The organism is Mesorhizobium sp. Ca11 (genome assembly GCF_020165275.1).
GTDB lineage: Bacteria > Pseudomonadota > Alphaproteobacteria > Rhizobiales > Rhizobiaceae > Mesorhizobium.
In genome coordinates this window covers 221,877-447,066 of record NZ_JAIUHU010000001.1, presented here as the reverse complement: position 1 = coordinate 447,066, position 225,190 = coordinate 221,877, and the positions used below count along the sequence as shown (strand labels likewise).

The following is a 225,190-nucleotide window of genomic DNA, read 5'->3' as shown; positions in this document are numbered from 1 at the left end:
GGTTGCGCCATTGGCGATGTGCCAGTCATGCATCGGCGTCAGTCGCTCGGGCTTGAGGTCGCCGAAACGCTCGGCAGCAAGGGAGCCGATCGAGACCGCCGTGTAGGGTGGGCGAAAGCGCGTCGTGCCGACTTCGGGGATCGGCTTGCCGAGCGCCTCGGCCATGATCGCAAGGCCAGGCACATTGGAGTTCTTGCCCTGGTCGGTCGCCATGCCGAGCGTGGTGTAGCGCTTCAGGTGCTCGACCGATACGAAACCTTCGCGATGCGCCAGCCGCACGTCCTCGGCTGTGACATCGTGCTGGAAGTCGACGAAGCTCTTGCCCTTGGCCTTGATCTCGAAGACCGGCGCCGGATCTGGATCGCCGGGGGCGGCTTCGACGATCGGCAGGGCTGCGGGAGCCGCCGTTCCGCCGGCGGCCGAAACGCCGGCCGCGCGGCCCTCGGCGATGGCTTCGGCGGTGGAGAAGCTGCCGGTGAAGGCGCCTGCGCCGATCCAGCGCTGCGTCGGCTTGGGCGGCAGGAAGGCCTGCCTGGCCGGGTCCCATTCAGCCTTGGCGCCCGCTTGGCTGGCGAGATGAATGGTCGGCGACCAGCCGCCCGACATCAAAAGGCTGTCGGCATGGATACTGCGGGCATCGCCGCTCAGCGCACCGCTCATGGCGTCGAAGCGCTGCACCTTGAGACCGGTGAGGGCCTTGCCGCCCTCGGTCGCAACCACGGCGTGGCCGTCCAGCAGCTCGGCCTCGGCCTCGCCGGCGAGCCGGCGCATGTCGTTCGAGACGTCGGCGCGGACATCGACGATGGCAACAATGGTCGCGCCGGCCTTCTTTAATGCAACGGCCGAGCGGTAGGCGCTGTCGTTGTTGGTGAAGAGCGCGATGCGCTGTCCCGGCAGCACGCCATATTCATTGACGTAACGTTCCGCCGCATGCGCCAGCATGACGCCGGGACGGTCGTTGCCCGGAAACACCAGCGGCCGCTCGAAGGAACCGGTGGCGAGCACCACCGTGCCGGCGCGGATCGCCCAGTAGCGCTGGCGCGGCTCGCCCTTGGCTGGCGCCTCCTTATGATCGGTCACCCGTTCGAGGGCGGCCAGCGTGTTGCCGTCGTAATAGCCCCACACCGTCGTGCGCGGCAAAAGCCGCACGTTGTCGTTGCCTCCGAGCTGCGCGACCGTGCGCTGAGCCCATTCGGCGGCAGGCATGCCGTCGATGGTTTCGCCCGACCAGTTGGCGGAGCCGCCAAAATGGGCTTCGAGATCGGCAAGGATGACGCGGGCGCCCTGGTCGGCGGCGGCTTTCGCCGCCATCAGGCCGGCCGGACCGGCGCCGACGACCAGCACGTCGCAAAATGCGTTCATACGCTCGTAGCGAGACGGATCGGGAGCGGTGCCAGCCTTGCCGAGGCCGGCGGCGCGACGGATGAAATGCTCGCAGAACATCCAGAAGCGCGTGCCCTTCAGCGGGCTGATCACCGGCCCCATGAAGGTCTTGTAGTAGAAGCCGGCCGACAGGAGCTTGCCGCCGAGCTGGTTGAGGGCGCCGATATCCCAAGCGAGCGAGGGGGTACGGTTCTGGCTGACGGCGACGAGCCCGTCATAGATCTCGACCATGGTTGCGGCGATGTTGGGCTCGCGCACTTCGCCACGCAGCACCGTCACCAGCGCGTTCGGCTCTTCGACACCGGCGGCAAGCAGGCCGCGCGGGCGATGATATTTGAAGGAGCGGCCGAACAGCGTCACGCCATTGGCAAGCAGCGCCGAGGCCAGCGTGTCCCCGGCATGGCCCGTATAGGGCGCACCATCGAAGGTGAAGCGGATGGTGCGCAGCCGGTCGATCCGGCCGCCGGTCTCAGTGCGGCGGGGGCTCACGAGCGGCCCTCCGCCCTGTGGCCGCCGCGAGCGAAGGCGGTGCTCAGTATCTCATGCGTGAGCGTATTGCGCACGACCCTGAGATGCGCGCGGCAACCGCCGGAATGCTGCCAGATCTCGTTGTGGTCACCGGCCGGATTCAGCCGGTCGTAGACATAGGCGTTCCAGGCGTCGAGATCCTGCGAGGCGGGCTGCGGCCGCTCGCGGTTGCCGTCGCCCTGGTAGGTGAATTCGATAACGTCGCGCGGGCCGCAATAGGGACAGGTGATCAGCATTTTCAATCCAACCCCTAGTGCAATCTGGGCGTCGCGCCCTGGCCTTTGTCGTCGATGACCAGGCCGCGGTAGAAACGGTCGAGCGTGAAGGGCGCGTTGAACTCGTGCGGCTCGTCCTTGGCAATGGTGTAGGCAAAGCACCAGCCGGAGGCTGGCGTCGCCTTGAAGCCGCCATAGCACCAGCCGCAATTGAGATACATGCCCGGCAGCGGACCGGTGGTTATGATCGGCGAGCCGTCCATCGTCATGTCGCACAGGCCGCCCCAGGAGCGAAGCATGCGCACGCGCGCCAGGCCGGGAAACAGCGCCACCATCTCGCTCATCACCTCGTCGACGATCGGCAGGCTGCCGCGCTGGGCGTAGCTGTTGTAGCCGTCGAGGTCGCCGCCATAGACCAGGCCGCCCTTGTCGGACTGCGAGATGTAGAAATGGCCCATGCCGAAGGTGAGAACGGTGTCGACGACGGGCTTCAGCGATTCCGAGACGAAGGCCTGCAGCACATGGCTTTCGATCGGCATGTGCGTGATGCCGGCAAGCTGCATGACGCGGCCGGTGCTGCCGGCAACCGCAAGCGCGACCTTCTTGGCGCGGATTTCGCCGCGCGTCGTCGTGACGCCGGTGATGCGGTCGCCGTCGCGCAGGAAACCGGTCACCTCGCAATTCTCGATGATATCGACGCCGCGCCGGTCGGCGCCGCGCGCATAGCCCCAGGCGACCGCGTCGTGCCGAGCCGTGCCGGCGCGCGGCTGCATCAGCCCGCCAAGGACGGGAAAGCGCGCCGAACCCGAGACATCCAGCGCCGGGACAAGCCGCTTGATCCGGTCGACGCTCATCAGCTCGGCGTCGACGCCGAGATGGCGCATGGCGTTGCCGCGCCTGGCATAGTCATCGAGCTGGGCTGGCGTGTGCGCGAGGTTCAGGCAGCCGCGCTGCGAGAACATGACGTTGTAGTTGAGGTCGTGCGAGAGATTCTCCCACAGCTTCATCGAATATTCGTAGAAGCGGGTGTTCTGCGGCAGGAGATAGTTGGAGCGCACCGCCGTGGTGTTGCGGCCGACATTGCCGGAGCCGAGCCAGCCCTTTTCCAACACCGCGACGTTGGTGATGCCGTGTTCCTTGGCGAGATAATAGGCGGTCGAAAGACCATGGCCGCCGCCGCCGATGACGATCACGTCATAGGAAGCCTTGGGGTCCGGCTTACGCCAGGCGGGCTTCCAATCCTTGTTGCCGGTCAGCGCGTTCTTGAGCAGCGAGAAGGCTGAATATTCCGCCATTCTTCTTATCGTCCTTATGGTGCGAGGCGGCAGACTATAGAGCAGGCGGGAAGCGCAAAGCCAAGATTGCGCCATCGCTTTTCGACAGGCCGACTATCGTCGGCACGATCGGGACGGCTTGCCGCCCGATAGGCCGGTCTTTATCAAAGGCGGAAATTTCGAGAATTTTTCGGCCGCGAGTCGCCAACCAAGTCATGTTCTTCCGCCTGCTGCGCCTGCTTCTGGTCGTCATCGTCGCTGTCTTCGGGCAGCCGGCGCTCAAGGCGTCGGCGCAGGCGATCGGCCATGGCTCGTCGCAACTCATCGCCGACCAGACCAAGGCCATCCAGGTCCTGACAGCCAGGACCGACGGCCTGGAAAAGAAACTGAGCGACCCCGACCAGGACGATGCGGGGCTCGTCGACATCCGGTTGCAGCTCGAGGATATTTCGCGCGCGGCGCTGAACAGCGCGCTGGCATTCCGGCAGCGCCTCACCGACATCAACAATCGCGCGGAGGTCCTCGGCCAGCCGCCGGCGCAGGGGCAACCCCCGGAGCCGGTGATCGTGAGCAACGAGCGCAGCGCGCTCGCCACGGAAAAAGCTCAGATCAACGCAGTCGTCGCCAGCGCGCAAAACCTGTCGATCCGCGTCAACGGCTTGGTCGACAAGATCGCCGTCATGCGCAGCGAGCTTTTCCGCAGCGTCATCACCAAGCACTACGACTTGACGGACGCCCTGAGCCCGCAGGCCTTTTCCGACGCGCATGACCAGTTCACGGGCCTCTATAAGGCGGTGTCGTCGTGGGCGAGCTTCGCCGTCAGGTTCAAGTTCCAGGCGATCCTCGCGGCGACGCTGATGGCTCTGGCGCTGGCGGCGGTGCTTTTGATCGGCGGCAGGCGCCTGTTCGGCCGGATATTCGAGGCCGACCCGACCGTGGAAGATCCTTCCTATCTCAGCCGGCTGTCGGTGGCGTTCTGGTCGACGCTGCTGCCGACCCTGGCGCTCGGCGTCTTCTTCGCCTCGGCCGTGTTCTTCTTCAACTATTACAATGTGCTGCGCGGCGATATCGGCACGTTCCTCAATGCCTTGCTGACGGTGATCGCCATGGTGTTCTGCGTCAACCGGCTGACCAACGCTGCGCTAGAGCCGCGCCTGCCCAATTGGCGCCTGATCCCGGTCGCGACCGGTTCCGCGCGCTGGCTCGTCGGATTGACGACCGCCATGGCGCTGGTACTCGGGTTCAATTACTTCCTGTCGGTCGTCAACGAGAAGATGGGTTCGCCACTTTCGCTGACGATCGCCAGGGGCGTTGTCGCCAGCATCATCGTCGGCGTCATCCTCGTGCTGATGGGGTTGCTGCGGCCGTTCAGGGCGGCCGACGGCTCACGACGCCCCTGGCCGGCCTGGCTTCGTTTCATCGCCATCGGACTCGGCCTGTTCACCATCGCGGCGGCGCTGCTTGGCTATATCGGCCTGGCGCTTTTCGTCTCGTTCCAGGTCGTGGTGACCGGCACCGTGCTGGTGACGGCCTATATCGGCTTCCTGTCGGCACGCGCGATCGGAGAGGAGGGCGGCTTCGCGGACACTTCGGTCGGACGATGGCTCTCGGAAAACTCCAGCTACGAGGACACCGCCCTCGACCAGCTCGGCCTGGTGGTCAGCATCGCCATCAACCTGATGATCGTGGTGGTGTTCCTGCCGCTGATCCTGTTGATGTGGGGCTTCCAGCCCGGCGATATCGAGGCCTGGGCCTACAAGCTGGCGACCGGCGTCACGATCGGCTCGGTGACCATCTCCTTTCTCGGCATCCTCAGCGGCATCGTCGTATTCGTCATCGGCTATTTCCTGACGCGCTGGTTCCAGGGCTGGCTAGACGGATCGGTGATGGCGCGCGGCAAGGTCGATGCCGGCGTGCGCAACTCGATCCGGCTCGGCGTCGGCTATGCCGGCGTGGCGGTCGCCGGCCTGGTCGGCATCTCGGCGGCGGGCATCGATCTTTCCAATCTGGCGCTGGTTGCCGGCGCGCTTTCGCTGGGTATCGGCTTCGGCCTGCAGAACGTCGTCTCGAATTTCGTTTCGGGCCTGATCCTGCTTGCCGAGCGGCCGTTCAAGGTCGGCGACTGGATCGTGGCGGGCGACGTCAGCGGCACGGTGCGGAAGATCAGCGTGCGTGCCACCGAGATAGAGACCTTCCAGCGGCAGGCGGTGATCCTGCCCAACTCGAACCTCATCAACAATGCGGTCGGCAACTGGACGCATCGCAACAAGCTCGGGCGCATCGACATCAAGGTCGGCGTTGCCTATGGCAGCGACGTCAAACGCGTCCATGCCGTCCTGATGGATATTGCGCGCGCCCATCCGATGGTGCTGAAGAATCCCGAACCGTTCGTCCTCTTCGCCAATTTCGGGGCGGCCGCGCTCGAATTCGAGATCCGCGTGTTCGTCGCCGACATCATGAATGGCAGCGTCGTCCAGAACGATATCCGCTTCGCCATCTTCGATATCTTCGAGCAGGAGCAGATCGAGATACCATCGACGCCGCGCGCCGTGGTCGAGAGCAAGAAGCACGAAGCCTGGCCGATCGACGACGACAAGATCGAAGCCGAATTCGCCGAGCGCGAGAGGCTGGAGGCGGAAGCCGCGGCCGAGCGGGAACGGCTGGCCAAGATGAAGCGCAGGGGCCGCAAGCCGGACCCCGGCTAAGGTGCAATCGATATTCAGGTGAGGCCGGCCTGCAAATGGCCACACGCTGCGTTCATCCGGCGCCGAAACCGATTGTGGCATGAATGCGGCATTCAGTTGCGGTTCAGGTAACATCTCATATAAGCTTCGATGCAAAGGGCGAGAATGCCTTGCAAATTTGAACAGAGGCGGTGTGCGAACACCGGAATTGCAATGTGGAAGTCTGTCGTTGCCGCCATCGCTTTGCTGGCCCTGGGCGGTTCGGCTTTCGCCGCCAGCGCGATCAACAGGGACGCTCAGACGCGGACCCTGGTCGTGACCGAAGGCGGCGCCAAGAGCGAGCTGACGCTTGCCGCCGGCGAGACGGTGGAGTTCTGCTCGAGCGGCTGCTTCGTCACTCTGCCCAATGGTGACCTCGAAGCCCTGACCGGCTCGGAAACGGTCGAAATCTCGGGCGGCGCGGCCCGCATCAAGTAACCGTTTCCGCAAGATTGGCGGGGTAAGATTGGCAAAGGCCGGACCAATGTCCGGCCTTTTATCGTTTCCGGTAGCCGACGCTTAACGATGACGGCGAAAACCTGGTAGGACAATGCTCTGCAACCGGACGTTTTAACGTTCGCTGCGTCATGACCCGCTATTTCCGACCCGAGGACGCCGGCATACGGCGTGGGTTGAGTTGGCGCGTGATCTTTCCGTGATCGGAGTTTCGGGATCCTGCGCTCTATCGGGGCAGGACCATGGACGCGAGGTCGGACAGGAACGCAATTCCGCTTGCGGTCGATCTCGACGGTACGCTGATCGCAACGGACCTTCTGTGGGAAGGCCTGTTCATCCTCCTCAAGAAGAACCCGCTCTATGTCTTTCTCCTGCCACTCTGGCTTATCGGCGGGCCGGCCCGGCTGAAGCAGGAAATCGCCGGCCGCGTCGACATTGACCCGGCCTCGCTGCCTTACCGCCAGGATCTGCTTGACCGGCTGCGCGCCGAGCACCGGGAGGGTCGCAAGATCTTGCTGGCGACGGGAACGCCGCGCAAATTCGCGGAGGCGATCGCGGCGCATCTCGGCATTTTCGATCATGTGCTGGCGACCGACGGTCCGCACAACATGACCTCCGACAGGAAATGCGCGGCACTTGTCGCCGCCTATGGCGATGCAGGCTTCGATTATGCCGGCAACAGCCGGCACGACCTCAAGGTGTTCGACGCAGCGCGCAACGCGCTCGTGGTGGCGCCCGACCGCAGCGCCCGGCGCTGGCAGGCGGCGCATCAAGCCGATGCCATGCCCACACCGAGGCCGGCGCTGAGGACCTACATCAAGATGCTGCGCATGCATCAGTGGCTGAAGAACGCGCTGATCGCTGTGCCGATGGTGCTGTCGCACGAATATTTCAACCCGAACATGATCTGGGAATGCCTGCTGGCGTTCGCCTCCTTCAGCGCCGCTGCGTCCGCCATCTATATTCTCAATGATTTCTTCGACCTCGCGCTCGACCGCAAGCATCCGACCAAGCGCAACCGGCCTTTCGCCTGCGGCGCATTGTCGATCCCATTCGGTCTCGGCGCGATCGCCGCGCTGCTTGCGATCGGCATCGCCGCCGGCCTCTTCCTTCCGATCGAATTCCTTGGCGTGCTTGCCGGCTATTTGGCCGTCACCACCGCCTATTCGCTGTCGTTCAAGCGCATGCTTCTGATCGATGTGCTGACGCTTGCGGGCCTCTACACGATCCGCGTACTGGCGGGCGCGGCCGCCACCGGCGTCGACGTCTCCTTCTGGCTGCTTGCCTTCTCGATCTTCTTCTTCCTGTCGCTGGCGCTGGTGAAGCGCTTCGTCGAGTTGCGCACCACGGCCATCCCGCCCGGCGAGCGCATCGCCGGCCGCGGCTATCGCACCGAGGACCAGGAGATCGTCGCCCAGGCCGGCATGGCGTCGGCTTTTTCCTCGGCGCTGGTTCTGGCGCTCTATATGGACAGCCCGGCGGTGCGCGAGCTCTATCCGCATCCCTGGCTGATATGGCCGCTGGCGCCGATCGTGCTTTATCTCACGATGCGCGTCTGGATCCTTGCCCGCCGCGACGAGATGCATGACGACCCGGTCGTCTTCATCATCCGCGACTGGCGCAGCCAGATCGTCGTCGCCATCGGCGCGGTCTTCCTCGTCGCCGGAGGCTGGTGATGAGGCACGAGCGCTTCGGCAGCTTCGGACTGGCGACGCCGCCGGCGCGCAAGGCGATCCCGGCGAACGAGGCGATCGCCTTGCTTAAACGCGGCGAGGCGAAGACCGGATCGCTGCTCGGATACGGGAATGGCCGCTCCTATGGCGACAGTTGCCAGAACGATGCGGGCATGGTGGTCGACATGCGGCCGCTCAACCGCATCCGTTCCTTCAACGCCGAGACCGGCGTGCTCGAGGCCGATGCCGGCACGCTGCTTTGCGATATCATCGCTCATGCCGCCCCCTACGGCTTCTTTCCGGCCGTGGTTCCAGGCACGCAGTTCGTGACCCTGGGCGGCGCGATCGCCAACGACATCCATGGCAAGAACCATCATCGGCGCGGCACCTTCGGCTGCCATGTCGAAGCTTTGATGCTGCTTCGGTCCGACGGCCGAACCTATCGCTGCTCGCAGACCGACAATGCCCGTCTGTTCGGGGCGACGATCGGCGGCATGGGGCTGACCGGACTTATCCTGTCGGCATCGATCAAGCTGATGCGGGTGCCCTCGCTCGACATAGTGGAAAAGGCGACGCGGTTTCGCGATCTCGGCGAATTCTTCGATCTTGCCGAGGCTGCCGACAAGGCCAACGAATATGCCGTCGCCTGGATCGATCAGCTTGCCAGCGGTCATGGGGGCGGTCGCGGGCTGTTGTTCACCGGCAACCACGCCGAACACGGCTCGCACGCGGCGGCGCGCGCTGGCAGCCGGTTCTCCGTGCCGGTGCAGCTACCATTCAACGTACTCAACCGGCATTTCCTGACCGTCTTCAACGCGGCCTACCGCTGGAAGAAGGGCAGGTCCCAGGCTCCGCACCAGGCAGACTATCAAAGCTTCTTCTTTCCGCTCGACGGGGTCCGCGACTGGAACCGGCTCTACGGGCCGCGTGGACTTTTCCAGCACCAAAGCGTGGTGCCGGAGGCCAATGCGCGCCGCATCGTGCCTGCGCTGCTTGAGGCGACGCGGCGGGCGGGCGAGGGGTCGTTCCTCACAGTGCTCAAACGCTTCGGCGATGTCCGCTCGCTGGCGCTGCTGTCGTTCCCGCGGCCCGGTTACACGCTGACGCTCGATTTCCCCAACCGGGGCGAAAGGACGTTGCGGCTGCTCGCCGAACTCGACCGCATCACGGTCGAGGCGGGCGGCGCGGTGAACCCCTACAAGGACGCCCGCATGGGACCTGAGACATTCGCCGCGTCGTTCCCGCAATGGCAGCAGCTGGAGGCGCTTCGCGACCCGGCTTTCCTGTCGAGCTTCTGGATACGGACGGCAAAAATACTGGATGCAACGAAAGGTGTTTTTGAAGCCGCAGAATAGATAAAGGTCAGATAAATCATGGTAAATGGAAGGTTATACCGTGATTTACGCAAAGCGTCGTCGAGGCTTCACGAAGTCTTTGTGGGTTTGTAATAGGACCGCCCAAGAGGCGGGGTGGCAACAATGAAATACATAATCTTCATTCTCTTCACGGTCATGACCAATGCCGCGGCGCAGCTGATGCTGAAGCAGGGCATGATGTCGATGGGGCCGGTCTCCTTCGAGGGCGTCAATCCGCTCGTCAAGCTCTTGCAGATCGTGTTCACCCCCTGGGTGTTCCTCGGCCTGTGCACCTTCGTCATCTCGATGGCGTCGCATCTTTATGTGCTGTCCAAAGTCGAGCTCAGTTTCGCCTATCCGTTCCTCAGCCTCGCTTATGTCGCCGTGGCGATCTTTGCCTATTTCGTCTTCCGCGAGGACCTCAATGCCTGGCGCATCGCCGGAATCGCCTGCATCTGCGTCGGCACGATGCTGATCGCGCAGAGTGGCCGGGAAATGGGCGGGAGGGGGCATGAGAATCAGACCGCATCCATCAATCCCGACAAGATCGGCACAAGCGAGATCGTTCGATGAGACATGTCATTTTCGGCGGTGACGGCTTCGTCGGCCGCCACCTTGCCCCCAAGCTCGCCGCCGATGGCGAGACCGTCGTCGTCGCCGATATCGTCAAGAGCGACCTGCCGCATTACCGCTCCATGCGTTTCGTCACCTGCGACGTCACCGATCCGGTCTCAGTCGCGGCGGTCGGCCTCAGGACCGACGACATGGTCTACAACCTGTCGGCGAAGATGCTGTCGCCGATCCAGGTGCGCGCCAAGCGGCACGATTTCTTCTTCCCGGTGAATTTCCACGGCACCGAGAACATCATCCAGGCGATGGACAAGGCCGGCGCCTCGAAGCTGGTCCACTACACGACCGACATGATCTACGGCCACACGGTCGTGCTGCCGATGACCGAGGACCATCCGGTCGCGCCGCTCGGCGAGTACGGGCTGTCGAAGCTCAAGACCGAGGAGCTCGCCGCTGAATGGCGCAAGCGCGGCATGTCGATCTCGCTGTTCAGGCCGCGCCTGATCATCGGGCCCGGCCGTCTCGGCATCCTGGAAAAGCTGTTCAAACTGATCGACTGGAATTTTCCGGTGCCGATGATCGGCTCGGGCAGGAACCCTTACCAGTTCATCTCGGTGTTCGACTGCGCCGAAGCCGCCCGCGCGGCCTGGAAAGCCGGCGTGCCGAACGAGGCCTACAATCTGGGCTCCCTCAATCCGCCGCCAGTCAAAAAACTGCTCGGCGACCTGATCCGCCATGCCGGCTCCAAGTCGATCCTGCTGCCGACCCCCGGCTGGGCGGTCAAGCGCACGCTCGACCTGCTCGACTGGTTGAACATGCCGATCATGGATCCGGAACAGTATCTGATCGCCGACGAGGAATGCGTGCTCGACGTGTCCAAGGCCGAGCGCCAGCTCGGCTGGATGCCGCAACATCGCGACGAGGACATGCTGATCGCCGCCTACAACGAATATCGCGCCAAGATGGACGGCCACGCCGTCGCCACCAGACACGTTCCCGCCGAATAGAGCGCGAAGGGGAGATTTCTCAGATGACCGTCATAGCCAAGCCGGAACATACCGGAACGCGCACGCTGGTCGACGCGCCGGCGCTTTCGCCTGCAGCAATCGCCAAGCCCGATCTGATCAGCGTCGAGCAGGCCAAGGCGATGGATGTCGCCCGCATCACCGACCTGTTCAAGGCGCATCTCAACCCTGGACAGTTGCATTTCATGAAGCTGCTCGGCTTTCACAAGGTCAAGATCGAGCACGCCGAGGGCATGTTCTATATCGACCAGAACGGCCGCAAGATCCTCGATTTCTTCGGCGGCTTCGGCTCGCTGGCCTTCGGCCACAACCACCCGCGCATTTTGGAAGCCCGGAAGAAATTCCAGGAGGAGAAGCGCCAGGAGATCGCCATCGCCTTCATGTCGCAATATGCGGCGGCGCTTGCGCACAACATCGCCAAATGCTCGCCCGGCGATCTCGACATGGTGTTCCTGGGCTCGTCGGGTTCTGAGGCCATGGAAGCGGCGGTGAAGCTCGCCGAGCGCGCCGCGGGCCCGAAGCGGCCGAAAATCGTCTATGCCGAGAATTCCTTCCACGGCAAGACCAAGGGCGTGCTGGCGATCACCGACGGCCAGCTCTACCGCGCCGATTTCAAGGTGGCTGACAATGTCGTGCGCGTTCCTTTCGCCGACATCGACGCGGTCGAGCGGCTGTTCAAGAGCGATCCGGAGATCGGCGTCATCGTTTTGGAAACCATCCAGGGTGGCGGCGGCATCATCCAGGCAAAGGCCGAGTACTGGCAGAGGCTCCGCGCGCTTTGCGACCAATATGGCGTGCTGTGGGTCGCCGACGAAGTGCAGTGCGGCTATGGCCGCTCGGGCCGCTTCTATGCTTTCGAGCATTACGGCGTGGTGCCCGACGTGACGGCGCTGGCGAAATCGCTGGGCGCCGGCAAGGCGGCGGTCGGGGCGATGATCGCCAAGCGCGACGTTTACATGAAGGCCTACGGCACGCCGAAGACGGCGATGATCCACGCCATGGCAACCTTCGGCGGCATGGGCGAGGCCTGCGTCACCGCGATCGAGGGCATCAACGTGCTCTATGACGAGGGGCTGATAGACAATGCCGCCTCGACCGGCGAGTACCTTCTGCAGCGGCTGCAGGCGCTCAAGGAAAAATATCCGAAGATCATCAAGGATGTGCGCGGCAAGGGCTTCATGATCGGCCTCGAGTTCCATGATTTCTCGCAGACCTTGCCGATGGTGCTGCGTCCGGTGGTGAGCGTGCTCGACGACAAGCTGAAGGGCTCGCTGTCGGGCTTCGTCGGTTCGCTACTGCTGCGCGACTACGACGTGCTCGTCGCCTTTACCGAATACAACCGCAACGTCATCCGGCTCGAGCCGCCGCTGATCTGCCAGCCCGAGCATGTCGACCGCTTCGTCGATGCCTTCGACAGCCTTTTGTCGCGCGGCATCGTGTCGATCGTGAAGGATTTCGTGAAAAGCCAGGTCGGTAAATAGGGGCCGCTGAGGATGCTGACCAGGCCGTCCGCGCCGACCAATCCGCTGGAACGCTTGACCGGTGCCGGCCTGGCGTGGGGCGAGGGGGCTTACGCGAAATGGGCAGCATCGATCGGGGCGATCGCCTTCTCGCTCTATATCCTGCTGACCGCCGCGACCGCCTGGTTCATGCCCGACGCCAACTGGGACATGCTGCCCTATCTGGCGATCGCCGAGGAAAGCGCCTATCCGGATCCCCAGGCGTTGCATGACTATGCCTACAGCACGGTGAAGGCCGGCATGTCGGCGGGTGACTACAAGACGCTGACGGACGATGGCGGCGGTTTCCGCAGCCATATGACGGAGAATGCCGCCGACTTCCGTTCGCTGCTCGGCATGTACCGGATCAAGTTTCTCTATGCCGAAATTCTTTCCGGCCTCAGCCATGTCGTCTCGCCGGTCGAGGCGATGCGGCTGGTGCAAGTATTCTCGGTGCTTCTGTTCGGCGCCATCACGCTCGCCTGGCTGCGCGCGGAAGGCGCGCTGGCGCTGGCGCCGGTCGTCGGCGCCGTGCTGATCATGGCCGATTTCGGCGATGCGGCGCGGGCCTCGACGCCGGACCTTCTGTGCTCGGCGCTGTTCCTCGGCGGTGTCTTCGCCTATGTGCGCAAGCGCGAGGCGGCGACGGCGGCCTTGCTCTTCCTCGCATTCATGGCCAGGCCGGACAACATCGTCTTCCTCGCCATCTTCGCCGTGCTGCTTATCGCTTTCCGCGAGAGGGCATGGGGCGCGCTGGCAGGCTTCGCGGCCTCCTTCATCGCCTATTTCGCCATTTCGCACTGCGCGCAGCATCCCGGCTGGTGGCCGCATCTTTGGTTCTCCAGCATTGAGCAGCATTACAATATGGACGGGTTCGAGCCGCCATTTTCGCTGACGGCCTATCTCAAGGCCTTCGCCGCCTCGGTGGTGCGTGCCATCAACGTCAACAGCTGGGTCGGCGTATCGGTCCTGGCACTGGCCGGATGGTACAGCTTGAGCCGCGCCGGTTTCCGGCTCGACCGCCGCGCCGGCATCCTGCTGGCGGCGCTTGTGCTCGGCGTGCTGGCGAAATTCGCCGTCTTCCCGATCCACGACACCCGCATCTATTTCCCCAATCTTCTGCCGCCCTTCCTGCTGCTGGCCGCGCCGCTGATGGCGCTATGGGCGGCGGCAAGCCAGGGCGGCGGCCGTGCCGCGCTGCAGGTCATTCCAGGAGACAAGTTATGAGCTCTGTGTCCAGCTTTGCGCGCGTTCTCCTGTCGCTCGGCCTTCCGGCAGGCCTGCTCGATCGCGGGCCCGCGCTGCACGGCACGAAGTTCCTGGCCAAGGCGGCGCTCCGGGCACGTTTCGGCGGCGGTGACCGGCCGTTCCAGATGGTCAATGTCGGCGCCTGCGACGGCGCGCTCTTCGACGACGTGACGCCCTGGCTGCACCGCATCCCCGGGGCGCGCGCGATGCTGGTCGAGCCGATCCCGTACAATCAGAAGCGGCTGCGCGCCAACTACCCGGATGCCAGCCGCTTCGTCATAGAGCCGGTGGCGGTAACACGGACCAAGGGCACGATCACGGTCCATACCTTCGACGCCGCGGCGCTCGAATCCGGCACGTTGCCGATCGAGTTCATCGGCTGCTCGTCGGTCACCGACACCAATTTGATGTCGGGCAAGAACGCCTGGGGCGAGGCCGACGCCAACTTCAACAGGTTCGCGCCGCATCTGAAGGACATCGAGGTGCCGTCGGAAACCCTGCAGACGCTGCTCGACCGCAACGGCATCACCCACATCGACGCGTTCCTTGTCGACTGCGAGGGGGCCGACTGGATGGTGTTCGAGCAGCTCGACCTTGAGCGCTACCGCCCCGGCATGATCAAGATCGAGGTCGGCGCGCTTCCGGCCGCCGAGATCGGCCAGGTCGTGGTCAAGCTGAAGACCGCCGGCTACCAGGTCGGCTTCCAGGCCGAGGACATCTGGGCCTTCGCCTAGCCTGCATCACCAACCAATCGCTGCATCGGCAATCGAACCCAATTGCCGTCCGGGCCAAGTCGCTCCTTCGCGAGGCACGTCTCCTCAAGAAACCCTAATCGGTGTCCGACCTCAGTCGCATCGAATTGATTCGAAGCTGACTTTTTCCGGGTGTATCTTTTTCAAGTCGCCCATAACAGGGTAGAGACAAGCGGGCGTTGGAAGCGGTACGCCTCCGCCCATATGGGGAGGCAGGCATGTTGTCGCGCGGGGTGGCGGATTCCGACGAACTCACAATCCTCACAAAAGCTCTCAACGACTACTGCGCAAAACATCGAATTGTTCGCGAGAATGAGCGCGAAGAGATAGCCATGAAGGTCATGTGGCTTTTCAGGCGGGGCGTAATTGACCCTGACCAGCTTTCGGAAGAACTTGGGCGGGGTAGGCTGGGATAGGCAACCCTGGCCTTACTGGGCGGCCCGGCCAGAAATCCTGTGTCACCTTGATAAGCTGGTCGGGCCGCTCATGTTCCTGCGCATCAAGCGATCCCTTTTGTAAGAACCGCGCACCGTCGGCTGCTCTGCTTCTTCGCCTCGATCAGCGCGACGATGTCCGCGATCCCCCAAGCTTGTCAGTCACGCCAGCGTGACCCACTACCGGGGCCGGGCATGCTTGACAAAACGACGGCGTCTCGCTCAACTTGAGCCATTCACCAGGGGAGTCCCGGCAAGGGGCTGAGATACTGCTGGCTTTGCGACGCAGTGACCCGTTGAACCTGATCCAGTTCATACTGGCGTAGGGACGGTGCAAGCGCTTTGCGGGACTTGATGCCCGAAGACCTGTCTCAAGCAGGCAGACAAAGGCGTCTTTTCATCCTTCCGGCACAGAACTGGGTCTCCAATGCAACGAGCAAAGGAGCCTCAAATGAATGCCTTGACCCCCACCGTATCGACCGGGCCGCTGCCGGCATCGCGGAAAATCCAAAAGAACGGCATCATCCATCCGCAGATCAGGGTGCCGATGCGCGAGATCAGCGTACATCCGACAGCCGGGGAACCGCCGGTGACGGTCTACGATCCGTCAGGCCCCTATACCGACCCCGCGATCGAAACGGATATCGAAAAGGGTCTTGCCCGCCTTCGGCAGGACTGGATCGCCGCGCGCGGCGATGTCGAAGCCTATGACGGCCGCCACGTCAGGCCCGAGGACAACGGATTTGCGACGGGCGAACGGCTGACGCCTGAATTTCCAGTCCGCAATCGTCCGGTGCGGGCAAAAGCCGGCAAGGCGGTGACACAGCTTGCCTATGCGCGCGCCGGCATAATCACGCCCGAGATGGAATTCGTGGCCATCCGCGAGAACCTTGGCCGCGAGATGCTACGAAGCAGGTTGCAACAGGATGGGGAAGCATTCGGCGCATCGATACCGGACTTCGTCACGCCGGAATTCGTGCGCGACGAGGTGGCGCGCGGCCGCGCGATCATCCCTGCCAACATCAATCATCCCGAGAGCGAGCCGATGATCATCGGCCGCAATTTTCTGGTGAAGATCAACGCCAATATCGGCAATTCCGCCGTCACCTCATCGATGGCCGAAGAGGTCGAAAAGATGGTCTGGGCGATCCGCTGGGGTGCCGATACCGTGATGGACCTGTCGACCGGCCGCAACATCCACAACATCCGCGAATGGATCGTACGCAACGCGCCGGTGCCGATCGGCACCGTGCCGCTCTACCAGGCGCTCGAGAAGGTGGGCGGCATTGCCGAGGATCTCAACTGGGAGGTCTATCGCGACACGCTGATCGAGCAGGCCGAGCAGGGCGTCGACTATTTCACCATCCACGCCGGCGTGCGGCTGCATTACATCCCGCTGACCGTCGACCGGGTCACCGGCATCGTCTCTCGCGGCGGCTCGATCATGGCCAAATGGTGCCTGCACCATCATCGCGAAAGCTTCCTCTATGAGCATTTCGATGAGATCTGCGATATCGCCAGAGCCTATGACGTCTCCTTCTCGCTCGGCGACGGCCTTCGCCCCGGCTCGATCGCCGATGCCAACGACAAAGCGCAATTCGCCGAGCTGGAGACGCTCGGCGAATTGACCAAAATCGCCTGGGCGAAAGACTGCCAGGTGATGATCGAGGGTCCCGGCCATGTTCCCATGCACAAGATCAAGCAGAACATGGACAAGCAGCTTGCCGTCTGCGGCGAGGCGCCGTTCTACACGCTCGGACCGCTGACCACGGACATCGCACCGGGCTACGACCACATTACCTCAGGCATCGGCGCTGCCATGATCGGCTGGTTCGGAACGGCGATGCTTTGCTACGTCACGCCGAAGGAACATCTCGGCTTGCCGGACCGCAACGACGTCAAGATCGGCGTGATCACCTACAAGATCGCCGCTCATGCCGCAGACCTTGCCAAGGGTCATCCGGCCGCGAAGGTCCGCGACGATGCGCTGTCGCGAGCGCGGTTCGAGTTCCGCTGGGAAGATCAGTTCAACCTGTCGCTCGATCCCGAGACGGCGCGCTCGTTCCACGATGAGACGTTGCCCAAGGAGGCGCATAAGGTCGCGCACTTCTGCTCGATGTGCGGACCGAAATTCTGCTCCATGCGGATCTCCCACGACATTCGCGCGGAAGCGCAAAAAGAGGGGATGGCGGCGATGGCGGAGAAATATCGCGCGGGCGGCGATCTCTATATGCCGGTCGAAACGCCCGGAGCGGAAGAACAGGCTTCGGCGCAGGATGATCGGGAATTGCGCTGAGTCATGCGCCGCGTCCTTGTCAAAGGCGCCGGTGTGGCAGGCCTCACCGTCGCCCATGAATTGGCCGCGCGGGGTGCGTCCGTAACGGTTGCCGAAATTCGCAGCCAGATAGGCGGCAAGGCCTCCTGGCTTGCCGGCGGCATGCTGGCCCCCTGGTGCGAGCGCGAAAGCGCCGAAGAGGCGGTTGTCACCCTCGGCAAAACTTCGGCCGAGTGGTGGGAAAGGACACTGCCCGGGCTCGTGACGAAGGCCGGCACTCTCGTCGTCGCCCATGCGCGGGAGGCCCTGGAGCTTGCCCGGTTTGCGGCTCGTACGCGTAACCACCAGTCCGTCGACGAAGAGGCGATTGCGGCCCTTGAACCCGACCTTGCCGGCCGGTTCCGCAAGGGCCTGTTCTTTGCGGGCGAAGCTCATCTTGATCCCCGCCGGGTTCTCGAAGCGCTGGCCGGCAAATTGCGCGCAATGGGCGTCGTCTTCCTCTTCGAGGCGGGCGAGATCGCTCCTTCCGGCTTTGATCGGGTGATCGATTGCACAGGCATGGCGCGGGCCGACGACGATTTGCGCGGTGTGCGTGGTGAAATGCTGATCCTCCACACGCGCGAGGTCTCGCTCGCTCGGCCCGTGCGTCTCCTTCATCCGCGTCATCCGATCTATATCGTGCCGCGAGCCGATCATCACTTCATGGTCGGCGCGACCATGATCGAAAGCTATCATGACGGACCGATCACCGCCCGTTCGCTGATGGAGCTCCTCAACGCGGCCTACACACTTCATCCGGCGTTCGGTGAGGCCGAAATCGTCGAGACAGGGGTGGGCGTTCGTCCGGCCTATCCCGACAATCTGCCACGCGTGAAACGTCGGAAAGATGGCGCGATCACGGTCAACGGCCTCTACCGGCACGGTTTCCTGCTTTCACCCGCCATGGCGGAGCAGGCTGCCGGCCTTCTCTTCAATTCAACCACCGAGCTGGAGTCTGAAAATGAAGCTGATCGTCAACGGCGAAGCGCTTGAGGCCAGGGCAACGACGCTCGACGCCCTTTTGAAGGAGCTCGACTATGAGGGCAACTGGCTGGCCACCGCGCTCAACGGCGATGTCGTGCCCGCGGCCAACCGGGCGGAGTTTCGATTGGCCGATGGCGACCGGATCGAAATCCTTTCGCCCATGCAGGGAGGCTAGCCATGTTCGATCTTCTCGGAACGAAGCTTGCCTCACGGCTGCTCCTCGGCACCGCCCAATATCCATCGCCGGCCGTACTGGCCGAAGCGGTCAAGGCGTCGGGCACCTCGGTGGTGACGGTCTCGCTGCGCCGGGAAATGGCTGGCGGCAGGGGCGGCCAACAATTCTGGTCGCTGGTCAATTCGCTCCGCGTGAGGATCCTGCCCAACACCGCCGGCTGTCATTCCGTGAAGGAAGCCGTCACGACCGCGAAGATGGCACGCGAGGTTTTTGGCACGGCCTGGATCAAGCTAGAGGTCATCGGCAACCATGACACGCTTCAGCCGGACGTGTTCGGCTTGGTCGAAGCCGCACGCATCCTTTGCGAGGACGGTTTCGACGTATTTCCCTATACCACCGACGACCTTGTCGTCGCCGAACGGCTGCTGGGGGCCGGTTGCAAGGTGCTGATGCCGTGGTGCGCGCCGATCGGTTCGGCGCTTGGGCCGGTCAACATAACGGCGCTGCGTTCAATGCGCGGGCACTTCCCCGACGTTCCGTTGATCGTCGATGCGGGTCTCGGACGCCCGTCGCACGCGGCAACCGTCATGGAACTCGGTTTTGACGCCGTGCTCCTCAACACGGCGGTCGCCAAGGCTGCCGATCCGGTGGGCATGGCGCGCGCTTTCAGCAAGGCAGTTGATGCCGGCCGCGAAGCGTATGGTTCGGGGCTGCTCGATCCGCGCGACGTCGCCGTGCCGTCGACGCCTATGATCGGCAGGGCGGTTTTCTCATGAAGCTCGATCCCTTTTACCTGATCGTCGACAGCACCGCCTGGATCGAGCGACTGGTGCCGCTCGGCGTCAGGCTGGTGCAGCTCCGCATCAAGGACATGGACGAGGACGGGCTGCGCATGGAGATCCGCAAGGCAAAAGCCTTGTGCGCTCGACACCATTGCCAGCTTGTCATCAACGATCATTGGCGCCTGGCGATCGAGGAGGGCTGCGACTTCGTCCATCTCGGTCAGGAGGATCTGCAAATTGCCGATCTTCCGGCGATACAGGCCGCCGGCGTCAGGCTCGGACTGAGCACGCACGATGGTGCCGAGCTGGAAGCGGCAGTTGCGGCGAAGCCCCACTACGTTGCGCTCGGCCCGGTCTATCCCACCATTCTGAAGAAGATGAAATGGGCTCCGCAGGGGCTGGAACGGGTCCGAGCATGGAAGGAATGGATCGCGCCTCTGCCACTGGTCGCTATCGGCGGCCTCAACCCCGGGCGGCTCGATGGTGTTTTCGAAGCCGGCGCCGACAGTGCGGCGGTGGTCACGGACATAACTTTGAATTCCGATCCCGAAGCGCGCACCAGAGAATGGATCGAAAAGACGGATCAATGGCGCTGAACCGGGACCCGCATGTGCTTGTTGTCGGCGGATCGGATTCCAGCGGGGGTGCCGGGATTGCCCGCGACATCGAGATGATCTCTGCCGTCGGCTTGCGCGCTTGCGTTGCCGTCACCGCGGTAACGGTGCAGACACACCAATCCGTCACGGCAATCCACCATATGCAGCCCGGCCTGGTCGCCGATCAGATGCGCGCGGCGCTGCGGGCCAACAGGGTATCCGCGATAAAGATCGGCATGCTTTCGACGGGACGCGTCATCGCCGCGGTTGCCGCCGTGCTCAGCGAAAATTCGCGGATACCGGCAGTCCTCGATCCGGTGCTGGCTTCCTCGTCGGGCAGGCAATTGCTGGAACCGGGGGCGATCGGAGTCTTGAAGCGCGATCTCATGCCGCTTTGCAGTCTCATGACGCCGAATCTTGTCGAGCTGGCGGTGCTGACCGGATCGGATTTGGCTTCGGACGACGATGATGCGCTGCGGCAGGGAAGGCGATTGCTTGCGGAAGGACTGCAGGCACTGCTCATCAAGGGCGGCCATGCGACGGGACCCAGATCAACGGATATCCTGTTATGCCCTGGACAAGAACCTATCCACGTCGACATGCCAAGGCTTGCCGGCTCGATGCGCGGGACCGGCTGCATGCTGGCCAGCGCGATAGCCGCGCATCTGGCCGGTGCGAAACCGCTCGAGGACAGCGTGCGTCAAGGCAAACGGCTTGTCTTCGAGAAGCTCCTGCGGTCTATCGGGCGCGAACCCGGTTCCGGGGGCATAAGATAAGCAATTCCTGGCCGATGACAGCCTGGGCCGGCGTCAGGGTCGCTCGGCATTTTTCTAATGTCGCAAACAGGCTTCAATCACCCCACCGCTCCGCCCTATAGTCCGCCCGCTTTATCCCTTTGGAGTCGCGGGCAATGGCAGAGTTTCCGAAAAAGGCGAAGGTCGTCATCGTCGGTCTGGGCGGTATCGTCGGCGCGTCCGTCGCCCATCACCTGATCGAGCGCGGCTGGGACGATATCGTCGGCATCGACAAGTCGGGCATCCCGACCGATATCGGCTCGACGGCGCACGCCTCGGACTTCTGCTACACGACCAGCCACGATTTCCTGTCCTGCTGGACGACGCTCTACTCCATCGATTTCTACGAGAAGATGGGTCACTACGCGCGCGTCGGCGGCCTGGAGGTCGCCCGCGTCGGCGATGACGGCCGCATGGACGAGATCAAGCGAAAGGTGGCCTCCGCCAAGGCGTTCGGCACCCGCGCCCGACTGATCGAGCCGGCCGAGATCAAGGAGAAATTCCCGCTGATCGAGGAACATCTGGTGCAGGGCGGCCTGTGGGATCCGGATGCCGGCCTCGTCATTCCGCGCTCGCAGACGGTCGCCGGCAAGCTGGTCGACCAAGGTGTCGCGGCCGGCAAGCTCCAGGCTTTCGCGAACACCTCGGCCAAGGAACTGATCGTCGAGAACGGCCGTATCAAGGGCGTGGTGACCGAGCGCGGCACGATCGAGGCCGATTATGTGGTGGTCTGCACTGGCATCTGGGGCCGGCTCACCGCGGCGCTGGTCGGCGAGGACCTGCCGGTCATGCCGATCGACCATCCGCTGACGTTTTTTGGGCCGTACAACGAGTTTGCCGGCACCGGCAAGGAGATCGGCTGGCCGCTGCTGCGCGACCAGGGAAACTCGGCCTATATGCGCGACACCGGCGACCCGAAGACCGCCGAGGGCGGGCAGATCGAATGGGGCTATTATGAGGAGACCAATCCGCGTCTGTGCCACCCGCGCGATCTCCTTGAAAAAGACCAGGCGCGGCTGTCGCCGTCGCAGCGCGACCTCGACATGGAGCAGATCATGGCGCCGCTGGAGCGCGCCATGGAGCTGACGCCGATCCTCGGTGAGCTCGGATATAACGAAGGCCATTCCTTCAACGGCCTGCTGCAGGTTACCACCGATGGCGGCCCGTCGATGGGCGAAAGCCAGAAGGTGAGGGGGCTGTGGTATGCCGTCGCCATTTGGGTCAAGGACGGCCCGGGCATGGGCAAGCTGATCGCTGACTGGATGACCGACGGCCGTACCTCGATCGACCATCACGCGATCGACTATTCGCGCTTCTATCCGCACCAGATGCAGGAACAGTTCATCTGGGATCGCTGCACCGAGACGGCGATGAAGGTCTACAATCCGGCGGTGCATCCGCGCGAGCCCTTCTCCAAGGGTCGCAACATCCGCCGCTCGCCGTTCTATGAGCGCGAGAAGGAGCTCGGCGGTTATTTCATGGAGCTGGGCGGCTGGGAGCGCGCGCATGGCTACGCGGCCAACGAGCATCTGCTGGAGAAGTATGGCAACCGCGTGCCGGTGCGCGAGAACGAGTGGGACAACCGCCACTTCTGGCGCGTCTCGAACGCCGAGCACCTGGCGATGAGCGAGGATTGCGGCATCGTCAACCTGTCGCATTTCTCGATGTACGACATCGAGGGACCCGACCATGTCGCGCTGCTGGAATGGCTGTGCGCGGCCAAGATCGGCGGCGACAACAATATCGGCAAGGGCATCTACACCCACTTCCTCGACGAGGAAGGCATGGTGCGCGCCGATTTTACCGTCATCCGCATGGCCGATCGGTGCCGGCTGATCGACGGCGCCGACGCCGGCCCGCGCGACTTCCGCTACATGCAGCGCACCGCGCAGGACAAAGGCTTCGACGTCACCGTCACCGACGTGACGGAGAAATACGTCACCATCGGCATCTGGGGACCGAATGCGCGCACGACCCTGCAGAAAGTGGTCGAGGATCCGAACGGGCTGACGCCGGAGAATTTCCCGTTCGCGGCAATCAAGCCGATCCGCATCGGCGGCAAGGACGTCACCGCCTTCCGCATCTCCTATGTCGGCGAGCAGGGCTGGGAATTGCATATGCGCTACGAGGATGGGCTCGCCGTCTGGGACGCGCTGCGCTCCACCGGCGTCATGCCGTTCGGTGTCGAGACCTATGCCAACACGCGCCGCATGGAAAAGAGCCTGCGGCTGCAGAACGCCGATCTGCTCACCGAGTACAATCTGCTTGAGGCCGACCTCGCCCGCCCGAAGGTCAAGGACAACGACTTCTGCGGCAAGGCCAAGCATCTGGAGTATCGCGCCCGCGAGCATCAGCCGGCGATGCTGTGCACGCTGGTAATGACCGACAACAAGGACGCCAAGGGCGTCGCGCGATATCCGGTCGGCACCATGCCGGTCCTCGATCCCGCCACCGGCGAGACGCTGGTCGACGAGCTCGGCCGCCGCTCCTTCACCACTTCGGTCGCCTACGGCCCGACCATCGGCAAGAACATCGCGCTCGCCTATCTGCCCTGGGACTATTGTCAGGAAGGCCGCAAGCTCAACGTGGAATATTTCGGCGAGACCTATCCGGTCGAGGTGGCCGGTGTCGGCTACAAGCCGCTCTACGACCCGGAGAACCTCAAGCCGCGGAGCTGACAACCGGCGCAATAGCGGCAACTGGTCGGAAAAGCTTGGCCTTCCTCGGAAGGCCTTCAAGCTTGGCTTGATGTGCCGGGGGCCAGCGGCTTATGTGGCCCATCAGCAGCCCGCGAAAGCAACACGCCCCATGCGCATCCTGTCCGACGCCTTCATTCCCGAACTGCCCAACCGTTACAATGGCAAGGTGCGCGAAAATTACGATCTGCCGGACGGGCGCCGCATCATCATCGCCACCGATCGTCTAAGCGCGTTCGACACGATCCTGGCCTCGATCCCATTCAAGGGGCAGGTCCTCACCCAGACGGCGCGCTACTGGTTCGAGGAAACAGCCGACATCTGTCCCAATCACGTGCTGGAATATCCCGATCCCAATGTCGTGGTTGGCAGGCGGCTCGACATGCTGCCGGTCGAGATCGTGGTGCGCGGCTATCTGGCGGGGACCACCAGCACCTCGATCCTGACCAAATACAGGAAGGGCGAACGGAGCTTCTACGGTCACACCTTTCCCGATGGGCTGCGCGACAATGAAAAGCTGCCGCAAGCAATCATCACCCCGACCAGCAAGGCCGCCAGCGGCGGCCATGACGAGCCGCTGTCGGAAGCCGAGATCATCGAACAGGGGCTGCTCACGCAGGCGCAGTGGGACACCGTATCGCGTTATGCGCAGCAGCTGTTCGCCCGCGGCCAGCAGCGCGCCGCCGAACGCGGCCTGATCCTGGCCGACACCAAATATGAATTCGGCACCGCGCCGGACGGCGCCATCGTGCTGGCGGACGAAATCCACACGCCCGACAGCAGCCGCTACTGGATCGCGGCGAGCTACGATGAGGCGTTCGAAAGCGGCGGGCGGCCGCAGAGTTTCGACAAGGATTTCATCCGGTCGTGGGTGTCGGCGCGCTGCGATCCCTACACGGATCCGATCCCCAAAATTCCCGACGAGATCGTCAACCAGGCCTCGGCGGTCTATATCCAGGCCTATGAAGCGATCACGGGCGCGAAATTCGTGCCCGACCTTTCCGGTGACAGCGTCCTGGAACGCATCCGTTCGAATCTCGCGCGGTATTTTTGAGCGGTCCCGCGGCGGCGGAATCCGATGCCCGGATTCCCGGCTTTTGCGCGCGGCGATTTTCGCCTAACCTTGCTCCATGTCTGCTTATGCCCGTGCAAGGCATATTTTTTCAGGCAGTGCCGCGCTGGCGCTGGCGCTCTGGCTGACACCGGCAGCTTCTCCCGCCGAGCCCGTCGATGTCGAACTGGTGCTGGCGGTCGATGTTTCGCTCTCGATGTCGCCGGCCGAGCTTGAGATCCAGCGTCATGGTTATGCCGCGGCGCTGACGCATGACAATGTGCTGAAGGCCATCGCCGACGGCGCCTACGGCAAGATCGCGATAACCTATGTCGAGTGGGCAGGCACGACCTGGCAGCGCGTCATCGTGCCGTGGACGGTGATCGCCAATCGCGCCGATGCCGAGAAGGTGGTGGCGCAACTCGATGCCCGTCCGCCCGACAGCGCTCGGCGGACCTCGATTTCCGGCGCGCTGAGCTTCGGCAGTGACCTGTTCGCCGAGAGCGGATTCCAGGGAACCAAGCGCGTCATCGACATCTCCGGCGACGGGCCCAACAATCAGGGCGCGCCGGTCGACCTCACGCGCGACGAGGTGGTCAAGCAAGGCATCACCATCAACGGGCTGCCGTTGATGACGCGCGGCGGTTTCAGCGGCGCCTTCGACGTTGAGAATCTCGACCGCTATTACAGCGACTGCGTCATCGGCGGACCGGGCGCCTTCATGATCCCGGTCAACGACTGGACGCAGTTTCCCGAAGCGATCCGCCGCAAGCTGGTGCTCGAGCTTGCCGGTCCCGCTTCGCTGCAATGGGCGGCGCAAGAGGCCGCGCATCCGCCGGTCGTGCTCGCCGACGACGGGCCGGCCGCGGATTGCCTGGCGGGCGAGAAGATGTGGCGCAACCGCGGCTGGGGCACGCCGTGAGCAATCGAGAAGCCCCTCAAGGTCCGCCGGCGGGCGTCGGATTGGACCATCGTCGAGTGCGGCTTCCGCTTCATTGACAAGCCTTTTGGGGTCTGTGAGACAATTCGCGCTCACCACAAAAAGGGGAACCACAATGAAAAGAACCTCCATCTTCGCGGCGGCGCTGACGGCGGCCGCGGTGCTCAGCGCGCCGGCGATGGCGGCGACGTCGATCACCATCGGCATCAGCGGCTGGACCGGCTTCGCGCCTCTGACCTTGGCCAAGCAGGCCGGGCTTTTCGAAAAGCACGGGCTCGACGTCACGCTCAAGAAAGTGCCGCAGGCGAGCCGTCCGCTGGCCATCGCCAGCGGCGACCTGCAATGCGCGGCGACCACGGTCGAGACCTGGATGGTGTGGAACGCCAGCGGCGTCACCACCAAGCAGATCTTCCAGCTCGACAAATCCTATGGCGCCGACGGCATCGTCGTGCGCAACGACATCAAGAGCGTCGCCGATCTCAAGGGCAAGAATGTCGCCTCGTCCGCGCCCGGAACCTCGCCCTATTTCCTGCTCGCCTGGGTGCTCAACAAGAACGGCATGTCGACCAAGGACGTGACAGTCGTCAACCTGGAGCCGGACGCGGCGGCGCAAGCCTTCCTCGCCGGCCAGAACGATGCCGCCGTCACCTACGAGCCCTTCATCTCAGCCGTGCGCGACAAGGCCGACCAGGGCCACATCCTGGCGACCACGCTCGATTATCCGATGGTGATGGATACGGTCGGCTGCACGCCGGATTTCCTCAAGGCCAATCCCGATGCCGCCAAGGCGCTCGCCGACAGCTATTTCGACGCGCTCGACATGATCAAGAAGGATCCGCAGAAATCCTACGAGATCATGGGCGCCGACGTGAAGCAATCAGCCAAGGAGTTCGAGGACTCGGCCAAGTACCTGAAATGGGCAGACAAGGCCGAGAACAAGCAGTTCTTCACCAAGGATTTTCAGGACTTTTCCAAGACCGCGGCAGAGCTGCTGCTGCAGATGGGGCTGATCAAGGAAGCGCCGGATGTGTCGACGCTTGCCGACATCCGCGCGATCGCCGACTGATCGCCTGTCGCCCGATCGGCGGTGTCACGCCGCCGATCCTTTCTCTCAAGGACTTTTGCTGATGCTGCGCCCCTTGCATCCCGTTGCGCCGGGCACGCGAACCGTGCTCGGCGTCGCCTTCTTTGTCCTGTTCGTGGCGTTCTGGGCGTGGATCACGCTCGGCGGCCATGTGAACCGGATCTTTCTTGCCGATCCGCTGTCGATGCTGAAGGATGGCTGGCGGTTGCTCGTGGAAGACCGGTTCTGGCTCGATATCCTGATCACCATCTGGCGCGTCTTCGGCGGCTTCGTGCTGGCGTCGATCGTGGCCGTGCCGATCGGCATCGCCATGGGCGCCTGGAAGCCGGTCGAAGCCTTCCTCGAACCGTTCGTGTCCTTTGCGCGCTACCTACCGGCGTCGGCCTTCATTCCGCTGCTCATCCTGTGGGCCGGCATCGGGGAACTCGAAAAGCTCCTGGTTATCTTCGTGGGCTCGGTGTTCCAGATCATCCTGATCGTCGCGGTCAAGGTCGGCAGCACGAGGCGGGACCTGGTCGAGGCAGCCTATACGCTGGGTGCGACCGACAATGGAATCGTCAAGCGCGTCATCATGCCGGCCAACGCGCCGGAGATTGCCGAAACGCTGCGGCTGGTGCTCGGCTGGGCCTGGACTTATGTCATCGTCGCTGAGCTGATCGGCTCCTCGTCGGGCATCGGCTACATGATCATCAACAGCCAGTCGCGGCTGGCGACGGGGCAGATCATCTTCGGCATTATCGTCATCGGGCTGATCGGGCTTCTGTCCGATTTCGCCTTCAAGGCGCTCAACCGCTGGCTCTACCCATGGAGCCTGGCGTGAGCAAGCTTCTGATCGAAGGCGTTTCGCGGACCTTTGCCGGGGTCAGGGGCGGGGAGCCGGTGCGAGCGCTGCAGCCGGTTGAGCTGTCCGTCTCGGCGAATGATTTCATCACCATCCTGGGGCCGTCCGGCTGCGGGAAGTCGACGCTGCTGAGGATCGTCGCCGGGCTGGAGGCGCCGAGCACGGGCCGCGTGTTGCTTGACGGCAAGGCGGTCACCAGGCCGGGGCCGGACCGCGGCATGGTGTTCCAGTCCTACACGCTGTTTCCCTGGCTGACGGTTGCCGAAAACATCGGTTTCGGCCTGCGCGAGCAAGGCCGGCCCGAGCGCGAGCGCAACGAGATCGTCGCCTCCTATATCGATCTCGTCGGTCTGAGGGGTTTCGAGAACCATTGGCCGAAACAGCTGTCGGGCGGCATGCAGCAGCGTACGGCGATCGCTCGCGCTCTTGCCAACGATCCCGAAATCCTGCTGCTCGACGAGCCGTTCGGCGCGCTGGACAACCAGACGCGCGGGCTGATGCAGGAACTGCTGCTCGGCATCTGGGAGCTGCGCAAGAAGACGGTGCTGTTCGTCACCCACGACATCGAGGAGTCGATCTTCATGGCGTCGCGGGTGATCGTGATGAGCGCCCGGCCCGGCCGCATCAAATCGGACGTGCCGGTCGACCTGCCGCATCCGCGCCACTACACGCTGAAGACCAGCCCGGAATTTTCCGCGCTGAAGGCGCAACTCACCGAAGACATCCGCATCGAGGCGATGCGGACCGCGCAGACGCAGTCCGCCTAGACGACTTCGCCTCTGCCTGCTCAAGCTGCCAGCAACTGCTTGCGGTCGACGCGCTCCTGCTGCGGCGAGCGGGCGTAGAGCTCGCGGTAGCATTTGGAGAAATGCGAGGCGGAGACGAAGCCGCAGGCCACCGCCACTTCGACCACCGGCAGCGACGACTGGATGAGCAGGTGCCTGGCGCGGTCGAGCCGGATCTCCAGATAGTAGCGAGCGGGCGAGCGGCCCATCTCGGTGCGGAACAGGCGCTCGATCTGCCGGCGGGAAAGATCGACATGGTCGGCGATCTCGATCAGCGACAGCGGCTCGGCTAGGTTGGCTTCCATCAGCTCGATGATGGTGAGCACCTTCGAGTTCTGAACGCCGAGGCGGGCGCGCAGCGGCAGGCGCTGGCGATCGGTCGGGCTGCGCACGCGGTCGGTCAGCACCTGCTCGCAAACGCGGTTGACGAGGCTTTCGTCGAAATCATCGCCGATGAGCTTCAGCATCATGTCGAGCGCGGCGGTGCCGCCGGCGCAGGTGTAGACGTTCTGGTCGACCTCGAAGAGGTCGGCAAAGACATTGGCCTTCGGGAATGCCTCGGAAAAGCCCGGCAGGTTCTCCCAATGGATGGCGCAGCGCTTGTTGGACAACAGGCCGGCGGCGGCCAGGATATGGGCGCCGGTGCACAGGCCGCCGACGGCGACGCCGCGGTTGTATTCCTCGCGCAGCCAGGCGAAGGCCGACTTGTTATGGTAGCGCTCGACATTGATGCCGCTGCAGACGATCGCCATGTTCGGCCGATCCGGCCCGGCCATCTTCTTGCGCTCTTCCTCGAGCGAGGTGTTGACGGCGCATTCAACGCCGTTCGAGGCGCGCACCGGCTTGCCGTCTATGCTGGCCAGCCGCCAGCGATAGGCTTCGTAGCCGAGCATCCGGTTGGCCGAGCGCAGCGGATCGAGCGCCGTCGCGAACGCAATCATCGTAAAATCGGGAATGAGGAAGAATACAAACGATCTCTTGATCGGATGCTTTACGGCATTCACGGGGAAACCTCACGCAGCCATGACGCGAACAGGATGTCGCGAACAGCATAGCGACAACAGGAAAAATCATTCCTGTCAATCGGGTAGGCGGCTAAGTGAAGATTAAATTTGCGACACGGGTCGCAAATGGGCAATTCAGCTGGGCATAAAGCTCCCTCGCCCGGGCAATGCGACGTCAATGAACATGAAGACGCCGCCTCGGTTAAACCGGGCGGCGTTGAATTTCAGCTTTGGATGCCGATTGCCTCAGGCGACGAAGCCGAGGCGGGCAGCATTCATGGCGCCGGTCTGGCCGGGCATGGTCTTGGCGAGACGCTGACGCTCGAGAGCGGTCGTCAGGTTCATTTCGCGGCGGGTGAACAGGCGGGCAAAAAGCTTCATCATCATCTCCATTCGGTTGCTCAGACGGGTCGCCTTCGCTTGATGGAGTGGGGCAGCTCGTTTGCTGCCGTGGATATAGGCTCGCTTCAGCAAAAACTAAATCGCAAAAGCGAAGCGCTTGTTATGAAAAGCGACATCATTTGCGACGTTTTTAGGCGGGGTGCTCAAAATTTCCGATAATTTACAGCGGCTTAATTCGAAAATTAACCCGCTATGCGACTTGTTCATATGCGTCATGCAGCGGCCGCATGGCTGGAAAAGTCATTTGAATGCAAACAAAAGGCTCTAAACAAACGAAAGGCCTGCCGAGCTGATCCGGCAGGCCTTCAGAACTCCATACACACTTGATTACTTCGCTCCGGCCCAGCTTCCGACGCCGAGGCGCAAGCCGGTCTTGGCATCGGCGGCTTCCGGCCAGCCGATATCCTTCTGCAGTTCGATCGGCAGCGCATGGATGGCGCGTTCGGTCTGGTAGCGGGCGCGGGCCGCGCTGAATTCGGTCGCAAGCCGACCGATGGACGACAGGATAGACATTTCTTTCTCCTCTATGCGGGCAGGGAGGCGCCCGTCACTGCGTTAAGTCAGGTCTGTTTCAGCTTCATTTCACGTCGATTGCAGGACTGTGTCAGGGTCGTTTCATGGCTGCTTTTGGCACCATCCTGTATCGATCGAGTTGACTATGCGCCTGGAGTGATGTTCAATCAAACGAAATGGAATGATGGATTGCATCAGAAAAATTGAAGGCAAGCTGCCATGAACGCCCCGCTCAATCATCCTTTGCCGCTGCTTGACCTCGATGTGCTGCGCACCTTCGTGGCGATTGCCGAGACCGGCAGCTTCACCACCGCCGCCAATGCGGTGTTCCGCACACCGTCGGCCGTCTCCATGCAGATCAAGAAGCTCGAGGATATCCTCGGCCGTTCCGTCTTCGCGCGCGACGCGCGTTCGGTGACGCTGACCACGGATGGCGAGATGCTGCTCGGCTATGCGCGCCGGCTTTTGTCGATCAACCGCGAGGTGGTGTCGAAGTTCATCATTCCCGACATTGTCGGCGTGGTGCGGCTCGGTTCCCCGGACGACTATGGCGAGCGCGTGCTGCCGCATGTGCTGAAGCGTTTTGCCCAGTCGCATCCCTCGATCGCCGTCGACGTCACCATCGACCAGAGCATCAATCTGCGGCGCCGCATGGACGACCGGGCGCTCGATATCACGCTGCTCACCAATTCCTACAAGACCAGCGCGATCGGCGCTGAGGTGCTTTTGACCGAGCCGATCGTGTGGGCGGGCGCCAAGGGCGGCTGCGCGCATCTGCGTGAACCGTTGCCGGTGTCGCTGTGGGAAGAAGGCTGCGCCTGGCGGGCGGGGGCGCTCGAAGCGCTCGGGCGCGAGGGCCGCAACTACCGCATCGCCTATATGAGCGCACACACGGCCGGTCAGCGCGCCGCGATCATGGCCGATCTCGCGGTGGCGCCGCTGCCGAAGTCCTTTCTCGGTGACGACATGGTCTCGCTCGGCGCCAAGGACGGCATGCCCGAGATCGGCACCTACAATCTTGCCATGGTGGTGGCGCCCGATGCGAGCGCGCCGGTGAAGGCCGTGGCCGACCATATCCGGGCGACGTTCGAACTGTTCCGGGAAACCGGCAAGTTCTGAGCTATTCGGCCGCGGGCGCGGAGCGGGCTGCGAAAGCTGCTTTCGTCCTGTGCCGAGCGCGGGCTCGGGCTGGCGCCGGAACGCTGAGAAAGTCGACGATGCTGTCGCGTGCGCGGCGCGCCTCGGGCATCTCGATCAGCGGCCAGACGTGGAACATGCCTTCCTCGTAGACCAGGTCGACCTCGACCCCGGCAGCACGCGCGCGTTCGGCGAAGATGAGATTATCTGGCGTCAGCATGTCGCGTGAACCGGTCAGCAGCAGCGTCTTAGGCAGCACGGACAGGTCGCCGTAAAGCGGGCTGATGTGCCAGTCGGTGCGGTCGAAACCGGCGCTGTAGAGCCGCACCGCTTCCAGCCCACCCGCAATACCCAGCCACGGATCCTGCCGCTCGGCCTCGAAGACCTCGGGATTCGCAAGCGAAACGTCGAGACCGGGCGAGATCAGCACATGGCGCGAAGGTGCCGGCAGGCTTTCCTCGGCCGCCATCATGGTCAGCACGACCGCCATGTTGCCGCCGGCGGAATCGCCCATGAAGACGATGTCCTCGGCGTCGGTCTCTTCGAGCATCCGCCGGTAGACGTCGCCGACCATGCCGAACATGTCATGGAAATCGTGCTCGGGCGCGATGGGATAGATCGGCACGGTGATGCCGAAACCGAGACGCTCGGCCATCTCGGCGATCAGCCCCCAATGGTAGGAGGTGATCTGAAAGACATAGGCGCCGCCATGCATGTAGAGGATGCGCCGGCTTTCGCCCGCCTTCGGCGCGATCTCATAGACGGGAAAGCCGTCGATCTCGGTCTCGGTGATGTCCAGCCGTGCCCTGAGCAAGGCAGGCGGATGATAGTCCTCGGTCTTGCGGGCGTAGGCGATCCAGCGCTGCAGGTTCTCGGGACTGGAAAACGCCTTCTTGCGGCTGTGCCTGAGAACGAAAGAAACGAGATGGCTTTTCAAACTGGGCATGCAGATACACACGCACTTCGGCAGAGCCGACTAAGAGAATTCCCCCCGCTCTGCGAAGATTGTACCTCAGTTAAAAATGTCAAGGATCACGCTGGCACATCGGCGTGATCGGATGGTGCCGGTTCTTTGTTTGCGCGATTTCGGGCGGAAGGCTACGGCGAATGGCCGAGCCTAACCGCTGCGCACTTTCCTGGAATTGCGCTAACGCCGCTTCGGCAGCAGCGCCGCGCGCAATTTGTTGTCGACGTTCGCCGAGGCCGCGTCGCGGCCCAGGCGCTTGCCGAGCAGCTTGCATTTATCGGCGAAGGTCATCAGCGCGGCGTGCCCAGAAGCAGCGCATGAAGGGCTGCCTGCGGGTCGCTCGGCGGCGAGGCCGGCCAGCCGATATCCTTCTGGACATGCGCCGGCAGATCGTTGAGCGCGCGGATCGCCTTGTTTCTGGCATGGGCCTGCCGGATGGTGACACCGAAGCGGCTGAGATTTCCGAACATCGACATTTTCATCTCCCTTGAAGAGCAACGGCGGCCGAGAATGGTCGCTGCCGCCGTGCGATGGCCGCTAAATGCGTCATGCATGTATCGGATCGATTTCGCGAAAACAGCGTTTCGGTTTCCGGATCGCGCGGATCCGGAAACATTTGCATACGAATGAATTGAGCGCACCGGCGTGCCGATTCCTGTCCCAATAGCTGCCATCAGCGGTTGACAGCAGCAAGCGGCTGCATTGTTATTGTGCAATGCGGCGTGGGGCGTGTGCATCGCAGCATGATGCGATTGGATCAAGGCATCGTGACGAGCATCTATAGTGTCCAATATCTGCGCGGCCTCGCCGCGTGCGCGGTCGTTTGCTTTCACGTCAGCGAGCAGTTCGGCGGTCCGTTCGACGTCGGGGCGGCCGGCGTCGACATCTTCTTCATCATCAGCGGCTTCATCATGTGGGTGACGACGGCCGGCAGGCCGGCCGATCCCTGGCGCTTCATGGGGCGCCGGATCACCCGCATCGTACCTCTCTACTGGATCGTCACGCTGCTGACCGCGGCGGGCATCCTGCTCAAGCCGCAATTCTTCTACGGCCATTTCTTCAGTGTCCCGAATTTCCTGGGCTCACTGTTCTTCCTGCCGGTCCTGCAGGAGGGTGCGCTGCATCCCATCGTCATACAGGGTTGGACGCTTTGCTATGAAATGATGTTCTATCTTGTTTTCACGCTTGTCCTGTTCCTGGGCGAGCGGTGGCGGTTCGGCGTTCTCACCGGCGCGCTTGTCGCCATCGTAGCACTGCATTTCATCCTTCCCGCCGGATATGCGCATGCCTTCACCGATCCCGTCGTGATCGAGTTCGCGGCCGGCGTTGTCGTGGGGCGCTTGTGGGTCCAGGGCGCCAGGCTGCCGCTCGGGGTGGGGCTGGCGATGGCTGGCGCGGGATTTCTTCTGCTTGCGGCTGGCCCGCTATTCGATGCCGATTTGCCGCGTGCCTTGCGCTGGGGACTTCCGGCCGCATTGATCGTGGCGGGCGCGGTTTTTGCCGAGCGGGCGCGGCCCTTCAAGCCGGCTGCCTTGCCCACATTTCTCGGCGATGCGTCCTATTCGATCTATCTGTGGCATGTCGTGGTCGGCGTCCTGGCGACGGGTGTCGTCCTGAGGATCGGCCTGCCGGCAGCGGTGCAGCCGGCGACGATCCTGTTCGCCACGCTGGCGCTCTCTGCGATGCTATATCTGATCGTCGAAAAGCCATTGATCGGGCTGCTGCATCCGCAACGTCCCAAGGGCGCCGTGAAGGCGGTCAATGCCGCGGCCGCAGGGGCAGCGGAATGAACTGAAACGTTAGTCCCGACCGCGCCGTGCAGCGCGCTCCTCGCGTGAACGCCGGCGTGGGGTAGCGTCACCGGCGGTGCCGTCCTCGCTCATCGCCTTGCGCGGCGGCAGCTTCACCGCGGCCGCCAGCTTGGGGAAGGGGTCGACCTTGTTCGGCAGCGCCATGGCGTAGACGAAGTGCTCCTGGAATTTCGGCTCAAGCGCCGTCTCGATCTTCTCGATCCTGCTCACCGTCTCCTCGATCTCGCGCCGGTAGCCGCGATTGAGCAGCGCCATGCGCGCGCCGGCGCCGGCGGCGTTACCGACGGCCTGGACCTTGTCCAAGTCGCAATCCGGGATCAGGCCGAGCACCATGGCGTATTTCGGATCGATGAAGGAGCCGAAGGCACCGGCGAAATGGATGCGGTCGACATGGTCGGTGTGCTGCTTTTCCATCAGAAGCTTGGTGCCGGCATAGAGCGCCGCCTTGGCAAGCTGGATGGCGCGCACGTCGTTCTGGGTGATGGTGATCTTGGGCTCGCCCTCCTTCAGCACGTAGGAGAAGGTGCGGCCGTTGGGCACGATACGCGGCGAACGCATGCCGAACGATCCGTCGACGACGCCGTCCTCCGAGATGATGCCGGCGAGATACATCTCCGCCACCACTTCGATGATGCCCGAGCCGCAGATGCCGGTAACGCCGGTCGCCTGCACGCTGTCGACGAAGCCAGGCTGATCGGACCACAGCTCCGAACCGATGACCCGATATTTCGGTTCGAGCGTTTCGGGGTCGATGCGAACGCGCTCGATGGCACCAGGCGCCGCGCGCTGGCCGCCGGAGATTTCCGCGCCTTCGAAGGCCGGGCCGGTCGGGGAGGAGGCCGCCACGACGCGCGTGGAGTTGCCGAGCACGATCTCGGCGTTGGTGCCGACATCGACGATCAGCATCATCTCGTCCTGGCGATGCGGGCCTTCCGACAGGGTGACGGCGGCCGCGTCGGCGCCGACATGGCCGGCAATGCAGGGCAGCATATAGAGGCGCGCGCCCTGGTTGAGTTTCAGGCCGATGTCGGACGCCTTGATGCGCACGGCGCCGGAGACGGCAAGCGCGAAGGGCGCGCCGCCCAACTCGGTCGGATCGATGCCGAGGAACAAATGATGCATGATCGGATTGCCGACGAAGACGGAATCCAGGATGTCGGCGCGCTGGACGTTGCCTTCGGCGCAGACCTTGTCGACGAGGCCTGACACCGCCTCGCGCACCGCGACCGTCATGCCTTCGCGGCCGTCCGGATTCATCATCACATAGGAGACGCGGCTCATCAGATCCTCGCCGAAGCGGATCTGCGGATTGGACGTGCCGGAGGACGCAGCAACGCGGCCCGACAGCAGCGACACCAGATGCATGGCAATGGTGGTCGAGCCAATGTCGCAGGCAAGGCCGTACGCCTCGTTCTTCAGGCCGGGCCACAGCGCGATGACGCGCGCGATATCGCTGTCGGCGTCCTTGTGGATGGCGGCGGTGGCGGTCCAGTTGCCCTTGCGCAGAATGCCCTGCACCTGCGGCATGAGATAGAAGTCGAATTCGAGATTCTTGAAACCCCAGTCCTTCATCAGGGCGATCTTCAACCGGTCGAGGTCACCGAGCGGCTTGTGCATATCGGGCTCTTCGATCTCGACATAGCACATGCGGATCGCCGTATCCCGGGCGATCACCCTGGTATCTGCGTCCTTGCGGATGGTCTGGGCGTTGATGACCGTGTCCTGCGGCACGTCGATGACGAGGTCGCCGAGGATCTGCGTCGAGCAGGAGAGGCGACGCCGCTCGGGCAGGCCGCGCACGCGTTCGTAGCGCTCTTCCTTGGCGCCCTTGGGCGAGATGTGGTCGTTGGACGAGACGATCTTGTGCTTGGCGAAATTGCCTTCCTGCACTTCGATCTGGCAGCGGCCGCAGGTGGCGCGGCCGCCGCAAACGCTTTCGACATAGACGCCGAGCTGGCGCGCGGCATCGAGCACCGGCGTTCCGATCGGGAACCGGCCGCGCTTGCCGGACGGCATGAACAGCACGAGCGGATCGGTGATGTTGGGGGGAGGATTCATGCTGGCACGCGTCTCGATGGCAATTGCCGATGCCGTTTAACGGATCGTTTTACTGTTGGGCGGAGAGTCCGTTGGTCCAGGGGCCAACCATGTCGGATCTGCTGCTCTCCGCCGTCTTCACCGCGTTCACCATTGTGCGCGTGATCAAGGGCTCGTGGCTGCGCAATCCGCAATACCTCGCCACCGGGATCCTCGGCGCGATCGTCGGCGCGCTGCTGCTGCACGCGTTCTGGCCCGCCTATGACGATGATTTCATCGTCGGCGGCGTGACAGGCATCTTCGGATCGTGGGCGGGAATGGCGTTGTTCGACGCCATATTGGGCGTGGCCTGAACGCAAAGCAGAGCTGTCCGGCCGCATCCACGATGCGATCGGACCAGCCTTGTTTGCGGTGCGGCTCACGATTGCGCGCTTATCCTCTGGCCATGCGGGCTTCGCGGCCGCCGCGGCGTCGGCCGCCATTGCCGTTACCTTCGCCCGGCGCATTGACGGCGGTCGGAGCCGCAACCGCTTGGCCGCCTTCGGCCGGCTTATAATCCTTGTAGGTGCGGATCCAGTTGGTGCAGTTCTCGTCGGTGCCGTTCAGCACATTGGCACCGCGCACGGCTTCCATTTCCTGCGGACGGACCGGGTTCATGATTGCCGAGGTCATGCCGGCGCCGATCACCATCGGGATGAAAGCGGCGTTGATGCCGTGGCGGTGCGGCAGCCCGAAGGAGATGTTGGAGAGGCCGCAAGTGGTGTTGACCTTGAGCTCTTCGCGCAACCGGCGCAACAGCGCGAACACCTGGCGGCCGGCATCGCCCAGCGCGCCGATCGGCATCACCAGCGGGTCGACGACGACGTCATGCGCCGGGATGCCGAAATCGGCGCAGCGCTCGACGATCTTCTTGGCGACGGCGAAGCGGACGTCCGGGTCCATCGAGATGCCGGTCTCGTCGTTGGAGATGGCGACGACCGGAACGTTGTATTTCTTGACCAGCGGCAGGATTGCCTCGAGCTTTTCTTCCTCGCCGGTGACGGAGTTGACCAGGGGGCGGCCCTTGGCGACCTTCAGCGCGGCCTCGATCGCGGCGCTGACCGAGCTATCGATCGACAGCGGCAGGTCGACGAGGCCCTGCACGATTTCCAGCGTCTGCACGAGAAGCGCAGGCTCGGTCGCATTGGGGTCGACGGCTGTGACACCGGCGTTGACGTCGAGCATGGTGGCGCCGCAGGCGGCCTGCTCCAGCGCGTCCTTGATGACAGTCTCAAAATTGCCGGCCACCATCTCGGCGGCCAGCTTCTTGCGGCCGGTCGGGTTGATGCGCTCGCCAATCACGCAGAAGGGCTGGTCGAAGCCGATGACGATTTCTCGGGTCGCCGAGGCGACGATGGTGCGGGTCATGCAATTTCTCCGTCGGGATATAAAGACTTCTTTATATCGTTATCTGATTTGGTTCAAGTGAATGCGTGCCGTCCGCGCTCTTAGATTCTAAGTTCATGTGTGTCGTTGCCCCAAACCGGTTCCCGCTTTGGGCGACATACGTCAGTGCGCGGTCTTCACCATATCCACCTGGGTTTCGGTTATCTCGTCATGCAGCAGGTGGTCGAGCCGGTCGGCGACCAGCTGGTCGTCGCGGCGGATCTCCCGCTTCCAAGGCTGGCGGCCTTTCAGCACGCCGGATTCATCGACGATCTCGGCGACATATTCTTCCTGGCGATAGGCCATCACATGGATGCCGGCGACGCCCGGGATTTCCTTCACCTCGTTGATGATGTCGATGCAGAGTTGCTTGCCTTCCTTCTTCTGATCCTGCGCGCCCTCCAGCCGCTTGATAACCGCATCGGGGATGTGGATGCCCGGCACGTTGGAGCGGATCCATTTCGCGGTCTTGGCGGAGGCGAGCGGGCCGACGCCGCAGAGCAGGAAGAGCTTTTCGGTGTGGCCGAGGTCGCGCGCCTTCTGCATGAAGGTTCTGAACATCGGCACGTCGAAGCAATACTGCGTCTGCGCGAACTGCGCGCCGGCAGCGATCTTCTTGCCGAGATGGATCGGGCGGAAGTCGTAGGGCGGCGCGAACGGGTTGACGGCAGCACCCAGGAAGACCTGCGGCGGCGTCGTCAGCTTGCGGCCGGACAGGAACTTGCCGTTGTCGCGCATGATGCGGATGGTTTCGAGCAGCGACATGGAATCGAGGTCGAATACCGGCTTGGCGCCCGGCTGGTCGCCGGCCTGCACGCCGTCGCCGGTGAGGCACAGCATATTGGCGACGCCCATGGCGGCGCCGCCCAGCACGTCGCCCTGGATGGCGATGCGGTTCTTGTCGCGGCAGGCGATCTGCATGATCGGCGCATAGCCCATGCGAGTGAGCAGCGCGCAGATGCCGACCGAGGACATGTGGCAGTTGGCGCCCGAGGCGTCGACCGCATTGATGGCGTCGACCCAGCCGTCGAAGATCTTGGCGCGGTTGTAGACATCTTCCGGATCCGCGCTGTCGGGCGGATTGAGCTCGGTGGTTACAGCAAACTCGCCGCGGCGCAGCACGCGCTCCAGCCGGCCGCGCGACGTGTGGCCGGGCAGGGGCTCGAGCGGCAGGTGGATGCCGGCCGGGTTCTCGTCGATCTGGCGGATGGTCATGCCGAAGCTCCGGGATTCTTGGCCGCTTCGCGCGCGGCGGCGGCCTGCGCGGTCACGCGGAGCCAGGCCGAGGTTTCGCGCAGCGACTGATCGACCGGCTTCTGCACGGTGAGGATCTTGTCGCCGTGGACCATGTTGCGCGAGCCTTCCCAGGCCTTGACCCAGACGCAGGGCATGTCCGGCTCGACCTCGCAATTGCCGTTGGCGCGCACGCCGCCGCAAGGACCGTTGCGCAGTTGCTTGGGGCAGTTCATGGGGCACGACATGCCGGTGGAGGAGAGCACGCATTGGCCGCACATGCGGCAGTCGAACATGAAGCCCTTGACCCGCTTCTCGACGAATTTCACCGGGGCTTCGACGCGGCCGTAGCCGATGCCTTTCCAAAGAGGGTGCAAGAGCAGGAAGACGTCGGCGAACCGGCTGTAGAACCATTCGAGCAAGCGCGAGTGCCGCACCGACCAAAGCCGCACGGCAAAAGTGCGCTGGACGCGGCGCTGCGGCGACACGTCGGCAGGCTTGTAATCGGATTTCGGCGCGGCCTTCTTGACCAAGGTGGCCTGGGTGACCGCCGGCTGTTGCTCAGACATTTTCTTTCCCGCCAGCCTTGACCAGAGCGACCAGCCGCTCTCGGTCATATTTCGCGTCGAGTTCCTGATAGGCCTTCTCGACCTCGGCTTCGATGTCGTCGCCGACCGGGATCGGATCGGCCTTGCGCCACTCCGCCAGATAGTCGTCGGTGCCGCCGGCGCCGGTACGCATGGCGCACATGTCGATCGCCTCGGTGAAGCGCAGCGGCAATTCGCGCTTGGCGTTCTGCCGGCCCTTCTTGACGATGACCTGGGCAGGGATATCGCGCCAGTAGACGACGATCAGATCGGCCATGAATTCTCAACTCCTCGAAGTCTTGGAGCATTGCCGCATGCGTGGTTGAGCCGCTTGTTATGGGACGACGCGCGCGCCTTCAAAAGCGACGCTGGCGATGGCGCAAAGCGAATGCTGAAATCCGTTGCCGGCTGATCACCAGACGCGCTTGGTCAGGCCGGTCCAGAGGTAGAACCAGATCGTCGGGTGATACCACTGCTTCGACGGCAGGCCCGGATCGATCGTTTCCAGTCTGCCGGCCAGCGCATTGCCGACCGCCTCGACGCAGATATCGCGCGAAAAGGCTGCCTGCCGCAGCGCGTAGTTGGCGATCGTGTCGCCGGTCTTGGGCCTGCCGCGCGCCTGCTTCAGCACGCCGCCGGTGTCGACGCCGGCATCGACCAGGTGAACGGTGGTGCCGAAATTCCCTTGATCGCCGCAGGCCAGCGCCCAGTAGCCGCCATTCATGCCGCGATATTTCGGCGCGATCCCGGCATGATAATTGAGCACCGGGCAAGGCATTTTTGCCAGCGTTTCCTTCGACAGCAGCCTACAGCCGGCAAGCAGCACCACGCCCGGATTGATGCTGTTGATTTCTTTCAGGCATTCCGGCCCGTTGGCTGAAGGCACATGGATGATCGGCTGGCCCTGCCGCGGCTCGGTCGCAAGCTTCTCCTCGGCGATCAGCCTCTCGGCATGTGCAACCAGAAAGCGCTTGCCGAGTCTCGTCAACACCATGGTGCCGAGCTGGCCGATGGCCGAGATCCAGCCCTGGCGCCGCGCGCGGCCGATGAGCAGGCGCTTTTTGGATTCGGCGGATTCGAGGATGACGCTGACAGGACCCACGCGGTCGGCAAGCGCATTGACGATGGCCCAGATATGCGGGCCACCTTCGGTGACGACCACGATCGGTCGCCTATTCGAGTCCGACGCTGCCACGGCACCCACCCGCTTGAAATCGCGCGCATGCTATGCGGAGCAGGTTAATCCTTGGTGTGCCGGCGCCGTTTCAACGAGGCAGCAGAGGACGGGCTTAGCGCTTGAATTCCATGATGTCGAGTTTCGATTCGTAATAGGGCGCCGGGAATTCGATCCGCCACTCGGTGGCGCTGTTGCGGAAGGCGTAGCCGACCTGGTCGCTTTCGGGACCGCTGCCATAGGGCTTGGCCTTGTCATCATTGACCGAGAACGAACCGAGATAGATGGAGCGTTTCTCGCCGTCGTCGAAGAAGCGGCCGGTTGTGCGCTGCGAGCCGCTGATCTTGGCGAGGCGCCAACCGGAGCCGTCGTCGGTCACCTTGCACTTGAACCAGCCATAGATGATGAGCGGGCTCAGGCCGCCCACCTTGATGGTGCGGCACTTCCAGTTGCCGGTGAGATCCTTGTCGGAGAAGGCGACGAGAGGTCTGGCGAGCAGTTCGTCCAACTGCTTGACCTCGGACGGATCGCCGGCTTTTGCCGCCTCGAGAGCCGCCTTGCGCGTCTCGCCATATTTGTCCAACCGCGCCTTGTCGGCAGCCGTTATCAGCTTCTGCACCTCGCCGTCGGCAAGGGACGGCAAAGTGAGGGCTACGAGACCGAGGGCGGCAAGGAACAGGCGAGGCATCATGAACGTGTTTCCTCAAATCAATAGCTGGAACAAAGTTCTTTCTATCGCTGGCGCACAACTTACCGGTTCGCGATCGTCTGTCATCCGTGCTTTACAGCGTGAGCCAGAGCCGGATGATTTCAGGTCGGGTCGACCTGAAATCTGAATCCGGCTCCAAATCAAAGAGATAGAGCATGATGCCGTCCGAAAACCGCTCCACACTTTTCGGCATCATGCTCTAGAAAATGGCGGTTGATCGATGCGAATCTTGCTCACGGGATCGTCCGGCTGGTTGGGCAGCGCGCTTCAGCCAAGGCTCGAAGCGCTCGACCATGAGGTGGTCGGTCTCGATCCGGTTGCCTCGGCGCGCACGCAGGTCGTCGGCTCGATTGCGGATCGCGATCTTGTCCTGAAGACCGTCCGCGAGAACAGCATCGAGGCCATTATTCACAGTGGGGCGCTGCATAAGCCGAATATCGAGCATCATGAGAACACGGCCTTTATCGCCACGAATGTGCAAGGCACGCTCAATCTGCTCGATGCTGCCGTGGCCTGCGGCGTGCAACGCTTCGTCTTCACCTCGACGACGTCGCTTATGATCTCGCAGGCAATCCGCGCAGGGTTCCAGGGCGGCGCGCGCAAGGCCGCCTGGCTGACGGAAGAGATGTCGCCGGAACCGCGCAACATCTATGGCGTGACGAAACTCTCGGCCGAGCATCTCTGTCGCCTCTACCATATCGAGCATGGACTGCCGGTCGTGGTGCTGCGCACGGCGCGCTTCTTTCCCGAAGCGGACGACATGGCGCATGCCATCGAGCAGTCCGATGCCAACACCAAGGCCAACGAGTTGCTGTTCCGGCGACTGACGGTGGAGGATGCGGCGGAAGCCCATGTGGCGGCCCTGGAGAAGGCGCCGAGCCTTGGCTTCGACATCTTCATCATCTCGGCGCCGACGCCGTTCCGGCGGCAGGATTGCGCCGAGCTGATCGCCGACGCGCCGACGGTCGTCGCGCGCTATTTCCCGGATTGTTCGAGGCTCTATGCGAGGAAGGGCTGGACGATGTTTTCCTCGATCGACCGCGTGTACGATCCGTCGCGGGCGAGGGAGCGGCTGGGCTTCGTCTGCAGGACCAGCTTCGCCGATGTGCTTGCAGCGCTGGAAGAGGCGTGACGGCTAGGCGTCTCGGGCAGCGCCCTGTGCTGTCCGCGCCAGCTCGCCGGTCAGGTCGCCATAGCCGGTCGAGCGGCGCTCATAGGCGAGGCCAAGCATGGCGGCGGCTTTCTCGGCGACCTTGTCGAGCTCCGGATCGTCGGTCTGGGCGAGATAGATCAGCTTCTCGTAATTGCCGAAATAATCCTTGATCAGCTCGGGATGCCGGTCGAGGCCGAGCGGCTTGATGAAGAAGGCCTCGAACTGGCGGCAGAGGAAGTCGGTCATGTAGAACGACATCATGTCGTCGTCGGCGATCTTCGCGTAGGCGTCCATGCCCTGGTAGAAGGCAAAGCAGTGCGGCCCCGCCATTCGCTCGACGCCGTGCTTCTCAATGACGCGATCGAGCAGGCCGCCGGTGCCGCAATCGGCATAGCCGACGAAGATGTGCCGGTAGCCTTCCGCCTTGGCCTTCTCGATCGCCTTGTCCATCGCCGGCGCGATGCGGTCCGGATAGAAATGGAACTCGGCCGGCAGGCAGGTCAGATCGAGATGATCGAGCTTTAGCTGTTGCTTGACGGCCAAAACTTCGCGCGCAATCATCCCGCAGGCGATGACGAGCAGCCTGTCTGTTTGATTCGGTTCCGTTTTTTGCATCTTGACCAAGTCGGGCCGGCTTTCGCTGCGGGGCTTAATATCTGTCGAGGGAGACACCGTCCATGAAACTGCTACGCATCGCGCCGATCGCCATCCTGGCCTGCGCGCTTGCACTCACGGCCTGCGCCAACACCATCCGGGGCGTCGGCAAGGACGTCAAATCGACGGCAAGGGCGGTCAAAGACACCGTCAACTGATCGGCAGCCTCGCCTATCATCTGGGTACAAAAAAGCCGCGCTGCAAGGCGCGGCTTTTCTTGTCGATCCATCCTGATGCCTTGGGTCAGGCGGAAGCGCGAACGTTGTGCTTGCGCTTCATGTAATCCTTGGCGGTCTCCACCGCCACCGCGGCGTCGCGGCAATAGGCATCGGCGCCGACGGCCTTGCCGAATTCCTCGTTGAGCGGCGCGCCGCCGACCAGCACGACATAGTCGTCGCGGATGCCCTTTTCCTTCATCGTGTCGATCACGACCTTCATATAGGGCATGGTGGTGGTGAGCAGCGCCGACATGCCGATGATGTCGGGCTGGTGCTGCTCGATGGCGTCCAGGTATTTCTCGACGGCGTTGTTGATGCCGAGGTCGATGACGTCGAAGCCGGCGCCTTCCATCATCATACCGACGAGGTTCTTGCCGATGTCGTGGATGTCGCCCTTGACGGTGCCGATCACCATCTTGCCTTGCTTGGGCGCGCCGGTGGCGGCGAGCAAGGGGCGCAGGATGGCCATGCCGGCCTTCATCGCGTTGGCGGAAAGCAGCACTTCCGGTACGAACAGGATGCCGTCGCGAAAATCCTCGCCGACGATGCGCATGCCTTCGACCAACGCCTCGGTCAGCACCTTGTAAGGCGCCCAGCCGCGCTCGAGAAGGATGTTGGTGCCTTCCTCGATCTCTTCCTTCAGGCCGTCATACAGGTCGTCGTGCATCTGCTGCACGAGCTCGTCGTCGGAAAGCTCGGAAAGGATGATCTCGTCGTCGGACATTTTCTCGGGCTCCTTGCTGCTCGGGATGACTGCGGCAGCCTAAAAATCGATGCGCCAATACCTAACCCGCGAGGGCAAGCTAGCCATAGCTGATTTGCGACTTCCCGCAAAAGGAAAGCGACTGGAAAGTTGGCGCTTTTCTTGTCGATTTTGCGACAGGCGTTGGCGCTGGCGGGCCGTTTCCAATAGGGTGCATGGTTACGATCCGGCGAGAAGCGGCGGTTACGGGCCGCGAGCCAATCCAGACCAGGTTTTTAGGAAGCACGATCATGAGCGAGAACGCGGCAGTCGACCAGGAAGCGTCAAACGCAAGGCGTGGGCGCGGTGCCAGCGGCGGCGCGGCGGCCCGGCGCGCGGCGCGCTCGGGCGGCGGTCCGGGCACACAGCTCACCTACATCAAGCGCAAGATCAATGTCTACGAGGTCCTCAACGAGGAAGGACTGGCGCTGATCGAGAAGAATACCGACACGGTGCTGGAAGAAATCGGCATCATTTTCCGCGACGACGCCGAGGCGCTGGCGCTTTGGAAGGAAGCGGGCGCCGACGTCAAGGGCGAGCGAGTGCATTTTCCGAAAGGTCTTTGCCGCTCGCTGTTGAAGACCGCGCCTTCGATCTACACCCAGCATGCGCGCAACCCGGAGCGCTCGGTGCAGATCGGCGGCAACGCGACCGTGTTCGCGCCAGTCTACGGCCCGCCCTTCGTGCGCGACCTCGACGGCAACCGCCGCTACGCGACGATCGAGGATTTCCAGAATTTCGTGAAGCTCGCCTATATGGCGCCGTCGATCCACCATTCGGGCGGCACGGTGTGCGAGCCGGTGGACGTGCCGGTCAACAAGCGCCACCTCGACATGATCTACTCGCATATCCGGTATTCGGATAAACCGTTCATGGGCTCGGTGACGGCGCCGGAACGGGCCGAGGACACGGTGGCGATGGCCAAGCTCGTGTTCGGCGACGACTTCGTCGAGAACAACACGGTGCTGACCAGCCTGATCAACGCCAACTCGCCGATGGTTTTCGACGAGACCATGCTAGGCGCGCTGAAAGTCTATTCGCGCCATAACCAGGCCTGCATCGTCACGCCGTTCATCCTGGCCGGCGCGATGAGCCCGGTAACCGTCGCCGGCACGCTGACGCAGGTGCTGGCCGAAGTGCTCGCCGGCGCATCGCTCACCCAGCTGATCAGGCCTGGCGCGCCGGTACTGTTCGGCACTTTCGCCTCGTCGATCTCGATGCAGTCCGGCGCGCCGACCTTCGGCACGCCGGAGCCGTCGCTGGTTTCCTACGGCGCCGCGCAGCTCGCGCGCCGGCTCGGCCTGCCGTTCCGCACCGGCGGCTCGCTCTGCGCCTCGAAGGTCCCGGACGCGCAGGCAGCCTATGAGAGCGCCAACACGCTCAACTCGACGATCCTTGCCGGCACCAATTTCGTCCTGCATTCGGCTGGCTGGCTCGAGGGCGGTCTCGCGTCCTGCTACGAAAAATTCATGATGGATATCGACCAGCTCGGCATGCAGCAGAAGTTTGCCGAAGGTGTCGACCTGTCGGAAAACGGCCAGGCGATGGACGCCATCCGCCAGGTCGGTCCGGGCAGCCACTATCTCGGCTGCGACCACACGCAGGCGAATTTCCAGACGGCCTTCTACCGTTCCAGCATCGCCGACAACAATTCCTACGAGCAGTGGCTGGCCGAAGGCGAGAAGACCGCCCCGCAGCGCGCCAACGAGCTCGCACGCCGCTGGCTGGAAAGCTACGAGGCGCCGCATCTCGATCCGGCCATCGACGAGGCGCTGAAGGACTTCATCGCCAGGAAGAAGGGCTCGATGGCCGACGCCTTCACGTGAAAGGAGCCCGAGTCAGGCCGGGCTAAAGTGGCCGACATCATCCACAAGGAAGTCTGGCGGAGCGCGTTCTCCGACCCGGACCGGAAGGGATGACTTTTTTCCGCGGCACGGTCGAGGAGATTGCGGCCGCACTCGGGGCCAACGGCCTGATTCTCCGCGGCGGTTTCAGCTTCGGTGACGATGAGGTGGCGCCAGCCGGGCCTTCCGGCGCGCCGGCCAAATCCGTGCTGCTTGTCGGACAGGCGGGCGCGGCGCCCTGGCCGCATTTCCAGCGCTGGCGGGAACGACAGGCGAGGGACATCGCCAACCCACTCGACAGTTGGTCGCGCGAGGTGATCGGCGCGGTGGCGAAAGAATTCGGCGCCCGCGCGGTGTCGCCATCCGATCGGCCCTACCTGCCGTTCCAGCAGTGGGCGATACGGGCCGAAGGGCTGAAGCCGTCGCCGCTCGGCATCCTCATGCATCCGACCTATGGACTTTGGCATGCCTATCGCGCCGCATTGCTGTTCGAGGACGAGATTTCTCTTCCAGAAGCTCATGAGATGAATCATCTTTGCGACGCATGCGTCGAAAAACCCTGCCTGAAATCCTGTCCGGTCGGCGCATATTCGGTGGCTGGCTTTGCGCACGAGGCCTGCCTGGTGCATGTGCGTGGCACGGATGGTGCGCCCTGCCGCGCCGGCGGCTGCCTCGACCGCAACGCCTGTCCTTACGGCGCTGAGTATCGCTATCCGGCCGATGTCCAGGCTTTCCATATGGCGGCGTTCGCCGGACTGTAGGCATTCTTCCGAACCGCACGGAACTTGACCGCGATCGAGAGGTTGCGGCTTGCCCTGCCGGGCGGTGCGGATATCTATCCCTGGCAACCGGCGGAGCGCGCAATGACGAAGCAGGACATCGAGATCAAGACCCTGGACGGCACGGCGAAGGCACGGCTGTTTCGTCCAGCCGCGCCGGCCAAGGCTGGCGTCATACTCTATATGGATATTTTCGGTCCGCGCCCGGCGCTCGACCAGATGGCCGAGCGCCTCGCGGAGCATGGCTATGCCGTGCTGGTGCCCGATCTCTTCTACCGCTATGCGCCCTATGGTCCGTTCGATCCCAAAACCGCCTTTGCCGAGGAAAAGACCAAGGCCCTGCTGTTGATGCTGAGCGGCGGCACGACGCAGGGCATGACCATCCGCGACGGCAGCGCGTTCCTCGATGCTCTGGCCGCCGAGGGGATCGCCGGACCGACTGGCGTCGTCGGCTACTGCATGGGCGGCGCGCGGGCGCTAAACGCGGCGGCGAGCTATCCGGACCGGATCGTTGCCGCGGCAAGCTTCCATGGCGGCAATCTCGCCAGCGACGCGGCCGACAGCCCGCACCGCAAGGCGTCCTCGATCAAGGCGCGCGTCTATGTCGGCGTCGCCGGCGTCGACCGCAGCTTCCCGCCGGAGCAGTCGGGGCGGCTGGCAGAGGCGCTCAGGGTGGCAGAGGTTGACTACGTCATCGAAAACTATGTCGGCGTCGACCACGGCTGGTGCGTCAAGGACCACAGCGTCTATGACGAGGCGGGCGCCGAGAGGCATTGGAAGCGGCTGACGACATTTTTCCAAGAGACGCTGGGCTAGCCTTCTTTCGCAGATCGCGGAGGGGGCGTGCAGCGCAAGCCTTCGAATGTTCGCGCTGCCCCTCATCCGCCCTTCGGGCACCTTCTCCCCGTGAACGGGCAGAAGGAAATGCGCCTCCGCAAAAAAATCTTTCCATCGCCCCAAGGATTGGCCATTAGCCTTCGTCCAACAGGCAAATGATGGCGATGATGCTGGACGACGGCGAAGCCTCCGATGCCGAACTGATCGGGCGGGCGAGGGGCGGAGACAGGGGTGCTTTCGGCAGATTGCTCGAAAGGCATTACGGCTTCGTCTATCGCGCCGCCTTTCGCTGGTGCGGCCGCAAAGCCGACGCCGAGGACATCGCCCAGGACGTCTGCGTGCGGCTCGGCCGCGCGATCCGCGATTATCAGGGCAGCGGCGCCTTCACGACATGGCTCTATGCCATGACGCTGAACGCTTCGCGCGACATGATGCGCAAGCGCGCCCGCGACACCGCCAAGACCGATGCCTACGGCGCCTATGCGCTGATCGCGGGCGAAGCGTCGGCGGAGGTCGATGATCCGGCCGAGGCGCTGTGGGCGGTGGTGCGAATGCTGCCCGACAAGCAACGCGACGCAGTGCTGCTGGTCTATGGCGAAGGTCTCAACCACGCGGCGGCCGCCGAGGTGATGGCGATCTCGGAGACGACGGTGTCCTGGCACATCCATGAAGCGAAGAAACGGCTGAAGCTGCTGATGCGCTCAGCCGGGGAAGTGTGACCATGGTCGACGACAACGAACTCGAAAGGCTGCGCGACATCGCGGTACCGGCGCCGGACGGCGAGGCGAAGGCGCGCGCGTTCGCCGCCGCGATGCAGGCTTTCGACCTCGACGAAAAAATCTCGCCTGTTCGCCAAGGAACGTTCGCAGGCCTTCGTCTCACGGAGCGAGCAAGAATGCTCTGGAGAGACATCATGCAACGGAAACTCATCGCCACGCCGGCCATCACCGCGCTGGTCGCGCTGCCTATCGCCGGCTATGCCGCTTTCGAGATGCTGAAGGACCACCCGCCCGTCGTCGGCGGCAACGGCACGGTCACCGAGACCTTGGCCGACAAGCCGGCGGCGCAGAAGCCTGCGCCGGAACAGCCCGCGATCAACGAGCCGCTGGCAGCGGCGCCGGCCAAGGAGAAGAAGACAGACGCCGACGCCGAGACTCGGGCCAATTCACAAGTGGCGGTGCCGAAGCCGGCGACAGAGGTCGACGGCCTGCTCAAACAGGAGGCTGCGCCGGAGAGCAAGCGCGCCCTGCAGCCTGCGCCGGCGGAGAGCGGCCAGCTCGCGGCCGGCGGCAAGGACGGGTCGTCAAACAGAGTGATCATGTCGATGACACCGCCTAGCGTCGATGAGGCTGAGCGGGCCGACAAGGCGCCGGCAGGCGGCGCGGCCGCCGTTCCGGCGTCTCCGCCCGCCGTCGCCGATTCCAAGCTGATGGTGCAGCCCGCGCCCATGCCGGTCGACCAACTGCAGCCGCAGGAGGAAAACCGCGATCGCGTCGAGAATTTCAAAACCAATCCGGTGCATGAAACAGCCCAGGATCCGGTCTCGACTTTCTCGATCGACGTCGATACCGCCTCCTATTCTTTCGTGCGGCGCTCGCTGAAGGAAGGCAGTCTGCCCGAACCGGACACGGTTCGCGTCGAGGAGATGATCAACTACTTCCCCTATGACTGGAAGGGACCGGATTCGACCAAGACGCCGTTCAACTCGACCGTCACCGTCATGCCGACGCCGTGGAACGAGCATACCAAGCTCATGCATGTCGCGATCAAGGGTTTCGACGTTAAGCCGGCTGAGCAGCCGAAGGCCAATCTGGTCTTCCTGATCGACGTCTCGGGCTCGATGGACGAGCCCGACAAGCTGCCGCTGCTGAAATCCGCCTTCCGCCTGCTGGTCAGCAAGCTGAAGCCCGACGACACCGTCTCGATCGTCACCTATGCCGGCAATGCCGGCACGGTGCTGATGCCGACCAAGGCGGCGGAAAAGCAGAAGATCCTTGCGGCCATCGACAATCTGGCGCCCGGCGGCTCGACGGCCGGCGAAGAAGGCATCCGCGAAGCCTACAAGCTTGCGCAGCAATCCTTCGTCAAGGACGGCGTCAACCGCGTGATGCTTGCCACCGACGGCGACTTCAATGTCGGCCAGACCAGTGACGACGACCTCAAGCGGCTGATCGAGAAGGAGCACAAGACGGGCGTGTTTCTCTCCGTGTTCGGCTTCGGCCGCGGTAATCTGAACGACCAGATGATGCAGACCATCGCCCAGAACGGCAATGGCACGGCGGCCTATATCGACACGCTGGCCGAAGCCGAGAAGGTGCTGGTCGAGGATGCCTCCTCGACGCTGTTCACCATCGCCAAAGACGTCAAGATTCAGGTCGAGTTCAACCCAGCCACGGTCTCCGAATACCGTCTCGTCGGTTATGAGACCCGCGCGCTGAAGCGCGAGGATTTCAACAATGACCGCGTCGATGCCGGCGATATCGGCTCGGGCCATTCGGTGACCGCGGTCTATGAGATCACGCCTAAAGGCAGCGGCGGCGAGCAGGTCGATCCGCTGCGCTACGGCCAGGCCAAGGTCGACAATGGCGGCGTCGCCAATGCCGGCGAATATGCCTTCGTCAAGATCCGCTACAAGCTGCCGGACGAGAACGTCTCGAAGCTCATCACCACGCCGGTGACCGCCGCCAATGAGGTCTCGTCCTTCGATGCGGCCGGCGCCGACCAACGTTTTTCGGTTGCCGTCGCGGCCTTCGGGCAGAAGCTGCGCGACGAGGATCAGACCGCGAATTTCAGCTATGACCGCATCGCAGAGATCGCCAATGCCGCGCGCGGCGCCGATCCATTCGGCTATCGGGCGGAGTTCCTGTCGCTGGTGCGGCTGGCCTCATCGCTGGACGGCAACAAGTAGGCCATTGCGGATTGAAGGAAAGGCCGGCGGGACAGATCCTGCCGGCCTTTTTTCGATCGTTAAATTGCACGGGTTTTCCGGAACCTCGCCGCAACGAGCTTCTGTTAGTCGGTGCTGACAAGGGTTTGAGGGATCAGCAGTGCATATCACGACAATGGGGAACGTGAACTCGACGGCGGCCAATGCCCCGGTGCGCGGACCGTCCGCTGCTTCAGCGGAAGCCGCGCGAATCAGGAACGATGTCGACGCGGCGCGCAACACAGCGCTTTCGGCCCTCAACAACGACCGTTTTCGCTCGATGCTTGAGCAGATCAGCGACCCCGGCGCATCGGGCGCCCTGATGACGATGGGCGCCGACAACCAGGGCAGTGCCGGCACCGATCTGAATACTGCGCTGTCGCGCTACGCTGAAAACAGCAAGTAGAAAACGTATCAGGCGCGGCTGCGCCGGCGCTCGCGGCGGGCTTCGCTGGTCTCGGCGGTGTTTGCCGTCGCCGCCTTGTTGCGCATCGGGCCGATGCGCTCGACGATCGTCTCGACGGTCGGGCGGGTCGACTTGGTGTGCGCGTCCAGCGCCTTGCGCATGGCAGCAAGGTGCGCGAACGAGGTGCCGCAGCAGCCGCCGACAATCTTGGCGCCGGCATCGACCGCCAGCCGCACATAATCGGACATCAGCTCCGGCGTGCCGGAATAATGGATCTCTGCGCCGCGGAACTCCGGAATGCCGCAATTGCCCTTGACGATCACGGTCGCGTCCGGCTTCGCCTCGGTCATGTCGAGCAGCGAAGCCAGGATATCGGAAGCGCCGACGCCGCAATTGGCGCCGACGCCGAGAGGGGCCTGCGACAGGCCATCGGCGACGGCGTGGATATCCTTCGGCAGCAGGCCCATCATGGTGCGGCCGGCCGTGTCGAAGGAACCGGTGTAGGTATAGGGCAGGCCGACACGAATGGCGGCCTCAGCCGCGGCGCGGATCTCGTCCGGCGCCGACATGGTCTCGATCCAGGCGACTTCGGCGCCGCCGGCCTTCAAGCCCTCGATCTGTTCGGCGAAGGCCTCGACCGCCTCGTCATAGGTCACGGCGCCAAGCGGCACCAGCAATTCGCCGGTCGGGCCGACGGAGCCGGCGACGATCACCTTGCGGCCGGCCTTGTCGGCGACGGAGCGGGCAATCTCGGCGGCGCGCTTGTTCAGCTCGTGGACGCGATCCTGCGCGTGATGCAGCTTCAGCCTGTGGCGAGTGCCACCGAAGGAGTTGGTGAGAATGATATCGGCGCCGGCGTCGACAAAGTTCTGATGCAGGCTGGCGATGGTCTCGGGCGCCGTCTCATTGAGCAGCTCAGGCGCTTCCCCGGCCTCAAGACCCATCGCGAACAGATTGGTGCCGGTGGCGCCATCGGCCAAAAGCACGCCTTTTTCGGCAAGCAGTGCGTCAATAGGGTTGGTCGCGGTCATGGCCCTGAATTTCCTGCCTGGAATGGCTTTCGCGTTCAAATTCAAATAACGATATAAAGAAGTCTTTATGTCCAGTCAACGAATTTGCGGCCGAGAAAGGCCAAGGGTTTCGCTGGAACGATCAGGGGCAGCCAAGACGATATCGATGCGCGCGATCAGGCAGAGCCTGATGGAAAGGACATTGCGGCCAGCTTTTGCGCAAAGCTCGCGGCCTCGTGCGCGTTGATGTCGGCGGCCCGGATCAGGTTGTCGAAATGGCTGGTGAGCGTGCGGATCGGCTGAGTGGCGCTCAACACGATATACATGTCGCCGACATAGATCGCGGCGCGATAGGGGCCAAAGATCGTATAGGGGATCGAATAGCGAATGCGGCCGTCATAGAGGAACAGGCGAAAGGTCGGATAAAGATCGTCAAGCAGCGCCGCCATGTGCAGCAATTGCTTGCGCCGTTCGACCTCGGGGAAACGATCCCAGACGCCGAGGCCGCGCGCGAAGATCTCCAGCGTGTGGCGCGGCATGCAGACTTCCATGTCGGTCTCCGGCCGACGGTTGTAGTCGATGCGATATTGCGTTTCGCCTGCCTGCGCCTCACGGCTCTTGTTGGCAATGCCGGCCTCATATTCCACCAGTGCCTCGGTCCGCAGAAGGTCGGGAATGCCGGCGGGCACATAGCGGATCTTGGTGCCGGCCGCCTCGGCATGCCATTTGGCCAAAAGCGTACGGTCGAAGCCGTCGGGCGCCTCCTCGATCTCCAGGCTTTCTCTGATTTCGCCGGTGACCCCTTCGTCCTGGCTCAGGCCCAGCAGCCAGTCGAGCGATACCTTGAACTCGGCGGCGATGTTGAGGAGGGTCTCGGCGCGCGGCAGGCGGGTCGAGGCGCCGGAGAGGAGCTGCGACAGCGCCGAACGGTCGATGCCGACCGCCGTCGCGAAGGCCGACTGGTTCAGGTCGGACCGTGTCAAGAGCAATTTCAGGCGCTCCCGAAAGGTCGTCGACAGATCGCGCTTGTCCATCACGCAGCTCCAGCATTGAGGAGGAAAAATTTGCGCCGGGGCCGTTCTGAACGTGGCTCAGGCGGAAATGAATCCCGGTGTCTGTTTACAATGTATAACATATGCCGCCAAAAATGCGCATTCGCAACGGTTTGTGCGCATTGTCGCGTTGATGTAACGGCAGGCTACTGACACAATGTTGTCAGGAATCGAGTTGGTTCCGGCGACTGGGGGGCAGTGGTCGAGAGCATGGCAAGCGTGAATACCGGCACGAAAAAGAGACGTAGCAGCACACCGGCTGTCGAATGGCCGACAGTCTCCCTCACACTCTTCTGCTACGGCGCATGGCTCGCCACCGGTTTCCTTGTCTGGCCATCCCATCCGCTTCTGGCGCTTGCCGTCCTGCCCTTTATCCTGGCTCTGCAATCCTCGATCATGCACGAAGTGCTGCACGGTCATCCGACCCGCAACGCCAGGATCAATGAAGCTTTCGTCTTCCTGCCCATCGGCATGGTCTGGCCGTTCCGCCGCTTCAGAACCATCCACCTTCGCCATCATGCAGACGAGCGCCTGACCGATCCCCTCGACGATCCGGAGAGCTACTATCAGGCGCTCTGGATGCATGAGGGCCTGCCGCCGACAATGAAGCTTCTGCTCAAGATCAACAACACCATGGTTGGCCGCCTAGTCCTCGGTCCGTGGTTGTCCTCGGTCGGTTTCTTCATCGACGATGCCAAGCAGATCCTTGCCGGCGACAAAGCGATCCGCAAGGCCTGGCTGCTGCATGCCGTCGGCCTCGCGATTGTGGCGCCGATCGTCACGTTCGGCTTCGGCATCCCGCTGTGGCTCTATATCCTGGTGCCGGTGTGGCTCGGCCAGTCGCTGATCTCGATCCGCACCTATGCCGAGCACCAGTGGTCGGAGCATCCGGAGGGGCGAACGGTGATCGTCGAGCGCTCGCCGCTCTCCTTCCTGTTCCTGAACAACAATCTGCATTTCGTTCATCACAAGAGCCCGACCATTGCCTGGTACCGGCTGCCGAAGCTCTTTCGCGAGCGCCGCGAGGAATGGCTGCGGATGAACAACGGTTATGCCTATCCGAACTATTTTGCGATGCTGAAGGCCCATGCGTTCAGGGCCAAGGAGCCGATCGTTCATCCGGTGCTGCGGCGCACGCCGGAACCGGGCCGCGCCTTCAAGCCGCGCGTCAGGGCGCGCAATGTCAGCGGACTTGGCACGGCGCCGGTTCCCGCCGAGCCGCCGAAGGAGTAATTTCGACTTTCCGCGACGCTTTTTGCGCGGCGGAACGCAGGCGCCGAAGGCCGCTTGCCTTTGAAAGCTATTCGACATGAGCAAGTTCGTTGCGGCCCTGCCTATGTATGATTGGTCCGAAGCGCGGGGCGAGGTCGACGCGCAATGGGCGCGGCTCCGCGACGCTTTCCGGCAAAGGGGCATCGAGGCGCCGGAGGCGGTCGTGCGCAGCAATCGCGAGCTGCCAGGAGTTCCCGGCGGCATACTCGATGACGCCGGCAAGCCGATCGCACCCGACCCGGCGACGCTGCCCCCGGAAGAATTGGACTTTCACCAGCTCTGGCTGAGCCCGGCGCTGCTCTTCGGGCAAACCTGCTGGGGGCCGATGGAACTCGGTCTTGCGCGGCATGTGCAGGTGGTTGCGCAGCCGAGCTACGATGCGTTCGAGGGCGGGCAGGGAGAGCTCTATTCCAGCGCGCTGGTGATGCCGGCGGATGGCGGACCGGGGATTGCCTCGCCCGCGGACGGCAAGGCCCTCATCCCGATCGACCTTCTCCGCGGCAGGCGCTTCACCTTCAACAATCCGGATTCGATGTCCGGGCTGATCGGCCTGCAGCGCGACCTGGAGGCGATGGGCGAAAGCCTGGACATCTTCGCCTCGCGCGGCGAAAGCGGCGGCCACCGGTCGTCGATTGTGGCCGTCGCGGAAGGCAGGGCCGAGGTCGCGGCCATCGACTGCGAAAGCTGGGCGCTGGCGCAACGTTTCGAGCCGGCGGCGAGAGGCGTGAAGGTGGTCGGCTGGACGGCGCGGCGCAAGGGCCTGCCCTATATCACCGCCCGAACGACGCCGGAAAAAATCGTTGCCGCGATGCGCGACGCCGTCGCGGCTGTCGAAAGCGGATCAGAGCAACCGCTCGTCCAGCTTGTAGGCTGAAAGCTTCTCGTTGCCGGTTTCGGTGATCAGGATCTGCTCCTCGATCTTGACGCCTTCGTGCCCGCCAAGCCTGCCGATATAGCTTTCGACGCAAAGCACCATGCCTGGTTCGAGCACGCCGTCCGGCGTGTCGTCGGTCCAGTCGCCGGCATGCGGCAGCGTCGGATATTCGTCCGCCAGGCCGACCCCGTGATAGAGCACGCCGTAGCGCGTCGGATAGCAGTCGTCCGGCGGCACCGCCGAGCGCTCGACGAGATCGCGAAAGGAGATGCCCGGCCGCATCAGATCGGTGTTATGAGCGATCTGATCGGCGGCGATGCGGAAGAGGTCGCGCTGCTCGTTCGACGGCTGCCCGTCGCCGCAAAGCCATGTGCGCGAAAGATCGGCGCAGAACCCGTAGGGACCGATCAGGTCCGTGTCGAAGGCGACGAGGTCGCCATTCTCGATGACGCGCGAGGAGCATTCCTGGAACCAGGGATTGGTGCGCGGTCCCGATGACAAAAGACGCGTTTCGATCCATTCGCCGCCGCGCGCGATGTTGCCGCGATGCAGTTCCGCCCAGAGCTCGTTTTCGGAGATGCCGGGCTTCAGCGCTGTCTCCATCTCGCCAATCGCCGCCTCGCAGGCGACGATGGCGCGGCGCATGGCGAGGATCTCGTCCGGCGATTTGATGAGGCGCGCATTCTCCATCACCGCCTCGCCATTGCCTATCGCGATGCCGCGGCGGGCGAGTTCCTCAACGCCTTCCGGATTGATGCGGTCGACGGCAATGCGGCGGTTGCCGCCGCCATGCTCGGCAACGAGCTCGGTGATACCGGCACCCCAGCGCCGGACTTTCTGCTCGGTGAGCTCGCCGCTGTAGAGATATATCCACGATACCGCAGGGCGCACCTCGTCGACGACGCCCGAATGGTCGGACAGGTGCTCGCAGGAGAAATAGTCGAACAGCACCACCGGCCCTTCCGCGGCGACGAAACAGTGGCGTGTCGAATTGTGCGCGACCCAGAGCTGCATGTTGGTCGAGTCCGTCGCGTAGCGGATGTTGACCGGGTCGTAGAGCAGGGCGCCGGCATAGTCGCGGCGCTTCAGCTCGGCGCGGATGCGGTCCAGCCGGTATCTGCGCATTTCGGCCAAGTCCGGCACGGCGACGCCCGCCGTCGCCCACTCGGCTTCGGCGGTCGCGCCATAGCCCAGCAGATGCTGGTTGAGCGAGGCCGCCTTTTCACGCGAGGCCTCGCGCAGCGCTTCGACCGAGCTGGGCTCGAAGGGCATGATCTTGCGATGGCGGCCGAAGCCTAGCTTGTCCATTCGTCCCACCTGAAGCTTACTGCGCTACCTTCTTGTGCAATCTGGTAATCGTGACCTTGCGGGGCGGAAAGCCGAGTGCCTGCGGCACTTCAATCGTGCGGTGGATGGTGTCCATCACGTAGCCGACCTTCGCCAACTCTTCGAAAACCTCCGAAGACGATTCCCTGTCATCGGTAAGCACGAGCACCGCCGGCTCGCGGATCGACCTGGCGAAGTCCGGCGTCTCGTCATCGAGCGCGATGAGGTCGGCATCGACCAGGCGCAGATTGCCGACCCAGAACCAGCTCGAGACCACGGTCTTGACCGGTCCGTCGGCGTTGATCTGGTCGTAAAGCGAGCGGTAATCCATGCGCACGATGCTGCCGCGGCTGTCGCCGCCGTGCAGATGCATGTACCAGCTCAGCGGCAGCACCAGTATGGCAAGGAGAGCGCCGACGAAGACAATGGTGGCTTGCGTCTTTCGGCCTTTCTGGCCCATGGCGTCGAAGCGCATGGCGAGCGCCGCGGGCAAGAGGATGAAGATCGGTAGCATCCAGCGGTCGCGAAACTGGGTGATGCCGGCCGCCAAGACGATTGTGACCATGACCACAAAACCAAGTACAATCGCCCGCCACAACAGCTTTTCCGGCCACCGTACCGGCTGAGGCGGATCCGTCCGTTTTCTTGTCGCCAGGACGTAGGCGACGGCAAAAATCACGACCGGCAGTCCAGCGAAATTGACGATCGCGTTGACCAGTCTGCGGATGCCGAGAAGCGCCGTTTTCGCAACGCTGCCGCCTTCGGCGACGCCCAGGCCCCCTTGGTGCGCGAGCAGGTCTTCCAGATGTGTCAGGCTCCAATAAAGCGTCGGCAGGCAGGCAAGGACCGCCACCGCCACGCTGATTGCGAAACCGCGGTCGAAGATCGCCTCACGCGTTTCGCGAACCGAGAGAGATGCCAGGAACAGGGCGGCAAGGAAGATGACGATGTTGTATTTCGACAGCATCGCGGCCGCCGTCGCCAGGCCGAAAAACGCATAGGCAACGGCCGATCGCCGCTTCTCCACCTCGACCAGCGCCAGAAGCAGCACCGAGGTGAAACAGAATATGGCGACCGAGTGGGTGAGGGCGTGCTGCATCTCCCAGAAGATCTGAGGAAACAGCAGCAATCCGAACATGCCGGCCGCCGCGGCGCGGTTCGAGTAGCCGAGGCGGCGTATAGCGGTGAAATAGGCGACCAGCCCCGCGGCCAGCAGGCCGTATTTGACGATCTTGAGGGCAAGGACGCTGGTTCCGACCAGCGAGGCCGCAAGCGTCGCCAGCCAGGTGTATAGAGGCGGCTGCGAGCTGCCGTAGCCGGCGGCCAGGAACCGCATTTCCGTCAATTGCTCTGCATCGTCGACACCGACGCCCGTGCCCGCAACATGGGACAGCAGGGCCATCATGACGATCTGGGTCAGGCAGTAGAGGAGGACCGACGCAACCGCCGCGCTGAATGGACCGACCCGTTCATCGCAGAGCCAATCGGTCCATTTCTCTAGTTGCCGCAAGGGGACGGTCTTCTCATGCTGATGCGCCGGTAGTGGGCTCGGACCATGCCATAGCTACCAACGCAATCCAACAATTCGTGGGGCCTCAGGTCCGCATCTTCTCGCCGCTCGGGTCGAAAGGCGGCTCGACATTGATGCGGGCGGGGCGGCGGTGGCCGAGAATCTCGATCTCGAACAGGCCGGCGCTTTCGTCCTCGGCAAGAGCGGCCGGCACATAGCCCTGCGCCATCGACTTCTGCACGTAATGCGCATAGCCGCCCGAGGTCACCCAACCAACGACGCGCCATTCGCCATCGACGATGCCGCGCACGGCCGAAGCGCCTTCGGCGGCCTTCGAGCCGCGCACTTCCTTGCCGGATGTGTCGAAGCGCGGCGCGCCGTAGCCATGCGGCTTCTCGACCGTGCCGTAGTCCTTGCCGACCTTGGCCCAGATCGGCTCGTCGCCCATCACGTCGGCATCGGCAGCGTCGACGATGAAGGAGACCCGGCGCAGCTTCGGCCCTTCGGCATGCTCCCTGGCGGACGCCTCGCGGCCGATGAAGTCGTTCTTCTCCAGCTTGATGAATCGGTCCATCGAGCCTTCGAACGGTCCGTAGATCGGACGCAATTCACGGAACCAGGTCGGAAAATTCTTTTCCAGGCGCATGGAGAGCAGCGCACGCATGCCGAAGTCGACGATGCCGAATTCCGCGCCGGCTTCCTTGATCGCCTTGTAGACGAGGCGTTGATAGGCGGGCGCCATCCAGATCTCGTAGCCGAGGTCGCCGGTATAGGTGATGCGGTTGACCATGCAGGGCGCGCCGCCAACGGCCATCTCGCGGAAGTCCATGAAGCGGAAGGCCTTTGTCGAGACGTCGACATCGACGAGCTTCTGCAGCAGGTCGCGCGATTTCGGCCCGGCGATGGAGAGACCGACCAGCGTCTGGTCGAAGCGGTGGATGCGCACCGAGCCATCCTTCGGCAGGTGCTTCTCGAACCAGCGCATGTGATATTTCTGCGCTGCGGACGAGCCCCAGATCATGAAGCGGTCTTCTCCATTCCTTGGGCCGGCCTTGGCGATGGTGAAGTCGCCGACCAGCTTGCCGAATTCGTTGACCATCGGGGTCAGCACGATACGGCCAACCTTCGGCATGCGGTTGGTCATCAGCCGGTTGAGGAAATCTTCCGCGCCCGGACCGGACACCTCGTATTTGGCGAAGTTGGCGATCTCGGTGACGCCGACCCTGTCGCGCGTGGCGCGCACTTCCTCGCCGATCGGGCCGAAATCGTTGGAGCGGTGGAAGGAGACGATGTCCTTCGGCTCCGTGCCCTTCGGCGCGAACCAAAGCGGCGTTTCCAGGCCCCACGAATCGCCCATGACGGCGTTGTTGGCGAGCATGGTGTCGTAGAGTGGCGTCGTCTGCGCCGGACGGGCGGCGGGCAGTTCTTCGTTCGGGAAGCGGATCGAGAAGCGGCGCGAATAGTTTTCCCGCACCTTGGCGTTGGTGTAGCGCAGGCTCGCCCATTCGCCGAAGCGAGCGACATCCATGCCCCAGACGTCGAAGCCCGGATCGCCATGCACCATCCAGTTGGAGAGCGCGAGGCCGACGCCGCCGCCCTGGCTGAACCCGGCCATGACGGCGCAGGCGCACCAGAAATTGGTCAGGCCCTGCACCGGGCCGACCAGCGGATTGCCGTCGAGCGCGAAGGTGAAGGGGCCATTGATGATCTGCTTGATGCCGGCCTTCTCGATGCCGGGGAAATGCTTGAAGCCGATCTCCAGCGACGGAGCGATGCGGTCGATGTCGGGCTGCAGGAGCTCATGGCCGAAATCCCATGGCGTGTTGACCGGCGACCACGGCTTGCAGGCCTTCTCGTAGGTGCCGAGCAGGACGCCGTTGCGCTCCTGGCGGGTGTAGATCTCGCCCTTGAAGTCGAGCACGCCGATCATCTCGCGGCCGGTCGACTTGTTGAATTCCTCGACCTCCGGCATCGGCTCGGTCAAAAGGTACATATGCTCCATGGCCAAAACCGGCAGCTCGACGCCGACCATGCGGCCGATCTCGCGCGCCCACAGGCCGCCGCAATTGACGACGTGCTCGGCATGGACCGTGCCCTGCTCGGTGACGACGTTCCAGGTGCCGTCCGGCTGCTGAGTGAGGTCGACGACGCGGTTGCGCAGCACGATCTCGGCGCCGAGCTTTTTTGCCGCCTTGGAATAGGCGATGGTGGTGCCCGAAGGGTCGAGATGACCTTCGACCGGATCCCACATGGCGCCGACGAAGTTCGTTTCGTCCATCAGCGGGAACATCGCCTTGGCTTCCGAGGGCGTGATCAGCTCGGTATCCATGCCGAGATAGCGGCCCTTGGCGTGAGCCAGCCGCAGAAAGTCCATGCGCTCGGGCGTATCGGCCATCATGACGCCGCCGGTCAGATGCAGCGAGCAGGACTGGCCGGAGAGTTCCTCGATCTCCTTGTAGAGCTGGACCGTGTAGGCCTGCAGCTTGGCGACGTTCGGGTCGCCGTTCAGCGTGTGGAAGCCGCCCGCCGCATGCCAGGACGAGCCGGAGGTCAGCTCCGAGCGCTCGATCAGCATGATGTCGGTCCAGCCGGCCTTGGCGAGATGATAAAGCACCGAACAGCCGACGACGCCGCCGCCGATGACAACCGCTTTTACGTGGGATTTCATGCAGATAGATCCGTGTTTGAAAATACTGAAGCGGGGGATCGAGGTGTGAAAACAAAGCGGAGATCCGATGCCGCGATGTTTTCGGTCAGCCTGCCGTCGAGCGCGGCGAGGATGGTTTCACAGACGGAAGCACGATGTTTCAGGACGTCATGGTTCCAGAAGCGCAGGATCGAGTAGCCCTGAGCCTGCATGAAGTGGTCGCGGCGGCGGTCATATGAGCTGTCGGCGTGTTGGGATCCATCGACCTCGACGACGAGCCGACGCTCGCGGCAAGCGAAGTCGGCGAAGAACGGTCCGATAGAAAACTGACGCGTAAAGCGATAGCCGCCGAGCTTGCGTGACTTCAGTTCAAGCCAAAGCAAGGCTTCCGCTTGATTGCCGGCTTGCCGGAGATTTCTTGCGCGCTTGGTCGTGCCTTGTTTGCGACGGCTTCGCGTTTGAGCAGCGCCTTCCCCCACTCCGTCGCCGCTTCGCGGCGCCACCTCTCCCCCCTCCGGAGGGAGAGGAAAGGAGCCAGCTGGAATCGCCGCGCGCCTTTCCTCTCCCCCGTCGATCGGGGGAGAGGTGTCGAGCGAAGCTCGACGGAGTGGGGGTCGACTGTGCACCAAATCCGTTTGATTTCCGGCTTGCTGGGTCGTGCCCTGTTTGCGACGGCTTCGCGTTTGAACAGCGCCTTCCCCCACTCCGTCGCCGCTTCGCGGCGCCACCTCTCCCTCCTCCGGAGGGAGAGGAAGGGAGCCAGCTGGAATCGCCGCGCGCCTTTCCTCTCCCCCGTCGATCGGGGGAGAGGTGTCGAGCGAAGCTCGACGGAGTGGGGGTCGACTGCTCATCAGCAACACAGAAAATCAGAAATCCGTCGGCGCGCCGCCTTCGGCGCGGCGTTTCTCGACGAAGTCGTTGAGCTCCTCGCGGATGGCCGGATCCATATAGGGCTCCTCGTAAGAGGCAAGGCGCTCCTTCCAGACCTTGTTGGTCCGCTCCATCGCCGTCGGCGAGCCCGCCTCGGCCCATGTCTCGAAATTGCGCCAGTCGGACACGATCGGCGAATAGAAGGCGGTCTTGTAACGTTCCTGCGTGTGCTGGGTGCCGAAGAAATGACCGCCAGGACCGACCGACTGGATGGCGTCGAAGCCGAGCGCATCCTCGGAGAGGTCGAGCGGGGTGAGGAATTCGGCCACCATCTGCAAAAGGTCGATGTCGAGGATGGTCTTTTCATAGGAGCAGCGCAGGCCGCCTTCCAGCCACCCGGCGCCATGCATCATCAGATTGCCGCCGCCCTGGATGGCGCCCCATAGCGAGAATACGCTTTCATAGGCGGCCTGGGCGTCGACCGTATTGGCGGCGCAGGTGTTGGAGGTGCGGTAGGGAATTTGATAGCGGCGCGCGAGCTGGCCGCCGACGAGCTGCGCCTTCATATATTCGGGCGTGCCGAAGGCCGGCGCGCCGGACTTCATGTCGACATTGGAGGTGAAGCCGCCATAGCCGACCGGCGCGCCTTTCTTGACCATCTGCGCGAAGGCAATGCCCGAGAGCGCCTCGGCGTTCTGCTGCACCAGCGCGCCGGCGACGGTGACGGGCGCCATGGCGCCGGACAGCGTGAAGGGCGTGACGATCACGGCCTGGCCCATGCTCGACATCTGGATGATGCCTTCCATCATCGGCACGTCGAGCTTGAGCGGCGAATTGGTGTTGATGATGGTGAAGACCGACGGTTCCTGCATCAGCTGCTCGCGGCTGATGCCGCGCGCGATGCGGGTGATCTCGATGCCGTCGACGTTGCGTTCCTTGCCGAGTGAATAGATGTGGAAGACTTTGTCGGTCAGCATGGCTAGGTCGCGAATGCATTCCAGGTGCCGCACCGACGGATGGATATCGATCGGCTCGACCGGATAGCCGCCGGTGCAGTGCAGGATGTTGTGCATCTGCGCCAGGCGCAGGAAGTTGCGGTAATCGGCCTGGTTGCCGGGCCTGCGGCCGCGGTCGAGGTCGGAGCAGTTCGGCGCCGAAGCCATCATCGACAGGATGACGTTGTTGCCGCCGAAGCGTAGATTATGCGCCGGGTTGCGGGCATGCAGCGTGAACTCCGACGGGCAGTGCGAGACAAGCTCGAGGACCATGTCGCTGTCGAAGCGCACGCGCTCCGAGCCTTCGCGCACGTCCGCGCCATGCGCCTTCATGATGCGGCGGGCCTCGTCGTGCAGAACGTCGACGCCGATTTCCCTCAACACACGCAGCGAGGCGAGGTGGATTGATTCCAATTCGTCATCGGACACCAGCCTCGTCGGCATCAGCGGGTTCTTCAATTGCCGGAAGGCGGGCTGCTCGAAGGCGGCCGAGCCGCCGGCGCGCTTTCCCGCGCGGCCGCCACGGCGGGCGCGATCGGTTGCCAGTGCCGGCTCGGCGGGATGAAGGGCGGCAGTCATGAGAAGCCTCGTGAGGATGCGAATTTGGCAGGCATAATGGACTGGCCGCAATGCAGCCGGTGAGGAGGCGGCGACCACTAGGGCGAGGGAAGCGACATGACGGAAGGGGAGCTTGAGCAAGCCTCCCTGCAGCGCCGGGGCTCCTGACAGGGTTTGGCTGGAGCATCCGCTTTCGCGGGCCGTGGGCCTTACGGCAACCGGCCGCAACGGCTAAGCCTTCCACCGATTGGATCAGGAACTGATGGCTCTGGCGGATTCAAACAGCAGCGAGAGCGTGCGGTGGGCCGCGATCACCGGCGTGATCGCGACGGTTTCCGTCTTCGCCATAGCGCAAGGGCTTTCCTATCCGCTGCTCAGCTTCATCCTGCAGCGGCAAGGCATTTCGCCGGCGATGATCGGGCTGTCGGCGGCGATGACGCCGGTCGGCTTCATCCTGTCCTCGCCGCTGATCCCGGGATTGGCGCGCCGGTTCGGGGCGGGGCGGACCGCGCTGACCTGCGCGGCGCTTTCGGCGCTGGTGCTGGCGCTGATCGGCTGGACGCAAAATGTCTATCTGTGGTTCCCGCTGCGCTTCCTGATCGGCGTGGTGACCAACCCGCTCTATGTCCTGAGCGAAATCTGGGTGATTGCGCTTGCGCCGCCGGCGCGGCGCGGTCGCGTCATGGGCATCTATTCAACCATCATCTCGGCGGGCTTCGCGGCCGGGCCGCTCTGCCTGCTCGGCGTCGGCACGGAAGGCTGGCCGCCTTTCCTTGTCGGCATTCTTGCCTTCCTCTTCTGCGGCGGCTGCCTGGCCGTGGTGGTGAAAAGGCTGCCGAACGTCGACGAGGCCGAGAACAAGGTTTCGGTGCTGGGCTTCATACCAATGGCCTGGCTGCTTATGTCGGCCGTGATCGTCGCGGCCGGGTTCGAGCAGGCGATACTGGCGCTGCTGCCGGTCTATGGGACGCATCACGGCATTCCCGAAGCGCGTATGTCGGCGCTGCTTTCCGTGATGATCGCCGGCAACATCGCCATGCAGGTGCCGCTCGGTCTGCTCGCCGAAAGATTGACGGCGCGCCTGGTGCGGTTCGGCTGCGTGGCGGTGACCGCCCTTGGATGCGTGGCTTTGCCGGCGCTGATCGAGACGCCGCTGATCTGGGTTTGCGTCTTTATCTGGGGCGCCGTTTCCTACGGCATCTACACGATGTCGATCATCGAGCTCGGCGAACGCTTCACCGGGTCGGCGCTGGTTGCCGGCAATGCCGCCTTCTCGCTGATGTGGGGTTTTGGCGGCATCGTCGTGCCGCCGCTCACCGGCGGCGTCATGGATGCCATTGGCGCCGCCGGCCTGCCGGTCACGCTTGGCGCCATCTGCGCGGCGCTGGCGGCGGCGACAGTTGTTCGACGGCGGGTTTTGTAATCGGCCCCGAATGGCTCTTGAATATCAAGGCAGCGAACGCGATGTAGGCGGGGCCGCCGGATGGAGACCTGCATGACCAGCACGATGACCAAAATCCAGCTCGAATTGACCGCCGACGATCCCTACCTCTGGCTTGAGGATCGTAACGGCAAGGAAGCGCTGGACTGGGTTCATCGCCAGAATGCGCTGACGGTCGCCGAACTGCAGGGCGATCCCTCCTATAAGGCCGCATTCGAGACCGCGCTCGACCTGATGACCGCTGAGGACAATATGCCCGTCGGGGCTGCACTTGCCGGCTATGTCTATAATTTCTGGCAGGACAAGACCAATGCGCTGGGTCTCTGGCGGCGCACGACGGTCGCGTCCTACAAGACCGACAAGCCCGACTGGGAGACGATCATCGACTTCGATCAGCTTTCCGCGAAGGAAGGCGTGAAGTGGGTGTTCGGCGGGGCGAGCCGGCTCTATCCCGATTTCAACCGCTGCCTGCTCTACATGTCGCCCGATGGCGGCGATGCCAGCGAGATGCGCGAATTCGATATCGCGGCGAAATCCTTCGTCGAGGACGGGTTTCGCGCTCCCGCTTCCAAGTCGGGCTTTTCCTGGCTGGACAAGGACACGGTGATCGTCTCCGCCGCTTTCGAGGAAGACGACAAGACGCAGTCCGGCTATCCGCGCGTGATCAAGCTGTGGCGGCGCGGCGCCAAGCTCGACGACGCCACGCCGATCCTCGAAGGCGAGAAACAACATCTCGCGGTCGGCGGCGGTGTCGAATATGACGGCGACAAGCGGCACGTGCTGCTCGGCAAGACGCTCGACTTCTTCACCTCGCACAGTTTCCTGCGGCTGGCTTCGGGTGAGAACCGGCGCATCCCGCTGCCCGACGACGCCACCGACACGATGGTCTTCAAGGGCCAACTGATCTTCGGCGTGCGCAGCCCCTGGACGGCGCCGGACGGCACGCGCTGCCTGCCCGACGGGCTCTATTCGGTCGATTTCGATCACTGGATCGAGAGTGGTGTCTTTGGGCCGTTCCAGACCGTGCTCGAGCCGGCGCACCGCGTTTCGATCGCCGGCCTCGCCAGGACGCAGGACCGGCTGTTCATCAACCTGATGGACAATGTGCGCGGCAAGATCATCGCCTGCGACCGTGCCGCAGAAGGCTGGTCGCTGAAGCAGATAGCGCTGCCCGACAACGGCAATGTCGGCATCAGCCATGTCGAGCATTTCGGCTCGAGCGTCTCCTTCTCCTTCACCGATTTCCTGACGCCGAGCTCGATCATCTGGTCGGATGACAATGGCGAGACGCTTCAAACGGTGAAGTCGCAGCCGGCCCGCTTCGACGCCTCGCCTTATATCTCGGAGCAGTTCGAGGCGCGCTCGAAGGATGGCACGATGATCCCGTATTTCGTGGTGCGGCGGCGCGACCAGAAAGGGCCGGTGCCGACACTGCTCTACGGCTATGGCGGCTTCGAAGTGCCGCTGCTGCCCGGCTATGCCGGCATTCGCGGCAGGCTCTGGTTGGACAAGGGCAATGCCTATGTCCAGGCCAACATCCGCGGCGGCGGCGAGTTCGGTCCGGCTTGGCACCAGGCAGCGCTGAAGGGCAAGCGCCAGAACGCTTTCGACGATTTCGCGGCGGTGGCCGAGGATATGGTCCGGCGCGGCATCACCACGGCGGCGCAGCTTGGTATCCAGGGCGGCTCGAATGGCGGCCTGCTCACCGGCACATCGCTGACGCAGCGGCCGGAGCTGTTCGGCGCGGTCATCATCGACGTGCCGCTGCTCGACATGCTGCGCTACACCGACCTGCCTCCCGGCGCCTCGTGGATCGCCGAATATGGCGACCCGTCGAAGCCGGAAGAGGCGGCCTGGCTCGGCGCCTATTCGCCCTACCAGCATGTCAAGGCAGGCGCTGCCTATCCGCCGGTGCTCCTGATGACGTCCACCGCCGACGACCGCGTCCATCCCGGGCATGCGCGCAAGATGGCGGCGCGGCTGCAGGAGGCAGGCCATGGCCGGACGCTGTTCTTCGAAGAGACCGAAGGCGGCCATGGCGGGCGCGGCGATCGCCGGCCGCAGGCGGCGCAGACGGCGATGCGCTACATATTCCTGCAGCGGGCGCTAACCGGAACAGCTTGAATTTTGAGCCTCAGGCGGCATAAGCTGCCGCCATGATCCGCTTCAGCACATCAGGCGCCTTCGGGGTCGCGGTGACGCCGTCACCGCGCACGCTGCGCGCCGAGCTGTTGCGGCTGTGCGCCCGGATCGGCTATTCGCCGCCCCGCTTCCTCTGACGAATCCGCCCCGGCCGCTGCCGGATTGATTCAAGAGGAAAGATCAAATCCATGACCTATCAGAATTATTCGCTGAAGCAGCTTCAGCAGATCGATGCCGCGCATCACCTTCATCCCTTCACCGACCACAAGGAGCTGCGCGAGACGGGCTCGCGCATCATCACCCATGCCAAGGGCCCGTTCATCTACGATGCCGACGGCACCGAAATCCTCGACGGCATGGCTGGCCTGTGGTGCGTCAATGTCGGCTATGGCCGCGACGAGCTGGCCGAGGCTGCCTACGCGCAGATGAAGGAACTGCCTTACTACAACTCCTTCTTCAAATGCTCGACGCCGACGCCGGTGCTGTTGTCGAAGAAGCTGGCGGAGCTGGCGCCGAAGCATGTCGGCCAGGTCTTCTACGGCTCGTCCGGCTCGGAAGCCAACGACACGGCGCTCCGGCTCGTGCGCCACTATTGGGCGCTTGAAGGCAAGCCCGAGAAGAACCGCATCATCTCGCGCAAGTCGGCCTATCACGGCTCGACGATCGCCGGCGCCTCGCTCGGCGGCATGGAGCCGATGCACAAGCAGCTCGGCGGCGCGGTGCCCAACATCGTCCATGTGATGATGCCCTATGCCTATGAGCTCGCGCTGCCCGGCGAAAGCGACCATGATTTCGGCATTCGCGCGGCAAAGGCGGTCGAGGACGCGATTCTCGAGGCCGGTGCCGACAAGGTCGCCGCCTTCATCGGCGAGCCGGTGATGGGCGCTGGCGGGGTGAAGATCCCGCCGATGAGCTATTGGCCGGAAGTCGAGCGCATCTGCCGCAAATACGATGTGCTGTTGATGCTGGACGAGGTCATCACCGGCTATGGCCGCACCGGCGAGTGGTTCGCGGCGCAGACGTTCGGCATCGAGCCCGATACCATCACCACCGCCAAGGCGCTGACCTCGGGCTACCAGCCGCTGTCGGCGCTGCTGGTTGGCGACCGCATGGCCAGGACGCTGGTCGAGAAGGGCGGCGAGTTCTATCACGGCTACACCTATTCCGGTCATCCGGTGGCTTGCGCGGTGGCGCTGAAGAACCTCGAGATCATCGAGAAGGAAGGCCTGGTCGAGCGCGTCAAGAACGACACCGGTCCCTATTTCGCGCAGGCGCTGCAGGAGCGGATCGCCGGGCACAGGCTGGTCGGCGAGGTGCGCTCGATCGGCCTGATGGGCGCGATCGAGATCGTCAAGGACAAGGCGACCAAGGAACGCTATCTGCCGTCGGGAAGCGCTGCCGTCGTCGTGCGCGACCACGCGATCGCGCAGGGCATGATGCTGCGGGCCACCGGCGACACTATGATTCTCTCGCCGCCGCTGATCTGGACGCGCGACACGATCGACATGGCTTGCGAACGCATCGCCAGGGCGCTCGATCTCGCTGACGCCGATTTGCGCAAGCGCTAAGCGGATGTTCTCCGGGCGCTTCCGACTGAGCGCCCGGTCCATTCCTGAACGGCTCGCAGAGGGCGTCTCCGAAACGCAAAAACCGCGTCCCTGCGGGAACGCGGCTTTGCCAGATACACATGGCATTTCGCTACGAGAATACTTGCGAAATTTACGGGCTCCGGTACGCGAGACCTGATCCGGAGCGCCGGGCAGACGCGATGTCCGCCTCGCAGTCCGTTTTAAAGGCACATCGTTACCGGTGCGTTAGCAAGACCTTAAGCAAATCTAAATTTGCCGGCTTCGCACCGGGAAATCTTGGAAATAACCCTTCAAAAGCAGAGACTTATGCCGGATTTCCGCGCAGGAAATTAATAATGCCGGAAAAATCGGCGCCGGCGTGGCCTTGCGCATTGAACAAGGCATAGAGCTGCGTGGCTTCGGCGCCGAGCGGAGTCGCGGCGCCTGCGTTCTGCGCGGCTTCCTGCGATAATTTCAGGTCCTTCAGCATCAGCGCGGCAGCAAAGCCGGGCTTGTAGTCGCGGTTGGCCGGCGAGGCCGGAACAGGGCCGGGCACCGGGCAATAGGTGGTGAGCGACCAGCACTGGCCCGAGGAAGTGGAGGCGACGTCATACAGCGCCTGGTGTGACAGGCCGAGCTTTTCGGCCAGCACAAAGGCTTCGGCGACGCCGATCATCGAGATGCCTAGAATCATGTTGTTGCAGATCTTGGCCGCCTGGCCTGCGCCGTCGCCGCCGCAATGAACGACGCGCCCGGCCATCGGCTTCAGGATCGGCTCGGCAGCGGCAAACGCCTGATCCGAGCCACCGGCCATGAAGGTGAGTGTGCCGGCAGCGGCGCCGCCCGTGCCGCCGGAGACGGGTGCGTCGATCGACGGATGACCATGCTTCGCGGCAATGGCATGCGCCTTGCGCGCCGATTCGACATCGATGGTCGAGGAATCGATGAACAGCCCGCCTTTCCTGGCCTTGGGCGCGATGTCCTCATAAACCGACAGCACATGCTTGCCGGCCGGCAGCATGGTGATGACGACGTCAGCGTCCTTCACCGCCGCGACGGCGTTCGCCATGACGGTGACGCCGTGTTCCTTGGCAGTGGCTAGGTTCTCGGGCACGAGGTCGAAGCCCAGCACCGTATGACCCGCCTTTACGAGGTTGGCGGCCATGGGATTGCCCATATTACCGAGGCCGATGAAGGCGATGGTTGCCATCGTTTTCTCCCGATTTTGCGTCAGCGCCCAATCAACGAGCGCGCGATGATGACGCGCATGATCTCGTTGGTGCCTTCGAGGATCTGGTGGACGCGCAGATCCCGCACCAGCTTCTCGATGCCGTAGTCGTGCAGGTAGCCATAGCCGCCGTGCAGCTGCAGCGCCTGGTTGGCGATGTCGAAGCCGATATCGGTGACGAAGCGCTTGGCCATCGCCGACCATTTGCCGGCGTCGGGCGCCTTGCGGTCGAGCTTGGAAGCGGCGGCGTAGAGAAAGATGCGGGCCGCCTGCAGTTCCGTTTCCATGTCGGCCAACCTGAACTGCAGCGCCTGGAACTGGTTGATCTTGGAGCCGAAGGCCTTGCGCTCGGCCGTGTAGGCAAGCGCCTTGTCGAGCGCCGACTGCGCTCCGCCGAGCGAACAGGCGGCGATGTTGAGCCGGCCGCCGTCGAGCCCGGCCATGGCGATGCCGAAGCCTGCGCCTTCTGCGGCGAGCAGGTTCTCGGCCGGCACCTTGCAGTCCTCGAAGATGACCTGGCGGGTCGACTGCATGTGCCAGCCCATCTTGTGCTCGTTGGCGCCGAACGAAAGGCCGGCCGCATCCTTGGGCACGACAAAGGTCGAAATGCCTTTCGGGCCGTCGCCGCCGGTGCGCGCCATCACGACATAGAGGTCGCTGTCGCCGGCGCCGGAGATGAACTGTTTGGCGCCGTTCAAGACATAATCGCCGCCGCTTTTCACCGCACGCGTCTTCAGCGCAGCCGCATCCGAGCCCGAGCCGGGCTCGGTCAGGCAATAGCTCGCCAGCCACTCCATAGAGGTCAGTTTCGGCAGGAAGCGCTGGCGCTGCTCGTCGCTACCGAAGCGGTCGATCATCGAGGCCGCCATGTTGTGGATGGAAATGAAAGAGGAGAATGCCGGATCGGCGTGGGCAAGCGCCTCGAAGATCAGCACGGCATCCAGCCGCCCCAGCGCCGAGCCGCCGACATCGTCGCGCACATAGATGCCGCCGAGGCCGAGCGGCCCGGTCTCGCGGATCACATCTGCGGGGAAGTGCTTTGCCTTGTCCCAGTCGAGCGCATTGGGCGCGACGCGGTCGGCCGCGAAGGCTCGGGCCATCTCCTGAATGGCGCGCTGTTCCTCGTTGAGCTCGAACTGGCCAGTGCCCGCATCGACTGCCGCGTCCATGGCGTGCTCCCTGTCGTTCAGGCCTTCTGGCCTGTCGTTTTTAGCTTTGCGCGCCGTTCAATCTAGACCAATGATGCCGCCGCGCAACCCGGGCCGTTGAGAACCGGCTGTGCATGGAATGACAAACGGAGCTCTTGCGTGCCGACAATTTTCGATGAGTTGCTGGAGCGATTCCAAGCCTATCTCGCGGGCGTCGACAACGATCTGGTGACGGATGAAGTCGCGCGCATCGGCTGGGACATGCCTGCGCGTTCTCTCGAGCCGCATGCGCTTGGCTGCCTTAGCCATCTCGATCGCATCGCCGAGTTGGTTCCGGCCGACGCCAGGCCATTGACGCGATTTGTTGCCGACCATCGGGACGAGATGCGCTGGGGGCAGACCTACAGCGCCGCCGATTTCGGGCAGAGTTTTGTCGACAATTACGGCTGGCTGGAAGTGTTCGGCACGCGCGGGCATTTCGTCAACGAAGCGGTCGCGGCTGGCCTGCTGATCCTCGGGTCTGACATCGTCTATCCCGACCATCATCACCTCGCCGAGGAGATCTATATCCCGCTGACCGGCGGCACGGAGTGGCGGATGGGCGAGGAGAACTTTCATACGCGAGACGCCGGCGAGGTCATTCACCACGCTTCCAACGTCAGCCATGCCATGCGCACCGGCAAGGAGCCGCTGATGGCGCTCTATCTCTGGCGCGGCGGTCCGCTGGCGCAGAAGTCGACGATCGGCCCGATGGTCGACTTGAGGGGCAGGGGCTGATGGCGAAAGCGATCATGCTGCAAGGCACCGGCTCGGATGTCGGCAAGACCGTGCTGGTGGCGGGGCTTTGCCGTGCTGCGAAGAATCGCGGGCTGAAGGTTAGGCCATTCAAGCCGCAGAACATGTCGAACAACGCCGCCGTTGCCGATATTCCGGGCGACGACAAGGCCGGCGAAGGCGAGATCGGCCGCGGGCAATGGCTGCAGGCGCTTGCCTGCGGCGTGAGGCCGACCGTCCATATGAACCCGGTGCTGCTCAAGCCGCAGAGCGATATCGGCTCGCAAGTGGTGGTGCAGGGCAAAGTCTATGGCGAGGCGCGGGCGCGCGACTACCAGGCGATGAAAGCCGGACTGATGGACGCTGTGCTGGATTCCTGGGCGCAGGTTGGCGCGGGCGCGGACCTGGTCATCGTCGAGGGCGCGGGCTCGCCGGCCGAGATCAATCTCAGAAGCCGCGACATCGCCAATATGGGCTTTGCCACGCGCGCCAATGTGCCGGTGATCCTGGTCGGCGACATCGACCGCGGCGGCGTGATTGCGTCCGTGGCCGGCACGCACCTGATCCTGCCGGAGGAAGACCGGCGCATGATCGCCGGCTATCTCATCAACAAGTTCCGCGGCGATGTCTCGTTGTTCGACGACGGGATCAGCGCGATCGAAAAATTCACCGGCTGGCGCTGCTTCGGCGTCGTGCCGTGGCTGAAGGCGGCCGGGCGGCTGCCGTCCGAGGATTCCGTGGTGCTCGAACGCCTCGCTTCCGGCGAGAAGCGGGCGCTGAAGGTGGCGGTGCCGATGCTGGCGCGCATCGCCAATTTCGACGATCTCGATCCGCTGAAAGCCGAGCCGCAGGTCGAGGTGGTGTTCGTGCCGCCGGGCAAGAAGCTGCCGGAAGATGCCGGGTTGGTGGTCATCCCCGGCTCCAAATCGACGATCGGCGATCTCCTGAAATTCCGCGAGAACGGCTGGGATCGCGATCTCCTCGCCCATCGCAAGCGCGGCGGCCATGTCGTCGGCATCTGCGGCGGCTACCAGATGCTCGGCCGAATGGTGCGCGATCCCGACGGCATCGAAGGCAGCGTCACTGAGGCCGAAGGTCTTGGCCTGCTCGACATCGAAACGGTGATGGAGCCTGAGAAGACTGTGCGCAATTCAAGCGCGCATTCGGTGCAGTTCGGCCTGCCGCTCGAAGGCTACGAGATCCATCTCGGCCGCACCACCGGCCCGGACACGGCGCGGCCATCGACGATCCTCAACGGTGTCGAGGACGGCGCGGTCTCCGCGGACGGCAAGGTGATCGGCACCTATCTGCACGGACTGTTTTCCGCCGACGCTTTTCGCGCCGCATACCTGGAGAGCCTTGGCGTCAGGGGAGGCGGTATCGACTATCGCGCGGATGTCGAGAAGGCGCTGGACGAGGTCGCGGCCGAGCTGGAGAGGCATCTCGACTGCGACGCGATTTTTGCCATCGCGCGATAGATAGCTCTATCGAACCCACAGGGTTTGTGATTGGCGAAAACGCCCCTCGGGTCGTCATCCACGGGCGGAGCAAGGAGCGAAGCGACGCAGCGCAGACCCGAGGATCCATTCCGTGACGTCAAGGCTTTGCAACAGTGCAGAATTCTGCTCCGCTGCACCCTCGCGTGAGGTAACGGAATGGATCCTCGGGTCTGCGCGTCCGCTTCGCTCCCGCTCCGCCCGTGGATGACGAAGCTGGCAGATCGCGGCCAATCTCCAGCGTCACTGATGGCCTCAAGCCTTCTCTCCCGCCTTCGGCCAGTAAGTGCCGAAGGACCAGACATTGCCTTTCGGGTCGAGGCAGATGAATTCGCGGCTGCCATAGTCGCGGTCGACCAGTTCCTGGATGATTTTCGCGCCGGCCTTCTTGGCACGCGCATAGGCGGCGCCGGCGTCATCGACGGCGATGTAGATCGACTTGCCGCCGCCACCGCCGGGCGCGCCGACCATCTTGCCGTAATCGTCGTCGCGTGCCGTACCCAGCATGATCATCGAGGACCCGAAAGTGAGCTCGGCATGGTGGACAATGTCGCCCTCGCCATAGCGGGCGCGCGCCTCGAAGCCGAAGGCCTCGCATAGCCAGTCGATCATTTTGGCCGCGTTCCTGTAGCGCAGAGCCGGGTAGAGACGGGGTGCTTCGTTTGCTGTCGGCATGACAATCTCCCTGGTCGGTTGATGAATGCCAGTCTGTGCAAAGGCGGTCTCGGCGTCTTGAAGAAATGTTACCTGGGTCAGGCCTACATCGACGCCGCGAGACCGGTCGGCGTTTCGCCGGCCAACTGACGGAACTCGCGCACCAGATGCGCCTGGTCGGCGTAGCCGCAATCGGCGGCGATGCCGGCCCAGTCATCGTCCTGCCGCTTCGACAGGGACAGCGCGCGATTGAAGCGTACGATGCGCGACAATGTCTTCGGGCCGATGCCGATCGCGTCGGTGAATCTCGCCGCCAGATGCCTGCGGCTCCAGCCGATCTCGCCGGCGAGCGTCGAAATGCGGGTGCGGCCGCCCGACGCAATGACCGCCCTGTAGGCCCAGGCGATTTCCGGTGAAAGCGCATTCGCCTCGACAAGGCGGCTGGTAATGAATCCCTCGGCAATGTCGAAGCGCGCGTTCCAATCCGATGCCTCGCCGAGCCGTTCGCGCAATGCGATGCCGTCAAAGCCCAGCGCATCGTCCAACCCGACCATGCGATCGCGCAACTCGCTCATCGGCAGGCCGAAGAACTGCCTGGCGCCAAGCGGGGTGAAATTGACCTGAACGCAGCAGGCGCCGCCAAAGGATTCGATCATGACCGGCCCGGCATAGAGGCCGGCGACGAAGCTGGCGTGGCGGTCATTGTCGCCCGGGCTGTGGCCGAGCCCGATGGCAAAGGCTTCGGCGAAGCTGATCACCAGCGGCACGGTCAGCGAAGCATATTCGACGATGCGGAAATGGCCGAGGCGGGTCTCGCGATAGCCGCAGATATCCGTGACGACGCCCGCAAGCGAGGCGGCGGGCTTGCGCCGCACCATCTCGAAATGGAGGGCGGGAGAGCGATTATCCTGGCGATGGCGCTCTGACTCGTCGGACATGATCCAAGCCTAGCAGAACACCCCTTCGAAAATCAAAAGCGCCCGGCAGGGCCGGGCGCTCCGAGTTGCCTGAGAATGCTGTGCTCAGGTGCCGCGCATCAAACAGCCGGCGGCGAGCACGATGTAGGCGATAAGCATGATCCAAACGGACGCAAGAGGAATGAATGCAAGAACGCCAAGCGCGGCGAGAAGGCCGATGACGGCGATAACCAACGAAATAATGAACACGATCTGGGTGGGCGCACTGAGATTCATGTCTGGTCCCTCCAACATGATTCGCAACACCAGAACTCTAACAGGAGGAGGCCTCACACACCAACCAGTTGGCGTAAGGGATTGGCGGGGTCTGCCAAGAGCTTGATCGCGAGCGCCACGCACACGGTCACCAGCAGCGGCTTGATCAGCTTCGCGCCAATCCGGATGGCCAAGCTTGCGCCGACCCGGGCGCCGATGAACTGCGCCACGCCCATCATCAGGCCGATCTTCCAGTCGATAACGCCGACCGCGGCGAAGACGACGAAGCCGCCGATGTTGGACGTGAAATTGAGCAGCTTGGTGTGCGCCGTCGCCTTGAGCACGCCGTAGCCGGCAAGGGTGACGAAGGCGAGCATGTAGAAGGAACCGGCGCCCGGACCGAAGAGCCCGTCATAGAAGCCGATCAGCGGCGGGACGCTCAGTCCGAACAGGAAGGGCGACAGCCGCTCGGCGCGGTCGACGTCGCCCATGTTCGGCTTCAGTGCGAAATAGAGCGCGATGGCGATCAGCAGCAGCGGCAGCAGGGCACGCAGGAAATCGCCCGGCACGACGGTCGCCAAAAGCGCCCCGACCGCGCCGCCGGCAAGCGCCAGCGCGGCGGACGGCAGCTGGCGACGCAGGTCGACCTGACCCTTGGCGGCGTAATGGATGGTGGCCGAGCCGGACCCGAACATGCCCTGCAATTTGTTCGTGCCAAGGGCTGCGACCGGCGAAAAGCCGGCAAGCAGCAGCGCCGGGATGGTGATCAGCCCGCCGCCGCCGGCGATCGAGTCGACAAAACCCGCCGCGAAAGCGGCGGCAGTGAGTATGAAGACGGACTGCAGGGTAAGATCGATCATCGGGCTGGGAGTGAGGCGAGGAAGGGAGCCGCAGCTTCCATCACGCTCGCCCCGTTTGCGCAAGAGCGATTCCACGCCAGAGCGGTTCGCCGTTAGACGCCGAACCGCTCTGTTCTTGTTTTGACGCAAATTCCGGTCGGAAGGCTACGGCGAAGTCGCCGAGCCTAAACGCTCACACTTTTCCTGAATTTGCTCTAACAATCAGGCGGATTCGCAAAGGGAGCTTGGTGGCGATGGCGCTGCTCGACCAGATACGTTCGATCTTCGACGGTGACCCGGGTGTGCGCAAGGTGGCGGACGACCCTGTGCTGTCTGCGGAATTGCTGATGCTGTTCCGCATGATCCTGGCCGACGGCTCGGTCTCGGAGAGCGAGATGGCCGTCTTCCGGCATATCTGCGAGGAAGCCTTCGGCATTCCGGAGGCCAGCATCGACAGTGTCATCGAATATCTTAACGATTATGGCTACGAGACCAACGGCTCGCAGGCGATCGCGCTGTTCCGCGACCTCGATGTCGAGCGCCGAAAGCTGCTTGCGCGCCACATGGCCGAGATCGCCAAGGCCGATTCCAAGCTGGCGGAGAGCGAGGTGAAGCTGCTGCGCCGCACGCTCGACCTGCTCGACATCAGCCCCGTCGATTTGGTGAAACCGGAGAGCTGAACTACCCCTGTTCCTGCATTTTGCGCGCGATCGCGCGGTGAAGGTCGGGTGCCGCCGCGACCAGCGCCTGCGCCGCCTCTGAGCGCGGATGGTCGAGCACCTCGGCCGCCCGGCCGCGTTCGACGATCTTGCCTTCATGCATGACCAGCACCTCGTCCGCCATGGCGCGGGCGACCGTCAGGTCATGGGTGATGAAGAGATAGGCGATGCCGAGCTTCTGGTTGAGCTCGGCGAAAAGGTCGAGGATCTGGGCGCGGATCGAGACGTCCAGCGCCGATACCGGCTCGTCGGCCACTACCAGCTTCGGACGGGTGATGATGGCGCGGGCGATCGACAGGCGCTGGCGCTGGCCGCCCGAGAATTCATGCGGGTATTTGTCCATGTCGCGCTGGCTAAGGCCGACTTCCTGCAGCGCATGCGCGACCATCTCGCGGCGCTCGGCCTTTGCCGGCTGCTTTTCCAGAAGATGCAGCGGCTCGGCCACCAGCTTCTCGACCTTCTGGCGCGGGTCGAAGGAACCGTAAGGATCCTGGAACACGACCTGCATGTCGCGTCGGGCCGGCTTCAGCGTCGACTCCGGCTTGCCGGTGATGGGCTCGCCGCGAAAGCGGATCGTGCCCGCCGTCGGCTTGTCCAAGGCGAGGATCATGCGGGCAAGCGTGGACTTGCCGCAGCCCGAGCGGCCGACGAGCGCCACCGATTGCGTGGGCTCGATGGTGAGCGAGACATCGTCGACGGCGCGGATCGGTTGCGCCGGCCGGAACAGCGATTTGCGCCGCCCCGGATAGTCCCGGCTGACGCCCTCGACTTCGAGCAAGGGTTTTGCCGATCCGGCAAGGTGCGGTTTCGGGCGCGCCGGCACATGCATGGAAGCCAGCGCCAGCTCGCGGGTGTAGGGATGCTGTTGTTCCGACAGCGTGCGGGCGGTGTCGCCGGCTTCCGTCACCTCGCCACGGCGCAGGATGGTCAGGCGGTCGGCCATCTCGGTCACCACCGCGAGGTCGTGCGAGATGAGTAGCAGGCCCATACGGTTTTCGCTGACCAGGTCGCGCAGAAGATCGAGGATCTGCGCCTGCAGCACCACGTCGAGCGCCGTCGTCGGCTCGTCCGCGATCAGCAGCTTCGGTTTCAGCGCGCAGGCGATGGCGATGACGACGCGCTGGCGCTGACCGCCGGACAGTTCGTGCGGGTAGCGCGACAGCGGGAATTTGGCCTCGGGCAGGCCGACGCGGTCGAGGATTTTTCGCGCGCGCTCCTCGGCCTCGGCGCGGCCCGCCTTGGTGTGCCAGCGTATGCCCTCGGCGACCTGCTCGCCGATGGTCTTGACCGGGTTGAGCGCCGTCATCGGCTCCTGGAAGACCATGCCGATATCGTCGCCGCGCAAGGCGCACATCTGGTCCTCGGTGGCAGCGAGGATGTCGATGCCGTCGAAGGCGACGCGGCCCTCGGCGCGGGCCAGATGCGGCAGCAGCCGCATGATTGTCAGCGCCGTCATCGACTTGCCGGAGCCGGATTCGCCGACCAAGCCGACGACCTCGCCCGGTGCGATTGTCAGCTCGACGCCTTTCAGGATCGGTGTGGCGCCGATCGAAAGCGACAGGTTTTCGATCTCGAGCAGGTTCATCTACGCCGCCGCGATTTCGGATCGAGGATGTCGGCGATGCCGTCGCCGAGCAGGTTCAGCCCGAGCACGGTGATCACGATCGCCATGCCGGGGAAGATCGCCATCCAGGGCGCGGTCACCATGCGCGTCTGCGCGTCGAACAGCATGCGGCCCCAGCTCGGCATCGGCGGCTGGGCGCCGAGGCCGACATAGGAAAGCCCGGCTTCGGCGAGGATGCCCAGCGCGAACTGGATCGTGCCCTGGACCAGCAGCAGCGTCGCGATGTTGGGCAGGATGTGCTCGACGGTGATCCGCGTCATGCCCTTGCCGGCGGCGCGTGCGGCGAGGATGAACTCGCGCGGCCAGATGGCTAAAGCGCCGGCGCGGGTGACACGGGCAAAGACCGGGATGTTGAAGATGCCGATGGCGATGATGGCGTTGACGGCGCCCGGGCCGAAGATCGCGGTGATCATGATTGCCGAAAGCAGCGCCGGAAAGGCAAAGACCAGGTCGTTGAGGCGCATCAGCGCCTCGTCGACTATCCCGCCGCGCGCCGCGGCGAAGGCGCCGAGCGGCACGCCGATGCCCATGCCGATGCCGACCGCGACCAACGCCACGGCGATCGAGTTGCGGGCGCCGACCATGATCATCGACAGGATGTCGCGGCCGAAATGGTCGGTGCCGAACCAGTGCGCCCAGGAGGGCGCCTGCGTCTTGTCGGCGATCACCAACCTCGTGACGTCGTAAGGCGTCCACAGGAACGAAACGAGCGCGACGGCCACAACCAGCAGCGTGATGGCCAGACCGATCAGGAAGGAGCGGTTGCCGAAGGCCTTGGCCAGCACGCCGGCAAGCGTTTCTTCGGGCAGGTCGACGCGCAGGGTCATTGCCGGCCTCTCGAGCGGTTCCGCGTTTCGCGGAATCGCTGAACCGCTCTCAGTATTTGTTTTGGCGCAATTCCGGACGGAAAACCGCTACGCACTTTTCCTGGAATTGCTCTTAGGCGCGGGTCGACGAGGGCGTAGGAGAAATCGACAATGAAGTTGATGACGATCACGGCGGCGACCAGCAGCATGACGATGCTCTCGACCACGATCAGGTCGCGCTGGGTGATCGCCTGGAAGATCAGCCGGCCGAGGCCTGGCAAGTAGAAGACATTCTCGATGATGATGGTGCCGGCAAGCAGGAAGGCGAATTGCAGGCCGAGGATGGTGAGCACCGGGATCATGGCGTTGCGCAGCGCGTGGCGCCACAGCACGGCGCGGTAGGGCAGGCCCTTGGCGCGGGCGGTGCGGATATAGTCCTCGTTGAGCACCTCGATCAGCGCCGAGCGGGCGACGCGTCCGAGAATCGCCGCCTGCGGCAGCGCGAGCGCGACGGCGGGCAACAGCAGGGATTTCAGCGCCGTCCAGATGCCGGCGCTCCAGCCTGGGAAACCGCCGGCCGGCACCAGCCGCAGCCATACGGCAAACAGATAGATCAGCATCAGCGCGAACCAGAAATTCGGCACGGCGACGCCGAGCTGGGCGGCGCCCATGGCGAGCGTGTCGCCAGCGCGGCCCTGGCGGCTGGCGGAGAACACGCCGACCGGAATGGCGATGATGGTCGAAAGCGCCAGCGCGATCAGCGCCAGTGGCAGGGAGACGACGACGCGTTCGCGCACCAGGTCGATGACGGGCACCGAATAGGTGTAGGAGCGGCCGAAATCGAGACTGAGCAAGCCTGCCGCCCAGTGGAGATAGCGCAGCACCAGCGGCGCGTTCAGCCCCATCTGGTCGCGCAGCACCTCGACCTGCTCGGCGCTGGCGTTGAGGCCCAGCATCAGGCGCGCCGGATCGCCGGGCAGGATCTCCATGACCGCGAACACCACCATCGAGGCCAGCACCAGCGTGAGGGCCGCGATGATGAGGCGTTTCAGGAGATAGGCGGTCATGGGAGGCGATCGGGCGATCGCGCCGGCCTCAATCCGTCCACTTCACCTTGGTCAGATCGTCAGCCTCGATCGGCCAGTTCGTCCACATGCCCTGCAGCTTGGCATCCCAGACGCCAATCTTGGGCAGCTCGAACAGGTAGACGGCGGGCACGTCGTGCGCGAGAATCCTCTGCGCCTCGCCCAGCAGCTCCAGCCTCTTGTCCTTGTCGACCGTGGTGCCGAGCTCCTTGATGACATCGTTGAACTTCGGATTGTCATACTGGAAATAGTAGCCGGGCCGCGAATAGATATCGATGTCGTTTGGCTCGACATGGGAAACAATCGTCAGGTCGTAGTCCTTGTTGGTGAAGACCTGGCTCAGCCACTCCGCCCATTCGACCGGAATGATCTGCAGATTGACCCCGATGTCCTTCAGTTGGGACTGAATCACCTGGCCGCCGTCGCGTGCGTAGGGTACCGGCGGCAGCTTGATCGTGGCCGAAAAGCCGTTCTCCAGCCCCGCTTCCTTCAGATACTCCTTGGCCTTGGCGATGTCGTGCGGATAGACGCCGGTGAGATCGACATAGCCCGTATCGCCTGGCGAGAAATGAGACCCGATCGGCTTTCCAAGACCGTTCGAGGCCGCGGCGATGATGGCACTGCGATCGATCGCGGAGGCGAGCGCCTGCCGCACCGCGAGCTTGTCGAAGGGCGGCTTCTTGTTGTTGATCGACAGGATCGTCTCGCCCTCGGTCGAGCCGATCACGACGCTGAAGCGCGGATCGGACTGGAGTTGCTCGAGCGCGTCTTGTGCGGGCATGTTGGCGAAAGCCTGGATGTCGCCCGAGAGCAATGCGGGGACAGCCGCGGCCGCGTCGGGCACGATACGGAACGTCGCCTTGTCGAGCGCGGCGGGCGTACCCCAGTAGTCCGGATTCTTGACCAGCGTGATCTCGGAACCCTTGGCCCAATGATCGAGCTTGAATGGACCGGTGCCGATCGGCTTGTCCTTGTTGCCGTCGGCCGACCCCTTCCCCACGATCACCGCTGCAACCTGGCCCATGTCGCTGAGGAAACTGCCCTGCGGTCCATCGAGACTGACCTTGACGGTCGCCGGATCGACCGCCGTGACATCGGTGATGTGGGCAAAGAGCTGCTTTTGCGGATTGAGCGAATCCTTGGCACGCGCCCGGTCCAGCGAGAATTTCACGTCGTCGGCGCTGAAGGCCGAGCCATCGTGGAACTTCACGCCCGAATGCAGCTTGAACGTGTAGACCTTGCCGTCGTCAGAGACGGCCCAGCTCTCGGCGAGACCTGACTGAACCTGGCCGTTGTCGTCAATGCGTGTCAGCCCTTCAAAGACGTTGGCATAGGTGACTTCGCCGATGGCCGCGGCCGCACCGGCGGTCGGATCGAGATGCGGCGGCTCAAGCACAATGCCGAGCGTGAGGTCGGTGCGTGCGGCAAAGGCCGACGTGGCGGCGGCAAGCGACAGCATGGCCGCGGCCAGGATGGTCTTCCACAATTTCATCGCTGAACTCCCATTTGCTCAAAATGCGCTCAAGCTGGCGGATAGAAGCGTGATTTGGCCTGCGAGTAAATTGCGTTTCGTGCTGCCGGGCGGCGCCAGGCGGAATGTTTTTCCGGATCAGCCGGTTGTACCGCGCAAGAGCACATTGAGGCCGATAGCCATCACCTTGGCCGATTCCACCATGTCGGCGATGCCGACCCATTCGTCCGGCCGGTGGGCGAGGTCGAGAATGCCCGGGCCATAAGCGATGCAGTCATAGAGATGGCCGATGCGCGCGACATGCTTCTGATCGTAGGTGCCGGGCGAGATCACATATTCCGGTTCGCGGTCGAACACCGCCATGATGCCTTTGGCGACGGCCTTCACCACCGGCGCGTCGCGCTCCGTCATCAGCGGCTGCACCTCCATCAGATCGCGGATCTCGTAGTCGAATTTCTCGCGCTCGCGTTTCAGCCGTTCGAGGATGCCCGTGACTTCGCCTTTGACGGAGGCGATGTCCTCTTCGAGCAGAAAACGCCGGTCGATGGTGAGCCGACACCAATCGGGCACGTTGGGCGAGGGAAGCCCCGGCCGGAAATCCTCGGTCTGGCCGCCATGAATGGAATTGATGTTCATGGTCGAGCGCCTGGCGCCTTCCGGAACCACCGGCATGCGCGTCATCTTGCGGTCGAGGGCCGGGAACAGCTCGTCCTCGAAGGCCTGCAGGACGGCGCCCATATGGCGCACCGCATTGTCGCCGAGGAACGGCATCGAGCCATGCGCGATCTCGCCCTTGGTCTCGATCTCGGCCCACCACACGCCCCGATGGCCAAGGCAGATGCGATCCTTGTTCAGCGGCTCGGGGATGATGACGTGGTCGACTTTCGGCTTCGAGAAATAGCCGAGCCTCGCCAGATGGGCGACGCCGCCGAAACCGCCCGATTCCTCGTCCGCCGTGCCTGATATCTCGATGGCGCCGGGGAAATCGGGATAGACTTCCACGAAGGCTTCGACGGCGATGACGGAGGCAGCCAGGCCGCCCTTCATGTCGCAGGCACCGCGCCCATAGACCTTGCCGTCCTTCACCACGCCGGCGAAGGGATCGACGGTCCAGCCGTCGCCGGCCTCGACCACGTCGATGTGCGAGTTGAAATGCACGCAGGGGCCGGGCGAGCTGCCCTCGAAACGGGCAACGACGTTGACGCGCGGGTAGCGGTCGCTGTCGCCTGGCGCGCTTTCGGCACGAATAAACTCGGTCTCGAAGCCGAGTTTCTTCAGGCGCGCGCCGAGAAACTCGGCGCATGGCCGATAGGCTTCGCCCGGCGGGTTTACGGTCGGAAAGCGGATCAGGTCGGCGGTCAGCGCAACGAGGTCGTCGGCCCGATCCTCGACCGCCTTGAGAAGTCGTTCATTCATCCGGCGAATTGAAGAAGGAACGCAGCACTTTTGCAAGCGACCAGTCGCTCATTGCCACACAACGACCGAAGCATGGACCAACGCCTCGCCTAAACTTCAGAGGGTGCGTGGTGCGGCAGCAACTATACCGCGAAAATCGTTCAAATTCACCGCATTGCATTGGCGGATTCGTCAAGGAGTGTGTGGTACTTAACGCATCTGCCGGCGAAAAGATGGAAGAACCGCGCGAACGGCAGGGGGCAATCAAAGGGGTTTGATCGCATGAAAAAGTTCGTTCTCATGGCAACCGTGCTGGCAACCGCGTTGTTCGGCATGTCCATCGCAAGCCGGGCGGCTGCGCTGGTGGCCAATATCGACGTCTCGTCACAGACCATGACCGTCAGCAAATACGGCCAGGTGGTTTATCGCTGGAGCGTGTCGACCGCGCGCAAGGGCTACTTCACGCCGCGCGGCAGCTACCGGCCGCAATGGACCGCCCGGATGTGGTATTCGCGCAAGTATGACAACTCGCCGATGCCCTATTCGGTGTTCTTCCACGGCGGATACGCCATTCACGGCACCGGGTCGGTAAGAAATCTCGGGCGCCCGGCCTCGCATGGCTGCGTGCGCCTGCATCCGTCCAACGCCGCGACCTTCTATTCGATGGTCAAGGAAGTCGGTTACGGCAACACGCGGATCGTCGTCACCAACTGAGCCTGGTCGGCGGGCCGACCCGGTTACAGGCCGACTGTCGCCTTCGACTGTCGGCGCTTGCGGCGGCGGTCGCTGATTTCCCAGCGCTTGTGGAACCACATCCACTGGCCGGGGTCCTCACGCACCCAGCGCTCGACCACATCGGTGAGCAGCTGGGTGGTGGCGCTGACGTCGACGCTACCGCCTTCGGTGCGCGGCAAGGTCAATCTGTCCTCGATTTCCAGGCGGAAGCGGTTGCCCGGCAGCCTGACGCAGCGGGCGGGATAGACATCGCAGTCATAGTGGCGGGCCAGCATGCCGAGCATCGGATTGCTCTGGCATGGGCGCCCGAAGAAGGTCGTGTCTACGCCGCCCGAGAATTTCTGATCGACCAGCACGCCTATATTGCCGCCCTTTTCGAGGATGGCGGCAAGGGCGAAGGATGCGCCGGCGGCGGAGGGCAGCAGGGCGCCCATCGAGGAGCGGCGCGTCGAGTGGATGTAATCGGCGAGATAGGGGTTGTTCGGCGGGCGAAACAGCGCCGTGATGTTCATGCCGAAGGTGGCCGCGGCCACCGGCAGCAACTCGAAATTGCCGAGATGGCCGGTGAACAGGATATGCGGCTTCTTCTCGCCGGCGATCTCGTGGAAATGCTCGACGCCGCGCACCTCCACCCGGCCCGGCTTCGAAGCGTTCGGATCGAAGTCGAACAGCGCGTCGAGGAAGATGTATTCGGCGGCGAGGCGGGCCATGTTGCCCCACATGTCGCGCGCGATGGCTTCGATCTCGGCGTCGCTCTTTTGCGGATAGGCAAGGCGCAGATTGTTGACCGCAACGCGGTGGCGCCCGACCATCGGGCCGATGCGGCGGGCGACACGGTCGGCGAAGTTGAGCGCGCTGTCCGGCGGCAACAGGCGCAGCAGCGAGAGCAACACGATGGCGAGCTTGGCGACCAGCCAATGCTCCAGCTGGCGCAGCCGTCGGCCGTAGCGGAACATGAAGTTCCGGCGGGCTTTCCTGAACACCTTGCCGACCATCCTGTCTTAGGAAACGCGCAGGATGATCTTGCCGAAGACGTCGCGGCCTTCCATGCGCTTCAGCGCGGCGTCGATGTCGTCGAAGCCGACTTCGGTATCGATGACCGGCGCAACGAGGCCGGCCGCCATCTTCTGCATGGCGTTGGCCATGTTCTCCATGCGGCAGCCGAAGGAGCCGAGCAGCTTCAGCTGCTGCTGGAAGAGCTGCATCAGGTTGACCTGCGTCGACACGCCCGAGGTCGAGCCGCAGGTGACGAGGCGACCGCCACGCTTCAAGCACAGCATGGAACCGGCGAAGGTGTCGGCGCCGACATGCTCGAACACCACATCGACACCCTTCTTCCTGGTCAGCTTGCGCACGACGCCTTCGAAACGGTCCTCGCGGTAGTTGATGACATGGTCGGCACCAAGCGCCTTGGCCTTGTCGATCTTGTTGTTCGAGCCGACCGTGGTGATGACAGTGCAGCCCATCTTCTTTGCGAGCTGGATGGCAGCGGAGCCGATCCCGGAGCCGCCGGCATGGACGAGGATGGTTTCGCCTGGTTCCAGCCTGGCGTTGTCGAACAGCATGTGCTCGACCGTGCCGAAGGTGACAGGCGCGACCGCCGCGCCGATCTCGGTGACGCCGGGAGGCGCGGGCACCAGAAGACGCGCCGGCAGGTTGATCTTTTCCTGGGCAAAGCCGTCGAGATGGAAGCCATGGACGCCGGAAACATGCTCGCAGAGATTGTCGCGGCCTTCGCGGCAGGCGCGGCAAAGCCCGCAGGTGCGCGCGCCGTAGATCGACACCAATTGTCCCGGCAGCAGGTTGGAGACGCCGGGGCCGACCGCCTCGACCTCGCCGGCGGCCTCGGCGCCGACGACCAGCGGCAGCTTGCGCTTGGCAAACGCCATGCCGCGCCAACCCCAGACGTCGATATGGTTGAGCGCCACCGCCTTGATGCGGAGCGTCACTTCGCCCAGCGAAGGCGGCGGGGGAGGCGGCAGGTCCACCGTTTCAAGGCGGCGGTCCTCGATAAGTTGCAATGCGCGCATGTGGCCTGTCGGGTCTGTAAGAGCGGAAAAGTCCGCTTAGACCGGTTCCCGCGCCATGACAAGGCAGGTGTTCTGGCCGCCGAAGCCGAAGGAATTCGACAAAACCGTGCCCACTTCGGCGTTGCGCTTCTTGTTCGGCACGACGTCGAGCACGATGGCCGGATCGGGATTGTCGTAATTGATCGTCGGCGGGATGACGCTTTCGCGCATGGTCATCAGCGAGAAGGCGGCCTCCACCGCGCCGGCGGCCGACAGGGTGTGGCCGATCATCGACTTGTTCGACGAGATCGGCATCGAGCCGATGCGCTCGCCGAAGACGGTGGACAGCGACAGGTGCTCCATCTTGTCGTTCTCGGGCGTCGAGGTGCCGTGCGCATTGACGTAGTCGATCTCGTCTTCGCCAAGGCCCGCATCGGCAAGGGCGGCGCGCACCGCCGCGATCGCCGGCGAGCCATCGGGCTTGGAGCGGGTGCGGTGAAAATCGTCGGCCTTCTCGCCGCAGCCGCGCATGATGCCGAGGATCGTCGCGCCGCGCGCAAGGGCGCCTTCCAGCGATTCCAGCACCAGCGCGCCGGAGCCTTCAGCCAGCACGAAGCCGTCGCGGTCCTTGGAGAAGGGCTTTGAGGCCTTTTCGGGGATATCATTGTGGGTGGAAAGGGCCGAGAGCAGCGAGAAGCGGATCAGCGCTTCGGCGGTGGCCGAGCCGTCGGCGCCGATCGACAGCGCCTTGTCACACTCGCCGCGCCGGATCGCCTCGACCCCGAGCTGGATGGCGGTGGCGCCCGAGGCGCAGGCGGTCGACAGCGTGATCGGCAGACCACGCGTGCCGAAGCGGTCGGCCAGGCGATCGGCGATCGAGCCGAACTGCGTGGTCTCGAACACATCCAGCTCCTTCAGCCCGCGCGCCACGCGCAGCAACCTTTCGGCACCGGCGTCCTGCTTGTCGGAATTATAGAGCGAGAAGCGGTCGATCCAGTCGAGCTCGACCGGCGGCGAGGCCAGGAACAGCGGGCCGCCGAAATCGCCGGACTCCAAACCAGCTTCCGAGACGGCCTCCTGGGCCGCCGTCTCGGCCAGTTCGTAGGTGAGGTGGCTGGCGCCCTTCGAGCTCGAGGGCAGGAAGTCGACCATGCCGGAAATGCGGGTGTTGAGGTGGTCGACCGGAAAGCGGGTGATCGGATGGATGCCGGATCTGCCCGAGGTCAGCGCCGCCCAATTGTCGGCCTTGCCGACGCCGAGCGAGGTCACCACGCCGATGCCGGTAACGGCGACGATAGGCCTGCCCATGTGGTCGCGAAGATTGGCCATGCTTTGTCTGCCTCGTTATCGAGCAATTCCAGGAAAGGTGTGTAGCGGTTTTCCGCCCGGGAATTGCGAAAAACCGATCTAAGCGGCTTTAACCAGCCCCAGGCCCTCGAATTGGTGATAGCCGATCGCGGTTGCAAGAACGGAATTGGGGGCGCCTTCAAATGAGCGCTCCATCGTGGCATCGAAGGCAGGATAACCGGCCCCGCGGTCGACAGCCATTGCCGCGAGCGCAACCGCAAAGGGGAATTGAGCCTCCTTCATATGGCCGGTCAGCGTCGAGAAGGCGCGCACGGCCAAAGCCGAATTGGCATCGAGAACGGCCTTCTCAGCCGCCGTCGCGGCGTGGGCGCCGGAGGCGGCGGAAATCGTGAGCAGATCCCCGTCGGGAAGGGCAGCCTGCTTCAGCAGCGCAGCAATCTCTGAATTCAACTCGCCTTGCCGGCGCCTGGCGCGGCCGGAGACGACGGGGCCAAGCTCGGCGTAGATCTTGCGGCCGCGGTTTTTTGCGTGCTCGCGCTGCTCGAGCACCAGGAATGCGCCGCCGGACCCCGTCACCACACCGCCGCCTTCTAAGCCCTGGCGTTGCCAGACCGGCTTCCATGGGCCGCGATGCAGGTAGCCGGCAAGCTCATAGCCGAGCAGCATGTCGGAATGCTCGGTCTGGAAGGCGCCGCCGACCAGAACATGGGTCGACTGTCCCGAGCGGATGCGCGCGGCCGCCGTCTCGACGGCCGAGACGCCGGCGCCTTCCTCGCCCATGAAGGTGCGCGACGAACCGGTGACCTTGTGGACGATCGAGATGTTGCCGGCGAGCAGATTGGAGAGCTGGGCGAGGAACAAAGTCGGCCGCAGTTCCGTCGTCAGCTTCTCGTTGAGCAGCACGTCGCGGTCGTTGCGGCTCTCGGAGGCCGCAAGGATCGCGGCATCGACGGCTTCGTCGCGCTCGCCGCCGCCGGCCGCCACCACCATGTCCATGGTGGCGCAAAGCTCGTCATTGCCTTTGATGCCGGCATCGTCGAGCGCCAGGCCGGCGGTGTAGGTGCCGAGGCGCTGCCAGGTTTCCATCTGGCGCTGGTCGCCGCGCTTGGCGATCTGCAGGTTCCAGTCGATCTCGGGCAGGGGATGGATGGTATAGGGCGCGAAGCGCGCCGCATCGAGCACCGGCTCAAGGCCCGGTCGGGTGAGCTTCTGCCAATGCGCATCAGGGCCCTCTCCAAGCGAAGAGACAAGGCCGATGCCGGTGATGACGACGTCGTGAGAACTCATGGGCGGCTGTTGTGGGTCAGCTGGCGGGGCGCGTCAAGACCGCGCCCGAGCCGGCTCAGGCGGCCTTGGCCGCGACCAGCGCGTCGATCTTGGCGCACAGGTTCTTCATCACGAAGTAGTCGTCGGTCGAGGCCTTGCCGTCATTGACCTCCTGCGTCCACTTCTCGAGCGGCACCTTGATGCCGAATTCCTTGTCGATGGCAAAGACGATGTCGAGGAAATCGAGGCTGTCGATGCCGAGATCGTCGATCGTGTGGCTCTCGGGCGTGATGGTGTCGATATCGATCTCGCTGGTGTCGGCAATGATCTTGGCGACTTTCTCGAACGTGGTGGACAAGGGCTCTTCCTTCGGTTGCGGGCGGAATCTGTCCGCATCTTGTTTGGGCGCTGTCTAATCGGTTTTTCCCGGCAGGAAAAGGCCTGACGCGCCGGGGCAGATGGGATGTGGGCTTTGGGAGCGCAAGAGGGGCCGCCGGCCTGCCCGGCGGCCCCTCCCATTTGACGCGGCGTCAGCTTTTGTTTCGCATGCCGTCTTCCCAAAGCCGGAACCACTTTGGGCGACATGCATCAGTCGCGGAGCTTGACCAGGTCGTTGAGCAACCCGCCCGTTCCGTTGTGGACGGTGAGCCGCTCGACCTTGCCGGCGATGGCTTCGAGAGCCTCGAGCTCCTTCAGTCGCAGCATCACCGGGTTCTCGGCCATCACCTTGGCCGTGTTGAGCAGCGAACGGGTGGCGTTCGTCTCCTCGCGGCGGCGGATGACGTTGGCCTCGGCCTGCTTCTCGGCCGAAACCACCTGGTTGAGGATCTCGCGCATGTCGCCCGGCAGGATCACATCCTTGAGAGCGATATCGCTGACCTCGACGCCGATCACGGCCATGTCGTCGCGCACCTTGGCAGCCGCGTCCTCGTCGACCGTGACCTTCTTGTCGAGGATCTGGTCGAGCGTGAGCGCGCCAAGCGTCTTGCGGAAGGCATACTGCAGGGCGCGGTAGAGGGCTTCGGAGAAGTCCTTCACCGTGCTCACCGCCGTCACCGGATCGACGACCCGGTATTCGGCGGCGATGTTGACGCGGATCGTCACGCGATCCTTGGTCAGCATTTCCTGCCCGGCAACATCGAGCGACTGGCGCTTGACGTCGACAACCTTCACCTGGACCATGCGCCCGACATTCCAGAAGGCGTGCACACCCGCGGCAAGCGTGCGGGTGTAGACGCCATCCACGAACAGCAACCCGACCTGGCCGTCCACGACCGGATAGAGGAACACATGTTCCGTCTTCCGGGCCTGGCCGATCCGGCGCATCAAGGCCGGATCGACGGCGAGATCGGCCGCCGTGTCGACGGACGTGACCTTCCACGGGCCGGCATCCGTCCACAGCACGAGCTTGCGATCCGGGTTGAGCACGGCATGCAAGGCGCCGTCGCGCTCGACGACGGCGACGTCGGTACGCCCGGTGCGGATGACGGTGAGGTGACGCGCGGCCACATCCGGGAGCTTGTCGAACAACGCCTTCTCGTAAGCCGAAACGAATTCCGGGTTCTTCAGGTCGTGCCTGGAGATTTCCAGGTTGCCGCGCCGGTTGGCGAGCCAATGCTCGCCCGGCATCAGGATCGCCTGGATCTCACCCTTGTAGAGGGCGACGGCACGTTCATTTTCCTTCACGAGGACGCGCTGGCGTCCAAGAAGCTTTTCGAGAATGGTCTTCATTGTCTTACTCCTGTCGGGCATGGCCCCATGTGAGGCGTCACGTCATGCGTCGATCATCCTTTCGTTTCTCGTTTCACGTCGTCGTACTGTCCTGGGCACGAATGATCCGGGGACCGGTGGCATCGATCCGCGGCGGGCCTTCGGGAGCGGATCGCGGGGCGACGAAGCGGGCGCCGGAAGCCGAAGCTTACTTTGCCGGCCGCGTCGCGCCTTGCTCGTCACCGCGGGCCTGGCCGCGAGCCGATGGCGCAGAACGTCACCGCCCGGCGAGGCCGAAGCCTTGCCGTCCGTGAAATCCTCGCATTCCGGTCCCCGGACCGTTTTTCGAATAACACCGTGTAGGGTGCTGGCTTTCGAGGCCAATGGAGAAGGAATCGAACCTTCGACAGTCAGATGACAAATCTGATGCTCTACCCAACCTGAGCTATCCGTGGTGCTGATGAAGGGACTCGAACCCTCGACCTCCGGACCTAAATCCGGCGCTCTAACCTCTGAGCTACATCGGCGATCCCAACACCCGAAACGGCGCCGTACACAGCGCGGCAGAGCCGGCTGCGCGGGCGGAGACGAAAGCTCCAACCGTTGTGCTCGCTTCGGTTTTCGTGACCGGGAGCGCGCCTATAGACCCTGCGACGGGTTGTCGCAAGCGGCATTGTCGCGGCGGATTTGCGGCTTCTCCCGGGAGTTGCATTTCGGCAACACCGGCGGGCGCGGCGTCTTAGAACGTGACCCGTCCCAGCACCTTGAGACCATCACCGTCCGGCGCCACCACCACGGCCTCGCCCTCGCGCGGCGCTACGCCGGTGAGCGCCTCGATGTTTTCCACATGCGTGACCAGCACCAGATTATCGGAGCCGGAATAGCCACGGATCTCCTTCATGATCGCGGCCATTTGCGCGGCCTTTTCGGCCGGGTCGGTTTTCAGCAGGTCGAGCGGCGCGAAGCGCTGCGGCTCGGATTCGAAAGCGATGCGGGCAGTATCAAGGCAACGGCAGTAGCGGCTGGAGAGCACGTGATCGATCGGCGCCGAGCGCGCCGCGAACAGCGCGCCGATGCGGCTTGCCTGCTGCTTGCCGCGCTCCGACAGGTTGAGCTGCGTGGCGCAATTACCGATGTCGAAATTGGCCGGGTCGGCAGCTCCGGTGACGAAGGCATGGCGAAGCAGAACGACATGGCCGCCGTCGCGCAGCAACGCCCAGCCCGCATCGGTCGCGTGGGCCAGGGTGGGAACGGCAAGCAGGAAGAGCGCCAGGGCAAGTCGCAGCATCGGAAGTCCTATGGCAGCCCGCAAAGGCAAGGTGGTGATTGGCATATAGGGACCGCAAAGCAGGCCGAAAGACAAGCAGCGGGGCAGCAGAGCAAATGGAGCGCCGTTCCGTTCGGTGCGATTGCACCGCAGTCAGGGCCCGCCTATCACGGGAAAAATGTCTCCGCCAAAGAAATGACTCCGCTTACCGAAACCGTTCTCTTCGTCTTCAGCCTTGTGGCGCTCGGCTATCTGACCGGGCTCACCTTCTATCTGAAGCCGGCGAGCGGGGAGGGCATTTCGGAATTCGCCGTCAGCGTGGCGATGCCACTGCTGCTCTTCCGGACCATGGTCAAATCGGATTTCCATGGCGTAACGCCCTGGTCGCTGTGGGGCGCCTATTTTGCGGCCGCCGCCATCACCTGGACCACGGGCCATCTGATGATGACGCGCGTTTTCAAGCGAGATGCACGCGCGGGCATCGTCGGCGGCGTTTCCTCGGCTTATTCCAATGTGGTGCTGCTCGGCGCGCCCTTCGTCCTCGGCATATTCGGCGCCAGCGGCTTCGAGGTGCTGTCGCTGCTGGTGTCGGTCCACCTGCCGATCATGATGATGGCCTCGATCGTGCTGTTCGAGATGTTCGGGCGCGGCAGCGGCGAGACGGTGCATCCGCTACGCGTCGTCAAAAACTTCCTCAGGCGCCTGTTCCTCAATCCGCTGATCATCGGCATCCTGGTGGGACTCGCCTGGCGCCTCACCGGCGCGCCGCTGCCGGACCTGGTCGAACGGTTGGTCAATACGCTCGCGGACACGGCCGGTCCGGTGGCGCTGTTCGCCATGGGGCTCAGCCTGCGCCGCTTCGGCATCTCCGGCAATATCAGGCCGGCGCTGGCGCTGTCGGTGCTGAAACTGTTCGTGATGCCGGCGCTGGTGCTGGCCTTCGTCTGGCTGCTCGGCCTGCCGCCGCTGACGGCCAAGGTCGCGGTGGTGGTTGCGGCACTGCCTTCGGGCATCAACTCCTATCTGATCGCCGTCCAGTTCAACACCGGCCAGGCGCTGGCCTCGAACCAGATGACGCTTGCCACCGCAAGCGCGGTGGTAACCACCTCGTTCTGGCTGACGGTGGTGATCCACGTCTTCGGATAGAGCCGTGAAGGCGGCTCGCTTTTGCTGGCCCAACCCCTATATGCCATCTTGTGATTGCTTGCCCGCCTTTCCCTAGGTAAGAGCAATGCGCCGGCGTGCGGCTCTTGAAGCACGCTTCAACGGATATCCAGAAAAACGGCCGATCAGCGCGCCGAACGGAGGCCAGACCATGCTTCAGAAAACCAGCCATTTCATGCGCCAGGCCAACCTCATCAATGGTGAATGGGTGCAGGCCGACAGCGGCCAGACCATCGACGTCAACAATCCGGCGACGGGCCTCAAGATCGGCACCGTGCCTAAGGCCGGCAAGGCCGAGACCCGCCGTGCGATCGAGGCCGCAGAGGAAGCCTTCAAGAGCTGGCGCAAGACCACCGCGCTCGAGCGCTCGAAGCTGCTGCGCAAGCTGCATGACGCGATGATGGACAATCAGGATGTGCTGGCCGAGCTCTTGACCATCGAGCAGGGCAAGTCGCTCACCGAATCCAAAGGCGAGATCGGCTCTGCCGCCAGCTATATCCTCTGGTTCGCCGAGGAAGGCCGCCGCGTCTATGGCGACATCGTTCCGTCGCCATGGGGCGACCGCCGCATCCTGGTGACCAAGGAGCCGGTCGGGGTCATCGCCGCCATTACGCCGTGGAATTTCCCGTCCTCGATGCTCGCCCGCAAGATCGGCCCGGCTTTGGCCGCCGGCTGCACCGCGGTGGTCAAGCCCGCCTCGCAGACGCCTTACTCGGGCCTCGCCTGGGGCGCGCTTGTCGAGGAGGTCGGTTTCCCGAAAGGCGTCGTCAACGTTGTCACCGGTTCGGCCGGCGAGATCGGCGACGAGATCTGCGCCAACCCGCTGGTCAAGAAGATCACCTTCACCGGCTCAACCGAGGTCGGCAAGATCCTGATCCAGAAATCGGCCGCGACGGTCAAGAAAGTGTCGATGGAGCTTGGCGGCAACGCGCCGTTCCTGGTCTTCGACGACGCCGATGTCGATCGCGCGGTTGCCGGCGCCATCACGGCCAAATACCGCAATTCCGGCCAGACCTGCGTGTGCACCAACCGCTTCCTGGTGCAGGCGGGCATCTATGACAAATTCGTCGAGAAGCTGGCTGCCGCCAGCAACAACCTCAAGGTCGGCTCGGGCCTCGAGGAAGGCGTGCAGCAGGGGCCGCTTATCGACGAGAAAGCGGTCGAGAAGGTCGAGGAATTCATCGCCGATGCGACGTCGAAGGGCGGCAAGGTCGTCGCCGGCGGCAAGCGCCATGCGCTCGGCGGTTCGTTCTTCCAGCCGACGGTGATTTCTGGCGCCACGCCGAACATGCGCTTCATGAAGGAAGAGATTTTTGGGCCGATCGCGCCGGTGTTCAAGTTCGAGACCGAGGAAGAGGCGATCGCGCTGGCCAACGACACCGAGTTCGGCCTTGCCGCTTATTTCTACACCGGCGATCTCGGCCGCGCCTTCCGTGTCATGGAAGGCCTGAAATACGGCATGGTCGGCGTCAATGAAGGCCTGATCACCACGCCCGAGGCGCCGTTCGGCGGGGTCAAGGAATCCGGTCTCGGCCGCGAAGGCGGGCATCAGGGCATCGAGGACTATCTCGACACCAAATATGCCTGCTTCGGCGGCCTCGGGCTCTGATATCGATCCCCGGAACAGGGGCAGGCGCGCCCAGCAGTCCACCGTCTCAGACAACGGTGGACTGCTCTATCGCCTTGTCTTGGCGCAAAGCCGCTGCGCACTTTTCCTGGAATTGCTTTAGCCTGCGCTTGCCGGATGATACGCAGCCGGCCTAAATCCACGGATCGGTTCGGTAATGACATTTCGGGCATGGCGATGAAAGACGGCGAGGTCTTCGGCACGACGCAGGCGGGCGAGGCCGTGCGCCGCTTCACCATCCGCGGCGGCGGCATCACGGCCAACATCATCGGGCTCGGCGCCATCATTCAGGACCTCAGGCTGAGCGGCCATGACGCGCCGCTGGTGCTTGGCTACGACCGATTCGAGCCCTACGAGACCGACCGTGCCTTCTTTGGCGCCGTCGTCGGCCGCTTCGCCAACCGCATCGGCGGCGGCCGCTTCACCATCGCCGGCAACCGCTTCCAGACCGAGCAGAATTTTCTCGGCAAGCACACGCTGCATGGCGGCTCGGAAGGCTTTTTCCGCCGGCCATGGGCCGTCTCGCTGCATGGCCGCGATTTCGTAACGCTGACGCTGCACGATCCGGACGGCGCGATGGGCTTTCCCGGCGCGCTCGACGTCACCTGCACGTATCGGCTGAAGATCCCAGGCACCCTCAGCATGGAGCTGACCGCGAACTGCGAGGAGCCGACGCTCTGCAACCTCGCGCAGCATTCCTATTTCAATCTCGACGATGGCGGCGCCGGCGATATCCTCGATCACCGGCTGATGCTCAACGCCGGCGCCTACACGCCGGTCGATGACGAGATGATCCCGACCGGCGCGGTGACGCCGGTCGACGGCACACCGTACGATTTCCGGCAGGCACGGCCGCTGCGCATGGAAATGGAAGGCGAGCAGCTTCGCTACGACCTGAATTACTGCCTGGCCTCCAGCCGCGGGCCGCTGCACCAGGCTGCCTGGGTGCAAGGCGCCAATTCCGGCGTCGAGATGGAGGTCTGGACCACCGAACCGGGACTGCAGCTCTATAGCGGTCAGTTCGTCGCGCCGACATCGCCGGGGCTCGACGGCCGCCGCTACAAGGCGTTTTCAGGCCTCTGCCTCGAAGCGCAGACATGGCCGGACGCGCCGAACCGGCCTTATTTCCCGCAGGCGACGCTGTGGCCGGGGCAGATCTATCATCAGGTGACGGAGTACCGGTTCCGTCTGCCTTAAGGTTTTACAGTATTGAAGTGATTGCTGCCTAAGCTTCGATGCTGTTTAACTGTCGAATGCAGCTCTCAACGTCTCGAATGGAGCCAACGCGCCGCGAACCTGCACCACCGCGGCAGCGACTTTGTGCGCGCGGCGAGCGGCGGCGGCGGGCGCATGGCCGGCAAGCCGGGCGGCGAGATAGCCGCCGTTGAAGGAATCGCCGGCCCCCGTGGTATCGACGGGGGCAGCCACATGCACCGCGTCGACAGCTTGTGAAGCGCCGTTCAGCGCAATCAGGGCCGGCTGCTCGCCATTCTTGACCACGACCTCGCCGGTCAGCTTGCCCAGGCGCTTGGCTGTGACCTCCGGGGTCTCATCGCCGAACAGCATCTGCTCGTCCGGAAAAGTCGGCAGCGCAATGTCGGCCACCGCAAGCGCTTCCAGGATCGCGGCCTGCGCCGCCTCGCGGCTCGACCACAGACGCGGCCGGTAGTTCGGGTCGAAGGCGACGAGCGAGCCGGCCTTGCGGGCAGTCGCCACGGCCGAGAGGAGGGTTTGGCGCGCCGCCGCGTCCAGAATTGCCAGGGTGATTCCGGAAAAATAGACAAGCGCCTGGTTTTCAAGGCTTTTTGCCAGTGCTGCCGGATCCGAGGCGAGCTGGCGCGCGGCCGCGTCGCTTCGCCAGTAGGTGAAGGCGCGCTCGGCTCCTGTAAGCGTTATGGCGTAAAGGCCGGGGCGTGCGCCGGCAATGACTGGACTGTTGCCCACGCCGATGCCGTTCTGATCGAAGAAAGCGATCTGGTCGCGCGAGAATGGATCGTCGCCGAAGGCCGTCACATAGGTCGCCGGCCGTTCCGGGCTCAAGGCGTGCAATGCCCAGAGCGTGTTGAAGGTATCGCCGGCAAAACCCATGCGCCAGTTCGGGCCGGCCTGGCCCGACAGTTCCAGCATGCATTCGCCGATCGATGCGATACCATTGGCCATGCGGGCTTATCCCTTCCTAAGATATTGTTGCTGTAGCTTTTTGCGGCCGGCAGCGCCATGCTTGGCTACCGGCGAATTTTGCGCCAGAAGCGATTTCCCACAGGCAGGGCGGGACGCGACAAGCGGCCCGCGACGTTAGCAGCCGAAGAGGAACGGGCTTGGCATCGATATGGCGTTACATTCTTGCGGGTCTCGGTCTGGCCGTGCTGCTGGTCGGCATCGTGGCCGCCATCTATCTGACGCTGCCGCAATCGGCGCCCGGACCGGACCTGTCGCGCTCGAAGAAGACGGCGAACGGCCTGTTCGTCGCGAGCTTCGAGCCGGAGCGCGGCGTCGTCCGGCAGGGCGAGCTGCAGTCCTGGCTGCTGACGCTGAAGACCGCCGCCGGCGCGCCGGTGGAAGGAGCGGCCATCACCGTTTCCGGCGGGATGCCGCGGCACGATCACGGCCTGCCGACCAGTCCGCAGGCGACCGACTATTTGGGCCAGGGGCGCTACCGCATCGATGGCGTGAAGTTCACGATGAGCGGCTGGTGGCAGCTGCACTTCGGTATCTCGGCGGCGGCGGGCTCCGATTCCGTCGTCTTCAACATCGTGTTGTGAGCGGGCAATGAGGCGGCTGATCAGCGTTGCGAGCCTCTCGGCCTTAGCCGCTCTCGCCTTGCTGGGCGGCTGCGGCGAGCCGCAGTTCAGCGACGCCGAGAAGAAGACCATCGCGTCGCTGGCGCTGAACACGCTGCCGTCATTGAAACCCGACACCACGAACCAGTATGCGGATGTGCCGGCGGCTGCCGCGCTCGGCTCGACGCTGTTCTTCGATGCCGGCATGAGCCGCGACGGTACGGTGTCCTGCTCGACCTGCCACAAGATCGACCGCCAGTTCCAGGACGACCTGCCGCAGGCGGTCGGCGTCGGCCACACCAACCGCCGTACTATGTCGCTGGCGGGCGTGGCTCGCAATCCGTGGTTCTTCTGGGACGGCAGGCGCGACAGCCTGTGGGCGCAGGCGCTGACGCCGCTTGAAAACCCGCTGGAGCAGGCCGGCAACCGGGCCGCCTTCGCGCATTACATCAAGAAGCGGTTCGGCGAGCGCTATGAGCGCATCTTCGGACCGCTGCCGGACCTTTCCAGCGTGCCGGCCAATGCCACCCCGCTCGGCAGCGATGCCGAGAAGGCGGCGTGGAACGCCATGCCTGCCGGCCGGCAAGACGACGTCAACCGCGTCTTCGCCAATATCGGCAAGGCGATCGCCGCCTTCGAGCGATCGATCGAGCCTGAGCAGACGCGCTTCGACCGCTTCGTCATCGATCTGGCGACCGGCGCCAAGCCGGAAGGGGACGCGGCATTCTCGCCGGAGGAAGTCCTTGGGCTGAAGCTGTTCATCGGCAAGGCCAATTGCGTGACCTGCCACAACGGCCCGCGCTTCACCGACAACGCCTTCCACAACACCGGCGTGCCGCCGGTCGACGGCCTGCCGCCTGACCGCGGGCGCGTCGATGCCGTGGCGCAGGTTGGGGCCGATCCTTTCAACTGTCTCGGCAAGTTCCGCGACGGCGACGAGAGCGCCTGCCGCGAGCTGCGCTTCATGGTCAAGGACGGGCCGCAAATCATGCGCGCCTACAAGACTCCGTCGCTCAGGGGCGCCGCAAGTCGACCGCCCTACATGCATGCCGGCCAGTTCGCGACGCTCGATGAGGTGGTGGGGCATTATTTGAAAGCACCGCCCAGCGTGGAAGGCGTCTCCGAAGTGCACCCGCTCGAGCTGTCCGAGCGCGAGCGGGCCGCGCTGGTGGCGTTCCTGAAGACGCTGTCTGATTAGCGATCCTTCACCGTCTCCATCGCCACGAAGGTCGACGTCTGGGCAACGTGGGGCAGGGCGGAGATGCGCTCGCCGAGCACCCGGCGGTAGGCGGCGATGTCGGTGGTGCGGACCTTCAGCAGATAATCGAAGCTCGATGCCATCATGTGGCATTGCTCGATCTCCGGCACGCCCTGAACAGCGCGGTTGAAAGCGTCGAGCGCTGCCGAGCGCGTGTCCGACAGCTTCACCTGGACGAAGGCGACATGGCCTTCGCCCATGCGCTCGCGGTCGATGACCGCGCGATAGCCTCTTATGTAGCCGTCCTTCTCCAGCCGCTTCACGCGCGCCTGCACCGGCGTCTTCGACAAGCCCACCTTCAAAGCCAGCTCGGACATCGAAAGCCGGCCATCGCGCCCGAGCGCGGACAGGATGTTGCGGTCAATGCGGTCCAATTGGTCTTCGGTCATCAAAATTGCAGTCGAAATGATGGGATTAGTCGCTATATGTTAGATCGATCAGTCTGCCATGTCGATTTCTTTAGACCGACTGGAATCCGCAGCTGTGCTAGCTTGCGCCATTCGGTCCGGCGACCGCCAGACCGTTCGCTCACGCTCGCTTTCATGGACCCCGACATGCCGCTCGACGCCATCCGCCAGCAGATCCGCGCCAATTATTTGCCCGACGAAGACGAGGCGGTGAAGCGCCTGTCGGCGGCGGCGGGCTTGTCAGCCGAAGAGCGCAAGGCGATCTCGGCGCGCGCGGCCGATCTGGTGCGTGCGGTGCGCGGATCCACCGATCCAAGGCTGATGGAGGTCTTTCTCTCGGCCTACGGCCTGTCGACCAAGGAAGGCGTGGCGCTGATGTGCCTGGCCGAAGCGCTGCTGCGCGTGCCCGATGCCGAGACGATGGACGATCTCATCGCCGACAAGATCGCGCCGCATGACTGGTCGGCGCATTCGGGCGGCTCGAGCTCCATCTTCGTCAACGCCTCGACCTGGGCGCTGATGTTGACCGGCCGCGTGCTCGACGAAGGCGAGGGCGGCATCGAAGGCACGCTGCGCGCCATGGTGCGCAGGCTGGGGGAGCCGGTGATCCGCAAGGCGGTCGCCGCGGCAATGCGCGAGATGGGCGAGCAGTTCGTGCTCGGCCGCACCATCGCCGAGGCCGTCAAGCGCGGGCGGCCGATGACGCAGAAGGGCTACCTCTATTCCTTCGACATGTTGGGCGAGGCGGCCCGCACCGAAGCCGACGCGCTGCGCTACCACCGCGCCTATGCCGATGCGATCTCCTCGCTCGATGCCGGGTCGAACGGTCCCGACATCCGCTACAATCATGGCATTTCGGTCAAGCTCTCGGCACTGCATCCGCGCTACGAGGCGGCGCAGCGCGAGACGATGCTGCCGGTGATGGCCGAGCGGCTGCTGTCCTTGGCGCTTGCCGCCCGGCATTCGCGCATGGGCCTCAACATCGATGCCGAGGAGGCCGACCGGCTGGACCTGTCGCTCGACGTCATCGAACGCGTGCTGGCAGAGCCGGAACTTGCCGACTGGGACGGTTTCGGCGTCGTTGTCCAGGCCTATGGCCCGCGGGCGGCTTTCGCCATCGACTGGCTCTATGCGCTTGCCAGGAAATACGATCGCAAAATCATGGTGCGGCTGGTGAAGGGCGCCTATTGGGACACCGAGATCAAGCGGGCGCAGACGCTCGGCCTGTCCGGCTATCCGGTCTTCACCCGTAAGGCCAACACCGATGTTTCGTATCTCGCCTGCGCGAAGAAGCTGCTGTCGATGACCGACCGCATCTATCCGCAATTCGCCACGCATAACGCGCACACGGTTGCCGCCATCCTGTCGATGGCGACGGACCGCGACAGCTTCGAGTTCCAGCGCCTGCACGGCATGGGCGAGGCGCTGCACGAGACGGTGCGGCAGGCCGAGGGCACGCGCTGTCGCATCTATGCGCCTGTCGGCGCGCATTCGGACCTGCTCGCCTATCTGGTGCGGCGCCTGCTGGAAAACGGCGCCAACTCCTCATTCGTTCACCAGTTGACCGACGAGGAGGTCGAGCCCGAGGAGATCGCGCGCGATCCGCTCGCGGTGGTCGAGACGCAGGGGCCGGCCGCCAATCCGGCGATCGCGCGCCCGGCCGCGATCTTCGGCGCCGGGCGCCGCAATTCCAAGGGCTTCGACATCACCGATCCGGTGACGCTCGCGGCTATCGACAAGGCGCGGGCGGCGTTCGCCGGCGCGGATCGCTGGCACGCCAAGCCGGTCACGCGCGCCGCCGGCTACGGCAAGCCGCGCCAGATCGTCAATCCGGCCAAGCCCGACGAGATCGTCGGGACGGTGCATGAGGCGGCAGCCAAGCAGGTGGCGACCGCCGTGCGCATCGCCGTCGACGCGCAACCCGCCTGGGCGAAGCGTCCGGTTGCCGAGCGCGCCGCGATCCTCAATCGCGCCGCCGACCTCTACGAGGCCAATGCGGTCGAGTTCTTCGCTCTCGCCACCCGCGAGGCCGGCAAATCGCTGGCCGACGGCGTCGCCGAAGTGCGCGAGGCGGTCGACTTCCTGCGCTACTACGCGGCCGAGGCGGCCAACGCCGAAGCTGGCACGCAAGCGCGCGGCGCGATCGTCTGCATCTCGCCGTGGAATTTTCCGCTGGCGATCTTCACCGGCCAGATCGCGGCGGCTTTGGTCACCGGCAATTCGGTGATCGCGAAGCCGGCCGAGCAGACGCCGCTGATCGCCTTCCGCGCCGTGGAAATGCTTCGCGAGGCCGGCGTGCCGGAAGACGTCATTCAGCTTTTGCCGGGCGATGGCGCCTCGGTCGGTGCGCCACTGACGGCCGATCCGCGCATTGCCGGCGTCTGCTTCACCGGCTCGACCGAGGTCGCCAAGCTGATCGAGAAGCAATTGGCCGAGACCGCTGCGCCGGATGCGATGCTGATCGCCGAAACGGGCGGCTTGAATGCGATGATCGTCGATTCCACCGCGCTGCCGGAACAGGCGGTGCGCGATATTCTCGCCTCGGCCTTCCAGAGCGCCGGCCAGCGCTGCTCGGCGTTGCGCGTTCTCTATGTCCAGAAGGACGTCGAGAAGAAGATGCTGGAGATGCTGAAGGGCGCGATGGAAGCGCTCAATGTCGGCAATCCCTGGTTGATTTCGACCGATGTCGGCCCGGTCATCGACGACGAGGCGCAGGCTTCGATCAGCGACTATTGCAAGAAGAAGGGGCTGGAAGGCCGGCTGATCGCGAGATTGGAAGCGCCGGCAACCGGCCGTTTCGTCGCGCCGCATGTCTTCCGCGTCAAAGGCATCGAGGAAATGGAGCGCGAGGTGTTCGGCCCGGTGCTGCATGTCGCGACCTTCGACGCCGACGAGATCGACGCGGTGATCGCCGCCATCAACCGCAAGGGCTATGGGCTGACCTTCGGCTTGCACACGCGCATCGAAGGCCGCGTCCAGCATTTCGTCGACGGCATCCATGCCGGCAACATCTATGTCAACCGCAATCAGATCGGCGCCGTCGTCGGCTCGCAGCCCTTCGGCGGCGAGGGGCTTTCGGGCACCGGCCCGAAGGCCGGCGGACCGCATTATCTGCGCCGCTTCCGCAAGGGGCCTGAGGCCGGCACCGAGGTTGGGGAAGGCCACAAGGTGAGCGCGACCGAGCTTGCCGACAATCTGCCGGATCCGACGGTGGGCGGCTGGTCGACGCGGCCGGACCGCGTGGCGATCCTGAGGAAGCATCTGCGCGGCAAGGGCGCGGCGGCGATCGCCGCAGCTGCCAGCCTCGATTTCGGCCAGGTCGACCTGCCCGGGCCGACCGGCGAGGCCAACACGCTGTCGCTGGCACCGCGTGGCCGAGTGCTGTGTCTAGGCCCGGATGCAGAGACGCTGCTTTCCCAGACGATCCAGGCGCTTGCGGCCGGCAATGCGGTGTTGGCCGTGGCGCCGGGCGCGCCGGCGGCGCTATCGGCGCTGACCGGCAAGGGTCTGCCGCTGGCCGCTATCGACGGCCGGCCCGATCCGGTCGAGGCGCGTTCGCTGCGGGTCGATGTCGTCGCCTTCTCCGGCACGCCGGAAGCGGCGCGCATCGTGCGTAAGGTGATTGCCGAGCGCGCCGGGCCGATCGTGCCGCTGGTCAGCGAAGTGCTCAATCCGGCGGCCTACGCGCATGAACGCGCGGTCTGCGTCGACACGACGGCGGCGGGTGGTAACGCCAGTTTGCTCGCCGCAGCATAGTTCCCCAGCACGGCGATTTTGACCAGTCGGCTATGTCTGCGTAGGCAGTTACATGCCTAGGCGATTGGCGGGAACGCTCATCGCCATCGTCATCCACGGGCGGAGCAAGGAGCGAAGCGACGAGCGTAGACCCGAGGATCCATTCCGTTCCATATGAGCGTTGCAGCGGTGCAGAATTCTGCTCCGCTGCACCCGTCGATAAGGTCACGGAATGGATCCCAGGGTCTCCGCGACGCCGCTTCGCGGCTGCTTCGCCCTGGGATGACGAGGTTGACCCGCCGACAACTTTGAGAATCCCTGTGTCGAGGAACTAGCTGGCGCGAAACAGTCTCGTTGGCAAAGGCATGTTCAGGCGCCCTCGACTACCGAAAAGCCTTCGAACTGCGGGTGGCCGAGGTAATGAACCTTCGAGCCGCCGGCGTTGCGATGGGCGGCGCGGAAGTTTTCCGATTTCGTCCAGGCGACGAAATCCTCCTGGCTTGCCCAGACCGTGTGCGAGGCAAACAGCGTATAGCCCTCGGTCTCGTTGACCGGCCCGCGCAGCAGGTGGAATTCCCTGAAGCCCTGCATTTCGGAGAGGCTTGAATCGCGGTTCTTCCAGACATTCTCGAAGGCTTCTTCCGAGCCGTTCTGGACCTTGAAGCGGTTCATGGCGATGTACATCGGCTTCCTTTCGACATGGACGAATTCTTGGGATGGCGAAGGTTTTAAAAAGGGCCGATCCGCGCCTTGAACACCCAGCTCGATTTTCCGGTCTCGGGCGGAATGGGAGGGAACGGTGCCTGCTTGCGCACCAGAGTCAAAGCGAACTGATCGAGCTCGGCGGACCCTGAACTTTCTGCGAGCTGCAGGTCGCTGACGCTGCCATCGGCCGCGACGACGAAAACCACCCTGGCATTGTTGCGAGCCTTGGCCTGGATCGATTTGGAAACGCGACGGTTGGCGCGGGCAAGCTTCTTCTGGATTTCACCACTGTAGCGGGATTCTAGAGCATTGCCGGCGGCCTGTTTCTTGCCCTTGCTGGCGACGACCGGCGCGTCGCGCGTATCGCCATCCGCCGTACCTCGCGGTTCAACGGTTTCGCTGGGCCCCGCCGGCGCGGCTGATGCGCTCGATGTCGTGCTCGGGACCGGCGATTGCTCAGGCTCGGCAGGGGGCGCTTGTGTGCTTTGCGGCTCGATCGCGGGCGTCGGCTTGCTGCCCGTGGGGACGCTCTGATCATCCTGGCGCGGTGCGGCGGCCGCCAGGATATCCGAGGCCGGCTCGTTGACGGCTTCCGGCGGAGGCTGGCGCGCCACTTGCTCACTTGCCGGCTGCGTCGCCTCGGCCGGCGGAGCGGGTTTCGCGGCCTGGCGCTTCACCGGCTGCGGATCCGGGACCAGGGTAACATCCACCGCGCCGGACGCCTGGTCGTCCAAGGCGCTGCCGATGACGTTGGCGCCGGACTGGTCGGCGCCCTCGGCCCTGATCGCGTCCGCGGAAACGAATGTCCCCGCGGGTGCGATCAGAAACGCTGCCGCGGCGGCGCCATGGAGCAGGCCGGAGGCGATGATCGCCACTGCCCACCTGCGGTCTCCCGCGGATTGCCGCGTCTGCATGAGCGGCGCGTCCGGCTTGATCGCCGGTTCATTGCCTGCATCGGAAGGGTGATTGATGTCCTGCATGTCTCGCGCCGAGACCTGCCGCACGCGAGAAGGAATTGTCAAATCAAGATCGGTTGCCGCCCATGGCGCTGGACCGGAGGCAGGCCACGCCACGGCGCCATGCGGAATGGCCGGATGCAATCCCATCCCTATACGCCGAAAGCGCCTCGGGCCGGAGTCGGCGCAGACTGGGCCCACGCCGGCGCCAGGCCGAGCGACATCGCCAGCGCCGAGGTCAGCAGGCGAGGCGATGCCGTCAAGCTTTCCATTCCTCAGCCGCCAAAACGCATGGTTGCCGCCAGCTTCAGCGTGACGCCAGGCTCATAGAGGATGGCGGTCGTGCTTCCGTTGAGCGGGTTGGTGTATTTGACGTCGAACAGATTGTCGGCGCGGAAGTCGAGCTTGAGATTATCGGTCGCCTGATAGCTGGCGAAGGCGTTGACCAGTGTAAAATCCTTGGCAACCGGATTGCCCTTCGGCTTGCCGTTGTACTGGACCTCGCCGCCGACGGTCAGTTTGTCCTGGAGGAAGCGCAGGCCGAGCTGGGCCGTCACCTGCGAGGAGGGGATGGTCGCGAGGTCGGCGCGCTCGCCTTCATAGGAGATGGTGTGGCCGTCGATGATGGAGGCCGACAGGCCGGCATAGCCCCAGCCGGCGTCATAGACGCTTTCCACCTCGAAGCCGTCGATCTTGGCCTTGGCGAAGTTCTGGTATTGGAAGCAGATTGGAATGCCCGGACCGAACGGGCAGCCGCTGGTTGGATCGAAGGGCGAGAGCGTCACGCCGTCGATGTAATCGTCGACATTGTTGTGGAAGTAGGCTGCCTTGAGCCGCAGCGCGTCGCCGCCCTCGATGATGTCGTTCTGCTGGTAGTTGACGCCGAACTCGACTGTCTTGCCGGTCTCGGGCTTGAGGTTCGGGTTGGGCAGGAACGGAAAGCTGACCCCGGCCGGATGGTTGCCGCTGATCAGCGTCTCGGTCAGCGAGGGCGAGCGATAGCCTTCGGCGTAGGTGCCGTAGAATTGCAGGCCGGCCAGACCGGCGCTTTCGAAGGGCGAGACGCCGACCGTGATGCGCGGCGATACTCGGTCGCCGGAGGTCTCATTCGTGTCGTCCTTCAGACTGTAATGGTCGTAGCGCAGGCCGCCAATGACCTCGAGCCACTCCCAAGTCAGCTTGTCCTGGATGTAGGCGCCGGAGACGTTGCGCTTGCCCGACGGCGTGTAGAAGGAGTCGCCGCCGGCCGTGCCGCCGGTATCGACGTCGTCGCCGACCCAGTCACCGCCATAGGTCAGTTCGTGGGCGACGCTCGCCGTCTCGAAGCGCGACGTGTTCCAGATGTCGATGCCGGTCGTGCCGACATCAAAGGTCGACAGCGAGCCGGCGGGCAGCAGCACGGGCAGGCCGGTGACCGGATCGAAGCGGTTCTGCGCGGTAAGCGTCGTCAGGTCGAGTTTGGTTCTGTTGTAGGAGGCGTTGATGTGGAGGTCGAGCCAGCTCCTGGCATCGTCGGTGATGTTGTAGCGAACTGTGAAAGTGTTCGACTTGAGGTCGACGTCATTCGCCGGCACGCCGCCGCTGGTCTCGGTCCAGCCGTCCTTGGAGCCGACCCAGCCGAGCTTCAATTCGCTGTTTTCGGTCGGGCGTACAGTGGTCTTGAGCAGGCCGCTCAGCACGTCGAACCCGGTGCCGGCAACGGTGTCGCCGCCGCCATTCTTGTAATCGCCGTAGTCGCGGTAGACGATGTTGCCGAGAACATCCCAGTTCTCATTGATCCGGTAAGCGCCGGTCGCGCTGGTGGTCCAGCCCTTCCCGTTGCTTTCATAGCGCCCGGTCAGCGAGCCGGCCCATGTCTCTTCGGGTCTGAGGAAATCGGCGGCATCCTTGGTGTCGAAGAAGACGACGCCGCCGATGGCGCCGGAGCCATAGGTGTTGGCGGTCGGGCCGCGGATGACGTCGACGGATTTGATCAGCTCGGGATCGACATAGAAGGTCGACTGCGTGCCGTGGTCCGAGCGCTGGAAATCCTGCCTTGCGCCGTCGACGATCACCGCGACACGGCCGAAATCCTGCAATCCGCGGATGTTGATGCTGGAGCTGACGCGGCGCGCGTCGGCCTGGACGGTGACACCGGGTACGCCGAGCAGCATCTCGTTCGGCGTCGTCGCCATGCGGCGGTCGAGCTGCTCCTGGTCGACATGGCTGGCGGAAGCCAGCGACTGGATCGCGGTTTCGCCGGTGCGGCTGATGACGAGGATCTTGTCGAGCAGCGTCCCTTCGGCCGCGGCCTTCTCGTCAGCCTTCTTTTTCTGATCGGCCTGCTGCTGGTTGACCGGCTGCGCGGCTTGCTGCGCTTTGGCGGCGTGCGCGCTGAGCGCGATCGCCGCCGCTCCGGCCATCAATGCGGCGATTGTCTTTGCAATCGATCGAAAGCCCGGCCCCGCACTATTTGCAAGGCCCGTCCGTCCCCAAGTCGCCAACCCCATTGCCCCAACTCCAGATTCAGGCTCGCAGCTGGCTGGCCGGTGGCTCGCTCGCATTTTTGATCACATCCGGCGTCTTAAATCTTGACTCATTTACTCCGGTAATGCACGACTTAAACATGATTATTATAGTCAAGAATTGAATCGGCATTTATGAGGCTGCGGCCAAGGTGGCCGTCAGAGGAAAGGACCGACCCGATGAACACGCACAATCCCAACGATTTCCGCTATCGCGTCCGCCGCCCGGAAGACACGCAGATGCATTACGAAAGGGTACCGTTGGCGGTGAGGACGCTCTCCAGCAACACGCTGTTCCAGGGCGAGCACGAGATCGGCATCGAGCATCATGGCGCGCTCTACCGCCTGAAGATCACCCGCCAGGGCAAGCTGATCCTCAACAAGTGATCGGAACCGGCGGGCGGCAGACGAGCAGAGATCAGACGATACAGGTGGACGAAATGGACCAGCGCGTTAAGCCATCGCCGGAGGAAATCCGGCGGGCGCGAGAAGAAAATCCGAAAATGCGGGAGCGCGATCTCTCGGCGCAATTGGGCATTTCGGAAGCGGAACTGGTTGCAGCGCACTGCGGCTTCGGCACTGTCCGTGTCGAGCCGCGTGTCAACGATCTGCTGACCGGGCTCGAGGCGGTCGGCGAGGTGATGGCGCTGACCCGAAACGAAAGCGCCGTGCACGAAAAGATCGGCGTCTACGACAAGGTCGTCACAGGCAATCACAACGCCATGGTGCTTGGCGAGAATATCGACCTGCGCATCTTCCCGAAGGCCTGGGCGCACGGCTTTGCCGTCGAAAAGCGCGACGGTGGCGAGATCCGCCGCAGCCTGCAGTTCTTCGACGCGGCGGGCGAGGCAGTGCACAAGGTGCATCTGAGGCCCGCATCCAATCTCTATGCCTACCAGAAACTGGTGGCGAGCCTCGAATCGTCGAACCAGGAACCGACCGTCGCGATCCTCCCAAGCGCCGCGGAAGGAGAGGATGAAGGGCAGGGCGCGGCTGCCTCGATCGGCGATCTGCGCGACCGCTGGAGCCGGCTTACCGACGTGCATCAGTTCTTCGGCATGCTGAAGACGTTGAAGCTCAGCCGCCGCGAGGCCGTGCGCATGGTGGGCCAGGACTATGCCTGGCTGCTCGACAATGATGCGGTCATCGCCATGTTCCACCACGCTGCGGCAAGCGAGATGCCGATCATGTGCTTCGTCGGCAACCGCGGTTGCATCCAGATTCATTCCGGCCCGATCAAGGCGGTCAAGCCGATGGGCCCGTGGATCAACGTGCTCGACGAAGCTTTCCATCTGCATCTGAGGACCGACCACATCCGCGAGGTCTGGGCGGTGCGCAAACCCACCAAGGACGGCTATGTCACCTCGCTGGAGGCCTATGACGCCAATGGCGGCATGATCATCCAGTTCTTCGGCAAGCGCCATGAAGGCGAAGGCGAGCGGGAAGACTGGCGTTTTCTCGCCGAGAACCTGCCCCGCATTCCCAATCCGACCGCTGCGTGAGGAGGTAGCACCCAATGCGCTTTGCTCTCAGTTTCCGGGCAGCGCTCGCGCCGATGCTCGGCGTCCTGCTTGCCGTCGTCCTGCAGCCGGCCAAGGCGGACGAAGGCATGACAGTCTTTTCGGACAGCTCGCGGATCGTCTCCATAGGCGGCTCGATCACCGAGATCGTCTATGCGCTCGGCGAGGAAGGCCGCCTCGTCGCCCGCGACTCGACCAGCAGCTATCCCGAGGCGGCGGCGAAGCTGCCGGATGTCGGCTATATGCGCGCGCTGTCGCCCGAGGGTGTCCTGTCTGTCAATCCGACCGGGATCCTGGCGCTGCAGGGCAGCGGCCCGAAAGAAGCGGTCGACGTGCTGAAGAAGTCGAGCGTGCCTTTCGTCGAGGTGCCGGACCACTACAATCATGAGGGCATTCTCGAAAAGATCCGCGTCGTGGGAAAAGCGCTGGGGGGCGAGGCCAAGGCGGAGAAGCTCGCCGCCGAGACGGACGCGAAGCTGACGGCGGCCGAAAAGCAGACGGCTGCGATCAAAGATCGCAAGCGCGTGCTGTTCGTGCTGTCGACGCAGGGCGGCAAGATCCTTGCCGCCGGCAGCGACACGGCGGCCGACGGCATCGTCAAGCTGGCCGGCGCGGTCAATGCGGTCGAGAGTTTTTCCGGCTACAAGTCGATGACCGACGAGGCGATCGTCAGCGCCAGGCCGGACGTCATCCTGACGATGAAGGGCGGCGGACCGCCGATCTCGGAAGAGGAGCTGTTTGCCAACCCGGCCGTCGCTTCAACACCGGCGGGCGCCGACCGCAAGATGATCAGCATGGCGGGCGGTTACCTGCTCGGCTTCGGGCCGCGCACCGCCGAAGCCATCCATGATCTTGCCGTTTCGCTTTATGGCAACCAGGTTGCGGACTGAGTGGCGATGGCCGAACAGTCCATTGCCGGGGCGGGCAGGGTGATGGCGGCCGATGGCGACCGCTCGGCCCGGGCAAGGTTCGTCATAGCGCTCTTGTGCCTGGCGCTGGCCCTTTCCGTATTCCTGTCGCTGACATCGGGCGCCTCCGACGCCTCCGCAGTCCGCGTCATCCGCGATTGGTTTACGAGCACCATGCCTGCCGACGCGGCGCTTGCGGCGCGCGACCGGCTGATCGTCTATGACATCCGCATGCCGCGCGTGCTGCTCGGTGTGCTGATTGGCGCGGCGCTCGCCGTCTGCGGCGCGGTGATGCAGGGGCTGTTCCGCAACCCGCTTGCCGATCCCGGCCTTATCGGCGTCTCCGCCGGCTCCAGTCTCGGTGCGGTGGCGATCATCGTGGTCGGCACGACCTGGCTTGCGCCCGTCACGCTTGCGCTGGGCACGCTCGCTTTGCCGCTCGCGGCATTCTTCGGCGGGCTCGCGGTGACATTGCTGCTTTACGCCATCGCCACGCGCGAGGGACGGACGTCGGTCGCCACGATGCTGCTTGCCGGCATCGCCATCAGCGCTCTTGCCATGGCGCTGACGGGCATCCTCATCTTCATGGCCGACGACCGGCAGCTGCGCGACCTGACGTTCTGGCAGCTCGGCTCGCTTGCCGGCGCGACATGGTCGAAGATCGGCACCGTGGGGCCGGTGATCGCGCTGGCGCTATCGGCGACACCGTTCCTGTCGCGCGGCCTCAACGCGCTGGCGCTGGGCGAAGCGACCGCGGGCCATCTCGGCATTGCGGTGCAGCGGCTGAAATACACGGCTGTTGTCGCGGTGTCGGCGGCGGTCGGCGCATCGGTCGCGGTCAGCGGCGGCATCGGCTTCATCGGCATCGTCGTGCCGCATATCCTGCGGCTGGCGATCGGGCCGGACAACCGTTATCTGCTGCCGGCCTCGGCCCTGCTCGGTGCATCGCTGCTTCTCATCGCCGACGCGGTCGCCCGCACCATCGTCGCGCCGGCCGAACTGCCGATCGGCATCGTCACCGCGGTCGCCGGCGCGCCGTTCTTCCTTTGGATCCTGCTGCGCAAGCGCGGCGTCGTTGATCTATGAGTTCGCCATGATCGAAGCGCGCGACATTTCGGTGGCGATCGGCGGCAAGCGCATCGTCTCCCATGTCGATTTCGCGGCGCGGCCCGGCGAAGTAACAGCCCTCGTCGGGCCAAACGGATCCGGCAAGACGACTTTGCTCAAGGCGCTGACGGGCGAGCTCGCCTATACCGGCACCGTCACCCTCAACGGCCGCGACCTGTCGGTCATGAAGCCGGTCGAGGCAGCCACGCTGCGCGCGGTGCTGCCGCAGGCCACGACGCTGTCTTTCCCGTTCACCGTGCGCGAGATCGTTCGCCTCGGCCTGATCGGCGGTCGATCCGGCGTGCTGCCCGGCGAGGATGCGCGTTTGCCCGAGCGGGCGCTGGCGCGGGTGGATCTCGACGGCTTTGTCGGCCGCTTCTACCAGGAGCTTTCCGGGGGGGAGCAGCAGCGCGTGCAGCTTGCCCGCGTGCTCTGCCAGGTCTGGGCGCCGGTGCTCGAAGGGCGGCCGCGCTATCTGTTCCTCGACGAGCCGGTCTCCAGCCTCGACATCAAGCACCAGCTCATCATCATGAACATTGCGCGCGATTTCGCCCGGCGCGGCGGCGGCGTGGTAGCGATCCTGCACGACCTCAATCTGACGGCCATGTATGCCAACCGAATTTTTGTGCTGCATGGGGGCCAGCTGGCGGCCGCGGGGTCGCCGACGGACGTACTGAACGACGAGATGATCGAAAAGGTGTTTGACTGCCGCTTGAAGGTCGGCGCACTGCCTGCCGCGAACATGCCGTTCGTGCTGCCGCAATCGGCGGCGTAGGCTTGGCTGCAAGGGGGCGGCTTCCCGCCTTCGTTATCCACGGGCGAAGCGGACGCGGAGACCCGAGGATCCATTCCGTTACATCAACCGAAGAATGCGGCGATCCAGAAAGGAGCGCTGGCGCCGACGTCGCTAGTTCTGCATCGCTGCGGCGCTCGAATGTCACGGAATGGATTCTAGGGTCTGCGCTGCGTCGCTGCGCTCCTTGCTCCGCCCTAGAATGACGAAGCCATGGGTGGCGCCCCACCCGGGAAGTCATGGGCGGCGTCGCACCACGGAAGTCGTGGGCGGCTCTCCTCGAGAACCAAGCCGCCAGGGCCCGATCACGCTGCCGGGGCGCGCTGCTCGAGAAGGTCGATGCCGAGCAGGCTGCGCACATTCGGGCGCGCGGCGACGAGGTCGGCGATCGTGTAGCGGGAAAGCACGGCGAAGAAGGCGTTGAGCGCCTCGCGCAGCGCCGAATTCAGGGCGCAGCTGTCGACCAGCGGGCATTCGGCTGCGTCGTTCTCGAAGCATTCGGCCATGGCGAAACTCTCTTCGGTGACGCGTACGACATCGAACAGGTTAATCTGTTCCGCCGCGCGGCCGAGCCGCACCCCGCCGTTGCGGCCGCGCACGGTCTCGACCAGGCCGGCCTCGACCAGCGGCTGCAGGATCTTGAAAAGGAACAGCTCGGACACCGAATAGGCGGCGGCGATCTCGGGGATGCGGCTCAGCCTTTCGGTGTTAGCGGCGCAGTACATCAGAATGCGCATCGCATAATTGGTCTGGCGCGTGAGCCGCATGATATCCTCGCGAAATATTAGCTTGAAGCCGAATATGGCCCATAGTTTGGAACAATTCCAGACTGGACCGGCACATAGCTGAATAATCGTGTCAACTTTTTGTGCATGCCGGCGCAGATTGGTGCTCCCGCGCTTCGAACGAGCGTTTTGCCGGCGCAGCCACTAGATAGAAGCGGGTGCAAACAGGAAACGGCCCTTTCCATGCCACAGTCAGCTTCGGCCCTCGCGCCGGTTCGATTCGACGCCGATGCCAAGGCGAAGCTCTCGGCGTTGCGGCGGACCAAGTTCGTCGCCGCCGCGGCGCTCGCGCTGTGCATCCTCGTCTTTGCGCTCGCCAAGTCCTTCGAGGGCGGCCATCCGTGGCTCGGCTTCGTCGCGGCTTTCGCCGAGGCGGCGACCATCGGCGGCCTCGCCGACTGGTATGCCGTGGTGGCGCTGTTCCGGCGGCCGCTCGGGCTGCCGATCCCGCACACGGCCATCATTCCGGAGAACCAGCACCGGATCGCCGACAATCTCGGCCGCTTCATCGAGGCCAATTTCCTGGCACCGGAGCCGGTGCGCGAGAAGCTCGCCGAGGTCGATTTCGCCGCTTTGGTCGCCGACTGGCTGGCCGACGCCGAACGCGCCTCCGATCTGTCGCGATTCGTCGTACGCCTGGTGCCGCAGACATTGACGGCGGTGGAACAATCAGGTCTCCGTGACTTCGTCACCAGCCGCATGCTGGAGCAGATCGAGAAGGTGCCCCTGGCGCCGCTCGCGGCCGATCTTTTGTCAGCGCTGACCGACGATCGCCGCCACCAAAAGCTGTTCGACGAGTTCATCCGAGTCGTCGGACGTTTCCTCAATGACGAGCAGGCGCTGGTAACGATGCGTGAAAAGATCCGCGAGGAACTGCCGTCGCTGTTCAACCTGTTTCGCGCCGACGCCTATCTTCTGAAGAAGATCGTCGCGTCGGCGGGTTCGCTGCTCGATGAGGTGCGGGCCGATCCCAACCATCCGATGCGTGCCGAATTCGACGGTTTCGTGCTTGGCTTCATCGAGCGGCTCAGGACCTCGAAACAATATGCAAGGCGCGCCGAGAAGCTGAAGCGCGATTTCCTCGGCCGTCCGGAAGTGCGGGCGCTGGCCGGCGATGCGTGGACAAGCCTGCGCCTGTTCATCGAGCAGGACGTCAATGCGCCGAATTCGACGATCCGCGAGCACCTCGCCAACATGTTCGTCGAAATCGGCAGGCATCTGGCCGACGACGCCCAGATCAGGGCCGATATGAACCAGGGTTTTGTTGTGGCGCTGGCTTCGTTCGTCGAGAGCCAGAAGAGCGGGGTGTCGACATTCATCGCCGACCAGGTCAAGCGCTGGGACCTGGCGCAGCTGACGCGGCTGATCGAGACCAATATCGGCAGGGACCTGCAATATATCCGCTTCAACGGCATGATCGTCGGCGGGCTTGCCGGGCTGGCGCTCCATACGGCGGAGCGGCTGTTCCTCGTCAATTGACGCCGGCCCAAGGAGCACTATTCTCCTTCAAGGGCGCCGCATGGCGGCCGGCAGGGAGGCAGGGCATGGCAAGACAACCGGAGCCGGACTCGTTCCTCGACATGTTCAGCAGGTTCGGCCGCGACCTCAAGCTGCCGAATGTCGACGTCCAGGCGATCCTCGACCATCACCGCAAGAACCTCGAAGCCTTGGAAAAATCGGCGAGGGCAAGTGCGGCCGGCGCATCCTCGGTGCTGGCGAGGCAGCATGAGATGGTCCAGAATGCCATGCATGAGATCACGCGGATGGCGCAGAACTATCAGACGCCCGGCAATCCGCAGGACCTGATGAGCAAGCAGGCGGAGTTTGCCCGCAGGTCGTTCGAGACGACGCTGAAGAATGCCAGCGAAGTGGCCGACCTTGTGCGCAAATCCAGCACCGAATCGGTCGAGATCCTGCGCGACCGGATCCGGGATGCGATGGCGGAAATCCGCGCCGGCTACGAAAAGAAATAGGCTACCTGGCGATTTCAAGCCCATCACCGACCGACATGCGATGCAACCGGCGCAGACGCCCGAGCGTTCTCGGCCTGCCCCAAAGCATCAACTCTACCGGCGAAAATCGCGGGGCGGCGAATTGACAGAGGCCGCCGCTTCATGGTCGGGAGACAGGCAAAAGTGATGGGAAAGCCGGAATGACGGAAACACGGCCGAGAACGCCGCCGACTTTCGAAGAGTTGCGCACGATGTCCGGGCAGGAACTCGGCGTGTCCGACTGGACGACGGTCGACCAGCAGCGCATCGACCAGTTCGCTGAGTGCACGGGCGACCACCAATGGATCCATGTCGATCCGGAAAGGGCGAAACGGCAGAGCCCGTTCCGCACCACGATCGCGCATGGCTATTTGACCTTGTCGATCATCGGCGCGCTGGCGCTGGAGATGGGCATCGTGCCGGAAAACACCCAGGCCGCCTTCAACTACGGCTTCGACAAGGTGCGCTTCCTGGCGCCGGTCAAGGCCGGCGCGCGCATCAGGCTGCGCACCACACTGCTTTCCATGGAAGATCGCGGCCCGGGCCAGTATCTGATGAAGGCCGCCAACACCGTCGAGATCGAAGGCGAGCAGAAGCCGGCGCTGACCGCCGAGACGCTGGTGATGATGTATGAGCGCCGCAAACGGGCAGGTTAGGTCCGCCGATATTGAGGTGAGGCCGGTCTGCAAATGGCGGCTTCCTGCGCTTCCGGTGCTCACGTAGTTCAAGTACGCTCCGCTCCGGTTCTCGGAACCCACCATTTTCGACTCGGCCTGACCTGAATCTCGACAGACCTGGCGGCGTCGGTTCATCAGGCTGATCAAGTCATCTATGCAGCTTTGTTGCGGCGCGATGCCGACATCGCTTTCTCAAGCGCTCCGAAGATGCGCTGATCCCAGCATTGCGCGACGTTGAAGCGCATGAAGCGGCCGGCGGTGTGCGACAGGCTGAAGGCATTGCCGGGCGCCAGCACGACATTGTCCGAGAGCGCATGGCGGGCGATATCGGCAGCGTCGATGCCGTCGGGCAGCCGGCACCATAGGAACATGCCGGCTGGCTGGTCGATCCAGGGAACGATGCCCATCGCCTTCAGCCTGCCGCCGGTCTCGGCCATGGCGCGCGACAGGCGCGTGCGCAACTGCTCGACATGCTTGCGGTAGCTGCCGTCCTTCAACAGGGTCAGCACCAGCTCGGCGGATAGCCGCGCGCCGCCGAATGTCGTGGCGATCTTGAGATCGGTAAGCCCCTCCATCCAGTCGCGGGGCGCGGCGATGAAGCCGCAGCGCATCGAGGCCGACAGCGTCTTGGAGAAGGAGCCGATCTGGACGACGCGCTGCAGCCCGTCGAAGGCCGCGAGCCTCGGAGCAGGGCTATGCTCGAAGTCGGCGAAGATATCGTCCTCGACAATGGTGAGGTCCGCCTGGTCGGCGAGCTTCAAAAGCCGATGCGCGGTGACCGGCGACAGGATCGCGCCGGTCGGGTTGTGGATGCCGGAATTGGTGATGTAGAGGCGTGGCCGGTGCTCGGCGAGCGCCTCGGCGAAAAGCTCGATGTCCGGCCCTGAAGGCGTGTAAGGCACGCCGACAACCTTGGCCTGATGCGCGCGCAGCAGCGCATGGAAGTTGAAATAGCAGGGATCGTCGACCAGGACCGCATCGCCGGGCTCGATCAGGAAGCGGCACAGAAGGTCGATCGCCTGGGTGCCGCAGTCGGTCAGCATGATCTGGTCCGGCGAGGCCTCGACGCCATGGTCGGCCATGCGCCTTGCCAGCAATTGGCGCAGCGACGGCAGGCCGAGCGGCGTGCCATAGTCCGCAAGCGCCACGTCGTCAGCACGGGCAGCGGTGCGCAGCGCCCGGCGCAAGGCGGCCTGCGGCATCCAGGACGCCGGCAGCCAGCCGCAGCCGGGTTTCAGCATCTCCTCGCCCGCTTCGAGCGATTGCCGCGACACCCAGAGCGGGTCGACGGCTCGGTCCAGCCGTGGGCCGATCTCGGCGAGCGACAATGGCGCGAGCTGGCCGGCGGCGTAGAAGCCGGAGCCAGGCCGCGAACGGATCGTGCCTTCCGCCGCGAGGCGCTCATAGGCTTCGACCACGGTCGATTTTGAAAGCTGCATGGATCTGGCCATGGCCCGTATCGACGGCAGACGGGCTCCGGGCGTCAGCGTGCGCGCCGCGATGCGCTGGCGGATTGCCGCCATGACGGTTTCGACAAGGGTGGCGCCGCTTCCATTTGGGCCTGATGCGTCCATCTGTACTTCCCTGCCGACCATTACAGTTTTGTAGAATTGTACCTCATTGTCTCTGGCAACACCATGGCCCGCACCGGTACGAAAGCGCAAACGGAGCATATGATGGAAAAGAGTTTTGACGGCTGGCTCAGCGGCTTCATCGGTGTGCTGATCTTCAGCGGATCGCTGCCGGCGACGCGGGTGGCGGTGATGGATTTCGACCCGACCTTCCTGACGGCGGCCCGGGCGGCGATTGCCGGTCTGCTCGGGATTGCGATGCTGCTGCTGTTTCGCGAGAAGCGTCCGGAGCGCAGCGACTTGATCTCGCTCGCCGTCGTTGCGCTGGGTGTCGTGGTCGGCTTCCCGTTGCTGACGGCGCTGGCGCTGAAACATGTCACCTCGGCGCATTCCATCATCTTCGTCGGCCTGCTGCCGCTGGCGACTGCGATCTTCGGCGTGTTGCGCGGCGGCGACCGTCCGCGCCCGGCTTTCTGGCTGTTCTCGTGCCTGGGAAGCGCTTTAGTGGCGGGCTTCGCTCTGGCGCAAGGCGTGACCGCGTCGCCGGTCGGCGACGGCCTGATGCTCGGCGCCATCATCGTCTGCGGTCTGGGCTATGCGGAAGGCGCCAAGCTGTCGCGCAAGCTCGGCGGCTGGCAGGTGATCTGCTGGGCCTTGGCGCTGTCGCTGCCGGTGATGCTGGCGTTGAGCTTCGCGACACTGCCGCCATCCTTCGCCGCCATCGGTTCGGGCGCGTGGATCGGCCTCGCCTATGTCTCGCTGTTCAGCATGCTGATCGGCTTTGTCTTCTGGTACCGCGGCCTCGCGCAAGGCGGCATCGCCGCCGTCGGGCAGATGCAGCTGCTGCAGCCCTTCTTCGGCCTGGCGCTGGCGGCGAGCCTGCTGCACGAAAAGGTCAGCCCGATGATGGTGGTCGTGACGCTTGGCGTCGTGGCCTGTGTGTTCGGAGCGAAGAAGTTCGCGCGGTAAAGCGCCTACTGATTTGTTTTGACGCAATTCCGGACGGAAAACCGTTTCACACTTTTCCTGGAATTGCTCAGAACTTCGTCACCACCCCGATGCCGATGCCCTCGAAGCCACCCATCGCCATCAGCGCGGCGGGCGCTTCCTCGAGGCTGATCTTCTTGCCCACCAGCAATTCGGGCTTCAGCTTGCCGGTGCGGATCATCTCCATCATCGCGTTGTAGCGATAGGCCTGCATGCCGTGGCTGCCGAGGATTTCGAGCTCGAACGCGATGACCTTGTCCATCGGCACCTGCGGGCGGGCATGCTCGCCAAGCATCAGCCCGACCTGAACGTGGCGGCCGCGACGGCGCAGATTGGCGATCGAGTTGAACGAGGTGGTCGGGTGGCCGAGCGCGTCCATCGACATATGCGCGCCGCCATTGGTGATCTGCTTGACGGCCTTAACCACGTTCGGCGTCGTCGAGGCGTTGATGGTCGCCACCGCCCCGATCTTCCTGGCGAATTCCAGCTTCTCGTCGGTGAGGTCGATGGCGATCACATTGGCGCCCATGGCGGTGGCGATCATGATCGCCGACAGGCCGACGCCGCCGCAGCCATGCACCGCGACCCATTCGCCGGGCGTCACCCGGCCCTGGTCGACGATGGCCCGGAACGAGGTGACGAAACGGCAGCCGAGGCTGGCGGCGGTGGCGAATTCCATCTCTTCGGGCAGGCGCACCAGATTGGTGTCGGCGTGCTCGATGCCGACATATTCGGCGAACGAGCCCCAGCCGGTGAAGCCCGGCTGCGTCTGATGCTCGCAGACCTGATGGTTGCCAGACGTGCATTCGAAGCAGCGGCCGCAGCCGACCGCGAAGGGGACCGTGACCCGATCGCCGGCCTTCCAGCGGCCGACCTGCTTGCCGGCGGCGACGACGACGCCAGCCAACTCATGTCCGGGGACGTGCGGCAGCGTGATGCCGTCGTCATGCCCCATCCAGCCATGCCAGTCGCTGCGGCAAAGACCGGTCGCCTCGACTTTGATGACAACGCCGTCTGGGGCGGGCTTCGGATCGGGAACGGTCTGGATCGTCGGCGCCTCGCCGAATTTTTCAAAGACGACAGCTTTCATGGGGAGTCCTTCAGTTCGTTATTCGGCATCGATCTGGTTCTGCGGCGCAGCCTTCTGGAACGCTGGCAGCGCCATGCAGGCGGCGTTGATGCGCGCAATCACCGGGTAGGGCGCCATGTCGACGCCGAAGCGGGCATTGTTGGTGACCTGCGCGGCAAGGCAGATGTCGGCAAGGCCAGGCGCATCGCCGTGGCAGAAGGTGCCGGTCTCAGGCGATGAAGCCAGAATCTTCTCAAGCGGCTGGAAACCTTCGTTCACCCAGTGCCGGAACCAGTTGACGACGTCCTCGTCGCCGGCGCCGAACAAGCTACGAAGGGAGGTCAGCACGCGCAGATTGTTCACCGGGTGGATGTCGCAGGCGATCATCTGCGCCAGCATCCTGACGCGAGCCCGACCCAGCGCATCCTTCGGCAGCAGCGGCGGCTCAGGCTGTATCTCGTCGAGATATTCGATGATCGCCAGCGACTGGGTCAAAAGCGTGCCGCCGTCCAGAACCAGCGCCGGCACCAGCCCTTGCGGGTTGACGGCGCGATAGGCGGGCTCGAGATGCTCGCCATGGCGCAAGTGGTGCGGCACATAAGTGTAGGTCAGGCCCTTCATCTCCAGCGCGATCCGCACCCGGTAGGAGGTGGAGGAGCGGTAGTAGTTATGAAGGACGAGGTCGCTCATGGCCTCGGCTGCCCGATGGTCACCGCTATCTCGCCGATGCCGTCGACGCCGCCGGTGATCCTGTCGCCGGCCCGGACCGCGCCGACGCCGGCCGGCGTGCCGGTGAAGATCAGGTCGCCGGGTCGCAGCTCAACCGCCTCGCTGCAGATCGCGACGATGTCGGCGATCGGCCAGATCAGTTCGGCAAGGTCGCCGTCCTGCTTCACCCCGCCGTTGACGGCAAGCCAGATGCGGCCTTTTTCCGGATGCCCCGATTTCGCGGCCGGAACCAGCGGCCCGCAAGGCGCGGATTGGTCGAACGCCTTCGACCAATCCCAGGGCCGCGCCGCCTTCTTGGCCTGATCCTGCAGGTCGCGGCGGGTCAGATCGACGCCGACGCCATAGCCCCAGACATGGGCGAGCGCGTCTTCGCGCGGAACGCGGAAGCCGGCCTTGCCAATGGCGACGACCAGCTCGATCTCGTGATGCAGGTTCGAGGTCAGCGGCGGGTAGGGGATCTCGGCGCCGCTGTCGACAACCGCGTCGGCGGGCTTGGTGAAGAAAAAGGGCGGGTCGCGCTCGTCATTGCCGAGCTCGCGCGCATGCGCCGCGTAGTTGCGGCCGACGCAGAAGATGCGGCGCACGGCAAACCGCTCCACCGAGCCTGCGACGGCAACCGAAGCAATCGCCGGGGGCGGAAGGACGAACTCTGGCATGGTTTTTCTCTGCGTTGGCATGAATCGCATCCACCTTCCGCCGATTTTGCCGGGCGGGCAAGACTCGGGCGTCCCGGCACGTCGGCCTGTCGTTTCAGCGACAATAGGCCGTATCATTGGGCGTATACTATTTGCCAATAATCTGGCCATGGTCACGAGACTATCCTGTGCCTGCTGAAACCGAACCGAAGCCTGAACCCGTGCAATGACCCCCGTCAGCGACCGCGCCCGCTTCCTGATCATCGACGACCACCCGCTGTTTCGCGAGGCGCTGCACAGCGCGGTGCAGATGGCCTATCCGGATGTCGACACGGTCGAGGCGCGCTCGATCACGGAAGCGATCGAGCTCCTCGCCGACGCCAAGCCGTTCGACCTCGCGCTGCTTGATCTCAGCATGCCCGACGTGCATGGCTTCGAGGGCCTGCTGCAGCTAAGAACCCGCTATCCGCGGCTGCCGGTGGTGATCGTGTCGGGCTATGAGGAGCCGAAAATCATCTCCGAGGCACTGTCCTATGGTGCGGCCGGCTTCATCCCGAAATCGGCCCGGAAGAGCGATCTCGCCGCCGCTATCCGCTCGGTGATGGATGGCGCGGTCTATGTGCCGGAAAATTACGAGGGCCAGCCGCCGGAGCCCGACAGCACCGACCGCGCCGACATGGTGCAGCGCCTTGCTAGGCTGACGCCGCAGCAGCTGAGAGTCCTGCAGATGCTGCGCCAGGGCATGCTGAACAAGCAGATCGCCTATGAGTTGCAGGTGGGCGAGACCACCGTGAAGGCGCATGTCTCGGAGATATTGCGCAAGCTCAACGTCTACAGCCGCACGCAAGCGGTGATCGAGGTGTCGAAGCTCGACAATGCGGAACTGTTTCGGGATCAGGCGGGGTTTTGAACGCTGGCTGAAAAGTGAACTGTCGCCGTAATCCCTGCGCAATCCTGATCTCTATCATGACGCTAAAAAGATATAGATGAGATTATTGCTCTCGCTTCCTCTAATTCTTTGCTTACAAGGTCGCTTTCTAAAGCCAAGTATGTCGATAACGCAAAGTCATTTTCATTCGATAAGTACCATACCGATAATATTTGATCAATTGTCTTTGATAGTACTCCGACGCACATTATGTTGCCAAATTTCTGCGTAGAAATATGATCGGCAGCTATGTGGTTGTTTTGGCAAAATTGAATCATAAACGATCTAAGAACGTCGAAATCTGCGTTTGGTTTCTCGCCGCCACTGTATCTGGCAATAGTAAATTGAAGCGCGCCGACACCTGATGTTTTGGCCAAGGTAGGTGGCCCCTTGTTGGGAAGATCGTCAGTTATATCTTCCCATTCGTCGGGAAGGTCCAAGGTGATGCCATAGAATTGTATCCTCATTTGGTTTCGTTGGTCATTCTGATTGGCATTTCTTTCAGACGGTGGCTTCGGCTGGGTTGAGCCCGTCTTTAAGCCAGCAAATGCGCCAGCAGCGCACGCAATTGCGCCGGCTTCAGCGGTTTGCGCATCAGCTCTATGCCGGCGGCGCGGGCGGCTTTGGCGACGGGTTCGGAGCCGTCGGCGGTGACGATCAGCGCCGGCACGGTCCGGCCGAGATAGTCGCGCACTTCGGCTATCGTTGACGTGCCGAGGTCGCCGCCGTCGAGATGCTGGTCGGCGATGATGATGTCGGGCACCCAGGCGGTGTCGCCGAGCAGGTCGAGCGCATCGTCGGTGGAGGTGGCGGCGCGCACCAGGCATTGCCAGCGCTCGAGCAGGGAGGTCATTGCCGAGAGCACGTCCATGTCGTTCTCGACCAACAGCACCTTGGTGCCGAACAGGCCGTAGCCGCGCGGCCGCTCCATGTCGGCGGCGGCTATCGCCGGTTCGGCCGCGGCCATGCCGACAGGCACATCGATATGGAAGATGGTGCCACGCCCGACCTTGGAGGAAAAGGTCACCGGATGGCCGAGGGCGGCCGCCATGCGGCGCACGATCGCGAGGCCGAGCCCGAGCCCGCCGGCGAGCCCGGCGTCGGCAAGCGTGGACGTGCCGCGGTGGAATTCCTCGAACACCGCCTCACGCTGGTCCTCGGGGATGCCGCAGCCAGTGTCGGCGACGTCGATGCGGATGGTGTCGCCGCGATGCCTTGTGCCGACCAGCACGCCGCCGGAGCGGGTGTAGCGCAGCGCGTTGGAGAGGATGTTCTGCAGGATACGCCTGAGCAGCGTGCGGTCGGAACGCACCGCGACATTGACGGGGCGGAATTTAAGCGACAGGCCTTTCTTTGCCGCTTCCGGAAGGAAATCCGAGCGCAGCGAGGAAAACAGCGCCTCCAGGCTGACGTCGACGATTTCGGGCTGCACCACGCCGGCGTCGAGCTTGGAGATGTCGAGCAGCGTGCGCAGCAGGTCTTCCATCGTCTCCAGCGAGCGCTCGACCTGGCGCACCAGCTTCCTGCCTTCATCGCTGGCCTGGACCTCTGCCAGCGCCGAGACCGACAGATGCGCGGCATTCAGCGGCTGCAGCACATCGTGGCTGGCTGCGGCCAGGAACCTGGTCTTGGAGAGGTTCGCCAGCTCGGCGCTCTCCTTCGCCGCGCTGAGGTCGATGTTCGACTGCTCGAGCCGGCGCAGCGTCGCGTGCAGTTCCTCGGTGCGGTTGCGCACCCGGTTTTCCAGCGAGATCGCGGTCTGGAACAGCGAGAAGGCGTTGCCCTGCTGGTCCATCGAGCGCTCGACGCGGCTGACCAGCGCGGCGTTGATCTTCTTCAGCCTTTCGAGGTCGTCGATGTCGCGAAGCGGCATCGGCGCTCACTCGGCCGCCTGGCGCTCGCCGAAGGCGATGCCGGTAAAGGTCTGGTTGAGGTGCATCGAGCGATACTGCTCGCCATAGGTGCCGAAGCCGATGACCTTGTTGGTCCGGTAGAGCTCGGAGATGTCGCGAAAAACTTGGCGGTTGCGCGCGTCGAGCCGGCGCAGCACGCAGTCGAAACCGAGGATCATGTCGATGCCGCCAAGCCGGTGCTCGACGTCCTGGAGAGCGGTGCGCGTCGCTTCCACCATGTTCTTGGGCTGGGCGATGGAAAGCACCACGCCGTCGTCGATGGCGCAGAAGAAGGACAGCGAGCCGTCAGGGTGCATGCGCTGGATCGAGCGGCAATAATATTCGCCGCCGACCTTCACCACCACGGGGTGCGAGGCAAAGCTCAGCGGCGTCAGCGTCTGCGGCACGATGCCGACGGAGGCGGCATATTCTTCTGCTGCGTTGGTGGCATTGAACTCGCGCACGACACGATGGTCCGGGTCGGACGCCGTCACCACCAGCTTCTCGTCGGTCGGAATGAAATTATCGGTCTTGAAGACGTGGAAGGGGATCTCGGTCGCGACCAGCACGACGATGGCGCTGTCGGACGCGACCGTGCCGTTGGCGATCAGCCTCGTCGTCTCGAATTTCAGGTCGTCGCCGGCCGAGCCGCCAATCAGCGGAATGTCGTCCAGCCCCCAGTGGATGGCCGAGGTAACCGCTTCCTCGGCATAGGACAGCCCGTCGATGAAGCAGAGCGCGAATATGTTCTTGGCCCGATCCTGGCCGACGCGCCCGCGCAGCAGGCGCCGCAGCGAGGCGACCTCGCCGGTGATCCGGTCCATGCCCGACGAGGAGAGGTTCTCGACCATGGTGGCGACGGTCGAAAACGATGCCGACGGCAGAAGCAGGGCAAGGGCATGTCCTTCCTCCAGCCCCTGCGGCGTGATCTCGCCGGCGGTCGAGCAGCCGGCATAGGCAAGCGACGGAGCGTGTACCTTCAACGCCTGCGCGAGCGCTGCCGCGTCGACCAGGCTCTGGGAGAAGAACAAAAGCGCGAAGCCGGCGTCGACGATTGCGGCTTCGGCCGCGATGGCCCGAGCAAAAACATTCGGGTCGGGCTCATCCGTGGTGAGCGCCGAAAGGCCCGATGCATAGCGTGTGCTAGAACTGGCCAGCCGCCTTCTCCGCAATTTCCTCCAACGCTGATTATGCGTGTCTTTTCTTATGCGTGTCAGGCACGCTTCGCGTCGAGGGCATCTTTGCCCTCAATCCCTGATTTGGCAATGGGCCGGGCGGCATGCTCAACAGCTTGTCGGCCATGACCGAAAGTACAAGGGGCGGAGCGCTGGCAGCACTGTTTTGCCCGTTGTACGGTACGCAAATAGCGCGCTGCCGAAGCACAGGCGCGGCATCGGCAAGGCGAGGACCAAGGTTAATACCCAGGGAGGCTGCATGTCGGACGTGTCGTTGACTGTGAATGGGAAACGGGTCAGCGGTAGTACCGAAGACCGAACGTTGCTGGTGCATTTCCTACGAGAACATCTCGGCCTCACCGGAACGCATGTCGGCTGCGATACCTCGCAATGCGGCGCCTGCGTCGTGCATGTCGACGGCCGGGCGGTGAAGTCCTGCACCATGCTCGCCGTTCAGGCTTCGGGCTCGAGCATCGTCACCATCGAAGGGTTGGCCGACGGCGCCGAGCTGCATCCGGTGCAGGCCGCGTTCAAGGAGCATCACGGGCTGCAATGCGGCTTCTGCACGCCGGGCATGATCATGGCCGCGACCGACATGATCGCGCGTCACCCGCAAGGCCTCGACGAAGCGATTGTGCGCGCCGAGCTCGACGGCAATATCTGCCGCTGCACGGGCTACCACAACATCGTGAAGGCGATCCTCGCCGCATCGGAGGCGATGTCGAAGGGCGCCAAGGGCAAGGCGAAGCAGGCAGCGTGAGATGAGTGAGTAGCGAATAGTGAGTAGCGAATGGTCGGCGTCTCTGTGACCGACCCCTACTCCAATCTTTTCCTACTCACTATTCGCTACTCACTACTCCCCTAAATTCCGGAGGAATTTCCGCAATGGGTATCGAAGGCGTCGGCGCCCGCGTGGCGCGCAAGGAAGACAAGAGGTTCATCACCGGCGGCGGCCGCTATGTCGACGACATGGTGGTCCCCGGCATGAAGCATGCGGTATTCGTGCGCAGCCCGCACGCGCATGCGCAGATCAAGAAAATCGACGTTAAGAAGGCGCAGGCCATGCCGGGCGTCATCGGCGTCCTGACGGGCAAGGAGCTCAAGGCCGACGGCATCGGCAATCTGATCTGCGGCTGGATGATCCATTCCAAGGACGGAACGCCGATGAAGATGGGCGCGTGGTCGCCGCTCGCTGTCGACAAGGTGCGCTATGTCGGCGATGCCGTGGTGGTCGTCGTCGCCGAAACCAAGGGCCAGGCGCGCGATGCGGCCGAAGCGGTCGAGATCACCTATAAGGAACTGAAGGCCGTGGTCGATGCCACGAAGGCGATCCAACCCGGCGCGCCGCAGATCCATGCCGAGGCCGAGAACAATCTGATCTTCGACTGGGAGCTCGGCGACGCCAAGGCGACCGACGCGGCGATCAAGTCGGCGGCCCATGTCACGCGCATGAAGATCGTCAACAACCGGCTGGTGCCGAATGCGATGGAGCCGCGCGCGGCGCTCGGGCATTACGACAAGGCGGAAGACCACTATACCTGCTGGACGACGTCGCAGAATCCGCATGTCGCGCGGCTGGTGATGAGCGCCTTCTACAATGTCGCTCCGGAAAACAAGCTGCGCGTGATCGCGCCCGATGTCGGCGGCGGCTTCGGCTCGAAGATCTACATCTATCCGGAAGAGATCGTCTGCCTGTGGGCATCGAAGAAGACCGGCGTTCCCGTGAAATGGGTGGCCGACCGCACCGAGAGCTTCCTGTCGGACGCGCATGGCCGCGACCATGTCTCGACGGTGGAGATGGCCTTCGACAAGGACAACCGCATCACCGCTCTCAAGGTCGATACGATAGCCAATCTCGGCGCCTATATGTCGCTGTTCTCGTCCTGCGTGCCGACCTATCTCTACGCGACGCTGCTGTCGGGCCAGTACGACATCCCGGCGATCCACGCCAATGTGCGCGCCGTCTACACCAACACGGCGCCCGTCGATGCCTATCGCGGAGCTGGGCGGCCTGAGGCCACCTATGTGCTCGAGCGCACGATGGAGACCGCGGCACGCGAGCTCGGCGTGTCGCCGGCGGAACTCCGACGCCGCAACTTCATCACGTCCTTCCCGCACCAGACGCCGGTGATCATGAACTATGACGCCGGCGATTATAACGCTTCGCTCGATGCGGCGATGAAAGCCGCCGACTATGCCGGCTTCACCAAGCGCCGCGCCGACGCCGCCAAGCAGGGCAAGCTGCGCGGCATCGGCATGAGCTGTTATATCGAGGCCTGCGGCCTGGCGCCGTCATCGGCGGTCGGCTCGCTCGGCGCCGGCGTCGGCCTCTGGGAATCGGCGGAGGTGCGCGTCAATGCCGTCGGCACGATCGAGGTGCTCACCGGCTCGCACAGCCATGGCCAGGGCCATGAGACGACATTCGCGCAACTGGTCACCCAGCGCTTCGGCGTGCCGATCGACTCCGTCTCGATCGTGCATGGGGACACCGACAAGGTGCAGATGGGCATGGGCACTTATGGCTCGCGTTCCGGCGCCGTCGGCATGTCGGCCATCGTCAAGGCGCTCGACAAGGTCGAAGCCAAGGCCAAGAAGATCGCCGCGCATCTGCTGGAGGCGGACGAGGGCGACATCGTCATCGAGAATGGCGAGGTCAAGGTCGCGGGCACCGACAAGAGCCTGCCCTGGTTCCAGGTGGCGCTTGCCTCCTACACCGCCCACAATTTGCCGGCGGGCATGGAGCCAGGGCTAAAGGAGACGGCCTTCTACGATCCGTCCAACTTCACCTTCCCGGCCGGCTGCTACATCTGCGAGGTCGAGATCGATCCGGAGACCGGTACGACGGAGATCATCCAGTTCGTCGCGGCCGACGATTTCGGCAACATCATCAATCCGATGATCGTCGAAGGGCAGGTGCATGGCGGCATCGCCCAGGGCGTCGGCCAGGCGTTGCTGGAAGGCGCGCATTACGACGCCAGCGGCCAACTGCTGACGGCAAGCTACATGGACTACACCATGCCGCGCGCGGCCGACCTGCCGTCCTTCAAGGTCTCGACCTCGAACACGCCGTGCCCGGGCAATCCGCTCGGCGTCAAAGGCTGCGGCGAGGCTGGCGCCATCGGTTCGCCGCCGGCGGTCATCAACGCCATCACAGATGCGCTCGGCGTCGTCGACATCGCCATGCCGGCGGCGCCCGCCACGGTGTGGTCGGCCATTCGGGCGAAGCATTGAATAGCGAATAGCGAACAGGGAGTAGCGAATAGGGAAGAGGAGAGCGATGCGGCAAATGGATAATCCTACTCGCTATTCGCTACTCCCTATTCGCTCCCAAGGGAGAAAAGAGACATGTATTCCGTCAACTACCATCGCGCTTCCTCCGTCGCCGACGCCGCAAGGCTGCTGAAGAACGGCGACGCCAAGCTGCTCTCCGGCGGCATGACGCTGATCCCGGCGATGAAGACGCGGCTCGCGGCACCGTCGGACCTCGTCGACGTCTCGCGGCTGAAGGACCTGCAGGGCATCAAGGTGTCCGGCAAGACCGTGACCATAGGTGCCGCGACGACGCATTACGACGTCTCCACCGACGAGAAGCTGAGGAAGGCCTGCCCGGCGCTTGCACATATGGCATCGCTGATCGGCGACCCGGCGGTGCGTTACAAGGGCACGATCGGCGGCTCGATCGCCAACAACGATCCGGCGGCCGACTATCCGGCGGCATTGCTGGCGCTGGGCGCGACGATCGTCACCAACAAGCGCGAGATCGTGGCGGACAAATTCTTCAAGGGCCTGTTCGAGACAGCGCTGAAGGACGGCGAGATCGTCACGGCGGTGAGCTTTACCGCTCCCGCCAAGGCGGCCTACCAGAAATTCCGCAACCCGGCTTCGCGCTACGCCATCGTCGGCGTGTTCGTGACCAAGGGCAAGGACGGGGTGAGGGCGGCAGTGACAGGCGCCGGCGAGGACGGCGTCTTCCGCTCCAAGGAAATCGAGGCAGCGCTGGCGAAGAATTTCGATGTCGCGGCGCTCGGCGGCCTCAAAGTGTCGGCAAAGGGGCTGATGAGCGATATCCATGCTTCCGCCGATTACCGCGCCAATTTGATCGCGGTGATGGCCAAGCGCGCCGTGGCCGCAGCCAACGCCTGAACGGCGACGCCATGCATGAAAGAAGGGGCCTCGCGGCCCCTTTTTCTTTCGCCGCGGCAACGGTTTAGGCGCAAACGCCTGTCGAATTGCGGCTTCGCACTTGCACAAAGTTATCCCGCACTGCAAAATAAATCCGGCGGGAATACCAGATGGTCCAGGCTGCGGGCAATGTTTCGCATGCGAACCTCGAGTCGCGAAGGCACGGTATGACCGACATCTCCGCAGCGTCCGTTGTCCTGCCGCGGGCCGCGACCGACAGGGAAGCCAGGGCAAGACTGGCCTATCTCGACGGTTGGCGAGGCTTGTCGATCGCCATGGTGCTGGTCGGCCATTTCTTTCCGGTCCCAGGGCTCAATCTCGGCGTGCTCGGCGTCGAGTTCTTCTTCGTGCTGAGCGGCCGGCTGATGGGCGAAATCCTGTTCATCGAGCGCTTTCCGCTGAAGAAATTCTTCAAGCGCCGCTTCTCGCGCATCTATCCAGCGCTGCTAATGTTCGTGATTGCCGCCATGATCGGCCTGACCGGAACCTTCATCGCCTTCAAGTGGAAAGCGGCGCTGACGGCGCTAACCTTCACCTACAATTACGCCGGCGTCCTGATCACCCGCGCCGGCGCGCTCGACCACATCTGGTCGCTCTGCGTCGAGGAGCATTCCTATATCCTGCTGGCGCTGATCAGCGTGGTGGTTACCGGTCGGGCGAATGTCGTGCGGCTGCTGGTGGTGCTGGCGCTGCTGGCGATGGCCAACGGCGCCATTTCGTACGGGGTTCTCGGCATGGGCTATGAGACTACCTACTGGCGCACGGACGTGCATATCGCCTCGATCCTGCTATCGGCCGCGATCTGCCTGCTCAAGGCCGACGGGCGCCTGCCGGCTTTCCTGCAAAACCAGCATGTGGCGCTTGCGGCGGCGGTTGGCGGCGTGTTGCTGTTCCTCGATCCGGTGCCGACCACGATCCATTATCTTGTCGGCGTGCCGCTGCTGGCGCTCGCTGTCAACACGCTCGATTTCGCGGGGGGCTACCTGACGGGGCCGTTGTCGTCGCGGCCGATGGTGATGCTGGGGCTCTGGTCCTATTCGCTTTATCTCTGGCAGCAGCCTTTCTACAAATTCGTCGATGAGCGCGGCAGCGCGACAATCCCGATGCTGGCGGCCGTGTTCGCCTGCGCGCTCGCGAGCTACTACATCGTCGAGAAACCCGCCCGCGGCTGGCTCAACCGAAACTGGTGATTAAGCAGTTTTCGTCGCTCGTTGTGCAGCGAGGTAGCGGCGGAGCCCGGCTTCGCCGCGCGGCGTGGTCCAGCGATGGTTCCAGGCGAAGGCTGATCTCAGAATCGGCGCCAGAAGTTTGAGGAGCGGCCTCTCGACCGTGACCTGCCAAACCAGATCGACATGGGTGCCTGCTCCGGACGGCGACAGCTCCGCCCGCCACAGGCCGTCGAAATCGCCGAAGGTCTTCACCACCACCAGCCGGCCGGGGTCGAGCTCGGCGGCCTCGATGATGAAGTTCAGCTCATAGGGCAGGGCGCCGCGCGCTCTCGCTTTGGCGCGCGCACCGACGACGCCCTTGCCCTTCCTGTCGAGCGGCTCGATCTCCTTGTAGGCATCGCCCCACCAGAGCGGCAGAAGCTGGGCGTCCGACAGCACGTCCCAAACTTCCTGCGGCGTGCCTTCAGGGATGTCCCAGCTTTCGTCGAAGCGGAAGACATTGCTCGCCATGACGTCCCCCCAACCAGCGGAACGGCCATATTAGCTGCGGCTTGTTTTCCTTGCCAGCGGCTTCGGAGGCATCTTCAGGCGACGGGCTTCGCCCAATAGCGCACCGACTTCTTGCCGCCGTGGATCACCGCATCGCCGACTTCGGCGAAGCCGAGCGCTGCGTGGAAGGCGTCGGAGGCCGGATTGGGCGGATCAGCGTTGACCTCGCAGGTGACGATTGCTTGGCCGGCGCGCCGGGCATGCTCGAACAGATCCTCGTAAAGTCGTCGGGCGTGGCCACGGCCGCGCGCCCCGGCCGCAACCACCACACGGTCGACATAGACAAAGCGCGTATAGCGCTCGCGGAACCAGAGGAAGTTCGGACTGTCGTAGCTTGCGTCTTGGTCGAAGCATAGGATGAAGGCTTCGAGCGCGCCGATCCGGCGGGTGTAGAAAGCCTCGCCGAGCAGGAAGGAAAGCCGTTCCGGCTCGAGCCAGGACAGCTCCGCCGCATGCTGGTTGTTGAGCGCGAGGATCGCGGGCTCGTCGGCGGGTGAGACGCGTTCGATCGGCAACAATTCCTTGCTCATCACTTGCGCCATCAAGCTCTCGCGGCCGCGATCGTCGCAGCCACCTTGGCTTGATCGGTCACCGTGTTGCGGTATTCGCGGTCGAGGTCGGTGCCGCCCATGCCGACATTCGGGTTGCGGTAGCGCATGGCGCTCGGCACGTCCGCAAGTGCTGCAAAATGCATCTCGGTCAGTCCCGTACGCCTGCGGACCTCGCCAATCGTGTCGGGGGCGAGTGCGCCACAGCCGAGTATGATGATGCGCGAGCCGGCCTGGCGAACGAGTTCCGCCAGAAGCCCGACGCCTTCGACCGCCGTGTCGCGTTGGCCGCTGGTCAGCACGCGGCCGACCTTGCAGCGGATCAGGGCTTCGAGCGCCTCGGCCGGATCGCGCGTCATGTCGAAGGCGCGGTGACAGGTGACGTTGAGCGGGCCGGCAGCCTCAACCAGTGCGCTCATGCGCGCCTCGTCGATGGCGCCGTCGGCGGTCAGGCAGCCGACGACGACGCCGGCGACGCCCAGCTCGCGCAGCGTTTCGACATCGGCAAGCATCGAGCGGTATTCGGCCTCGCTGTAAAGGAAATCGCCGCCGCGCGGGCGCACGATGACATGGAAGGGAATGGTCGCGCTTTCGAGCGCGGCGCGCACCGTACCCATGCTCGGTGTGATGCCGCCTTCGATCAGGCTGGCGCAGAGCTCGACCCGGTCGGCACCGGCGGCCTGCGCGGCGAGCAGCCCGTCAATGCCTTCGACGCAGATTTCAATCAGGGGTCTTTGCGTGTCCGCCACCGGCTTCCATCCGTGCTTTCGATGAGATGGGCAGCCCTAGCACCGGGCGCGCCGCCGCGAAAGCCGCAACCATCGGTCCAGCCATGGAAGCCGCTTGACAATGCATAACTGCAAAGTTATGGATAACTCATAACTGTAAGGTTATTGATTTCTGCGTGCCCTGCCGGCCGCAAGAACCCGAGGAGACCGACGATGGAAGCAAGATTGAAGAATCCGGTGATGCTCATTCCCGGCGCGCTGCAGGCGCTGCTGGCGCTCGACAAGTCGACCGAAGCCGGCGGCTTGCCTTATGTGACGCGCAAGCTCGTTCATCTGCGTGCCAGCCAGATCAATGCCTGTGCCGTCTGCGTCGACATGCATGCGCGTGAATTGAAGAAGGCCGGCGAGAAGGACGAGCGGATCTTCGCCGTGTCGGCATGGCGGGAGACGCCTTATTTCACCGCAGCCGAACGCGCGGCGCTTGCGCTTGCTGAAGCCGCGACGCGCATGGCCGACCGTTCCGATGCGGTGCCGGACGACGTCTGGGACGAAGCGGCGCGCCACTATGACGACAAGGCGCTCGCCGCCCTGGTGATCCAGATCGCGCTGATCAATGCGTTCAACCGCCTGAACGCCACCACGCGGCAACCCGTGGGCGCCTGGGGATAAGGTGGGAGGAGGGCGCCCGCTCCGAAGCGGGCCTCTCGCCGGCTACTGTTTCAGGATCGTGTTCTTGGCGCCTTGCTCGACCTGATCGATCACCAGCAGCTTTACCGGATCGGTGCCGATATTGGTGGCCTGGTGCCACTGGCCGATCATCTCGACGATGAAGTCGCCGGTCTTGTAGGTGTTGGCGGCACCGGTCTCGACATTGGCGACCCTGAGCGTGCCTTGCTCGACATAGGCATAGCGCGGGAAGGGGTGCTTGTGCACCGGCAGGGTAGCGCCGGGGGCTATCTGGTATGACGAGACTTGAACCTCGACATTCTTTTGCGGCAGCGTGATCGGCTGGCCCGATGCGGTCGTCGTCTTCGCCGCCAGCGGCGTCACCACGACCGGCGTGTTGCCGCTGTCCAAAGCGTTGGCCGCGGTCGCGTAGACGGCGGCTATCGCCAGCAGTGCCGATATTGTGATGTTGCGCATAGTCCCCTCCAAATTTGCCGCACCATCGCCCGACATTGACGCACAAGCATCCTTTTGCAAGCGGCTCTGTCACACGGCGGGACTGTCCTGCCGTTTGGCTGCCCCGGGCCTCGGCGGCCGCAGCAGCAGGGCGAGCGGCACGAGCAGCGCCGTCGCTACCGCGCAATAGAAGAAGACATCGACATAGGCGAGCAGCGAAGCCTGGCGGCCGATCTCCTGGCCGATCCAACCCACGGCCTGTTGCCTGGCCTCGGCCAGCGGCGAGCCTTCGGCGACGAAATGGTCGGTTACCTGGCGAAGCGTCTGCTGATAGGTGTCGCTCGACTGTGCAGTGTGGCTGACCAGCACCGACTGATGGAACTGGGCGTTCTGGGCAATCACCGTGTTGGACAGCGACACGCCGATGCTGCCGCCGAGGTTGCGCGCGACATTGATCAGCGAGGACGCCTGATCGGTCTTCTGCGGCGGCAGGCCGACATAGGCGGCGGTCGAGATCGGGATGAACAGGAACGGCAGGCCGATCATCATATAGACGCGCGCATAGGCGAAGAAACCGAAGCTGGCATCGGGCGTCAGCGAAGTCGTGTGCCAGAGCGCGACCGCGACCACCGACATGCCCAGCATGATGAGATAGCGCGGCTGAACGATACCGGCGGCAAAGCCCGAAATCGGCATCAGCATCAGCATGGCGATGCCGCCCGGCATCATCGACAGGCCGGATAGGGTGGCGGTGTAGTCGAAGGTCGTCTGCTGCAGCTGCGGCAAAAGCTGGGTGGTGCTGAAGAGCACCGCGCCCACCGCCATCATGACCAGGAACGACATGCCGAACTGACGGCTGAAAAGCAGGCGGATGTCGACGATCGGATCGCGCCTCGTCCACTCCCAAGGAACAAGCAGCAGGAACGACACCGCCGAGATCACGGCGAAGATGGTGATGAAGGTCGAGGCGAACCAGTCGTTGCGCTGGCCCTCATCGAGAAAGACTTCGAGGCAACCGAGCGCCATCGCCACCAGGATGAAGCCGATCCAGTCGACCTTCAGCCCCTTGCTCAGCCGCTCGCGGCGCTCGCGCTCGAGAATGTCGGGCTCGATCACCAGCCATTGCACGAGCGCCAGCGACATGATGCCGAACGGCACATTGATGAAGAAGATCCAATGCCACGAGAAATTGTCCGTCAGCCAGCCGCCGATGGTCGGGCCGACCGTTGGCGCAACGATGACCGCAATGCCGTAGAGGGCAAAAGCCTGGGAGCGCTTCTCCGGCGGAAAAGTGTCGGCGAGGATCGACTGCTCGCTCGGCGCCATGCCGCCGCCGCCGAGTCCCTGCAGGATGCGGAAGGCGATCAGCGTCGGCAGATTGGGGGCCAGCCCGCACAGCAGCGATGCGAGCGTGAAGGTCGCCACGCAGATCATGTAATAGCGCTTGCGGCCGATGACGCTGGCGAGCCAGCCGCTGACCGGAATGATGACGGAGTTGGCGACGAGATAGGTGGTGATCACCCATGTGCTTTCATCCATGCCGGCGGCCAGGCTGCCGGCAATGTTGCGCAGCGCGACATTGGCGATCGAGGTGTCGAGCACCAGCATGAAGGTGGCGATCGAGACGACGATCGCGATGAGCCATGGGTTGCGCCCGCCGGCCGCCGACCGGCTTTGGTCGCCCTGGACTGTTGCGGCATCGCTCATCTGACCTTGACCGTCGGCACCACAGACATGCCGGGACCGAGATAGACGCCCGGCGGTTGGTCGAAGACGATCTTGACCGGCACGCGCTGCACCACCTTGACGAAATTGCCGGTGGCGTTTTCGGCCGGGAGCAGGCTGAACGCCGTGCCGCTGCCGGCCTGGACGCTGTCGACATGGCCATGGAAGGTCTTTTCCGGATAGGCGTCGATGGCGATGTCGACGGGCTGGCCCGGCCGCATCAGGTCGAGCTGCGTCTCCTTGAAATTCGCTTTCACCCAGACGTCCTTGGGCACGAACATCATCAGCACCTGGCCGGGCTGCGCATAGGTGCCTTTCGCCGCCGTGATGTTGGTGGCATGGCCCGCCACGGGCGCCGTGATCATCGTGCGGGCGAGAGTGGTCCTGGCCTGATCCTCGGTGGCTTCAGCCTGCCGAAGCTTGGCCTCGGCGCTCTTGCCTTGTGCCTGCAGAACCGCAACCTGGCTTTTCGCCGCCTCGGCATTGGCGTTGGCGGCATCGAGCGCTGCCTGGTCCTGGCGCAAGGTCGAAGCGGCCTGCTGTGCCTGTTGTTGCGTCGCCGTGCCCTTGGCGAGCAGCTCGCGGTTGCGCTGGTCCTCGGATTTGGCGAATTCGAACGCGGCCTGCGCCTGGGCCACCTGCTTTCCGGCGACATCGATCTTGGCGTTCTGCGCCTGGGTCTGGGCCTGGACGTTGGCGATCTCGGCCTGCGCCGCCGCCACGCCGGCTTGTGCCTGCTTGAGCGAGGCCTGGTAGTCGCTGTCGTCGATGCGCAGAAGCACGGCGCCGGCCTCGACCGGCTGGTTGTCGGTCACGGCAACGTCGGTGATGCGCCCGGCAATTTCCGCGCCGACCGTTACCGTTCGCGCGTCGATGAAGGCGTCGTCGGTCCATTCATAGTGCCGTGCGTTGATCCACCAGATCACCACCGCCGCGACGACCAACAAGACGAGGATCGCGATGAGCGTCGCTATGTAGGAGTGGCGTTTGATGAGACCGGGCTTGTTGCCGTCGGGCGAACCGTCATTCGCCTGCCTGTCTTGCGCCTGCTCGTCGTCGCGCTTGTCTTCTACGGGTCTGTCTTCGACGCGCTTGTCGTCGCCCGGCGGGCGTTGCTGCCGATCGGACCGCGGCTGAGCACGCGATTCTTCGGCGGGAGCGGTTTCGCGCTCTTTTCTGGCAGTTTTTGCGTCCAAGGCAACGGATCCCAGATATCGTCGACCCCTCTCGCAGCAGGGTCAACGGGTGTTTTCCGCAAAGGTTCCTGTCGCCGGATGCCGGGTTCACCTCAGTCCCGCCGGAGGCATTGGCCTGCAAATGGATGATGGCAGCGTCGCTGCGCGAGTAATAGGATCGTCGCTGCGACCGAAACCTCAGGGAGGGGCTGCTCATGCAGTCTCCGATGGAAAAGGACAAAAGCTCAACTCGGCCATTGCCGGGAGAAGCGGAACGTCGGGCCAGGCTGCAAAAAATGCAGGGGCTGCGAAGCCTGCGATCTTACGGCTCCTGCCTTCGGCTTGACCCAAGCGCCCAGTTTCACGATCTGATCGATTGTACCGCGCTGCTGGAACTGTTGAATGAAGGCAACGACGGACATCGACGGCGAACCGCCGCGCTCCCAAGCCACCTGGCTTGCTAGCCTCGCACCGGGGCCGCCGGCCCTGGCAAGCAGCGGCGAACGCTTACAAGTCAGGCGGCTGCATCCCACAGCAGGACATTCGAGCCCGCCTGCCGTTGGCATTCTGTTCGACCGCGGGGATAAGCTCAATCGACCCTAAATCATCGCGCGATCTGACAGGTCCCAAGCCGTGCAAGGACAAGCAACGCGAAATCCGAAATGCTGCCGCCCGACAGCACCAACGAATGGGACCGGAACAAGGTCCATGGCGATGGGGACAGCATTGGGATCGAAGAGGACGAGGCCTAGCCGGCGACGACAGCGGGTCGTCACCTCGGCGAAGCGGCCCGGCAAGGCTGGCGGGGTAGAACCAGTCAGGCCGGGCCTGACCAGCAAGGCTCGCAACGCTCCGGCTGAGATCGAGCCTATCAGCCCGACCCAAGATTCTTGCCATACGAATGGAGGATGCCTAGCCAGCCAGTGGGAACCAAGACCCGCCTTGCCAATAAATCGACGGTTGTTCCTGGAACTACGGTGACCGAACTGCCCGTGCGGGTGTAGACGTTTGGCGGCTGCAGCCGTCTTCGCCGACGGTGAATGGAAGTCCGTTGTAGGCCGCCACTCAATCCAACGGGATTGGCGGATAGGCTGCTGAGTGCAAGCTGCGTTTGTACCTCGCCAAGATTTCCTCTTCGATTTCGTCGATCGCCAGCGTTAGTGCACGTTGATTGTTGGCGTCGACGTCAATGATCGACCGGCCGCGTGCCGTCAGCAAGCCGCATACGCGCGCCACGACGGTGGCCGACTGAAGCCTTTTGTCCAATCCGGTTTCGAACAAACGCTCGGCAAAGGTGTGGCTCTTCTGTCTCCGGTCAAGCCGCTCGATGAGAAGTTGCTCGCAGGCGTCGATTCTAACCACCACGTCCGACTCCGGGATGAAATCCAGCGCGTGTGCAAGGCACGTCTCATCTGCTGTTCCACTGAAGCAGGCGAGCATCGAAACCGCCTGAACGAAGGCTTCGTCGAAAATAAGAATTTCCTCGCTGGCGGCAGATTGGCGCCATGCGCGGGCAAGGCGGAGAACGTATTGACTTAGCCTGATGCGCCAGATCACGTTTCTGGGAGGCAGTGTGTGCACCAGGTTTGCGCGAATTCTGAAGTCGACGGCATTTGCGGATGGGCGACAGGCCATGCCAATCGAGCGTGCAGCCGCGCGAGCGACTCGACACATCGCAGTGACAATGCCGCCGGGGTCCAGCATCGATCGGTGAACAACCCGCCGGTCAGTGAGAACGATCCGTGCAGGGTGTCCGTGAGCCCGCAACTGTTCATAAAGCGCATGCGCAAATGTCGTTTTGCCTGACCCAGCCGGACCTGCGAATTCAACAATCATGCGTTAGGAACCCCGCTGGCCTGGCTACATGTCGTATCGGGGGACCATCTTCGGCGACCGCAGCTCCTGAGCCATTTTCGCCGCCTGGAAGGTTGTCATCAGAACGTAGGTCGTTTCACCTTCGGTCGAGTTTATGGCCAAGACCACGCGGCCAATCTCGTCACTCATGGCGCAAGACCAGTCTTTGACAGCAATCGCTCGTTTCCAGGCCATTTGCCCCTGCCTTTCCTTCGCAAGGTTATTTGGCCTCGTGAAGACCAGCAATTTGGACTGAATGCCCATTCCGTTGGGCCTAACGTCGTTGTCTGCGTTGTTCAATTGGTGAGCAATCGAGATGCCAGGCTTCAGATTTGGCGGAATTACGGTGGCTAATGATCAGAGCCAGCGCTCCTGGAGCAATGTGAGGCTGCACCGTCACTGTAATTCGGGCGCAACCGCCTTGGTTGTTTGCAGCGCGTGGGAACGTCTCGAATGACTGCGCGTTCTTTCGTCACGGTCACATTTCATTGGGACCTAACCGGAGGATATCCAAATGAAAATCAAGATGCTCTGCATGAGCGCAGTTGCGCTCGCAATGATGGGTAGTGCCGCGATGGCCGGTAGTAGCACCGGCACGTCTGCGCTCGACGACCCGGCCAAGATGTCGCCGTTCTTCACCGACGCTGGCATGAAAACATTGAGAACCGAGGCGGATTTCAAGACTGCCTGGATGGCCATGAAGCCTGATGAGCGTACAGCGATTTTGAAAGACTGCGGCGACGCAACCATCAACAAGGCGCACGCGGACTTCTGCGCGATGGCCAAGAAGATGGGAGGCTGAAGCCTCCCCTCTATGAGCACATCACACCGTTCTCCCGCTAGGGAATGATCCCAATGCGCTCGGGTGACGGGTTGAGGCGGTCGATTCCGCATGGATGCGGCCGCCGTTTAAAGCCGCTGTGGCGGCTGTCGTAGCCAAAGGAGTGGCCACCGCGAGGTGGGCTTCGTATAGGCGACCTACGGGCTAGCTCCTGATGGGTTCTGCGATGATTGGCCGTCAGCGACAAGCGTTCGCGGTATACAAGCACGAGCGACGAGGGCTTGCTTTGCTCCGGCAGCGCAAAGGACGTCCTCAAGTCGGCGCAGGTCTTTCTGGGAGAGAGGACATGTCATGACCGACAAAAAGCTCCTGCGACTGGAGGTGAAGCTGAACGCTGCGAGCCGGTGCTGGAACAAGGCCACGGCTCGCACGGCGGCGGCAGAAGAAGAGGAAGATCGTGCCGAGGTGGAGCAGAATCGCGCCAGGACCCGTCGGGAGAAGGCAGAGGAGAAGGAAGAGAAGCGGGCCGAAGCATTCGTCCGTGCCCACGATCGTCTCATGAACACCCGGGCCAAGAGCTTCAAGGGCCTGCTCGTCAAGGTGAGGGCGAGAGAGGTCGACTATTGCGACGATCCAGCCCTTGACGTCGAGTTCCTCAAGAGCCTGGTCGCCGACATAAAGGCCACGAGGAGCTGAAAAGGGGGAATTCTTCCTGATTTGGCCTGCAGGCTGATCAGCTCATCAAAAAGGTGGCCGATGGCGATTTCTCTCCTTCGGCGATTCCGGTTTAGGGTCGACGCCTAGCGAAATCGAGTTGGCTAGGTATGCTATAGACCAGCCGTTTTTCGTTTGTTCCTGAAAACTCTAGATGTTTTGGAAATGTTGGCTCCCCGGGCCGGAGCCACGCCATAAATAAGATAAGGAAAAATCAATTAGTTAGCTTGTCGACGCGTTGCGTTTTGTATAGCAAATTGTATAGCTAACATGGCCGCTAAGCCTGCTGGATTTTGAACCCGGTTGCAAAACTTATGACCCTCTTCGAACCCGCTGGCCTGCCGGAATGGAAGTGGCCACGGATGCCTGACTACAACGGCTTCACTCACGAGGAGCGAGTTCGCGGCTGGCAACTCATACACCACTTCATCGACAATGGCTGGTTGGCAAAGCCCGAGCGATGCTCAATCTCGGGTTCCACGGAAAACCTCCAAATGCACTGTGAGGACTATTACGCCCCGTGGTTGCCGTATCCGATCTGCCAGTCAATTCACATGGCCTTGCATCGCCGGTTCCGGCAACCGGTTCTTTGGAACCGGATCGTAGAAAGGTACGCCGTAACCGGTGAGGAGTGGTTTTGCGCACTCTCCGTGAAGCCAATTGACTTGGCCGCAATGCTACGCGCTAAGCACGGGGCCGACATCGCGGACGTGTTCGAAAGAGCACAAGGTATCCACGCTGCAAAGTTCCCTCGGGCGACAATGTGCCAGGCTGGTTGACAGAGCCTTCATCTCCGCTAAGTCTACCAAGGAAAGGTATTTATTCCTAGAATGCTAAATCGGTGGAAAGCAGTTACTTTGTGGGATACGCACCCCCGCAAGGCGGTACGATTGCAGCCGAGTCTGAACAGGGCACCCGACCTCGGCGCTCAGGCGAATGGGAGCAAGCGCCGTTTTAAGTCCACCATCCATTAACCATATCAGCTTACCTTCTCGACAATTTCGGAGCGCTTTGCGGCGGCCGAGTTCGCTCCTTCTGACAGATGGTTAATCTCGTGACCAAGTTCCTCCAAATACGCGCAGAAGATGAGGTCCGGTTGATTGCTGGAGCTCGGGATATAGAGCCGGTTCGGGGGTTAACCCATACCTTCTACCGCTATCCCGCAAGGTTCTCGCAGTCGTTCGCGAGAGCGGCTATCGAAGCTTTCTCCGAACCTGGTGATCTCATCATGGATCCGCATGTCGGAGGCGGGACTAGCCTGGTCGAAGCTCTAGCTCTGGGTCGAGATGCGGTAGGCGTCGACATAAGTTCGTTGGCCGAATTTGTCGCAACAGTGAAGACAACCGTCTTCTCCGACGAAGAGCTTCTGCTGCTAGATTGCTGGGCGAAAGCTCTGCCCGACGCTATAGATATCCGCCGTCCATCGATCCATTTCGCCGACTATTATGATAGGGGTTATTACAAGCACCTCGACCATCCGCAGCGTTGGCGAGCTAGGAAGGCTGTGGAGCAGGCTTTAGCTAGCGCCATGGGCCTCCCACCGCAGCTTGAGGACTTTGGTCGCTGTGTAGTGCTTCGCACTGCGCAGATGGCCTTGGACGGCCGCAGAACAGTGATTTCGGTTCCCGCAATGCGCGAGTTGTTCGGCAAGAACGCGCGTGAAATGGTGACTGGAGCGCGGCGCTTCCGCGAGGCCGTCGCCATGCACGAGCAAAGGCCGAAAGCACAAATCCTATTTCGAAGCGCGGCCGGCATTGAAGATGATGCGCGGCTTGCGTCGGTTCGCGCACCACGTGTAGTCGTGACCTCACCGCCGTATCCTGGGGTCCACGTTCTGTACCATAGATGGCAGGTTGGCGGCGGCCGCGAAACGGCAGCCCCCTTTTGGATCGCGAAGAAACTCGATGGCGCAGGAGCCAGTTACTATACAATGGGCGATCGGAAGAAACCCGAAAAGTCCGGCTATTTCGCCAAGGTCCAGGCCACGATGTCGTCTGTCGCAGCGCTTTGCGACGGCGATACCGTGTTCGTACAAATGTTAGCGTTTCATGAGCCAGAATGGCAGTTGCAACGCTATTTGCAGGCGATGGAGGCCGCAGGCCTCAGCGAGGTCTTTTTGCCGTCACTAGCGAGAGAGCTCGACGGTCGACTTTGGCGGAACGTTCCCAATAGAAAATGGTATTCCGATCAGCAAGGTGATACCCCCGCCAGCAAAGAAGTTGTTCTTCTGCATCGGTTGAGCGATGCTGGGATTATTGCGTCACGGGCTCGGCGCGCTCTCATGCAACCTTCGGCAGCTTCTTTGGCAACGTCAGGCACAACGGCACAATAACGCGACCGGCTGCAGACGCTGACTTGTCGATCCGTGCGCGACAGGTAACCTCCTCTGTCTCCCACTCGGGCGTACTTTTGGCTGCTTCGATCATACCCATTGCAACGAGCGCCAGCCCGAACTTAAACACAAACCTAACGGCCGGCTCTTCCTCTGGCGCGCGGAGCTGTTTCGCTTCGGCCAGCACGCGCGACCCTGTGTTAATTGTAATCGTCAACCGAGTCGTCTTTGGATCTCTTTCGACCCGGATGGGCAGATCGTCGGGGTCGCCTTCTACTTCTATGATGGCGGGCCGGCTCGGCCCCATATCGACCTTTTGGTCCTTAGGCGGTTGCTTTTCAGTTTTCTCCCTTGGGGCTACGATAGTTGCCTCGATGGTCAGTTTGAATGGCCCGTGGCCGGCCGGATCGACAATCGTCGCCGTCGTAGTGAAGGTAGTTCCCTCTGCAATCGATTTGTCAGGCCTAAAGGTTAGCGTTAGCTTGCCATTGAAGAGATGGAGCGACGGCTGTAGCGGGCCAACGAAAACGCACTCACCAGCATTCTTTGGCCGAGTAAAATAGTTGTTCGTCACGTCGGTATGAAAGGCAACACGGGTCGCGTCGGAACGGGGCAAGTCAATCTTGACCGTCGTCGTGCCATCGGCGCGCTTGAAATAAGTCGGAAACTCGGCTCCGATGAACGGAAGCGGTTTGTCCTTCACGGTTGAGCCAGACGGGCCGTTTGCCGCCTTCGCGGCGACCTTGCCGGGATGGGCGCTTCCGAACAAGCTGGCCAGTGCCGGATCTTCTGCGAGAAGGTCTTCGAGAGCGCTGATCCCAATATCGTCGGTGACCGCGTTCGCAATTTTTTCCTCATAACGCTTGTTGTTGAGTTCTATGAGCCCTTCGTGGCCTCTCAATTCGCCTTGAAGGGCTTTGAAAAGGTCGTTCAAGAGGAGGTCTTCCCGAAACGACTCTCGGTTGCTCATGAATAGATTGTTGCGCGAGCTTTGGGAGAGGTTCGTGCAGTCCAAAGTCACAAGCATGCTGCCAGCAATGTGCTCTTTGGCCACCTTATTCGACCGAAAGAACTGCGCATCTCGCTTTGCGTGTGACTGGCCATTAATGAGCGCGCGAAGTCCAGTCTGCGGATGGTCGTCATTGTCGGCTGGGGTCGCCTTGAAAACCCGGATTTCAGCGGGGATTACCTCGCCCGTCGATAGCTTGATTTGTATGCTGGCACCGTCTTCGAAGCCTGGTTCGAGTTTTGACGCCCACTGCGCAAAGCGGTTCCACATCGTAACCGCCATCACGTTCGCTTTGTAGTCCTTGCGGCATTCAATAAGCCGGAGAGGGAGCATGGGGCGTAACAAATACTCATCTAGCTTCTTGTAGAGCTCGCCACAAATATTCGAGCGGGGTGCTTTGTAGTCGAACATTTTGATGAGGGTTCCGCTCGAAACCATGCGTTCGCGAGGCGCGCAGATTTCACCGGCTTTTGCTCCCTTTTTCGGAACCAAACCCAAGTCGGCAACACCTGCTGTCATCACGTTCCCGTCGGTGCCGACCATGTAGCGCCATTCGGGGCTCGATTTTGACGGGAAAAAGCAAAAGACAGTGAATGCCCATTCCGCATTTGGCCCAGCGATCTCCGGCGGTGGACGGGACACGATCAGCTGCATCTTCCGGCCATCGCCACAGAAGGGCAGAACCCCAGTGCCGCCCATGTTAAACCGGCCTTGTACGAACGGAACCGCGCCCTTGTAAGAGCCCTCTTGATTGCTGAAGATTAGTGAACAGAAAGTCTCGGGAAAGTTCTGCGCAAGTTGGCCTTCACCGGCATCATAGATCGACAGGCACGGCCGCGACCTACCGCCTGTCGCATAGAGCACCAGGTTATCTTCGGCGATGGATCGGATCTCATCCCGGCTCTTCTGCGATAGATCTCCGAAGTAGTCGGCTACAGCTATCTTCATAGACTGAGGCGCTTCGGCTGAACGGGGGTCAATCTTCTTGGTCTTACAATGCTTGAGCAAAATGGCGTCTAGGCTGTTTGTAAATTTCTCAACCAGTGCGGCGGCCGGGCTGCTCTGTTGGGCATGAACTATCGACTGATTGTTTGGAAATGCACCAAGCGGCCTCCAACGATTGCTGTCTTCTAAAACACCGTCTATTGAAAGAACTTTGATTAAATCTGCCTCGCTCTCGGCGGCGAGGATATCCAGTAGCAAATCTCTATTCTGCACGTCCAAATTCTCCCACGCCGCTAGTCATCGGATTGGTTAAAGTTCGAAGTCCACAACCTCCTTGCCTCCGGATGCCGTCATGCGGGCACGAAGGGCTTCAACCTCCTTGTTCAATGCGTTCGCGATCTTTTTCACGTCCGCTTCGCTGTAGTCATAGGCGTTCTTGTTTCCCAATTTAGCAATCGTGCGGATTGCCTTAATCGCGTTGCGAGTGCGATTTTCCGCAAGTTCGACGAACTTTTCGCGCTTTGACGAGTCGGAAAGCCCTTCCTTGCCGTGGATGGGTCGATCATTCTTTTTCAGCATGACAGCCTCCTAAATTGGATCATGAAATCCTCTCTAATTTAGCGGAAAAATTGAGTCAACAGGATTGCGCCAAAATACAAGATCGGGTGGTGGAAAACGCTATCAACGCTTGCCGGCATCGAGGTGGGACATGACTTATCGGAGGCTCAGAGCCTTTCATTCGTGACCGGGAACACTGAAGTTGACTGTTGCAGGTGAACCGGAGGCTACGGCCCGCTAAAGTCTTTAAATGCGGAAAGGGCATGCACGCATCCGCCGAGTGGCAGTCAACCGTCGTCACGGCCGAACTTTGAAACTGGTTGCAATGTCCTGGGTATCGAACTGCGTTGCCAGCTCTATTTTGCCTCGCCAGGCTCGGATTTGTCTTCCAGATCGCGCACCAGCGCGACAACATCCAAGTCGATTATTCCGGCGATGTCTAAGAGTTCGACGAGATCAACTCGGCGCTCGCCGCTTTCGATATTGGCGATGAAGGGCTGGTGCCTACCGAGAGCCTTGGCGACTTCGGCCTGCGATAGCCCTTTTGCCCGCCGCTGACTTGCCAGCGCCGCCGCAATCATTCTGTGGCGTTCGGAGTGAACCGACTTCGGCATTGAACGGTTGACCAGTGATCAACCCGCCGGTAATCCGATATCTAGATTATCCAAAAATTGGATATTGCTAGGCAGCATCACTGCCGGCACGGCAACGTAAATACAGGGGGAAAGAAATGAACCGATCACTCGTCAACACACTGTCCGCCATCAATGCCATCTTGGCCGTCGCCATCATTCTGATCTTCGCGCTCGGCGGCGGCGTGCTCTTAGGCAACAGCGGCGGATTGATCGGCCTTGCCCTTGGGTTCATCGTGGCGTCGGTTCTGTGCGGCGGCCTCGCTGCGCTCTGCCTGATCGAAAAGCATCTGCGGGTGCTCGCTGATGATTTAAAGAGGCGCCAGAAGGCCGCTCCCGCAACCCGGACAGAGCCGCCCGTCAGATAAGCTTCGGCGGCTTAGTCGAACGGCGGGGAGACGCTTTTCGCGGCTGGCGACGTGCCGGACATGGATTAAGCCGCTCCTCGTAAGGACACCGTGATACGCCGCAGTGGGAGAACTGCGACCCTAGTCCTTCCTATCATCCGTGACGGACCGCCCAGCAAGCTCTTCCTCACGACTTTGAAATTTCTTGCAGCGACTGAAGGACGTAGCTGAAGCCGGGCTCCGCAATGAGATGCTTAGGCGATTTCAAAAGCTTGGCAGCGGTTCGATTTGCTAGTCCAATAAGGCGGGCCTTCTCTGCGTGTCCGATGATGGATCTAAGGCGCCTCAAAGGTTCAATCAGAATGGTAGCGGCTTCCATATCGACGTCGTGGCCCGTGCTAGGTAGCGTTTCAACGAATTGAAACAAAGGCTCTAAGTCATTTCCCAGCATTCGGAATAGTTTGCCTGTGGCCTGCGTCAGCCACTCATTTTGCAGTCCCGCGTCTAGCTGATTGACGCTTCGGCTCAACCAAGCGCCATCAAAGTAGGCCGCTAGCGATCTTTTCATTAGCGTAATCGCCCGCTCCCGGTTTGTGTAGACGTGCGATCTTGACTGAACTTCCAGTACTTGACCCAGCTTGGAGAGGAACTCCGAGCGGTATCGAGGAGGCAGTCCCTCTGTAGCCAGCACGTCGTTGCAAAGTCTTTCAGCATTGTCGATTGTATGGGGCGCCATGAACTCAAGCCGATACCAAGACCGGAGCATAAAGATGTCGCGGTCATGAAGTGCGAAAGCCCGACGAAAACATTCGCGTGCGTCCTCTGCACTCGTGCCGCCCCGGGCGGAATAACCTTGACCCAACAGGCCAAGAAACCGTGGATTTCCCCAGATCGTATTGTTGCTTGAGATAGCTCTAGCTTCCTCCACAATACGCTCGAAGTTGCCTTCTCGGGCAAGCCTTTTGAGTTGAAAAAGTATCGCTGCGTCCCCAGTCGAAGTTCGTACTGCCTCCTGCTTGAAATGCTGAACTGCTTTTTCTAAGGCTGGATAATAGGGGAGGTTTTTCGAAACTTGCTGAAGATACGCTAGTGATGGGGTAGTGACGTCGTACAGCGTATCTCCTCCAGCGGCCTCTGATGTACGAAGAAAAATTCCCTTCGTCTCAGTAATCGCGTCTCGCACCTGAGATTGAGATAGAGAAGTGACGTTGGCGATAGTGTTAAATGTCACGGGAGAATTTATAAGAGAAAGCGCAGCCAGTACTTGCCGTGACTTTGATCGTGTTTCAAGGCGGTCATACTCTCGCTGGTAGAGGTACCGCCGTGCGACGTCGCCTTCTCGCGCACGATAGCTTGCAAATGCATCATTGTAAGTAGAGCATGTACGCCTAAGCCCGATAATAGTTTCGATCAGCAGTGGCAATCCAGCGCTTTGCTCAAACAATTCTATGGTCACTCCTTCAACCGGAGGGGAAACATCGAACTGAGTACAGCAAATGCCTACAAAGGTATGAAATTCTGTCGAGAAGTTGAGGCTTGGCACCTCGCGTGCAGAATTTAAGGCATAGGGTGGCGCGTACCGCAACGTATATATAATTTTCACTCGGCCACCCGCCTGCGCGGCCTTGATGAACAATGCTTCCTCACCGGTGTCTACGCTTCGCCGGGACAGCGCGTCGATGTCGTCTATGACAATCACGCCGGTAAAATTCTCAAAAAGCTCATCGAGACGGCGCTCGATTTCATCTTCGGAAAGGCCTGCGATTTCCGCTTCCGACACCATCCCGCTGTGGAAAAGTATCTGAGCGAACTGCTCTGTCGCCGTATTGAAATCTCTTTGCTCAAATCGGCGTGCAGTTCGATCCATTGGGCTAAAGGCAGTCTCCTTCGCGGATAGGAAGATCACGTAATCAACAGTGTTCTGGCCTCTGGTGCGGATCGGGAGTGCCGCGTCAGCAACCGAGTTGGCAAATTCGTATGCGAGTGTGCTCTTGCCACTACCGCCTGGCCCGTGAAGATAAATGCGTGGTTGGTTCCCAAATGTAAGCCACTCCCACAAGTCGTTCATTAGCGAAAAACGGCCGACAAATTCTTCCAATGTGGCAGGTGATGGAGGCAGCGATCTGTGAACGATTGTTGATGGCGTGTCCGTCGCCTGAAGGTATCTTGATCGGTCGCTATAAAGCAGCGAAAGATGCCTGGAAGTCGCCTCAAGGACTTCATGTCGGTCTCTCACCCAAAGAGTGTTCAAGGGATATTTATCGAGGCTCTTAGTGAGTCGGGCGGGTTTTTCGAACTTTCTCGGCGGAACGAGTACGACCTGAACGGCAAGGTCATTCTCATCGTGGTTAGTTGGATAGCGCCGGAAGCTGCATTCGATCTGGCGACCCGTGAAGTCCGAAAGGCAACGATTAAAGGCTTCGATGTTGAATATATCGGCTGTTTTAATCGGAGTAAAAGTTCTGTCCACCACCCCAAAAACTATGAACCCGCCATAGGTATTGTAAAACGCGATGGCTAACCTCAAGATACCGGCGCCATAAGAGCCCGAGAAGTTCGATGGAACCTCTTCCTTAAAATCGATGATCGTCGTTTCCTGCATGAGGAAGCGAGCGTTTAGAGGGTCGTAAAGGTCGCCGAAAAGGTCAATTAATGCGGATGGAAGTCTGTTTTCCCCGAGAGCTTTGCCCAACCCGGTATTCTCATAAAGCATGCCAGACCTGTGGTTTTAAAATGCGACAGACGACCATAAGAAAGGGTCAGATGATTTCCCAAACTGCACCTACCTTATGCTGCAGGCAAGCGCTTCGCCGGCCTCTTTAACAATTTTCAACGCTACCGACGCGAGGGGCGATAGGCTTGTTTCAACAGGGTATGCCCTTAGCGGACCGCTCTTTTTGGTGGTTCTATAATAACGTTTGACCACCCTAATCGTACCAGCCAATATGAGACCATTCTTATCGAACCGGGGTCTCATAATGTTCGTCCGCGCTTATCTCCGAGCATCAACCAAAGAGCAGGACGCAAACCGTGCCAAGGGCGACCTACTTGCGTTTGCCAAGGAACGCGGTCTGCAAATTGCGGCTACCTACTTGGAAAATGAAAGTGGCGCTTCGCTTGCGCGGCCCGAACTTTTTCGACTCCTCTCAGACTGCCAGCCGGGCGACATTCTGTTGATCGAGCAGGTGGATCGGCTCAGCAGGCTAAACAGCTTAGATTGGAGCAAGCTGAAGGACGAGCTTAGAGAGCGGCGAGTCAAAGTTGTCGCTCTCGATCTACCGACAAGTTGGGGCATGGCATCAGAGAGTGCCGACGAGTTCACGTCTAGGATGGCGGACGCGATCAACAGCATGATGCTGGACATGATCGCGGCGATTGCCCGGAAGGACTACGATGACAGACGCCGCAGGCAGAGCCAGGGCATCGCAAAGGCCAAGGAAGAGGGCAAATACCGAGGTCGTCCTGAAGACAAGACACGCAACAACGCGATCCTGAACATGCTTAAGGGCGGCCAAAGTTGGAACACGATAGTCTCGGCAACGGGATGTTCGCGGTCCACGCTGGCGAGGCTGGCAAAACGAGTGGCGGGTAATACTGGCATGCCCCAAGCTTAATTCAGGGGCCGCGATTTTTTTGCACCCGGTTGCAAATTGTCTTGGTGGCAAACTCGTGTGTCGTTCGCCGCGCGAAGCTGCCACTGCGTCGACGGAGGTTGTTGATCACTCCCCGGCCTTGCTTGTTGGTTGCAAGCGGACGGCGATAGATTTCGGTCCCCGCAATTGGAGATTTGATCGAAATGGATTTCAGTACGTTTGAAAGCGTGCTTGGCCTTGCGAGCACCGCGTTGGGCGCGACCGGTAAAGCGGTGTCCACCGTCGAGGCCGTGAAGAAGCTGCTGAAGTCCGAGAAAAAGCCCGGTAACGGCGAAGCCAACGGTGAAGCTCAGACCCTTTTGAATACGCTCGCAACCGAACTCACGGCCGCGAACATGATGAACGTGCAGCTTAGCGAAGCTATCAAAGGCCTTATCCGCGAATTGAAGCGGCAAGACGACTTCGAGAATGAGAAGGCTCGATATGAGCTTTTTCAGACCGGCGAACGCGACATGGTGTTCAAGCTGTAAGAGGATGTCGCCAATGGTCAACCCATCCACTTTGTCTGCCCAGTTTGCTTGAACCGCGACAAGCTCTTCAGCTTCATCGTGGGTGAGGGCGACTACAAGAGGTGCCAAACCGACAGCAACCACCTGTTCAGGTTCCGCGACACGCCAATCAGGCAACCGGGGCGTGCGCGGACGGATTGGAGCCCGCACGATTTCTGAGGGGACAGCATCATCCCGTCAAAGGTGAGGTGGCTGCCGGGTAATCGGTGCGTCTCCACCAGTCATTCGGCGAAGCGCCGCTAGGCATCTCTCGTTGGCGCGGCGCTGCTCTTCCTTCCAATTGGTGCGGCGTAACCATTCGGGGTCTGCTTCATGGGCCGAGATCGGGGCCTCCAAAGGGGGGTGCGCGCAACGGGGGGTTGGCGGTAGCCCGCCGAAGGCGTCTTCTTCCCCGGCGAACTTTGCAGGTGGGACGACTGGGCGAACACGTCTCCGGATAGGATGAGCGGTCTCTTTGGCCGGAGCCGGCCTCTCGTTGCCGGTAGGCGACGAGGGCTCTTTAGCTTCTAGCTGGATTTCTTCCCGCTCTCTTCCTTCTAGCTCTCTGGCGATCACGGGTGATTGGGGGAGGGCAGTCATCGGTGATAGGGGAGGCCAATCATCGGTGATGGGGGGGCAATCATGGGTGATTGGGGGTGGTGTCGTAGACTGCACCTGCCGCGCCCACGTAGAAACGGGCTTGACCTTCCTACCTTCTCTCGCGGCGACGGCGTTCTTGTTTCTCTGTGAGACGGTCGCGCGGGCGTTGGCCCTGTCCTGTAAGATTGGCAGCGCTTCTATCAGCGGCTCCCAGTTGAGGTTGAGCGTTATAATCAGCTTGTCTCCCTGTCCGTAATCGACAACGAGAAGGCCAATTTCTTTGAGCCGGCCGAGAGCACGCCGCACCGTGGACGAGCTACGGCCAGTTCTTCTGCACAGCCCCTTGTTGGAGAAGTTCCAAGCCTCGTGACCGCTACTGGTGGTCTGGTCAACTACCTCGTCAACCACGGAAAGCTCTGCATCCTTCAGGACCGGTTTCCAGCACCGCGAAAGCCGGCGTCGAATGCTCTCTTGATAGAGCGGATCGGTCGGCTTTTCGCGCCAAAGCTCTCGTAGCTTGGGGCTAAGCCAAAGCCTGTCCTTATCGTGGACGGCATCGTAGATGGACTGCGGGCGTGAGGGGGCGTTGTCGGTAGACATGGCTTTTGATCCTTTTGAGAGGCGGCGACACGGTGGAGGATCAGAACCACGGTGCCGCCGCCTAGAAACCGAAGCGCGCACCGCTCAATGCACGCCTTGGTCGAGCACCTCTACCTAGCACTGTCGGCCGATTTTCACCATTGTTTACAGTTTCGCCTTCGGGAAATAGTTTGCACCCCGTTGCAAAATCCAAAAGACCCGTTGACGAAGACAGTGTTGGATGACGGAAAGGCTGTTGGTCCAGATTTTGAACTGACATTGTATTTCGACCGAAGCCTCATACACTCCGGCCGTTATCAAAAACGGACGGGGATTTCCGATGACGACAACAGACATGATTTTACTGGCGGGCGCGCTCTGGGTCGGCGGTGGCCTGCTGTTCATTCAGGGTATCGTCACCAATTGCGACGCCGGCCCGGCAGTGTCGGCGAACTCCCGCGCCGTGGTGGAAGACCTTCGCCGGGGCAGGCCGGCCGCATTGGTGGCGGCGGCGCTGTTCTTAGCGGTATGGCCTGCGGTCTGGGTTGGTGCGCATCTAGTGCGCCGCTGAGTTTGCACCCAGTTCAAAAACGTTGCCTGGCCATGCTGCATTCTTCAACCATAGCCGACGACAACGGGTCCATGCTGGCCCGGCTCAAAGCCGCCCACGCGTTCGTTGCGGGGCTTGTGGTCGAAGATGCTGTCTATGCGCCCATCTTCACGCGGCTAGAAGCCGAGATTGCGGCCGAAGAGGCGAGGGGCGATCCTATCGCCCGCGCCCGCGCAATCGTCGCCGCTCAGAGGGCGAAGCTCTGAAGGATGTCGCTTGTGCGCCAGCGTCGCGCCTTCGCCGTAGCGTTCCCTGCCCAGCGAATGACCGAACAGGTCGCGCCGGATACGGTCATCGACCTTGGCGGCAATCATCCGGTCCTCAAATGAGTGCCGTAGGCTATAGAGCACATGTTCCGGTGTCTCTAAGAGGTCATGTTCCCGAAGGTACTTGTTCACGGTGTCGCTGATCTTGTCCTTAAAACGATAGGTCGGAAAGCCTTGCGGGCATTGCTTGAACGCTTCGAGCGACACGCCTACCAGCGGAATGACACGTTGGCTGACCTTGTTCTTTAGCTGCCGGCCTTCCGGCTCAATCGAGATGTGCGGTACGTCCACGTCAAGTCGGATGTGGTGCGGCATGAGCCCGGCCGCTTCGCCGGGTCGATAGCCGGTATTGATCATGCCAAGCAGGATGCACCGCGCTTCGGTGTTCAAGCTATCCAGAGCGCCGTGGGCAAGCAGCTTGCTCTTGATCCAGTCGACCGAGAAAGGCGGGCGGCTCCGCTCCTTGTCGGCTTTGAAGGTGAGACCGTCCAGCGGCAGGACCAGTCCTAGCCGCTTCATCTTGACCACGGTGCGAAGGATATTGCCGATGTGCTGGAAATCCTTGTTGGCGGTGTCGGGCTGGGCATCGCCGGCCGCGATCCGTTCCATCCATGTTTCGCGGAAGTCGAGCATATCGTCGCCCGTGATCTCGGAAAGTTCCTTGTCGCCGATCTCTTCAATCAAGTTGGCGATGGCACGTTTGCGGGGATGTTCCCAGCGGCGAAGCTGATCCTCGCTCTTGCCTATCGTGTCCTGCTTGGCAAAGCCCCAATACAGTTCAAGCGCCTTGCTGATTTTGATGCCGGGTTCGCGAGCGCCGCCCAGTACGGCGCGGGCCTCGATCTTGGCGGCGTCGCCATTGAGCTTTAGGGCCGACTCAACACGTTCAAGCAGTTTTTCCCGGGGGAGTTGGGCGACTCGATCAGCGGGCAGGTAGCTGTAGCCGCGCACGGCGGCCAATTCCTTCGCCGCTGCAAACCGTCTCTCGGCATCGTCGGTTGCGCCGGCAAGGCTGGCCTCCCAGCCCTCGACCATGTGAGCCCATGCGGTCGGCGCTTTCTGTTCCGCGACGGTTTTCGAGTCGGTGTGCAGGCTAATCCATACCTGCTTCCGAGGTTCGATTGGGGCGTAGCGCTTCGGCACGCGGCGAACGATATGATAGGTGCGGTTGCGCAGGGTCAGGTTCACGGGGTGCCCACCAATTCCAGCTAAGTACGCTGTCTTATTCAACATACCGATGGCGGGCATGATTGGCAAATTGTTTAGCGGAATGATTAGCAAATTTCGGCGTGATAAAGCGCCCTTCGGGCGTATGCGTCTGAATTGCGAAGGGATTTCAAGGCCTTGAAAGAATGTCGAGCATGCCAAAAGACTAGCAATTGGCTCCCCGGGCCGGATTCGAACCAGCGACCAACCGGTTAACAGCCGGTTGCTCTACCACTGAGCTACCGGGGAACGGAGGCTCTGACGTGAGTGGCGCAGCCTATAGCAAACACCTTTCGGCTTTGCAAAGAAGCATTTCGCAATTTTTCTCCAGTTTTTGATGCGGCTATTTGTGCCATCGTCCGGCGCGCCCACATATGAAGGGCTTCACACCGGCACGGAACAAAGCGGCCGGTTGTCGTCTTGACATGGCTTAGGCAGCAGATGGATCTGGCTTGAATGACCGCAGCGGATGATGACAACGCCCCAGCGCGGAAGATTTCGATCTTCGGCCGCGAGTTCACCATGCCGCGCTCGCGCGGCTGGCGAATCGCGATCGGCATGCTGCTTACGCTCGGCGGGCTTCTGGGCTTTCTGCCGATACTCGGGTTCTGGATGATTCCGCTCGGTCTCCTGGTTCTATCCTATGAATTCGCGATGATCCGACGCCACCGGCGGCGTTTCGTCGTCTGGTGGGAACGCCGGCGGCGGCCCGACTGAGAGCACGGGGCGGCCTCCGCCGCAGTGATTCCGGACCCATGAAACCGATTGGTAATCACCACTTTGGCGCTCGATGCGAAAGCGCCGGGAATGACGCGCGAGCGCTTGACGACCTTTGAGCGCCAACATAATGAGTTCGCTCGGAACGCCGGGAGCATTGCGAGGCCTCGTGGCGGAGTGGTTACGCAGAGGACTGCAAATCCTTGCACCCCGGTTCGATTCCGGGCGAGGCCTCCAGATGCTTGCGGGCTCCAGCGCAATCGCGCCGGAGCGGGGTTCCGGTTGAAGTTTTGGCCGCGCGCCTGGCGCGGGGAGCGGATTGTTGGGACATGAACGCTGATTTCTCCGAACGCCGCGTGAAGATGGTCGACGGCCAGATCCGCACCACGGACGTGACCAGCGCGCCGCTCATCGAAGCGATGCTGAGCGTTCCGCGCGAGGCCTTTGTCGGCGCCGGACAGCAGGATCTGGCCTATATCGATGAAGACATCCGCATTTCCGACGGCGCCGATGGCAGCGGCGCACGCTACCTGATGGAGCCGTCGCCGCTCGCCAAGCTTTTGCAGCTGGCCGAGATCGACGCGAGCGATTCGGTGCTCGATGTCGGTTGCGGCACCGGCTATTCCGCCGCGTTGCTGTCCAGGCTCGCGCGTTCCGTCGTCGCGCTGGAGAGCGATGCAGCGCTGGCGGAGGCCGCGAAATCAACACTTTCCCGCCTTGGCTGCCAAAACGTCACGGTCGTTACCGGGCCGCTGCCGCAAGGGCAGGCCGCCAAAGGGCCCTACAACGTCATCTTCATCGGCGGCAGCGTCGAGGAAGTGCCGCAGGCATTGCTCGACCAGCTCGCGGAAGATGGACGCCTGGTTGCGGTCGAAGGGCGTGGCAACTCTGGCGTGGCCCGGCTGTTTGTCAAGGCAGGGGGGGTTGTAACCGGAAGGCGTGCCTTTAATGCGGCAATTAAGCCACTACCGGGCTTCGAACGTGCTCACGCATTTGAATTCTGAGCGTTTTTGCCTTGCAGCGAAGGCGCTGTCATGATCGCTTGCGCCTGACAATCGTTGCTGATTTGGTTAACCGGGTGTTTTTGGGAGGCCGTCAGCGGGGGAACGATAAACAACGCGGCGCTGGCCGATCCGTAAGGGTAGGTTGGCGTGGCGTGGTTCCCATGCAAAACGAATGAGGGATATAACGTGCCGCCTCTACGCAAGAGTATTTTAGTAGCTATCCTTGTTTCGGCCACCGCGCTTTCGCCGCTGGCCGCCTCCGCCGAAACCATCACGGGCGCGCTCGCCAAAGCCTATCAGTACAATTCGCAGCTCAACGCGGCCCGCGCCGGCGTTCGCGTCACCGATGAGGGCGTGGCCATCGCCAAGTCGGGCTGGCGCCCGACAGTCACCGGTTCGGCTAACATCGACTACACCAACATACATGGCTTTGGCACCAGCCGGAGATTAACGACGGGCAGCTTCGGAGTGCAGATCAACCAGACGCTGTTCGACGGGTTTCAGACCAAGAACAATGTCGCCGCCGCCGAATCGCAGGTGAAGGCCTCGGTCGAGAGCCTGCGCAACACCGAAGAGAATATCCTGTTCAATGCGGCGAGCGCCTATATGGACGTGATTCGCGACCGCCAGGTCGCGGCGTTGACCGAGCAAAACCTGCAGTTCCTGACCGAGCAGGCGCGCGCCGCCCGCTCGCGCTTCGAGGTCGGCGAGGGCACCCGCACCGACGTGGCCCAGGCCGATGCCTCGCGCGCGACGGCCGTGGCGCAGCTGAGCGCCGCCCGCGCGACGGCGCTGGCGAGCGCCGCCACCTATCACCAGATCGTCGGCGACGAGCCGGGCAAGCTCAAGGCAGCCTCGCCGCTTGGCAAGCTGCTGCCGGGTAGCGTCGATTCCGCCTTGGCCATCGCTTCCGCCGAACATCCCGCCATTCTTGCCACACAGCATCTCGTCGATGCCGCGGCTTTTGCGGTGAAGTCGTCGGAAGGCGCGCTGCTGCCGCAGCTTACGGCTTCCGCCGGCGTTTCGGACAACTACACCCACACCGTTCCCAGTTCCATCACCAGTCCTAACGGTAGTTCGACATCGGCCAATATCGGCGCTTCGCTCACCATTCCGATCTATTCCGGTGGCCGGACCTCGGCGCTGGTGCGGCAGAGCAAGGAATCACTGGGCGAGGCGCGCATCCAGGTCGATGTCAGCCGCGACCAGGTGCGCCAGGCCGTGGTCTCGGCCTGGACGCAATATGTCGCCGCGCGCCAGAGCGTGGATGCCAACAGGCAGGTGATCGATGCCGCGCAACTGGCGCTCAACGGCGTCATCGAGGAGCGCAATGTCGGCCAGCGCACGACGCTGGACGTGTTGAACGCGCAGAACGCGGTCATCACTGCCAAGATCAACCAGGCCAGTTCCGAGCGCGACGTGGTGGTGGCGAGCTATGCCATCCTGTCGGCGATGGGCCGGCTGTCGGTCGACCGTCTTGGCCTGGCAGTCGCCAAATACCGGCCGGAAGAGCACTACAACGCCGTAAAGGACAAGTGGATCGGATTGCGCACGCCCGACGGGCGCTGATTGCCGACAGCATGCTTCCTGCGAGCGCCGCGTGTCCGATGGAGGCGCGGCGTTTGTCTTTCCGGGAGACTCATTCGGCTGCGCGCCGCCTAATCTGTTGAAATCCAACGTGTCCCCAGATTGGGGATTCTCCGATGACGATCGGTCGGTTACGCTGTCTCCATTGATTCGAATTCCGGCCCGGGCAGGACGGAATTCTTGGGCGGGTCAAGTTCTTGAACGGTCGGTTCTTGAACAGGTCAAGTTCTTGGACAGGTCACTAGGGCGGCGGATGTGACGATGGCGACGGCAAGCAGCGCGCAGCGCGAACCTTCCATGGAAGAGATACTGGCTTCCATCCGAAGGATCATCGAAGACAGCGACACCGGGCGCAAGCAACCGGCCGAGGCCGGCGAGCTGCGCCAGGATCTGAAGCCGGCTGCGGCTGGTGCGCCCGCTGTCGAGGTTGATGCCTTTCGTTCCGAATTGCATGCCGACACCCGCAAGCCGGTGACGCTGGCGGAGGTCCAGGCGCAGCTTGCCGCGACCGATCCCGCGTCGGCGCGTGCCGAGGCTCGCCACGAGCCGGTCAGGGCGACATCCACGCCGACGACCTTGTCGGAGCTCGGGGCCCGCAGCGCTGCTCAGCCGAGTGTGTCGCCGGCGGCCAGCAAGCCCGCCGCGGCAAACGCGCCGCAGACCGCGGAGACCATCGTCACCGATTGGCGGCGGGAAATCGCCGCGGCGGGCGGCAGCACGGTCACCGCGAAGCCGACCGCCCGGGCGCCGGAAGCCGCGCCGCGGGTCGAGATCGAGAAGGTCGAGGCCGAAAAGGAAGAGGTCCGGTCGGCGGCGGAAGCTTCCGCGCAAGCCGGCGGCTCCCGGGCCTCCGAACCAGAGGCGCAGCCGGCCCGGCCCGCGATCCTTTCCGAGCATACGGGCCGGCAGGTCGCAGCGGCCTTTGGCGAGCTTTCCGATGCTTTTGCCAGCCGCGGCAAGAAAAGCTTCGATGAGATGGCCGAGGAGATGTTGCGGCCGATGCTGCAGGATTGGCTCGACAACAACCTGCCGACGCTGGTCGAAAGGCTGGTGCGCGAGGAGATCGAGCGCGTGGCGCGCGGGGCGCAGTAACCGCAGCAACATGCAGGCTGACAAGCGCCGTCCTGGACGGCGCTTTTGTTTAAGGTGCCTGGATGAACGCGTCTGTCCTGGCTTTAGCCAGCATTGCCGCTGGCCGCGGCAGACCTATGTGTGGGAGCGATCGCTGCGCTCGCGGTTGACTCGGCCAAGACCTTCCGATTTACACCGGACGCTTGTTCCCGACAGTTCGGACCTCCTCCATGCTTGATAAGACCTACGACGCCAAAGCCGTCGAGCCGAAGATCGCCAAAATCTGGGAAGAGGCAGACGCCTTCCGGGCCGGCGCCGGCGCGGAGGAAGGGGCCGAAGCCTTCACCATCGTCATCCCGCCGCCGAACGTCACCGGCTCGCTGCATATGGGCCATGCGCTCAACAACACGCTGCAGGACATTCTGGTGCGCTTCGAGCGCATGCGCGGCAAGAACGTGCTCTGGCAGCCCGGCATGGATCACGCCGGCATCGCCACGCAGATGGTGGTCGAGCGTCAGCTCATGGAAAAGCAGATCCACCGCCGCGATCTGACGCGCGAAGAGTTCATCGAGAAGGTCTGGGAGTGGAAGGCCGAATCCGGCGGCGCGATCTTCAACCAGCTGAAGCGGCTCGGCGCTTCGGCCGACTGGAGCAGAGAACGCTTCACCATGGACGAAGGCCTGTCCAAGGCCGTGCTCGAAGTCTTCGTCACCCTCTACAAGGAAGGCCTTATCTACAAGGACAAGCGCCTTGTGAACTGGGATCCGAAGCTGCTCACCGCCATTTCCGACCTCGAGGTCGAGCAGCACGAGGTGAACGGCAACCTCTGGCACTTCCGCTATCCGATCGACGGCGAGGCGTTCGACCCCGAGAACCCGAAGACCTTCATCACGGTCGCCACGACGCGTCCCGAGACGATGCTCGGCGATACGGCCGTGGCGGTGCATCCCGATGACGAGCGCTTCACCGGTCTGGTCGGCCGCAACGTCGTGCTGCCGATCGTCGGCCGCAAGATACCGATCGTCGCCGACGAGTATTCCGATCCGGAAAAAGGCTCCGGCGCGGTCAAGATCACGCCGGCGCATGACTTCAACGACTTCGAGGTCGGCAAGCGCCACAAGCTGCCGGCGATCAACATCCTGACGGTCGAAGCGGCCATCAAGCTGAAGGACAATGAGGACTTCCTGGCCGGCCTAGAGGTCACGCCGGAGCGCCAGGCGGTATGGGACGAGCTGGATGGGCTCGACCGCTTCACTGCCCGCAAGAAGATCGTCGAGCTGATGGAGGCCGGCGGCTTCCTCGACAAGATCGAGCCGCACCGGCACACCGTGCCGCATGGCGACCGCGGCGGCGTGCCGATCGAGCCGTTCCTGACCGACCAGTGGTACGTGAACGCCGCCGAGCTCGCCAAGCCGGCGATCGCTTCGGTGCGCGAGGGCCGTACCAACTTCGTGCCGAAGAATTGGGAAAAGACCTATTTCGACTGGATGGAGAACATCCAGCCCTGGTGCATCTCGCGCCAGCTCTGGTGGGGTCACCAGATTCCGGCCTGGTACGGACCGGACGGGCACGTCTTCGTCGAGAAGACCGAGGAAGAGGCGCTCGCTGCGGCAATCGAATATTACCTGGCGCTGGAAGGGCCGTGGAAGGCCTGGGTCGAGGATAAGCTCGAGAACTTCCAGCCCGGCGAGATCCTGACCCGCGACGAGGACGTGCTCGACACCTGGTTCTCGTCGGCGCTGTGGCCGTTCTCGACGCTCGGCTGGCCCGACCAGACGCCGGAGCTCAAGACCTATTACCAGACCGACGTGCTGGTGACCGGCTTCGACATCATCTTCTTCTGGGTCGCCCGCATGATGATGATGGGCCTGCACTTCATGGACGAGGAGCCGTTCCACACCGTCTATGTGCACGCGCTGGTGCGCGACAAGAACGGGCAGAAGATGTCGAAGTCGAAAGGCAACGTCATCGATCCGCTCGACCTGATCGACGAATATGGCGCCGATGCGCTGCGCTTCACGCTGACGGTCATGGCGGCGCAAGGCCGCGACGTGAAGCTCGATCCGGCGCGCATCGCCGGCTACCGCAATTTCGGCACCAAGCTGTGGAACGCGACGCGCTTCGCCGAGATGAACGACGTCGCGCGCAACGACGAGTTCTGGCTGAACGACGCCAAGCTGCCGGTCAATCGCTGGATCCTGACCGAGCTGACGCGGGCGGCGCGCGCGGTCACCGAAGGCATCACCAGCTATCGTTTCAACGAAGCGGCGGGTGCTGCCTACCGTTTCGTCTGGAACCTGTTCTGCGACTGGTACCTGGAACTATTGAAGCCGGTTTTCATGGGCACGGACGAGGCTGCCAAGGCCGAGAGCCGGGCCTGCGTCGCCTTCGTGCTGGACGAAATCTACAAGCTCCTGCATCCGATGATGCCGTTCATGACCGAGGAGCTTTGGGCGCAGACCGCGGGCGAGGGCAAGGAGCGCTCGTCGCTGCTTTGCCACGCCGCATGGCCGTCGCCCGATTTCGAGGATGAGGAGGCCGCCGCCGACATCAACTGGCTGGTCGATCTCGTCTCGGGCGTCCGCTCGGTGCGCTCGGAGATGAATGTGCCGCCGGCGGCAATCGCGCCGCTCACGGTGATCGGCGCCAACACGCTGACGCAGGAGCGGCTGGAGCGCCACGCGCAGGCGATCAAGCGGCTGGCGCGTGTCGGCGATATCGCGCTTGCCGATGCGCCGCCGCAAGGTTCGGCGCAGATCGTGATCAACGAGGCGACGGTAAGCCTGCCGCTCGGCAGCCTGATCGATCTCCAGGCCGAGGCCGCGCGGCTGCGGAAGGAACTGGCCAAGGTCACCGAGGAGATCGCCCGCCTGCACAAGAAGCTGTCGAATGAAAAGTTCGTCGCCAACGCACCTGAAGAAGTGGTTGAGGCCGAGCGCGAGAAACTCGCCGAATATCGCGAGGCGCAGGAGAAGCTTTCGGTGGCTTTGACCAGGGTCCGCGACGCCGGCTGAACGGCAAGATTCGCCGCCGCTCCGAAGGCGCTTTCCGGTACGTTAGCTGCCTCGAAAATGCGGCTGCCGCTGCGTTAATTTTGACGTAAACGGAAAGTTTGCGCCCCATTGTTGCCATAATGTAACAATGAGGGCCGTCAGCCCCAAAACCGGCTGTTTTTGCCCCGTTTTTTGGCAGTTTCCCCGGATTTTTTCGATCCTTTGACGCCGGTTCGCGCGACTTAGGCGCCGATTGCGGCGTCGATGACCATGGCAAAATAGGTGCTGTCAAGATGTACATGTACAGCTCCTGAAATCGTTGTTGCGTCGTTAACCCGAATTGGTTCTAGCTTGAGCCACTTGTATTTGGGGAGGGATTTCCATGAACATTTTGCGAGTCAAAGCGCTGCTGGGGGCAGGGTGCTTTTCGATCGCTTTGGCCGGCGCCGCAGTCGTCCCGGCGCATGCCGGCGGCCTGGAGCGTGGCTGGTACGACATCGATCTGCTTTTCGATCCGGCACAGGTCACGGGCGAGGTCACCGGCACCTATGTGATGCCGCAACGCGACCTCAAGAATGTGAGGGATGCGGATCCTTCTGACGGCAATCTCAATGCACTGGGTAGATCGACCACAGCCCGCGACACTGAAAGCTATTGGGTGCCGAGCGTGGGTATCAAGGTTGGCATGGGTCCGATCGATTGCTTGGGGGACTACTCCCAACCGATCGGTGCATCCAGCAATCCGGGCGCCAACTGGGCGGGTGCACAAGGGAACGTCAATACGCAGGTAGAGAGCGAAGCCTTTGGTGCGACCTGCTCGTACAAAATGGACCTCGGCAAGGGCCAGTTTCGCTTCATTGGCGGCGTGTTCCACGAGGATGTTTCGGGCTTCAAGGAACAGCTGGTTGCTCCCATTCCGGCAATATTCGGTACGGGCATCGGACGTCTTGATCTTGAGGGAGACGGATGGGGATGGCGCGCGGGCGTAGCTTATGAGATTCCGGACATCGCGCTGCGTGCCAGCCTGGTTTATAATTCGGCTGTCAAGCTCGATGATCTAAGCGGAACGCTTGATCTGACCCAGGTTCCAGGGTTCATCAATCCGTCAAACCCTTTTTTGGGCAGGGTCACCGATGTCAGCGGTTCCTCGGAGGTCCCGCAGTCAGTGGAGCTCAAGCTGCAGTCCGGCATAGCTCCCGGCTGGTTGGCCTTTGGGTCCATCAAATGGGTGGATTGGAGCGTGCTGCAGAGCATTCCTTTCTGCCCGACGGGCGTGGCAGTTTGCACGACGACCAGTCTTACGCGGCTTACATCTCTCGACTTGCTCTACCGTGATGGCTGGACGGTTGCCGCAGGCATCGGCCACAAGTTCAACGATCAGTGGAGTGGGGCTGCAGGGATCACTTGGGATCGCGGCACGACCACCGGTCTCAGCGCTCAGACAGATACCTGGACGCTCAGCGCTGGCGTGGCTTATACGCCGACACAGAATGTGGAAGTCCGTCTAGGCGGTGCCTTGGGCGTGCTAACCAGCGGGCATATCCACTCGGTCGTTGGTTCTGACGGCGTTACCTACGGCACGGACTATACCGCCGACTTTGGCAACGACCTCGTGTCGGCCATTTCAGGATCCTTCAAGGTCAAGTGGTAACTGCCTAAATTTGAACGGAAAAGGGCCGGCATTGCCCGGCCCTTTCCGTTGATGACGGCGATCGTAATTCTCAGTCCTCAACTCGCTGTTGCAGATTCGCCGCGCATCCGGCGCCCGATACGATTGTGACGTTTTGGCAACAGTTTATGAACAACCCCCGCGCTAAAAGACTTGCCGAGGGAACTGCCCATTTCCCGCCATAAACCCGGAGCACCCGAGATATGTCCCGGGATGCGTGCCAGGTTGGCCCGGCGATGGGACCGGCCGCGGGGTGTGCGGCAAGGACGATGATGGACGCCAAGGCAATCTCCAAGGCCAAGCTGCCCAGCCGCTACGTGACCGAAGGTCCGGCGCGGGCGCCGCATCGTTCGTATCTCTATGCCATGGGGCTGTCGGCGGCCGAGATCGCGCAGCCTTTGGTCGGCGTCGCCAGTTGCTGGAACGAGGCTGCCCCCTGCAACATCTCGCTGATGCGCCAGGCGCAGGTGGTCAAGAAGGGCGTTGCGGCCGCCAACGGCACGCCGCGCGAGTTCTGCACCATCACCGTCACCGACGGCATCGCCATGGGTCACCAGGGCATGAAGTCGTCGCTGGTGTCGCGCGAGGTCATCGCTGATTCGGTCGAGCTCACCATGCGCGGCCATTGCTACGATGCGCTGGTCGGGCTCGCCGGCTGCGACAAGTCGCTGCCCGGCATGATGATGGCGATGGTGCGCCTCAACGTGCCGTCGATCTTCATCTATGGCGGCTCGATCCTGCCCGGCAGCTATCGCGGCCGGCAGATCACCGTGCAGGACGTGTTCGAGGCGGTCGGCCAGCATTCGGTCGGATCGATCAGCGACGCCGAATTGCTCGAGATCGAGCAGGCGGCCTGTCCTTCCGCCGGTTCCTGCGGCGCCCAGTTCACCGCCAACACCATGGCGACCGTCGCCGAAGCGATCGGCCTTGCGCTGCCCTATTCCTGCGGCGCGCCGGCGCCATACGAGATGCGCGACCGCTTCAATTTCGCCTCGGGCGAAAAGGTCATGGAACTGATCGCCAGGAACATCCGGCCGCGCGACATCGTCACGCGCAAGGCGCTGGAGAACGCGGCGACCGTGGTGTCGGCCACCGGCGGCTCGACCAACGCGGCGCTGCACCTGCCGGCGATCGCGCACGAGGCCGGCATCAAGTTCGACCTGTTCGACGTGGCGGCGATCTTCGAGAAGACGCCCTATATCGCCGACCTCAAGCCGGGCGGCAAATATGTCGCCAAGGATATGTTCGAGGCCGGCGGCATTCCGCTTCTGATGAAGACGCTGCTCGACCACGGCTATCTGCATGGCGACTGCTTGACGGTCACTGGCCGCACTTTGGCCGAAAATATGGAGCACGTTTCCTGGAATGAAAGCCAGGATGTTGTGCGTCCCGCCAATCGGCCAATCACCAAGACAGGCGGCGTTGTGGGCTTGAAGGGCAACCTTGCCCCCGAAGGCGCGATCGTGAAGGTCGCGGGCATGTCGGAACTGAAATTCTCCGGTCCGGCGCGCTGCTTCGATTCGGAAGAAGAGTGCTTCGAGGCGGTCACGCAGCGCAACTACCGGGAAGGCGAGGTTCTCGTCATTCGCTACGAGGGACCGCGCGGCGGTCCGGGCATGCGCGAGATGCTGTCGACGACGGCGGCGCTCTACGGCCAGGGCATGGGCGGCAAGGTGGCGCTGATCACCGACGGGCGCTTCTCCGGCGCCACGCGCGGCTTCTGCATCGGCCATGTCGGGCCGGAAGCGGCGGTCGGCGGGCCGATCGGGCTGATCCAGGACGGCGACGTGATCTCGATCGACGCCGTGAAAGGCACGATCGAGGTGGCCTTGTCGGACGCCGAACTGGCGACCCGGGCAAAGAATTGGAAGGCGCGCGAGACCGACTATCAGTCCGGCGCGATCTGGAAATATGCGCAGGCCGTAGGGTCGGCCCGCGACGGCGCGGTGACCCATCCGGGCGCCGCCAAAGAAACGCACTGCTATGCGGACATCTGAGGTGTTGAGGTCGTCTGTCTTTTCGGCACTGGTCGCTCTGGCGACCTTGGGCGCCGTCGGGCAGGCCATGGCCTTCGACGACAAGGTGTTCGACGACAAGACCGGCGTGAAGCCGCAGTCGAGCCCCTGGGCGGTGTTCCAGTTCGGGTTCTCCGCCTACAAGAGCGGCCATAAGGATCAGGCGGTCGAAGCCTATAAATACGCCGCCGAGAACGGCCAGATCGGTGCCACCTGGAAGCTTGCGCGCATGTATGCCGAAGGCGACGGCGTGACGCGCGACGATTACGCCGCTTTCAAGTTCTTCTCGGAAATCGTCGATCAGGATGTCGAGCCCGGTTCGCCGGAAGAGAGCTATGTGTCGGACGCGCTGGTGGCGCTCGGCGACTATCTTCGCAAGGGCATTCCCGGCACCCCGGTCGAGGAAAACGACGTCGCGGCGCAGGAATATTACATGCGCGCCGCCGCCAACTACCGCAATCCGAACGCCCAGTTCGAGATCGGCCAGATGTTCCTCAAGGGCGAGGGCGGCGTGAAGGCCAGCGTCAAGCAGGCAGGCCGCTGGCTGCAGCTCGCGGCCGAGAAGGGCCATGCCGGCGCGCAGGCGACGCTCGGCAATCTACTGTTCCAGAGCGGCAAGGTCGTGCGCGGCCTGGCGATGATGACGGCGGCGCTGGCGCGGGCTCCGGCGGCCGACCAGCCCTGGATTCGCAACATGCAGGAAGAGGCTTTCGCCGCGGCCGGCGAGGCCGATCGCCGGACCGCGATCTCGCTCGCCGACGATATCCTGACCAAGGGCAACAACGGCGACCAGTAAGCGCCGGTTTGGCGATAGGGTGCATGGCAGCTTGGCGCATGTGTTGTCTTATGTAGCGCTGGTCGACCCCCACTCCGTCTCGGCTTCGCCGAGCCACCTCTCCCCCGATCGACGGGGTAGAGGAAAGGCGCCAAGCCTTTTGCCGTAACGCTCGTCCAGCAAGGCTCCCTTCCTTTCCCTCCGGAGGGGGGAAAGGTGGCGCTGCGAAGCAGCGACGGATTGGGGGAACCACCTGGCAATCAAGCGTCGGCCTGATCAGTCGCGCCAGTCACAGAAGATGTGTGCGTAGCGTAACCTTGGATGGTGGGGAGATCAGCAGCGCCTCAGTTCTCGGTCGGCTCCGTCGGCGTCTGGCCGGGCGTCGGGGTGGAAAGCGATGTCGGGTGCGGCTTTGGCGCTTCGCCCGGACATTCGTCCTTGATCCTGGTCCAGGACGTGTTGTTGAGAACCATGTCGCAGCGGGCGAGATAGCTCTCGCCGGCCAGCGTCAGGCACGCCGTCTCGCCGACGTTGAAGGATTTGCCGTTGGCAAGACAGGTTGGCGCCGCCAGCAACGGCGCCGGCGCGGCAAGCGCCAAGGCAAGGCCAGCTGGCCAGAAAAGAAATCGGATCGCCATTCAACCCCCACAGCAAGCCGCATCAAAGACGGGATTTGTGGCGATACTGGGTCCGGGAGCCTGGCAACGTCTCAGGCGGGCTGCAGGCTGAGGTCGATGGCGACCGGCACGTGGTCGGACGGCTTTTCCCAGGCGCGGACGTGCTTTTCCACCGAGGCCGACGAGAAGCGGTTGGCGGCTTCGGGCGAGAGCAGCAGGTGGTCAATGCGGATACCGTTGTTCTTCTGCCAGGCGCCGGCCTGATAATCCCAGAAGGTGTAGACGCCGGCCGAGTCGGTCACGGCGCGCACCGCTTCGGTGAAGCCGAGATTCTTCAGCCGGCGAAAGGCCTGCCTCGTCTGTGGCTGGAACAGCGCGTCACCCAGCCAGTTTTCGGGAAACCGGGCATCGGCGGGTTCGGGAATGACGTTGTAATCGCCGGCCAGCACCAGCGCTTCCTCGAGCCGCAGCCGCTCCTGCGCCCAACGCTCCAGCCGCGCCATCCAGGCGAGCTTGTAGGAAAACTTCCGTTCATCGTCGACCGGATTGCCGTTCGGCAGATAGAGCGAAGCGACGCGCAAGGCGCCCTGGCTGGTGGAAAAAACGCCTTCGATAAAGCGGGCATGATCATCCGCATCATCGCCCGGCAGGCCGCGATTGACCTCGTCGAAGGGAAGCTTCGACAGAAGAGCGACGCCGTTAAAACTCTTCTGGCCGTTGGTCTCGACATTGTAGCCCAGCGCCTCGATCTCGGCGCGCGGGAACTGGTCGTCGACAGTCTTGATCTCCTGCAGGCACACGATGTCCGGCGCGCTTTCGGTCAGCCAGTGGGTGAGGTTGCCGATGCGGGCGCGAACGCCGTTGATGTTCCAGGTGACGATCTTCATGAGGACCTCAATGCTCTTCGGGCGGCAGGCGTTCGACGAGGCCGATCGTATTGCCTGCGGGGTCCTTTAGAAAGGCCATCCATTCGCTTTCCCCCGCCGGGCCGAACCGCCCCTCGGTGTCGCGGTGGACGAGCGTCGGCGGCGCGGTGAAGGGTATGCCCGCGGCTTTCGCCTCGGCGTGAAAGGTTTCGAGGCCGGCGATGTCGAAATAGACGGTGCCGGCCGGAACGCCGTCGGTGAAGAGGAGGCGCACGTCACCGGCCATAATGAAGGCAATACCGGGCGGGTCGTAGCGGGCGTGCACGTTCAGACCAAGCACGTCGCACCAGAAAGCAAGCGTCGCATCGAGATCGCGGCCAGCCGAGAGCGCGACCTGACGGACCGCGCCGATGGCAGGCATCGGACTATATGGAAAAGCTCGTGCCGCAGCCGCAGGAGGCGACCGCGTTCGGGTTCCTGATCTGGAAAGACTGGCCCATCAGATCGTCGACAAAGTCGATCACCGAGCCGCCCATATAGACCAGCGACAGGTCATCGATCAGGATGGTTGCGCCGTCCTTCTCGATGGCGACATCGTCATCGTTGCGGTCGCCTACCAAGTCGAATTTGTAGGAAAAGCCGGAGCAGCCGCCGCCTTCGACGGAAACGCGCAGCGCCGTCTTGCCCGGTTCGCCGGAAACAATCCTGGCGATCCGCTTCGCCGCGGCATCGGTCATCTCGACCTTCATGGCAGTCTTGGCATCCGCGCCCATCGGCGTCACCTTGCTTTCGGTTTCACATGATAGGTATGAAGCGGGCGGGGCCAAGTCAACTGGTGGATCAATGGACGAGCGGCAGGGCAAGGATGCTCTCGGCGACATCGGGTTCGGCGACCGGCCGCGCGCGGCCTATGCGAGCGATCCGGCGCGCTCGCGCGGCCGTCTGTTCGACGAGCCGGAAAGCCCGACCCGCACGCCGTTCCAGCGCGACCGCGACCGCATCATCCATTCCACCGCCTTTCGCCGGCTGAAGCACAAGACGCAGGTGTTCGTCGCGCATGAGGGCGATCACTACCGCACGCGGCTGACGCATTCGATCGAGGTGGCGCAGATCGCCCGCGCGCTGGCGCGGGCATTGCGCGGCGACGAGGATCTCGCCGAAGCCGTGGCGCTGGTGCATGATTTCGGCCACACGCCCTTCGGCCATACGGGCGAGGACGCGCTCAACGAGAAGATGGCCGCCTGGGGCGGCTTCGATCACAATGCCCAGTCGCTGCGTATCGTGACGCGGCTCGAGCGGCGCTATGCCGAATTCGACGGGCTGAACCTCACCTGGGAAACGCTGGAAGGGCTGGTCAAGCACAATGGCCCGCTGACCGACGCGAGCGGGAAGGGGCTCAAGGGCCCGGTGCCGCAGGCGATCCGCGACTATTCGGAGCTGCACGACCTCGAGCTCGACCGCTTCGCCGGCATCGAGGCGCAGTGTGCGGCGATCGCCGACGACATTGCCTACAACGCCCATGACATCGACGACGGCTTGCGCGCCGGCCTGCTGACGCTGGATATGCTTGGAGAGGTCGGTCTGCCCGGCTCGATCCTGAACAGCGTGCGTGCCAAATATCCTCAGCTCGACGATGTTCGCACCGGCCACGAGCTGATGCGCCGGCAGATCACGCTGATGGTCGAGGATGTCATCGCATCGACCATCGCCAATATCGAGCGGCTCAAGCCGGACAGCGCCGATGCGGTGCGAGCGGCCGGCGAGACCCTGGTGACCTTCTCGGCCAGCATGGCGGCGGCCGAAAAGGAATTGAAGGCCTTTCTCTACAAGCATCTCTACCGGCATGCGGAGGTTATGCGGGTGCGGGCCGATGCCGAACAGATCGTGCGCGAGCTGTTCGACGTCTATTTCGCCGATCCGCGCGCTATGCCCGACGGCTGGCGCGAAGGGCTCGACCGGGCCGAGGACCGCATCAAGGCGCGCAGCGTCGCCGACTTCCTGGCCGGCATGACCGACACCTACGCGCTCAAGGAACATCGGCGTCTGTTTGACCATACGCCCGATTTGAGCTAGGGCGAGCCTCGATTTTGCCGGCCATCGAGCCGGTCGCCTCTTAAAGCCCAGAGCACTTCCGATGAATATCTTCGCCGATTTCAACGCGCGGATCATAAAAGCCGTCGAAGCCCTTGACCTAAAAGACAAGGATGGGGCCGCGCCCGACCTGTCGCGTGTCGCGGTCGAGCCGCCGCGTGACGCCAGCCATGGCGACCTCGCGACCAATGCGGCGATGGTGCTGGCCAAACCCACCGGACAGAATCCACGCGCGCTTGCCGAGAAACTCGCCGAAGCGCTGCGGGGCGACGCTGATATTGCCTCGGCCGAGATCGCCGGGCCGGGCTTCGTCAATCTCAGGCTGAAGGACGCATTCTGGCACACGCACCTGGCGGCGTTGCTCGGCGAGGGGCGCAATTATGGCCGCTCGACCATCGGCGGCGGCCGCAAGGCCAATGTCGAATATGTCTCGGCCAACCCGACCGGTCCCATGCATGTCGGCCACTGCCGCGGCGCCGTGGTCGGCGATGCTTTGGCCAATCTGATGGCCTTCGCCGGCTACGACGTGACCAAGGAATACGTCATCAATGACGCCGGCTCGCAAATCGACGTGCTCGGCCGCTCGGCGTTGCTGCGCTATCGCGAGGCGCTCGGCGACGATATCGGCGAGATCCCGCCCGGTCTTTATCCGGGCGACTATCTGGTCCCCGTCGGCCAGGCGCTGGCCGAGGAATTCGGCCGCGGCCTGTTGCAAATGCCGGAAGAGGAAGCGCTGGCGATCGTCAAGGACCGCACCGTCGACGCGATGATGGCGATGATCCGTGAGGATCTGGCGCTGCTCAACGTGCATCACGACGTGTTCTTCTCCGAGCGCACGCTGCATGCCGAGAACGCCAAGAAGATCCGGGCGGCGATCGCCGACCTGACGCTGAAGGGTCACATCTACAAAGGCAAGCTGCCGCCGCCCAAGGGCGAGAAGCCGGACGACTGGGAAGACCGCGAGCAGACGCTGTTCCGCTCGACCGCGGTCGGCGACGACATGGACCGGGCGCTGGTCAAGTCGGACGGCTCGTTCACCTATTTCGCCGCCGACGTCGCGTACCTGAAGGACAAGGTCGACCGCGGCTTCGTCGACCTGATCTATGTGCTCGGCGCCGACCATGGCGGCTACGTCAAGCGGCTCGAAGCGCTGGCGCGCGCGGTTGCCGGCGATGCCGTCAAGCTCACCGTGCTGCTTTGCCAGCTCGTAAAACTGTTCCGCGACGGCGAGCCGGTCCGCATGTCGAAACGGTCCGGCGATTTCATCACGCTGCGCGAGGTCGTGGAAGAGGTCGGCCGCGACCCGATCCGCTTCATGATGCTTTACCGCAAGAACGACGCGCCGCTCGATTTCGACTTCGCCAAGGTCACCGAGCAGTCGAAGGACAATCCGGTGTTCTACGTGCAGTATGCGTCGGCGCGCTGCCATTCCGTTTTCAGGCAGGCGAGCGAGCAGCTCGGCGAGGCGAACTTCGATCGCAACCGGCTCGCGGCCTCGGTGGCTGCGCTGGCCGACGAGGGCGAGATCGCGCTGATCCGGAAGCTGGCCGAATATCCGCGGCTGATCGAATCCGCGGCGCTTTCGCTGGAGCCGCACCGGCTGGCATTCTACCTCTACGATCTGGCTTCCGGCTTCCATGCACAGTGGAATCGCGGCAACGACAACCAGGACTTACGTTTTGTTAAGGTTAACGACCGAGAATCAACTTATGCCAGACTAGGGCTGGTGCAGGCTGTTTCGGATGTTTTGACTTCCGGCTTGACGCTTATCGGGGCAGACGCGCCCATCGAAATGCGTTAGGTTTAACTAAAAAACCTGTCACCTTTTGCCCACATTGCGCTGGTAAGGGCCAACCCTGCGCGACGTCCATGGCGTCCGACTGTGTGCGAGTTCGGGAACAATAATGGCAGACAGAACCCCGCTGAAAGTAGCCGACCACAACGACATCGCCGACGATGATCCGTTCGCTGAACTGACCCGGATCATGGGTTTCGATCCGCGCCAGCCGGTGCGGCAGCCGGCCCCCGCGGCCGAGAAGGCCAATCAGGCCGTGGAGGCTGACGATTTCGACATCGACCTCGAGAAGGAGTTGATGGGCGAGTTCGACTCCGTCGAGGAAAGCGCGCCGGTCGCTCAGCAGGCTGCACTGCATCAGATCAGCAAAGAGCCGGCCTTCGAGGCTGCCAGCGCCGCCGCGAATGACGACGAGCTTACCGCTTCCTTCGAGCAGGATTTCGTATTCGACGACGCGGCGGATTATGCCGACTTCGCTGTGGCCCGTGCGCCGGAGCCGGATTTTGCGCCGCAGCCGCAGGCGGCGCCCGAACCGGAAGTCGCGCCAGAGGCGCATTTTGCATCTGAGGCGCATTTCACGCCGGTGCCAGAAGAAGCTTCCGAGCCGGAAGTCGCTTTCGACGATGATTTCGACAGGGCCGTCGCCAGTTCGCTCGATGTCTCGCCGGTCGAAGATGATCTTGCGATCGACCGGGAAATGGCGGCGTCGCTGGACCAGGATTTCCAGCTCGACCATCACGAGCCTGCCAACCTCGACGATCAAGAGCTCGCCAACCTCGATGATCAAGAGCCGGCTGACGCGCGTCAGGACGCCGTCGAGGCCATGCAGGCCGCAAGCGAGGCGGCGTTCGACGCCGATTTCGACAACGCGGTCCAGGTGTCGCTCGAAGACGAGCTGTCGTTTGAGAGCCACGAGCCGGAGCAGCATGCGCAGGCCGCCGAGCCGGTCGAAGCTCACGCAGCCGCCCCGCTGATTTCCGAGGATGATTTTGCCGGTCATTTCGATCAGGCGATGACCGATGTCGATATCAATCTCGGCCAGGATATGGATCTCGGCCAGGGTCAGGATCTTCAAGAGCCTGAGCTGTCGCTTGACGATGAGTCTGCGCCGACTGTCGAGGCGCCGGCCGAGACGGCCGCCGCCGAGCCGGAGCTCGCCGCGCCCGAACCTGCCGCCGCGCTGACCCTCGATGACGATTTCGAGTTGAGCTTTCGCGATGCGTTGAACGAGGAGCCGCAAGCTCCGGCCGTCGAGCCCGTTGCGGCGTTGCAGCCGACCGTCGCCGAGGCGGCTCCCGTCGTCGCCGCTCCGGTTCCGCCGAGCGCCGCCGTTGAGCCCGTGAAGCCGGCCGCCAGCGAGCGCAGCCTGGAAGACGAGCTCAATGCGCTGCTTGGCGCCATGACCGCGCGGCCGATGCCGGCTGTCAGGGAGCCTGCTCCCACGCCACGGCTGGTTGCGCAACCTGCGAGCCACGAAAGCGAGAAGGCCGAGACCGACGATCTCGACTGGAATCTCGACGAGCAGCAGCCGTCGCAGAGCGGCCAGGGCGGTCGGCCGGTTGAAAGCGACCTGGACGACCTGCTCGCCAGCGAGCTCGATCACCAGGATTTCGCAACCTCGGCCAAGGCAGAGCCCGCGGTCGATTTTGATGACGACGAATTCGGCGCCGCTTTCGCCCGGAGTATCGAAGCCGAGCAGGAGGCCGCCCGGGCGAAGGCAAATTCGTCCGATTGGCTGCATTCGACGAACGCCGAGCCGGCAAGGTCGTGGAGTCGGTCGACCCCGACCGCCGCTCCGCCGGTGCAGGCTTCGTTTGCGCAGCCGGCAGCCTCGACGGCGGTGCAGATGGCCGCGCCTTCAGCGCCAATGCAGGTGGCGGCGCCGGCCTACCGCAGCGAACCGGCTACGGATTATTCCGCCTACGCCAAGCCGGCGCAGGCGCCTGTGCCTCCACAACACCCCCACGAGCATGATGACATGCCCGACGTCGAGACGGTCGACGTGCCGGAGCGCGTGGTCGCGCTCGCGGACGACCTCGACATTCCGGAGCTCAGCTTCGAAGAGGACCAGCCGGCGGCATCCGCATATGACGACCTCGATGCGGAATTCGCCAGCCTGCTCACCGACATGAACGCGACGGAGATCGCGTCGGCGCCGACACAGAGCCGCGGCTATGACGACGAATCCTATAATGCCGGCTTCAATGGCTATGATCGTCGCGACTTGCGTGTCGAGGCTCCGGCGGCTCCGGTGACCCCGGCTGCGCTTGCCGTCGCGAATGATTACGATGCCGATGATTTGCCCGGCAGCCGGCCGGTTTCGCAGGCGGACGAATTCGCCGCCGATGAGCTCGACTATGATCCCGAGCTCGAAGAAGCGATGGCGATCCCCGGGCTTGCCGAGCGCGAGGCGGCGCAGCCGCGCAGGCGCGGCGTGATGATCGCGGCGCTCGTCGGCGCAGTGGTGGTTTTCGGCGGCCTTGGCGCGCTGGCCTTCTCTTTCGGCGGCAAAGGCGGCAGCGCGGCCCCGGTGATCGTCAAGGCCGACAATTCGCCGATCAAGGTGAAGCCGGAAAATCCCGGCGGCACGGTGGTGCCGAACCAGGACAACAAGGTTTACGATGCGGTTGCCAAGGGCGGCGGCGCGGCCAAGCCGGCCGAGCCGGTGCAGCAGAAGCTGGTGAACACCACCGAGCAGCCCGTGGACCTGGCATCGAAGGAACCGCCGCAGAGCCGGGTGGTCGACCTTTCGCCCAAAGATAACGGCGCCGCGGCCGGCACTGACGCCGCCAGCGATCCAGGCACAGCATTGCCCGGCGTCGAGCAAGCGGCTGTGCCCGCAAGCGCGCAACCTGCCGCGCCGGCAAGTGCGCAGCCTACCGCGCCGGCAAGCGCGCAGCCGGCGGCACCGGCGCCGAAGTCGGAAGACCGCATCGCACAGGTGCTGCAGCAGGATGCCGAGAACACCGCCAACAACGATGTCGTCGCCGTCGCGCCGCGCAAGGTGAAGACGATGATGGTGAAACCCGACGGCTCGCTGGTGCCGCGCGAGGACCCTGCTCCAGCCGCTGCGCCGAAGGTCGCCGCGGCCGAACCGAGCGATCCGGCGCCGCAACATGTCGCGCCGGCCTCCGACGGCCAGCAGACGGGGACCGTGGCTTCCGACGCGGGCCAGGCCGTTACGGACCAGGCCGATGCGCCGGCCGTCAAGCCGGTGAAACCCGCGAAGAAGACTGAAGCCAAGGCGCAGTCGGCCAACACGCCGGCAGTGGCGCCGGTGGCGCCGGCGCGTCCGTCCGACCAGCCGGTCGATATCGTCGGCGAGGTCAAGCCGGACCAGGTCGCTTCGATCGATCCGGCGGCGGCCGCCGGCGGCGGCTCGTGGTCGATGCAGATCGCCTCGCAGCCGACGGTCGAAAGCGCGCAGTCGACCTATCAGGACCTGCAGCGCCGCTATGGCGGCGTGCTGTCCGGACGCACGGCCAACATCGTCAAGGCCGAGGTCGCGGGCAAGGGCACCTTCTACCGCGTCCGCGTTGCGGCCCAGTCGCGGAACGATGCGATCAGCCTTTGCACCAGCTACAAGGCGGCCGGCGGCAACTGCTTCGTATCGCGCTGATTAAATCAAGCCTATCAAAGCCGGCGCCGCCGAAAGGCCGCGCCGGCTTTTGGTTGTGGACGATTGCGGGCTTTGGCTGGTGCGAGGGCAGGGGTGATTCCCTTTGCTCGCTCAAAGCCTTAAGCTTCCGTGCATGAGCGAATCAAAATCCATGATCCTCGGCTGCGCCGGGAGATCCCTCACCGAAGACGAAATCCGCTTCTATCGGGACGAACGTCCCTGGGGCTTCATCCTGTTTGCGCGCAACATCGGCGAGGCCGGGCAGATCCGCGACCTCGTCGCCTCGATGCGCGACTGCGTCGGTCGCCCGGAGGCTCCGGTCTTCATCGACCAGGAAGGCGGCCGGGTGCAGCGCCTGCGTCCGCCGCTGGCGCCGAACTACCCGGCCGGGGGCGCGCTTGGCGCATTGTGGGGCGATGATCGCGAGGCAGGCCGCCGCGCCGCCTGGCTGATGGCGCGGCTGCATGCCTTCGATCTCTCGCGCCTCGGCATCACCGCCGACTGCCTGCCGGTTCTCGATGTGCCCGTCGAAGGCGCCAGCGACGTCATCGGCGCGCGCGCCTATGGCAAGGAGCCCAATGCTGCGATCGAGCTTGGCCGGGCCTCGGCCGAGGGGCTGATGTCGGGCGGCGTACTGCCGGTGATGAAGCATATTCCCGGCCACGGCCGCGCCTTTGCCGACACGCATTTCGCGCTGCCGACCGTCGATACGCCGCTCGATGAACTCAGACGGCATGATTTTGCCCCGTTCAAGGCGTTGAACGAGCTGCCGATGGCGATGACGGCGCATGTCGTCTACAGCGCAGTCGACCCCGACAATCCGGCGACGACGTCCGCCAAGGTCGTCGATCAGGTGATCCGCCGCGAGATCGGCTTCGACGGGCTGCTGATGAGCGACGACACGTCGATGAAGGCACTTTCTGGGGATTTCCCGACAAAGGCGGCCTCGATCCTTGCGGCCGGCTGCGATCTCGTCCTTCACTGCAACGGCGTTTTCGAGGAGATGTCGGGGATCGCGTCGCGCACGACGGCGCTGTCAGGCAAGTCTTTGCAGCGCGCCGAGCGGGCGCTGACCTATATAAAGGATCGCGACGTCGCCGACGAGACGGCCATACGCGCAGAATTCGCCACCTATTTCGAAGCGGTGGCCTGAACCGAAGGGACGAAAGGCAAGTGGCGGAGACATTGGAAGGCAAGGCCGCGAAGGCCGCACCGATGGACCGCCTGTGGGCCGAGAACGACGATTCCCGCCTGACTGGCGACCCGTCGCTGGTCGTCGACGTGGCGGGTTTCGAAGGCCCGCTCGATCTTCTTTTGCATCTTGCCCGCAACCAAAAGGTCGATCTGGCGCGCATTTCTATCCTGGCGCTCGCGGAGCAATATCTGGCCTTCGTCGAAAAAGTGCGGGCGCTTAGGTTAGAGCTTGCCGCCGACTATCTGGTGATGGCGGCGTGGCTGGCCTTCCTGAAGTCGAAGCTCTTGATCCCGAAACAGCCGGGCGAGGAGGGCGAAAGCGGCGAGGAACTGGCGGCGGTGCTGCAATTCCGGCTGAAGCGCCTTGAAGCCATGCGCGACGCCTCGGCGCGGCTGGTGAACCGCAACCGTCTTGGGCGCGACGTCTTTGCGCGCGGCATGCCGGAAATGGTCATTGTCGAGAAGCGCAACAGCTTTTCGGCTTCGCTCTACGATCTGCTCACCGCCTATGCGCAGCAGCGCCAGCGGCAGGCGATCAACAATGTGACGATCGCCCGGCGCGCCGTGTGGTCGCTCAAGGATGCGCGCGAGGTGCTGGCGCGGCTGATCGGCTCGGTCGGCGACTGGACGACGCTCGACAGCTTCCTGATCGAATATCTGGCGGCGCCGGAGGAGAAGCGCACGGCGATGGCCAGTTCTTTCGCGGCGACGCTCGAGATGGTGCGCGAGGGCAAATTGGAAGTTCGGCAGGATCAGGTGTTCGCGCCGATCTATCTGCGCGGCCGCGCGCAAGGGGTAAGGGCAGTCGAGGTGGTATCATGAGCGAACGCGCCAACGCTTCGGTCATCCCGTTCAAGGTCGAGGACGAACCGGAAGACGAGATGGCCGAGCAGGGTTCCATCGAAAACCCCGCCGAGCGGCTGCAATTGTCGGAAGCCGTGCGCATGGCCGAGGCGATCATTTTCGCCAGTGCCGAGCCGGTCAGCGAAAAGCAGCTTGCCGCGCGCCTGCCGGAAGGCGTCAACATTGCCGCCGCAATGGCGGATTTGCAGGAAATCTATGCCAAGCGCGGCGTCAACTTGGTACCGGTCGGCGATGCCTGGGCCTTCCGCACCGCCGGCGACCTGGCTTTCCTGATGAGCCGGGACTCCGTGCAGCAAAGGAAGCTCTCGCGCGCGGCGCTCGAAGTGCTGGCGATCATTGCCTATCACCAGCCGGTGACGCGCGCCGAGATCGAGGACATCAGGGGCGTCGAAACGTCGAAGGGCACGCTCGACACGCTGCTGGAAACGGAGTGGGTCAGGATGCGCGGCCGCCGCCGCACGCCCGGACGGCCGGTGACCTACGGCACCACCGACGCTTTCCTCGATCATTTCGCGCTGGAGGAGATCCGCGATCTGCCCGGCATGGAAGAGCTGAAGGGCGCTGGCCTGCTCTCGACGCGCATGCCGGCGAATTTCTCGATGCCGGTGCCGCCGGCCGACCCGGACGCGCTCGCCGAAGACGAGGATGCGCTGACGGATATCGACCTCGAGGAGCTCGGGCTGCTGACGCCGCGCGTCACCGACGAGTGATCATCAAATCGCCGCGAATGGTCTATTAGCAGAGGCTGCGCGGATTCGTAGCAAGCCGCTCACGCCGAAAGTGCGTGACATCCGCTAGCCATTTTATCAACTTCGTAGCGGTTGTGTTTGAATCCCTGAGCGAAAACGCATAGATCATCGCCGAGGGAAACCATTCGAGAGAGATTGTTATGGGTTCATTTTCGATTTGGCACTGGATGATCGTGCTGGTCATCGTGCTTCTGGTGTTCGGCCGCGGCAAGATTCCGGAACTGATGGGCGACATGGCCAAGGGCATCAAGAGCTTCAAGAAGGGCATGGCCGACGACGACGCCGACGACAAGCGTACCGTCGAGCATCGCGCTGACGAGACTGTTTCGCCGGCCAAGGAAAAGGTCAGCAAGAGCTGATCTTGGTTGTTGCTTTGAGCATGCCGTTGTCCCAAAACCGCTTCGCATTTTTGGGCGGCAGGCACCCGTCGGAATAGATTGTCATGTTCGAAGTCGGTTGGAGCGAGCTGCTGGTGATCGCGGTCGTCATGATCGTGGTCGTCGGGCCGAAAGATTTGCCCAACATGCTGCGCACCTTCGGCCGCACCGCGGCGAAATTGCGCGCCATGGCCGGCGACTTTCAGAAGCAGTTCAACGAAGCGCTGAAGGAAGCCGAGCTCGACGATGTGAAGAGCTCGATCGATAGTCTTCGCGGCCTCAATCCGATGAACGAGGTGCGCAAGCAGCTCAATCCGTTCGAGCGGGCCGCGGCCGATGTGCGCGCCGGCGTCGATACGATGATGAAGCCCAAGCCGGCCGCCGATCCGGCGGCGCCGGCAGCGGAAACGCCGCAGGCCGCCGAGCCGCTCAAGAACGGTGCGACGGACCTGCCTGGCGTCGGTGGGCCCGAGGCTAGCTCTGCCGCTCCAGCCTTCCCGGCCATGACCGACGCCTCCGTCACCGCACCGGTTTCTGACACCGCCGTGCCGGCCAGGCCGGCGAAAAAGGCGGTGACCGCCAAGGCAAGGACCGCCAGCACGGCGGCCAAACCGGTCGCGGCAACTAGGGCACCGGCAGCAAAAGCGCCGGCCGAAGCCGCCGCGCCCGCCAGGAAGGTCGCGCCCAAGACTGAGACAACGCCTGCCGCGGCGAAGAAGCTGGTCGCGAAGAAGGCAACCGACGGCAAGAAGATGACGGGCGGCACCAAGTGAGCGTTTCGGACAAGGAGCGGGAAGAAATCGAGAAATCGTCAGCGCCGCTGATCGAGCATCTCATCGAGCTGCGCCGCCGCCTGATCTGGTCGCTGGGCGGCTTCTTCGTCGCCTTTCTTGTCTGCTTCTTCTTCGCCAAGCGCCTGTTCAACCTTCTGGTCGTCCCCTTCAAATGGGCGACGCAGTGGGCAGGGCTCGACCCGCATAAGGTCGAGCTGATCTATACCGCGCCGCAGGAGTTCTTCTTCACCCAGGTGAAGCTCGCCATGTTCGGCGGCATGGTGATCGCCTTCCCGCTGATCGCCACGCAGATCTACAAGTTCATCGCGCCCGGCCTCTACAAGAACGAGCGCAGCGCCTTCCTGCCGTTCCTGATCGCATCGCCCATCTTGTTCCTGATGGGCGCCTCGCTTGTCTATTTCTTCTTCACCCCGATGGTCATGTGGTTTTTCCTGGCCATGCAGCAGACCGGCACCAACGACCAGGTGCAGATCTCGCTGCTGCCGAAGGTGTCGGAATATCTCAGCCTGATCATGACGCTGATCTTTTCCTTCGGCCTGGTGTTCCAGCTGCCGGTGGTGACCAGCCTTTTGACGCGCGTCGGCATATTGTCGTCGCAGGCGCTGGCCGAGAAGCGCAAATGGGCGATCGTCCTTTCCTTCGTCGTCGCCGCCGTGCTGACGCCGCCCGATCCGATGAGCCAGTGCGGCCTCGCCATCCCGACCATCATTCTCTATGAGGTCGCCATCTGGTCCTCGCGCATGATCGAGCGCAGCCAGGCGCGCGACCGCCTGGCGCGCGAGCAGGCGGAGGCGGGGAGCTCTGCCGCCAGCAACACGCCGGACGCGCCGTCGGCCTAGGCGAAAGGCGTCAAGCCGGGAAAATCGCGGCTGTCGTCCTGACCGCCGTCTTGCATCGATGACGGATGCGGTTTACGCCCTCGATCCTTAAAGCGCATCGCTTTAAGTCTTAGTTTTGATGCATGTCGTTGTCCCAGAACCGCGACATACTTCTGGGCGACATGCATTGCTTTGAGGATCGACCATGCTTGATATCAAATGGATTCGCGACAACCCCAAGGCCCTTGTCGAAGCGCTGGTGAAGCGCTCGTGGCCGGCGGATGAAGCGCAGTCCACGGTCGACGACCTGGTCGCCAAGGACGAAGCGCGGCGTTCGCATCTCAGCGAATTGCAGGTCAAGCAGGAACGCCGCAACGCCGCCTCGAAGGAGATCGGCAACGCCATGCGTTCAGGCGATTCAGCGCTCGCCGAGAAGCTCAAGGGCGAGGTCAGCGAGATCAAGGCGTTCATCCAGAATGGCGAGGCGCGCGAGCGCGAACTCGACAAGGCGCTGGACGACGCGCTGGCGGTTCTGCCCAACGTGCCGCTTGATGACGTGCCGGTCGGCAAGGACGAGCACGATAATGTCGTCAAGCGCATCGTCGGCGAGGTGCCGACGCGTCCGAATTGGGTGAAGGAGCATTTCGAGATAGGCGAAGCGCTGGGCATGATGGATTTTGAGCGGGCGGCGAAATTGTCCGGCTCGCGGTTCACGGTGCTGAAGAGCCAATTGGCGCGCATGGAGCGGGCGCTCGGCCAGTTCATGATCGACCTGCACACGACAGAGCACGGTTATGAAGAGATCATCCCGCCGCTGATGGTGCGCGACGAGGTATTGTTCGGCACCAATCAGCTGCCGAAATTCGAGCTCGACCTGTTCTTCACGCCGCATGGCGACAGTCGGCTTGGTCTCATTCCAACGGCGGAAGTGCCGCTCACCAATCTCGTGCGCGAAGAGATCACCGCGCATGAGAAGCTGCCGCTGCGCTATACGGCGCTGACGCCGTGCTTCCGCTCGGAAGCGGGCTCGGCCGGCCGCGACACGCGCGGCATGCTGCGCCAGCACCAGTTCTACAAGGTGGAGCTGGTCTCGATCACCGACCAGGAAAGCTCGCTCGCCGAGCATGAGCGCATGACTGAATGCGCCGAAGAGGTGCTGAAGCGGCTCGGCCTGCCGTTCCGCACCGTCACGCTTTGCACCGGCGACATGGGTTTCGGCGCGCGCAAGACCTACGACATCGAGGTCTGGCTGCCGGGGCAGAACGCCTATCGCGAAATCTCGTCCTGCTCGGTCTGCGGCGATTTCCAGGCCAGGCGCATGGATGCCCGCTACAAAGACAAGGACGGCAAGGGCAATCGCTTCGTCCATACGTTGAACGGCTCGGGCACCGCAGTCGGCCGGGCTCTTATCGCCGTCATCGAAAACTACCAGAATGAGGATGGCAGCGTAACCATTCCTGAAGTGCTGCGGCCTTACATGGGTGGTCTCGCCAAGATCGAAGCGAAGTGACTTGATGCGCATCCTGCTGACCAATGACGACGGCATCCATGCCGAGGGGCTGGCGTCGCTCGAGCGTATCGCCCGCACGCTGTCGGACGACGTCTGGGTGGTTGCGCCGGAGCAGGACCAGTCCGGTTACGCGCATTCGCTGTCGATCTCGGAACCGCTCAGGCTGCGCAAGATCGGCGAGAAGCACTATGCCGTGCGCGGCACGCCGACCGACTGCGTCATCATGGGCACGAAAAAAATCCTGCCTGGACCGCCGGATCTGATCCTGTCCGGCGTCAATTCCGGCGCCAATATCGCCGACGACGTCACCTATTCGGGCACCGTTGCGGGCGCCATGGAAGGCGCGCTGCTCGGCGTCCGCTCGATCGCGGTGAGCCAGGCCTATTCCTATGTCGGCGAGGATCGCGTCGTGCCTTACGAGACGACCGAGGCGCTGGCGCCGGCACTGCTCAAGCGGCTGGTGGAGACGTCGTTGCCGGACGGCGTGCTGCTCAACGTCAATTTCCCGAACTGCGCGCCGAACGAGGTGGAGGGCACCGTCGTCACCGCGCAGGGCAAGCTGGTGCACAGCCTTTGGGTCGACGAGCGGCGCGACGGGCGCGGCCTGCCTTACTACTGGCTGCGCTTCGGCCGCGAGCCGGTCGAAGGCAAGAAGGGCACGGATCTCCATGCGCTGCGCAACCGGCTGGTGTCGGTGACGCCGTTGCAGCTCGACCTCACCGCGCATGAGCTCCGCGACCAACTGACCAAGGCGCTGTCATAAAATAGGGTTTTGGCATGAATACGGGCATCGACGACCGCGAAGGTTTTGCCGCTTTCCTGCTCAGGCTGCGGGGCAGGGGCGCGGCGCCCAAGGCGCTGGTCGCCGCCTTCGAGGCGACGCCGCGGCGTGGTTTCCTGCCGGCGCAGTTCCATGCGGTCGCCTGGTCGGACGGCATGCTGCCGATCGAATGCGGCGAGGCGATCGAGGGCGCCGATCTGCAGGCGGCGGTGATCGCCGCGCTCCATATCGAGCCGGGCAACCGCGTGCTCGAGATCGGCACCGGTTCGGGCTACACGGCCGCTGTCATGTCGAGGCTTGCGGCGCGCGTCATCACCGTCGACCGCTACAAGACGCTGGCCGAGCAGGCAAAGCAACGCTTCGAGGCGCTGGCGATCAGCAACGTCATCGCCCGTCAGGCCGACGGGTCCAACGGCCTGCCCAATGAAGGACCGTTCGACCGCATCGTCGCCTGGGCGGCCTTCGACAGCCTGCCGCGCTTCCTGCTCGACCAGCTGTCGAGCGGCGGCGTGGTCATCGCGCCGATCGGCCCGGAGGAGGGCGAGCAGGTGCTGGCCAAGCTCACCAAGGTCGGCAGCCGCTTCGAGCGCGAGGACATCGGCATGGTCAGGCTGCAGCCGATCCTGCGCAGCGTCGCGATGGTGATTTAAGGGCTTCACAGCCCTCGCCAAAATTTCCGCCAATGTTTTAAGAAAATTTTTGTCGGATTCTAATGGGTTAACCGCCCAGTAACATTAACGCGCTTTAATCGTGACCAGTTTGTACCGGGTCTGTGCGGGTTAGTGCGATGCAATTCAATCACTTGAAGGCAAACAGACGTAATCTGGCGCGCGGTTGCGCTGTCCTGATGATTGCCGGCGCGGCGGCCGGGTGCAGTTCCCAGTCGATGCGCTTCAACGGTGTCGATGATGTCTTCACATCATCCACCAACAATCAGCGCGCCATCATCAACAAGCAGAATGTCGACCAGCCCTATCCGGGCGACACGGTCGCGCCGGCGCCGGTCGACGGCACCCACACCCAGTCGGTGAGCCGCTCGAGCCTCGAGCCGGTCACGGCGCAGCAGCTGCCGCCGCCCTCGCAGCCTGCCGCCGCGCCAGCCAGGCCGATGCGCACAGCGTCAGCCCCCGCCCTTGCTCCGGCTCCCGCGCTTGCCCCCGCACCGCATGTCGACAGGACGACTACCAACACCGTCGCGCCGGCCAAGCCGTTCAAGACGGCCGAGCCCGACGCCGTGCGCAACGCCAGTGCTGCCCCGCATGCGACCGAAATCGTGGTCAGGGACGGCGAGACGCTTTCGGGCCTGGCGCAGCACTATCACGTGCCTGCCGATGCCATCGCCAAGGTCAACGGGATCGATCCGAAGAAGGGCATCCGCAGCGGCCAGAAGATCGTCATTCCCGCCTATGCCTATTCCAGCAAGGAGCCGAAGGTCGCCGAGGGCAAGCCGGTGAATACGCCGAAGCAGCCTGCCGGCGCGCCGGAGAAGGTCGCGGTGCTGCCGCAGCAGCCGAAAATCAAAGACGGCAAGTCGGCCGCTGAGGTCGATACGTCGGTCGCGGCCAGCGGCTCGAAGGACCCCAAGCCAGCGGCGCAGATGGCCGAGGCCAAGCCGGCCGGCGCCGGCGACTCCTACACGGTACAGCAGGGCGACTCGCTGTCGTCGATCGCCAGGAAGACCGGCGTCGGCGTCGTGGCGCTGAAGAAGGCCAACGGCATGCAGGACGGCCTGCTCAAGATCGGCCAGACGCTCAAGGTTCCGGCCGGCGGCACGGTCGCCGTTGCCGCGGCAAAGCCCGCGGCCACCAAGCCGGCGGTCGATCCGGTGACGACGGCAACGACGCCGCCGGCGGCCAAGACCACCGAGACGCTCGCCTCCTATACGCCGCCGAAGAAGGACGCCAAGGTCATCCAGCAGGCCGAGGACGACGATGCGGTGGCGCCCGACGCGACCGGGATAGGCAAGATGCGCTGGCCGGTGCGCGGCCGCGTGATCTCCGGCTTCGGTTCCGGCAAGGACGGCGTCGACATAGCGGTGCCGGAAGGAACGCCGATCAAGGCAGCCGAGAACGGCGTCGTCATCTATGCCGGCGACGGCCTCAAGGAATTCGGCAACACCGTGCTGGTGCGGCACGAGAACGGCCTGGTCACCGTTTATGGCCATGCAAGCTCGATCGAGGTGCAGCGCGGCCAGAAGGTCAAGCGCGGTCAGGAAATCGCGCTCTCCGGCATGAGCGGCACCACCGACTCGCCCAAGCTGCACTTCGAAGTGCGCAAGAACTCGGCCCCGGTCGATCCGAGCGGCTACCTCGAATAGAACAAGAACCGTTTGCGGGCCGCCTGACCTCCAGTCCGGCCCGCCGTCTTCAGCCCGCTCCGCAAGGAGCGGGCTTTTTCAGATTCGTGCAACATGCCTGCCCGCAAGGTTCAGAGATAATCACGGAGCGTATCGGCGATCATCTCTTCAAGGCTGCTGGCCTTCACGCCAAGAAGTGTCTCCGCGTCGGAGCTATCAACGAGCAAGGGGCTCTCGAAGAGGTACCGCATCTCGACGAGCTCATGCATGCCAAGGGCTTCCATCTCGGGGACGGAATAGGAGCGTGTCTCTGGGGTCTCGTGTCCGAGCATAGCCGCGGTTTTCCGGATAAGCTCGCGGGGCGAGGCGTATTGCGAAGGAACATGAAACGCCCGTCCCCATTCACCCGTGTAGCGGGAGGCCGCGACAAGCGTGCTGGCGACGTCCTTGGTGAAGGCCCAGGCATGAGTTGCGTCGAGGTCCCCAATGAAGGCGGTGGGCTTGCCTTCGATAATGGAAGGCAGCGCGACCAGCGAGAAGTAGCTGATCGCGCCATGTCCGAGATAGTCGCTGGACCGCACTTCGATCGCCGGCACACTGGCGCGGACCGCCCGCTGCCACATTATGGTCCTGGCGGTTCCCTTCTTCGAAGTCGGGTCTAAAGACATGTCGGAGCGAAGCGGGCGATCGGCATTTTCCCCATAACCATAGAGATTGCCAAGCACGATGAGCTTCGCGCCGACTGCTTCCGCCGCGCGCACGGTGCCGTCGATTATGGGGAAAAAGTCGGTGGGCCACCGATGATATGTGGCCATGGCGCACATGAAAATGGAATCGGCGCCTCGGCAAACGCGTGACAGCTCCGCGGCGTCCGTGGCGTCAGCCCGTATCGTCCGCACATTCGGCAACGCGTTCGAACCGACGCTTCGGCTTGTGAGCACGACATCGTGTCCTTCTTCGCCAAGACGACGAGCCGTCTCGCGCCCAACGGGGCCCGCGCCGACAACAACATAGAAACTCATTGCAACCTCTCTTCCAAGCTTGATGGAGAGGCGTGAGTACGAGTTCACGGCGTTGAAAATCGCGCGGGAATTGCCAAATCTTGGACAGGTTCCGCCATGAATCGAGAGAGCATGCCTTCGCAATTCGAGCCGGCCCGATCCTCGTCCGACGTAGCAATGGTCTCCCGCCGTGTTGAAGCAGGCGTCCATCGCCTGTCCCGGGCGCCACACCATCGCATCATGGTGCATGCAAGCGCGGCAACGCGCTCCTACTGCAACCAGGTTGGGCGATATTTCGTCAGGCGCGCCGGCGATATCGACCTTGTGCCGGCTGGGGAGGAGGGGGGCTTCGACGCCGAAACCCCGTTCGAGACGATCGAGATCGTCTTGCAGCCGGCTTTGATGGAAAGGGTCGCCGCGGAACTTGGCGGCAGGGTGCGAGCGTCGCGGCTCGACACGCGCCATTTGCTTCGTGACCAGCGCATCGAACATCTCGCCCGAGCGCTGCAGAGCGACCTCAATGCCGGCGCGCCGAGCGGCCCTTTGTTTGCCGACAGCATCGGCGCCGCCCTTGCGGTGAGGCTTCTCGGTCTCGATGGGCCGGACACGGTTCGAGTGAACCGGTTGTCGGATGCGCAGCTCAAGCGGGTTCTGGAACACATCGAGGCCGCTCTCCACGAGCCGCTTTCGATTGACCGGCTGAGCCGGGTTGCCGGCGCGAGCAGCTCGCACTTGCGGACATGGTTCAAGGTGGCGACGGGCGTCACCCTGCATCGCTACGTGCTGCGACGCCGCGTGGAAAGGGCGCGCGTTCTGCTCAAGCAAGGCGATCTGAGCACGAGCGAGGTGGCAGCATTGACGGGCTTCGCGCATCAGTCACATCTGGCGCATTGGATGCGCCGCGAAATCGGCCAGACGCCGCGCGACTTGCGACGGACGATCTCGCCCAAGTGACATTAACGTTTCAATCCTTGAGCGGCTTGCCGAGCCTCCCGGCGAGGTCCTGCGTGAATTGCCAGGCGACACGGCCGGAACGGCTGCCGCGCGTGGTTGCCCATTCCAGCGCCTCCGCGCGCAGCTGCTCGGGGTCGATCGCCAGATCGTGGTAGCGGACATAGCCGTCGATCATGTCGAGATATTCGTCCTGCGAGCATTTGTGGAAACCGAGCCACAGGCCGAAACGGTCGGAAAGCGAGACCTTTTCCTCGACCGCTTCCGAAGGGTTGATGGCGGTGGAGCGCTCATTGTCGATCATGTCGCGCGGCAGCAGATGCCGCCGGTTGGACGTGGCGTAGAAGATGACGTTGCCGGGCCGGCCCTCGACGCCGCCTTCGAGCGCCGCCTTCAGCGACTTGTACGACGTGTCGTCGTGATCGAAGGAAAGGTCGTCGCAAAACAGGATGAAGCGCCAGGGGGCCGCCTTCAGGAGACCCATCAGCTTGGGCAGTGTGTCGATGTCCTCGCGGTGGATTTCGATCAGCTTCAGCGGCCGGTCGAGCTTGTCGGATGCGTTCACCGTGGCATGCACGGCCTTGACCAGGGACGATTTGCCCATGCCGCGCGCGCCCCACAAAAGCACGTTGTTGGCCGCATAGCCGGACGCGAAACGCTCAGTATTGTCGAGCAGGATGTCGCGCACGCGGTCGACGCCACGGATCAGGCCGATGTCGACGCGGTTGACCTTGCGCACCGGTTCCAGAAAGCCGGGCTCCGCCTGCCACACGAAACAGTCGGCAACACCGAGATCGGTCTGAGGAACCGGCGGCGGAGCGAGGCGAGCGACTGCCTCGATCAGGCGATCGAGTTTCTTGTTCAATGCGTCCAGGTTGTCGGTCATATCAGGTCTTTTTGTTTAGGCATTTCAGCGTGTGGGAGCAGCTTCCATGACATCGCTGCAAGAACCAGGTCCAAGCTTTTGTTGGAGCATGATCTTTTCGGTGGCCTCGAAGCCACTTCCGCTGCGACGCTCTAGCACGCCGCAAACGGCTGGAAAAGCAACGGATCGGGCTCGCAGCGCAGTTGCATTGGCAAGTTTACCGACTATATTCCGGCCAAATTTTCGCGGGGCCGCCGCAGCGGTATTTCACCATCCAGGAGTTTCTTGATGTTCGTTACACCGGCATACGCCCAGGGCGTCGGCGCCTCGCCAGACATGTTGATCTCGATTTTGCCGTTTGTCCTGATTTTCGTGATCATGTATTTTCTGATCATCCGGCCGCAGCGCGCGCAGTTGAAGAAGCGTCAGGAAATGCTGTCGGCGGTGCGCCGCGGCGACACGGTGGTGACCGGCGGCGGCTTCGTCGGCAAGGTGACCAAGGTGATCGACGACAACGAGCTGGAGATCGACCTTGGCGGCGGAACCAAGGTGACGGCGCTGCGCTCGACGATTTCAGACGTGCGCGTCAAGGGCGAGCCGGTGGCGAACCAGAACGCCAAGAAGTAATCCTAACCTCGATGGCGGAACGCTGCCGCTTGTACGCCTGAACGGATAAAACGAATGCTCTATTTCTCGCGCCTGAAGATGATCCTGATCTGGCTCGCGGTGGCCGTCACAGTGATCCTCGCCGCGCCCAATCTCTTCCCGGCGAGCGTGCTGGCGCAATTGCCGAGCTGGGTGCCGAAGCGGCAGATGACGCTGGGCCTCGATCTTCAGGGCGGCTCGCACATCCTGCTGCAGATGGATCAGAACGACCTGGTCAAGGATCAGCTGCAGACGACGCGCGACGAGATCAGGACGCTGCTGCGCGACGCCAAGATCCAATATACCGGCCTTGGCGGAACAGGCCGAACCGTGCAGGTGCGCATCAACGATGCGAGCCAGGTCGAAGCCGCCAAGACAGCGCTGAAGCCGATAACCAATCCGGTGACCGCCGGTCTGTTTGCCGGCGGTTCCGTGCAGTCGATGGCGCTGGACGATTCCGAGCCTGGGCTGTTGAAGTTCACCGTCACGGATGCGGGCATCAAATATCGCACCACGACCGCTCTCTCGCAGGCGATCGAGGTGGTGGAGCGACGCGTGAACGCGCTTGGCACGACCGAGCCGATCGTGCAACGGCAGGGCGACGACCGCATCCTTGTCCAGGTGCCCGGGCTCCAGAACCCGCAAAGGCTCAAGGACATTATCGGCCAGACCGCCAAGCTGACGTTCCAGATGGTCGACACGTCGGTGCCGGTCCAGGACGCGATGAAGAATCGCCCGCCGGCTGGCGACTCGGTCCTTTATTCGCAGGACGACCCTCCGGTTCCTTACCTCGTCGAGAACCGCGTTATCGTCTCGGGCGAAGACCTGTCGAATGCGACGCCGACGTATAATTCACAGACCAATGAGCCGGTGGTTTCGTTCACCTTCAATTCCCGCGGGGCGACCAGGTTCGGTCAGGCGACCCAACAGAATGTCGGCAAGCCGTTCGCCATCGTGCTCGACAACCAGGTGATTTCGGCACCGGTGATCCGCGAGCCGATCCTTGGCGGCAGTGGCCAGATCTCCGGCAATTTCACGACCGAGAGCGCCAACGACCTCGCCGTCTTGCTGCGCGCCGGCGCCCTGCCGGCCAAATTGACGATCATCGAAGAGCGTACGGTCGGCCCGGGCCTTGGTCAGGACTCCATCCACGCCGGCAAGGTGGCTGGCGTGATCGGCTCAATTCTCGTCGTCGCCTTCATGTTCGTCGCCTATGGGTTCCTCGGTTTCCTGGCCAACATCGCTCTGGCCGTGCACGTGGCGATGATCGTCGGCGCGCTGTCGCTGCTCGGCGCCACGCTGACCTTGCCCGGCATCGCCGGTATCGTGCTCACCATCGGCATGGCGGTGGACTCCAACGTCCTGATCTATGAGCGCATCCGCGAAGAGCGGCGCAACGGCCGTTCGGTGATCCAGGCGATCGACACCGGCTTCTCCAAGGCGCTGGCGACTATCATCGATTCCAACGTCACCTCGCTGATCGCCACCGTGGTGCTGTTCTGGCTGGGCACAGGGCCGGTCAAGGGCTTTGCGATCACCTACGCGATCGGCATTCTGACCACGGTCTTCACGGCCTTCACCTTCACCCGCATGCTGGTGTCGATCTGGCTGCGCCGCGCCCGGCCGAAGGAACTGCCGCGCGCGCCGGTCACCTTCATTCCGCCGGGCACGAAGATCCCGTTCATGGGCATCCGCCGCTGGACCTTCGCTCTCTCCAGCACGTTGTCGATCCTGTCTGTCGTCGGATTCCTGACACTTGGCATCAACTACGGCATCGACTTCAAAGGCGGCTCGATAATCGAGGTGCAGTCCAAGAAGGGCGATGCCGATCTCGGCGACATCCGCAACAGGCTGTCGGAGCTCAATATCGGCGAGATCCAGGTGCAGCAGTTCGGCGCGCCGAACGACGTGCTGATCCGTGTCGGCACGCAGGACGCCGGCGAGAATGCCGAGCAGACCGTGATCGACAAGGTGCGGGGCGAACTGCAGGACCAGTATGACTTCCGCCGGGTCGAGGTGGTCGGGCCGACGGTCTCAGGCGAGTTGGCCAAGCAGGGCACGATCGCCATGCTGATCGCGCTGGCGGGCATCCTGCTCTATGTCTGGTTCCGCTTCGAATGGCAGTTCGCCGTCGGCGCCATCGTGGCCACGGTGCACGATGTGGTGATGACGATCGGCTTCTTCGTCTTGACAGGGCTGGAGTTCAACCAGTCGTCGCTGGCGGCCATCCTGACCATCATCGGCTATTCGCTGAACGACACCATCGTGGTCTATGACCGCGTTCGTGAGGATCTGCGAAAATACAAGAAAATGCCGCTGCCGCAGCTCTTGAACAATGCCATCAACGAGACGCTGTCCAGAACCACGCTGACCTCCGTCACCACGTCGCTCGCGCTGTTGGCACTGGTGCTGTTCGGCGGCGAGGTGATCCGTTCCTTCACGCTGGCGATGCTGTTCGGCGTGGTGTTCGGCACCTATTCGTCGATCTTCATCGCCGCGCCGCTGCTGATCCTCTTCAAGCTGAGGCCGCAGGCCTCGGCTGAGGAGCCGGTGAACGGCAAGGCGGTGGCGACCTGACGCCGTTTCGGCATCACGCTCTAGAGCCATGGCCAAAGGCATCATCATCCGCGAGGCGCATTTCCCGGGCAAGGCGCCGATCGAGGCCTATGGCAATGGCGGCTTTCGCTTTGCCGATATGTCGCATCGCGGATCGCTGCTCGTCCTGCCGTCGGGCATCCATGGCTGGGAGCCCGCCGATCCGCTGGCGCTGAAGGCCACGGATTTCGACAAGCTGTTCGCCGAGACCGGCAAAGTCGAGATCCTGCTGGTCGGGATGGGCAAGGAACTGCGGCCGCTGCCGGCGGCGCTGCGAGCCGCGCTAAAGGAGGCCGGGATCTCGGCGGACCCGATGTCGACGGGAGCGGCGGTGCGGACCTACAATGTGCTGCTCGCCGAAGACCGCGCCGTGGCCGCGGCGCTGATCGCCGTCAATTGAATGCCCGGCACGTCCAAGATCATCAAGAATGGCGACATCGTCATGGGTGCGGTGCGCGCCGTCGACCATGACCGGTATCTGTCGGCGCTTTACGCGCCGGCCGACAAGCGCGACGCGCTGCTCGCGCTCTACGCCTTCAATGCCGAGATCGCCGGCGTGCGCGATCGCATCCATGAGCCGCTGCCGGGCGAGGTCAGGCTGCAATGGTGGCGAGACGTCATTTCGGCCGAAGGGGATGCCGAGACAGGCCACCCGACCGCCGATGCGCTGCGCGCGACGATCGCCGCCTGCCGGTTGCCGAAGGCTGCTTTCGAGAACATGCTCGAGGCGCGCATCTTCGATCTCTACGACGACCCGATGCCGTCGCGGACCGATCTCGAGGGCTATTGCGGCGAGACGGCCGCGGCGCTGATCCAGCTTGCGGCCATGGTGCTCGATCCCGCCGCGGCGCCCGGCTTTGCCGAACTGGCGGGCAGGGCCGGCTGCGCGCAGGCGATCACCGGCCTGTTGTTGCTTCTGCCGCTCCATCGTCGGCGCGGACAGTGTTTTGTGCCCGCCGACATCCTTTCGGCGGCCGGCACGACGCCGGAAGAGTTCGTCAAAGGCGAAGGCGGGGCAGCCGCCGAGCGCGCGGTTGCGGCGATGATTGCGCTGGCGCGCGAGCATCTCAACGCCTTCGAGAAAGGTGCGCCAGCGCTTCCCGTTGCGCTGCGGCCCGCCTTCCTGCCGCTAGCGCTGACCCATGCCTATCTCGACAGGATGGAGAAGACGGGCAGGTCGCCGCTCAGTGTGACGGCAACGCTCTCAACCTTGCGCCGGCACTGGCTGCTCTTGCGTCATGCGATGCGGGGCTGGACGCCCCTTTGACGTAAACGTCAACCGTGCTAGGGATTCCGTCCATGTGGACTCGCGTCGAAGAAATGCGGGCCGCCGGAGGAGCCGTCTTTCCATGAGCCTGCCAGTCCTGGTCGTCCTTGTCGTGTTCGGCATCGCGCTGTCGGTCGCGGCCGTGCATTTCACCGGCGGCACGACGACCGCGACGCTTGCCGGCGCCGATCATGCGCTCGCACGCTTTGCCGAGGATTTTCCCGACGAAAGACCGGGTTCAATACGGCTGACAGCCGACAGCCATGCCGCGTTTCTCGATCTTGGCCCGCAGCGCTGCGGCATCGTCCGGAGCATAGGCGATTGTTTTCTGACGCGCATCGTCACGCCCCACGACATTCTGGCGCTGACTAGGGAAGGCAATGTGGTCTCGCTGCGGCTCAATGATTTCACCTGGAAAGGCGGGCGGTTTGCTTTTGCCGACGAAGCCGGCGCGCTGGCCGTGGCGGCGGCATTGCAAAGCCATGATCGGATCCGGGAGGCGGCGTGATGGACGAGTATAATTTCCCGCAGGTCACCCAGCTTGCGATCCCGTTCTTCGTCGCGGCGATCCTGATCGAACTCTGGCTGGTGCGCACCGGCCGCGCCAGGGGATCCTTCGAAACGCGCGACACGCTGACCAGCCTGATGATGGGGACCGGCAATGTCGTCGCAGGCTTGCTGCTCGGCGTCGTGTCCTACTGGGCGCTGCTGTGGCTGTGGCAATTCCGCTTCTTCAATCTCGGCCTGTCGATCTGGGTGTTCGCCGCCGCCTTCCTGCTCGACGACCTGCGCTACTATGTCTATCACCGCATCGCGCACCGGGTGCGCTGGGTGTGGGCCGAGCACGTCAACCATCATTCCAGCCAGCACTACAATCTCTCGACGGCGCTGAGGCAAAGCTGGACAGGGCTGTTCACCTTCACCTTCATCCTGCAGGCGCCGCTGGTGCTGCTCGGCTTCCATCCTGCGGTGATAGCCTTCGTCTTCGGCTTCAACCTGGTCTGGCAGTTCTGGATCCACACCGAGACGATCGGCAAGATGTGGGGCTGGTTCGAATTCATCTTCAACACGCCTTCGCACCACCGTGTCCACCACGCCACCAATCCGCGCTATCTCGACGCCAATTATGCCGGCACGCTGATCGTCTGGGACCGCATGTTCGGCACCTTCGTCGAGGAATTGGAGGAGGACCGGCCGCGCTACGGCATCGTAAAGAACATCGGCACCTTCAATCCGCTGAAGGTTGCGTTCCACGAATGGATCGGCATGTCTAAGGATGCGCTGGCGCCGGGGCTGACGCCTGGTCAGCGTGTCAACTATCTCATCCAGCCGCCAGGCTGGAGCCATGACGGTTCGCGCGATACGTCCGAGACGCTGAAGTCGGCTTATGTGCGGAGGAATCCGGGAGAAGCGGGCAGGCCGGGATTGCCGAGGACAGGCGCGGAGCCGGCGGAGTAGTTGGAAATCACTAGCTGATGCGCTGACCGGAGCCGAGATAGCGCCCTGATTCACCGCCCATCGCATCGGTGAAATTGGCCTCCAATTCAACGTGCGCGTCGACGACCGCCGGTGTCTCTGAGGGCGGAGGTTCGGATCTGAAGCTGGCGCACACGTACACACCGCGGGGGTGCGACGGGTCCAGCCGGGCTTGAATTGTCCAATACGAAGAGAGCGAATAAAGCGTCTTCATGAAATCGACGAGGATCTGATCGGTGTAGGGGCCTGGGACGCGCTTTAAGGCAATAATCCTCTTCAGCCTCCGGTCCCGGTTCTTGATGTAGCGTTCGTTGTCGTACAGCCAGCCGTTGCCGCCATGTGGCTGGCCGATCAGCGCTTCGAGCGCTGGGATATGAACCTCGCGCAATTTTTGGAGGCTCTTGCAGCGAATATAGACGCTCCAGACAATCTCGTAGCCCCCCGCGAAGGGTTCTTCACTTGCCGGCAAACCCGGCGGCAGGAGCTGAGGCAACCTGGAGACGGCAGCCATAAGTTACTCGGCCGCCTCGGCCCGTGCGGGCAGCCCCAACCATGCCCTGCAATCGGCCAGAGCGCGCGAGGTGATGGCGTGGCGCTTGGCGACGGTCTTGTCCTTGCCGCGCAGGCGCTTGCCTTCGGTCTTCGGCGCCTCGACCGGCGGAAACAGGCCGAAATTGACATTCATCGGCTGGAAAGAGCGCTTGCCGGGCTCGTCGTCGGAGACGATATGACCGCCGGTGATGTGGTTGAGCAGCGCGCCGAAGGCGGTGGTCGCAGGCGGCAGCGATAGCGCCCGGCCGAGGCGCTCGGCAGCGGCGAAGCGGCCGGCGAGCAGGCCGATGGCGGCGCTTTCGACATAGCCTTCGCAGCCGGTGATCTGGCCGGCAAAGCGCAAGCCGGGGCGCGATTTCAGCTGCAGCGAAGGATCGAGCAGCGTCGGCGAGTTGATGTAGGTGTTGCGGTGCAGGCCGCCGAGACGCGCAAAGTCCGCGTTTTCAAGCCCGGGGATGGTGCGGAAGATGCGCACCTGCTCGGCATGCTTCAGCTTGGTCTGGAAGCCGACCATGTTGTAGAGCGTGCCCAGCGCATTGTCCTGCCGGAGCTGCACCACCGCATAGGCCTTGACCGTCGGGTTGTGGACGTTTGTCAGCCCCATCGGCTTCATCGGCCCGTAGCGCAGGGTCTCGACACCGCGCTCGGCCATCACCTCGATCGGCAGGCAGCCGTCAAAATAGGGCGTGCCTTCCCATTGCTTGAACTCGGTCTTTTGGCCGTCGAGCAGCGCCTGGACAAAGGACAGATACTGCTCCTTGTCCATCGGGCAGTTGATATAGTCCTTGCCGGTGCCGCCGGGACCGACCTTGTCGTAGCGCGACTGGAACCAGGCGGTGTTCATGTCGATCGTGTCGAAATGCACGATCGGCGCGATCGCGTCGAAAAAGGCGAGCGCATCGGCGCCGGTAGCTTCGGCGATCGACTGCGCCAGCGAAGGCGCCGTCAGCGGGCCGGTGGCGATGATCGCCTGGTCCCAATCCTCGGGCGGCAGCCCAGGCACTTCCTCGCGCTGGATGGTGATCAGCGGATGCGCCTCGATCTTCGCGGTGACCGCGTCGGAAAAGCCGTCACGATCGACGGCCAGCGCGCCGCCGGCCGGCACCTGGTTCGCATCGCCGGCACTCATGACCAGCGAGCCGGCAAGCCGCATTTCGGCGTGCAGCAGCCCTACGGCGTTGTTTTCTGCATCGTCGGAGCGGAAGGAATTGGAGCAGACCAACTCGGCCAAGCCGTCGGTCTTGTGCGCGTCGGTGCCGCGTACCGGGCGCATTTCATGCAGCACGACCGGAACGCCGGCTTGCGCAAGTTGCCATGCGGCTTCGGAGCCGGCGAGGCCGCCGCCGATGACGTGTACGGGATTTTTGCTCATGAGCGCCGGAATAATCGCTTGGGGACGCGATTGCAATTGCCAGCTGACAACGCACGAGGCCGGTGCCTGCGCCAGAAACAACAACACCCGCCGGGGGAGGAGGTCCGGCGGGTGTCGTTTTGGGGGTCGATCCTCGGGAGGAGGTGAAGATCGACCTTCATTCGTCATTGCCGGGGAGGAGGTCGGCTTTGACGAAATTCCTTATCGCCCTTGAGGACGAAAATTCTTTTCGCCTTTGAGAAGGGGCGAAGCCTTCGAAGACGAACTGCGTTCGCTTCGGGAACAACGCCCGCCGGGGGAGGAGGTCCGGCGGGCGCCGTTTTGGTGGTCAACCCTCGGGAGGAGGTGAGGGCTGGCCGTATCCGTCAGGGTCGGGGAGGAGGTCGACCCTGGCGAAATGCCTTGCTTAGATCGCCTTGCGGGCGACCATCTTGATCTCGTCGCGAACGATGCCGAGATCGTGGAGCTGGCGGTTTGAAAGCCGACCCAGCTCAGCAACGGTGTCGCGATAAACGCGCCAGTTACGATAGCTGCGGATCAGGTTCATTGTCTTAACTCTCTTCAAAACTGGTTCGGACCATTTGCGGTCCGAAGCGGATTAGACCGCCTTGCGGGCGACGTAGTGGATGTCGCTGCGGCTGATGCCGAGGTCGGTCAGTTCACGGTTCGACAGGCGGTTCAGCTCGGAGACGGTGTCCCGGTAGCGGCGCCAGTTGCGGTAGTTGCGGATCAGGTTCATGGTAGTTCTCGTTTCGTCTTTAACTTCGGATCATTCCGTTTGTGTACGAACAGAAAATAGGTGGGATCATATCGGTTTAAAAGTGCCGTTGGCGCATGGCAGCAATGCAAATTGTGCAATGCAACATTAACGGCCGTTCACGCCTGCGTCGCAAAGAAGGCCGAATCGGAAAGTGCCGCCGCGTCAACGGTTTGGCTGCCCCGGTTGAGGAAATGACCAGGCTTTGGGGGAAAGCATGGCGAGCTATACGACACGGCTAAGGGCGGATATCGCCCGCTGGCGGGAGAGAGGGCTGATCGATCCCGCCACGGCGGAGGCATTGACGCGCGACGTCGCTGCCAACGAGCGCGCGTCGCTGAGTTTCGGCTCGATCCTGGCAATGATGGCGGCGCTTCTGTTCGGCGCAGCGATCCTGATTTTCGTCGCCGCCAACTGGGAGGCCATTCCGCGTGTCGTTCGTGTGGCGGCGCTTTTCGCCGTCATCCTGGCCGGCTATGTCGGCGGCGCGGTGCTGAAGACGCGCGACCATGCCGCGATCGGCGAGGCGCTGTGGATCATTGCAGCCGCCGCCTTCGGCGGATCGATCGCGCTGATCGGCCAGATGTACCATCTTTCCGGCGACGAGGCCTCGGCGCTGGTGACATGGTGCGCCGGCACGGCGCTGGCGGCAGTAGCGCTGCGTTCGAACCCGCTGACGGTGGCTGCAGTCGGCATTGCCGATGCCTGGCTGGTCCTCAAGGGGTTCGGCTTCTACTGGCGCGCGGAAATTCCGCATCTCTTCATCATCATGGCGATCGTCCTGTTCGCCGTTTCCTTCTGGACGCGCAGCCGGGCAGCGCGCCACCTCGTCATTTTGTCTGTCATTCTGTATCTGGTCTTGCTGGCGACGGATCACGACACGCTGCCGGTGGCGATGTCGCTGGCCATCGCGTCAGTGCTGCTCTTTGCCGCCTCGGTCTTTGCCGGCGATCCGATCGACAGGATCCTGCAGCTGGGCGGCCGGCTGTCCTTGCACGCCTTGCTCGGCTTCCTCACCGGCATGGCGATGATCCAGTTCGAGCTGGCGGATGAAAGCACCTACAATAGCGGTTTCGCCCTCGCGTCGATCGTAGCGCTTGCCGGCATCGTCGCGGCGATCATGTTGGCCGGCCGCGAGAGCAGGGGCCTGCGCTGGCTGGCCTATGCCGGCTTCGCCTTCGAACTCGCCATCATCTATAGCGTCACCTTGCTTTCGATGCTGGATACGGCCGGCTTCTTCCTGGCGGCTGCCGTGCTGCTCGGCGTACTGGCGCTGATCATCATCCGTATCGAGAAGCGCATGAGAGCGCCCGCCGAGACAGGAGCAGCAGCATGACCGGCAAGAAACTGATCGTCTCGGCGCTGGTGCTGGCGCTTGTTCAGATCGGCTTTCTCAGCTGGATCATCGCCGGCCGCGCCGCGATCCTGCGCAACGGCAAGGAAGTGCTGCTGAAAGTCCAACCGGTCGACCCGCGCGACCTCCTGCGCGGCGACTATATCTCCCTCAACAACAACATTTCGCGCATCCCGGTGAAGCTGATCGTCAACCTTCCGCAAGGCAAGTTCTCCAGCGACGACACAGCGATCGTGGTGCGGTTGAAGAAGGGCTCCGACGGCTATTGGCAGCCGACCGCAGCGTGGTTCGGCAAAGCGCCGGTCCCGGCCGGCGCGGACGAAGCAGACATTGCCGGCCATGTCGGGGAAGGCTGGGGCCTCAGCGATCCGGAAGCGACGATCGCGCCCGACTATGGGATCGACCGCTTCTATCTGCCGGAAGGCGAAGGAATGGCGATCCAGGACGACATGCGCGTGCGGCCGTTCGGCATCAAGCTCGCGCTGTCGGCAGACGGCACGGCGCAGATCAAGGCGCTGATGGACGGCGACAAGACGCTGTTCGAGGAGCCGCTTTATTAAGTGTATAGGGGCTTGACGTCTGTGTCCGCGCTAACGGTGGTCCCGCTTATCGCTGGACACTCCCTGTCTCTGCGATAATTTTGGGATAGGGACCGATCGAAATCGTGTAGCTAAAGTTTGCCACGCCTTTTTCCTGCTTGTGTTTCGAGGGGCTGCGCACAACCCAGTCGTAGACGCCCGAGACCATGCAGCGATCGTTAGTGCAGTTGACCACGATGCTGTCCTTGCGGACGCTATATCCGCGTTCAGGCCATCGCCGGTAATAGTTCCTCTTGTCCTGAATGATCGACCTCAACTTCGTCAGCTTGCCATAATAATCGACCTTGGGAGCGTAGGATGCCTGAACTTGGGCAAGAGCGAAATCGTCGTTGTCGCCATGATGCTCGATGAGATCCCTGACGAAGGCGACCGCAATGCTTTCCGGCAGTTGCCTGGCGTCGGGTGCAGGAGCGGACACGGGCGCAGGATTTGGCTTCGTTAACACCTGTGAAATATCTGCCGGCGATTGGTTCGCTGCGGCATTGGTCACATGCAAGTCAGCCATTTCGCTGGCCGATAGATATCTTATGTCATGCTTACCATAGCTCGAAGCCAATTCTATCAGCTTGGGGTCCACTCCCATCTCGACCACATAAGACGTGATTGCAGCCGTTCCGAGCTGGACGCGGGCCTTCGCTTCTTCGGTGGACATCCCGTCAGCCGGTTTGAGAAACGCGCGGTGAATGCCGATGGAACTTGGTTCGGCAACACGGTGGATGCCACCCAGGAAGGCCAGTGAGCAGGCTGAAGCGCACTGCAATTGGCCAACCTGAAGCGTGTCCAACCCTGCTGCGCGGATCATACGCCCCAACCGAATAGCACCGCCGACATTGCCACCAGGGGAGTTGAATACAATCACCTTGGCCCCGCTGCTCGCAACCGCGCGGCTGAAGCTGTTCAAGGACTCATTGGCGCTAAACTCACCGGAGACGATGAGCATTGGCCGCTGACCCGGAAGAGAAGCCGGAGTGTACTCCAAAGCCTCAACCTGAGACGCCGCCGCGAGAGCTGACCCAAGCCCCACAACCAGAGAAACTACACGCACAATCTGACAGAGCCCCGACCCGCCTGTTGCAAGTAAGAACCTGTTAAAGGGCTATTTCAAGTGCATCGGATGCGCAAAGCGGGATGATCTCCGAGAGCGCGAGGGCCTTGCTTGCGCCGCCAGGAGATTGCTGCGGTCCTCCTTCGCCAAGGCTTCGGAGGACACTTTCGGCTCTTCGAGCCTCAGGTGGTGGCCTGCCATCCGAAGCTCGAAGAGCGAAGGATGGTGCGGATGAAGGGACTCGAACCCCCACGCCTTTCGGCACTGGAACCTAAATCCAGGGCGTCTACCAATTCCGCCACATCCGCTTTCCCCGGCAATCCCATGTAGCCATCATTCTGTCAATGTCGGCGCTCAAGTATGCTTATCCGGCTAAAGCGCGTCGTGTCGAAACGGTTCGGGCGACGCGCTTCAGGCATTGTCTTGATGCATGCCGTTCTCCCAAAACCGCTGCGCAGTTTTGGGCGGCATGCATTGGAGCGAAGATAGTTGAAAATTAGCCTAGCCTGTGACAAAAGGCGTGTCGAATGTGACGGAAAGTGAGTTTCCGCTTCTGCAAGATGTGAAAAGTTATAGGAAAAACAAAGACTTATTCGCATCCGGCAAGGCGCAGTTCAGGAGAATTTGAGCCGCATTCGCGGTCAAATCGCCAGGTTCCGTCCCAAAAGCCATTTCCGGCAAGATCATACCGGCAGGCTGTAAACGGCTAAAACCGTTCGGCAGTCTCATTGTTGAAAACAAAGGTTCTAGGATGCAGGTCACCGAAACGCTCAACTCCGGTCTCAAGCGCGAGATCAAGATCACCGTGCCGGCCGGTGACATGGAAGCCAAGCTGATGGCGCGGCTGACCGATGCCCGCGGCAAGGTGCGCATCAACGGCTTCCGCCCGGGCAAAGTGCCGGTGCAGCACCTGCGCAAGGTGTACGGCAAGTCGTTCATGGCCGAGGTCGTCAACGAGATCCTTAATGACTCGACCCGTTCGATCATCTCGGGGCGCGGCGAAAAAGCCGCCATGCAGCCCGAAGTGATCATGACCGAGGACGAGAAGGAGGCCGAGAAGATCCTGGCCGGCGGCGCCGATTTCGAATTCAGCCTCAATTACGAAGTCATCCCGCCGATCGAGATCAAGGATTTCTCCGACATCAAGGTGACGCGCCAGGTCTATGACGTGCCGGACGCGGAAGTCGAGGATCAGGTCAAACGCGTCGCTGAATCGGCGCGCAGCTACGAGCCGAAGACCGGCGAGGCCGCCGAGGGCGACCGTGTGACCATCGACTATGTCGGCAAGATCGGCGGCGAGGCCTTCGCCGGCGGCGCCGGCACCGACCAGCCGCTAGTGCTCGGCTCCAAAGAGTTCATCCCGGGCTTCGAGGAGCAGCTGATCGGAACGAAGGCCGGTGACGAGAAGCAGGTCACCGTCACTTTCCCCGAAAACTACCAGGCGGCGCATCTGGCCGGCAAGGAAGCCACCTTCGACGTCACGGTCAAGGAAGTGTCGGCGCCCGGCGCGCTCGAGATCAATGACGAGACGGCCAAGAATCTCGGCCTGGAATCGCTCGAGCGCCTGCGCGAGATCGTGCGCGGCCAGATCGAGAACCAGTTCGGCTCCATGACCCGCCAGAAGGTGAAGCGCCAGTTGCTGGACCAGCTCGACGCATCCTACTCCTTCGAGGCGCCGTCGAAGCTCGTCGAGGCCGAGTTCAACAACATCTGGGGCCAGGTCAACCGCGACCTGGAAGCCGCCGGCCGCACTTTCGCCGACGAAGAGACGACGGAAGAAGAAGCACGTGCCGAATATATGCGCCTTGCCGAGCGCCGCGTGCGCCTCGGTCTGGTCCTGGCCGAGATCGGCGAGAAGGCCGGCGTCACCGTGTCGGACGAGGAACTGCAGCGCGGCCTGTTCGAGCAGGTGCGCCGCTTCCCGGCCAACCAGCAGCAGGAAGCCTTCGAGTATTATCGCAGCAACCCGGAAGCCATCAACGCGCTGCGCGCGCCGATGTTCGAGGAGAAGGTGGTCGACTATCTGCTTGGCCAGATCTCGGTCAACGACGTCAAGGTCGGCAAGGACGAGCTGATGGCCGACGACGAAGAGGCCGAAACCGCGACCAAGGCGAAGCCGGCCAAGAAGGCTTCCTCGAAGAAGGCCGAAGCCAAGGCAAGCGACGCAAAGGCTGGCGAAGCAAAGGCAGGCGAAGCCACCGACGAGGCGGAAGAGCCGAAGAAGAAGGCCGCGCCGAAGAAAAAAGCCGCCAAGGAAGCCGAGTAACAGGTTTCAATGCCGAGACTTCGAAAGGCCGCCTCCGGGCGGCCTTTTTCATTAGGAGCTACTTTATTGTGGCGGCGCGGCAACACAGACAACTTGTCTTGAAGGCCTGCCGCTGGCGATACCAACGGTTCAACATTATCTGCGCTTCATCGCATTCGCGGGCGTTTGGAGGCATTGGTGAGGCTGGGATTCACGATGAGAGACGTGGTCGTCGCCGCGGCGCTCTTGTTTGCCGCAGCCGCCGGTGTCGCCCGGGCCGAGCCGGCTCTCGGCAACTGGAGCGTTGGCGCCGGCAATGATGGTCAGATCACGGCGTCGCTCCACGCCAGCAACAAGCTGATCACCGGCGGCGGAGCGTTGGGCTACAGCCCTGTGCTGACATTGGCGTGCCGGCCCGACGGCGAACCACGCTGGAGCGAGTGGCTCCAGCTCAACGACGCCGTCTCCGCCAGCCGCAAGATCACCATCTCCGTCGCGGTCGACGGCGGCGGCAAAACCGATGAAAGCTGGTCGGTCGGCCCGCGCGGCAGAACACTGGTCAGGGATGGAGACGACGGCATCAAGCGTCTGGCTTCAGCGAACCGGCTGACGCTGTCGTGGCGCTTCGGCCTTTTGTCGGGACGCGGCGAGGCCGATTTCGAGCTTGCGGGTCTTTCGGACGTGATCGGGCAGATCGCGGCAAGCTGCAAGACCGACCCGCCCTGATCGTCGCCGTTCAGAAGGCTTGGACCGCTTTTTGGGCAGTTAGTCCTCGGCGCATGGCCTAAGCCTTCGCAGGCCGGCAATTTTTGCCCATTGGTTCGATTCTGTGGTATGTAGGTGCCGCAATTCCACTGAAGAGACGCGGCCGCCCGCCATGCAGGATACGCCAGCGTGGCGCGGGCCGCCCGACGTAAATGACGATCAGGGAGGAAGTGCCATGCGCGCAACCGCGCTTTTCATCGTCTTGTCAGCTACGACCTTCCTTGCAAGTCCGTCGCAGGCGCAAGACGCCGCCGCAGGCGAGAAGGTGTTCACCAAGTGCAAGGTCTGCCACATTGCCGACCAGGACCAGAATAAGGTCGGCCCGTCTCTGCACGGCGTCATCGGGCGCACCGCGGGCACGCATCCCGGTTTCACCTATTCCACGGCCATGATCGAGGCCGGAAAATCCGGCATCAAATGGGACGAGCCTACGCTGACAAAATATCTTCACGACCCCAAGGCGATGGTCAAAGGGACGAAGATGGCGTTTCCCGGCCTCAAGAACGATCAGGACATAGCCAACGTCATCGCCTACCTGAAGCAGTTTTCCAAATAAACACCGCCGTCCAGACTCTTTTGATGGTCGCCTGCTTATCCGGAAGGAAGACGCCGGCAGTTGCGCAGATGAATATCGCCCCCAGCACCGTCACGCCGGGAGCGCAAAAAAACCCAAGAGCAACAGAATGACTATGCCAAGGCCGAGTATGAGAAGCGTCCGCGTGTCCATGACGTTCACCTTCGCATCTTGAGAATACCGAAAAAGCAGCCCTGGACGACTGGCGGTCGTGCTGCCGATCCTCGGCCCTGGCATGTTTTTACCGTAAGGTCGTAGAGCCGCCGGCTGCCCCAGACCGTCGAAGCAATCAGGCCCTGCCGTAACGCAGCGGCGGGAGTCTCTATACGTCAGAAGGCCGGATAGCTGAACCGCGCCTGGCGCGCGTCCGTCGTCAGGTTGCGGAAATCCTTGCCGCTGACATGCACAAGCGTCTTGTGGTCGCCGCCCTCGAAATAGATATCGGCGGCATCACGAAGGCTTTCGTCCAGAATGACCGGCACATCATAAGCCGCACCGATCGGCGGTATGGCGCCGACGTCGCAATCGTCAAAGAGCGATACCACTTCGTCTTCGGAAGCGAGGCCGAGGCGTTTGTCCATGACGTCCTGCAGCTTGCCGAGCTCGATTCTGTGGGTGCTTGGCACCACGGCCAGCGCATAACCGAGTTCGTGGTGAACGACCACGGACTTCGCCATGATGCTGCCGGGCACGTGCGCGGCAATGGCGGCCTGCCTGCTGGTGGCAGTTCGATGATGCCCCACGGTATCGTAGGAGATGCCCTTGCGGTCGATAAAGTTTCTCAGTCTGTTCGCTATCGTCATTGTCCGCGTCCTTTGCTTGAGTTCACGGCGCATACGCCAGATCAAAATGGGCCGGCGGCCTGTTGTTTCAAGGCATCGGAACCGGCCGTCCCCCGCTGGTCATGCCGCGGCTGGATCCCGTATCGGGTGTCAGGGGCCAGGCCCGAAAAACGCGATACGAGTCAGCAGCGTATAGTCGGCCTCGAAGACCATCATCGCCACGAAAACCAGCACCAGTATCGGGGGCAGGATGATTGCATACATCATCGCCAGCCGCTCCCAGGCCATGTGCATGAAGACGGCGACGATCAGTCCTGCTTTGAGCATCATGAAGATCAGGATCAGCGACCACCTGAGATAGCCGTGGAGGCCGAAATAGTCGACCAGATAGGAGCAGGTGCTGAGAATGAACAGCCACGCCCAGACCACCAGATAGAGCTTGATCGGGTGCTCCTGATGCGTCTCCGCCTTGGCGACGATCGCCGCATCATGGGCGGGATGCAGTGCGTGTTGTCCGAGACCGTTTGCGGTTGCTTCAGCCATGTCTGCCTCTCAACAAAGCCTGCCTTCTCACCACAGATAGAAGAAGGCGAAAATGAACACCCAGACCAGGTCGACGAAGTGCCAGTAGAGCCCCATGATCTCGACGTTCTCGTAGCGGCCCCTGCGGCTGGTGAAGAAGCCGGGCCGGCCGGTGTCGAAGTCACCACGCCAGACTTTTCTCGCCACGATGATCAGGAAGATCACCCCGATCGTGACGTGCGTGCCGTGGAAGCCGGTGATCATGAAAAAGCACGAGCCGAATTGCGCGGCTCCCCAGGGATTGCCCCACGGCCGGACCCCCTCGGTGATCAGCTTGGTCCATTCGAAGGCCTGCATGCCAACGAAGGTCGCGCCGAGCGCGGCGGTCAAAAGCATCAGGATCGCGGTTTTGCGACGATCGCGGCGATAGCCGAAATTGACCGCCATGGCCATGGTTCCGCTGCTCGAGATGAGAACGAACGTCATGATGGCGATCAGGATCAGCGGGATCTCCGAGCCGCCGATGCGCAAGGCGAAGACCTCGCTTGGATTCGGCCACGGCACGCGCGTGGAGATCCGCGCCGTCATATAGGAAAGCAGGAAGCAACCGAAAATGAAGGTGTCGCTGAGCAGGAAGATCCACATCATGGCCTTGCCCCAGGACACGTTCTTGAACGCGCGCTGATCCGAGCTCCAGTCGGCGGCGATGCCGCGCAAGCCCTGGGGGCGATCCATCTGGCTGGTATGCGTCAGTGCGGTCTCGGCCATCGCCAGTCTCCTAGGTCAGCAGCCGTTGGCAAATGCTCACGAACGTCGCCGCCCAACCGGCCAGGACGGCGAAGATGCACAGCCAGACGAAAAGCAGGAAATGCCAATACATGGCGCACAGCTCGACGCTGAGGCGCAGCCGCTCCCGCCGCGTTCGGTTCCAGGCGCCGGCGCTCGTCCGGCCAAGGCCGATCAGCCCGCCCAGTATATGCAGGCCATGCATCGCCGTGATCAGATAGAAGAAGCTGTTGGCCGGATTGGAGGCCAACAGGTAGCCGTCCTCGGTCAGCTGCCGCCATGCAATCAACTGGCCGGCGAGGAAGGCGAGGGCGGTCAGTCCCGCCGTTGCAAGACCGAGCCTTACCATGTCCACCTGGCCTCTGCGCGCGGCGACCACCGCACATTGCAGCGCGACGCTGCTCAGCGCCAGCGCGCCGGTGTTGAGCCAAAGCAGGCGCGGCAGCGGCAGCGGCCGCCAGTCCGACAGGCCCATGCGCATGAAATAGGCGCTGGTGAACAGCGAAAACAGGCAGCCGACGACGGCGAGGAAGACGCCGAGGCCGATCTTGGCGGTGGGCAGGGACGACCGGTCGAAGCCGACGACGTCCCCGGCCACGCCTTGCTCCAGCCACGGCTTGGCTGTCAATCGCTGGTGCGAAAGCCACCAACCGGCAAAGCCGGCGATCACCAACATGAAGACCAGGATGACGCTCATGCCGGCTCCCTGGAGGGGCCGAAGGAGCCCGGCACGTTCTGCGGGATGAAGTCCTCCTTGGCGCCCGGCACGCTGTAGTCGTAGGCCCAACGATAGACAATCGGCAGTTCCTTGCCGAAATTGCCGTGCGCCGGCGGCGTCTCAGGCGTTTGCCATTCGAGCGTCGTTGCCCGCCACGGATTGCCGCCGGCCTCACGGCCATGGCGAATGCTCCAGATCAGGTTGAACAGGAACACCATCTGGGCGAAGCCGACGATGAAGGCCATGATGCTGATGAACGAGTTCAGATGGTGGGCCGATTCCGTCATGATATTCATGTCGGTGAGTTCGGCGTAGCGCCGCGGAACGCCCATCAGGCCGAGATAGTGCATGGGGAAGAAGATCAGGTAGGCGCCGAGGAAGGTGATCCAGAAATGGAAGCGGCCGAGTGTCTCGTCCAGCATCCGTCCGGTGACCTTCGGATACCAGTGATAGATCGCGCCGAAGATCACCAGGATCGGCGCGACGCCCATGACCATGTGGAAATGTGCGACGACGAACATCGTGTCCGACAGCGGCACGTCGACGACGACGTTGCCGAGGAACAAGCCCGTCAGGCCGCCATTGACGAAGGTGACGATGAAGGCGAGCGCGAACAGCATCGGGATGGTGAGATGGATGTCGCCGCGCCACAACGTCAGCACCCAGTTATAGACCTTGATCGCGGTCGGCACCGCAATGATCAACGTCGTGGTGGCAAAGAAGAAGCCGAAATAAGGATTCATGCCGCTGACATACATGTGGTGCGCCCAGACCACGAAGCTCAGCGCGCCGATGGCGATGATGGCCCAGACCATCATGCGATAGCCGAAGATGTTCTTGCGCGCATGTGTGCTGATCAGGTCGGACACGATGCCGAAGGCCGGCAGCGCCACGATGTAGACTTCCGGGTGGCCGAAGAACCAGAACAGATGCTGGAACAGGATCGGGCTGCCGCCATTATGCTGAAGTTGCTCGCCCATCTCGACGATTGCCGGCATGAAGAAGGAAGTGCCGAGCAGACGGTCGAGCAGCATCATCACACAAGCAACGAACAGTGCCGGGAAGGCCAGAAGCGCCATGACCGTGGCGGTGAAGATGCCCCAGACGGTGAGCGGCAGGCGCATCAAGGTCATGCCGCGGGTGCGGCCTTGCAGCACCGTCACCACATAGTTCAGGCCACCCATGGTAAAGCCGATGATGAACAGGATGAGCGAAGAGAGCATCAGGATGATGCCCCAGTCCTGGCCGCCCGGCGTGCCGGTCATGATCGCCTGCGGCGGGTAAAGCGTCCAGCCGGCGCCTGTCGGCCCGCCGGGCGCGAAGAAGCTCGACACCAGGACCAGCACGGCAAGCAGATAGACCCAATAGCTCAGCATGTTGACATAGGGAAAGACCATGTCGCGGGCGCCGACCATCAGCGGAATGAGGTAATTGCCGAAGCCGCCAAGGAAGAGCGCGGTGAGCAAATAGATCACCATGATCATGCCGTGCATGGTGATGAACTGATAGTAGGCCTCCGGAGTGATGAAATCGAACGTGCCGGGGAAGCCGAGCTGCAGGCGCATCAGCCAGGACAGCATCAGCGCGACGAGGCCTATAGCCATGGCCGTCGCCGAATACTGGACTGCTATGACCTTGGCGTCCTGTGAAAAGACGTATTTCGTCCACCAGCTGTGCGGATGGTAGAGTTCCATCTCCGCGACTTCGGCGGGTGGAACGGCATCTGCGGGTGTGACGTCGACCATGGGAGCACCTCCGCGCCCTGTTCAGCGGGCCTCGAGCGTTTCGAGTTTTGCCGCGACATCCAAACTGGACGCCATCGTCTTTTCCGACGGTTGGTTCGCCGAGCCCGTTTGCTGGGGCGCGGACAATTGCGCAAAGGTCTGTTGCTGGCCGAGCCAGGCCAGATAGTCCTGCTCGGTATCGACCATGACAACGCCATGCATCAGCGGATGTCCCTGGCCGCACAGCTCGGCGCACAAGACCTGGAAGGTTCCGGTCCGCGTCGGCGTGAACCAGAAATACGTGACCGATCCCGGGATCATATCCATCTTGGCGCGGAATTCCGGGATGTAGAAATCGTGCAGCACGTCGATCGAGCGCAACAGCACCTTGACCGGCTTGCCGACCGGCAGGTGCAGGTCCGCCGCCTCGACCACGACGTCGTCTTGGCCGTTCGGGTCGCCGGGTACGATGCCGAGCGGGTTTTCAGCCGAGACGATGCGGGTGTCGGAGGTGCCGAGCTTGCCGTCCTTGCCGGGCAGACGGAAGCTCCATTGCCATTGCTGGGCGACAACCTCGATATCGGCGGCCTCGCCGGGAACGTTGACGAAGCGGCTCCAGACGAAGAGGCCGGGAACCAGCAAGGCGGTGACACCGGCCGCCGTTGCGATCATCAGCCACGATTCGAGCCGCCTGTTCTCCGGTTGATATGCCGCGCGATTGCCTTCCCGATGCCGGAAGCGGAAGACGCAATAAGCCATAAAGAGCACGACAGCGGCAAAGACGATGCCGGTGATCCAAAAGCTGATGGTGATGGTGTTGTCGATGTAGTCCCAGTTCGAGGCGATGGGCGTCCACCACCATGGGCTCAGGAGGTGGAACAGCACCGAGCCCACAACGATCAAAACGAGTACAAGCACAATGGCCATGTCCCGTCCTCCCGGTATTTCACGGGAGCGCGAAGCATCCCAGGAAGATACCAAGTGCCATCATGCTTGATTTCCTGCTGAAATTCCAGAGCCGACTATCTGATGAGGCGACGATGTCCCGGCAATCCCGAAATGCCGGGCAAACGCCTCAGATCAGCAGCAAACCCTTCATCGAGGCGTTGCCCTTGCGGCCGATGATGATGTGGTCGTGCACGGCGATGCCGAGCGGCTTGGCCGTATCGATGATCTGCTTGGTCATCTCGATGTCCGCGCGCGACGGCGTCGGGTCGCCGGAAGGATGGTTGTGGACTAGGATGACGGCGCTGGCTGAGAGCTCGAGCGCGCGCTTGACCACCTCGCGCGGATAGACCGGCGTGTGGTCGACGGTGCCGGTCTGCTGCACCTCGTCGGCGATCAGCCCGTTCTTCTTGTCGAGGAACAGGATACGGAACTGCTCGCGGTTCTCGAAGGCCATGGCCGAACGGCAATAGTCGAGGAGTTGCGTCCAGTTGGACAGGACTTCGCGGCCGCGCACCTCGCCGCGTGCCATCCGCTGCGCCGTCGCGGCGACGACCTTGAGGTCGGTCGCGACGTTCGGCCCGATGCCTTTGACTTCTTCAAGCAGGGATGCCGGCGCGCCAAGCACTTCGGCCAGCGAGCCGAAGCGGGCGATGAGCGCCTTGGCGATGGGCTTGGTGTCGACGCGCGGGATCAGCCGGAACAGAAGCAGCTCGAGCAGTTCATAGTCAGGCAGGGCGTCCGGTCCGCCGGCGGCAAAGCGTTCGCGCAGGCGGTCGCGATGGCCGTGATAATGGGGTTTCTCTGCCGCCGCTGCCTTTGTCAGCGCCGCCTTGGGCGGCTCGACCCAGCCTTCGGAAAAGAACGCCCGCTCGTCCTCGACTTTGCCCATGCCGCCGCTCCCCCTCAGGCTTTGGCTGAAACCTAAAGCAATTCCAGGAAAAGTGTGAAGCGGTTTTCTGTTCGGAATTGCGTCAAACAAGAGGATAGGGGCGGGCCATCGTTTCCATGAAACGATGATCCGGCCTACCCCGGCAGGCCAGGGCGGTCGAGCTTTTTCGGCGACAGCGTGAAGATCTCGCAGCCGGTGTCAGTGACGCCGATCGTATGCTCATACTGCGCCGACAGCGAGCGGTCGCGCGTGACTGCCGTCCAGCCGTCCGACAGCACTTTCACATGCGGCCGGCCGAGATTGATCATCGGCTCGACGGTAAAAATCATGCCCGGCCGCATCTCGACGCCTTCATTGACGGTGCCGTAATGCAGGATGTTGGGCGCGTCGTGAAAAAGCTGGCCGACGCCGTGGCCGCAGAAGTCGCGGACCACCGAGCAGCGCTCGGCCTCGGCATAGGTCTGGATCGCGGCGCCGATGGCGCCGGTGCGGGCGCCGGGCTTGATCGCGGCGATGCCGCGCATCAGGCACTCATAGGTCACTTCGAGCAAGCGCTCGGCGGCACGCTTGATCGTGCCCACCGGATACATGCGCGAGGAATCGCCATGCCAGCCGTCGAGGATATAGGTGACGTCGATGTTGACGATGTCGCCTTCCTTGAGCGGCTTGTTGTCGGGGATGCCGTGGCAGACGACATGGTTGATCGAGGTGCAGGACGATTTGGTGTAGCCGCGGTAATTGAGCGTTGCCGGCAGCGCACCGTGGTCCATGCCGAATTCGAAGACGAAGCGGTCGATCGTTTCCGTGGTCACGCCGGGCTTCACCAGCGGCACAAGCTCGTCGAGGCAGCGCGCGGTGAGGTCGCAGGCCTTGCGCATGCCGGCGAAGCCTTCCTCGCCATAGAGGCGGATCTGGCCGGTGTTTCGAAGGGGGGCGGTGGAGGCGTCGAGATAGGTGACCATTTTGTCCGTTTGCCGGCGTAGGCTTCAAAGGAGCCGAACGCGAAAAATCTGCTCCAGATTTGGCACCGCAAGCCGCAAGGTTCAAGGACGAAGTGCAGTTGCCGCGCCCATTGCGGCCTTCCTGGCCATTTCCATGGGCTAGGTCGGGCCTTGGTATCCGGAGACTGACTTGACGGCGCCTGAACGCGAAAGATCGATGCTGCTGCCGGCCAGGACCGCTTTTGCGGGCCTGATGGCGCTGCTGATGCTCGCGCTGCTGGGCTTCGCGCAGGCCGAAATCTCCGCGTCCGCCGCCTCGTTCTCGTGTGGTTCCAGCATCAGCGCTGCCCGTCAGGGCGATACGATCGCGCTGCTCAGAACAACCGGCAAGGCGCAGGCGCTTGAGGTCCGGGCCAGCCGGCCGCTCGCGACAAAGCTCGTCGGCGGCAATTCCGGCGCGCTCGCCCATGCATCCGATTTCCTGGTTATCGGCCGGGCGTTGCCGTTCCAAGATGAGCGCCACGCCCGTATCGGCAAGCGCTACCGCTTCGCGCACCAACCAACCGCGCGCGCCGCCGGCCGCGTGAGGCCTTAGCCGCTAGGCGCGGCATTCAAACCAAAAATTCCTTTGCGCCGCGATCCGGCGATGGCCGCCGGTCGTCCGCCGGTCGCGTGCGCGTCAGTTCGGATTCCGTTCAATGCAACGCATCAAGACATTCAAGACACTCACCTGCGCGGTCGCGGCGGCCTGCTTTCTGGCGGTCCAGGCGGCAATCTGCATCGGCACCGTCTACTGGGCCATTGCCGCCACCCTTCGCATGGAAGGAACAGCGGCGATCGTGCTCGGCGCCATCTTCGCGCTGCCGTCCGCTTATGTGCTGATGGTAGTTACCCGCACGGCCTATGATGCGGAGACCGACCCGGCTAACCAATAACGGCAAGGGCGTGGAAGAGGGACAAGGGGCTGCGATGGCCGGCAGTACGGTGGAAATCCGGCATTGGCAATGCAGCCGGTATCGATGCGGACTGACCCGGATCCGCCGCACCGGCGAACCGATTCTTCATCGCACTGAGGTCACATTTGCGAGTCAGAAGGCCGCAAAAGCAACTTTTCAGAACGAACGGCGTTGCTCCGGCTACGCCAGTTCGGGAGACAGGGGATGGACAGATTGCAATTCGAGGTGCCGGTGCGCATCACGCCCGCGCCCGGCCTGCCGATCGAGGAAATCTACAGCGTCGAGCAGGCGCTCGATTTCCTGCAGGATTGGCCGAAGCGCCGCCAAGGCAAGGTCTACGAAGCCGCGTTCAATGCCTGCTTCGGGGCGACGGTCGACGTGACCAGCGCCGAGGAGGCCTGCCGCGCGTTCGCAGCCTTCTGCCGCGTCAGCGGATTGCTGGCGAGGGACGCGATGTTTCCCGGCAAGCGTCGCAGCGGGGCAGGAACGTATCGCGAGGCGCGAGCGTAGATTTCGATCGGTTCAGCCGCCGAACGACACGCCCCGATAGCGCATTCCCACCTGCACGCCGCGCACGATCACGCGCGACAGGATTTCCATGTCCAGCGGCATTTGCGGACGCCACACGTCGAGCAGGAGAGCGACGCGGGGCTGATCCGAATTGTTCATCACTTCGTGCTCGAAAGTATCGTCCCACAGCAAGCATTCGCCGTCGGCGATGCGCCTTTCCTCATGATTGATCATCATGATCGTTGCCGGACGGCCGTCCGGCTGCTTGGGGATGACCAGGCCGAGATGGAACCGCATGATGCCGCGAAAGGGTCCGCGATGCGGCGGGATGTGCTTGCGCGGGGCGAGGAACGAGACGGCGGCCGATTTGACCTCGGGGCACTCCGAAAGCAGCCGGCTCAGGACCGGCATGCGCGTGAGGTTCGCCGGGATCGTCATGTCATAGGCCTTGAGCACGAACATGCGCCAGTCGAGACCGTCATTGGCCGAGATATTGGCCTGTTCCGGCATGATGTCGTGGAAGCGCGGCGCCTTGTTCAGCTTCGCCGCCAGCGCCTCATCGCGGATATTGCGCCAGGCGGCGGTGAATTTCGCGGCATTGGGAAAATGTGTGCCGGCGTCAAGAATGGCCGGTGCATCTATGCGCTTTTCATAGATGCGGCGGACCAGATTGGTTCCGAGATCGTAGGCGCCTGACATCTCATTACCTCAACGATGTTGTTATATAGTGCGATATTGCTTGCGGCCATCGCTCACGGAGATTTGCTCGGGCCGTCAACACGGAGATGACATCGCAGGCCGCCATGCCAAAATCGAAACGATGTCGGTCTCGCTCGCTGCATCGTGACAGCGCGATCATTGCGGAACTGCGACACAAGATGCGAATTTGGCGATACGATGTTTTGCCAGGACGCCACCATGCCCGGACGCAAGATTATGCTTTGCGCGGCAGCCATGCTCGTTGCGGCTTCAAATTTCGCCGACGCCCGATCCGATACGCGCAAGATGACGTGTGAACAGACGCAGGCACTGATCCAGAGCCAGCATGCTGCGGTGCTGAGCACCGGACCGAATACCTATGACCGCTATGTCCGCCAATTCGGCAATGAGTGCGACGCTCCTTACGCGCCGATGGTCGACTATGTTCCGACCAGCGACGGCCGGTGCATGGTTTACCGGCGCGAGGAGCCGGCTCCAATGGTTCCGGATTGACCGAAGGCCTGTGAGCTCTCCCGGCTTTTCACGGGAGCCTCAGACACTGGCCGATGCGGCTTACTTGACCTTTTGAATCTCCGGGCTCGGCGTCTGATCAGTTGCCGGGGCCGGCGTGCAATCCGGGCCCTTGCAATCCAGCACGGGATCGTCAGCCGGAGGAAGACAATTTTGCCCTTGGCAATGGACTGCCGGCGGCCGCGGCATTGCTTGGCTATTCGGCTGGGCAGGCTGATCTGCGTGAACGGGCGGCACGCCTGCCAGGCCGGTCATTGCCGCGCATAAGAGCGCTGTCCGAAGCATCTTCATTCCCGCCTCCACGGCCGAGAGCGGAGGGAATTTTACACTTTCGAGTCGAGGACGGCTCCTGTCGTCCGCGAACGGCGTTAACAGCGCGTTTCCGCTTGCGTCCTTTCTGCCGACAATGCACCGACACAGGCCCGCCATTCAGGCCGGGCGTGGTTCATGGGCGCTGCTGCCGGCTTCGCCGGCGCTCAGTTGCGAGAGCAGCTTCAACACCATTTCCCGCAGCCATCGGTGTGTAGGATCGGTTGTGTGGCGTTTGTGCCAAACGATGCAGATGAGGGCAGGATCGATCGGCATGGGTGGACTGTAGATCGCCAGTCTCAAGCGAGATGCTACCTTGCGCGCCAGCTGTTCCGGAACGAGCGCGACAAGATCGCTTCCCGCCACCGCGTTACAGACGCCGCCGAACACCGGCATCGTCATGGCCACCCGCCGTTCGCGCCCCATCCGGGCCAGCGCCGCGTCGCCCATGGCCTTGAGCTTGCCCTCGGGCGAGAAGACGACGTGGCCGAGGTCGCAGAAAAGGTCGATCGGAATGACGTCTCCGGGGTTCACCTTCGCCCGCTCGAGCCTTGGGTGCCCAGTGCGGGCGATCGTCACGAATGTCGACCGAAAGGCAGGAAGATAGTCGATCCAGCTGGCGAAATCGAGCTTGGGAACGAGGGCAAGGTCGATACCGTGGTTTTCGAGCGTGCCGACATAGTCGTCGGGCACAAGATCCACCAGTTGGATCAGTATTTTGGGAGCAAGCCCGGAGATTGCATTGGCCAGGGCAGGCATCAGCATCTCGGCAAAGAAATCCGAACCTGCGATCTTGAAGCTTTGCTCGGCTTCGGCCGGATTGAAGCTGCCAGGCCCGGCAAGCAGCGCCGACAGTTCATCGAGGATGCGGCGAAGCGGAAGCTCGAGGTTCCGGGCGTATTGTGTCGGCACGATATGCTGTCCCTGGCGCACGAACAGCGGATCGCCGAGAAAATTCCGAAGTCGTCCCAGGCTGGCCGATATCGCCGGTTGCGACAGACCGATGCGTTGTCCGGCCTTTACGGTCGATTGCTCGCGCAGCAGCGCGTCGAGCACCCGCAGGAGATTGAGGTCGAAGCTCGATAAATTCATTCGCCGAATATATTTTATATCAGCTATCGATTTCAATTATGAAATCGGTTCTGGCAACTTCCCTGCGTCGAAAATGACGTCGGATCGCGGGAGGTTTCGGTGGCCGTTGCTTCAGTACCCTACAGCGTCCAGTGGCTTGGAACGTCCTACCGGATTTGCCTCACGGCGGAGCAAACGGCCTCGCGGCTGGGAATGTTCGAAAGCCTCGATCAGCCCGGCTACGGTCCTCCGCGCCACATCCACAATAACGAGGACGAGACCTTCCAGATCCAGTCCGGCGAAGTAGAGTTCTGGATGAACGGTCAAACGCGCATGGTCGGCCCGGGCGGTGTCGTGCACGTTGCGCGCGGAATCGAGCATGCATTCCGGGTGATCGGCGATCGACCCGCCAGAATGCTCACCATCCTGACTCCCGGCGGCTTCGAAGGCTTCTTCGCGGAGATGGCGAAACACAAGTGCCGAATCCCGGATGACATGGATCAGATCGCGGCAATCGGGGCGCGTTTCGGTCTGACCTTCACAGGCCCACCTCTGGCCGCGGCTAGATAACTAACTGCGCGATAGCTAACTGCGCGTCCTTGGCGGCTCAGAGACGAGTTTCTTGAGGGAGTGCGAAAAATGGCTGAGCGATCTTCACGAGCTCGACCGCATCGCCGACAGCGCCATCCGCCTGGTGCGCGAGGAGGTGAACCAGGACGCGGTGGAACTAGACCGGCTGATCCGCGACATCGAGACCGAGATAACGGCGCTCCGGCGCGCTCGGCCTGCGCCGCCGCGCGCTGCGCAACCTGATTGTCAACGCTGCCACAACCCTGGAAGCTCTGGACGGCCATTGGTGCTGGCGACGAACTTACAGTCACGCTGAACGCAAAGAATGATCAGCTATTGCGTGAGTTCGTGAGCGGCGGATTTGCTGAAAAAGAGGTTTTGCTGTAGTCGGGCAGGTAATTTACTGCACGATATTTAATCACGATCACATGTCGGATTTCGCTTTTTATGTCGAGCCGAACTCTAACAGATTCCGGCGGCCGATATCAAATATGAGGGCCTTTTATCGAGTGCCCATCGAGCCGCGGATCGCAAAGTTCTTGTCGATATGCAAAACAGCGAAGGCTTGAGCTGTGATGCCTAGTCTAGTGAGAACCCGACATGTGTCGCAATTGACGCGGCTGCTTAGGTGGCCGGGCGTGCTGGCTTGCTGAAGGTGACTCCGCCCACATCCAACACACGCAGCGCGCCTTCCGCGACCGGGTCATTATACAGCAACGCGCGGAATTCCAGCACAGCGTAAGGGGTGGACGCCTTAGCCATAGAGCGGCCCGACAGTTCCGCGTTGGGGTTTGCGTTGGGTGAACCGCCGGGCCTTAGCCGACTCGGTAGGGGTGGGTAGAGTCGGCTAAAGTGAGGCTAAATTAGCATCTCTGCATTGATATAGGTTTCTATACCTTTTCCACCGATTTCCAGGCGCCGGAATGCGACCATTGCGTAAAGGTTTGGTCAACTATCGCACATTAGAGTTCGCTAATGCGCTTTACTTTGGTGCTCTTTTGTTGGGCTGCGTTCTTCGGCTGGGATTTGGCCGCCAACCATGGTGAATTCGTGCTCGCGATCGGCCATGGGGTTTTTCGGCTCGTCCACATGACGGGGCTGGCTTGAACTAAGCTCACAAGTGCGGAGAGCGTTACTGACCAGGCGGCGGTGGTGGTGGCAGCGAGGGTGTCGATGGCAGCCAATCTGTTCCGGGTGTCTTGCTTCGTTAACCAGCGCGCCTGTGATGGGAGCCAGGAACGCGTTTGCGCGGCGAAATTCATTGTGACTGCGGAGATGAAAGCCCTGGCGGCAGAGACCTTCGGCCGTCAGGAGGCGCGGCGCCTGACCGGCGAGACGCATTCGGCAATCAACTAAAACACGATCTGCACCACCGATCTTTGAGCGGCCCGCTGCCTCATTGGGGCGGGCACGCCAGTGACTATAGTCCGAAAGAGAACACCTCGGGACGGCTCGTCTCGTAGCCAAGGCGGGGCTTGGAACTGCCCACCTCGGTCTGTGATGAATTGGCCGTTCCGGTCGTAGTGCAGTCAAGTTTGGCCGCTGCAGTCGGCTTAATCGACAGCCCTGCACATGTCTTTTGGACAGTGGGCGTTGGCTTCTTATCGTGGGCCACAGCGGCACTTGACGCCGCGAGAACGAGAGCCGCACAAACGATTGCCGTTTTCATAGCGTTACCCTTTCTTTAGCAATAGCTAATTAGAGGGTAACGTAACGTTAACCAACCGTCAACGCGACACCGGACCAAGCCGGATTCGAGCCCGATATTGGCCAAAGATTGGACAGAGTCGGCATAAGCGTCGCTAAGTTCTTGAAAAGTCTGGTACGCCCAAGGGGAATCGAACCCCTGTTACCGCCGTGAAAGGGCGGTGTCCTAACCGCTAGACGATGGGCGCGCTCAGACGAAGCGGCTTATAATTGCGTTGTTGCCAACCGGCAACCCATCTGCCGCCACATGCGACAACTTTTTTCAAAGGCGGCACAAAGCCCCTCGGGTGGCGGTTTCGCTTGGCCGCGCATCCCTGGAGATTAGCCGGAACATCCTCGCGATCGTCATTCTATGGCGGAGCAAGGAGCGAAGCGACGCGCGCAGACCATAAATTCTGTGAGGCTGACATGCCGCAACGGTGCACGGAATGGATCCTCGGGTCTGCGCGTTCGCTCCCGCTCCGCCCGTGGATGACGAGGCGACGGATGCCTCGGCTAATCGCCGACGTCTTTGATGGGCGTGTTGAGACTAATATCGGCATTGGCGGCGATCGCCTCGCAACCGGTCAAACGGCCATGCTCACGAGGCCAAGCCGAACGTATCAGCCGTCCTCGCCGCCGCCACTGCGCCTGCGGCAGCGCCAGTTCCAGTCGCGCTCGGGGCCGACGTCGATATGGACGGATTCGGTGTGGCAGTAGGTGCCGACGCCGCCGCGGCCGGGCATCGAGCGGACGTAGCTCGCCAGTTCCCATTTCGACACGCCGGGCAACTGGATGTCGGCGGCGGCGCAATACATGTGCAGCGAGTTCTTGGCGCCGTTGGCGCGGCGGTTGCGCGAGGGATCGCGATAGCCGGAGGTGACGATCATCTTGCGGCCGAAATGGCCCTCGATCGTCTTCAGCACCCGTACCAGCGACGGCTTGAGGCAGGCGACGTCGACGCTTTCGTTCTGTTTCAAAAGGCCATTGGGCGCGAGCCTGGCCAAGCCGGCGGCCGACGCCACCTGGTAGGAACCGCCGCCGCCTTCGTCCTCGTTGAGGTCGACGTCGCTCTCGTCGTCGATGCCGGATTTGCGCTTGATCTCGAACAGCGCCGTCTGGCGCACGCCGGGAAGAGCGTCGGCGCCCGTGATGTGATTGCTCGGGTTGTCGAGCGAGGCCAGTTGCCCCGGCTTTTCGGCCGGGGTCGCCGAGGCCAGCGTCACGATCGGCTTGGCCGGCGGCGGCGTGGTCTTGGCCTGCGCGGCGGGCTGGTCGCCGGAGCGCGCATTGTTGATCAGGGGGGCGGGCGCGGCCGAAGCCGGCGTGGTGCTGAACAGCGAGGCGAACAGGCTTTTCTTCGGCGCGGCGATCTGCGGCTGCGCCGGCTCGGCCGCGGTCACATAGACGCCGTTGCTCATGGCCTGCGTGGTCGCCTGCGCCTTCGACGCGACGGTGGCGGCATCGCCGGCGGCGACCTGCTTGGCGACGGCTAGCGTCTGTTCCGCCGTTTGCGCCTGCTGAACCAGCGGTTGCGGCGTGCTCCCGGCAATGGCCTGGGCGCCGGCAGGAATGGCGATGGGGAAGGTGCCGTCCGGCCGCGTCTCCGGCACATAGGCGACCTTCTCGGGCAAAGGCGCATCGCCCTCGCTCATCACGGTCGACGTCGCTTCGGCCGGCGCCGATGCCTGCAAGGACGAATCGGCCGAAGTCGCAGTCTTGGCGCTGGATGTCGCGCTCATTTCGCCGGCAGTTGAATTGTAGGCGGGCGAAACAACCGACATCGTTGGGTCGCCGGTCGATGTGCAGGAGGCCAGGAGCACGGAGAAAAGCGCTGCCGCAATGCTGCAGCTTCCCCCTCGTGCAAGACGCCAACCTGCTGATTTCAAAACAAATTCCCCCTCGAGATCCGGTCGGTTCGTCATCGCCGCGCCACTCCAGTATCGCGCCGCGATAACCCTCCTGTTCCCAACCGGAAACGGGACGTGTGTCGAATCTGCAAGCCTCGGAATTATTCTGCGTCGGAAGGTGATTTGAGGCCGCCGAACGATTGACGCCACCATTTCGCCCTGTTTTGGCGGCCCGTCAACTCACCACACATTACAGCCCGTTACACACGCACCTTGACATAGGTGCCCGGCGCATCTCCCAAGGTTTTCATACGCTTGCCGGGTTTGCGGGCGGGTACGCGAATGTCGTCCTGGGCCTCGATCCAGTGCTGCCAGTGCGTCCACCATGAACCAGGATGCTCGTGCGCCGCGGCAAGCCACGCGCTGAAATCGCCCACCGGCTTGCCGCCGGTCCAGTACTGATATTTCCTGGCGGCAGGCGGGTTGACGACGCCCGCGATGTGACCGGAACCCGCCATTACATACTCGACGTCGCCGCCGAAAAACTGCGACCCCAGGAACACCGAAAGCGCCGGCGCGATGTGGTCTTCCTTCGTGGCCAGGTTGTAGACGGGGATGGTGATGTCGGCCAGAGAGACCGTGCGACCGGCAAGCTCCATTGTGCCGCGCGAGAGATTGTTCTCGAGATAGCAATTGCGCAGGTAGAATGAGTGATTGGCCGCCGCCATGCGCGTGGAATCGGAATTCCAGTAGAGCAGGTCGAAGGGCAGGGGCTCCTTGCCGCGCATGTAGTTGTTGACGACATAGGGCCAGATCAGGTCGCCCGAGCGCAGCATGTTGAAGGCGGTGGCCATCTTGGTGCCGTCGAGATATCCCTTTTCGTTCATCGAGCGCTCGACCGCGGCGACCTGGTCCTCGTCGACGAACACCTTGAGGTCGCCGGCATAGGTGAAGTCCACCTGGGTGGCGAAGAAAGTGGCCGATCTGATGCGGTGGTCGCCTTCCTGCGCCAACAGCGCAAGCGCGGCAGCCAGGAGCGTGCCGCCGACGCAGTAACCGATGGCGTTGACTTCCTTTTCGCCGGTCGCCTTCTCCACCATGTCGAGGCCGAATTGCAGGCCTTCGCGGATATAGGCCTCCCAGCCCTTGGCGCCGTGACGCTCGTCGGGATTGATCCAGGAGATGACGAAGACGGTGTGGCCCTGCTCGATCGCCCAGCGGATGAAGGACTTTTGCGGGTTGAGGTCGAGAATATAGAATTTGTTGATCCATGGCGGGCAGATCAGCAGCGGCCGTCTCAGCACCGTCTCGGTTACCGGGTCGTATTGGATAATCTCTGCGACATCGCTGCGGCCGATGACCTTGCCGGGCGTGGTGGCGATGTTCTTGCCGATCTCGAAGGGCGTGTAGTCGGCCTGGCGCAGCTTCAGGTCGCCCCGGCCCGCGGCGATGTCCTCGGCCAGCATCTTCATGCCGCGCACCAGGTTCTCGCCATTCGAGGCCATGGTCTCGCGGAACAGCTCGGGATTGGTCAGGATGAAGTTCGACGGCGCGATCGCGTTCGACACCTGCTTGACGTAGAAGCTCGCCTTGTGGCGGGTGTGCTCATCCAGGCCCTCTGCATGCTCAACAAGCTCGTTCGCCCAGCGCGAGGTGACCAGATAAGCCTGCTTGAGGAAGTCGAAGAAGGCGTTGCGGCCCCATTCGGGGTCTTGGAAGCGCTTGTCGCCGCGCTCGGGCTGAACCGCGTCCTGTGGCGCTTCGGCGTTGGGATTGACCTTCTGGATGGCGTTCGCCCAGACGGTCATGTAGCCGGCAAACAGCCGTGTCTGCGCTTCGAGCGCGCGTTGCGGGTCGCCCAGCCAGTATTCCGAAAGCTTTGAGAAGGTCTTGACCATGTCGACGACGGGTTCGGCGACATGGTCGCGCACTTCGCCTTTCTCGCGCGGTTCGGCCCAGGCGGAAGCCGCCTTGCCAGCCTGCTCGACCATGCGCGCCATGTTCAGGGCGAAGCGCTCGGGATCCTTCACCAGATATTGCTCGATGGCCGAAGGTCCGCCATTTTCCGCTTTGTCCGAATCGTCAGGTTTGGACATGGTTCGCGGGGTTCCTCCCGGAGCGTTTTCTTGACATATTACCATGGGACATCTGACCGGGTCCAATTCGCTCTAACCCGGCTGCCAGGAAAACAATATGACGATTAATGTTGGCGGGACTTTTTTTCTCAAGCCGGGTTCGATTTGCCGCATGGCGCTGATGGCGGGGCTGGTCGGCATGCTGCTGCCCGCTGCCGGCTGCACGAGCACCAGCACGAACAATGCGCCGACGGCGCTGACCGAAGGTCCGAGGGACACCGGTTCCTATCCGAACCTCAACATCCCGCCGCAGGTGGCCGCCAAGCAGCTCACCAAGGAAGAGACCGCGGCGAACCTCGCCCAGCTCAAGGCCGAGGAGCAGATGCAGATTGCCAAGGGCAGCGGCGTCAAGGCGCCGGCGAATTCGGCCGCGCTCAATACTTTGGCCAAGACGCATGGCGCCGACACGCTGAAGCAGATCGAGGGCAAATGCGACCCCGCCCTCGACCCTAGCTGCAATTAGGTCTATATCGCGCGCCGAAACTCTGATGGTCTGGAACTGAAATGGAAGAATTTCACAAGGTCCGCCGGCTTCCGCCTTACGTGTTCGAGCAGGTCAACCGGCTGAAGGCCAGCGCCCGTTCGCGCGGCGCCGACATCATCGACCTTGGCATGGGCAATCCGGACCTGCCGACGCCGAAAGCCATCGTCGATAAATTGTGCGAAGTCGTGCGCGATCCGCGCACGCATCGCTACTCCGCTTCGCGCGGCATTCCGGGCCTGCGCCGCGCCCAGGCCAATTATTATCAGCGCCGCTTCGGCGTGAAGCTCAATCCCGATACGCAAGTGGTGGCGACGCTGGGCTCGAAGGAGGGCTTCGCCAACATGGCGCAGGCGATCACCGCGCCCGGCGACGTCATCCTGTGCCCCAATCCGACCTATCCGATCCATGCCTTCGGCTTCATTATGTCGGGCGGGGTGATCCGTTCACTGCAGGTCGAGCCCGATGACGGCTTCATCCCGGCGGTCGAGCGCGGCATCCGCCATTCGATCCCCAAGCCGCTGGCGCTGATCCTCAATTATCCGTCTAACCCGACGGCGCTTGTCGCCTCGCTCGATTTCTACAAGGACGTGGTGGCCTTCGCGAAGAAGAACGACATCATCATCCTGTCGGATCTCGCCTATTCGGAAATCTATTTCGACGGCAATCCGCCGCCATCGGTTCTGCAGGTGCCGGGCGCGATGGATGTCTGCGTCGAGTTCACCTCGATGTCGAAGACCTTTTCCATGCCCGGGTGGCGCATGGGCTTCGCGGTCGGCAACGAGCGGCTGATTTCGGCGCTGACGCGGGTGAAGTCCTACCTCGACTATGGCGCGTTCACACCGATCCAGGTTGCGGCGGCGCATGCGCTGAACGGCGACGGCGCGGACATCGAGGAGGTGCGCGAGGTCTACCATAAGCGGCGCGACGTGATGGTCGATTCCTTCGGCCGCGCCGGCTGGACCATTCCCGCGCCGGCCGCGTCGATGTTCGCCTGGGCGCCGATCCCGGAGCCGTTTCGCCATCTCGGCTCGCTGGAATTCTCCAAGCTGCTCATCGAGCATGCGGATGTCGCGGTGGCGCCGGGCGTCGGCTTCGGCGAGCATGGCGACGACTATGTGCGCCTGGCGCTGGTCGAGAACGAGCACCGGATCCGCCAGGCCGCGCGCAACATCAAGAAGTTCCTCGCGACCACCGCGAAGCAGCCCAACAATGTGGTGCCTTTAGCCGCTCACCGTTGAGTTGCCTGACATTTTTTGCACCTGACATTTTTTGCAAATTGAGGGGCCTCGCCGGACATGGCTGAAGCATTGCGTGTTGGAATTGCCGGCCTTGGCACGGTGGGCGCCTCGGTGGCGCGCGTGCTGCGCGACAAGGCGGCCGAGCTTACCCGGCAGTGCGGTCGCGACATCGTCGTGACCGCCGTTTCGGCCCGCGATCCGAAACGCGACCGAGGTATCGATCTTGGCGTCGCCAAATGGTTCGATGATCCGGTCAAGCTGGCCGAAAAGGCCGATATCGACGTCTTCGTCGAGCTGATCGGCGGTGACGAGGGGCCGGCGCGGCTCTCGGTGAAAGCGGCGCTCGAGGCTGGGCGCCATGTCGTGACCGCCAACAAGGCGCTGCTTGCCAAGCATGGCGTGGCGCTTGCCGAGATCGCCGAGAAGAAGGGTGTGCTGCTCAACTACGAGGCGGCGGTGGCCGGCGGCATCCCGGTCATCAAGACGATGCGAGAGGCGATGGCGGGCAACGCGGTGACGCGCGTCTTCGGCATCCTCAACGGCACCTGCAACTACATCCTGACGCGCATGGAAGCCGAAGGCATCTCCTTCGACGCCTGCCTGAAGGACGCGCAGCGGCTGGGCTACGCCGAAGCCGATCCGACCTTCGACATCGAAGGCCACGACACGGCGCACAAATTGTCGATCCTGACCAGCCTTGCGTTTGGGACGAAGATCGCCGCCGGCGACATCTATATGGAAGGCATCTCCAACATCACCCAGGCCGACATCCGCGCGGCGGGCGATCTCGGCTACCGCATCAAGCTGCTCGGCGTCGCGCAGCGCACCGATAGCGGCATAGAGCAGCGTGTCCATCCGACCATGGTGCCGACGGCGTCGGTCATCGCGCAGGTGCATGGCGTCACAAACGCGGTGGCGATCGAGACCGATATTCTGGGCGAGCTCTTGCTCTCGGGTCCTGGCGCGGGCGGCAATGCCACCGCCTCGGCGGTCGTCGGCGACATCGCCGACATCGCCAAGAGCCGGCCGGGCTTCCAGCATGGCCCGGTCTTCGGCTGGCCGGCGAAGGAATTGAAGCCTTACAAGAAAGCGCAGATGCGCAGCCATGCCGGCGGCTATTTCATCCGGTTGACCGTGCATGACCGCACGGGCGTCTTCGCGGCCATCGCCAAACGCATGGCCGACAACGACATCTCGCTGGAATCGATCGTCCAGCAGGCGGCCGGCGCGGAAACGCAGGCGCAGAAGACGGTCATCCTCGTTACCCACGAGACGACGGAAGCGGCGGTGCGCAAGGCCGTCGAAGGCATCACCAAGGACGGTCATCTGACCGACAAGCCGCAGGTGATCCGCATCGAGCGGGCGGAATAAACCAAGTCCGGTTTCGTCTTCAATCGATTGATTTTGCTGTCATTTCAAAAATTGACGGGGCAAGTCTTGCCGTTGTCATGGAGCTTTGTCAGAAGAAGCCCACCTCTGGCGGGAGGTTGAGTTTCACGAGGAATTTCTCTCCATGAACATAGCCCAGGACATCACCGCCGGTCTCGACCGGATCCTTACGATGGAAGTCGTGCGCGTCACTGAACGGGCCGCCGTCGCGGCGGCAAGGCTGCGCGGACGCGGCGATGAGAAGGCTGCCGATCAGGTGGCGGTCGACGCCATGCGCCAGGAGCTCAACCGGCTGGCCATCAAAGGCACGGTGGTGATCGGCGAGGGCGAGCGCGACGAGGCGCCGATGCTCTATATCGGCGAGGAGGTCGGCACCGGCAAGGGTCCGGCCGTCGACATCGCGCTCGATCCGCTCGAGGGCACGACGATCTGCGCCAAGAACCTGCCCAACGCGCTTGCCGTAATCGCGATTGCGGAAAAGGGCAGCCTGCTGTTCGCGCCCGATGTCTATATGGACAAGATCGCCATCGGCCCGGGCTATCCCGAAGGTCTGATCGACATCGACACCTCGCCGGCCGAAAACCTCGCCAATCTGGCCAAAGCCAAGGGCGTGGGCGTCTCCGATATCACCGCCTGCATCCTCGACCGGCCGCGTCACGCCAAGCTGATCGACGCCGTGCGCGCCACGGGTGCGGCGATCCGGCTGATCGGCGACGGCGATGTCGCGGGCGTCATCCACACCACCGATCCGGACGAGACCGGCATCGACATCTATCTCGGCACCGGCGGCGCGCCGGAGGGCGTGCTGGCGGCGGCCGCACTTCGCTGCACCGGCGGGCAGATGCAGGGCCGGCTGATCCTCGACACGCCGGAGAAGGTGGCGCGCGCGCACCAAATGGGCATTTCCGACCCGAAGCGGATCTATCGCGCCCAGGACATGGCGCGGGGCGACGTGCTGTTCGCGGCGACCGGCGTCACCGACGGCAATTTGCTCGACGGGGTGAAGTTCGGCCGCACCTTCATCACCACGCACACCATCGTGCTGCGCTCGTCCTCGCGCACCGTGCGCGAGATCAAGGCGCGTCACCAGGATCTGGATAAGTTCTGATTTGCCTTCGTCCGGGCGATTTGCCGCAATTCGAGGAAAAACGTTCCACACCTTTCCCCGCATTGCCCGCTTCCCCGCAATTGCTCCGGCCGTCGCATATTGATATCTGCGCAATGATGATGTGCAGACGGCGCGTCGCATGACGGGCGAGAAACGGTTCTTCCTCGATGTCAGGCAGTCGGCGACCGGTGTTTCGTGGGAACACCGGCTGACCGAGCGCCAGGACATGGCCGCCTTGGCCATGGCGCAGGGCCATGGCGTGCCCGACATCGTGGCGCGAGTGCTTGCCGGGCGCGGCGTCAGCGTGGAGCAGACCGCGCGCTTCCTCGATCCAACCATTCGCGAGCTTCTGCCGAATCCAGCATCGCTGACCGATATGGAGAAAGCGGCGGCGAGGCTGGCCGATGCGGTCGTCGCCCACGAAAAAGTGGCGATCTTCGGCGATTATGATGTCGACGGCGCGGCCTCGTCGGCGCTCATCAAACGCTTTCTCACGCATTTTTCGGTGCCGTCCGAAATCTACATCCCGGACCGCATCTTCGAAGGCTACGGGCCCAATCCGGAAGCGATGCGGGACTTGATCTCGCGCGGCGCGAAGCTGATCGTCACCGTCGACTGCGGCACCAACAGCGCGACCTCGATCGACGCGGCCAGGCAAGCCGGCGCCGATGTCGTGGTGCTCGATCATCACCAGGTCGGCGGCCCGTTGCCGGCGGCGGACGCCGTGGTCAATCCCAATCGCGAGGACGACCTGTCGGGGCAGGGACATCTGTGCGCCGCCGGCGTCGTCTTCCTGTGCCTGGTACAGACGGCCAAAGTGCTGCGCGAGAGGCTGCCGAATGCCGCACCGGTCGACCTGCTTTCGATGCTCGATCTGGTGGCGCTGGCGACGGTCTGTGACGTGGTCCCGCTCACCGGCGTCAACCGCGCCTTCGTCGTCAAGGGGCTGCAGGTGTTGCGCCAGCAGAAGAATGAGGGGCTGGCGGCGCTGGCGCGGGTCTCGCGCATCGGCGAGCCGATCAACACCTTCCATCTGTCATTCCTGATCGGCCCGCGCATCAATGCCGGCGGCCGCATCGGCGATGCCGCGCTCGGCAGCCGGCTTCTGGCCACCGACGATCCCGTCGAGGCGGCAGGCATTGCCGAGACGCTGGACCGGCTGAACCAGGAACGGCAGCAGATGGAACAGGAGATGCTGGCGCAGGCGCGCGCCGAGGCCGATGCGGAGCTTGCGGGCGGCAACGGTCCGGCAGTCATCGTCACCGCCAGCAACAGCTGGCATCCGGGCATCGTCGGGCTGATCGCCTCGCGGCTCAAGGATCATGCGCGCCGGCCGGCCTTCGCCATCGCCTTCAACTCGACCGGCATCGGCACGGGCTCCGGCCGCTCGGTGACCGGCTTCGATCTCGGCCGGCTGGTGCGCGAGGCTGCCGAGGCCGGGCTGATCGTCAAGGGCGGTGGCCACGCGATGGCTGCAGGCATCACCGTCGAGCGCTCCAAGCTCGGCGAACTGCGCGCCTTTTTTGAGGAGCGCGCCGCAGCCGACGTGTTTCGCCTGCAGAACGAGGAGAGCCTGGCGATCGACGGCGCCTTGGCCGCCGAGGGCGCCACGATCGCGCTGCTCGACGCGCTGGAGAAAGCCGGGCCGTTCGGGGCCGGGCACATCGCGCCGGTGTTCGTGCTGCCGCGCCATCGGCTGGCCGACGCGCGCGCGATCGGCACCAACCACATTCGGGTGGACCTGCAGTCGCAAAGCGGCGGCAACATCCAAGCCATAGCGTTCCGTGCGGTCGACACCGCGCTCGGCGAATTCCTGTTTAAAAACAGGGGCAGGACCGTGCATATCGCCGGTTCGTTGTCGGGCAATTACTGGAACGGAAACCGCATGGTGCAGTTCCGCATCAGCGATGCGGCACTCGCTTAACGACGCAGTAGTACCTTGACACAGACGTTTTGACCGGTTGGTTAGTGTGCGTTGGCAGATCCCATGCCTTGGCGATTGGCCGAGACGCCTATCGCGGTCGTCATCCACGGGCGGAGCAAGGAGCGAAGCGACGCGCGCAGACCCGAGGATCCATGCCGTGGCCTCGAAGCGCCGCGGCGATCCAGAATTCTGCACCGTTGCACACCTCGGTCCAGGTAACGGCATGGATTCCAGGGTCTGCGCGCGTCGCTTCGCTCCTTGCTCCGCCCTGGAATGACGAGGTTCAGGAGCCTTCAGCTCATGGCCAGCGTTTGCGCTGACTATGGCAACGGACATTGATAGACTTGCCCGACAAGCCCGGAATCTTTCCAAATCACTGTGTAGAGGAAGTAGCGGAATTCACACCAGAACGGACTGCAGCCGGGTCAGTTCGCTGATCTGCGCCTTCGTCGCCTGGTAGCCGATGCTGATCGCCTCGTCGGCGCGGTGGAATTCGGTCAGGCCGATATGGCTGAGTTTGGGCTGCAGCGACATGTCCGGCGGGTCGCCGGCCAGCCGGGCGCGCGAAATCCGGTCCTGGATGATGTTGAACGCCTCGACCATCACGCCGGTGATGCCAAGGCGGGTATGATGGGCCTGATGCTCGGGCTGGCCGAGTCTCGGCGCGTCATTCTCCACGACCAGTTCGCCGGCGCTGTGCTTTATCACGGCGGCGCGGCCGAACAGGTCGTAGTGCAGGTTGACGGCGACCACGAGCGGCTGCTCATAGGCGCGGCAGACCGACACAGGCACCGGATTGACTAGCGCGCCGTCGACCAGGATGCGGCCGTTGCAGTTTACCGGCTCGAAAACGCCCGGCAGCGCGTAGGAGGCGCGCATGGCGGTGATCAGCGAGCCATTCGACAGCCAGATCTCATGGCCGGTGCGAATTTCCGAAGTGACGGCAACAAAGGGCTTCGACAAGTTCTCGAAGCGGACGCCGGCCAGATGCTCGCGCAGCCGCGCATCGAGCTTCATGCCGCCGAACAGGCCGCTGCCGCGCAGATTGAGATCAAGAAGGCCGAAGATGCGCCGCTTGGTCAGGCTTCGGGCAAACTCCTCCAGCTCGTCCAGCTTGCCGGCAAGGTAGCAGCCGCCGACCAGCGCGCCGATCGAGGTGCCGGCAATCATCGATACTTCGATGCCGGCCTCGTCGAGCGCGCGCAGCACACCGATATGGGCCCAGCCCCTGGCGCAACCGCCGCCGAGCGCCAGCGAAATGCCGATTTTCTTCTGAGAGGTCGGGTCAGACGCGCCGCCGGACGATGCCGGGCCATTGGCCTCCCGAACGTCAGGTCTGCTGCGCAATGACGCCCATTCGAGCATCATGATCTCCCTTGTCCCATATCCCTTCTACCAAAAGGATATTTGAGAATAGTGAATCTGAATGGTTTGTGAATATCGAATGGTTCACACCGGCTTCCGATACGTCTGGTTCGCATCGAACAGCGGCTTGCTGCCATCGCCGACAAGCACTGCCTTGCCGTCGCTGAGCCCCACCGTCCGATAAAAACAAGAACGCCGTCCGGTGTGGCAGGTTGCGTCGTGGCCCAACACTTTGACGCGCAACCATATCGCGTCTTGGTCACAATCCGTGCGCATCTCGACGACCTGCTGGAAATTGCCCGAGGTTTCGCCCTTCTTCCACAGCGCGTTGCGCGAGCGCGACCAGTAATGGGCAATGCCGGTCTCCAGCGTCAGCGCTAGCGCCTCGGCATTCATATGCGCGACCATCAAGAGCATGCCGTCGCCGGCATCGGTGACGACGACGGTGACGAGGCCGGCCGCATCGAAGCGCGGAGAAAGGACGGAGCCTTCCTCCAGCGATTTCTTATCGGATGGGGCTTTGGGGAATTGCAGTGCCGACATCGCCGGTAGATCTTTCTTTCTAGTGGCCGGCGATGGCCGGCGATCAGCCGCCGGCGCGCACCATGGTGACGAAGCGGACCTGCTCCTCCGGCGTGTCCTTGAAGACGCCGGTGAAGGTGGAGGTCAGCGTGGTCGAATCCTGCTTGCGGATGCCGCGCATGGCCATGCACATATGCTCGGCCTCGAGCATGACGGCGACGCCGCGCGGGTTGAGCACGTCCTGGATGACGCCTGCGATCTGCGCGGTCATCGCCTCCTGCGTCTGCAGCCGGTGCGCGAAGATGTCGACGACGCGCGCGATCTTCGATAGGCCGACGACCTTGCCGTCAGGCAGATAGCCGACATGCGCCTTGCCGATAATCGGCACCATGTGATGCTCGCAATGCGAATGGAATTTTATGTTCCTGACGATGACGAGATCGTCATAGCCGGCGACTTCCTCGAAGGTGCGGCCAAGCTCATCGGCCGGGCACATGTCATAGCCGTTGAACATTTCGCGGAAGGCTTTGGTGACGCGCTTGGGCGTGTCGACCAGGCCTTCGCGGTCCGGATTGTCGCCGGTCCAGCGCAAAAGCGTGCGCACGGCGGCTTCGACCTCGGCTTCGCTCGGCCGGTCGGTGACGGGCTTTTCCAAATATTCGGACGGGGGCATGATTTTCTTGATGACGGCATCCATAAAGGCGTCTCCCGTAGTCCCACTCAAAGGTGGAACGAGTTGAACGGACCACGACCTTTTGGGTGAAAATCGCCCATTTCCATCCCGCAAGCGGCGTGAACAGATGAGTAGCGACAACGGCTTTTTCGTCGCCTTGTCGATGCCCGACTGCGATCATTATATATGGTTCGAGCGGCGCGAAAGGAAGACG

General features: G+C 63.1%; 209 protein-coding genes, 6 tRNA genes and 1 riboswitch (1 of these 216 running past the window's edge). Of the genes, 117 read left to right on the top strand and 98 right to left on the bottom strand.

Features of this window, described 5'->3' with window-relative positions; all coding sequences use genetic code 11:
• The 3 genes in view from LB538_RS02180 to LB538_RS02170 are tightly spaced (at most 14 nt apart) and all read right to left on the bottom strand, a layout consistent with a single transcriptional unit that may run on beyond the window.
• On the bottom strand, positions 1-1,872 hold the 5' portion of the coding sequence (locus LB538_RS02180) for a sarcosine oxidase subunit alpha (protein ID WP_224522724.1). The gene continues 1,122 nt to the left of window position 1, outside the view; only the first 1,872 of its 2,994 coding nucleotides appear in the window; it begins with the start codon at positions 1,870-1,872; the stop codon falls past the left edge of the window.
• Entirely contained in the window at positions 1,869-2,147 is a 279-nt protein-coding gene (locus LB538_RS02175; RefSeq protein WP_140840018.1) for a sarcosine oxidase subunit delta, read from the bottom strand. The genes LB538_RS02180 and LB538_RS02175 overlap by 4 nt, the downstream gene beginning before the upstream one ends.
• 14 nt (positions 2,148-2,161) lie before the next feature.
• Positions 2,162-3,421: a sarcosine oxidase subunit beta gene (locus tag LB538_RS02170; RefSeq protein WP_224522723.1), complete on the bottom strand. Its 1,260-nt coding sequence runs from the start codon at positions 3,419-3,421 to the stop codon at positions 2,162-2,164.
• Positions 3,422-3,615: 194 nt separating this feature from the next.
• Between LB538_RS02170 and LB538_RS02165 the strand changes: the two genes are divergently transcribed.
• From LB538_RS02165 to LB538_RS02065, 21 genes are all read left to right on the top strand, one after another.
• A complete protein-coding gene (locus tag LB538_RS02165) occupies positions 3,616-6,105 on the top strand; it encodes a mechanosensitive ion channel family protein (RefSeq protein ID WP_224522722.1) in 2,490 nt (829 codons plus the stop codon).
• Positions 6,106-6,297: 192 nt separating this feature from the next.
• Positions 6,298-6,561: a hypothetical protein gene (locus LB538_RS02160; RefSeq protein WP_095764911.1), complete on the top strand. Its 264-nt coding sequence runs from the start codon at positions 6,298-6,300 to the stop codon at positions 6,559-6,561.
• Between the two features lie 260 nt (positions 6,562-6,821).
• Positions 6,822-8,255 (top strand): UbiA family prenyltransferase, encoded by a 1,434-nt coding sequence (locus LB538_RS02155; RefSeq protein WP_224522721.1) that lies wholly within the window; start codon positions 6,822-6,824, stop codon positions 8,253-8,255.
• A complete protein-coding gene (locus LB538_RS02150) occupies positions 8,255-9,607 on the top strand; it encodes an FAD-dependent oxidoreductase (RefSeq protein ID WP_224522720.1) in 1,353 nt (450 codons plus the stop codon). The genes LB538_RS02155 and LB538_RS02150 overlap by 1 nt, the downstream gene beginning before the upstream one ends.
• Positions 9,608-9,730: 123 nt before the next feature.
• On the top strand, positions 9,731-10,180 hold the full coding sequence (locus LB538_RS02145; RefSeq protein ID WP_224522719.1) for an EamA family transporter: 450 nt from the start codon (positions 9,731-9,733) through the stop codon (positions 10,178-10,180).
• On the top strand, positions 10,177-11,184 hold the full coding sequence (locus LB538_RS02140; RefSeq protein WP_224522718.1) for an NAD-dependent epimerase/dehydratase family protein: 1,008 nt from the start codon (positions 10,177-10,179) through the stop codon (positions 11,182-11,184). Before LB538_RS02145 ends, LB538_RS02140 begins: the two co-directional genes overlap by 4 nt.
• 23 nt (positions 11,185-11,207) lie before the next feature.
• The gene (locus tag LB538_RS02135) at positions 11,208-12,683 is read left to right on the top strand and encodes an aspartate aminotransferase family protein (protein ID WP_224522717.1); all 1,476 of its coding nucleotides are present in this window, start codon (positions 11,208-11,210) and stop codon (positions 12,681-12,683) included.
• Positions 12,684-12,695: 12 nt separating this feature from the next.
• On the top strand, positions 12,696-13,928 hold the full coding sequence (locus LB538_RS02130; RefSeq protein WP_224522716.1) for a hypothetical protein: 1,233 nt from the start codon (positions 12,696-12,698) through the stop codon (positions 13,926-13,928).
• Complete coding sequence (locus LB538_RS02125) at positions 13,925-14,683, top strand: FkbM family methyltransferase (protein WP_224522715.1); 759 nt, start codon at positions 13,925-13,927, stop codon at positions 14,681-14,683. The genes LB538_RS02130 and LB538_RS02125 overlap by 4 nt, the downstream gene beginning before the upstream one ends.
• 683 nt (positions 14,684-15,366) lie before the next feature.
• Positions 15,367-15,482, top strand: a riboswitch (TPP riboswitch).
• Between the two features lie 104 nt (positions 15,483-15,586).
• Positions 15,587-17,431, top strand: a complete 1,845-nt coding sequence (gene thiC / locus LB538_RS02120) for a phosphomethylpyrimidine synthase ThiC (protein WP_224522714.1) — start codon at positions 15,587-15,589, stop codon at positions 17,429-17,431.
• A 3-nt stretch (positions 17,432-17,434) separates the two neighbouring features.
• Positions 17,435-18,442, top strand: a complete 1,008-nt coding sequence (thiO, locus tag LB538_RS02115) for a glycine oxidase ThiO (protein WP_224522713.1) — start codon at positions 17,435-17,437, stop codon at positions 18,440-18,442.
• Positions 18,411-18,608 (top strand): sulfur carrier protein ThiS, encoded by a 198-nt coding sequence (gene thiS / locus LB538_RS02110; RefSeq protein ID WP_224522712.1) that lies wholly within the window; start codon positions 18,411-18,413, stop codon positions 18,606-18,608. The genes thiO and thiS overlap by 32 nt, the downstream gene beginning before the upstream one ends.
• A gap of 2 nt (positions 18,609-18,610) precedes the next feature.
• Positions 18,611-19,384 (top strand): thiazole synthase, encoded by a 774-nt coding sequence (locus LB538_RS02105; protein WP_224522711.1) that lies wholly within the window; start codon positions 18,611-18,613, stop codon positions 19,382-19,384.
• Positions 19,381-19,986 (top strand): thiamine phosphate synthase, encoded by a 606-nt coding sequence (locus LB538_RS02100; protein WP_224522710.1) that lies wholly within the window; start codon positions 19,381-19,383, stop codon positions 19,984-19,986. Before LB538_RS02105 ends, LB538_RS02100 begins: the two co-directional genes overlap by 4 nt.
• A complete protein-coding gene (locus LB538_RS02095; RefSeq protein ID WP_318012430.1) occupies positions 19,956-20,762 on the top strand; it encodes a hydroxymethylpyrimidine/phosphomethylpyrimidine kinase in 807 nt (268 codons plus the stop codon). Before LB538_RS02100 ends, LB538_RS02095 begins: the two co-directional genes overlap by 31 nt.
• Positions 20,763-20,896: 134 nt before the next feature.
• Positions 20,897-23,458, top strand: a complete 2,562-nt coding sequence (locus LB538_RS02090) for an FAD-dependent oxidoreductase (RefSeq protein WP_224522708.1) — start codon at positions 20,897-20,899, stop codon at positions 23,456-23,458.
• Between the two features lie 130 nt (positions 23,459-23,588).
• Positions 23,589-24,530, top strand: a complete 942-nt coding sequence (locus LB538_RS02085) for a phosphoribosylaminoimidazolesuccinocarboxamide synthase (RefSeq protein ID WP_095764920.1) — start codon at positions 23,589-23,591, stop codon at positions 24,528-24,530.
• 76 nt (positions 24,531-24,606) lie between these two features.
• Positions 24,607-25,449, top strand: a complete 843-nt coding sequence (locus LB538_RS02080; protein WP_224522707.1) for a DUF1194 domain-containing protein — start codon at positions 24,607-24,609, stop codon at positions 25,447-25,449.
• Between the two features lie 133 nt (positions 25,450-25,582).
• Entirely contained in the window at positions 25,583-26,533 is a 951-nt protein-coding gene (locus tag LB538_RS02075; protein WP_224522706.1) for an ABC transporter substrate-binding protein, read from the top strand.
• 61 nt (positions 26,534-26,594) lie between these two features.
• Positions 26,595-27,371 carry an ABC transporter permease gene (locus tag LB538_RS02070; RefSeq protein WP_224522705.1) on the top strand — a complete coding sequence of 259 codons (777 nt, stop codon included), beginning with the start codon at positions 26,595-26,597 and terminating at the stop codon, positions 27,369-27,371.
• Positions 27,368-28,159, top strand: coding sequence for an ABC transporter ATP-binding protein (locus LB538_RS02065; RefSeq protein WP_224522704.1), 792 nt, complete (start codon positions 27,368-27,370; stop codon positions 28,157-28,159). The genes LB538_RS02070 and LB538_RS02065 overlap by 4 nt, the downstream gene beginning before the upstream one ends.
• A gap of 20 nt (positions 28,160-28,179) precedes the next feature.
• On the opposite strand, the gene LB538_RS02060 is transcribed toward LB538_RS02065, so the two are convergent.
• Positions 28,180-29,118 carry a GlxA family transcriptional regulator gene (locus LB538_RS02060; protein ID WP_263482302.1) on the bottom strand — a complete coding sequence of 313 codons (939 nt, stop codon included), beginning with the start codon at positions 29,116-29,118 and terminating at the stop codon, positions 28,180-28,182.
• A gap of 189 nt (positions 29,119-29,307) precedes the next feature.
• On the opposite strand from LB538_RS02060, the gene LB538_RS02055 reads away from it, so the two are divergent.
• On the top strand, positions 29,308-29,742 hold the full coding sequence (locus LB538_RS02055; protein WP_224522897.1) for a hypothetical protein: 435 nt from the start codon (positions 29,308-29,310) through the stop codon (positions 29,740-29,742).
• 168 nt (positions 29,743-29,910) lie between these two features.
• On the opposite strand, the gene LB538_RS02050 is transcribed toward LB538_RS02055, so the two are convergent.
• Entirely contained in the window at positions 29,911-30,096 is a 186-nt protein-coding gene (locus LB538_RS02050; RefSeq protein ID WP_095764923.1) for a hypothetical protein, read from the bottom strand.
• Between the two features lie 219 nt (positions 30,097-30,315).
• On the opposite strand from LB538_RS02050, the gene LB538_RS02045 reads away from it, so the two are divergent.
• Positions 30,316-31,215 carry a LysR substrate-binding domain-containing protein gene (locus LB538_RS02045; RefSeq protein WP_140627085.1) on the top strand — a complete coding sequence of 300 codons (900 nt, stop codon included), beginning with the start codon at positions 30,316-30,318 and terminating at the stop codon, positions 31,213-31,215.
• Position 31,216: 1 nt separating this feature from the next.
• Here the strand turns inward: LB538_RS02045 and LB538_RS02040 are convergent, their stop codons facing one another.
• Positions 31,217-32,179: an alpha/beta hydrolase gene (locus LB538_RS02040; RefSeq protein ID WP_224522703.1), complete on the bottom strand. Its 963-nt coding sequence runs from the start codon at positions 32,177-32,179 to the stop codon at positions 31,217-31,219.
• Positions 32,180-32,490: 311 nt separating this feature from the next.
• Positions 32,491-32,676 carry a hypothetical protein gene (locus LB538_RS02035; RefSeq protein WP_181174730.1) on the bottom strand — a complete coding sequence of 62 codons (186 nt, stop codon included), beginning with the start codon at positions 32,674-32,676 and terminating at the stop codon, positions 32,491-32,493.
• Between the two features lie 291 nt (positions 32,677-32,967).
• Here LB538_RS02035 and LB538_RS02030 point away from each other — a divergent pair, with 291 nt between their 5' ends.
• A complete protein-coding gene (locus LB538_RS02030) occupies positions 32,968-33,990 on the top strand; it encodes an acyltransferase family protein (protein ID WP_224522702.1) in 1,023 nt (340 codons plus the stop codon).
• A 9-nt stretch (positions 33,991-33,999) separates the two neighbouring features.
• Here LB538_RS02030 and LB538_RS02025 read toward each other — a convergent pair whose 3' ends face one another.
• A complete protein-coding gene (locus tag LB538_RS02025; protein WP_224522701.1) occupies positions 34,000-36,069 on the bottom strand; it encodes an ASKHA domain-containing protein in 2,070 nt (689 codons plus the stop codon).
• Between the two features lie 89 nt (positions 36,070-36,158).
• Between LB538_RS02025 and LB538_RS02020 the strand changes: the two genes are divergently transcribed.
• A complete protein-coding gene (locus LB538_RS02020) occupies positions 36,159-36,401 on the top strand; it encodes a hypothetical protein (protein WP_224522700.1) in 243 nt (80 codons plus the stop codon).
• 79 nt (positions 36,402-36,480) lie between these two features.
• On the opposite strand, the gene LB538_RS02015 is transcribed toward LB538_RS02020, so the two are convergent.
• From LB538_RS02015 to LB538_RS01990, 6 genes are all read right to left on the bottom strand, one after another.
• Complete coding sequence (locus LB538_RS02015) at positions 36,481-37,455, bottom strand: methyltetrahydrofolate cobalamin methyltransferase (RefSeq protein WP_095764928.1); 975 nt, start codon at positions 37,453-37,455, stop codon at positions 36,481-36,483.
• Positions 37,456-37,596: 141 nt separating this feature from the next.
• Positions 37,597-38,688 (bottom strand): methylenetetrahydrofolate reductase, encoded by a 1,092-nt coding sequence (locus LB538_RS02010; protein WP_140725060.1) that lies wholly within the window; start codon positions 38,686-38,688, stop codon positions 37,597-37,599.
• Positions 38,685-39,275 (bottom strand): methylenetetrahydrofolate reductase C-terminal domain-containing protein, encoded by a 591-nt coding sequence (locus tag LB538_RS02005; RefSeq protein ID WP_224522699.1) that lies wholly within the window; start codon positions 39,273-39,275, stop codon positions 38,685-38,687. Before LB538_RS02005 ends, LB538_RS02010 begins: the two co-directional genes overlap by 4 nt.
• A complete protein-coding gene (locus LB538_RS02000; protein WP_127863411.1) occupies positions 39,268-39,570 on the bottom strand; it encodes a virulence factor in 303 nt (100 codons plus the stop codon). The genes LB538_RS02005 and LB538_RS02000 overlap by 8 nt, the downstream gene beginning before the upstream one ends.
• Positions 39,571-39,705: 135 nt before the next feature.
• Positions 39,706-40,488, bottom strand: a complete 783-nt coding sequence (locus LB538_RS01995; RefSeq protein ID WP_224522698.1) for a formyl transferase — start codon at positions 40,486-40,488, stop codon at positions 39,706-39,708.
• A gap of 94 nt (positions 40,489-40,582) precedes the next feature.
• Complete coding sequence (locus LB538_RS01990) at positions 40,583-41,158, bottom strand: DUF4893 domain-containing protein (RefSeq protein WP_224522697.1); 576 nt, start codon at positions 41,156-41,158, stop codon at positions 40,583-40,585.
• 238 nt (positions 41,159-41,396) lie between these two features.
• On the opposite strand from LB538_RS01990, the gene LB538_RS01985 reads away from it, so the two are divergent.
• A complete protein-coding gene (locus LB538_RS01985) occupies positions 41,397-42,308 on the top strand; it encodes an NAD-dependent epimerase/dehydratase family protein (RefSeq protein WP_224522696.1) in 912 nt (303 codons plus the stop codon).
• Positions 42,309-42,311: 3 nt separating this feature from the next.
• Here the strand turns inward: LB538_RS01985 and LB538_RS01980 are convergent, their stop codons facing one another.
• Positions 42,312-42,953 carry a DUF1638 domain-containing protein gene (locus LB538_RS01980; protein WP_224522695.1) on the bottom strand — a complete coding sequence of 214 codons (642 nt, stop codon included), beginning with the start codon at positions 42,951-42,953 and terminating at the stop codon, positions 42,312-42,314.
• A 53-nt stretch (positions 42,954-43,006) separates the two neighbouring features.
• On the opposite strand from LB538_RS01980, the gene LB538_RS01975 reads away from it, so the two are divergent.
• Positions 43,007-43,141 (top strand): entericidin A/B family lipoprotein, encoded by a 135-nt coding sequence (locus LB538_RS01975; RefSeq protein WP_041003961.1) that lies wholly within the window; start codon positions 43,007-43,009, stop codon positions 43,139-43,141.
• 85 nt (positions 43,142-43,226) lie between these two features.
• Here LB538_RS01975 and LB538_RS01970 read toward each other — a convergent pair whose 3' ends face one another.
• Positions 43,227-43,925: a corrinoid protein gene (locus LB538_RS01970; protein WP_140551359.1), complete on the bottom strand. Its 699-nt coding sequence runs from the start codon at positions 43,923-43,925 to the stop codon at positions 43,227-43,229.
• 269 nt (positions 43,926-44,194) lie between these two features.
• Between LB538_RS01970 and LB538_RS01965 the strand changes: the two genes are divergently transcribed.
• From LB538_RS01965 to LB538_RS01940, 6 genes are all read left to right on the top strand, one after another.
• Positions 44,195-45,769, top strand: coding sequence for a trimethylamine methyltransferase family protein (locus LB538_RS01965; protein WP_224522694.1), 1,575 nt, complete (start codon positions 44,195-44,197; stop codon positions 45,767-45,769).
• A gap of 89 nt (positions 45,770-45,858) precedes the next feature.
• Positions 45,859-46,548: a 4Fe-4S dicluster domain-containing protein gene (locus LB538_RS01960; protein WP_224522693.1), complete on the top strand. Its 690-nt coding sequence runs from the start codon at positions 45,859-45,861 to the stop codon at positions 46,546-46,548.
• Positions 46,549-46,650: 102 nt separating this feature from the next.
• A complete protein-coding gene (locus LB538_RS01955) occupies positions 46,651-47,382 on the top strand; it encodes a dienelactone hydrolase family protein (protein ID WP_224522692.1) in 732 nt (243 codons plus the stop codon).
• Positions 47,383-47,561: 179 nt separating this feature from the next.
• Entirely contained in the window at positions 47,562-48,122 is a 561-nt protein-coding gene (locus LB538_RS01950) for an RNA polymerase sigma factor (RefSeq protein ID WP_224522691.1), read from the top strand.
• A gap of 2 nt (positions 48,123-48,124) precedes the next feature.
• Positions 48,125-50,311 (top strand): vWA domain-containing protein, encoded by a 2,187-nt coding sequence (locus tag LB538_RS01945; protein WP_224522690.1) that lies wholly within the window; start codon positions 48,125-48,127, stop codon positions 50,309-50,311.
• Between the two features lie 139 nt (positions 50,312-50,450).
• Entirely contained in the window at positions 50,451-50,735 is a 285-nt protein-coding gene (locus LB538_RS01940; RefSeq protein ID WP_224522689.1) for a hypothetical protein, read from the top strand.
• Between the two features lie 8 nt (positions 50,736-50,743).
• Here LB538_RS01940 and bmt read toward each other — a convergent pair whose 3' ends face one another.
• Both bmt and LB538_RS01930 read right to left on the bottom strand, forming a co-directional pair.
• A complete protein-coding gene (gene bmt, locus LB538_RS01935; protein WP_224522688.1) occupies positions 50,744-51,766 on the bottom strand; it encodes a betaine--homocysteine S-methyltransferase in 1,023 nt (340 codons plus the stop codon).
• 155 nt (positions 51,767-51,921) lie between these two features.
• On the bottom strand, positions 51,922-52,779 hold the full coding sequence (locus LB538_RS01930) for a helix-turn-helix domain-containing protein (protein WP_224522687.1): 858 nt from the start codon (positions 52,777-52,779) through the stop codon (positions 51,922-51,924).
• A gap of 228 nt (positions 52,780-53,007) precedes the next feature.
• On the opposite strand from LB538_RS01930, the gene LB538_RS01925 reads away from it, so the two are divergent.
• Both LB538_RS01925 and LB538_RS01920 read left to right on the top strand, forming a co-directional pair.
• Positions 53,008-54,030: a fatty acid desaturase gene (locus tag LB538_RS01925; RefSeq protein ID WP_224522686.1), complete on the top strand. Its 1,023-nt coding sequence runs from the start codon at positions 53,008-53,010 to the stop codon at positions 54,028-54,030.
• Positions 54,031-54,106: 76 nt separating this feature from the next.
• Positions 54,107-54,943, top strand: a complete 837-nt coding sequence (locus tag LB538_RS01920; RefSeq protein WP_224522685.1) for a phosphate/phosphite/phosphonate ABC transporter substrate-binding protein — start codon at positions 54,107-54,109, stop codon at positions 54,941-54,943.
• Here the strand turns inward: LB538_RS01920 and LB538_RS01915 are convergent.
• The 5 genes from LB538_RS01915 to LB538_RS01895 all read right to left on the bottom strand — a co-directional run bounded on the left by LB538_RS01915 (position 54,911) and on the right by LB538_RS01895 (position 62,870).
• On the bottom strand, positions 54,911-56,251 hold the full coding sequence (locus LB538_RS01915) for a M24 family metallopeptidase (RefSeq protein WP_224522684.1): 1,341 nt from the start codon (positions 56,249-56,251) through the stop codon (positions 54,911-54,913). The two genes, LB538_RS01920 and LB538_RS01915, sit on opposite strands and share 33 nt — an antisense overlap.
• A gap of 16 nt (positions 56,252-56,267) precedes the next feature.
• Entirely contained in the window at positions 56,268-57,671 is a 1,404-nt protein-coding gene (locus LB538_RS01910) for an ArnT family glycosyltransferase (RefSeq protein WP_224522683.1), read from the bottom strand.
• 193 nt (positions 57,672-57,864) lie between these two features.
• Entirely contained in the window at positions 57,865-60,447 is a 2,583-nt protein-coding gene (locus LB538_RS01905; RefSeq protein ID WP_224522682.1) for an FAD-dependent oxidoreductase, read from the bottom strand.
• On the bottom strand, positions 60,444-60,929 hold the full coding sequence (locus tag LB538_RS01900) for an endonuclease domain-containing protein (protein WP_411908985.1): 486 nt from the start codon (positions 60,927-60,929) through the stop codon (positions 60,444-60,446). The genes LB538_RS01905 and LB538_RS01900 overlap by 4 nt, the downstream gene beginning before the upstream one ends.
• 363 nt (positions 60,930-61,292) lie before the next feature.
• Positions 61,293-62,870: a trimethylamine methyltransferase family protein gene (locus tag LB538_RS01895; RefSeq protein ID WP_224522681.1), complete on the bottom strand. Its 1,578-nt coding sequence runs from the start codon at positions 62,868-62,870 to the stop codon at positions 61,293-61,295.
• Between the two features lie 241 nt (positions 62,871-63,111).
• Here LB538_RS01895 and LB538_RS01890 point away from each other — a divergent pair, with 241 nt between their 5' ends.
• The 4 genes from LB538_RS01890 (at position 63,112) to LB538_RS01875 (ending at position 68,000) form a co-directional block, all read left to right on the top strand.
• A complete protein-coding gene (locus tag LB538_RS01890) occupies positions 63,112-64,272 on the top strand; it encodes an MFS transporter (protein ID WP_224522680.1) in 1,161 nt (386 codons plus the stop codon).
• 72 nt (positions 64,273-64,344) lie between these two features.
• Complete coding sequence (locus LB538_RS01885; protein ID WP_224522679.1) at positions 64,345-66,414, top strand: prolyl oligopeptidase family serine peptidase; 2,070 nt, start codon at positions 64,345-64,347, stop codon at positions 66,412-66,414.
• A 32-nt stretch (positions 66,415-66,446) separates the two neighbouring features.
• Positions 66,447-66,569 (top strand): hypothetical protein, encoded by a 123-nt coding sequence (locus LB538_RS01880; RefSeq protein WP_040969798.1) that lies wholly within the window; start codon positions 66,447-66,449, stop codon positions 66,567-66,569.
• Between the two features lie 51 nt (positions 66,570-66,620).
• Complete coding sequence (locus LB538_RS01875) at positions 66,621-68,000, top strand: aspartate aminotransferase family protein (protein ID WP_224522678.1); 1,380 nt, start codon at positions 66,621-66,623, stop codon at positions 67,998-68,000.
• A gap of 325 nt (positions 68,001-68,325) precedes the next feature.
• Here the strand turns inward: LB538_RS01875 and mmsB are convergent, their stop codons facing one another.
• Together mmsB and LB538_RS01865 are read right to left on the bottom strand one after the other, a co-directional pair.
• Positions 68,326-69,210: a 3-hydroxyisobutyrate dehydrogenase gene (gene mmsB / locus LB538_RS01870; protein WP_095764951.1), complete on the bottom strand. Its 885-nt coding sequence runs from the start codon at positions 69,208-69,210 to the stop codon at positions 68,326-68,328.
• A gap of 20 nt (positions 69,211-69,230) precedes the next feature.
• Complete coding sequence (locus tag LB538_RS01865) at positions 69,231-70,397, bottom strand: isobutyryl-CoA dehydrogenase (protein WP_224522677.1); 1,167 nt, start codon at positions 70,395-70,397, stop codon at positions 69,231-69,233.
• A gap of 138 nt (positions 70,398-70,535) precedes the next feature.
• Between LB538_RS01865 and LB538_RS01860 the strand changes: the two genes are divergently transcribed.
• Positions 70,536-71,153 carry a dimethylsulfonioproprionate lyase family protein gene (locus LB538_RS01860; RefSeq protein WP_224522676.1) on the top strand — a complete coding sequence of 206 codons (618 nt, stop codon included), beginning with the start codon at positions 70,536-70,538 and terminating at the stop codon, positions 71,151-71,153.
• Positions 71,153-72,628 carry a cobyric acid synthase gene (locus tag LB538_RS01855; RefSeq protein WP_224522675.1) on the top strand — a complete coding sequence of 492 codons (1,476 nt, stop codon included), beginning with the start codon at positions 71,153-71,155 and terminating at the stop codon, positions 72,626-72,628. The genes LB538_RS01860 and LB538_RS01855 overlap by 1 nt, the downstream gene beginning before the upstream one ends.
• A 273-nt stretch (positions 72,629-72,901) precedes the next feature.
• On the opposite strand, the gene LB538_RS01850 is transcribed toward LB538_RS01855, so the two are convergent.
• The 4 genes from LB538_RS01850 to LB538_RS01835 all read right to left on the bottom strand — a co-directional run bounded on the left by LB538_RS01850 (position 72,902) and on the right by LB538_RS01835 (position 75,332).
• Positions 72,902-73,321, bottom strand: a complete 420-nt coding sequence (locus LB538_RS01850; protein ID WP_224522674.1) for a VOC family protein — start codon at positions 73,319-73,321, stop codon at positions 72,902-72,904.
• A gap of 83 nt (positions 73,322-73,404) precedes the next feature.
• The gene (locus LB538_RS01845) at positions 73,405-74,238 is read right to left on the bottom strand and encodes a helix-turn-helix domain-containing protein (protein ID WP_224522673.1); all 834 of its coding nucleotides are present in this window, start codon (positions 74,236-74,238) and stop codon (positions 73,405-73,407) included.
• A gap of 84 nt (positions 74,239-74,322) precedes the next feature.
• On the bottom strand, positions 74,323-74,493 hold the full coding sequence (locus tag LB538_RS01840) for a hypothetical protein (protein WP_095764956.1): 171 nt from the start codon (positions 74,491-74,493) through the stop codon (positions 74,323-74,325).
• 53 nt (positions 74,494-74,546) lie between these two features.
• A complete protein-coding gene (locus LB538_RS01835) occupies positions 74,547-75,332 on the bottom strand; it encodes a TSUP family transporter (protein WP_224522672.1) in 786 nt (261 codons plus the stop codon).
• A 227-nt stretch (positions 75,333-75,559) separates the two neighbouring features.
• Here LB538_RS01835 and LB538_RS01830 point away from each other — a divergent pair, with 227 nt between their 5' ends.
• Positions 75,560-75,991: a TerB family tellurite resistance protein gene (locus LB538_RS01830; RefSeq protein WP_224522671.1), complete on the top strand. Its 432-nt coding sequence runs from the start codon at positions 75,560-75,562 to the stop codon at positions 75,989-75,991.
• 1 nt (position 75,992) lies between these two features.
• Here the strand turns inward: LB538_RS01830 and LB538_RS01825 are convergent, their stop codons facing one another.
• The 5 genes from LB538_RS01825 to LB538_RS01805 form a co-directional block, all read right to left on the bottom strand.
• Positions 75,993-77,615, bottom strand: a complete 1,623-nt coding sequence (locus LB538_RS01825) for an ABC transporter ATP-binding protein (protein ID WP_224522670.1) — start codon at positions 77,613-77,615, stop codon at positions 75,993-75,995.
• The gene (locus tag LB538_RS01820) at positions 77,612-78,481 is read right to left on the bottom strand and encodes an ABC transporter permease (protein ID WP_224522669.1); all 870 of its coding nucleotides are present in this window, start codon (positions 78,479-78,481) and stop codon (positions 77,612-77,614) included. Before LB538_RS01820 ends, LB538_RS01825 begins: the two co-directional genes overlap by 4 nt.
• Entirely contained in the window at positions 78,478-79,527 is a 1,050-nt protein-coding gene (locus LB538_RS01815; RefSeq protein WP_224522668.1) for an ABC transporter permease, read from the bottom strand. The genes LB538_RS01820 and LB538_RS01815 overlap by 4 nt, the downstream gene beginning before the upstream one ends.
• A 28-nt stretch (positions 79,528-79,555) precedes the next feature.
• Positions 79,556-81,037: an ABC transporter substrate-binding protein gene (locus LB538_RS01810; protein WP_224522667.1), complete on the bottom strand. Its 1,482-nt coding sequence runs from the start codon at positions 81,035-81,037 to the stop codon at positions 79,556-79,558.
• A gap of 117 nt (positions 81,038-81,154) precedes the next feature.
• Positions 81,155-82,432, bottom strand: a complete 1,278-nt coding sequence (locus LB538_RS01805) for an acetylornithine deacetylase/succinyl-diaminopimelate desuccinylase family protein (RefSeq protein ID WP_224522666.1) — start codon at positions 82,430-82,432, stop codon at positions 81,155-81,157.
• Positions 82,433-82,693: 261 nt separating this feature from the next.
• On the opposite strand from LB538_RS01805, the gene LB538_RS01800 reads away from it, so the two are divergent.
• A complete protein-coding gene (locus tag LB538_RS01800) occupies positions 82,694-83,125 on the top strand; it encodes a L,D-transpeptidase (protein ID WP_095764962.1) in 432 nt (143 codons plus the stop codon).
• A 23-nt stretch (positions 83,126-83,148) separates the two neighbouring features.
• On the opposite strand, the gene LB538_RS01795 is transcribed toward LB538_RS01800, so the two are convergent.
• The 9 genes from LB538_RS01795 to LB538_RS01755 all read right to left on the bottom strand — a co-directional run bounded on the left by LB538_RS01795 (position 83,149) and on the right by LB538_RS01755 (position 90,727).
• A complete protein-coding gene (locus LB538_RS01795; protein ID WP_224522665.1) occupies positions 83,149-84,141 on the bottom strand; it encodes a lipid A biosynthesis lauroyl acyltransferase in 993 nt (330 codons plus the stop codon).
• A 6-nt stretch (positions 84,142-84,147) separates the two neighbouring features.
• Complete coding sequence (locus LB538_RS01790) at positions 84,148-85,176, bottom strand: zinc-binding dehydrogenase (RefSeq protein ID WP_224522664.1); 1,029 nt, start codon at positions 85,174-85,176, stop codon at positions 84,148-84,150.
• A 36-nt stretch (positions 85,177-85,212) separates the two neighbouring features.
• Positions 85,213-86,484 carry a beta-ketoacyl-ACP synthase gene (locus tag LB538_RS01785; RefSeq protein WP_095764965.1) on the bottom strand — a complete coding sequence of 424 codons (1,272 nt, stop codon included), beginning with the start codon at positions 86,482-86,484 and terminating at the stop codon, positions 85,213-85,215.
• Positions 86,485-86,562: 78 nt separating this feature from the next.
• Positions 86,563-87,750: a beta-ketoacyl-ACP synthase gene (locus tag LB538_RS01780; RefSeq protein ID WP_224522663.1), complete on the bottom strand. Its 1,188-nt coding sequence runs from the start codon at positions 87,748-87,750 to the stop codon at positions 86,563-86,565.
• A gap of 55 nt (positions 87,751-87,805) precedes the next feature.
• On the bottom strand, positions 87,806-88,087 hold the full coding sequence (locus LB538_RS01775; protein ID WP_027167184.1) for an acyl carrier protein: 282 nt from the start codon (positions 88,085-88,087) through the stop codon (positions 87,806-87,808).
• Positions 88,088-88,317: 230 nt separating this feature from the next.
• Positions 88,318-89,460, bottom strand: coding sequence for a slipin family protein (locus tag LB538_RS01770; RefSeq protein ID WP_224522662.1), 1,143 nt, complete (start codon positions 89,458-89,460; stop codon positions 88,318-88,320).
• 359 nt (positions 89,461-89,819) lie between these two features.
• A tRNA-Thr gene (locus LB538_RS01765) sits at positions 89,820-89,889 on the bottom strand.
• Positions 89,890-89,891: 2 nt separating this feature from the next.
• A tRNA-OTHER gene (locus tag LB538_RS01760) sits at positions 89,892-89,966 on the bottom strand.
• Between the two features lie 212 nt (positions 89,967-90,178).
• Positions 90,179-90,727 carry a histidine phosphatase family protein gene (locus LB538_RS01755; protein ID WP_224522661.1) on the bottom strand — a complete coding sequence of 183 codons (549 nt, stop codon included), beginning with the start codon at positions 90,725-90,727 and terminating at the stop codon, positions 90,179-90,181.
• Between the two features lie 174 nt (positions 90,728-90,901).
• On the opposite strand from LB538_RS01755, the gene LB538_RS01750 reads away from it, so the two are divergent.
• From LB538_RS01750 to LB538_RS01740, 3 genes are all read left to right on the top strand, one after another.
• Complete coding sequence (locus LB538_RS01750) at positions 90,902-91,852, top strand: AEC family transporter (protein ID WP_095764971.1); 951 nt, start codon at positions 90,902-90,904, stop codon at positions 91,850-91,852.
• A gap of 169 nt (positions 91,853-92,021) precedes the next feature.
• A complete protein-coding gene (locus LB538_RS01745) occupies positions 92,022-93,479 on the top strand; it encodes an NAD-dependent succinate-semialdehyde dehydrogenase (protein WP_224522660.1) in 1,458 nt (485 codons plus the stop codon).
• A 189-nt stretch (positions 93,480-93,668) separates the two neighbouring features.
• Positions 93,669-94,694: an aldose epimerase family protein gene (locus LB538_RS01740; protein ID WP_224522659.1), complete on the top strand. Its 1,026-nt coding sequence runs from the start codon at positions 93,669-93,671 to the stop codon at positions 94,692-94,694.
• Positions 94,695-94,739: 45 nt separating this feature from the next.
• On the opposite strand, the gene LB538_RS01735 is transcribed toward LB538_RS01740, so the two are convergent.
• Positions 94,740-95,657, bottom strand: coding sequence for a sugar kinase (locus LB538_RS01735; RefSeq protein ID WP_224522658.1), 918 nt, complete (start codon positions 95,655-95,657; stop codon positions 94,740-94,742).
• Between the two features lie 158 nt (positions 95,658-95,815).
• On the opposite strand from LB538_RS01735, the gene LB538_RS01730 reads away from it, so the two are divergent.
• Together LB538_RS01730 and LB538_RS01725 are read left to right on the top strand one after the other, a co-directional pair.
• On the top strand, positions 95,816-96,259 hold the full coding sequence (locus tag LB538_RS01730; RefSeq protein ID WP_224522657.1) for a FixH family protein: 444 nt from the start codon (positions 95,816-95,818) through the stop codon (positions 96,257-96,259).
• 7 nt (positions 96,260-96,266) lie between these two features.
• Complete coding sequence (locus LB538_RS01725) at positions 96,267-97,475, top strand: cytochrome-c peroxidase (RefSeq protein ID WP_224522656.1); 1,209 nt, start codon at positions 96,267-96,269, stop codon at positions 97,473-97,475.
• Here LB538_RS01725 and LB538_RS01720 read toward each other — a convergent pair.
• On the bottom strand, positions 97,472-97,924 hold the full coding sequence (locus LB538_RS01720; protein ID WP_040981793.1) for an Lrp/AsnC family transcriptional regulator: 453 nt from the start codon (positions 97,922-97,924) through the stop codon (positions 97,472-97,474). The genes LB538_RS01725 and LB538_RS01720 overlap by 4 nt on opposite strands.
• Before the next feature lie 165 nt (positions 97,925-98,089).
• Between LB538_RS01720 and putA the strand changes: the two genes are divergently transcribed.
• Positions 98,090-101,698 (top strand): bifunctional proline dehydrogenase/L-glutamate gamma-semialdehyde dehydrogenase PutA, encoded by a 3,609-nt coding sequence (gene putA, locus LB538_RS01715; protein WP_224522655.1) that lies wholly within the window; start codon positions 98,090-98,092, stop codon positions 101,696-101,698.
• A gap of 348 nt (positions 101,699-102,046) precedes the next feature.
• On the opposite strand, the gene LB538_RS01710 is transcribed toward putA, so the two are convergent.
• The 3 genes from LB538_RS01710 to LB538_RS01700 all read right to left on the bottom strand — a co-directional run bounded on the left by LB538_RS01710 (position 102,047) and on the right by LB538_RS01700 (position 105,827).
• The gene (locus tag LB538_RS01710) at positions 102,047-102,361 is read right to left on the bottom strand and encodes an antibiotic biosynthesis monooxygenase family protein (protein WP_095764976.1); all 315 of its coding nucleotides are present in this window, start codon (positions 102,359-102,361) and stop codon (positions 102,047-102,049) included.
• 44 nt (positions 102,362-102,405) lie between these two features.
• Complete coding sequence (locus LB538_RS01705) at positions 102,406-103,362, bottom strand: energy transducer TonB (protein WP_224560492.1); 957 nt, start codon at positions 103,360-103,362, stop codon at positions 102,406-102,408.
• Between the two features lie 251 nt (positions 103,363-103,613).
• Complete coding sequence (locus LB538_RS01700) at positions 103,614-105,827, bottom strand: TonB-dependent hemoglobin/transferrin/lactoferrin family receptor (protein ID WP_411908984.1); 2,214 nt, start codon at positions 105,825-105,827, stop codon at positions 103,614-103,616.
• Positions 105,828-106,022: 195 nt separating this feature from the next.
• Between LB538_RS01700 and hemP the strand changes: the two genes are divergently transcribed.
• From hemP to LB538_RS01675, 5 genes are read left to right on the top strand one after another with little or no spacing between them, the layout of a single operon-like run.
• Positions 106,023-106,229 (top strand): hemin uptake protein HemP, encoded by a 207-nt coding sequence (gene hemP / locus LB538_RS01695; RefSeq protein WP_095765558.1) that lies wholly within the window; start codon positions 106,023-106,025, stop codon positions 106,227-106,229.
• Positions 106,230-106,282: 53 nt separating this feature from the next.
• The gene (locus tag LB538_RS01690; RefSeq protein WP_224522652.1) at positions 106,283-107,344 is read left to right on the top strand and encodes a hemin-degrading factor; all 1,062 of its coding nucleotides are present in this window, start codon (positions 106,283-106,285) and stop codon (positions 107,342-107,344) included.
• A 14-nt stretch (positions 107,345-107,358) separates the two neighbouring features.
• Positions 107,359-108,252: a hemin ABC transporter substrate-binding protein gene (locus tag LB538_RS01685; protein WP_224522651.1), complete on the top strand. Its 894-nt coding sequence runs from the start codon at positions 107,359-107,361 to the stop codon at positions 108,250-108,252.
• Between the two features lie 6 nt (positions 108,253-108,258).
• Positions 108,259-109,356 carry a FecCD family ABC transporter permease gene (locus LB538_RS01680; RefSeq protein WP_224522650.1) on the top strand — a complete coding sequence of 366 codons (1,098 nt, stop codon included), beginning with the start codon at positions 108,259-108,261 and terminating at the stop codon, positions 109,354-109,356.
• A gap of 7 nt (positions 109,357-109,363) precedes the next feature.
• The gene (locus LB538_RS01675) at positions 109,364-110,152 is read left to right on the top strand and encodes a heme ABC transporter ATP-binding protein (protein ID WP_224522649.1); all 789 of its coding nucleotides are present in this window, start codon (positions 109,364-109,366) and stop codon (positions 110,150-110,152) included.
• Positions 110,153-110,475: 323 nt separating this feature from the next.
• Here the strand turns inward: LB538_RS01675 and rirA are convergent, their stop codons facing one another.
• Positions 110,476-110,937 (bottom strand): iron-responsive transcriptional regulator RirA, encoded by a 462-nt coding sequence (rirA, locus tag LB538_RS01670; RefSeq protein ID WP_140543679.1) that lies wholly within the window; start codon positions 110,935-110,937, stop codon positions 110,476-110,478.
• Positions 110,938-111,138: 201 nt separating this feature from the next.
• Here rirA and LB538_RS01665 point away from each other — a divergent pair, with 201 nt between their 5' ends.
• From LB538_RS01665 to LB538_RS01655, 3 genes are all read left to right on the top strand, one after another.
• A complete protein-coding gene (locus tag LB538_RS01665) occupies positions 111,139-112,434 on the top strand; it encodes a DUF445 domain-containing protein (protein ID WP_224522648.1) in 1,296 nt (431 codons plus the stop codon).
• Positions 112,435-112,499: 65 nt separating this feature from the next.
• The gene (locus LB538_RS01660) at positions 112,500-112,928 is read left to right on the top strand and encodes a phasin family protein (protein WP_095764984.1); all 429 of its coding nucleotides are present in this window, start codon (positions 112,500-112,502) and stop codon (positions 112,926-112,928) included.
• A gap of 179 nt (positions 112,929-113,107) precedes the next feature.
• Positions 113,108-113,602, top strand: a complete 495-nt coding sequence (locus LB538_RS01655; RefSeq protein WP_224522647.1) for a MaoC family dehydratase — start codon at positions 113,108-113,110, stop codon at positions 113,600-113,602.
• A gap of 173 nt (positions 113,603-113,775) precedes the next feature.
• Here the strand turns inward: LB538_RS01655 and LB538_RS01650 are convergent, their stop codons facing one another.
• A complete protein-coding gene (locus tag LB538_RS01650; protein ID WP_224522646.1) occupies positions 113,776-115,197 on the bottom strand; it encodes a PLP-dependent aminotransferase family protein in 1,422 nt (473 codons plus the stop codon).
• 102 nt (positions 115,198-115,299) lie between these two features.
• Here LB538_RS01650 and LB538_RS01645 point away from each other — a divergent pair, with 102 nt between their 5' ends.
• A complete protein-coding gene (locus tag LB538_RS01645) occupies positions 115,300-116,163 on the top strand; it encodes a DMT family transporter (protein ID WP_224522645.1) in 864 nt (287 codons plus the stop codon).
• Positions 116,164-116,230: 67 nt separating this feature from the next.
• On the opposite strand, the gene LB538_RS01640 is transcribed toward LB538_RS01645, so the two are convergent.
• The 3 genes from LB538_RS01640 to LB538_RS01630 are packed head-to-tail and all read right to left on the bottom strand — an operon-like array spanning position 116,231 to position 118,635.
• Positions 116,231-117,271, bottom strand: a complete 1,041-nt coding sequence (locus LB538_RS01640) for a zinc-dependent alcohol dehydrogenase family protein (protein ID WP_224522644.1) — start codon at positions 117,269-117,271, stop codon at positions 116,231-116,233.
• Between the two features lie 18 nt (positions 117,272-117,289).
• Complete coding sequence (gene maiA / locus LB538_RS01635; RefSeq protein WP_224522643.1) at positions 117,290-117,940, bottom strand: maleylacetoacetate isomerase; 651 nt, start codon at positions 117,938-117,940, stop codon at positions 117,290-117,292.
• Positions 117,937-118,635, bottom strand: coding sequence for a fumarylacetoacetate hydrolase family protein (locus LB538_RS01630; RefSeq protein ID WP_224522642.1), 699 nt, complete (start codon positions 118,633-118,635; stop codon positions 117,937-117,939). The genes maiA and LB538_RS01630 overlap by 4 nt, the downstream gene beginning before the upstream one ends.
• 205 nt (positions 118,636-118,840) lie before the next feature.
• Here LB538_RS01630 and LB538_RS01625 point away from each other — a divergent pair, with 205 nt between their 5' ends.
• The gene (locus tag LB538_RS01625; RefSeq protein WP_224522641.1) at positions 118,841-119,524 is read left to right on the top strand and encodes a response regulator; all 684 of its coding nucleotides are present in this window, start codon (positions 118,841-118,843) and stop codon (positions 119,522-119,524) included.
• A gap of 62 nt (positions 119,525-119,586) precedes the next feature.
• Here LB538_RS01625 and LB538_RS01620 read toward each other — a convergent pair whose 3' ends face one another.
• The 3 genes from LB538_RS01620 to LB538_RS01610 all read right to left on the bottom strand — a co-directional run bounded on the left by LB538_RS01620 (position 119,587) and on the right by LB538_RS01610 (position 122,606).
• Positions 119,587-120,009 carry a hypothetical protein gene (locus LB538_RS01620; RefSeq protein ID WP_224522640.1) on the bottom strand — a complete coding sequence of 141 codons (423 nt, stop codon included), beginning with the start codon at positions 120,007-120,009 and terminating at the stop codon, positions 119,587-119,589.
• Positions 120,010-120,077: 68 nt separating this feature from the next.
• A complete protein-coding gene (locus tag LB538_RS01615; RefSeq protein WP_224522639.1) occupies positions 120,078-121,415 on the bottom strand; it encodes a hybrid sensor histidine kinase/response regulator in 1,338 nt (445 codons plus the stop codon).
• 6 nt (positions 121,416-121,421) lie between these two features.
• Entirely contained in the window at positions 121,422-122,606 is a 1,185-nt protein-coding gene (locus LB538_RS01610; protein WP_224522638.1) for an FIST signal transduction protein, read from the bottom strand.
• Between the two features lie 262 nt (positions 122,607-122,868).
• Here LB538_RS01610 and LB538_RS01605 point away from each other — a divergent pair, with 262 nt between their 5' ends.
• The 4 genes from LB538_RS01605 (at position 122,869) to LB538_RS01590 (ending at position 127,981) form a co-directional block, all read left to right on the top strand.
• Entirely contained in the window at positions 122,869-123,369 is a 501-nt protein-coding gene (locus tag LB538_RS01605) for a (2Fe-2S)-binding protein (RefSeq protein WP_140840520.1), read from the top strand.
• Between the two features lie 125 nt (positions 123,370-123,494).
• Complete coding sequence (locus LB538_RS01600) at positions 123,495-125,840, top strand: xanthine dehydrogenase family protein molybdopterin-binding subunit (RefSeq protein WP_224522637.1); 2,346 nt, start codon at positions 123,495-123,497, stop codon at positions 125,838-125,840.
• 114 nt (positions 125,841-125,954) lie between these two features.
• Entirely contained in the window at positions 125,955-126,752 is a 798-nt protein-coding gene (locus LB538_RS01595; protein ID WP_224522636.1) for an FAD binding domain-containing protein, read from the top strand.
• Between the two features lie 206 nt (positions 126,753-126,958).
• On the top strand, positions 126,959-127,981 hold the full coding sequence (locus LB538_RS01590; RefSeq protein ID WP_224522635.1) for an acyltransferase family protein: 1,023 nt from the start codon (positions 126,959-126,961) through the stop codon (positions 127,979-127,981).
• On the opposite strand, the gene LB538_RS01585 is transcribed toward LB538_RS01590, so the two are convergent.
• From LB538_RS01585 to LB538_RS01575, 3 genes are all read right to left on the bottom strand, one after another.
• Complete coding sequence (locus tag LB538_RS01585; protein ID WP_224522634.1) at positions 127,982-128,470, bottom strand: SRPBCC family protein; 489 nt, start codon at positions 128,468-128,470, stop codon at positions 127,982-127,984.
• A gap of 74 nt (positions 128,471-128,544) precedes the next feature.
• A complete protein-coding gene (locus LB538_RS01580; RefSeq protein ID WP_224522633.1) occupies positions 128,545-129,051 on the bottom strand; it encodes a GNAT family N-acetyltransferase in 507 nt (168 codons plus the stop codon).
• On the bottom strand, positions 129,051-129,806 hold the full coding sequence (locus LB538_RS01575; RefSeq protein ID WP_140840508.1) for a copper homeostasis protein CutC: 756 nt from the start codon (positions 129,804-129,806) through the stop codon (positions 129,051-129,053). The genes LB538_RS01580 and LB538_RS01575 overlap by 1 nt, the downstream gene beginning before the upstream one ends.
• A gap of 192 nt (positions 129,807-129,998) precedes the next feature.
• Here LB538_RS01575 and LB538_RS01570 point away from each other — a divergent pair, with 192 nt between their 5' ends.
• Positions 129,999-130,454, top strand: coding sequence for a carboxymuconolactone decarboxylase family protein (locus LB538_RS01570; RefSeq protein ID WP_095764997.1), 456 nt, complete (start codon positions 129,999-130,001; stop codon positions 130,452-130,454).
• A 42-nt stretch (positions 130,455-130,496) separates the two neighbouring features.
• Here LB538_RS01570 and LB538_RS01565 read toward each other — a convergent pair whose 3' ends face one another.
• The 5 genes from LB538_RS01565 to LB538_RS01545 all read right to left on the bottom strand — a co-directional run bounded on the left by LB538_RS01565 (position 130,497) and on the right by LB538_RS01545 (position 135,925).
• On the bottom strand, positions 130,497-130,928 hold the full coding sequence (locus LB538_RS01565; protein ID WP_140840507.1) for a cupin domain-containing protein: 432 nt from the start codon (positions 130,926-130,928) through the stop codon (positions 130,497-130,499).
• 69 nt (positions 130,929-130,997) lie between these two features.
• Positions 130,998-132,614: a DHA2 family efflux MFS transporter permease subunit gene (locus tag LB538_RS01560; protein WP_224522632.1), complete on the bottom strand. Its 1,617-nt coding sequence runs from the start codon at positions 132,612-132,614 to the stop codon at positions 130,998-131,000.
• Entirely contained in the window at positions 132,611-133,828 is a 1,218-nt protein-coding gene (locus LB538_RS01555) for an HlyD family secretion protein (protein ID WP_224522631.1), read from the bottom strand. Before LB538_RS01555 ends, LB538_RS01560 begins: the two co-directional genes overlap by 4 nt.
• Positions 133,829-134,872: 1,044 nt before the next feature.
• Positions 134,873-135,643 carry a hypothetical protein gene (locus tag LB538_RS01550; protein ID WP_140840505.1) on the bottom strand — a complete coding sequence of 257 codons (771 nt, stop codon included), beginning with the start codon at positions 135,641-135,643 and terminating at the stop codon, positions 134,873-134,875.
• A gap of 24 nt (positions 135,644-135,667) precedes the next feature.
• Positions 135,668-135,925, bottom strand: coding sequence for a hypothetical protein (locus LB538_RS01545; protein ID WP_176476901.1), 258 nt, complete (start codon positions 135,923-135,925; stop codon positions 135,668-135,670).
• A gap of 250 nt (positions 135,926-136,175) precedes the next feature.
• Between LB538_RS01545 and LB538_RS01540 the strand changes: the two genes are divergently transcribed.
• From LB538_RS01540 to LB538_RS01530, 3 genes are all read left to right on the top strand, one after another.
• Entirely contained in the window at positions 136,176-136,463 is a 288-nt protein-coding gene (locus tag LB538_RS01540) for a hypothetical protein (protein ID WP_095765001.1), read from the top strand.
• Positions 136,464-136,793: 330 nt separating this feature from the next.
• Positions 136,794-137,138 (top strand): hypothetical protein, encoded by a 345-nt coding sequence (locus LB538_RS01535; protein WP_224522630.1) that lies wholly within the window; start codon positions 136,794-136,796, stop codon positions 137,136-137,138.
• Positions 137,139-138,210: 1,072 nt separating this feature from the next.
• The gene (locus LB538_RS01530) at positions 138,211-139,488 is read left to right on the top strand and encodes a DNA methyltransferase (protein ID WP_224522629.1); all 1,278 of its coding nucleotides are present in this window, start codon (positions 138,211-138,213) and stop codon (positions 139,486-139,488) included.
• Here the strand turns inward: LB538_RS01530 and LB538_RS01525 are convergent.
• The 3 genes from LB538_RS01525 to LB538_RS01515 form a co-directional block, all read right to left on the bottom strand.
• Positions 139,436-141,715 carry a hypothetical protein gene (locus LB538_RS01525; protein ID WP_224522628.1) on the bottom strand — a complete coding sequence of 760 codons (2,280 nt, stop codon included), beginning with the start codon at positions 141,713-141,715 and terminating at the stop codon, positions 139,436-139,438. The two genes, LB538_RS01530 and LB538_RS01525, sit on opposite strands and share 53 nt — an antisense overlap.
• A 36-nt stretch (positions 141,716-141,751) precedes the next feature.
• On the bottom strand, positions 141,752-142,021 hold the full coding sequence (locus LB538_RS01520) for a hypothetical protein (RefSeq protein ID WP_224522627.1): 270 nt from the start codon (positions 142,019-142,021) through the stop codon (positions 141,752-141,754).
• Between the two features lie 335 nt (positions 142,022-142,356).
• Entirely contained in the window at positions 142,357-142,614 is a 258-nt protein-coding gene (locus tag LB538_RS01515; RefSeq protein ID WP_224522626.1) for a helix-turn-helix domain-containing protein, read from the bottom strand.
• 116 nt (positions 142,615-142,730) lie between these two features.
• Between LB538_RS01515 and LB538_RS01510 the strand changes: the two genes are divergently transcribed.
• The gene (locus LB538_RS01510; RefSeq protein WP_224522625.1) at positions 142,731-143,000 is read left to right on the top strand and encodes a hypothetical protein; all 270 of its coding nucleotides are present in this window, start codon (positions 142,731-142,733) and stop codon (positions 142,998-143,000) included.
• A 166-nt stretch (positions 143,001-143,166) separates the two neighbouring features.
• Here the strand turns inward: LB538_RS01510 and LB538_RS01505 are convergent, their stop codons facing one another.
• Positions 143,167-145,692 carry an AAA family ATPase gene (locus LB538_RS01505; RefSeq protein WP_224522624.1) on the bottom strand — a complete coding sequence of 842 codons (2,526 nt, stop codon included), beginning with the start codon at positions 145,690-145,692 and terminating at the stop codon, positions 143,167-143,169.
• A 265-nt stretch (positions 145,693-145,957) separates the two neighbouring features.
• Here LB538_RS01505 and LB538_RS01500 point away from each other — a divergent pair, with 265 nt between their 5' ends.
• From LB538_RS01500 to LB538_RS01490, 3 genes are all read left to right on the top strand, one after another.
• Positions 145,958-146,593 (top strand): recombinase family protein, encoded by a 636-nt coding sequence (locus LB538_RS01500; protein ID WP_224522623.1) that lies wholly within the window; start codon positions 145,958-145,960, stop codon positions 146,591-146,593.
• A gap of 182 nt (positions 146,594-146,775) precedes the next feature.
• Entirely contained in the window at positions 146,776-147,102 is a 327-nt protein-coding gene (locus LB538_RS01495) for a hypothetical protein (RefSeq protein ID WP_224522622.1), read from the top strand.
• Positions 147,103-148,639: 1,537 nt separating this feature from the next.
• On the top strand, positions 148,640-148,870 hold the full coding sequence (locus LB538_RS01490; protein WP_224522621.1) for a hypothetical protein: 231 nt from the start codon (positions 148,640-148,642) through the stop codon (positions 148,868-148,870).
• Positions 148,871-149,025: 155 nt separating this feature from the next.
• Here LB538_RS01490 and LB538_RS01485 read toward each other — a convergent pair whose 3' ends face one another.
• On the bottom strand, positions 149,026-150,363 hold the full coding sequence (locus LB538_RS01485) for a DUF6538 domain-containing protein (RefSeq protein ID WP_224685789.1): 1,338 nt from the start codon (positions 150,361-150,363) through the stop codon (positions 149,026-149,028).
• 192 nt (positions 150,364-150,555) lie between these two features.
• Positions 150,556-150,630 (bottom strand) — tRNA-Asn (locus LB538_RS01480).
• Between the two features lie 207 nt (positions 150,631-150,837).
• Between LB538_RS01480 and LB538_RS01475 the strand changes: the two genes are divergently transcribed.
• From LB538_RS01475 to LB538_RS01435, 9 genes are all read left to right on the top strand, one after another.
• Positions 150,838-151,098 (top strand): hypothetical protein, encoded by a 261-nt coding sequence (locus LB538_RS01475; RefSeq protein ID WP_095765002.1) that lies wholly within the window; start codon positions 150,838-150,840, stop codon positions 151,096-151,098.
• 163 nt (positions 151,099-151,261) lie between these two features.
• Positions 151,262-151,335: transfer RNA gene (locus tag LB538_RS01470), tRNA-Cys, on the top strand.
• Between the two features lie 92 nt (positions 151,336-151,427).
• On the top strand, positions 151,428-152,102 hold the full coding sequence (locus tag LB538_RS01465) for a protein-L-isoaspartate O-methyltransferase family protein (RefSeq protein ID WP_140840488.1): 675 nt from the start codon (positions 151,428-151,430) through the stop codon (positions 152,100-152,102).
• Between the two features lie 186 nt (positions 152,103-152,288).
• Positions 152,289-153,671, top strand: coding sequence for a TolC family outer membrane protein (locus tag LB538_RS01460; protein WP_095765004.1), 1,383 nt, complete (start codon positions 152,289-152,291; stop codon positions 153,669-153,671).
• A gap of 279 nt (positions 153,672-153,950) precedes the next feature.
• Positions 153,951-154,781: a PopZ family protein gene (locus tag LB538_RS01455; RefSeq protein ID WP_224522619.1), complete on the top strand. Its 831-nt coding sequence runs from the start codon at positions 153,951-153,953 to the stop codon at positions 154,779-154,781.
• A 209-nt stretch (positions 154,782-154,990) separates the two neighbouring features.
• Positions 154,991-157,774, top strand: coding sequence for a valine--tRNA ligase (locus LB538_RS01450; RefSeq protein ID WP_224522618.1), 2,784 nt, complete (start codon positions 154,991-154,993; stop codon positions 157,772-157,774).
• Between the two features lie 361 nt (positions 157,775-158,135).
• A complete protein-coding gene (locus LB538_RS01445) occupies positions 158,136-159,404 on the top strand; it encodes an OmpP1/FadL family transporter (RefSeq protein WP_224522617.1) in 1,269 nt (422 codons plus the stop codon).
• 290 nt (positions 159,405-159,694) lie between these two features.
• On the top strand, positions 159,695-161,419 hold the full coding sequence (gene ilvD / locus LB538_RS01440; RefSeq protein ID WP_224522616.1) for a dihydroxy-acid dehydratase: 1,725 nt from the start codon (positions 159,695-159,697) through the stop codon (positions 161,417-161,419).
• Positions 161,406-162,233 carry a tetratricopeptide repeat protein gene (locus LB538_RS01435; RefSeq protein ID WP_095765008.1) on the top strand — a complete coding sequence of 276 codons (828 nt, stop codon included), beginning with the start codon at positions 161,406-161,408 and terminating at the stop codon, positions 162,231-162,233. Before ilvD ends, LB538_RS01435 begins: the two co-directional genes overlap by 14 nt.
• Positions 162,234-162,556: 323 nt before the next feature.
• Here the strand turns inward: LB538_RS01435 and LB538_RS01430 are convergent, their stop codons facing one another.
• The 4 genes from LB538_RS01430 to erpA form a co-directional block, all read right to left on the bottom strand.
• Entirely contained in the window at positions 162,557-162,850 is a 294-nt protein-coding gene (locus LB538_RS01430; protein WP_095765009.1) for a hypothetical protein, read from the bottom strand.
• Between the two features lie 71 nt (positions 162,851-162,921).
• Positions 162,922-163,716, bottom strand: a complete 795-nt coding sequence (gene xth / locus LB538_RS01425) for an exodeoxyribonuclease III (RefSeq protein WP_224525218.1) — start codon at positions 163,714-163,716, stop codon at positions 162,922-162,924.
• A gap of 7 nt (positions 163,717-163,723) precedes the next feature.
• The gene (locus tag LB538_RS01420) at positions 163,724-164,116 is read right to left on the bottom strand and encodes a VOC family protein (protein WP_224525222.1); all 393 of its coding nucleotides are present in this window, start codon (positions 164,114-164,116) and stop codon (positions 163,724-163,726) included.
• Positions 164,117-164,120: 4 nt separating this feature from the next.
• On the bottom strand, positions 164,121-164,468 hold the full coding sequence (erpA, locus tag LB538_RS01415; RefSeq protein ID WP_042644753.1) for an iron-sulfur cluster insertion protein ErpA: 348 nt from the start codon (positions 164,466-164,468) through the stop codon (positions 164,121-164,123).
• A 70-nt stretch (positions 164,469-164,538) separates the two neighbouring features.
• On the opposite strand from erpA, the gene LB538_RS01410 reads away from it, so the two are divergent.
• From LB538_RS01410 to LB538_RS01350, 13 genes are all read left to right on the top strand, one after another.
• Positions 164,539-165,768: a deoxyguanosinetriphosphate triphosphohydrolase gene (locus LB538_RS01410; RefSeq protein ID WP_224525226.1), complete on the top strand. Its 1,230-nt coding sequence runs from the start codon at positions 164,539-164,541 to the stop codon at positions 165,766-165,768.
• A 61-nt stretch (positions 165,769-165,829) separates the two neighbouring features.
• A complete protein-coding gene (gene argS / locus LB538_RS01405) occupies positions 165,830-167,587 on the top strand; it encodes an arginine--tRNA ligase (protein WP_224525228.1) in 1,758 nt (585 codons plus the stop codon).
• A gap of 103 nt (positions 167,588-167,690) precedes the next feature.
• Positions 167,691-171,200, top strand: coding sequence for an SPOR domain-containing protein (locus LB538_RS01400; RefSeq protein WP_224525230.1), 3,510 nt, complete (start codon positions 167,691-167,693; stop codon positions 171,198-171,200).
• A gap of 133 nt (positions 171,201-171,333) precedes the next feature.
• Positions 171,334-172,353, top strand: coding sequence for a beta-N-acetylhexosaminidase (gene nagZ / locus LB538_RS01395; protein ID WP_224525232.1), 1,020 nt, complete (start codon positions 171,334-171,336; stop codon positions 172,351-172,353).
• Positions 172,354-172,415: 62 nt separating this feature from the next.
• A complete protein-coding gene (locus LB538_RS01390) occupies positions 172,416-173,216 on the top strand; it encodes a segregation and condensation protein A (RefSeq protein WP_095765568.1) in 801 nt (266 codons plus the stop codon).
• The gene (gene scpB, locus LB538_RS01385; RefSeq protein WP_224525235.1) at positions 173,213-173,968 is read left to right on the top strand and encodes an SMC-Scp complex subunit ScpB; all 756 of its coding nucleotides are present in this window, start codon (positions 173,213-173,215) and stop codon (positions 173,966-173,968) included. Before LB538_RS01390 ends, scpB begins: the two co-directional genes overlap by 4 nt.
• A 179-nt stretch (positions 173,969-174,147) precedes the next feature.
• Positions 174,148-174,366 carry a twin-arginine translocase TatA/TatE family subunit gene (locus LB538_RS01380; RefSeq protein WP_027167260.1) on the top strand — a complete coding sequence of 73 codons (219 nt, stop codon included), beginning with the start codon at positions 174,148-174,150 and terminating at the stop codon, positions 174,364-174,366.
• 83 nt (positions 174,367-174,449) lie between these two features.
• Positions 174,450-175,157, top strand: a complete 708-nt coding sequence (gene tatB / locus LB538_RS01375) for a Sec-independent protein translocase protein TatB (RefSeq protein ID WP_224525240.1) — start codon at positions 174,450-174,452, stop codon at positions 175,155-175,157.
• Complete coding sequence (gene tatC, locus LB538_RS01370; protein ID WP_224525243.1) at positions 175,154-176,017, top strand: twin-arginine translocase subunit TatC; 864 nt, start codon at positions 175,154-175,156, stop codon at positions 176,015-176,017. The genes tatB and tatC overlap by 4 nt, the downstream gene beginning before the upstream one ends.
• Positions 176,018-176,201: 184 nt before the next feature.
• Positions 176,202-177,506, top strand: coding sequence for a serine--tRNA ligase (serS, locus tag LB538_RS01365; protein WP_224525246.1), 1,305 nt, complete (start codon positions 176,202-176,204; stop codon positions 177,504-177,506).
• A 4-nt stretch (positions 177,507-177,510) separates the two neighbouring features.
• Positions 177,511-178,269, top strand: coding sequence for a 5'/3'-nucleotidase SurE (gene surE / locus LB538_RS01360; protein ID WP_224525249.1), 759 nt, complete (start codon positions 177,511-177,513; stop codon positions 178,267-178,269).
• 14 nt (positions 178,270-178,283) lie between these two features.
• On the top strand, positions 178,284-178,937 hold the full coding sequence (locus tag LB538_RS01355) for a protein-L-isoaspartate(D-aspartate) O-methyltransferase (protein WP_224525251.1): 654 nt from the start codon (positions 178,284-178,286) through the stop codon (positions 178,935-178,937).
• Positions 178,938-179,074: 137 nt separating this feature from the next.
• The gene (locus LB538_RS01350; protein WP_224525254.1) at positions 179,075-180,604 is read left to right on the top strand and encodes a peptidoglycan DD-metalloendopeptidase family protein; all 1,530 of its coding nucleotides are present in this window, start codon (positions 179,075-179,077) and stop codon (positions 180,602-180,604) included.
• 110 nt (positions 180,605-180,714) lie between these two features.
• On the opposite strand, the gene LB538_RS01345 is transcribed toward LB538_RS01350, so the two are convergent.
• Entirely contained in the window at positions 180,715-181,605 is an 891-nt protein-coding gene (locus tag LB538_RS01345; RefSeq protein WP_224525255.1) for an NAD-dependent epimerase/dehydratase family protein, read from the bottom strand.
• A 111-nt stretch (positions 181,606-181,716) separates the two neighbouring features.
• On the opposite strand from LB538_RS01345, the gene LB538_RS01340 reads away from it, so the two are divergent.
• On the top strand, positions 181,717-182,538 hold the full coding sequence (locus LB538_RS01340) for an AraC family transcriptional regulator (protein WP_224685787.1): 822 nt from the start codon (positions 181,717-181,719) through the stop codon (positions 182,536-182,538).
• Between the two features lie 10 nt (positions 182,539-182,548).
• On the opposite strand, the gene LB538_RS01335 is transcribed toward LB538_RS01340, so the two are convergent.
• Positions 182,549-183,421, bottom strand: coding sequence for an ATP-binding protein (locus tag LB538_RS01335; RefSeq protein ID WP_224525260.1), 873 nt, complete (start codon positions 183,419-183,421; stop codon positions 182,549-182,551).
• Between the two features lie 267 nt (positions 183,422-183,688).
• Here LB538_RS01335 and yajC point away from each other — a divergent pair, with 267 nt between their 5' ends.
• The 6 genes from yajC (at position 183,689) to LB538_RS01305 (ending at position 189,365) form a co-directional block, all read left to right on the top strand.
• On the top strand, positions 183,689-184,027 hold the full coding sequence (yajC, locus tag LB538_RS01330) for a preprotein translocase subunit YajC (protein WP_095765024.1): 339 nt from the start codon (positions 183,689-183,691) through the stop codon (positions 184,025-184,027).
• 54 nt (positions 184,028-184,081) lie between these two features.
• Positions 184,082-186,622, top strand: a complete 2,541-nt coding sequence (gene secDF / locus LB538_RS01325; protein WP_224525262.1) for a protein translocase subunit SecDF — start codon at positions 184,082-184,084, stop codon at positions 186,620-186,622.
• Between the two features lie 28 nt (positions 186,623-186,650).
• Positions 186,651-187,040 (top strand): Mth938-like domain-containing protein, encoded by a 390-nt coding sequence (locus LB538_RS01320; RefSeq protein ID WP_224525265.1) that lies wholly within the window; start codon positions 186,651-186,653, stop codon positions 187,038-187,040.
• The gene (locus LB538_RS01315; protein WP_411908983.1) at positions 187,041-187,907 is read left to right on the top strand and encodes a phytoene/squalene synthase family protein; all 867 of its coding nucleotides are present in this window, start codon (positions 187,041-187,043) and stop codon (positions 187,905-187,907) included.
• A gap of 82 nt (positions 187,908-187,989) precedes the next feature.
• Positions 187,990-188,415 carry a hypothetical protein gene (locus LB538_RS01310; protein ID WP_095765027.1) on the top strand — a complete coding sequence of 142 codons (426 nt, stop codon included), beginning with the start codon at positions 187,990-187,992 and terminating at the stop codon, positions 188,413-188,415.
• Positions 188,415-189,365 (top strand): sterol desaturase family protein, encoded by a 951-nt coding sequence (locus tag LB538_RS01305; protein ID WP_224525268.1) that lies wholly within the window; start codon positions 188,415-188,417, stop codon positions 189,363-189,365. Before LB538_RS01310 ends, LB538_RS01305 begins: the two co-directional genes overlap by 1 nt.
• Before the next feature lie 10 nt (positions 189,366-189,375).
• Here LB538_RS01305 and LB538_RS01300 read toward each other — a convergent pair whose 3' ends face one another.
• From LB538_RS01300 to LB538_RS01285, 4 genes are all read right to left on the bottom strand, one after another.
• Positions 189,376-189,894: a hypothetical protein gene (locus LB538_RS01300; protein ID WP_224525271.1), complete on the bottom strand. Its 519-nt coding sequence runs from the start codon at positions 189,892-189,894 to the stop codon at positions 189,376-189,378.
• A gap of 3 nt (positions 189,895-189,897) precedes the next feature.
• Entirely contained in the window at positions 189,898-191,307 is a 1,410-nt protein-coding gene (trmFO, locus tag LB538_RS01295) for a methylenetetrahydrofolate--tRNA-(uracil(54)-C(5))-methyltransferase (FADH(2)-oxidizing) TrmFO (protein WP_224525273.1), read from the bottom strand.
• Between the two features lie 406 nt (positions 191,308-191,713).
• Positions 191,714-191,854, bottom strand: a complete 141-nt coding sequence (locus LB538_RS01290) for a DUF1127 domain-containing protein (protein ID WP_071031998.1) — start codon at positions 191,852-191,854, stop codon at positions 191,714-191,716.
• A gap of 51 nt (positions 191,855-191,905) precedes the next feature.
• The gene (locus tag LB538_RS01285; protein WP_095765031.1) at positions 191,906-192,046 is read right to left on the bottom strand and encodes a DUF1127 domain-containing protein; all 141 of its coding nucleotides are present in this window, start codon (positions 192,044-192,046) and stop codon (positions 191,906-191,908) included.
• A 235-nt stretch (positions 192,047-192,281) separates the two neighbouring features.
• Between LB538_RS01285 and LB538_RS01280 the strand changes: the two genes are divergently transcribed.
• A complete protein-coding gene (locus LB538_RS01280; protein WP_224525276.1) occupies positions 192,282-193,400 on the top strand; it encodes a DUF2157 domain-containing protein in 1,119 nt (372 codons plus the stop codon).
• A complete protein-coding gene (locus LB538_RS01275) occupies positions 193,397-193,978 on the top strand; it encodes a GDYXXLXY domain-containing protein (RefSeq protein WP_224525279.1) in 582 nt (193 codons plus the stop codon). The genes LB538_RS01280 and LB538_RS01275 overlap by 4 nt, the downstream gene beginning before the upstream one ends.
• A 46-nt stretch (positions 193,979-194,024) precedes the next feature.
• On the opposite strand, the gene LB538_RS01270 is transcribed toward LB538_RS01275, so the two are convergent.
• Together LB538_RS01270 and LB538_RS01265 are read right to left on the bottom strand one after the other, a co-directional pair.
• Entirely contained in the window at positions 194,025-194,957 is a 933-nt protein-coding gene (locus LB538_RS01270; RefSeq protein WP_224525282.1) for a hypothetical protein, read from the bottom strand.
• 328 nt (positions 194,958-195,285) lie between these two features.
• Positions 195,286-195,370 (bottom strand) — tRNA-Leu (locus tag LB538_RS01265).
• Between the two features lie 443 nt (positions 195,371-195,813).
• On the opposite strand from LB538_RS01265, the gene tig reads away from it, so the two are divergent.
• The 3 genes from tig (at position 195,814) to LB538_RS01250 (ending at position 198,628) form a co-directional block, all read left to right on the top strand.
• On the top strand, positions 195,814-197,328 hold the full coding sequence (tig, locus tag LB538_RS01260; RefSeq protein WP_095765035.1) for a trigger factor: 1,515 nt from the start codon (positions 195,814-195,816) through the stop codon (positions 197,326-197,328).
• Between the two features lie 177 nt (positions 197,329-197,505).
• Positions 197,506-198,033 (top strand): hypothetical protein, encoded by a 528-nt coding sequence (locus LB538_RS01255; RefSeq protein ID WP_318012429.1) that lies wholly within the window; start codon positions 197,506-197,508, stop codon positions 198,031-198,033.
• Positions 198,034-198,247: 214 nt separating this feature from the next.
• A complete protein-coding gene (locus tag LB538_RS01250; protein ID WP_224525286.1) occupies positions 198,248-198,628 on the top strand; it encodes a c-type cytochrome in 381 nt (126 codons plus the stop codon).
• Between the two features lie 347 nt (positions 198,629-198,975).
• Here LB538_RS01250 and LB538_RS01245 read toward each other — a convergent pair whose 3' ends face one another.
• From LB538_RS01245 to map, 8 genes are all read right to left on the bottom strand, one after another.
• Positions 198,976-199,449: an aminoacyl-tRNA deacylase gene (locus tag LB538_RS01245; protein WP_095765573.1), complete on the bottom strand. Its 474-nt coding sequence runs from the start codon at positions 199,447-199,449 to the stop codon at positions 198,976-198,978.
• A 129-nt stretch (positions 199,450-199,578) separates the two neighbouring features.
• The gene (locus tag LB538_RS01240) at positions 199,579-199,971 is read right to left on the bottom strand and encodes a cytochrome C oxidase subunit IV family protein (protein ID WP_095765038.1); all 393 of its coding nucleotides are present in this window, start codon (positions 199,969-199,971) and stop codon (positions 199,579-199,581) included.
• A 27-nt stretch (positions 199,972-199,998) separates the two neighbouring features.
• On the bottom strand, positions 199,999-200,718 hold the full coding sequence (locus LB538_RS01235; protein WP_224525288.1) for a heme-copper oxidase subunit III family protein: 720 nt from the start codon (positions 200,716-200,718) through the stop codon (positions 199,999-200,001).
• Positions 200,719-200,728: 10 nt separating this feature from the next.
• A complete protein-coding gene (locus LB538_RS01230; protein WP_224525290.1) occupies positions 200,729-201,433 on the bottom strand; it encodes a cytochrome c oxidase subunit 3 in 705 nt (234 codons plus the stop codon).
• A complete protein-coding gene (ctaD, locus tag LB538_RS01225) occupies positions 201,430-203,199 on the bottom strand; it encodes a cytochrome c oxidase subunit I (protein WP_095765041.1) in 1,770 nt (589 codons plus the stop codon). The genes LB538_RS01230 and ctaD overlap by 4 nt, the downstream gene beginning before the upstream one ends.
• Before the next feature lie 21 nt (positions 203,200-203,220).
• On the bottom strand, positions 203,221-204,105 hold the full coding sequence (locus tag LB538_RS01220; protein ID WP_224525292.1) for a cytochrome c oxidase subunit II: 885 nt from the start codon (positions 204,103-204,105) through the stop codon (positions 203,221-203,223).
• Between the two features lie 148 nt (positions 204,106-204,253).
• Positions 204,254-205,015: a RadC family protein gene (radC, locus tag LB538_RS01215; RefSeq protein WP_224525295.1), complete on the bottom strand. Its 762-nt coding sequence runs from the start codon at positions 205,013-205,015 to the stop codon at positions 204,254-204,256.
• A gap of 134 nt (positions 205,016-205,149) precedes the next feature.
• Positions 205,150-205,977, bottom strand: coding sequence for a type I methionyl aminopeptidase (gene map / locus LB538_RS01210; RefSeq protein WP_224525297.1), 828 nt, complete (start codon positions 205,975-205,977; stop codon positions 205,150-205,152).
• Positions 205,978-206,173: 196 nt separating this feature from the next.
• On the opposite strand from map, the gene LB538_RS01205 reads away from it, so the two are divergent.
• The 3 genes from LB538_RS01205 (at position 206,174) to LB538_RS01195 (ending at position 207,422) form a co-directional block, all read left to right on the top strand.
• On the top strand, positions 206,174-206,551 hold the full coding sequence (locus tag LB538_RS01205; RefSeq protein ID WP_224525299.1) for a hypothetical protein: 378 nt from the start codon (positions 206,174-206,176) through the stop codon (positions 206,549-206,551).
• Positions 206,552-206,654: 103 nt separating this feature from the next.
• Positions 206,655-206,891, top strand: a complete 237-nt coding sequence (locus LB538_RS01200) for a hypothetical protein (RefSeq protein WP_224525301.1) — start codon at positions 206,655-206,657, stop codon at positions 206,889-206,891.
• A 225-nt stretch (positions 206,892-207,116) separates the two neighbouring features.
• Complete coding sequence (locus LB538_RS01195) at positions 207,117-207,422, top strand: DUF982 domain-containing protein (protein WP_140840426.1); 306 nt, start codon at positions 207,117-207,119, stop codon at positions 207,420-207,422.
• A gap of 12 nt (positions 207,423-207,434) precedes the next feature.
• Here LB538_RS01195 and LB538_RS01190 read toward each other — a convergent pair whose 3' ends face one another.
• Positions 207,435-208,121, bottom strand: coding sequence for an aspartyl/asparaginyl beta-hydroxylase domain-containing protein (locus LB538_RS01190; RefSeq protein WP_224525304.1), 687 nt, complete (start codon positions 208,119-208,121; stop codon positions 207,435-207,437).
• A 219-nt stretch (positions 208,122-208,340) separates the two neighbouring features.
• Between LB538_RS01190 and LB538_RS01185 the strand changes: the two genes are divergently transcribed.
• Positions 208,341-208,634 carry a hypothetical protein gene (locus tag LB538_RS01185; protein WP_224525308.1) on the top strand — a complete coding sequence of 98 codons (294 nt, stop codon included), beginning with the start codon at positions 208,341-208,343 and terminating at the stop codon, positions 208,632-208,634.
• A gap of 447 nt (positions 208,635-209,081) precedes the next feature.
• Here LB538_RS01185 and LB538_RS01180 read toward each other — a convergent pair whose 3' ends face one another.
• The gene (locus LB538_RS01180) at positions 209,082-210,053 is read right to left on the bottom strand and encodes a LysR family transcriptional regulator (RefSeq protein WP_224525311.1); all 972 of its coding nucleotides are present in this window, start codon (positions 210,051-210,053) and stop codon (positions 209,082-209,084) included.
• A gap of 99 nt (positions 210,054-210,152) precedes the next feature.
• Between LB538_RS01180 and LB538_RS01175 the strand changes: the two genes are divergently transcribed.
• The 3 genes from LB538_RS01175 (at position 210,153) to LB538_RS01165 (ending at position 211,958) form a co-directional block, all read left to right on the top strand.
• Positions 210,153-210,602 carry a cupin domain-containing protein gene (locus LB538_RS01175; RefSeq protein WP_224525315.1) on the top strand — a complete coding sequence of 150 codons (450 nt, stop codon included), beginning with the start codon at positions 210,153-210,155 and terminating at the stop codon, positions 210,600-210,602.
• A gap of 52 nt (positions 210,603-210,654) precedes the next feature.
• Entirely contained in the window at positions 210,655-210,918 is a 264-nt protein-coding gene (locus LB538_RS01170) for a hypothetical protein (protein WP_411908982.1), read from the top strand.
• An 857-nt stretch (positions 210,919-211,775) separates the two neighbouring features.
• Positions 211,776-211,958: a hypothetical protein gene (locus LB538_RS01165; protein ID WP_140840420.1), complete on the top strand. Its 183-nt coding sequence runs from the start codon at positions 211,776-211,778 to the stop codon at positions 211,956-211,958.
• Positions 211,959-212,422: 464 nt separating this feature from the next.
• Here LB538_RS01165 and LB538_RS01160 read toward each other — a convergent pair.
• The 3 genes from LB538_RS01160 to phaC form a co-directional block, all read right to left on the bottom strand.
• A tRNA-Glu gene (locus LB538_RS01160) sits at positions 212,423-212,497 on the bottom strand.
• Between the two features lie 414 nt (positions 212,498-212,911).
• Positions 212,912-214,072, bottom strand: a complete 1,161-nt coding sequence (locus tag LB538_RS01155) for a D-Ala-D-Ala carboxypeptidase family metallohydrolase (RefSeq protein ID WP_224525318.1) — start codon at positions 214,070-214,072, stop codon at positions 212,912-212,914.
• 326 nt (positions 214,073-214,398) lie between these two features.
• Positions 214,399-216,234, bottom strand: coding sequence for a class I poly(R)-hydroxyalkanoic acid synthase (gene phaC / locus LB538_RS01150; RefSeq protein WP_224525320.1), 1,836 nt, complete (start codon positions 216,232-216,234; stop codon positions 214,399-214,401).
• Positions 216,235-216,331: 97 nt separating this feature from the next.
• Between phaC and LB538_RS01145 the strand changes: the two genes are divergently transcribed.
• The 5 genes from LB538_RS01145 (at position 216,332) to recJ (ending at position 222,416) form a co-directional block, all read left to right on the top strand.
• Complete coding sequence (locus LB538_RS01145; protein WP_224525323.1) at positions 216,332-216,736, top strand: hypothetical protein; 405 nt, start codon at positions 216,332-216,334, stop codon at positions 216,734-216,736.
• Positions 216,737-216,777: 41 nt separating this feature from the next.
• Complete coding sequence (locus LB538_RS01140; RefSeq protein ID WP_095765055.1) at positions 216,778-217,995, top strand: LL-diaminopimelate aminotransferase; 1,218 nt, start codon at positions 216,778-216,780, stop codon at positions 217,993-217,995.
• Between the two features lie 57 nt (positions 217,996-218,052).
• On the top strand, positions 218,053-219,366 hold the full coding sequence (locus LB538_RS01135; protein ID WP_224525326.1) for a homoserine dehydrogenase: 1,314 nt from the start codon (positions 218,053-218,055) through the stop codon (positions 219,364-219,366).
• Between the two features lie 142 nt (positions 219,367-219,508).
• Positions 219,509-220,492 (top strand): class II fructose-bisphosphatase, encoded by a 984-nt coding sequence (glpX, locus tag LB538_RS01130; RefSeq protein WP_224525329.1) that lies wholly within the window; start codon positions 219,509-219,511, stop codon positions 220,490-220,492.
• A 139-nt stretch (positions 220,493-220,631) separates the two neighbouring features.
• On the top strand, positions 220,632-222,416 hold the full coding sequence (gene recJ / locus LB538_RS01125) for a single-stranded-DNA-specific exonuclease RecJ (protein WP_224525332.1): 1,785 nt from the start codon (positions 220,632-220,634) through the stop codon (positions 222,414-222,416).
• Positions 222,417-222,815: 399 nt separating this feature from the next.
• Here recJ and LB538_RS01120 read toward each other — a convergent pair whose 3' ends face one another.
• The 3 genes from LB538_RS01120 to folE form a co-directional block, all read right to left on the bottom strand.
• A complete protein-coding gene (locus tag LB538_RS01120) occupies positions 222,816-223,781 on the bottom strand; it encodes a patatin family protein (protein ID WP_224525335.1) in 966 nt (321 codons plus the stop codon).
• Between the two features lie 84 nt (positions 223,782-223,865).
• Positions 223,866-224,324, bottom strand: coding sequence for a phosphoribosyl-AMP cyclohydrolase (hisI, locus tag LB538_RS01115; RefSeq protein ID WP_140840408.1), 459 nt, complete (start codon positions 224,322-224,324; stop codon positions 223,866-223,868).
• 43 nt (positions 224,325-224,367) lie between these two features.
• The gene (folE, locus tag LB538_RS01110) at positions 224,368-225,000 is read right to left on the bottom strand and encodes a GTP cyclohydrolase I FolE (RefSeq protein ID WP_224511395.1); all 633 of its coding nucleotides are present in this window, start codon (positions 224,998-225,000) and stop codon (positions 224,368-224,370) included.
• Positions 225,001-225,190 lie beyond the last annotated feature (190 nt).

What these genes read in the sequence shown, in the direction of transcription:
- LB538_RS01315 (WP_411908983.1), top strand. Translation starts at nt 187,041, where the DNA reads ATGCCCGGCACGTCCAAGATCATCAAGAATGGCGACATCGTCATGGGT.
- LB538_RS02080 (WP_224522707.1), top strand. Translation starts at nt 24,607, where the DNA reads ATGTCTGCTTATGCCCGTGCAAGGCATATTTTTTCAGGCAGTGCCGCG.
- LB538_RS01975 (WP_041003961.1), top strand. Translation starts at nt 43,007, where the DNA reads ATGAAACTGCTACGCATCGCGCCGATCGCCATCCTGGCCTGCGCGCTT.
- LB538_RS01820 (WP_224522669.1), bottom strand. Translation starts at nt 78,481, where the DNA reads ATGACCCTGCGCGTCGACCTGCCCGAAGAAACGCTTGCCGGCGTGCTG.
- LB538_RS01885 (WP_224522679.1), top strand. Translation starts at nt 64,345, where the DNA reads ATGACCAGCACGATGACCAAAATCCAGCTCGAATTGACCGCCGACGAT.
- LB538_RS01340 (WP_224685787.1), top strand. Translation starts at nt 181,717, where the DNA reads ATGCCTTCGCAATTCGAGCCGGCCCGATCCTCGTCCGACGTAGCAATG.
- LB538_RS01600 (WP_224522637.1), top strand. Translation starts at nt 123,495, where the DNA reads ATGGGTATCGAAGGCGTCGGCGCCCGCGTGGCGCGCAAGGAAGACAAG.
- hemP (WP_095765558.1), top strand. Translation starts at nt 106,023, where the DNA reads ATGAACACGCACAATCCCAACGATTTCCGCTATCGCGTCCGCCGCCCG.
- LB538_RS01845 (WP_224522673.1), bottom strand. Translation starts at nt 74,238, where the DNA reads ATGTCCGACGAGTCAGAGCGCCATCGCCAGGATAATCGCTCTCCCGCC.
- LB538_RS01380 (WP_027167260.1), top strand. Translation starts at nt 174,148, where the DNA reads ATGGGTTCATTTTCGATTTGGCACTGGATGATCGTGCTGGTCATCGTG.
- LB538_RS01230 (WP_224525290.1), bottom strand. Translation starts at nt 201,433, where the DNA reads ATGAGCGTCATCCTGGTCTTCATGTTGGTGATCGCCGGCTTTGCCGGT.
- LB538_RS01435 (WP_095765008.1), top strand. Translation starts at nt 161,406, where the DNA reads ATGCGGACATCTGAGGTGTTGAGGTCGTCTGTCTTTTCGGCACTGGTC.
- LB538_RS01910 (WP_224522683.1), bottom strand. Translation starts at nt 57,671, where the DNA reads ATGGCCCTGCTGTCCCATGTTGCGGGCACGGGCGTCGGTGTCGACGAT.
- LB538_RS01585 (WP_224522634.1), bottom strand. Translation starts at nt 128,470, where the DNA reads ATGGCGAGCAATGTCTTCCGCTTCGACGAAAGCTGGGACATCCCTGAA.
- LB538_RS01685 (WP_224522651.1), top strand. Translation starts at nt 107,359, where the DNA reads ATGCGCTTTGCTCTCAGTTTCCGGGCAGCGCTCGCGCCGATGCTCGGC.
- surE (WP_224525249.1), top strand. Translation starts at nt 177,511, where the DNA reads ATGCGCATCCTGCTGACCAATGACGACGGCATCCATGCCGAGGGGCTG.
- LB538_RS01305 (WP_224525268.1), top strand. Translation starts at nt 188,415, where the DNA reads ATGGACGAGTATAATTTCCCGCAGGTCACCCAGCTTGCGATCCCGTTC.
- LB538_RS02105 (WP_224522711.1), top strand. Translation starts at nt 18,611, where the DNA reads ATGTTCGATCTTCTCGGAACGAAGCTTGCCTCACGGCTGCTCCTCGGC.
- LB538_RS01195 (WP_140840426.1), top strand. Translation starts at nt 207,117, where the DNA reads ATGGACAGATTGCAATTCGAGGTGCCGGTGCGCATCACGCCCGCGCCC.
- LB538_RS02040 (WP_224522703.1), bottom strand. Translation starts at nt 32,179, where the DNA reads ATGCCCAGTTTGAAAAGCCATCTCGTTTCTTTCGTTCTCAGGCACAGC.
- LB538_RS01550 (WP_140840505.1), bottom strand. Translation starts at nt 135,643, where the DNA reads ATGATTGTTGAATTCGCAGGTCCGGCTGGGTCAGGCAAAACGACATTT.
- LB538_RS01520 (WP_224522627.1), bottom strand. Translation starts at nt 142,021, where the DNA reads ATGCTGAAAAAGAATGATCGACCCATCCACGGCAAGGAAGGGCTTTCC.
- LB538_RS01630 (WP_224522642.1), bottom strand. Translation starts at nt 118,635, where the DNA reads ATGCCAGAGTTCGTCCTTCCGCCCCCGGCGATTGCTTCGGTTGCCGTC.
- LB538_RS01735 (WP_224522658.1), bottom strand. Translation starts at nt 95,657, where the DNA reads ATGGCCAATGGTATCGCATCGATCGGCGAATGCATGCTGGAACTGTCG.
- LB538_RS01855 (WP_224522675.1), top strand. Translation starts at nt 71,153, where the DNA reads ATGGCGAAAGCGATCATGCTGCAAGGCACCGGCTCGGATGTCGGCAAG.
- LB538_RS01930 (WP_224522687.1), bottom strand. Translation starts at nt 52,779, where the DNA reads ATGGACAAGCGCGATCTGTCGACGACCTTTCGGGAGCGCCTGAAATTG.
- LB538_RS01275 (WP_224525279.1), top strand. Translation starts at nt 193,397, where the DNA reads ATGACCGGCAAGAAACTGATCGTCTCGGCGCTGGTGCTGGCGCTTGTT.
- LB538_RS01545 (WP_176476901.1), bottom strand. Translation starts at nt 135,925, where the DNA reads ATGGGCATTCAGTCCAAATTGCTGGTCTTCACGAGGCCAAATAACCTT.
- LB538_RS02010 (WP_140725060.1), bottom strand. Translation starts at nt 38,688, where the DNA reads ATGACCATCCGCCAGATCGACGAGAACCCGGCCGGCATCCACCTGCCG.
- LB538_RS01180 (WP_224525311.1), bottom strand. Translation starts at nt 210,053, where the DNA reads ATGAATTTATCGAGCTTCGACCTCAATCTCCTGCGGGTGCTCGACGCG.
- LB538_RS01750 (WP_095764971.1), top strand. Translation starts at nt 90,902, where the DNA reads ATGACTCCGCTTACCGAAACCGTTCTCTTCGTCTTCAGCCTTGTGGCG.
- LB538_RS02035 (WP_181174730.1), bottom strand. Translation starts at nt 32,676, where the DNA reads ATGTCGATGTTCGGAAATCTCAGCCGCTTCGGTGTCACCATCCGGCAG.
- LB538_RS01205 (WP_224525299.1), top strand. Translation starts at nt 206,174, where the DNA reads ATGCTGCTGCCGGCCAGGACCGCTTTTGCGGGCCTGATGGCGCTGCTG.
- LB538_RS01925 (WP_224522686.1), top strand. Translation starts at nt 53,008, where the DNA reads ATGGCAAGCGTGAATACCGGCACGAAAAAGAGACGTAGCAGCACACCG.
- tatB (WP_224525240.1), top strand. Translation starts at nt 174,450, where the DNA reads ATGTTCGAAGTCGGTTGGAGCGAGCTGCTGGTGATCGCGGTCGTCATG.
- LB538_RS01250 (WP_224525286.1), top strand. Translation starts at nt 198,248, where the DNA reads ATGCGCGCAACCGCGCTTTTCATCGTCTTGTCAGCTACGACCTTCCTT.
- LB538_RS01290 (WP_071031998.1), bottom strand. Translation starts at nt 191,854, where the DNA reads ATGAACCTGATCCGCAGCTATCGTAACTGGCGCGTTTATCGCGACACC.
- LB538_RS01950 (WP_224522691.1), top strand. Translation starts at nt 47,562, where the DNA reads ATGGCGATGATGCTGGACGACGGCGAAGCCTCCGATGCCGAACTGATC.
- LB538_RS02175 (WP_140840018.1), bottom strand. Translation starts at nt 2,147, where the DNA reads ATGCTGATCACCTGTCCCTATTGCGGCCCGCGCGACGTTATCGAATTC.
- LB538_RS01280 (WP_224525276.1), top strand. Translation starts at nt 192,282, where the DNA reads ATGGCGAGCTATACGACACGGCTAAGGGCGGATATCGCCCGCTGGCGG.
- LB538_RS01710 (WP_095764976.1), bottom strand. Translation starts at nt 102,361, where the DNA reads ATGTACATCGCCATGAACCGCTTCAAGGTCCAGAACGGCTCGGAAGAA.
- LB538_RS01840 (WP_095764956.1), bottom strand. Translation starts at nt 74,493, where the DNA reads ATGAATCTCAGTGCGCCCACCCAGATCGTGTTCATTATTTCGTTGGTT.
- glpX (WP_224525329.1), top strand. Translation starts at nt 219,509, where the DNA reads ATGAACATAGCCCAGGACATCACCGCCGGTCTCGACCGGATCCTTACG.
- maiA (WP_224522643.1), bottom strand. Translation starts at nt 117,940, where the DNA reads ATGAGCGACCTCGTCCTTCATAACTACTACCGCTCCTCCACCTCCTAC.
- LB538_RS02100 (WP_224522710.1), top strand. Translation starts at nt 19,381, where the DNA reads ATGAAGCTCGATCCCTTTTACCTGATCGTCGACAGCACCGCCTGGATC.
- LB538_RS01700 (WP_411908984.1), bottom strand. Translation starts at nt 105,827, where the DNA reads ATGGGGTTGGCGACTTGGGGACGGACGGGCCTTGCAAATAGTGCGGGG.
- LB538_RS01675 (WP_224522649.1), top strand. Translation starts at nt 109,364, where the DNA reads ATGATCGAAGCGCGCGACATTTCGGTGGCGATCGGCGGCAAGCGCATC.
- LB538_RS02085 (WP_095764920.1), top strand. Translation starts at nt 23,589, where the DNA reads ATGCGCATCCTGTCCGACGCCTTCATTCCCGAACTGCCCAACCGTTAC.
- LB538_RS01450 (WP_224522618.1), top strand. Translation starts at nt 154,991, where the DNA reads ATGCTTGATAAGACCTACGACGCCAAAGCCGTCGAGCCGAAGATCGCC.
- LB538_RS01560 (WP_224522632.1), bottom strand. Translation starts at nt 132,614, where the DNA reads ATGAGCGATGCCGCAACAGTCCAGGGCGACCAAAGCCGGTCGGCGGCC.
- ilvD (WP_224522616.1), top strand. Translation starts at nt 159,695, where the DNA reads ATGGACGCCAAGGCAATCTCCAAGGCCAAGCTGCCCAGCCGCTACGTG.
- LB538_RS01725 (WP_224522656.1), top strand. Translation starts at nt 96,267, where the DNA reads ATGAGGCGGCTGATCAGCGTTGCGAGCCTCTCGGCCTTAGCCGCTCTC.
- LB538_RS01895 (WP_224522681.1), bottom strand. Translation starts at nt 62,870, where the DNA reads ATGACTGCCGCCCTTCATCCCGCCGAGCCGGCACTGGCAACCGATCGC.
- LB538_RS01220 (WP_224525292.1), bottom strand. Translation starts at nt 204,105, where the DNA reads ATGGCCATTGTGCTTGTACTCGTTTTGATCGTTGTGGGCTCGGTGCTG.
- LB538_RS01540 (WP_095765001.1), top strand. Translation starts at nt 136,176, where the DNA reads ATGAAAATCAAGATGCTCTGCATGAGCGCAGTTGCGCTCGCAATGATG.
- LB538_RS01915 (WP_224522684.1), bottom strand. Translation starts at nt 56,251, where the DNA reads ATGGACAAGCTAGGCTTCGGCCGCCATCGCAAGATCATGCCCTTCGAG.
- radC (WP_224525295.1), bottom strand. Translation starts at nt 205,015, where the DNA reads ATGGGCAAAGTCGAGGACGAGCGGGCGTTCTTTTCCGAAGGCTGGGTC.
- LB538_RS01970 (WP_140551359.1), bottom strand. Translation starts at nt 43,925, where the DNA reads ATGTCCGACGACGAGATCATCCTTTCCGAGCTTTCCGACGACGAGCTC.
- LB538_RS02045 (WP_140627085.1), top strand. Translation starts at nt 30,316, where the DNA reads ATGAACGCCCCGCTCAATCATCCTTTGCCGCTGCTTGACCTCGATGTG.
- LB538_RS01445 (WP_224522617.1), top strand. Translation starts at nt 158,136, where the DNA reads ATGAACATTTTGCGAGTCAAAGCGCTGCTGGGGGCAGGGTGCTTTTCG.
- LB538_RS01320 (WP_224525265.1), top strand. Translation starts at nt 186,651, where the DNA reads ATGGCCAAAGGCATCATCATCCGCGAGGCGCATTTCCCGGGCAAGGCG.
- map (WP_224525297.1), bottom strand. Translation starts at nt 205,977, where the DNA reads ATGGTCACCTATCTCGACGCCTCCACCGCCCCCCTTCGAAACACCGGC.
- yajC (WP_095765024.1), top strand. Translation starts at nt 183,689, where the DNA reads ATGTTCGTTACACCGGCATACGCCCAGGGCGTCGGCGCCTCGCCAGAC.
- LB538_RS01705 (WP_224560492.1), bottom strand. Translation starts at nt 103,362, where the DNA reads ATGCAGGACATCAATCACCCTTCCGATGCAGGCAATGAACCGGCGATC.
- LB538_RS01965 (WP_224522694.1), top strand. Translation starts at nt 44,195, where the DNA reads ATGAGCGAGAACGCGGCAGTCGACCAGGAAGCGTCAAACGCAAGGCGT.
- LB538_RS01625 (WP_224522641.1), top strand. Translation starts at nt 118,841, where the DNA reads ATGACCCCCGTCAGCGACCGCGCCCGCTTCCTGATCATCGACGACCAC.
- LB538_RS01800 (WP_095764962.1), top strand. Translation starts at nt 82,694, where the DNA reads ATGAAAAAGTTCGTTCTCATGGCAACCGTGCTGGCAACCGCGTTGTTC.
- LB538_RS01650 (WP_224522646.1), bottom strand. Translation starts at nt 115,197, where the DNA reads ATGGACGCATCAGGCCCAAATGGAAGCGGCGCCACCCTTGTCGAAACC.
- thiC (WP_224522714.1), top strand. Translation starts at nt 15,587, where the DNA reads ATGAATGCCTTGACCCCCACCGTATCGACCGGGCCGCTGCCGGCATCG.
- LB538_RS01455 (WP_224522619.1), top strand. Translation starts at nt 153,951, where the DNA reads ATGGCGACGGCAAGCAGCGCGCAGCGCGAACCTTCCATGGAAGAGATA.
- LB538_RS01720 (WP_040981793.1), bottom strand. Translation starts at nt 97,924, where the DNA reads ATGACCGAAGACCAATTGGACCGCATTGACCGCAACATCCTGTCCGCG.
- LB538_RS02160 (WP_095764911.1), top strand. Translation starts at nt 6,298, where the DNA reads ATGTGGAAGTCTGTCGTTGCCGCCATCGCTTTGCTGGCCCTGGGCGGT.
- LB538_RS01640 (WP_224522644.1), bottom strand. Translation starts at nt 117,271, where the DNA reads ATGAAAGCTGTCGTCTTTGAAAAATTCGGCGAGGCGCCGACGATCCAG.
- serS (WP_224525246.1), top strand. Translation starts at nt 176,202, where the DNA reads ATGCTTGATATCAAATGGATTCGCGACAACCCCAAGGCCCTTGTCGAA.
- LB538_RS01755 (WP_224522661.1), bottom strand. Translation starts at nt 90,727, where the DNA reads ATGCTGCGACTTGCCCTGGCGCTCTTCCTGCTTGCCGTTCCCACCCTG.
- LB538_RS01795 (WP_224522665.1), bottom strand. Translation starts at nt 84,141, where the DNA reads ATGGTCGGCAAGGTGTTCAGGAAAGCCCGCCGGAACTTCATGTTCCGC.
- LB538_RS01155 (WP_224525318.1), bottom strand. Translation starts at nt 214,072, where the DNA reads ATGTCGGTTGTTTCGCCCGCCTACAATTCAACTGCCGGCGAAATGAGC.
- LB538_RS01835 (WP_224522672.1), bottom strand. Translation starts at nt 75,332, where the DNA reads ATGATCGATCTTACCCTGCAGTCCGTCTTCATACTCACTGCCGCCGCT.
- ctaD (WP_095765041.1), bottom strand. Translation starts at nt 203,199, where the DNA reads ATGGTCGACGTCACACCCGCAGATGCCGTTCCACCCGCCGAAGTCGCG.
- LB538_RS01770 (WP_224522662.1), bottom strand. Translation starts at nt 89,460, where the DNA reads ATGAAGACCATTCTCGAAAAGCTTCTTGGACGCCAGCGCGTCCTCGTG.
- LB538_RS02170 (WP_224522723.1), bottom strand. Translation starts at nt 3,421, where the DNA reads ATGGCGGAATATTCAGCCTTCTCGCTGCTCAAGAACGCGCTGACCGGC.
- putA (WP_224522655.1), top strand. Translation starts at nt 98,090, where the DNA reads ATGCCGCTCGACGCCATCCGCCAGCAGATCCGCGCCAATTATTTGCCC.
- LB538_RS01660 (WP_095764984.1), top strand. Translation starts at nt 112,500, where the DNA reads ATGGCAAGACAACCGGAGCCGGACTCGTTCCTCGACATGTTCAGCAGG.
- LB538_RS01270 (WP_224525282.1), bottom strand. Translation starts at nt 194,957, where the DNA reads ATGCTCATCGTCTCCGGTGAGTTTAGCGCCAATGAGTCCTTGAACAGC.
- LB538_RS01590 (WP_224522635.1), top strand. Translation starts at nt 126,959, where the DNA reads ATGACCGACATCTCCGCAGCGTCCGTTGTCCTGCCGCGGGCCGCGACC.
- LB538_RS01850 (WP_224522674.1), bottom strand. Translation starts at nt 73,321, where the DNA reads ATGCCGACAGCAAACGAAGCACCCCGTCTCTACCCGGCTCTGCGCTAC.
- LB538_RS02145 (WP_224522719.1), top strand. Translation starts at nt 9,731, where the DNA reads ATGAAATACATAATCTTCATTCTCTTCACGGTCATGACCAATGCCGCG.
- LB538_RS02125 (WP_224522715.1), top strand. Translation starts at nt 13,925, where the DNA reads ATGAGCTCTGTGTCCAGCTTTGCGCGCGTTCTCCTGTCGCTCGGCCTT.
- LB538_RS01810 (WP_224522667.1), bottom strand. Translation starts at nt 81,037, where the DNA reads ATGAAATTGTGGAAGACCATCCTGGCCGCGGCCATGCTGTCGCTTGCC.
- LB538_RS02140 (WP_224522718.1), top strand. Translation starts at nt 10,177, where the DNA reads ATGAGACATGTCATTTTCGGCGGTGACGGCTTCGTCGGCCGCCACCTT.
- tig (WP_095765035.1), top strand. Translation starts at nt 195,814, where the DNA reads ATGCAGGTCACCGAAACGCTCAACTCCGGTCTCAAGCGCGAGATCAAG.
- LB538_RS02155 (WP_224522721.1), top strand. Translation starts at nt 6,822, where the DNA reads ATGGACGCGAGGTCGGACAGGAACGCAATTCCGCTTGCGGTCGATCTC.
- recJ (WP_224525332.1), top strand. Translation starts at nt 220,632, where the DNA reads ATGACGGGCGAGAAACGGTTCTTCCTCGATGTCAGGCAGTCGGCGACC.
- LB538_RS01645 (WP_224522645.1), top strand. Translation starts at nt 115,300, where the DNA reads ATGGAAAAGAGTTTTGACGGCTGGCTCAGCGGCTTCATCGGTGTGCTG.
- LB538_RS02165 (WP_224522722.1), top strand. Translation starts at nt 3,616, where the DNA reads ATGTTCTTCCGCCTGCTGCGCCTGCTTCTGGTCGTCATCGTCGCTGTC.
- LB538_RS02050 (WP_095764923.1), bottom strand. Translation starts at nt 30,096, where the DNA reads ATGTCTATCCTGTCGTCCATCGGTCGGCTTGCGACCGAATTCAGCGCG.
- LB538_RS01505 (WP_224522624.1), bottom strand. Translation starts at nt 145,692, where the DNA reads ATGCTTTATGAGAATACCGGGTTGGGCAAAGCTCTCGGGGAAAACAGA.
- LB538_RS01680 (WP_224522650.1), top strand. Translation starts at nt 108,259, where the DNA reads ATGGCCGAACAGTCCATTGCCGGGGCGGGCAGGGTGATGGCGGCCGAT.
- LB538_RS01190 (WP_224525304.1), bottom strand. Translation starts at nt 208,121, where the DNA reads ATGTCAGGCGCCTACGATCTCGGAACCAATCTGGTCCGCCGCATCTAT.
- LB538_RS01145 (WP_224525323.1), top strand. Translation starts at nt 216,332, where the DNA reads ATGACGATTAATGTTGGCGGGACTTTTTTTCTCAAGCCGGGTTCGATT.
- LB538_RS01185 (WP_224525308.1), top strand. Translation starts at nt 208,341, where the DNA reads ATGCCCGGACGCAAGATTATGCTTTGCGCGGCAGCCATGCTCGTTGCG.
- scpB (WP_224525235.1), top strand. Translation starts at nt 173,213, where the DNA reads ATGAGCGAACGCGCCAACGCTTCGGTCATCCCGTTCAAGGTCGAGGAC.
- LB538_RS01410 (WP_224525226.1), top strand. Translation starts at nt 164,539, where the DNA reads ATGGACGAGCGGCAGGGCAAGGATGCTCTCGGCGACATCGGGTTCGGC.
- LB538_RS01990 (WP_224522697.1), bottom strand. Translation starts at nt 41,158, where the DNA reads ATGATGCCTCGCCTGTTCCTTGCCGCCCTCGGTCTCGTAGCCCTCACT.
- LB538_RS02005 (WP_224522699.1), bottom strand. Translation starts at nt 39,275, where the DNA reads ATGTCTGAGCAACAGCCGGCGGTCACCCAGGCCACCTTGGTCAAGAAG.
- LB538_RS01420 (WP_224525222.1), bottom strand. Translation starts at nt 164,116, where the DNA reads ATGCCTGCCATCGGCGCGGTCCGTCAGGTCGCGCTCTCGGCTGGCCGC.
- LB538_RS02075 (WP_224522706.1), top strand. Translation starts at nt 25,583, where the DNA reads ATGAAAAGAACCTCCATCTTCGCGGCGGCGCTGACGGCGGCCGCGGTG.
- LB538_RS01655 (WP_224522647.1), top strand. Translation starts at nt 113,108, where the DNA reads ATGACGGAAACACGGCCGAGAACGCCGCCGACTTTCGAAGAGTTGCGC.
- LB538_RS01300 (WP_224525271.1), bottom strand. Translation starts at nt 189,894, where the DNA reads ATGGCTGCCGTCTCCAGGTTGCCTCAGCTCCTGCCGCCGGGTTTGCCG.
- LB538_RS01430 (WP_095765009.1), bottom strand. Translation starts at nt 162,850, where the DNA reads ATGGCGATCCGATTTCTTTTCTGGCCAGCTGGCCTTGCCTTGGCGCTT.
- LB538_RS01515 (WP_224522626.1), bottom strand. Translation starts at nt 142,614, where the DNA reads ATGCCGAAGTCGGTTCACTCCGAACGCCACAGAATGATTGCGGCGGCG.
- LB538_RS01690 (WP_224522652.1), top strand. Translation starts at nt 106,283, where the DNA reads ATGGACCAGCGCGTTAAGCCATCGCCGGAGGAAATCCGGCGGGCGCGA.
- argS (WP_224525228.1), top strand. Translation starts at nt 165,830, where the DNA reads ATGAATATCTTCGCCGATTTCAACGCGCGGATCATAAAAGCCGTCGAA.
- LB538_RS02130 (WP_224522716.1), top strand. Translation starts at nt 12,696, where the DNA reads ATGCTGACCAGGCCGTCCGCGCCGACCAATCCGCTGGAACGCTTGACC.
- LB538_RS01140 (WP_095765055.1), top strand. Translation starts at nt 216,778, where the DNA reads ATGGAAGAATTTCACAAGGTCCGCCGGCTTCCGCCTTACGTGTTCGAG.
- LB538_RS01790 (WP_224522664.1), bottom strand. Translation starts at nt 85,176, where the DNA reads ATGCGCGCATTGCAACTTATCGAGGACCGCCGCCTTGAAACGGTGGAC.
- LB538_RS01740 (WP_224522659.1), top strand. Translation starts at nt 93,669, where the DNA reads ATGGCGATGAAAGACGGCGAGGTCTTCGGCACGACGCAGGCGGGCGAG.
- LB538_RS01805 (WP_224522666.1), bottom strand. Translation starts at nt 82,432, where the DNA reads ATGAATGAACGACTTCTCAAGGCGGTCGAGGATCGGGCCGACGACCTC.
- LB538_RS01245 (WP_095765573.1), bottom strand. Translation starts at nt 199,449, where the DNA reads ATGACGATAGCGAACAGACTGAGAAACTTTATCGACCGCAAGGGCATC.
- LB538_RS02055 (WP_224522897.1), top strand. Translation starts at nt 29,308, where the DNA reads ATGGGCAATTCAGCTGGGCATAAAGCTCCCTCGCCCGGGCAATGCGAC.
- LB538_RS01350 (WP_224525254.1), top strand. Translation starts at nt 179,075, where the DNA reads ATGCAATTCAATCACTTGAAGGCAAACAGACGTAATCTGGCGCGCGGT.
- LB538_RS01345 (WP_224525255.1), bottom strand. Translation starts at nt 181,605, where the DNA reads ATGAGTTTCTATGTTGTTGTCGGCGCGGGCCCCGTTGGGCGCGAGACG.
- LB538_RS02090 (WP_224522708.1), top strand. Translation starts at nt 20,897, where the DNA reads ATGGCAGAGTTTCCGAAAAAGGCGAAGGTCGTCATCGTCGGTCTGGGC.
- LB538_RS01135 (WP_224525326.1), top strand. Translation starts at nt 218,053, where the DNA reads ATGGCTGAAGCATTGCGTGTTGGAATTGCCGGCCTTGGCACGGTGGGC.
- thiS (WP_224522712.1), top strand. Translation starts at nt 18,411, where the DNA reads ATGAAGCTGATCGTCAACGGCGAAGCGCTTGAGGCCAGGGCAACGACG.
- LB538_RS01605 (WP_140840520.1), top strand. Translation starts at nt 122,869, where the DNA reads ATGTCGGACGTGTCGTTGACTGTGAATGGGAAACGGGTCAGCGGTAGT.
- trmFO (WP_224525273.1), bottom strand. Translation starts at nt 191,307, where the DNA reads ATGAGCAAAAATCCCGTACACGTCATCGGCGGCGGCCTCGCCGGCTCC.
- LB538_RS01960 (WP_224522693.1), top strand. Translation starts at nt 45,859, where the DNA reads ATGACTTTTTTCCGCGGCACGGTCGAGGAGATTGCGGCCGCACTCGGG.
- LB538_RS02060 (WP_263482302.1), bottom strand. Translation starts at nt 29,118, where the DNA reads ATGATTGCGTTCGCGACGGCGCTCGATCCGCTGCGCTCGGCCAACCGG.
- LB538_RS02020 (WP_224522700.1), top strand. Translation starts at nt 36,159, where the DNA reads ATGTCGGATCTGCTGCTCTCCGCCGTCTTCACCGCGTTCACCATTGTG.
- secDF (WP_224525262.1), top strand. Translation starts at nt 184,082, where the DNA reads ATGCTCTATTTCTCGCGCCTGAAGATGATCCTGATCTGGCTCGCGGTG.
- rirA (WP_140543679.1), bottom strand. Translation starts at nt 110,937, where the DNA reads ATGCGGCTCACGCGCCAGACCAATTATGCGATGCGCATTCTGATGTAC.
- LB538_RS02095 (WP_318012430.1), top strand. Translation starts at nt 19,956, where the DNA reads ATGGATCGAAAAGACGGATCAATGGCGCTGAACCGGGACCCGCATGTG.
- LB538_RS01580 (WP_224522633.1), bottom strand. Translation starts at nt 129,051, where the DNA reads ATGGCGCAAGTGATGAGCAAGGAATTGTTGCCGATCGAACGCGTCTCA.
- LB538_RS02025 (WP_224522701.1), bottom strand. Translation starts at nt 36,069, where the DNA reads ATGAATCCTCCCCCCAACATCACCGATCCGCTCGTGCTGTTCATGCCG.
- xth (WP_224525218.1), bottom strand. Translation starts at nt 163,716, where the DNA reads ATGAAGATCGTCACCTGGAACATCAACGGCGTTCGCGCCCGCATCGGC.
- thiO (WP_224522713.1), top strand. Translation starts at nt 17,435, where the DNA reads ATGCGCCGCGTCCTTGTCAAAGGCGCCGGTGTGGCAGGCCTCACCGTC.
- LB538_RS01920 (WP_224522685.1), top strand. Translation starts at nt 54,107, where the DNA reads ATGAGCAAGTTCGTTGCGGCCCTGCCTATGTATGATTGGTCCGAAGCG.
- LB538_RS01335 (WP_224525260.1), bottom strand. Translation starts at nt 183,421, where the DNA reads ATGACCGACAACCTGGACGCATTGAACAAGAAACTCGATCGCCTGATC.
- LB538_RS01780 (WP_224522663.1), bottom strand. Translation starts at nt 87,750, where the DNA reads ATGAGTTCTCACGACGTCGTCATCACCGGCATCGGCCTTGTCTCTTCG.
- LB538_RS01465 (WP_140840488.1), top strand. Translation starts at nt 151,428, where the DNA reads ATGAACGCTGATTTCTCCGAACGCCGCGTGAAGATGGTCGACGGCCAG.
- LB538_RS01865 (WP_224522677.1), bottom strand. Translation starts at nt 70,397, where the DNA reads ATGGACGCGGCAGTCGATGCGGGCACTGGCCAGTTCGAGCTCAACGAG.
- LB538_RS01240 (WP_095765038.1), bottom strand. Translation starts at nt 199,971, where the DNA reads ATGGCTGAAGCAACCGCAAACGGTCTCGGACAACACGCACTGCATCCC.
- LB538_RS01880 (WP_040969798.1), top strand. Translation starts at nt 66,447, where the DNA reads ATGATCCGCTTCAGCACATCAGGCGCCTTCGGGGTCGCGGTGACGCCG.
- LB538_RS01500 (WP_224522623.1), top strand. Translation starts at nt 145,958, where the DNA reads ATGTTCGTCCGCGCTTATCTCCGAGCATCAACCAAAGAGCAGGACGCA.
- LB538_RS01745 (WP_224522660.1), top strand. Translation starts at nt 92,022, where the DNA reads ATGCTTCAGAAAACCAGCCATTTCATGCGCCAGGCCAACCTCATCAAT.
- LB538_RS02015 (WP_095764928.1), bottom strand. Translation starts at nt 37,455, where the DNA reads ATGACCCGCACCATCGTCGCCTCGGCGACCCGAGAAATCGTCATCGGC.
- LB538_RS01400 (WP_224525230.1), top strand. Translation starts at nt 167,691, where the DNA reads ATGGCAGACAGAACCCCGCTGAAAGTAGCCGACCACAACGACATCGCC.
- LB538_RS01285 (WP_095765031.1), bottom strand. Translation starts at nt 192,046, where the DNA reads ATGAACCTGATCCGCAACTACCGCAACTGGCGCCGCTACCGGGACACC.
- LB538_RS01120 (WP_224525335.1), bottom strand. Translation starts at nt 223,781, where the DNA reads ATGCTCGAATGGGCGTCATTGCGCAGCAGACCTGACGTTCGGGAGGCC.
- LB538_RS01235 (WP_224525288.1), bottom strand. Translation starts at nt 200,718, where the DNA reads ATGGCCGAGACCGCACTGACGCATACCAGCCAGATGGATCGCCCCCAG.
- LB538_RS01510 (WP_224522625.1), top strand. Translation starts at nt 142,731, where the DNA reads ATGAACCGATCACTCGTCAACACACTGTCCGCCATCAATGCCATCTTG.
- LB538_RS01875 (WP_224522678.1), top strand. Translation starts at nt 66,621, where the DNA reads ATGACCTATCAGAATTATTCGCTGAAGCAGCTTCAGCAGATCGATGCC.
- LB538_RS01955 (WP_224522692.1), top strand. Translation starts at nt 46,651, where the DNA reads ATGACGAAGCAGGACATCGAGATCAAGACCCTGGACGGCACGGCGAAG.
- LB538_RS01615 (WP_224522639.1), bottom strand. Translation starts at nt 121,415, where the DNA reads ATGCCGCTTCGCGACATCGACGACCTCGAAAGGCTGAAGAAGATCAAC.
- LB538_RS01475 (WP_095765002.1), top strand. Translation starts at nt 150,838, where the DNA reads ATGACCGCAGCGGATGATGACAACGCCCCAGCGCGGAAGATTTCGATC.
- LB538_RS01570 (WP_095764997.1), top strand. Translation starts at nt 129,999, where the DNA reads ATGGAAGCAAGATTGAAGAATCCGGTGATGCTCATTCCCGGCGCGCTG.
- LB538_RS01905 (WP_224522682.1), bottom strand. Translation starts at nt 60,447, where the DNA reads ATGAAATCCCACGTAAAAGCGGTTGTCATCGGCGGCGGCGTCGTCGGC.
- LB538_RS01945 (WP_224522690.1), top strand. Translation starts at nt 48,125, where the DNA reads ATGGTCGACGACAACGAACTCGAAAGGCTGCGCGACATCGCGGTACCG.
- LB538_RS02150 (WP_224522720.1), top strand. Translation starts at nt 8,255, where the DNA reads ATGAGGCACGAGCGCTTCGGCAGCTTCGGACTGGCGACGCCGCCGGCG.
- LB538_RS01390 (WP_095765568.1), top strand. Translation starts at nt 172,416, where the DNA reads ATGGACCGCCTGTGGGCCGAGAACGACGATTCCCGCCTGACTGGCGAC.
- LB538_RS01985 (WP_224522696.1), top strand. Translation starts at nt 41,397, where the DNA reads ATGCGAATCTTGCTCACGGGATCGTCCGGCTGGTTGGGCAGCGCGCTT.
- LB538_RS01665 (WP_224522648.1), top strand. Translation starts at nt 111,139, where the DNA reads ATGCCACAGTCAGCTTCGGCCCTCGCGCCGGTTCGATTCGACGCCGAT.
- LB538_RS01620 (WP_224522640.1), bottom strand. Translation starts at nt 120,009, where the DNA reads ATGAGGATACAATTCTATGGCATCACCTTGGACCTTCCCGACGAATGG.
- LB538_RS01595 (WP_224522636.1), top strand. Translation starts at nt 125,955, where the DNA reads ATGTATTCCGTCAACTACCATCGCGCTTCCTCCGTCGCCGACGCCGCA.
- LB538_RS01815 (WP_224522668.1), bottom strand. Translation starts at nt 79,527, where the DNA reads ATGACCGCCTATCTCCTGAAACGCCTCATCATCGCGGCCCTCACGCTG.
- LB538_RS01310 (WP_095765027.1), top strand. Translation starts at nt 187,990, where the DNA reads ATGAGCCTGCCAGTCCTGGTCGTCCTTGTCGTGTTCGGCATCGCGCTG.
- erpA (WP_042644753.1), bottom strand. Translation starts at nt 164,468, where the DNA reads ATGGGCGCGGATGCCAAGACTGCCATGAAGGTCGAGATGACCGATGCC.
- LB538_RS02070 (WP_224522705.1), top strand. Translation starts at nt 26,595, where the DNA reads ATGCTGCGCCCCTTGCATCCCGTTGCGCCGGGCACGCGAACCGTGCTC.
- hisI (WP_140840408.1), bottom strand. Translation starts at nt 224,324, where the DNA reads ATGTCGGCACTGCAATTCCCCAAAGCCCCATCCGATAAGAAATCGCTG.
- LB538_RS01165 (WP_140840420.1), top strand. Translation starts at nt 211,776, where the DNA reads ATGGCAGCCAATCTGTTCCGGGTGTCTTGCTTCGTTAACCAGCGCGCC.
- phaC (WP_224525320.1), bottom strand. Translation starts at nt 216,234, where the DNA reads ATGTCCAAACCTGACGATTCGGACAAAGCGGAAAATGGCGGACCTTCG.
- LB538_RS01535 (WP_224522630.1), top strand. Translation starts at nt 136,794, where the DNA reads ATGACCGACAAAAAGCTCCTGCGACTGGAGGTGAAGCTGAACGCTGCG.
- LB538_RS01200 (WP_224525301.1), top strand. Translation starts at nt 206,655, where the DNA reads ATGCAACGCATCAAGACATTCAAGACACTCACCTGCGCGGTCGCGGCG.
- mmsB (WP_095764951.1), bottom strand. Translation starts at nt 69,210, where the DNA reads ATGGCAACCATCGCCTTCATCGGCCTCGGTAATATGGGCAATCCCATG.
- LB538_RS01825 (WP_224522670.1), bottom strand. Translation starts at nt 77,615, where the DNA reads ATGAACCTGCTCGAGATCGAAAACCTGTCGCTTTCGATCGGCGCCACA.
- LB538_RS02135 (WP_224522717.1), top strand. Translation starts at nt 11,208, where the DNA reads ATGACCGTCATAGCCAAGCCGGAACATACCGGAACGCGCACGCTGGTC.
- LB538_RS01565 (WP_140840507.1), bottom strand. Translation starts at nt 130,928, where the DNA reads ATGCGCAACATCACAATATCGGCACTGCTGGCGATAGCCGCCGTCTAC.
- LB538_RS01495 (WP_224522622.1), top strand. Translation starts at nt 146,776, where the DNA reads ATGGATTTCAGTACGTTTGAAAGCGTGCTTGGCCTTGCGAGCACCGCG.
- bmt (WP_224522688.1), bottom strand. Translation starts at nt 51,766, where the DNA reads ATGACCGCGACCAACCCTATTGACGCACTGCTTGCCGAAAAAGGCGTG.
- nagZ (WP_224525232.1), top strand. Translation starts at nt 171,334, where the DNA reads ATGAGCGAATCAAAATCCATGATCCTCGGCTGCGCCGGGAGATCCCTC.
- LB538_RS02000 (WP_127863411.1), bottom strand. Translation starts at nt 39,570, where the DNA reads ATGGCCGATCTGATCGTCGTCTACTGGCGCGATATCCCTGCCCAGGTC.
- folE (WP_224511395.1), bottom strand. Translation starts at nt 225,000, where the DNA reads ATGGATGCCGTCATCAAGAAAATCATGCCCCCGTCCGAATATTTGGAA.
- LB538_RS01785 (WP_095764965.1), bottom strand. Translation starts at nt 86,484, where the DNA reads ATGGCCAATCTTCGCGACCACATGGGCAGGCCTATCGTCGCCGTTACC.
- LB538_RS01890 (WP_224522680.1), top strand. Translation starts at nt 63,112, where the DNA reads ATGGCTCTGGCGGATTCAAACAGCAGCGAGAGCGTGCGGTGGGCCGCG.
- LB538_RS01355 (WP_224525251.1), top strand. Translation starts at nt 178,284, where the DNA reads ATGAATACGGGCATCGACGACCGCGAAGGTTTTGCCGCTTTCCTGCTC.
- LB538_RS01490 (WP_224522621.1), top strand. Translation starts at nt 148,640, where the DNA reads ATGACGACAACAGACATGATTTTACTGGCGGGCGCGCTCTGGGTCGGC.